Source organism: Pseudomonas entomophila (assembly GCF_018417595.1).
Classification (GTDB): domain Bacteria; phylum Pseudomonadota; class Gammaproteobacteria; order Pseudomonadales; family Pseudomonadaceae; genus Aquipseudomonas; species Aquipseudomonas entomophila_C.
On the sequence record NZ_CP070982.1, the window covers coordinates 2,072,358 to 2,297,954 of the forward strand.

Annotated in this window: 209 protein-coding genes, 1 tRNA gene, 1 pseudogene and 1 riboswitch (2 of these 212 running past the window's edge); of the genes and pseudogenes, 116 read left to right on the top strand and 95 right to left on the bottom strand. The window is 64.1% G+C overall.

Annotated elements, in window-relative coordinates; translation table 11 throughout:
- Together JYG34_RS09210 and JYG34_RS09215 are read right to left on the bottom strand one after the other, a co-directional pair.
- Positions 1–2,098: the 5' portion of an ABC transporter permease gene (locus JYG34_RS09210; RefSeq protein WP_213660397.1), read on the bottom strand. The gene continues 410 nt to the left of window position 1, outside the view; 2,098 of the gene's 2,508 nt are visible here — the first part of the coding sequence; it begins with the start codon at positions 2,096–2,098; its stop codon lies beyond the left edge, outside the window.
- Positions 2,098–2,781 carry an ABC transporter ATP-binding protein gene (locus JYG34_RS09215; protein ID WP_213660398.1) on the bottom strand — a complete coding sequence of 228 codons (684 nt, stop codon included), beginning with the start codon at positions 2,779–2,781 and terminating at the stop codon, positions 2,098–2,100. The genes JYG34_RS09210 and JYG34_RS09215 overlap by 1 nt, the downstream gene beginning before the upstream one ends.
- A gap of 10 nt (positions 2,782–2,791) precedes the next feature.
- On the opposite strand from JYG34_RS09215, the gene JYG34_RS09220 reads away from it, so the two are divergent.
- The 3 genes from JYG34_RS09220 to JYG34_RS09230 all read left to right on the top strand — a co-directional run bounded on the left by JYG34_RS09220 (position 2,792) and on the right by JYG34_RS09230 (position 4,820).
- The gene (locus JYG34_RS09220; protein ID WP_213660399.1) at positions 2,792–3,397 is read left to right on the top strand and encodes an arylesterase; all 606 of its coding nucleotides are present in this window, start codon (positions 2,792–2,794) and stop codon (positions 3,395–3,397) included.
- A 58-nt stretch (positions 3,398–3,455) separates the two neighbouring features.
- Complete coding sequence (locus JYG34_RS09225) at positions 3,456–3,737, top strand: hypothetical protein (protein ID WP_213660400.1); 282 nt, start codon at positions 3,456–3,458, stop codon at positions 3,735–3,737.
- 105 nt (positions 3,738–3,842) lie between these two features.
- Positions 3,843–4,820 (top strand): L,D-transpeptidase family protein, encoded by a 978-nt coding sequence (locus JYG34_RS09230; protein ID WP_213660401.1) that lies wholly within the window; start codon positions 3,843–3,845, stop codon positions 4,818–4,820.
- 131 nt (positions 4,821–4,951) lie between these two features.
- On the opposite strand, the gene oprI is transcribed toward JYG34_RS09230, so the two are convergent.
- Positions 4,952–5,203: an outer membrane lipoprotei OprI gene (oprI, locus tag JYG34_RS09235; protein WP_003259780.1), complete on the bottom strand. Its 252-nt coding sequence runs from the start codon at positions 5,201–5,203 to the stop codon at positions 4,952–4,954.
- Positions 5,204–5,705: 502 nt separating this feature from the next.
- Between oprI and JYG34_RS09240 the strand changes: the two genes are divergently transcribed.
- On the top strand, positions 5,706–5,987 hold the full coding sequence (locus JYG34_RS09240; protein WP_011533135.1) for a GNAT family N-acetyltransferase: 282 nt from the start codon (positions 5,706–5,708) through the stop codon (positions 5,985–5,987).
- Between the two features lie 57 nt (positions 5,988–6,044).
- On the opposite strand, the gene JYG34_RS09245 is transcribed toward JYG34_RS09240, so the two are convergent.
- Positions 6,045–7,121, bottom strand: coding sequence for a 3-deoxy-7-phosphoheptulonate synthase (locus JYG34_RS09245; protein ID WP_011533136.1), 1,077 nt, complete (start codon positions 7,119–7,121; stop codon positions 6,045–6,047).
- A 158-nt stretch (positions 7,122–7,279) separates the two neighbouring features.
- On the bottom strand, positions 7,280–7,714 hold the full coding sequence (locus tag JYG34_RS09250) for a PilZ domain-containing protein (protein WP_213660402.1): 435 nt from the start codon (positions 7,712–7,714) through the stop codon (positions 7,280–7,282).
- A gap of 121 nt (positions 7,715–7,835) precedes the next feature.
- Here JYG34_RS09250 and JYG34_RS09255 point away from each other — a divergent pair, with 121 nt between their 5' ends.
- From JYG34_RS09255 to cysB, 3 genes are all read left to right on the top strand, one after another.
- Positions 7,836–8,777, top strand: a complete 942-nt coding sequence (locus tag JYG34_RS09255) for a putative 2-dehydropantoate 2-reductase (RefSeq protein ID WP_213660403.1) — start codon at positions 7,836–7,838, stop codon at positions 8,775–8,777.
- 104 nt (positions 8,778–8,881) lie between these two features.
- The gene (locus JYG34_RS09260) at positions 8,882–9,379 is read left to right on the top strand and encodes a universal stress protein (RefSeq protein WP_213660404.1); all 498 of its coding nucleotides are present in this window, start codon (positions 8,882–8,884) and stop codon (positions 9,377–9,379) included.
- A gap of 126 nt (positions 9,380–9,505) precedes the next feature.
- Positions 9,506–10,480 (top strand): HTH-type transcriptional regulator CysB, encoded by a 975-nt coding sequence (gene cysB, locus JYG34_RS09265; protein WP_011533140.1) that lies wholly within the window; start codon positions 9,506–9,508, stop codon positions 10,478–10,480.
- Between the two features lie 139 nt (positions 10,481–10,619).
- On the opposite strand, the gene JYG34_RS09270 is transcribed toward cysB, so the two are convergent.
- The 5 genes from JYG34_RS09270 to JYG34_RS09290 all read right to left on the bottom strand — a co-directional run bounded on the left by JYG34_RS09270 (position 10,620) and on the right by JYG34_RS09290 (position 16,117).
- Positions 10,620–11,354, bottom strand: coding sequence for a phosphoadenylyl-sulfate reductase (locus JYG34_RS09270; protein WP_213660405.1), 735 nt, complete (start codon positions 11,352–11,354; stop codon positions 10,620–10,622).
- Positions 11,355–11,546: 192 nt separating this feature from the next.
- Complete coding sequence (gene pabB / locus JYG34_RS09275) at positions 11,547–12,890, bottom strand: aminodeoxychorismate synthase component I (protein ID WP_213660406.1); 1,344 nt, start codon at positions 12,888–12,890, stop codon at positions 11,547–11,549.
- A gap of 169 nt (positions 12,891–13,059) precedes the next feature.
- Positions 13,060–14,040: an alpha-L-glutamate ligase-like protein gene (locus tag JYG34_RS09280; protein ID WP_213660407.1), complete on the bottom strand. Its 981-nt coding sequence runs from the start codon at positions 14,038–14,040 to the stop codon at positions 13,060–13,062.
- Positions 14,040–15,575 carry an inactive transglutaminase family protein gene (locus JYG34_RS09285; protein ID WP_213660408.1) on the bottom strand — a complete coding sequence of 512 codons (1,536 nt, stop codon included), beginning with the start codon at positions 15,573–15,575 and terminating at the stop codon, positions 14,040–14,042. Before JYG34_RS09285 ends, JYG34_RS09280 begins: the two co-directional genes overlap by 1 nt.
- 5 nt (positions 15,576–15,580) lie before the next feature.
- Complete coding sequence (locus tag JYG34_RS09290; protein ID WP_213660409.1) at positions 15,581–16,117, bottom strand: ATP-dependent zinc protease family protein; 537 nt, start codon at positions 16,115–16,117, stop codon at positions 15,581–15,583.
- Between the two features lie 285 nt (positions 16,118–16,402).
- Here JYG34_RS09290 and JYG34_RS09295 point away from each other — a divergent pair, with 285 nt between their 5' ends.
- The 6 genes from JYG34_RS09295 to prpD all read left to right on the top strand — a co-directional run bounded on the left by JYG34_RS09295 (position 16,403) and on the right by prpD (position 24,931).
- Entirely contained in the window at positions 16,403–17,119 is a 717-nt protein-coding gene (locus JYG34_RS09295; RefSeq protein ID WP_213660410.1) for a GntR family transcriptional regulator, read from the top strand.
- Entirely contained in the window at positions 17,116–18,006 is an 891-nt protein-coding gene (gene prpB / locus JYG34_RS09300) for a methylisocitrate lyase (protein WP_011533147.1), read from the top strand. Before JYG34_RS09295 ends, prpB begins: the two co-directional genes overlap by 4 nt.
- Positions 18,007–18,154: 148 nt before the next feature.
- A complete protein-coding gene (gene prpC, locus JYG34_RS09305; protein ID WP_213660411.1) occupies positions 18,155–19,282 on the top strand; it encodes a bifunctional 2-methylcitrate synthase/citrate synthase in 1,128 nt (375 codons plus the stop codon).
- A gap of 165 nt (positions 19,283–19,447) precedes the next feature.
- Positions 19,448–22,036, top strand: coding sequence for a Fe/S-dependent 2-methylisocitrate dehydratase AcnD (acnD, locus tag JYG34_RS09310; RefSeq protein ID WP_213660412.1), 2,589 nt, complete (start codon positions 19,448–19,450; stop codon positions 22,034–22,036).
- 151 nt (positions 22,037–22,187) lie between these two features.
- Complete coding sequence (gene prpF, locus JYG34_RS09315) at positions 22,188–23,378, top strand: 2-methylaconitate cis-trans isomerase PrpF (RefSeq protein ID WP_213660413.1); 1,191 nt, start codon at positions 22,188–22,190, stop codon at positions 23,376–23,378.
- A 68-nt stretch (positions 23,379–23,446) separates the two neighbouring features.
- Complete coding sequence (gene prpD / locus JYG34_RS09320; protein WP_213660414.1) at positions 23,447–24,931, top strand: 2-methylcitrate dehydratase; 1,485 nt, start codon at positions 23,447–23,449, stop codon at positions 24,929–24,931.
- A 108-nt stretch (positions 24,932–25,039) separates the two neighbouring features.
- On the opposite strand, the gene acnB is transcribed toward prpD, so the two are convergent.
- Complete coding sequence (gene acnB / locus JYG34_RS09325; protein ID WP_213661140.1) at positions 25,040–27,649, bottom strand: bifunctional aconitate hydratase 2/2-methylisocitrate dehydratase; 2,610 nt, start codon at positions 27,647–27,649, stop codon at positions 25,040–25,042.
- A gap of 405 nt (positions 27,650–28,054) precedes the next feature.
- Between acnB and JYG34_RS09330 the strand changes: the two genes are divergently transcribed.
- Positions 28,055–28,522 carry a DUF1289 domain-containing protein gene (locus JYG34_RS09330; protein ID WP_213660415.1) on the top strand — a complete coding sequence of 156 codons (468 nt, stop codon included), beginning with the start codon at positions 28,055–28,057 and terminating at the stop codon, positions 28,520–28,522.
- A gap of 77 nt (positions 28,523–28,599) precedes the next feature.
- Positions 28,600–29,244: a hypothetical protein gene (locus JYG34_RS09335; protein WP_213660416.1), complete on the top strand. Its 645-nt coding sequence runs from the start codon at positions 28,600–28,602 to the stop codon at positions 29,242–29,244.
- 8 nt (positions 29,245–29,252) lie between these two features.
- Here the strand turns inward: JYG34_RS09335 and queD are convergent, their stop codons facing one another.
- Entirely contained in the window at positions 29,253–29,609 is a 357-nt protein-coding gene (gene queD / locus JYG34_RS09340; protein ID WP_213660417.1) for a 6-carboxytetrahydropterin synthase QueD, read from the bottom strand.
- Positions 29,610–29,662: 53 nt separating this feature from the next.
- The gene (locus JYG34_RS09345; RefSeq protein WP_213660418.1) at positions 29,663–30,742 is read right to left on the bottom strand and encodes a patatin-like phospholipase family protein; all 1,080 of its coding nucleotides are present in this window, start codon (positions 30,740–30,742) and stop codon (positions 29,663–29,665) included.
- Between the two features lie 216 nt (positions 30,743–30,958).
- Here JYG34_RS09345 and JYG34_RS09350 point away from each other — a divergent pair, with 216 nt between their 5' ends.
- From JYG34_RS09350 to JYG34_RS09370, 5 genes are all read left to right on the top strand, one after another.
- Complete coding sequence (locus tag JYG34_RS09350; protein ID WP_213660419.1) at positions 30,959–31,267, top strand: PepSY domain-containing protein; 309 nt, start codon at positions 30,959–30,961, stop codon at positions 31,265–31,267.
- Entirely contained in the window at positions 31,267–31,581 is a 315-nt protein-coding gene (locus tag JYG34_RS09355) for a PepSY domain-containing protein (protein WP_213660420.1), read from the top strand. The genes JYG34_RS09350 and JYG34_RS09355 overlap by 1 nt, the downstream gene beginning before the upstream one ends.
- Positions 31,582–32,250, top strand: a complete 669-nt coding sequence (locus tag JYG34_RS09360) for a response regulator transcription factor (protein ID WP_213660421.1) — start codon at positions 31,582–31,584, stop codon at positions 32,248–32,250.
- On the top strand, positions 32,247–33,569 hold the full coding sequence (locus tag JYG34_RS09365) for a sensor histidine kinase (RefSeq protein ID WP_213660422.1): 1,323 nt from the start codon (positions 32,247–32,249) through the stop codon (positions 33,567–33,569). The genes JYG34_RS09360 and JYG34_RS09365 overlap by 4 nt, the downstream gene beginning before the upstream one ends.
- Before the next feature lie 392 nt (positions 33,570–33,961).
- Complete coding sequence (locus JYG34_RS09370) at positions 33,962–35,119, top strand: HPP family protein (RefSeq protein ID WP_213660423.1); 1,158 nt, start codon at positions 33,962–33,964, stop codon at positions 35,117–35,119.
- Here the strand turns inward: JYG34_RS09370 and JYG34_RS09375 are convergent.
- Both JYG34_RS09375 and JYG34_RS09380 read right to left on the bottom strand, forming a co-directional pair.
- The gene (locus JYG34_RS09375; RefSeq protein WP_213660424.1) at positions 35,093–35,959 is read right to left on the bottom strand and encodes a LysR family transcriptional regulator; all 867 of its coding nucleotides are present in this window, start codon (positions 35,957–35,959) and stop codon (positions 35,093–35,095) included. The two genes, JYG34_RS09370 and JYG34_RS09375, sit on opposite strands and share 27 nt — an antisense overlap.
- A 62-nt stretch (positions 35,960–36,021) precedes the next feature.
- A complete protein-coding gene (locus JYG34_RS09380; RefSeq protein WP_213660425.1) occupies positions 36,022–37,290 on the bottom strand; it encodes a leucine-rich repeat-containing protein kinase family protein in 1,269 nt (422 codons plus the stop codon).
- 154 nt (positions 37,291–37,444) lie between these two features.
- On the opposite strand from JYG34_RS09380, the gene JYG34_RS09385 reads away from it, so the two are divergent.
- A complete protein-coding gene (locus tag JYG34_RS09385; protein ID WP_213660426.1) occupies positions 37,445–39,334 on the top strand; it encodes a propionyl-CoA synthetase in 1,890 nt (629 codons plus the stop codon).
- A gap of 36 nt (positions 39,335–39,370) precedes the next feature.
- Here the strand turns inward: JYG34_RS09385 and zapE are convergent, their stop codons facing one another.
- Positions 39,371–40,510, bottom strand: a complete 1,140-nt coding sequence (zapE, locus tag JYG34_RS09390; RefSeq protein WP_249746235.1) for a cell division protein ZapE — start codon at positions 40,508–40,510, stop codon at positions 39,371–39,373.
- Positions 40,511–40,669: 159 nt separating this feature from the next.
- Positions 40,670–41,581: an AraC family transcriptional regulator gene (locus JYG34_RS09395; RefSeq protein ID WP_213660427.1), complete on the bottom strand. Its 912-nt coding sequence runs from the start codon at positions 41,579–41,581 to the stop codon at positions 40,670–40,672.
- Between the two features lie 102 nt (positions 41,582–41,683).
- Here JYG34_RS09395 and JYG34_RS09400 point away from each other — a divergent pair, with 102 nt between their 5' ends.
- The 5 genes from JYG34_RS09400 to JYG34_RS09420 are packed head-to-tail and all read left to right on the top strand — an operon-like array spanning position 41,684 to position 46,120.
- Positions 41,684–42,244: a carboxymuconolactone decarboxylase family protein gene (locus JYG34_RS09400; RefSeq protein ID WP_213660428.1), complete on the top strand. Its 561-nt coding sequence runs from the start codon at positions 41,684–41,686 to the stop codon at positions 42,242–42,244.
- A 46-nt stretch (positions 42,245–42,290) separates the two neighbouring features.
- Complete coding sequence (locus tag JYG34_RS09405; RefSeq protein ID WP_213660429.1) at positions 42,291–43,355, top strand: acyl-CoA dehydrogenase family protein; 1,065 nt, start codon at positions 42,291–42,293, stop codon at positions 43,353–43,355.
- Complete coding sequence (locus JYG34_RS09410; protein WP_213660430.1) at positions 43,352–44,173, top strand: ABC transporter ATP-binding protein; 822 nt, start codon at positions 43,352–43,354, stop codon at positions 44,171–44,173. Before JYG34_RS09405 ends, JYG34_RS09410 begins: the two co-directional genes overlap by 4 nt.
- On the top strand, positions 44,160–45,365 hold the full coding sequence (locus JYG34_RS09415; protein WP_213660431.1) for an ABC transporter substrate-binding protein: 1,206 nt from the start codon (positions 44,160–44,162) through the stop codon (positions 45,363–45,365). Before JYG34_RS09410 ends, JYG34_RS09415 begins: the two co-directional genes overlap by 14 nt.
- Positions 45,365–46,120: an ABC transporter permease gene (locus tag JYG34_RS09420; protein ID WP_213660432.1), complete on the top strand. Its 756-nt coding sequence runs from the start codon at positions 45,365–45,367 to the stop codon at positions 46,118–46,120. Before JYG34_RS09415 ends, JYG34_RS09420 begins: the two co-directional genes overlap by 1 nt.
- A gap of 126 nt (positions 46,121–46,246) precedes the next feature.
- Here JYG34_RS09420 and JYG34_RS09425 read toward each other — a convergent pair whose 3' ends face one another.
- Together JYG34_RS09425 and argC are read right to left on the bottom strand one after the other, a co-directional pair.
- Positions 46,247–46,933, bottom strand: coding sequence for a GNAT family N-acetyltransferase (locus JYG34_RS09425; protein ID WP_213660433.1), 687 nt, complete (start codon positions 46,931–46,933; stop codon positions 46,247–46,249).
- A 137-nt stretch (positions 46,934–47,070) separates the two neighbouring features.
- Entirely contained in the window at positions 47,071–47,997 is a 927-nt protein-coding gene (gene argC / locus JYG34_RS09430; RefSeq protein WP_213660434.1) for an N-acetyl-gamma-glutamyl-phosphate reductase, read from the bottom strand.
- Between the two features lie 235 nt (positions 47,998–48,232).
- Between argC and JYG34_RS09435 the strand changes: the two genes are divergently transcribed.
- Positions 48,233–49,054 carry a LysR family transcriptional regulator gene (locus tag JYG34_RS09435; RefSeq protein ID WP_213660435.1) on the top strand — a complete coding sequence of 274 codons (822 nt, stop codon included), beginning with the start codon at positions 48,233–48,235 and terminating at the stop codon, positions 49,052–49,054.
- A 145-nt stretch (positions 49,055–49,199) separates the two neighbouring features.
- On the opposite strand, the gene JYG34_RS09440 is transcribed toward JYG34_RS09435, so the two are convergent.
- A complete protein-coding gene (locus tag JYG34_RS09440) occupies positions 49,200–49,397 on the bottom strand; it encodes a tautomerase family protein (RefSeq protein WP_213660436.1) in 198 nt (65 codons plus the stop codon).
- An 18-nt stretch (positions 49,398–49,415) separates the two neighbouring features.
- Entirely contained in the window at positions 49,416–50,150 is a 735-nt protein-coding gene (locus JYG34_RS09445) for an SDR family NAD(P)-dependent oxidoreductase (RefSeq protein WP_213660437.1), read from the bottom strand.
- A gap of 124 nt (positions 50,151–50,274) precedes the next feature.
- Here JYG34_RS09445 and JYG34_RS09450 point away from each other — a divergent pair, with 124 nt between their 5' ends.
- The 4 genes from JYG34_RS09450 (at position 50,275) to JYG34_RS09465 (ending at position 53,296) form a co-directional block, all read left to right on the top strand.
- On the top strand, positions 50,275–51,183 hold the full coding sequence (locus JYG34_RS09450; protein WP_213660438.1) for a LysR family transcriptional regulator: 909 nt from the start codon (positions 50,275–50,277) through the stop codon (positions 51,181–51,183).
- A gap of 113 nt (positions 51,184–51,296) precedes the next feature.
- Entirely contained in the window at positions 51,297–51,551 is a 255-nt protein-coding gene (locus JYG34_RS09455) for a hypothetical protein (protein WP_213660439.1), read from the top strand.
- Between the two features lie 69 nt (positions 51,552–51,620).
- Positions 51,621–52,319: an MOSC domain-containing protein gene (locus tag JYG34_RS09460; protein ID WP_213660440.1), complete on the top strand. Its 699-nt coding sequence runs from the start codon at positions 51,621–51,623 to the stop codon at positions 52,317–52,319.
- A 41-nt stretch (positions 52,320–52,360) separates the two neighbouring features.
- A complete protein-coding gene (locus JYG34_RS09465; RefSeq protein WP_213660441.1) occupies positions 52,361–53,296 on the top strand; it encodes a 5'-nucleotidase in 936 nt (311 codons plus the stop codon).
- Positions 53,297–53,453: 157 nt separating this feature from the next.
- Here the strand turns inward: JYG34_RS09465 and JYG34_RS09470 are convergent, their stop codons facing one another.
- Both JYG34_RS09470 and JYG34_RS09475 read right to left on the bottom strand, forming a co-directional pair.
- Positions 53,454–54,104: a TIGR04211 family SH3 domain-containing protein gene (locus tag JYG34_RS09470; RefSeq protein WP_213660442.1), complete on the bottom strand. Its 651-nt coding sequence runs from the start codon at positions 54,102–54,104 to the stop codon at positions 53,454–53,456.
- Positions 54,105–54,300: 196 nt separating this feature from the next.
- On the bottom strand, positions 54,301–54,468 hold the full coding sequence (locus JYG34_RS09475; RefSeq protein ID WP_249746236.1) for a DUF6026 family protein: 168 nt from the start codon (positions 54,466–54,468) through the stop codon (positions 54,301–54,303).
- Positions 54,469–54,665: 197 nt separating this feature from the next.
- Between JYG34_RS09475 and gnd the strand changes: the two genes are divergently transcribed.
- The 3 genes from gnd (at position 54,666) to JYG34_RS09490 (ending at position 59,117) form a co-directional block, all read left to right on the top strand.
- Positions 54,666–55,649, top strand: a complete 984-nt coding sequence (gene gnd, locus JYG34_RS09480) for a phosphogluconate dehydrogenase (NAD(+)-dependent, decarboxylating) (protein ID WP_011533182.1) — start codon at positions 54,666–54,668, stop codon at positions 55,647–55,649.
- Complete coding sequence (gene zwf, locus JYG34_RS09485; RefSeq protein ID WP_213660443.1) at positions 55,646–57,142, top strand: glucose-6-phosphate dehydrogenase; 1,497 nt, start codon at positions 55,646–55,648, stop codon at positions 57,140–57,142. The genes gnd and zwf overlap by 4 nt, the downstream gene beginning before the upstream one ends.
- 178 nt (positions 57,143–57,320) lie before the next feature.
- Positions 57,321–59,117, top strand: a complete 1,797-nt coding sequence (locus tag JYG34_RS09490; protein WP_213660444.1) for a glycoside hydrolase family 15 protein — start codon at positions 57,321–57,323, stop codon at positions 59,115–59,117.
- Between the two features lie 70 nt (positions 59,118–59,187).
- On the opposite strand, the gene JYG34_RS09495 is transcribed toward JYG34_RS09490, so the two are convergent.
- Together JYG34_RS09495 and JYG34_RS09500 are read right to left on the bottom strand one after the other, a co-directional pair.
- Positions 59,188–60,321 (bottom strand): hypothetical protein, encoded by a 1,134-nt coding sequence (locus JYG34_RS09495; protein ID WP_213660445.1) that lies wholly within the window; start codon positions 60,319–60,321, stop codon positions 59,188–59,190.
- Between the two features lie 2 nt (positions 60,322–60,323).
- Positions 60,324–60,704, bottom strand: a complete 381-nt coding sequence (locus tag JYG34_RS09500) for a hypothetical protein (RefSeq protein WP_213660446.1) — start codon at positions 60,702–60,704, stop codon at positions 60,324–60,326.
- 300 nt (positions 60,705–61,004) lie between these two features.
- Between JYG34_RS09500 and JYG34_RS09505 the strand changes: the two genes are divergently transcribed.
- From JYG34_RS09505 to JYG34_RS09520, 4 genes are all read left to right on the top strand, one after another.
- A complete protein-coding gene (locus JYG34_RS09505) occupies positions 61,005–61,214 on the top strand; it encodes a DUF1737 domain-containing protein (protein ID WP_213660447.1) in 210 nt (69 codons plus the stop codon).
- Positions 61,215–61,219: 5 nt separating this feature from the next.
- Positions 61,220–61,693 (top strand): GNAT family N-acetyltransferase, encoded by a 474-nt coding sequence (locus tag JYG34_RS09510; protein WP_213661141.1) that lies wholly within the window; start codon positions 61,220–61,222, stop codon positions 61,691–61,693.
- 226 nt (positions 61,694–61,919) lie between these two features.
- Entirely contained in the window at positions 61,920–62,198 is a 279-nt protein-coding gene (locus JYG34_RS09515; protein WP_213660448.1) for a type II toxin-antitoxin system RelE/ParE family toxin, read from the top strand.
- Positions 62,199–62,212: 14 nt separating this feature from the next.
- The gene (locus JYG34_RS09520) at positions 62,213–62,500 is read left to right on the top strand and encodes a HigA family addiction module antitoxin (RefSeq protein ID WP_213660449.1); all 288 of its coding nucleotides are present in this window, start codon (positions 62,213–62,215) and stop codon (positions 62,498–62,500) included.
- Positions 62,501–62,556: 56 nt separating this feature from the next.
- Here JYG34_RS09520 and glpT read toward each other — a convergent pair whose 3' ends face one another.
- Complete coding sequence (gene glpT, locus JYG34_RS09525; RefSeq protein ID WP_213660450.1) at positions 62,557–63,909, bottom strand: glycerol-3-phosphate transporter; 1,353 nt, start codon at positions 63,907–63,909, stop codon at positions 62,557–62,559.
- 207 nt (positions 63,910–64,116) lie between these two features.
- Between glpT and JYG34_RS09530 the strand changes: the two genes are divergently transcribed.
- Positions 64,117–64,542, top strand: coding sequence for a GTP pyrophosphokinase (locus JYG34_RS09530; protein ID WP_213660451.1), 426 nt, complete (start codon positions 64,117–64,119; stop codon positions 64,540–64,542).
- 6 nt (positions 64,543–64,548) lie between these two features.
- Here the strand turns inward: JYG34_RS09530 and JYG34_RS09535 are convergent, their stop codons facing one another.
- The 3 genes from JYG34_RS09535 to JYG34_RS09545 all read right to left on the bottom strand — a co-directional run bounded on the left by JYG34_RS09535 (position 64,549) and on the right by JYG34_RS09545 (position 66,818).
- Positions 64,549–65,238, bottom strand: coding sequence for an endonuclease (locus JYG34_RS09535; RefSeq protein ID WP_213660452.1), 690 nt, complete (start codon positions 65,236–65,238; stop codon positions 64,549–64,551).
- Between the two features lie 6 nt (positions 65,239–65,244).
- The gene (locus tag JYG34_RS09540; RefSeq protein ID WP_213660453.1) at positions 65,245–65,487 is read right to left on the bottom strand and encodes a DUF1654 domain-containing protein; all 243 of its coding nucleotides are present in this window, start codon (positions 65,485–65,487) and stop codon (positions 65,245–65,247) included.
- A 242-nt stretch (positions 65,488–65,729) separates the two neighbouring features.
- Positions 65,730–66,818: an asparaginase gene (locus tag JYG34_RS09545; RefSeq protein ID WP_213660454.1), complete on the bottom strand. Its 1,089-nt coding sequence runs from the start codon at positions 66,816–66,818 to the stop codon at positions 65,730–65,732.
- A 344-nt stretch (positions 66,819–67,162) separates the two neighbouring features.
- On the opposite strand from JYG34_RS09545, the gene JYG34_RS09550 reads away from it, so the two are divergent.
- From JYG34_RS09550 to JYG34_RS09580, 7 genes are all read left to right on the top strand, one after another.
- Positions 67,163–68,110 carry a sugar ABC transporter substrate-binding protein gene (locus JYG34_RS09550; protein WP_213660455.1) on the top strand — a complete coding sequence of 316 codons (948 nt, stop codon included), beginning with the start codon at positions 67,163–67,165 and terminating at the stop codon, positions 68,108–68,110.
- A 117-nt stretch (positions 68,111–68,227) separates the two neighbouring features.
- A complete protein-coding gene (locus tag JYG34_RS09555; protein WP_213660456.1) occupies positions 68,228–69,781 on the top strand; it encodes a sugar ABC transporter ATP-binding protein in 1,554 nt (517 codons plus the stop codon).
- On the top strand, positions 69,778–70,770 hold the full coding sequence (locus JYG34_RS09560) for an ABC transporter permease (RefSeq protein ID WP_011533197.1): 993 nt from the start codon (positions 69,778–69,780) through the stop codon (positions 70,768–70,770). Before JYG34_RS09555 ends, JYG34_RS09560 begins: the two co-directional genes overlap by 4 nt.
- Before the next feature lie 4 nt (positions 70,771–70,774).
- Positions 70,775–71,797 carry a LacI family DNA-binding transcriptional regulator gene (locus tag JYG34_RS09565; protein WP_213660457.1) on the top strand — a complete coding sequence of 341 codons (1,023 nt, stop codon included), beginning with the start codon at positions 70,775–70,777 and terminating at the stop codon, positions 71,795–71,797.
- 9 nt (positions 71,798–71,806) lie between these two features.
- Positions 71,807–72,715 (top strand): ribokinase, encoded by a 909-nt coding sequence (gene rbsK, locus JYG34_RS09570; protein ID WP_213660458.1) that lies wholly within the window; start codon positions 71,807–71,809, stop codon positions 72,713–72,715.
- Positions 72,712–73,116 carry a D-ribose pyranase gene (gene rbsD / locus JYG34_RS09575; protein WP_213660459.1) on the top strand — a complete coding sequence of 135 codons (405 nt, stop codon included), beginning with the start codon at positions 72,712–72,714 and terminating at the stop codon, positions 73,114–73,116. The genes rbsK and rbsD overlap by 4 nt, the downstream gene beginning before the upstream one ends.
- Before the next feature lie 145 nt (positions 73,117–73,261).
- On the top strand, positions 73,262–74,272 hold the full coding sequence (locus JYG34_RS09580) for a nucleoside hydrolase (protein WP_213660460.1): 1,011 nt from the start codon (positions 73,262–73,264) through the stop codon (positions 74,270–74,272).
- Here JYG34_RS09580 and JYG34_RS09585 read toward each other — a convergent pair.
- Entirely contained in the window at positions 74,244–74,456 is a 213-nt protein-coding gene (locus JYG34_RS09585) for a hypothetical protein (RefSeq protein ID WP_213660461.1), read from the bottom strand. The genes JYG34_RS09580 and JYG34_RS09585 overlap by 29 nt on opposite strands.
- Before the next feature lie 288 nt (positions 74,457–74,744).
- Between JYG34_RS09585 and JYG34_RS09590 the strand changes: the two genes are divergently transcribed.
- Positions 74,745–75,065, top strand: a complete 321-nt coding sequence (locus tag JYG34_RS09590) for an I78 family peptidase inhibitor (protein WP_213660462.1) — start codon at positions 74,745–74,747, stop codon at positions 75,063–75,065.
- A gap of 202 nt (positions 75,066–75,267) precedes the next feature.
- Here JYG34_RS09590 and JYG34_RS09595 read toward each other — a convergent pair whose 3' ends face one another.
- Positions 75,268–75,480, bottom strand: a complete 213-nt coding sequence (locus JYG34_RS09595) for a cold-shock protein (RefSeq protein ID WP_194790438.1) — start codon at positions 75,478–75,480, stop codon at positions 75,268–75,270.
- A 161-nt stretch (positions 75,481–75,641) separates the two neighbouring features.
- Complete coding sequence (locus JYG34_RS09600) at positions 75,642–75,944, bottom strand: hypothetical protein (RefSeq protein ID WP_213660463.1); 303 nt, start codon at positions 75,942–75,944, stop codon at positions 75,642–75,644.
- 334 nt (positions 75,945–76,278) lie between these two features.
- Here JYG34_RS09600 and thrS point away from each other — a divergent pair, with 334 nt between their 5' ends.
- The 10 genes from thrS (at position 76,279) to JYG34_RS09650 (ending at position 88,787) form a co-directional block, all read left to right on the top strand.
- The gene (gene thrS, locus JYG34_RS09605) at positions 76,279–78,201 is read left to right on the top strand and encodes a threonine--tRNA ligase (protein WP_011533206.1); all 1,923 of its coding nucleotides are present in this window, start codon (positions 76,279–76,281) and stop codon (positions 78,199–78,201) included.
- The gene (gene infC / locus JYG34_RS09610; RefSeq protein WP_213660464.1) at positions 78,201–78,752 is read left to right on the top strand and encodes a translation initiation factor IF-3; all 552 of its coding nucleotides are present in this window, start codon (positions 78,201–78,203) and stop codon (positions 78,750–78,752) included. The genes thrS and infC overlap by 1 nt, the downstream gene beginning before the upstream one ends.
- Positions 78,753–78,813: 61 nt before the next feature.
- Positions 78,814–79,008, top strand: a complete 195-nt coding sequence (gene rpmI, locus JYG34_RS09615; protein ID WP_003250667.1) for a 50S ribosomal protein L35 — start codon at positions 78,814–78,816, stop codon at positions 79,006–79,008.
- A 28-nt stretch (positions 79,009–79,036) separates the two neighbouring features.
- Complete coding sequence (gene rplT, locus JYG34_RS09620; protein WP_003250671.1) at positions 79,037–79,393, top strand: 50S ribosomal protein L20; 357 nt, start codon at positions 79,037–79,039, stop codon at positions 79,391–79,393.
- 111 nt (positions 79,394–79,504) lie between these two features.
- On the top strand, positions 79,505–80,521 hold the full coding sequence (pheS, locus tag JYG34_RS09625) for a phenylalanine--tRNA ligase subunit alpha (RefSeq protein WP_213660465.1): 1,017 nt from the start codon (positions 79,505–79,507) through the stop codon (positions 80,519–80,521).
- A gap of 31 nt (positions 80,522–80,552) precedes the next feature.
- The gene (gene pheT, locus JYG34_RS09630) at positions 80,553–82,934 is read left to right on the top strand and encodes a phenylalanine--tRNA ligase subunit beta (protein WP_213660466.1); all 2,382 of its coding nucleotides are present in this window, start codon (positions 80,553–80,555) and stop codon (positions 82,932–82,934) included.
- Between the two features lie 4 nt (positions 82,935–82,938).
- Positions 82,939–83,241: an integration host factor subunit alpha gene (ihfA, locus tag JYG34_RS09635; protein ID WP_009394049.1), complete on the top strand. Its 303-nt coding sequence runs from the start codon at positions 82,939–82,941 to the stop codon at positions 83,239–83,241.
- Complete coding sequence (locus JYG34_RS09640; protein ID WP_011533210.1) at positions 83,222–83,578, top strand: MerR family transcriptional regulator; 357 nt, start codon at positions 83,222–83,224, stop codon at positions 83,576–83,578. Before ihfA ends, JYG34_RS09640 begins: the two co-directional genes overlap by 20 nt.
- Before the next feature lie 99 nt (positions 83,579–83,677).
- A tRNA-Pro gene (locus JYG34_RS09645) sits at positions 83,678–83,754 on the top strand.
- A gap of 467 nt (positions 83,755–84,221) precedes the next feature.
- Positions 84,222–88,787, top strand: coding sequence for an AAA family ATPase (locus tag JYG34_RS09650; RefSeq protein ID WP_213660467.1), 4,566 nt, complete (start codon positions 84,222–84,224; stop codon positions 88,785–88,787).
- Between the two features lie 182 nt (positions 88,788–88,969).
- On the opposite strand, the gene JYG34_RS09655 is transcribed toward JYG34_RS09650, so the two are convergent.
- On the bottom strand, positions 88,970–90,061 hold the full coding sequence (locus tag JYG34_RS09655; RefSeq protein WP_213660468.1) for an HNH endonuclease: 1,092 nt from the start codon (positions 90,059–90,061) through the stop codon (positions 88,970–88,972).
- Between the two features lie 472 nt (positions 90,062–90,533).
- On the opposite strand from JYG34_RS09655, the gene JYG34_RS09660 reads away from it, so the two are divergent.
- Together JYG34_RS09660 and JYG34_RS09665 are read left to right on the top strand one after the other, a co-directional pair.
- Positions 90,534–90,770, top strand: coding sequence for a hypothetical protein (locus JYG34_RS09660; protein ID WP_028688843.1), 237 nt, complete (start codon positions 90,534–90,536; stop codon positions 90,768–90,770).
- 76 nt (positions 90,771–90,846) lie between these two features.
- Positions 90,847–91,155, top strand: coding sequence for a DUF3077 domain-containing protein (locus JYG34_RS09665; protein WP_213660469.1), 309 nt, complete (start codon positions 90,847–90,849; stop codon positions 91,153–91,155).
- 90 nt (positions 91,156–91,245) lie between these two features.
- Here JYG34_RS09665 and JYG34_RS09670 read toward each other — a convergent pair whose 3' ends face one another.
- The 3 genes from JYG34_RS09670 to JYG34_RS09680 all read right to left on the bottom strand — a co-directional run bounded on the left by JYG34_RS09670 (position 91,246) and on the right by JYG34_RS09680 (position 93,322).
- Positions 91,246–91,635 (bottom strand): hypothetical protein, encoded by a 390-nt coding sequence (locus JYG34_RS09670; protein ID WP_213660470.1) that lies wholly within the window; start codon positions 91,633–91,635, stop codon positions 91,246–91,248.
- A complete protein-coding gene (locus JYG34_RS09675) occupies positions 91,632–92,195 on the bottom strand; it encodes a hypothetical protein (RefSeq protein ID WP_213660471.1) in 564 nt (187 codons plus the stop codon). The genes JYG34_RS09670 and JYG34_RS09675 overlap by 4 nt, the downstream gene beginning before the upstream one ends.
- Positions 92,196–92,428: 233 nt before the next feature.
- Positions 92,429–93,322, bottom strand: coding sequence for a hypothetical protein (locus tag JYG34_RS09680; protein ID WP_213660472.1), 894 nt, complete (start codon positions 93,320–93,322; stop codon positions 92,429–92,431).
- Positions 93,323–93,413: 91 nt separating this feature from the next.
- Between JYG34_RS09680 and JYG34_RS09685 the strand changes: the two genes are divergently transcribed.
- Positions 93,414–93,848, top strand: coding sequence for a hypothetical protein (locus tag JYG34_RS09685; RefSeq protein WP_213660473.1), 435 nt, complete (start codon positions 93,414–93,416; stop codon positions 93,846–93,848).
- A 156-nt stretch (positions 93,849–94,004) separates the two neighbouring features.
- Here JYG34_RS09685 and JYG34_RS09690 read toward each other — a convergent pair whose 3' ends face one another.
- From JYG34_RS09690 to JYG34_RS09700, 3 genes are all read right to left on the bottom strand, one after another.
- A complete protein-coding gene (locus tag JYG34_RS09690) occupies positions 94,005–95,828 on the bottom strand; it encodes a hypothetical protein (RefSeq protein WP_213660474.1) in 1,824 nt (607 codons plus the stop codon).
- A 71-nt stretch (positions 95,829–95,899) separates the two neighbouring features.
- Positions 95,900–96,322 carry a hypothetical protein gene (locus JYG34_RS09695; RefSeq protein ID WP_213660475.1) on the bottom strand — a complete coding sequence of 141 codons (423 nt, stop codon included), beginning with the start codon at positions 96,320–96,322 and terminating at the stop codon, positions 95,900–95,902.
- Positions 96,323–96,847: 525 nt separating this feature from the next.
- Entirely contained in the window at positions 96,848–100,942 is a 4,095-nt protein-coding gene (locus JYG34_RS09700; protein WP_213660476.1) for a DEAD/DEAH box helicase, read from the bottom strand.
- A 542-nt stretch (positions 100,943–101,484) separates the two neighbouring features.
- Between JYG34_RS09700 and JYG34_RS09705 the strand changes: the two genes are divergently transcribed.
- The 6 genes from JYG34_RS09705 (at position 101,485) to JYG34_RS09730 (ending at position 104,711) form a co-directional block, all read left to right on the top strand.
- The gene (locus JYG34_RS09705) at positions 101,485–101,970 is read left to right on the top strand and encodes an Hcp family type VI secretion system effector (RefSeq protein WP_213660477.1); all 486 of its coding nucleotides are present in this window, start codon (positions 101,485–101,487) and stop codon (positions 101,968–101,970) included.
- On the top strand, positions 101,967–102,680 hold the full coding sequence (locus tag JYG34_RS09710) for a DUF4225 domain-containing protein (RefSeq protein ID WP_213660478.1): 714 nt from the start codon (positions 101,967–101,969) through the stop codon (positions 102,678–102,680). Before JYG34_RS09705 ends, JYG34_RS09710 begins: the two co-directional genes overlap by 4 nt.
- The gene (locus JYG34_RS09715; RefSeq protein ID WP_249746237.1) at positions 102,677–102,964 is read left to right on the top strand and encodes a hypothetical protein; all 288 of its coding nucleotides are present in this window, start codon (positions 102,677–102,679) and stop codon (positions 102,962–102,964) included. The genes JYG34_RS09710 and JYG34_RS09715 overlap by 4 nt, the downstream gene beginning before the upstream one ends.
- 200 nt (positions 102,965–103,164) lie before the next feature.
- Positions 103,165–103,452, top strand: a complete 288-nt coding sequence (locus JYG34_RS09720; protein ID WP_213660479.1) for a hypothetical protein — start codon at positions 103,165–103,167, stop codon at positions 103,450–103,452.
- Positions 103,453–104,023: 571 nt separating this feature from the next.
- Positions 104,024–104,281: a hypothetical protein gene (locus JYG34_RS09725; RefSeq protein WP_213660480.1), complete on the top strand. Its 258-nt coding sequence runs from the start codon at positions 104,024–104,026 to the stop codon at positions 104,279–104,281.
- 166 nt (positions 104,282–104,447) lie between these two features.
- On the top strand, positions 104,448–104,711 hold the full coding sequence (locus JYG34_RS09730) for a hypothetical protein (protein WP_213660481.1): 264 nt from the start codon (positions 104,448–104,450) through the stop codon (positions 104,709–104,711).
- A gap of 427 nt (positions 104,712–105,138) precedes the next feature.
- Here the strand turns inward: JYG34_RS09730 and JYG34_RS09735 are convergent, their stop codons facing one another.
- Entirely contained in the window at positions 105,139–106,083 is a 945-nt protein-coding gene (locus JYG34_RS09735) for a carbohydrate kinase family protein (protein WP_213660482.1), read from the bottom strand.
- A gap of 431 nt (positions 106,084–106,514) precedes the next feature.
- Between JYG34_RS09735 and JYG34_RS09740 the strand changes: the two genes are divergently transcribed.
- The 4 genes from JYG34_RS09740 (at position 106,515) to JYG34_RS26300 (ending at position 108,254) form a co-directional block, all read left to right on the top strand.
- Positions 106,515–106,817 carry a DUF3077 domain-containing protein gene (locus JYG34_RS09740; protein ID WP_213660483.1) on the top strand — a complete coding sequence of 101 codons (303 nt, stop codon included), beginning with the start codon at positions 106,515–106,517 and terminating at the stop codon, positions 106,815–106,817.
- 240 nt (positions 106,818–107,057) lie between these two features.
- A complete protein-coding gene (locus tag JYG34_RS09745) occupies positions 107,058–107,543 on the top strand; it encodes an Hcp family type VI secretion system effector (protein WP_213660484.1) in 486 nt (161 codons plus the stop codon).
- The gene (locus JYG34_RS26295) at positions 107,540–107,944 is read left to right on the top strand and encodes a hypothetical protein (protein WP_249746238.1); all 405 of its coding nucleotides are present in this window, start codon (positions 107,540–107,542) and stop codon (positions 107,942–107,944) included. The genes JYG34_RS09745 and JYG34_RS26295 overlap by 4 nt, the downstream gene beginning before the upstream one ends.
- Positions 107,886–108,254 (top strand): DUF4225 domain-containing protein, encoded by a 369-nt coding sequence (locus tag JYG34_RS26300; protein ID WP_249746239.1) that lies wholly within the window; start codon positions 107,886–107,888, stop codon positions 108,252–108,254. Before JYG34_RS26295 ends, JYG34_RS26300 begins: the two co-directional genes overlap by 59 nt.
- Before the next feature lie 630 nt (positions 108,255–108,884).
- Here JYG34_RS26300 and JYG34_RS09755 read toward each other — a convergent pair.
- Complete coding sequence (locus tag JYG34_RS09755) at positions 108,885–109,364, bottom strand: GNAT family N-acetyltransferase (RefSeq protein ID WP_213660485.1); 480 nt, start codon at positions 109,362–109,364, stop codon at positions 108,885–108,887.
- Positions 109,365–109,492: 128 nt separating this feature from the next.
- Between JYG34_RS09755 and JYG34_RS09760 the strand changes: the two genes are divergently transcribed.
- From JYG34_RS09760 to JYG34_RS09775, 4 genes are all read left to right on the top strand, one after another.
- Complete coding sequence (locus JYG34_RS09760; RefSeq protein ID WP_213660486.1) at positions 109,493–110,122, top strand: LysE family translocator; 630 nt, start codon at positions 109,493–109,495, stop codon at positions 110,120–110,122.
- Positions 110,123–110,139: 17 nt separating this feature from the next.
- On the top strand, positions 110,140–111,012 hold the full coding sequence (locus JYG34_RS09765) for an alpha/beta fold hydrolase (protein ID WP_213660487.1): 873 nt from the start codon (positions 110,140–110,142) through the stop codon (positions 111,010–111,012).
- Between the two features lie 190 nt (positions 111,013–111,202).
- A complete protein-coding gene (locus JYG34_RS09770; protein WP_213660488.1) occupies positions 111,203–112,339 on the top strand; it encodes an HlyD family secretion protein in 1,137 nt (378 codons plus the stop codon).
- Positions 112,329–113,837, top strand: a complete 1,509-nt coding sequence (locus JYG34_RS09775) for an MDR family MFS transporter (protein WP_213660489.1) — start codon at positions 112,329–112,331, stop codon at positions 113,835–113,837. The genes JYG34_RS09770 and JYG34_RS09775 overlap by 11 nt, the downstream gene beginning before the upstream one ends.
- Positions 113,838–113,875: 38 nt before the next feature.
- Here the strand turns inward: JYG34_RS09775 and JYG34_RS26505 are convergent, their stop codons facing one another.
- The 9 genes from JYG34_RS26505 to JYG34_RS09820 form a co-directional block, all read right to left on the bottom strand.
- The gene (locus tag JYG34_RS26505) at positions 113,876–114,100 is read right to left on the bottom strand and encodes a helix-turn-helix domain-containing protein (RefSeq protein WP_213660490.1); all 225 of its coding nucleotides are present in this window, start codon (positions 114,098–114,100) and stop codon (positions 113,876–113,878) included.
- Positions 114,101–114,202: 102 nt separating this feature from the next.
- Positions 114,203–115,120, bottom strand: a complete 918-nt coding sequence (locus tag JYG34_RS09785; protein WP_213660491.1) for a pyridoxal-phosphate dependent enzyme — start codon at positions 115,118–115,120, stop codon at positions 114,203–114,205.
- A gap of 16 nt (positions 115,121–115,136) precedes the next feature.
- Positions 115,137–115,829, bottom strand: coding sequence for a helix-turn-helix transcriptional regulator (locus tag JYG34_RS09790; protein ID WP_213660492.1), 693 nt, complete (start codon positions 115,827–115,829; stop codon positions 115,137–115,139).
- Between the two features lie 116 nt (positions 115,830–115,945).
- On the bottom strand, positions 115,946–117,649 hold the full coding sequence (locus tag JYG34_RS09795; RefSeq protein WP_213660493.1) for an amidase: 1,704 nt from the start codon (positions 117,647–117,649) through the stop codon (positions 115,946–115,948).
- 275 nt (positions 117,650–117,924) lie between these two features.
- The gene (gene yghU / locus JYG34_RS09800; protein WP_213660494.1) at positions 117,925–118,764 is read right to left on the bottom strand and encodes a glutathione-dependent disulfide-bond oxidoreductase; all 840 of its coding nucleotides are present in this window, start codon (positions 118,762–118,764) and stop codon (positions 117,925–117,927) included.
- 59 nt (positions 118,765–118,823) lie between these two features.
- On the bottom strand, positions 118,824–119,648 hold the full coding sequence (locus JYG34_RS09805; RefSeq protein ID WP_213660495.1) for a DUF6216 family protein: 825 nt from the start codon (positions 119,646–119,648) through the stop codon (positions 118,824–118,826).
- Positions 119,649–119,700: 52 nt separating this feature from the next.
- The gene (locus JYG34_RS09810; protein ID WP_213660496.1) at positions 119,701–120,594 is read right to left on the bottom strand and encodes a hypothetical protein; all 894 of its coding nucleotides are present in this window, start codon (positions 120,592–120,594) and stop codon (positions 119,701–119,703) included.
- Positions 120,595–120,774: 180 nt separating this feature from the next.
- Positions 120,775–122,901, bottom strand: coding sequence for a TonB-dependent receptor (locus tag JYG34_RS09815; protein ID WP_213660497.1), 2,127 nt, complete (start codon positions 122,899–122,901; stop codon positions 120,775–120,777).
- A gap of 109 nt (positions 122,902–123,010) precedes the next feature.
- Positions 123,011–123,215: riboswitch (cobalamin riboswitch) on the bottom strand.
- Between the two features lie 76 nt (positions 123,216–123,291).
- On the bottom strand, positions 123,292–124,665 hold the full coding sequence (locus JYG34_RS09820; protein ID WP_213660498.1) for an MFS transporter: 1,374 nt from the start codon (positions 124,663–124,665) through the stop codon (positions 123,292–123,294).
- Positions 124,666–125,201: 536 nt separating this feature from the next.
- On the opposite strand from JYG34_RS09820, the gene quiC reads away from it, so the two are divergent.
- The 6 genes from quiC to JYG34_RS09850 all read left to right on the top strand — a co-directional run bounded on the left by quiC (position 125,202) and on the right by JYG34_RS09850 (position 133,996).
- Positions 125,202–127,109, top strand: coding sequence for a 3-dehydroshikimate dehydratase QuiC (gene quiC, locus JYG34_RS09825; protein WP_213660499.1), 1,908 nt, complete (start codon positions 125,202–125,204; stop codon positions 127,107–127,109).
- A gap of 223 nt (positions 127,110–127,332) precedes the next feature.
- On the top strand, positions 127,333–127,995 hold the full coding sequence (locus JYG34_RS09830; protein ID WP_213660500.1) for a TetR/AcrR family transcriptional regulator: 663 nt from the start codon (positions 127,333–127,335) through the stop codon (positions 127,993–127,995).
- Between the two features lie 260 nt (positions 127,996–128,255).
- Entirely contained in the window at positions 128,256–130,433 is a 2,178-nt protein-coding gene (locus JYG34_RS09835; protein ID WP_213660501.1) for an iron-containing redox enzyme family protein, read from the top strand.
- On the top strand, positions 130,430–131,047 hold the full coding sequence (locus tag JYG34_RS09840; protein ID WP_011533253.1) for a LysE family translocator: 618 nt from the start codon (positions 130,430–130,432) through the stop codon (positions 131,045–131,047). The genes JYG34_RS09835 and JYG34_RS09840 overlap by 4 nt, the downstream gene beginning before the upstream one ends.
- Positions 131,044–132,876 (top strand): carbamoyltransferase family protein, encoded by a 1,833-nt coding sequence (locus tag JYG34_RS09845; protein WP_213660502.1) that lies wholly within the window; start codon positions 131,044–131,046, stop codon positions 132,874–132,876. The genes JYG34_RS09840 and JYG34_RS09845 overlap by 4 nt, the downstream gene beginning before the upstream one ends.
- Positions 132,863–133,996, top strand: coding sequence for an SGNH/GDSL hydrolase family protein (locus JYG34_RS09850; RefSeq protein ID WP_213660503.1), 1,134 nt, complete (start codon positions 132,863–132,865; stop codon positions 133,994–133,996). The genes JYG34_RS09845 and JYG34_RS09850 overlap by 14 nt, the downstream gene beginning before the upstream one ends.
- Before the next feature lie 185 nt (positions 133,997–134,181).
- On the opposite strand, the gene JYG34_RS09855 is transcribed toward JYG34_RS09850, so the two are convergent.
- Positions 134,182–135,030 (bottom strand): shikimate dehydrogenase, encoded by an 849-nt coding sequence (locus JYG34_RS09855; protein ID WP_213660504.1) that lies wholly within the window; start codon positions 135,028–135,030, stop codon positions 134,182–134,184.
- On the bottom strand, positions 135,027–135,476 hold the full coding sequence (gene aroQ, locus JYG34_RS09860) for a type II 3-dehydroquinate dehydratase (RefSeq protein WP_213660505.1): 450 nt from the start codon (positions 135,474–135,476) through the stop codon (positions 135,027–135,029). The genes JYG34_RS09855 and aroQ overlap by 4 nt, the downstream gene beginning before the upstream one ends.
- Before the next feature lie 65 nt (positions 135,477–135,541).
- Between aroQ and JYG34_RS09865 the strand changes: the two genes are divergently transcribed.
- From JYG34_RS09865 to JYG34_RS09890, 6 genes are all read left to right on the top strand, one after another.
- The gene (locus JYG34_RS09865; RefSeq protein WP_213660506.1) at positions 135,542–135,706 is read left to right on the top strand and encodes a hypothetical protein; all 165 of its coding nucleotides are present in this window, start codon (positions 135,542–135,544) and stop codon (positions 135,704–135,706) included.
- 99 nt (positions 135,707–135,805) lie between these two features.
- On the top strand, positions 135,806–137,020 hold the full coding sequence (locus JYG34_RS09870) for a TolC family protein (protein WP_213660507.1): 1,215 nt from the start codon (positions 135,806–135,808) through the stop codon (positions 137,018–137,020).
- A 162-nt stretch (positions 137,021–137,182) separates the two neighbouring features.
- The gene (locus JYG34_RS09875; protein WP_213660508.1) at positions 137,183–138,400 is read left to right on the top strand and encodes an efflux RND transporter periplasmic adaptor subunit; all 1,218 of its coding nucleotides are present in this window, start codon (positions 137,183–137,185) and stop codon (positions 138,398–138,400) included.
- A 15-nt stretch (positions 138,401–138,415) separates the two neighbouring features.
- Entirely contained in the window at positions 138,416–141,571 is a 3,156-nt protein-coding gene (locus JYG34_RS09880) for an efflux RND transporter permease subunit (protein ID WP_213660509.1), read from the top strand.
- 330 nt (positions 141,572–141,901) lie between these two features.
- Positions 141,902–142,534 carry a LysE family translocator gene (locus JYG34_RS09885; protein WP_213660510.1) on the top strand — a complete coding sequence of 211 codons (633 nt, stop codon included), beginning with the start codon at positions 141,902–141,904 and terminating at the stop codon, positions 142,532–142,534.
- Positions 142,535–142,641: 107 nt separating this feature from the next.
- Positions 142,642–144,816: a GAF domain-containing hybrid sensor histidine kinase/response regulator gene (locus JYG34_RS09890; RefSeq protein ID WP_213660511.1), complete on the top strand. Its 2,175-nt coding sequence runs from the start codon at positions 142,642–142,644 to the stop codon at positions 144,814–144,816.
- A 191-nt stretch (positions 144,817–145,007) separates the two neighbouring features.
- On the opposite strand, the gene JYG34_RS09895 is transcribed toward JYG34_RS09890, so the two are convergent.
- The 10 genes from JYG34_RS09895 to JYG34_RS09940 all read right to left on the bottom strand — a co-directional run bounded on the left by JYG34_RS09895 (position 145,008) and on the right by JYG34_RS09940 (position 154,872).
- Positions 145,008–147,179 (bottom strand): GAF domain-containing hybrid sensor histidine kinase/response regulator, encoded by a 2,172-nt coding sequence (locus JYG34_RS09895; RefSeq protein WP_213660512.1) that lies wholly within the window; start codon positions 147,177–147,179, stop codon positions 145,008–145,010.
- A gap of 306 nt (positions 147,180–147,485) precedes the next feature.
- Positions 147,486–148,049 carry an NUDIX hydrolase gene (locus JYG34_RS09900; protein WP_213660513.1) on the bottom strand — a complete coding sequence of 188 codons (564 nt, stop codon included), beginning with the start codon at positions 148,047–148,049 and terminating at the stop codon, positions 147,486–147,488.
- A gap of 2 nt (positions 148,050–148,051) precedes the next feature.
- Positions 148,052–148,804 (bottom strand): GntR family transcriptional regulator, encoded by a 753-nt coding sequence (locus tag JYG34_RS09905; RefSeq protein ID WP_213660514.1) that lies wholly within the window; start codon positions 148,802–148,804, stop codon positions 148,052–148,054.
- Between the two features lie 92 nt (positions 148,805–148,896).
- Positions 148,897–149,286, bottom strand: coding sequence for a carboxymuconolactone decarboxylase family protein (locus JYG34_RS09910; RefSeq protein ID WP_213660515.1), 390 nt, complete (start codon positions 149,284–149,286; stop codon positions 148,897–148,899).
- A 99-nt stretch (positions 149,287–149,385) separates the two neighbouring features.
- Complete coding sequence (locus tag JYG34_RS09915) at positions 149,386–149,871, bottom strand: flavin reductase family protein (protein ID WP_213660516.1); 486 nt, start codon at positions 149,869–149,871, stop codon at positions 149,386–149,388.
- A 12-nt stretch (positions 149,872–149,883) separates the two neighbouring features.
- Positions 149,884–151,365, bottom strand: a complete 1,482-nt coding sequence (locus JYG34_RS09920) for an aldehyde dehydrogenase (RefSeq protein ID WP_213660517.1) — start codon at positions 151,363–151,365, stop codon at positions 149,884–149,886.
- The gene (locus tag JYG34_RS09925; RefSeq protein ID WP_213660518.1) at positions 151,362–152,195 is read right to left on the bottom strand and encodes an alpha/beta fold hydrolase; all 834 of its coding nucleotides are present in this window, start codon (positions 152,193–152,195) and stop codon (positions 151,362–151,364) included. Before JYG34_RS09925 ends, JYG34_RS09920 begins: the two co-directional genes overlap by 4 nt.
- 67 nt (positions 152,196–152,262) lie before the next feature.
- Positions 152,263–152,859, bottom strand: a complete 597-nt coding sequence (locus JYG34_RS09930; RefSeq protein WP_011533270.1) for an amino acid synthesis family protein — start codon at positions 152,857–152,859, stop codon at positions 152,263–152,265.
- 335 nt (positions 152,860–153,194) lie between these two features.
- Entirely contained in the window at positions 153,195–154,235 is a 1,041-nt protein-coding gene (locus JYG34_RS09935) for an LLM class flavin-dependent oxidoreductase (RefSeq protein ID WP_213660519.1), read from the bottom strand.
- A 151-nt stretch (positions 154,236–154,386) separates the two neighbouring features.
- Positions 154,387–154,872 carry a flavin reductase family protein gene (locus tag JYG34_RS09940; RefSeq protein WP_213660520.1) on the bottom strand — a complete coding sequence of 162 codons (486 nt, stop codon included), beginning with the start codon at positions 154,870–154,872 and terminating at the stop codon, positions 154,387–154,389.
- Positions 154,873–155,188: 316 nt separating this feature from the next.
- Here JYG34_RS09940 and JYG34_RS09945 point away from each other — a divergent pair, with 316 nt between their 5' ends.
- On the top strand, positions 155,189–156,592 hold the full coding sequence (locus JYG34_RS09945; protein WP_213660521.1) for a purine-cytosine permease family protein: 1,404 nt from the start codon (positions 155,189–155,191) through the stop codon (positions 156,590–156,592).
- Between the two features lie 75 nt (positions 156,593–156,667).
- On the opposite strand, the gene JYG34_RS09950 is transcribed toward JYG34_RS09945, so the two are convergent.
- Both JYG34_RS09950 and JYG34_RS09955 read right to left on the bottom strand, forming a co-directional pair.
- Complete coding sequence (locus tag JYG34_RS09950) at positions 156,668–158,293, bottom strand: methyl-accepting chemotaxis protein (protein WP_213660522.1); 1,626 nt, start codon at positions 158,291–158,293, stop codon at positions 156,668–156,670.
- 218 nt (positions 158,294–158,511) lie between these two features.
- Complete coding sequence (locus JYG34_RS09955; protein ID WP_213660523.1) at positions 158,512–159,714, bottom strand: NAD(P)/FAD-dependent oxidoreductase; 1,203 nt, start codon at positions 159,712–159,714, stop codon at positions 158,512–158,514.
- Positions 159,715–159,983: 269 nt separating this feature from the next.
- Between JYG34_RS09955 and JYG34_RS09960 the strand changes: the two genes are divergently transcribed.
- On the top strand, positions 159,984–160,520 hold the full coding sequence (locus JYG34_RS09960) for an RrF2 family transcriptional regulator (RefSeq protein WP_213660524.1): 537 nt from the start codon (positions 159,984–159,986) through the stop codon (positions 160,518–160,520).
- Between the two features lie 100 nt (positions 160,521–160,620).
- Here JYG34_RS09960 and JYG34_RS09965 read toward each other — a convergent pair whose 3' ends face one another.
- Positions 160,621–160,839 carry a DUF2970 domain-containing protein gene (locus JYG34_RS09965; RefSeq protein ID WP_213660525.1) on the bottom strand — a complete coding sequence of 73 codons (219 nt, stop codon included), beginning with the start codon at positions 160,837–160,839 and terminating at the stop codon, positions 160,621–160,623.
- A gap of 91 nt (positions 160,840–160,930) precedes the next feature.
- Positions 160,931–161,098, bottom strand: coding sequence for a hypothetical protein (locus JYG34_RS09970; RefSeq protein ID WP_213660526.1), 168 nt, complete (start codon positions 161,096–161,098; stop codon positions 160,931–160,933).
- 138 nt (positions 161,099–161,236) lie between these two features.
- On the opposite strand from JYG34_RS09970, the gene JYG34_RS09975 reads away from it, so the two are divergent.
- From JYG34_RS09975 to glgB, 3 genes are all read left to right on the top strand, one after another.
- Positions 161,237–163,255: an alpha-1,4-glucan--maltose-1-phosphate maltosyltransferase gene (locus JYG34_RS09975; RefSeq protein WP_213660527.1), complete on the top strand. Its 2,019-nt coding sequence runs from the start codon at positions 161,237–161,239 to the stop codon at positions 163,253–163,255.
- A gap of 148 nt (positions 163,256–163,403) precedes the next feature.
- The gene (gene treS, locus JYG34_RS09980) at positions 163,404–166,721 is read left to right on the top strand and encodes a maltose alpha-D-glucosyltransferase (protein ID WP_213660528.1); all 3,318 of its coding nucleotides are present in this window, start codon (positions 163,404–163,406) and stop codon (positions 166,719–166,721) included.
- A 156-nt stretch (positions 166,722–166,877) separates the two neighbouring features.
- Complete coding sequence (gene glgB / locus JYG34_RS09985; protein WP_213660529.1) at positions 166,878–169,088, top strand: 1,4-alpha-glucan branching protein GlgB; 2,211 nt, start codon at positions 166,878–166,880, stop codon at positions 169,086–169,088.
- 63 nt (positions 169,089–169,151) lie between these two features.
- Here the strand turns inward: glgB and JYG34_RS09990 are convergent, their stop codons facing one another.
- The 8 genes from JYG34_RS09990 to ppnN form a co-directional block, all read right to left on the bottom strand.
- Complete coding sequence (locus tag JYG34_RS09990; protein ID WP_213660530.1) at positions 169,152–170,228, bottom strand: autotransporter outer membrane beta-barrel domain-containing protein; 1,077 nt, start codon at positions 170,226–170,228, stop codon at positions 169,152–169,154.
- Positions 170,229–170,683: 455 nt separating this feature from the next.
- Positions 170,684–172,837 (bottom strand): glycogen debranching protein GlgX, encoded by a 2,154-nt coding sequence (glgX, locus tag JYG34_RS09995; RefSeq protein ID WP_213660531.1) that lies wholly within the window; start codon positions 172,835–172,837, stop codon positions 170,684–170,686.
- A 120-nt stretch (positions 172,838–172,957) separates the two neighbouring features.
- On the bottom strand, positions 172,958–173,197 hold the full coding sequence (locus JYG34_RS10000; protein WP_213660532.1) for a DUF2934 domain-containing protein: 240 nt from the start codon (positions 173,195–173,197) through the stop codon (positions 172,958–172,960).
- Between the two features lie 20 nt (positions 173,198–173,217).
- Entirely contained in the window at positions 173,218–175,992 is a 2,775-nt protein-coding gene (locus JYG34_RS10005; RefSeq protein WP_213660533.1) for a malto-oligosyltrehalose synthase, read from the bottom strand.
- Positions 175,989–178,058 (bottom strand): 4-alpha-glucanotransferase, encoded by a 2,070-nt coding sequence (gene malQ, locus JYG34_RS10010; protein WP_213660534.1) that lies wholly within the window; start codon positions 178,056–178,058, stop codon positions 175,989–175,991. The genes JYG34_RS10005 and malQ overlap by 4 nt, the downstream gene beginning before the upstream one ends.
- Positions 178,055–179,797 (bottom strand): malto-oligosyltrehalose trehalohydrolase, encoded by a 1,743-nt coding sequence (treZ, locus tag JYG34_RS10015; RefSeq protein ID WP_213660535.1) that lies wholly within the window; start codon positions 179,795–179,797, stop codon positions 178,055–178,057. The genes malQ and treZ overlap by 4 nt, the downstream gene beginning before the upstream one ends.
- 15 nt (positions 179,798–179,812) lie before the next feature.
- Positions 179,813–181,372, bottom strand: a complete 1,560-nt coding sequence (glgA, locus tag JYG34_RS10020; RefSeq protein WP_213660536.1) for a glycogen synthase GlgA — start codon at positions 181,370–181,372, stop codon at positions 179,813–179,815.
- Between the two features lie 439 nt (positions 181,373–181,811).
- Positions 181,812–183,185, bottom strand: coding sequence for a nucleotide 5'-monophosphate nucleosidase PpnN (gene ppnN, locus JYG34_RS10025; RefSeq protein WP_011533289.1), 1,374 nt, complete (start codon positions 183,183–183,185; stop codon positions 181,812–181,814).
- Between the two features lie 294 nt (positions 183,186–183,479).
- Here ppnN and arfB point away from each other — a divergent pair, with 294 nt between their 5' ends.
- Positions 183,480–183,893, top strand: coding sequence for an alternative ribosome rescue aminoacyl-tRNA hydrolase ArfB (gene arfB, locus JYG34_RS10030; RefSeq protein ID WP_213660537.1), 414 nt, complete (start codon positions 183,480–183,482; stop codon positions 183,891–183,893).
- A gap of 78 nt (positions 183,894–183,971) precedes the next feature.
- Here arfB and pncB read toward each other — a convergent pair whose 3' ends face one another.
- Both pncB and JYG34_RS10040 read right to left on the bottom strand, forming a co-directional pair.
- The gene (pncB, locus tag JYG34_RS10035) at positions 183,972–185,171 is read right to left on the bottom strand and encodes a nicotinate phosphoribosyltransferase (protein WP_213660538.1); all 1,200 of its coding nucleotides are present in this window, start codon (positions 185,169–185,171) and stop codon (positions 183,972–183,974) included.
- Positions 185,168–185,818: a nicotinamidase gene (locus JYG34_RS10040; protein WP_213660539.1), complete on the bottom strand. Its 651-nt coding sequence runs from the start codon at positions 185,816–185,818 to the stop codon at positions 185,168–185,170. The genes pncB and JYG34_RS10040 overlap by 4 nt, the downstream gene beginning before the upstream one ends.
- Before the next feature lie 142 nt (positions 185,819–185,960).
- On the opposite strand from JYG34_RS10040, the gene JYG34_RS10045 reads away from it, so the two are divergent.
- Positions 185,961–186,662, top strand: a complete 702-nt coding sequence (locus tag JYG34_RS10045) for an NUDIX hydrolase (protein ID WP_213660540.1) — start codon at positions 185,961–185,963, stop codon at positions 186,660–186,662.
- 2 nt (positions 186,663–186,664) lie between these two features.
- Here JYG34_RS10045 and JYG34_RS10050 read toward each other — a convergent pair whose 3' ends face one another.
- Together JYG34_RS10050 and JYG34_RS10055 are read right to left on the bottom strand one after the other, a co-directional pair.
- A complete protein-coding gene (locus JYG34_RS10050; RefSeq protein ID WP_213660541.1) occupies positions 186,665–187,258 on the bottom strand; it encodes an eCIS core domain-containing protein in 594 nt (197 codons plus the stop codon).
- The gene (locus tag JYG34_RS10055; RefSeq protein WP_213660542.1) at positions 187,245–187,808 is read right to left on the bottom strand and encodes a TetR/AcrR family transcriptional regulator; all 564 of its coding nucleotides are present in this window, start codon (positions 187,806–187,808) and stop codon (positions 187,245–187,247) included. The genes JYG34_RS10050 and JYG34_RS10055 overlap by 14 nt, the downstream gene beginning before the upstream one ends.
- 88 nt (positions 187,809–187,896) lie before the next feature.
- Between JYG34_RS10055 and JYG34_RS10060 the strand changes: the two genes are divergently transcribed.
- Together JYG34_RS10060 and JYG34_RS10065 are read left to right on the top strand one after the other, a co-directional pair.
- Positions 187,897–188,628, top strand: coding sequence for an SDR family oxidoreductase (locus tag JYG34_RS10060; RefSeq protein ID WP_213660543.1), 732 nt, complete (start codon positions 187,897–187,899; stop codon positions 188,626–188,628).
- Positions 188,629–188,654: 26 nt separating this feature from the next.
- Positions 188,655–189,248: a 2-hydroxychromene-2-carboxylate isomerase gene (locus tag JYG34_RS10065; RefSeq protein ID WP_213660544.1), complete on the top strand. Its 594-nt coding sequence runs from the start codon at positions 188,655–188,657 to the stop codon at positions 189,246–189,248.
- A 73-nt stretch (positions 189,249–189,321) separates the two neighbouring features.
- Here JYG34_RS10065 and JYG34_RS10070 read toward each other — a convergent pair whose 3' ends face one another.
- The 5 genes from JYG34_RS10070 to JYG34_RS10090 all read right to left on the bottom strand — a co-directional run bounded on the left by JYG34_RS10070 (position 189,322) and on the right by JYG34_RS10090 (position 193,131).
- Positions 189,322–189,627, bottom strand: coding sequence for a DUF7693 family protein (locus JYG34_RS10070; RefSeq protein ID WP_213660545.1), 306 nt, complete (start codon positions 189,625–189,627; stop codon positions 189,322–189,324).
- 7 nt (positions 189,628–189,634) lie between these two features.
- Positions 189,635–190,180 (bottom strand): cupin domain-containing protein, encoded by a 546-nt coding sequence (locus tag JYG34_RS10075; RefSeq protein ID WP_194792007.1) that lies wholly within the window; start codon positions 190,178–190,180, stop codon positions 189,635–189,637.
- A gap of 79 nt (positions 190,181–190,259) precedes the next feature.
- Positions 190,260–191,465: an MFS transporter gene (locus tag JYG34_RS10080; protein ID WP_213660546.1), complete on the bottom strand. Its 1,206-nt coding sequence runs from the start codon at positions 191,463–191,465 to the stop codon at positions 190,260–190,262.
- 89 nt (positions 191,466–191,554) lie between these two features.
- On the bottom strand, positions 191,555–192,088 hold the full coding sequence (locus tag JYG34_RS10085) for a cytochrome b (RefSeq protein ID WP_213660547.1): 534 nt from the start codon (positions 192,086–192,088) through the stop codon (positions 191,555–191,557).
- Positions 192,085–193,131: a catalase family peroxidase gene (locus JYG34_RS10090; protein ID WP_213660548.1), complete on the bottom strand. Its 1,047-nt coding sequence runs from the start codon at positions 193,129–193,131 to the stop codon at positions 192,085–192,087. Before JYG34_RS10090 ends, JYG34_RS10085 begins: the two co-directional genes overlap by 4 nt.
- Positions 193,132–193,429: 298 nt before the next feature.
- On the opposite strand from JYG34_RS10090, the gene JYG34_RS10095 reads away from it, so the two are divergent.
- Both JYG34_RS10095 and JYG34_RS10100 read left to right on the top strand, forming a co-directional pair.
- Complete coding sequence (locus JYG34_RS10095; RefSeq protein ID WP_213660549.1) at positions 193,430–193,948, top strand: sigma-70 family RNA polymerase sigma factor; 519 nt, start codon at positions 193,430–193,432, stop codon at positions 193,946–193,948.
- Entirely contained in the window at positions 193,945–194,697 is a 753-nt protein-coding gene (locus tag JYG34_RS10100) for an anti-sigma factor family protein (protein ID WP_213660550.1), read from the top strand. Before JYG34_RS10095 ends, JYG34_RS10100 begins: the two co-directional genes overlap by 4 nt.
- On the opposite strand, the gene JYG34_RS10105 is transcribed toward JYG34_RS10100, so the two are convergent.
- Positions 194,687–194,893, bottom strand: a complete 207-nt coding sequence (locus JYG34_RS10105) for a LysR substrate-binding domain-containing protein (RefSeq protein ID WP_249746240.1) — start codon at positions 194,891–194,893, stop codon at positions 194,687–194,689. The genes JYG34_RS10100 and JYG34_RS10105 overlap by 11 nt on opposite strands.
- On the opposite strand from JYG34_RS10105, the pseudogene JYG34_RS26635 reads away from it, so the two are divergent.
- Positions 194,873–195,112 (top strand): annotated as a pseudogene (locus tag JYG34_RS26635) (short-chain dehydrogenase); the annotation flags it as partial. The gene JYG34_RS10105 and the pseudogene JYG34_RS26635 overlap by 21 nt on opposite strands.
- A 110-nt stretch (positions 195,113–195,222) precedes the next feature.
- Here JYG34_RS26635 and JYG34_RS10110 read toward each other — a convergent pair.
- Both JYG34_RS10110 and xthA read right to left on the bottom strand, forming a co-directional pair.
- Complete coding sequence (locus tag JYG34_RS10110; protein ID WP_213660551.1) at positions 195,223–197,739, bottom strand: hypothetical protein; 2,517 nt, start codon at positions 197,737–197,739, stop codon at positions 195,223–195,225.
- An 89-nt stretch (positions 197,740–197,828) separates the two neighbouring features.
- Entirely contained in the window at positions 197,829–198,641 is an 813-nt protein-coding gene (gene xthA / locus JYG34_RS10115; protein ID WP_213660552.1) for an exodeoxyribonuclease III, read from the bottom strand.
- 164 nt (positions 198,642–198,805) lie between these two features.
- On the opposite strand from xthA, the gene JYG34_RS10120 reads away from it, so the two are divergent.
- Genes JYG34_RS10120 through JYG34_RS10130 form a run of 3 tightly spaced genes read left to right on the top strand, consistent with a single transcriptional unit; the run spans position 198,806 to position 204,923 of the window.
- On the top strand, positions 198,806–199,456 hold the full coding sequence (locus JYG34_RS10120; RefSeq protein ID WP_213660553.1) for a GNAT family N-acetyltransferase: 651 nt from the start codon (positions 198,806–198,808) through the stop codon (positions 199,454–199,456).
- A gap of 53 nt (positions 199,457–199,509) precedes the next feature.
- Positions 199,510–201,252, top strand: coding sequence for an autotransporter assembly complex protein TamA (locus JYG34_RS10125; RefSeq protein ID WP_213661143.1), 1,743 nt, complete (start codon positions 199,510–199,512; stop codon positions 201,250–201,252).
- A complete protein-coding gene (locus JYG34_RS10130) occupies positions 201,249–204,923 on the top strand; it encodes a translocation/assembly module TamB domain-containing protein (protein WP_213660554.1) in 3,675 nt (1,224 codons plus the stop codon). The genes JYG34_RS10125 and JYG34_RS10130 overlap by 4 nt, the downstream gene beginning before the upstream one ends.
- 124 nt (positions 204,924–205,047) lie before the next feature.
- Here the strand turns inward: JYG34_RS10130 and JYG34_RS10135 are convergent, their stop codons facing one another.
- Positions 205,048–205,428, bottom strand: a complete 381-nt coding sequence (locus JYG34_RS10135; protein WP_213660555.1) for a Mor transcription activator family protein — start codon at positions 205,426–205,428, stop codon at positions 205,048–205,050.
- 441 nt (positions 205,429–205,869) lie between these two features.
- Here JYG34_RS10135 and JYG34_RS10140 point away from each other — a divergent pair, with 441 nt between their 5' ends.
- A complete protein-coding gene (locus JYG34_RS10140) occupies positions 205,870–206,058 on the top strand; it encodes a hypothetical protein (RefSeq protein WP_011533313.1) in 189 nt (62 codons plus the stop codon).
- A 35-nt stretch (positions 206,059–206,093) separates the two neighbouring features.
- On the opposite strand, the gene JYG34_RS10145 is transcribed toward JYG34_RS10140, so the two are convergent.
- Positions 206,094–206,456 carry a fe2+ zn2+ uptake regulation protein gene (locus JYG34_RS10145; RefSeq protein WP_213660556.1) on the bottom strand — a complete coding sequence of 121 codons (363 nt, stop codon included), beginning with the start codon at positions 206,454–206,456 and terminating at the stop codon, positions 206,094–206,096.
- A gap of 199 nt (positions 206,457–206,655) precedes the next feature.
- Between JYG34_RS10145 and pvdQ the strand changes: the two genes are divergently transcribed.
- Positions 206,656–208,971, top strand: a complete 2,316-nt coding sequence (gene pvdQ, locus JYG34_RS10150) for a bifunctional acylase PvdQ (RefSeq protein ID WP_213660557.1) — start codon at positions 206,656–206,658, stop codon at positions 208,969–208,971.
- A gap of 98 nt (positions 208,972–209,069) precedes the next feature.
- Here the strand turns inward: pvdQ and JYG34_RS10155 are convergent, their stop codons facing one another.
- The gene (locus tag JYG34_RS10155) at positions 209,070–209,792 is read right to left on the bottom strand and encodes a UDP-2,3-diacylglucosamine diphosphatase (RefSeq protein ID WP_213660558.1); all 723 of its coding nucleotides are present in this window, start codon (positions 209,790–209,792) and stop codon (positions 209,070–209,072) included.
- A complete protein-coding gene (locus JYG34_RS10160; protein WP_213660559.1) occupies positions 209,789–210,289 on the bottom strand; it encodes a peptidylprolyl isomerase in 501 nt (166 codons plus the stop codon). Before JYG34_RS10160 ends, JYG34_RS10155 begins: the two co-directional genes overlap by 4 nt.
- 211 nt (positions 210,290–210,500) lie before the next feature.
- Here JYG34_RS10160 and JYG34_RS10165 point away from each other — a divergent pair, with 211 nt between their 5' ends.
- Entirely contained in the window at positions 210,501–212,204 is a 1,704-nt protein-coding gene (locus JYG34_RS10165) for a glutamine--tRNA ligase/YqeY domain fusion protein (RefSeq protein WP_213660560.1), read from the top strand.
- A 9-nt stretch (positions 212,205–212,213) separates the two neighbouring features.
- On the top strand, positions 212,214–213,596 hold the full coding sequence (cysS, locus tag JYG34_RS10170; protein ID WP_213660561.1) for a cysteine--tRNA ligase: 1,383 nt from the start codon (positions 212,214–212,216) through the stop codon (positions 213,594–213,596).
- Between the two features lie 128 nt (positions 213,597–213,724).
- Here the strand turns inward: cysS and JYG34_RS10175 are convergent, their stop codons facing one another.
- From JYG34_RS10175 to JYG34_RS10195, 5 genes are all read right to left on the bottom strand, one after another.
- Positions 213,725–215,116 carry a sensor histidine kinase gene (locus JYG34_RS10175; protein WP_213660562.1) on the bottom strand — a complete coding sequence of 464 codons (1,392 nt, stop codon included), beginning with the start codon at positions 215,114–215,116 and terminating at the stop codon, positions 213,725–213,727.
- The gene (locus tag JYG34_RS10180) at positions 215,094–215,774 is read right to left on the bottom strand and encodes a response regulator transcription factor (RefSeq protein WP_011533321.1); all 681 of its coding nucleotides are present in this window, start codon (positions 215,772–215,774) and stop codon (positions 215,094–215,096) included. The genes JYG34_RS10175 and JYG34_RS10180 overlap by 23 nt, the downstream gene beginning before the upstream one ends.
- A 170-nt stretch (positions 215,775–215,944) precedes the next feature.
- Positions 215,945–216,964 carry a branched-chain amino acid aminotransferase gene (locus JYG34_RS10185; protein WP_213660563.1) on the bottom strand — a complete coding sequence of 340 codons (1,020 nt, stop codon included), beginning with the start codon at positions 216,962–216,964 and terminating at the stop codon, positions 215,945–215,947.
- Between the two features lie 231 nt (positions 216,965–217,195).
- Positions 217,196–217,549, bottom strand: a complete 354-nt coding sequence (locus JYG34_RS10190; protein WP_213661144.1) for a hypothetical protein — start codon at positions 217,547–217,549, stop codon at positions 217,196–217,198.
- The gene (locus JYG34_RS10195; protein WP_213660564.1) at positions 217,546–217,917 is read right to left on the bottom strand and encodes a glyoxalase superfamily protein; all 372 of its coding nucleotides are present in this window, start codon (positions 217,915–217,917) and stop codon (positions 217,546–217,548) included. The genes JYG34_RS10190 and JYG34_RS10195 overlap by 4 nt, the downstream gene beginning before the upstream one ends.
- A gap of 285 nt (positions 217,918–218,202) precedes the next feature.
- Between JYG34_RS10195 and JYG34_RS10200 the strand changes: the two genes are divergently transcribed.
- The 11 genes from JYG34_RS10200 to JYG34_RS10245 form a co-directional block, all read left to right on the top strand.
- The gene (locus tag JYG34_RS10200) at positions 218,203–219,036 is read left to right on the top strand and encodes an urease accessory protein UreD (protein WP_213660565.1); all 834 of its coding nucleotides are present in this window, start codon (positions 218,203–218,205) and stop codon (positions 219,034–219,036) included.
- Positions 219,037–219,046: 10 nt separating this feature from the next.
- Complete coding sequence (locus JYG34_RS10205; protein ID WP_011533326.1) at positions 219,047–219,349, top strand: urease subunit gamma; 303 nt, start codon at positions 219,047–219,049, stop codon at positions 219,347–219,349.
- 10 nt (positions 219,350–219,359) lie between these two features.
- On the top strand, positions 219,360–219,677 hold the full coding sequence (locus JYG34_RS10210) for an urease subunit beta (protein ID WP_213660566.1): 318 nt from the start codon (positions 219,360–219,362) through the stop codon (positions 219,675–219,677).
- Complete coding sequence (ureC, locus tag JYG34_RS10215) at positions 219,674–221,377, top strand: urease subunit alpha (RefSeq protein WP_213660567.1); 1,704 nt, start codon at positions 219,674–219,676, stop codon at positions 221,375–221,377. Before JYG34_RS10210 ends, ureC begins: the two co-directional genes overlap by 4 nt.
- 10 nt (positions 221,378–221,387) lie before the next feature.
- Positions 221,388–221,873, top strand: coding sequence for an urease accessory protein UreE (gene ureE / locus JYG34_RS10220; protein ID WP_213660568.1), 486 nt, complete (start codon positions 221,388–221,390; stop codon positions 221,871–221,873).
- Between the two features lie 19 nt (positions 221,874–221,892).
- Positions 221,893–222,438, top strand: a complete 546-nt coding sequence (locus tag JYG34_RS10225; protein ID WP_213660569.1) for a HupE/UreJ family protein — start codon at positions 221,893–221,895, stop codon at positions 222,436–222,438.
- A complete protein-coding gene (locus JYG34_RS10230) occupies positions 222,438–223,112 on the top strand; it encodes an urease accessory protein UreF (RefSeq protein WP_213660570.1) in 675 nt (224 codons plus the stop codon). The genes JYG34_RS10225 and JYG34_RS10230 overlap by 1 nt, the downstream gene beginning before the upstream one ends.
- Positions 223,113–223,123: 11 nt before the next feature.
- Positions 223,124–223,792, top strand: coding sequence for an urease accessory protein UreG (gene ureG / locus JYG34_RS10235; RefSeq protein WP_213660571.1), 669 nt, complete (start codon positions 223,124–223,126; stop codon positions 223,790–223,792).
- 151 nt (positions 223,793–223,943) lie between these two features.
- Positions 223,944–224,192: a hypothetical protein gene (locus JYG34_RS10240; RefSeq protein WP_213660572.1), complete on the top strand. Its 249-nt coding sequence runs from the start codon at positions 223,944–223,946 to the stop codon at positions 224,190–224,192.
- Positions 224,193–224,715: 523 nt separating this feature from the next.
- Entirely contained in the window at positions 224,716–224,850 is a 135-nt protein-coding gene (locus tag JYG34_RS26445; RefSeq protein ID WP_283811812.1) for a hypothetical protein, read from the top strand.
- A gap of 197 nt (positions 224,851–225,047) precedes the next feature.
- Positions 225,048–225,597 carry the 5' portion of a LysR family transcriptional regulator gene (locus JYG34_RS10245; protein WP_213660573.1) on the top strand. Its footprint extends 356 nt past the window's final position, so 550 of the gene's 906 nt are visible here — the first part of the coding sequence; the start codon lies at positions 225,048–225,050; its stop codon lies off the right edge, out of view.

Below are 225,597 nucleotides of genomic sequence, written 5' to 3' on the forward strand. Positions count from 1 at the left end.
CGAGCAGGGCATCGACCTGGAGGATGGTCACCGCCGGGAAGGCGCGTGACAGGGCCACCACTTCCTGGTCATGCCCTGGCGCCAGGTAGAAGCTGGTCAGGTAGGTGGTGGGCAGCCCCTGCAAGGTGCCGGGTTGGAAGATCATGTAGAAGTTCGGCTGGAAGCTGTCCCAGTGCACCGTGCGCAGGCTGCTGACGCGGGCCTGGCGTTGCTGGCCGCCGATGTCGAAGGTCAGCAGGTCGCCCAATTGCAGCTTGAGGCTCTGGGCCAGTTCTGCCTCCACGGAGACGCCGGGCACCTGGTCGCTGGAAGGTGCCTGTTGCCACCAGGTGCCGGCACTCAGGGCATTGCCCTGGGGCAACTCGGCCGCCCAGGTGAGGCTGAGGTCGCGCTGGATGGCGCGCTCGCCGGTGGACTCCTTGCTCACCAACTGACGGACCGGTTGATCGCCGATGTGCGTGAGGCGCCCGGGTATCACCGGGTACAGCGGCGCGGAAGTGGCATTGATCTGTGCCAGGCGCTCGGCGAAGGGCTGGCGATCGTCGGCGAGAATGTTCAGGGCGAAATGGTTGGGGGCATCCTTGGGCAACTGTGCCTGCCAGGTGTCGAGCAGTTCCGCGCGCAGCAAGGCGACCAGCCCCATGGCCAGCAGGATCAGGCCGAAGGCCAAGGTCTGGCCGGCGGCGGCCAGCGGGTGACGCAGCAACTGCCCCAGTCCCAGGCGCCAGGGGAGTGGGGCGTCGGCCAGAAGGCGGCGCAGGTTACGTAGCCCGAGCAGCAGCAGGCCGCCGAGCAGCAGGGCGGCGATCAACCCGCCACCGAGCAAGGCGAAGGTGAGCAGCAAGTCCAGGCTCAGGCGCCACATGATCAGGCCTAGGGCAAGCAGGGCGGCGCCATACACCAGCCAACTGCTGGGAGGGATCGGTAGCAAGTCGCGACGCAGTACACGCAAGGGCGGTACCCGGCCCAAGGCAGCCAGTGGGGGCAGGGCGAAACCGGCCAGTGCCACCAGGCCGGTACCGATCCCGGCCAGCGCTGGCGTGAGGCCGCCGGGTGGTACCTGGCTGGGCAGCAGGCCGGCAAGCAGGTGGAACAGCCCCAGTTGCGCCAGCCAGCCAAGCAGGGCGCCAGCGAGTGCCGCGGCCACGCCGAGCATGGCCAGTTGCAGGCAATAAAGGCCCAGAGCCTGGTGCCGGGACAATCCGAGGCAGCGCAACAACGCGCTGGCATCCAGACGCCGCGCGGCATAGCGCGAAGCCGACAGGGCCACGGCGACGCCAGCCAGCAGCACGGCTACCAGGCTGGCCATGTTCAGGTAGCGTTCGGCCTTGCCCAGGGCGCCGCCGATCTGCCGGTTGCCGTCACGGGTATCAAGCAAGCGCTGGTTGGCTGCCAAGTTGCTCTCGGTGATCTGGCGATACTGCGCCAGGGACTCGACATCGCCGCGCCAGAGGTCGCGGTAGCTGACCCGGCTGCCTGGCTGGACGACACCGGTGGCGTCAAGATCGGCGAGGTTCATCAGCACCCGTGGGGTGAGGCTGTAGAAGTTGTTGGCGCGGTCCGGCTCGTAGGTGAGCACGCGGCTCATGCGCAAGGTCTTCATGCCCACATCGATACTGTCGCCAATCGCCAGCCCGAGGGCCGCCAGCAGGCGTGGCTCGACCCAGGCCTCGCCCGGCGCCGGCCCGCCACCGACTGCCTCCTGCGCATAGGGTGCTGGTGCGCTGCGCAGTTGGCCGCGTAGCGGGTAAGCGGGGTCGGTGGCCTTGATGCTCGACAGCTGGATGCCGCTGTCACCACCGACCACGCTGGTGAACTCCACCACCCGCGCATGGCTCAGGCCCAGTGAGGCACCGCTGGCAATCTGTTGTTCGGTCGGCGGGGCGCTACCCTGCAGGACAAGGTCGGCACCGAGGAACTCGCTGGCACGCAGTTGCATGGCGCCATTGAGCCGCGCGCCGAAATAGCCGATGGCGGTGCTGGCGGCCACTGCCACGAACAAGGCGAAGAACAGCACCCGCACCTCGCTGGCGCGAGCATCACGCAGCAGTTGACGCAGGGCCAGGACGCAAAGGCGCGGTAAAGACAGTCGGGTCATCATGGCTCCAGGGGCGCCACCAGGCGACCGGCGTCCAGGCGGATCCGGCGCCGGCAGCGGGTGGCCAGGCGCTCGTCGTGGGTGACCAGCACCAGCGTGGTGCCACGCTCCTGGTTCAGCTCGAACAACAGGTCGCTGATGCGCTCGCCGGTGTGGCTGTCGAGGTTGCCGGTGGGCTCGTCGGCGAACAGCACCGCCGGTTGCGCAGCGAAGGCACGGGCGATCGCCACCCGTTGCTGCTCGCCGCCGGAGAGCTGGCGTGGCGTGTGGCTCAGGCGCTGGCCCAGGCCGACCCGCTCAAGCAGGCTGCGGGCGTGTTCGCGGGCGTCACGACGGCCATCCAGCTCCAGCGGCAGCATGACGTTCTCCAGGGCATTGAGGCTGTCGAGCAGCTGGAACGACTGGAACACGAAACCGACATGCTCGGCGCGCACCCGGGCGCGCTGGTCTTCGTCCAGCGGTCCAAGGTCGTGGCCGGCCAGTACGACCTTGCCGGCGCTGGGGCGGTCGAGGCCGGCGAGCAGGCCGAGCAGCGTCGACTTGCCCGAGCCCGACGCGCCGACGATGGCCAGGCTGTCGCCCTGGGCGAGGTCGAGGGAGAGGGCGTGGAGGATGGTCAGGTCGCCTTCCGCGCTGGGGACCACTTTGCTAAGGTGCTGCGCAACGAGAATGCTGGGGCCCATGGAGAATCCGATGCGAATATGGTGGTTGAGTGCCGGGCTTGCCCTGTATTGCCTGGCCCAGGGCGCGGTGGCCGGAACCGTGCTGGTCGTTGGCGATAGTATCAGCGCCGGTTTTGGCCTGGATACCCGCGAGGGATGGGTTGAGCTGTTGCAGCAGCGCCTGAAGAACGAGGGTTTCGACGACCAGGTGGTCAATGCCTCGATCAGTGGCGACACCAGCGCGGGTGGTCGGGCGCGGCTGCCGGCGCTGCTTGTAGCGCACAAGCCGGATCTAGTGGTGTTGGAGTTGGGGGGCAATGATGGCCTGCGCGGGCAGCCGCCACAGCAATTGCAACAAAATCTTGCCCTGATGATCGATCGTGCCCGTGAGGCCGGGGCCAGGGTCGTGCTGCTGGGCATGCGCCTGCCACCCAACTACGGCGTGCGTTACACCAGCGCCTTCGCCCAGGTGTACGAACAGCTGGCCACAGACAAGCAGGTACCGTTGGTACCGTTTTTCCTGGAGGGTGTGGGCGGGGTGCCGGCGATGATGCAGGCCGATGGTATCCACCCGGCGCCGGTCGCCCAGCAGCGCTTGCTGGAAAATGCCTGGCCGACGATAAAACCCTTGTTGTGACGCTTTAATCGGGGGCCGCTTTCAGATACTGTTGCGCCCCCCGTTTCGAGTGCCCCCGATGCCGCGTCCCGCCTGGTCCCTGTACGCTTATCAACTGATCGAGCCCGACGAGCAGCTGGACCTGTTCGCCTGCCAGGAAGTGCGCATTCACCTGGCGGCCCGCCAGTTCGAGCTGGGCGTGCCGGTCGACCGGACCCTGTGCGGCGGCCTGCTGCCTGCGCAGCCGCGCTGGTCGGGGGTGGAGCGCACGATCTATCGCGACGATCGCCTGTGCCTGCTGTGCAAGGCGATCCTCGATGCCCAGCGGCGCGGCATGCGCCCGGTGTGGCCGGAACTCTGAGCGCCTTTCATCATCTGAAACGCTTGCAGGGCGCCTGTGCCTCCCGCTTGTTTCCGCGCGGGTGTACAATCGATCTCTTGACTGAACTTTCGAAGGATTTACCGGATGTTGCCGCGCTTTCCCGCCGTCACCCGTAGCCTCTCGCTTGCCGCCTTGCTGGTGGCGGGCCCCGCTGTTGCGCTGGAACTGCCGTTGCCACCTCCCGGTGAGGACGTCGTCGGCCAGGTCCAGACCATCAAGGCCAAGTACGAAGACACCTTCGCCGATATCGGTACCGCCAACGACCTTGGCTACCTCGAGATGATCGCCGCCAACCCGGGTGTCGACCCGTGGCTGCCGGGTGCCGGCACCGAAATCGTCCTGCCCACCCGCTACGTCCTGCCGCCAGGGCCACGCGAAGGCATCGTGATCAACCTCGCCGAGTACCGCCTGTACTACTACCCGAAAGGGCAGAGCGTGGTGCACACCTTCCCCCTGGGTATCGGCCGTGAGGGGTGGGGCTCGCCAATCGCCAACACCAAGATCACCGCCAAGACCCCGAACCCGACCTGGACCCCGCCAGCCTCGATCCGTGCCGAGCATGCCGCCGATGGCGATATCCTGCCTGCGGTGGTGCCGGCGGGCCCCGACAACCCGCTGGGCCCGTTCAAGTTCACCCTGGGGGTGCCGGGCTACCTGATCCATGGTTCGAACAAGAAGTTCGGCATCGGCATGCGCACCAGCCACGGCTGCTTCCGCATGCTCAACAACAATGTGCTGGAGCTGTCGAAGATGGTGCCGGTGGGTACGCCGGTGCGAATCATCAACGAGCCCTACAAGTTCGGTATCAGTGGCGGCAAGGTCTATCTCGAGGCGCACACACCGCTGGACGACCATGGCAACCCGTCGGTGGTCGACAAGCACACCGCTGTCATCAACGCCTTGCTCAAGCGTGAAGACCTGGCCAACAACTTGCGCATGAACTGGGACATGGTGCGTGACGTGGTTGCCGCTGAAGATGGCATGCCCGTTGAAATCGCCGTGCCGGTCGGTAGCGCTGCCGGTGCGCCGATCGTGTCGAGCATTCCGCTCGAACTGCAGTAAGCCATTTCGTACTACTCTCGAGGGCCTGCCTTAGTGCAGGCCCTTTTTTGTTTGTGTGGCCTGGCGTTCTTCGGGCAATAAAAAAAGCCGACCCACAAGTGGGTCGGCTCCATAACAATCCGTGAGGATTATTACTTGCGGCTGGCTTTGTCCAGCATACGCAGAGCGCGCTCGTTGGCTTCGTCAGCGGTCTGCTGAGCCTTCTGAGCAGCTGCCAGAGCGTCATCAGCTTTGCGGTAGGCTTCGTCTGCACGAGCCTGGGCGCGAGCTGCTGCGTCTTCGGTAGCAGTCAGGCGAGCTTCGGTTTCTTTGGATACGCTGCTGCAACCGGTAGCCAGAACTGCGGCCAGAGCCAGAGCAGAGAATTTCAGAACGTTGTTCATCGTGTTCCCCTTCAAGGACTTTCTATTAAAGAGCCATCTCTCGGAAAAGAGAAACTGGCCGGCGTACATAGTACCCATTACTTGTAGTAAGTAAACTGACTGAGCGCAAGAACTGCAAAAAAAATGTCGCGATGGGGGGCGCGCGACGGGGTTTGTGAGCAAAGTGTGAAAATCTTGCACGGCGTTCGCAAGCGATTGTAGTACGGGAACTTTTTTGTTGAACTAACGGTGACTTTAACTGTCGGTTGACGTCTTAGCCCTAGAACATCCGGTTGCTGTTGTCTGGCCAGGGCATGATCGGGGAGGTTGCTGTCAGCATTTTCATACGTGATGCCTTGAGCAATCTTGCAGGCGCCGCCTACTATTTGAGGGTGCCATGCACGGCAGAACGATGCAGATCGTCCCGCTGTCCAACGGCCAACAGGTGGCGTAGAGGTTCCTCCGCCGGATAACCCCCATCGGTAAGGTAAGGGTCTGCCGACAAGACCTGCGAGGAGTAGTGATGAGCGAGACGCTGACCATCCACCATGACCAGGCGGGTCATCAGTTCGAGACCACCGTGGACGGTCACCGGGCCTACCTGACGTATATGGACCTGGGCAAGCAGACGCTGGATATCTATCGCACCTTCGTGCCCAATGCCTTGCGTGGCCGCGGGATCGCCGCCGCGCTGACCGAAGAGGCCCTGGCCTATGCCGAGCAGATGGGCTATACGGTGATTCCGTCCTGCTCCTACGTCGAGCGCTACATGGAGCGCCAGCAGCGCCACTCGAGCAAGGTCTGATCAGGTCTCACGCATGAAAACGCCGGGCATTGCCCGGCGTTTTCGTTTGCGTGGCGGTCAGCCGCGCTGGCGCTTGGGGAGTACGTCCTTGAGCTTGGCGTGCATGCTGCGCAAGGTTTTCTCGGTGGCCGCCCAGTCGATGCAGGCGTCGGTCACCGACACGCCGTACTGCAGCTCGTCGAGGTTCTTCGGAATGGCCTGGCAGCCCCAGTTCAGGTGGCTCTCGACCATCAGGCCGATGATCGACTGGTTGCCTTCGAGGATCTGGTTGGCGACGTTTTCCATCACCAGCGGCTGCAGGGCCGGATCCTTGTTGGAGTTGGCGTGGCTGCAGTCGACCATGATGTTGGGTTTGATCTTGGCCTTGGCCAGGTCTTGTTCGCACAGGGCGACGCTGACCGAGTCGTAGTTGGGCTTGCCGTTGCCGCCGCGCAGCACCACGTGGCCGTAGGCGTTGCCTTTGGTGGTGACGATCGATACGCCGCCTTCCTGGTTGATACCGAGGAAACGGTGCGGCTTGGAGACCGATTGCAGGGCGTTGATCGCCACGGTCAGGCCGCCGTCGGTACCGTTCTTGAAGCCGACCGCCGACGACAGGCCCGAGGCCATTTCGCGGTGGGTTTGCGATTCGGTGGTGCGGGCACCGATGGCCGACCAGCTGATCAGGTCCTGGAGGTACTGCGGGGAAATCGGGTCGAGCGCTTCGGTGGCGGTGGGCAGGCCCTTTTCCGCGAGATCCAGCAGCAACTGGCGACCGATGTGCAGGCCGTCCTGGATCTTGAACGAGTCATCCAGGTACGGGTCGTTGATCAGGCCTTTCCAGCCCACCGTGGTGCGCGGTTTCTCGAAGTAGACGCGCATTACCAGATAGAGGGTGTCGGAGACTTCTTCGGCCAGCACCTTGAGGCGCTCGGCATATTCGTGGGCGGCCTTGATGTCATGGATCGAGCAGGGGCCGACCACGACGAACAGGCGATGATCCTTGCCGTCGAGGATATTGCGCACCACTTCGCGGCCGGCAGTCACGGTCTGCAGGGCCTTGGCGCTGAGGGGGATTTCCTTCTTGAGCTGATCAGGGGTGATCAAGGTCTCGTTGGAGGCAACGTTCAAGTCATCGATCGGTAAATCAGCCATCGTGTTACTCGTCAGGTCACGGGTGCCGGCCGCCAGCAATCCCCGTGCGGCCCAGCAGCAGTTTGTTCGCAGCGGGGAGCCCCGAACCTTAACGCGTTAGCGGGGGCACGACAATGGCCTGGGCCCGTAATCACGGGGTTTTTACAGGCGAAGCGGGCTCAGGTGGGTGAGGGCGTGTGCAGGCTGGCCTCGGAGAAGGCATCGGCGTGCTGGTCGACCCACTGCGCGGCCAGGCGCTGGGTGGTGTCGCTGTCCAGCTCGCCGGGTACTTGCTGCTGGCAATAGTGATGGATCTGGCATACCTGTTCGCTCATGCGCGCGGCGAACAGCGCCTGGCTGTCGGTGAAGGCCACGCCCACCCGATAGCCCGCGTCGAGCTTCTGGCACCAGGCGACATAGCCGGGGTAGCGTGCATCCAGCCCCAGCGAGGGCATCAGCACCTCCACCGCAGTACCGCGCCGGTAAGCACGAGGCTGGTTGCAGGCTATGCCGCCGAGGCCTTGGGTGTAGAGGTGGCGACGAAAGAGGCTGGATGATGGACGCAGGGCCAGTTCGACAGGAATATCATCGGGATGGGGCAGGTAGACGCACATGCTCGACTCCGTGTCGATTATTTGACCTTCATTGCCCCAGTATAGTGAGGGATCGAAAAACGGCTGGTTTGCGTGTAGAAAAACCGGACAAACAACAACGACACCCGACCAGGAGTGCAGCATGGTCCCTCGCAATATCCGTATCGGTATCATTGGCAGCGGCGCCATCGGTGGCTTCTATGGGCTGATGCTCGCCCGCGCCGGGTTCGATGTGCATTTTCTTTTGCGCAGCGAGTATGACGTGGTGCGCACCCAGGGCCTGAAACTCGACAGTGCTGTGCATGGCCAGCTACGGCTGGACAACGTGCAGGCCTATGCCTCGGCCACCGACATGCCCCCCTGCGACTGGTTGCTGGTCGCAGCGAAGGCCACCAGCAATGCCGAGTTGGCGCCACTGATCGTCCAGGTGGCGGCGCCGGGTGCAAAGGTGGTGCTGCTGCAGAACGGCCTGGGGATGGAGGATCAGTTGCGGCCTGCCCTGCGTTCGGACATGCATCTGCTCGGCGGGCTCTGCTTTATCTGCGTGAACCGGGAGCGTCCCGGGGAAATCCGCCACCAGGCATTGGGTGCGGTCAACCTGGGTTATCACAGCGGGCCGGGTGGCCTTGCGGTGGTGGAAGAGGGGGCCGCACTGTTCCATGCCGCAGGGATCGACTCCCAGGCCATGACCGATCTCAACCAGGCGCGCTGGCAGAAGCTGGTCTGGAACGTCCCCTACAACGGTCTTTCGGTGCTGCTGGAAGCCAGCACCACGCCCTTGATGAATGACCCCGACAGTCGTGCGCTGATCCAGGCGTTGATGGCCGAAGTGGTCGAGGGGGCCAAGGCGTGCGGGCATGAATTGCCGCAGGGGTACGCCGCCCATTTGTTCCGCGTCACCGAGCAGATGCCGGACTACTGGCCGAGCATGTACCACGACCATGTCCAGCAGCGGCCGCTGGAACTGCTGGCGATCTATGGCGAACCCCTGGCCCGCGCGAGGGCGGCCGGATGCAACCTGTCGCGCATGGAAGCGCTGTACCAGGCGCTGGCGTTCGTCGACCGGCGCAATCGCATGCCTTGACCCTCCCGCAGCCCGCGTCGGCAGCGCGCTGGACGGCAAGGCGCCAGTCCAGCGCGCTGCTAAGCTGAACCTTGCTCTGCCGCAGCGGCAGTCGAGGAGGTCGAATGATCCGTTCCATGCTGTACGCCACTGACCTCGGTGTGTACGCGCCTTTTGTCATGCAGCACGCGCTGGCGCTGGCGCGGACCTTCAACGCGGAGCTGTATGTCATCCACGCGGTCGAACCCATGGGGCAGTTCGCCGAATCCCTCCTGCAGAGCTACCTTGACGAACAGACCCTCGACACGTTGCACAGCGAGGGGGTCAACACGGTAATGGCCAATATCGAGCAGCGGGTGCTGGACAACTTCCGCGAAGAGTTGGGGGAGGCGGCCGATCTTGCGCTGATTCGTGCGGTACGGGTGCGTCAGGGCGACCCGGCACAGGTGATCCTCGAACAGGCGCAGCGCCTGTCGGTCGACTTGCTGATTTTCGGCAGCCACAGCGCGGGCGCGGGGGTGGACGTCCCCATTGGTCGCACGGCGGTGCGGCTGCTGCAACTGTCCCCGGTGCCGGTCTACATGGTGCCGCTCGCCCAGCATCTTGGGCGTAGGAAAGGGTGAAAGTGGTGGTAGGTAATTTCCGGCGATCGTAACAAAATAGTTCTAGATTTATTTCTCAAGCCACTAATATAGTTATAACTCGTCGCTGCCGGCGCGCCGGTGACCTACCGCCTTTGAGGGATATCTATGAAGCTTCAGCAACTGCGCTACATCTGGGAAGTGGCGCACCATGACCTCAACGTTTCCGCGACGGCGCAGAGCCTGTACACCTCCCAGCCCGGCATCAGCAAACAGATCCGCCTGCTCGAGGACGAACTGGGCGTCGAAGTCTTCGCCCGCAGCGGCAAGCACCTGACCCGCGTCACCCCGGCCGGCGAGCGCATCATCAATACCGCCGGCGAGATCCTGCGCAAGGTCGAGAGCATCAAGCAGATCGCCCAGGAATTCTCCAACGAGAAGAAGGGCACGCTGTCCATCGCCACCACTCACACGCAAGCGCGCTATGCCTTGCCGCCGGTGATCAGCAACTTCATCAAGCAATACCCGGAAGTCGCCCTGCACATGCACCAGGGCTCGCCCATGCAGATCGCCGAAATGGCAGCCGATGGCACCGTCGATTTCGCCATTGCCACCGAAGCGCTGGAGCTGTTCGGCGACCTGATCATGATGCCTTGCTACAAGTGGAACCGTTGCGTGGTGGTGCCCCAGGGGCACCCGCTGACCAAGCTGCCGAAGCTGACGCTCGAAGCGGTGGCTGAATACCCGATCGTCACCTACGTGTTCGGCTTCACTGGCCGTTCCAAGCTGGACGAGGCCTTCAATCACCGCGGCCTGACCCCGAAGGTGGTATTCACCGCCGCCGACGCCGACGTGATCAAGACTTATGTACGCCTGGGGTTGGGCGTGGGCATCGTGGCCAAGATGGCGGTCGACCCCAAGCTCGACAGCGACCTGGTGTGCCTGGATGCCAGTGAGCTGTTCGAGGCCAGCATCACCAAGATCGGCTTCCGCCGTGGCACCTTCCTGCGTGGCTTCATGTGCGACTTCATCGAGAAGTTCGCCCCGCACCTGACCCGCGAGGTGATGGCCAAGGCGATCCAGTGCCACAACAAGCAGGAGCTGGAAGAGCTGTTCGAGGGCGTCGAGCTGCCGGTGCACTGATTTCAGATCGTATGGGGCCGCTTTGCGGCCCATCGCGGCACAAGGCCGCTCCTACAGGTACAGCGCCGCCTGCAAATGCGCTGCAATACCTGTAGGAGCGGCCTTGAGCCGCGATGGGCCGTGAAACGGCCCCGACTACTTATGCCTTGGTAATCAGGTTGCCGGCATGCAGCCCGCATTCCTTCTGCGTCGACTCTTCCCACCACCAGCGCCCCTCGCGCTCATGCTGGTTCGGCAGCACCGGCCGGGTGCACGGCTCGCAACCAATGCTGATGAAGCCACGCTCATGCAGGCTGTTGTACGGCAGCTCGAGCATGCGGATGTAACCCCAGACTTCCTCGCTGGTCATCTGCGCCAGCGGGTTGAATTTGTACAGAGGGCGCTCGGGGGTGGAAAAGGCGCTGTCGATCTCCAGCGCCGCTACCTGGCTGCGGGTGCCGGGGCTCTGGTCGCGGCGCTGGCCGGTGGCCCAGGCGCTCACGGTGGCCAGCTTGCGGCGCAGCGGTTCGATCTTGCGGATGCCGCAGCACTCACCGTGTCCGTCCTTGTAGAAGCTGAACAGCCCCTTCTCCTTGACGAACGGGTCGAGTTTGTCGCGGTCGGGGCTGAGGATCTCGATGGGCAGGTTGTACTGCTCGCGCACCTGGTCGATGAAACGATAGGTTTCCGGGTGCAGGCGCCCGGTGTCGAGGCTGAACACCTTGACCTGCTTGTTCAGCTTCCAGGCCATGTCCACCAGCACCACATCCTCGGCGCCACTGAAGGAGATCCACAGATCGTCGCCGAAGTGTTCGAAGGCGAGCTTGAGGATCTCCTGCGGGGACTTGCTGGCGTAGGTCGCGGCCAGGGCGGCGACGTCGAAGGGTTGGCTCATCAGGCGGTTTCCATCAGGTGAGTGGCGCTGTGCGCTCGTAGTGTCCAGATGGTAACAAAAAATGGCAGGGTAGACGGCCAGGATCGATGTTGCTCTTTTCGCGGGCAAGCCCGCTCCCACAGGGTTGTCACCGGCCCGAGGCTCGCTGCCGTGCCTGTGGCGCGAGCTAGCCCGCTAAGTAGACGCCGCCGTTCACAGGCCCTGTAGTGTCTCCATCAATACCCGCACCTTGGCGATCGACTCTTCGTATTCGGCCTGCCAGTGCGAGTCGGCCACCACCGCGCCGCCGCCCCAGCAACTGACCTGGCCATCCTTGACCAGCAGGCTGCGGATGGCGATGGAACTGTCCATCTCGCCGCGAACATCGAGGTACAGCAGCGAGCCGCAGTACAGCGCCCGGCGGGTGGGCTCCAGCTCGTCGATGATCTGCATGGCGCGGATCTTCGGCGCGCCGGTGATCGAGCCGCCCGGGAAGCTGCCGCCGATCAGGTCCAGCGCGTCGCGGCCAGCGGCCAGGCGCCCGGTGACGCTGCTGACCAGGTGGTGGACGTTGGGGTAGCTCTCCAGGCTGAACAGTTCCGGCACCTTCACCGAACCAATCTCACAGGTGCGGCCGATGTCGTTGCGCAGCAGGTCGACGATCATCAGGTTTTCTGAGCGATCCTTCGTGCTGTTCAGCAGCTCGTCGGCGTTGCGTGCATCCTCGATGGGGTCGCTGGCGCGTGGACGGGTGCCCTTGATCGGGCGGGTCTCGACTTCGCCTTGGCTGACGCGGATGAAGCGTTCGGGAGAAAAGCTGAGCAGGGCGGTACTGGCATCCAACTGCTGGTACCCGGAAAACGGCGTCGGGCACGCCGCACGCAGGGCTTGGTAGGCGTGCCACGGATCGCCCTGGCAGGGCGCGCGGAAGCGCTGGGTCAGGTTGATCTGGTAGCAGTCGCCGGCCTGGATGTACTGCTGGACCTTGTCGAAGGCGTTGCGGTATTGCTCGGGGCTCAGGTCGCCGGCCATGGGGGCGAGTAGCTGGAACTCACCAGGCTTGGTGGCGGCGGGCGCTGCAAACAGCTGAACCAGGCGGTGCCGCTCGGTCGTCTCGAGGCTTGGGTGGAACACCAGCTGGCTGCGCTGCAAATGATGGTCGGTCACCAGTGCCCAGGTATAGAGGCCCAAGTGGGCGTCGGGTAGTGTGAGGTCGTCCCGGGCTTCGGCTGGCAGATGCTCCAGGCGGCGCCCGAAGTCGTAGCTCAGGTAGCCGATCAGCCCGCCGACAAATGGCAGTTCCACGCCTGGAGGCAGTCGTGCCGTGCCCAGGTCGGCCAGGGCTTGGCGCAGGCGTTGCAGGTAGCCCTGGCCGGTTTCGCCAGGCTGCGCCTGCAGCTGTTGCCGTGGCCAGGCGCTGAGCAGGTCGAAGCGGCCGCGCTCGGCGTGGGGGCGGGCACTGTCGAGCAGGATCGCGCCTGGCGCTGTGCGCAGGCGTGCGAAATAGAACGCGGGGTCGGGCTGGTAGGGCAGGGGGTGGAGCGTACAGGTCGGCATCAGAATGGACGGCGATGAAAAAAGCGAGGGGGCGATTGTAGACCTGTGTAGGAAATGCGCCTAGCGTTGGCAACGACATTCACGTGTCATGGTGAGTCTAGGGGCCCTGTCGCGGGGCAAGCCCGCTCCCACAATCGATTCGTGGGAGCGGGTTTGCCCCGCGATGGGGTCACAGCTGCTGAACGTGCCCGAACAGCCCTTGCGACACCCGTACGCGTTGCGCGGCATCCTCGGTGCGGCCTTCCTTCGCCAGCATCTCCAGGTGCGCCTCGATGGCGTGGGTACGCTGGGTGAGCCCGCAGTCGTTGGCGATCTGGATATTCAGGCCGGGGCGGGCGTTGAGCTCGAGGATCAGCGGCCCTTTGTCCTGGTCCAGCACCATGTCCACGCCGATGTAGCCTAGGCCGCACAGTTCGTAGCAACTGGCGGCGAGCTTCATGAAGCCGTCCCAGTTGGGCAACTGCACGCCGTCCACCGCGTTGGTGGTGTCCGGGTGCTTGCTGATGATCTTGTTCAGCCAGGTGCCGCGCAGCGTCAGGCCCGTGGCCAGGTCCACCCCCACGCCGATGGCGCCCTGGTGCAGGTTGGCCTTGCCGCCGGACTGGCGGGTGGGCAGGCGCAGCATGGCCATCACCGGGTAGCCCATCAGCACGATGATGCGGATGTCCGGCACGCCTTCGTAACTGATGCTCTTGAAGATCTGGTCCGGGGTGACCCGGTACTCGATCAGCGCACGGTCGCGGTGCCCGCCCAGCGAGTACAGGCCGGTGAGGATGCTGGAGATCTGATGCTCGATCTCTTCGTGGCTGATGATCTTGCCCGATACCGTGCGGTAGCGGTCCTCGAAGCGGTCGGCGATCACCAGGATGCCGTCACCGCCAGCCCCTTGGGCCGGCTTGATGACGAAGTCGTTGCGCTCGCCGATGATCTCGTCGAGCTTCTCGATCTGCTTCTCGGTCTCGATGATGCCGTACATCTCCGGCACATGGATGCCGGCCGCCAGTGCGCGCTCCTTGGTGATGATCTTGTCGTCGACGATCGGGTACAGGTGGCGCTTGTTGTACTTCAACACGTAGTCCGCGTTGCGCCGGTTGATACCCATGATGCCCCGGGCCTCCAGGGCTTTCCATGTCTTGAGCAGGCCGAACATCAGGCGTCAGCCTTTTTCAGGAAGGCCTTGAAGCGTACGAGCTCGGTCAGGCGGTAGCCGCGGTAGCGACCCATCGCCAGCATGAAGCCCACCAGGACCAGCAGCACCGCCGGGAAGGTGAAGACGAAGTAGGTCAGCTCCGGCACGGTCATCAGCAGGTGCGCGATGGACGCGGCGAACAGGGTGCCGATGGCCACTTTCATGGCATGGCCGCCACCGCGCTCTTCCCAGGTGATCGACAGGCGTTCGATGGTCATGGTCAGGATCACCATCGGGAACAGCGCCACCGACAGGCCGCGTTCAAGGCCCAGCTTGTGGCTGAACAGGCTGATGGCGGCGATCAGCACCACGACGAAGGTCAGCACCACCGACAGGCGCGGCAGCATCTGCAGCTTCAGGTGCTCGAGATACGAACGCAGCGACAGGCCCAGCGCGGTGATCACCGTGAACAGCACGATGCCGAAGCCCAGTTGTGTTTCGCGGAAGGCCAGGGCGATCAGCACCGGGGTGAAGGTGCCCAGGGTCTGGATGCCGATCAGGTTGCGCAGCACCAGGATCACCAGCACACCGATCGGGATCATCACCATGATCATGAAGGTCTGTTGCGTTTGCAGCGGCAGGCCGTACAGCGAGTACTCGAGGAAGTCGGCGTCGGTGTTCTCGTCGGTCAGCTTGGCCAGGCGGATGGCGTTCATCTCGCTGTTGTTCATGCTGAAGGTGACGTTGGCCTTCTTGCCGCCATCGACGCTGATCAGGTTCTCGTCGCCGGTCCACCACAGCAGGCGGTCGGCGGGCAGGCCTTGTTCGCCGGTGTCCGGGTTGAAGTACAGCCAGTCGTTGCCGTTGAAGCTGCGCAGCCACAGTTCAGGGGTTTGCGGGGTGTCGGCAATCAGGCGGATGGTGTGGACTTTCTCCAGCGGCACGTGGGCGATGGACAGCAGCAGGTCGATGACCTGGGCTTTCTTCATCGACGAGGTGTCGCCAGCCAGCAGCAGCTTGACGTTGTCGTCGTTGAGATTGTTGACACGCTTGATCGTTTCGCTGACGAAAGTCTCGACGTCGGCCGAGTGTTGACGGATCGGTGCCATCAGCGCTTCGGCGGCGATCTTCTCCGGGCCCTCGAGGGCCAGGCTGTCGCGGAAGGTCGGGCCCTTGATCTTGGTCTTTTCGTTGCTGTAGCGCTTGGTGAGCACCAGGCGGTAGTAGAGGGTCTGGTTGCCACTGGCGCGGCGCGCCGACCAGGTGACCTTGCGGTTGCCGTCGACGCGGTTGACGCTCACCCCATAGTTGTTGGAGATGAAGCTCTCGTTGAGGCTCACATAGTCACGGTTCAGCGGCGGCACGAACATCTGCACCTTGACCGGGTCCTTGGCGCTGGCGACGAACTCGACCTTGGCGTCGATGTTCCACAGGTCGTCGGTTTCATCTTCGGTCACCGGGATACCAAGGGCGAAGATCTGATAGGCCGTGATCGCCACGCCCAGCAACACCAGGACGGTGATCAAGACTTTCAGGTGGAGGGTAAGAGAGCGCATCGGAATTACTCTGCTTTGGGAGCTTCGGTGGCACAGGCAGGTTTGCCGGCCGCGTATTTTAGGCTTGGGTCGACCAGCGCACCAAAGTGCTTGAGGGCCTCGGAGCCGATCAGCAGCGGGAACTGGAAGGCACTGCGGTCGGTGAGGTTGACCTCGATGGTGCGGCGTGTCTGGCCCATGCAGATATCGAGCTCGATGACCGGACGGGCGGTGTAGGCCTTGCCGGATTCGGCGTCATAGTCCCCGGCACGGCGCTTGATCTTGCTGACCCGGGCCAGGGGGCGTTCGATGGGGTGTTTGTGGGCGGCGTCGATGGCCAGGTAGAAGCGTACCCAGCTCTCGCCGTCGCGCTTGAAGCGCTTGATGTCGCGGGCACTGAGCGAGGCGGTCTTGGCGCCGGTGTCGAGCTTGGCCGCCACTTCCAGGTCGAGATCGCCCAGGCGGGCGTATTCGTTCAGACCGTACACGGTCTTTTCCGCCGCGGGCGCGATGGCCGGCAGCAGGGTCAGGCAGAGCAGCAGTGAAGCGGGTGTGAGTCTCATAATCCTGGCGCGGTGCTGTGCGGGGTTCAGGGCAAGGCGACTGGCCAAGCGTCCTCATGAGTGTGTCGGCAGCATGAAAAGATGACAGGTTCATGCTCCATGCTCCGAAAGAAGCGCGGCATTCTATCACGCCGAGGTCTTGACGCCAGCGCGCCCGCGATCAGACCGCGTAGAGGCGGGGTAAGTTCGTTATTAGACGATTGTCGACAATATTCTTTTTGTCTTTGACTCTCAGCCTTGGTTTGGCTAGTTTTGCCGTCATTGATTTTGAAGGTGTCGACAATCATGCTGGACACAGCCCAGGCCGCGACGATCACCCAGGACGAAACCGAGACCCTGTCGGAGAACGTCTTCCGGCGCATCCAGGCGGCCATCGTCAAGGGCGAGATCGCCCCCGGCAGCAAGATCTCCGAGCCGGAGCTGGCGCGCACCTACGGCATCAGCCGCGGCCCGCTGCGCGAGGCGATCCACCGTCTTGAGGGCCAGCGCTTGCTGGTGCGTGTGCCCCATGTCGGCGCGCGGGTGGTGTCGCTGAGCCATGCCGAGCTGATCGAGCTGTACGAGATCCGCGAATCGCTGGAAGGCATGGCTTGCCGCCTGGCCGCCGAGCGCATGAGCCAGGCCGCCATCGACGAGCTGCGCCATGTGCTCGACACCCACGAGCGCGACGCCGCGTTCCAGGCCGGGCAGGGCTACTACCAGCAGGAAGGCGACTACGACTTCCACTACCGGATCATCCAGGGCAGCGGTAACCAGACCCTCTACAAGATGCTCTGCGGCGAGCTGTACCAGCTGGTGCGCATGTACCGCATCCAGTTCTCCACCACGCCCAACCGGCCACGCCAGGCCTTCGCCGAACACCACCGCATCCTCGACGCCATCGAGGCCCGCGACGGCGAACTCGCAGAACTCCTGATGCGCCGCCACATCGGCGCGTCCAAGCGCAATATCGAGCGCCACTACCAGGGCGCCGACAACAATAGCCCACGAGGTGAGTCATGACAGTGAAGAGCACCCCCGGCCAGCGTTTCCGTGACGCGGTTGCCGCCGAACATCCGCTGCAGGTGGTCGGGACCATCAACGCCAACCACGCCCTGCTGGCCAAGCGCGCCGGGTTCAAGGCCATCTACCTGTCCGGCGGCGGTGTCGCCGCCGGTTCCCTGGGGCTGCCGGACCTGGGTATCAGTGGCCTGGACGATGTGCTCACCGACGTGCGCCGTATCACCGACGTGTGCGACCTGCCGCTGCTGGTGGATGTCGACACCGGCTTCGGTGCCTCGGCCTTCAACGTCGCCCGCACCGTCAAGTCGATGAGCAAGTTCGGTGCCGCGGCGATCCATATCGAGGACCAGGTCGGCGCCAAGCGCTGTGGCCACCGCCCGAACAAGGAGATCGTCAGCCAGCAGGAGATGGTCGACCGTATCAAGGCCGCCGTTGACGCCCGCAGCGATGACAGCTTCGTGATCATGGCGCGCACCGACGCGCTGGCGGTGGAGGGGCTGAACGCCGCGCTGGACCGTGCCGCGGCTTGTGTCGAAGCCGGCGCCGACATGATCTTCCCGGAAGCGATCACCGAACTTTCGATGTACAAGACCTTCGCCGACCGGGTGAAGGCGCCGATCCTGGCCAACATCACCGAGTTTGGCGCCACGCCGTTGTACACCACCGAGGAGCTGGCCTCGGTCGACGTGTCGCTGGTGCTCTACCCGCTGTCGGCGTTCCGTGCCATGAACAAGGCCGCCGAGAATGTCTACACCGCGCTGCGCCGCGACGGTACGCAGAAGAACGTGATCGACACCATGCAGACCCGCATGGAGCTCTACGACGCCATTGGCTACCACGCCTTCGAGCAGAGTCTGGATGCGTTGTTTGCGCAGAAGAAAGGTTAAACCTGTAAGGGCCCTTCGCGGATAAATCCGCTCCTACAGGTAGAGCACAACCGTTTGTAGGAGCGGATTCATCCGCGATGAACCAAACACCGATCCAACAGCATTAGCCAGATAGCGTCCATAACAAATTCAAGAAAGGAGAAACACCATGGCCGAAGCAAAAGTACTCAGTGGCGCAGGCCTGCGCGGCCAGGTGGCCGGGCAGACCGCGCTGTCGACCGTCGGCCAGGCCGGTGCCGGCCTGACCTACCGCGGCTATGACGTGCGCGACCTGGCCGCCGGCGCCGAGTTCGAGGAAGTCGCCTACCTGCTGCTCTACGGCGAGCTGCCGAGCAAGGCCGAGCTCGCCGACTACAAGCGCAAGCTCAAGGGCCTGCGCGACCTGCCGCAAGCGCTGAAGGAAGTCCTCGAGCGCATCCCGCGCGACGCCCATCCGATGGACGTGATGCGCACCGGCTGCTCGGTGCTCGGCACCCTGGAGCCGGAACTGACCTTCGACGCCCAGCGCGACAAGACCGACCGCCTGCTGGCGCTGTTCCCGGCGGTGATGTGCTACTGGTACCGCTTCACTCACCACGGTGTGCGCATCGATTGCACCAGCGATGAAGAAACGATTGGCGGCCACTTCCTGCATCTGTTGCATGGCAAGAAACCAAGTGACCTGCACGTCAAGGTGATGAACGTCTCGCTGATCCTGTACGCGGAGCACGAGTTCAACGCCTCGACCTTCACCGCCCGGGTCTGCGCCTCGACCCTGTCCGACCTGTACTCCTGCGTGACTGCCGCCATCGGTTCGCTGCGTGGCCCGCTGCACGGTGGCGCCAATGAGGCGGCGATGGAGCTGATCGAGCGGTTCCAGACGCCGCAGGAAGCCACCGCCGAGCTGCTGCGCATGCTTGAGCGCAAGGATAAGATCATGGGCTTTGGCCATGCCATCTACAAAGAGTCCGATCCGCGCAACGAGGTGATCAAGGGCTGGTCGAAAAAGCTTGCCGACGAAGTGGGCGACAGCGTGCTGTATCCGGTCTCCGAAGCCATCGACAAGACCATGTGGGAGCAGAAGCGCCTGTTCCCCAACGCCGACTTCTACCATGCCTCGGCGTACCACTTCATGGGCATCCCGACCAAGCTGTTCACCCCGATCTTCGTCTGCTCGCGCCTGACCGGCTGGGCCGCGCACGTGTTCGAGCAGCGTGCCAACAACCGCATCATCCGCCCGAGCGCCGAGTACGTTGGCGTCGAGCAGCGCCAGTTCGTGCCGATCGAGCAACGCTGAGTCATAGATCGCTGGGGCTGCTGCGCAGCCCTTTCGCGGCACAAGGCCGCTCCTACAAGGGCGGCGCAATATCTGTAGGAGCGGCCTTGTGCCGCGAAAGGGGCGCGCAGCGCCCCCCGTGGCCTGACCTGCAATCCGCATACCGTGACCGAGCCTGATAACGATATGAACACCGCATTCCGCAAGCCCCTGCCAGGCACCGCCCTGGACTATTTCGACGCCCGCGCCGCAGTCGAGGCAATCAAGCCCGGCGCTTATGACGGCCTGCCATACACCTCCCGCGTGCTCGCTGAAAACCTGGTACGCCGCTGCGATCCAGCCACCCTCAACGCCTCGCTCGAGCAGTTGATCGAGCGCAAGCGCGACCTCGACTTCCCCTGGTTCCCGGCCCGCGTCGTGTGCCACGACATTCTCGGCCAGACCGCGCTGGTGGACCTGGCCGGCTTGCGCGACGCCATCGCCGACAAGGGCGGCGACCCGGCCCAGGTCAACCCGGTGGTGCCGGTGCAACTGATCGTCGACCACTCGCTGGCCGTCGAGTGCGGCGGCTTCGACCCGCAGGCGTTCGAGAAGAACCGCGCCATCGAGGATCGTCGCAACGAGGACCGTTTCCACTTCATCAACTGGACCAAGAAGGCGTTCAAGAACGTCGACGTGATCCAGCCGGGCAACGGCATCATGCACCAGATCAACCTGGAGAAGATGTCGCCGGTGATCCACAACGACCACGGCGTCGCCTACCCGGACACCTGCGTCGGCACCGACAGCCACACCCCGCACGTCGATGCCCTGGGCGTGATCGCCATCGGCGTCGGCGGCCTGGAGGCCGAGAACGTGATGCTGGGGCGCGCTTCGTGGATGCGCCTGCCGGAAATCGTCGGCGTCGAGCTGACGGGGCGTCTGGCCCCGAACATCACTGCCACCGACCTGGTGCTGGCACTCACCGAGTTCCTGCGCAAACAGAAGGTGGTCGGCGCCTACCTCGAGTTCCACGGTGCAGGCGCCAGCGCGCTGACCCTGGGCGACCGCGCCACCATCTCCAACATGGCCCCGGAATACGGCGCCACTGCGGCGATGTTCGCCATCGACCAGCAGACCATCGACTACCTCAAGCTCACCGGCCGCGACGAGCAGCAGGTGCAGTTGGTGGAGACCTACGCCAAGGTTGCGGGCCTGTGGGCCGACAGCCTGGCCAAGGCCGAGTACGAGCGCACCCTGAGCTTCGACCTGTCGGGTGTGGTGCGCAACATGGCCGGCCCGTCGAACCCGCACGCCCGGGTGTCCACCAGCGACCTGGCGGCCAAGGGCATTGCCGGCCAGTGGGACGAAGTGCCGGGGCAGATGCCGGATGGCGCGGTGATCATCGCCGCCATCACCAGTTGCACCAACACCAGCAACCCGCGCAACGTGATCGCCGCAGGCCTGCTGGCGCGCAATGCCAACAAGCTCGGGCTTGCCCGCAAACCCTGGGTGAAATCGTCGCTGGCGCCCGGCTCCAAGACCGTGCAGTTGTACCTGAAGGAAGCGGGGCTGGAGCAGGAGCTGGAGCAGTTGGGCTTTGGCATCGTCGCCTTTGCCTGCACCACCTGCAACGGCATGTCCGGCGCGCTGGACCCGGCGATCCAGCAGGAGATCATCGACCGCGACCTGTACGCCACCGCCGTGTTGTCGGGCAACCGCAATTTCGACGGGCGCATCCACCCCTACGCCAAGCAGGCCTTCCTGGCCTCGCCGCCGCTGGTGGTGGCCTACGCTATCGCTGGCACTATCCGCTTCGACATCGAGAAGGATGTGTTAGGCGTGGTCGACGGCAAGGAGATCCGCCTGAAGGATATCTGGCCGAGCGATGAAGAAATCGACGCCGTGGTGCGTGCGTCGGTGAAGCCTGAGCAATTCCGCCAGGTGTACATCCCGATGTTCGCCATCGAAGAGGACAGGGGGCCGAAGGTTGCGCCGCTGTACGAATGGCGTCCGATGAGCACCTATATTCGCCGCCCGCCTTACTGGGAAGGCGCCCTGGCCGGCGAGCGCACCTTGCGTGGCATGCGCCCGCTGGCCGTGCTGCCGGACAACATCACCACCGACCACCTGTCGCCGTCCAACGCCATCATGCTCGACAGCGCCGCCGGCGAGTACCTGGCGAAGATGGGCCTGCCGGAGGAGGACTTCAACTCCTACGCCACCCACCGCGGCGATCACCTGACCGCGCAGCGCGCCACCTTCGCCAACCCCAAGCTGTTCAACGAGATGGTGCGCAAGGACGACGGCAGCGTGAAGCAGGGTTCGCTGGCGCGCATCGAGCCGGAAGGCAAGGTGACCCGGATGTGGGAAGCCATCGAAACCTACATGCAGCGCAAGCAACCGCTGATCATCGTCGCCGGTGCCGACTACGGCCAGGGCTCGTCCCGCGACTGGGCGGCCAAGGGTGTGCGTCTGGCGGGGGTCGAGGCGATCGTCGCCGAAGGCTTCGAGCGCATCCACCGTACCAACCTGGTGGGCATGGGTGTGTTGCCGCTGGAGTTCAAGGCGGGCACCGACCGCAAGACCCTGGGGCTGGACGGTAGCGAGACCTACGACGTGCTCGGTGAGCGTACGCCGCGCGCGACGCTGACCCTGGTAGTGACGCGGCGCGATGGCGAACGTGTCGAGGTGCCGGTGACCTGCCGCCTGGATACCGCCGAAGAGGTGTCGATCTACGAGGCGGGCGGGGTATTGCAGCGCTTTGCCCAGGACTTCCTGGAAGGCGCAGCCTGAGTGAGCGGGGGCCGCTTCGCGGCCCTTTCGCGGCACAAGGCCGCCCCTACAGGCGATCGTGTGTCTCTGTAGGAGCGGCCTTGAGCCGCGAAAGGGCTGCAAAGCAGCCCCAGGGATGTTCGCCGAAACGAAAAGATCAGGAATCACAACAATGGCACACGTACCTCAAATCAAAATCCCCGCCACCTACATCCGTGGCGGCACCAGCAAAGGCGTGTTCTTCCGCCTCCAGGACCTGCCCGAGCAGGCCCAGGTCCCCGGCCCGGCCCGCGATGCCCTGCTGTTGCGGGTGATTGGCAGCCCCGACCCGTACGGCAAGCAGATCGATGGCATGGGCGGCGCCACCTCCAGCACCAGCAAGACGGTGATCCTGTCGAAAAGCATCAAGGCCGATCACGACGTCGACTACCTGTTCGGCCAGGTGTCGATCGACAAGGCTTTCGTCGACTGGAGCGGCAACTGCGGCAACCTCTCCGCTGCGGTCGGCTCGTTCGCCATCGCCAGTGGCCTGGTCGATGCTGCGCGTCTTCCACGCAACGGCATCGCCACCGTGCGCATCTGGCAGGCCAATATCGGCAAGACCATCATCGCCCATGTGCCGATCACCGACGGTGAGGTGCAGGAAACCGGTGATTTCGAGCTCGACGGCGTGACCTTCCCGGCCGCCGAGGTGCAGCTGGAGTTCCTCGACCCGGCCGCCGACGAGGACGGCGATGGTGGGGCGATGTTCCCCACCGGCAATCTGGTGGACGACCTCGAGGTGCCAGGTGTCGGCACCTTCAAGGCAACGTTGATCAACGCCGGTATCCCGACCATCTTCGTCAACGCCGCCGACCTCGGCTATTCCGGTACCGAGCTGCAGGAGGCCATCAACGGCGATGTCGCCGCGTTGCAGCGTTTCGAGACCATCCGCGCCCATGGCGCGGTGCGCATGGGCTTGATTGAACACGTCGATCAGGCTGCCGGGCGTCAGCACACACCCAAGGTGGCCTTCGTCGCGGCGCCGACCACCTACACTGCTTCCAGTGGCAAGACGGTCAATGCCGAAGAAGTCGACTTGCTGGTGCGCGCGCTGTCCATGGGCAAGTTGCACCACGCGATGATGGGTACCGCTGCGGTGGCCATTGGTACGGCGGCGGCGATTCCCGGAACGCTGGTCAATCTCGCGGCCGGAGGAGGTGAGCGCAGTGCCGTGCGCTTCGGGCACCCATCCGGCACGTTGCGGGTCGGTGCCGAGGCGCGTCAGGTGGGCGGGCAGTGGACCGTGACCAAAGCCATCATGAGCCGTAGCGCTCGGGTGCTGATGGAGGGCTGGGTGCGCGTGCCTGGCGACAGCTTCTAACGCACCAATGGCGCACGGCTTTCGTTGAGCGGGGCCGCTGTGCGGCCCCCGTTTTCAAGGAGCCGCCAATGAGCGCCAACGTCGACGTCAACACTCGCCCCGACTACGACCAGATCCTGCAGGCTATCGCCGACTACGTCTTGGACTATCAGGTCGACTCCGCCGAAGCCCTCGACACCGCCCGCAACTGCCTGATGGACACTCTGGGCTGCGGCCTGCTGGCCCTACGCTTCCCCGAGTGCACCAAGCTGCTGGGCCCACTGGTCGAGGGCACCGTGGTCCCCCATGGCGCGCGGGTCCCCGGGACCAGCTACCGCCTCGACCCGGTCAAGGCTGCCTGGGACATCGGCTGTGCTGTCCGCTGGCTGGACTACAACGATACCTGGCTGGCCGCGGAGTGGGCTCATCCTTCGGACAACCTCGGCGGTATCCTCGCCATCGCCGACCACCTCTCGCAAAGGCGTGTGGCCGCTGGCGAGGCGCCGCTGACCATGCGCACCGTGCTCGATGCAATGGTCATGGCCCATGAGATCCAGGGTGTGCTGGCGTTGGAGAACGCGTTCAACCGGGTCGGCCTGGATCATGTACTGCTGGTCAAGGTGGCCTCCACCGCAGTCTGCGCCAAGCTCATGGGCGCCAACCGCGAACAACTGCTGTCGGCGCTGTCCCATGCCTTCGTCGACGGCCAGGCCTTGCGCACCTACCGTCATGCGCCCAATGCCGGCTCGCGCAAGTCGTGGGCGGCGGGGGACGCCTCCAGTCGCGGGGTGCGCCTGGCCGATATCGCCATGCGTGGCGAAATGGGCGTGCCCGGCGTGCTGACGGCGGCGCAGTGGGGCTTCTACGACGTGTCGTTCAGCCACACCAACAAGGACCTGGCGCTCAAGCCTGAAGAGCAGCAGGTACTGCGCCTGCCCCAGGCCTTCGGCAGTTATGTCATGGAGAACGTGCTGTTCAAGGTCAGCTTTCCCGCCGAGTTCCATGCGCAGACCGCCTGCGAGGCCGCGTTGGCCCTCCACCCACAGGTGCGCAACCGCCTGCATGAAGTCACGCGAATCGTCATCACCACCCAGGAGTCGGCGATCCGCATCATCTCCAAGGAAGGCCCGCTGGCCAACGCCGCCGACCGCGATCATTGCCTGCAGTACATGACGGCCGTACCGCTGATCTTCGGCAGCCTGGTGGCCGAGCATTACGAAGATGCTTTCCACGCCGCGCACCCGAGCATCGACCGCCTGCGCGAGAAGATGGAGGTCGTCGAGGTGCCGCGTTTCAGCCGCGAATACCTGGAGCCTGACAAACGTTCGATCGCCAACGGTCTGCAGGTGTTCTTCAAGGATGGCAGTCATACGCGGGAAGTGGTGGTGGAGTACCCGGTCGGTCATCGTCGGCGCAGGGCAGAGGGGATACCGTTGCTGGAAGCCAAGTTCAGGGAGAACCTGGCGACGCGGTTTGCGCGGCAGCGCTGTGAGGCGATCCTGGACGTGTGCAAGGATCAGCAGGCGCTGGAGGCCATGCCGGTGCACAGGTTCGTTGATCTCTTCGTTATCTGAGGCTGCCTGTTCCGGCCTCTTCGCGGGCAAGCAAAAACAACAAAAAAGCCCCGGCATTTCTGCCAGGGCTTCTTCTTGTAGCTTGCAGCTTACAACTTGCCGCTCAACTTACGCCTGGACCACCGGGATCTTGGCGTTGGCCGCGGCTTCGCGGAACTCGGCGATCTGGTCGAAGCTCAGGTAGCGGTAGACGTCGGCAGCCATGCTGTCGATGTCTTTCGCGTACTGCATGTACTCCTCGACGGTCGGCAGCTTGCCGATGATCGAAGCGACTGCGGCCAGTTCGGCCGAGGCCAGGTACACGTTGGTCGCGTCGCCCAGGCGGTTCGGGAAGTTGCGGGTCGAGGTCGACACCACGGTCGAGCCGGTCTGCACACGTGCCTGGTTACCCATGCACAGCGAGCAGCCTGGCATTTCCATGCGCGCGCCAGCCTTGCCGTAGATGCCGTAGTAGCCTTCCTCGGTCAGCTGGTGGGCGTCCATCTTGGTTGGCGGTGCCAGCCACAGGCGGGTCGGGATGCCGCCCTTGACCTTGTCCAGCAGCTTGCCGGCGGCACGGAAGTGACCGATGTTGGTCATGCACGAACCGATGAACACTTCGTCGATCTTCTCGCCCTGTACCGAAGACAGCAGGCGGGCGTCGTCCGGGTCGTTAGGTGCGCAGAGCACAGGCTCTTTCACGTCGGCCAGGTCGATCTCGATGATCTCGGCGTATTCGGCGTCGGCGTCGGCCGACAGCAGCTCAGGTTTGGCCAGCCAGGCTTCCATCGCTTGCGCGCGGCGCTCCAGGGTGCGGGCATCGCCGTAGCCTTCGCCGATCATCCAGCGCAGCAGGGTGATGTTGGACTGCAGGTACTCGGCGATGGCCTTCTCTGGCAGCTTGATGGTGCAACCGGCGGCAGAACGTTCGGCCGAGGCGTCGGACAGCTCGAAGGCTTGCTCGACGGTCAGGTCGTTGAGGCCTTCGATCTCCAGGATGCGGCCGGAGAAGGCGTTCTTCTTGCCTTTCTTCTCGACGGTCAGCAGGCCTTTCTGGATGGCGTAGTAAGGGATCGCATGGACCAGGTCACGAAGAGTGATGCCGGGCTGCAGTTTGCCCTTGAAACGCACCAGGATCGACTCTGGCATGTCCAGCGGCATGACGCCGGTGGCGGCGGCGAAGGCCACCAGGCCGGAACCGGCCGGGAACGAGATGCCGATCGGGAAGCGGGTGTGCGAGTCGCCACCGGTACCGACGGTGTCAGGCATCAGCATGCGGTTCAGCCAGCTGTGGATGATGCCGTCGCCTGGGCGCAGCGACACGCCGCCACGGGTGCGGATGAAGTCTGGCAGGGTGTGGTGGGTGGTGACGTCGATCGGCTTCGGATAGGCCGCGGTGTGGCAGAACGACTGCATCACCAGGTCAGCGGAGAAGCCCAGGCACGCCAGGTCTTTCAGCTCGTCGCGGGTCATCGGGCCAGTGGTGTCCTGGGAGCCGACGGTGGTCATCTTCGGTTCGCAGTAGGCACCTGGGCGCACGCCCTGGCCTTCCGGCAGGCCGCAGGCGCGGCCGACCATCTTCTGCGCCAGGGTGAAGCCCTTGGTCGAAGCGGCAGGCTGCTCGGGCTTCTTGAACAGGTCCGAAGGGGCCTGGCCCAGCTCGGCGCGGGCTTTCTCGGTCAGGCCACGGCCGACGATCAGCGGGATACGGCCGCCGGCGCGGACTTCGTCCAGCAGTACTTCGGTTTTCAGCTCGAAGTTGGTGACCAGTTCGTCGCTGCCGTGGCGGCGCACTTCACCCTTGAACGGGTAGACGTCGATGACATCGCCCATGGCCAGGTTGGTGCAGTCGAACTCGATCGGCAGGGCGCCGGCGTCTTCCATGGTGTTGTAGAAGATCGGGGCGATCTTGGTGCCGAAGCAGAAGCCACCGGCGCGCTTGTTGGGGACGTACGGAATGTCGTCGCCGAAGAACCACAGCACCGAGTTGGTGGCGGATTTACGCGAGGAACCGGTACCGACCACGTCGCCGACGTAGGCGACCGGGAAGCCTTTGGCTTTCACGGCTTCGATCTGGGCCAGCGGGCCGACCGAACCTGGCTGCTGCGGCTCGATGCCGTCGCGGGCCATCTTCAGCATGGCCAGGGCGTGCAGCGGGATGTCAGGGCGCGACCAGGCGTCCGGGGCAGGGGACAGGTCGTCGGTGTTGGTTTCGCCAGGCACCTTGAACACGGTCAGGGTGTACTTGTCGGCGATGGCCGGACGCGAAGTGAACCACTCGCCGGCAGCCCAGGATTCCAGCACGGCCTTGGCGTGGACGTTGCCGGCCTTGGCTTTTTCAGCCACGTCGTGGAAGGCATCGAACATCAGCAGGGTGTGCTTGAGCTGTTCGGCCGCGATGGCGCCCAGTTCGGCGTCATCCAGCAGCGCGACCAGCGTTTCAATGTTGTAGCCGCCCTGCATGGTGCCGAGCAGCTCGGTGGCGTGCTTGCGGTCGATCAGCGGCGACTTGGCTTCGCCCTTGGCGACGGCGGAGAGGAACGCGGCCTTGACGTAGGCGGCTTCGTCCACCCCTGGCGGAACGCGGTTGGTGATCAGGTCTACGAGGAAGGCTTCTTCGCCGGCCGGCGGGTTTTTCAGCAGCTCGACCAGGCCTGCAGTTTGTTCGGCGTTCAGCGGCTGGGGCACGATACCCAGAGCGGCACGCTCTTCGATGTGTTTGCGGTAGGCTTCAAGCACAGTTATTACCCTCATCAGTGGTCCCTAAAGGGAGTCCGGGACGCTCATCCAGCATTCCATGCACCCATGCGCAGCGACGACTTTTTGAGTCGCCCAGCCAGGGTCGCAGAGAATCCTTACAGAAGCTGCTTTCAAAGTTTTACGCCTGCAGAACGGGAGCTGATGAGGGCTGGCGCGGGCATGCGAGGGGTGCATGGCCCGGGCCAACGCCGTTCTGCCGGATCAACTGTGCTCGTGACGCTTTGAAAACAGCTTCCAACGGACATTGGTGCCTTGAAAAGGCGGTGTGATTCTACGGCAAAAAAAAGCCGAAGGTAAGGCGCCGATCATGACTTTAACGGGTGACCCTGGTTAGACAAAGGGCTAACATGACCCGGTGTTCCCCCGCCAAGCCGTTGTTTTTCCATGTCCAACCAGTCCATCAAGACCCCTTGCGTCGGCCTCTGCTCCACGGTGTACGGAGACCTGGTGTGCCGCGGCTGCAAGCGTTTCCACCACGAAGTGATCCACTGGAACGGCTACGACGATGCGCAGAAACGCGCCGTGTGGCTGCGCCTGGAGCAACTGCTGGTGCAGGTGATGATGGCCAAGCTGGAAGTGTTCGACAAAGGCTTGCTGCGCCAGCAACTGGAACAGCGCTCGATCCGCTTCGTGGCGCAGCAGTCGGAGTATTGCTGGGCGTATCAGCTGATCGCCCGAGGGGCGCGGATGATCCGTGACCTGGAGGCTTACGGGATGGCGTTGCTGCCGGAGTTCCGCGACTGGGAACTGCCGCAGTTGCGCGATGCCATCGACCGCGAGTTCTTCCTGTTGTCCGAAGCGCATTACCAGCGCTACATCGCACCGCGCTTTCTCACGGATGCGTTGGAGTAGCCTGTTTCCCTCTGCCGCCAATTGCTGTGCCCAAATACCGTGATCACTCCTGAAACAATGCGCGGAGTGGCAGGCAGATGGCGTTCTATTTCAAGTATCAACCACAGCTTTCATTCATTGCCCGTTGGTGGTGGCAAGAGGATGGCAAGCGTATCGATCCTCTCGAGTGGCGAGCCTCCCGCCATCTGCTCAAGCCCATCTGGGTGGGGTTTGAGCGTGGCGACGGCGAAGATGAGTACTTGCGTACCGAAAGCCGCGAAGGCTCGCTGCAGCCTTGGTCGCCATTGAAGGGCCACGGCGGGGGGACGCTGCATGATCTGTTCTGGTTCGGCGCCTATGAACGCAATGGGCACTACTATTACCAGATTCGCCCGGTAAGCGGTGATGTCGATGGCAGCCCCAGCATCGACACCAGCTACCTGGATACGGATGCTGTTGGCTACATGGGGATGTACCCGGGCCACCACAAGGTGCCGGAGTGGGTGATCTACATCGGCGAAGACATGTGGCAGCTCAGGGGGGTGGACCCGCAGGACCTGATTGAAGGCGAGCGCTGTGTCAACGTGGCAATGCTGGATGTCGATGACAACCCGGTGACCCGGCGCCTGCAAAGCCGGCAGCCTTACCTGTACACCGGTTCTGTTGCCTACCAGGGGCGTGTCAGCCTGCATGTGCTGAAGCGGCCCTTTCCGGCGCTCGAGTCTTACACCAAGCGTAATTGACTGTCCGCTCAGTCGCCGCTGTACTCGCAACCGCTGGTGCAGGTTTCGTGGATACGCACCTTGGACAGTTCCGGCAGCAGCGGCTTGACCTGGTCCCAGATCCACTTGGCGATCACTTCGCTGGTGGGGTTTTCCAGGCCGGGGATGTCGTTGAGGTAGTTGTGGTCCAACTGCTCGTAGATCGGTTTGAACACCGCCTTGATCTCGGCGAAGTCGCGGATCCAGCCGGTGTGCGGGTCGAGCGGGCCGGTCAGGTGCAGGGCGACCTTGAACGAGTGGCCATGCAGGCGGCCACACTTGTGGCCGGCCGGGACATTGGGCAGGCGGTGAGCCGATTCGAAGGTGAACTCTTTGAAAATTTCCACGCTGGCATAACTCTGTGTGAATCGATGATGCGCGCAGTCTACCAGCATGGCCGCTACAAGGCTTGCAAGCGATCCTGCAATCGCCCGGTGGCGATCAGCTCGAGCAACTCGTCGCCCAGGCGCCGGCTTTCGGCGATGGCCTGGTACCAGTAGCGCTTGCGGCCGGGGGCGTCGCCCATGAAGCGCTTGAAGTCGTTGCGGTCGGGCAGCTTGCCATAAGGCAGGGCGGCCAGGTACTGCGCCGAGGGGGTCATCAGCAGTACGTTGCGCAGGCGCGTGGCGTCGCCCTTGCGCCAGGGCAGGGCCTTGTCGAACCAGCCGGGCACCACCTTGTCGGTGAAGTGCGGGTAGAGCACCAGGTCGTCGCCGCGGTAGGGCAGGTCGAGGTGGTAGTCGAGCAAGCCGCCGTCGCGGTAGGTGCCCGCACCCGCGCCGGGGATGTCGCGCACGCCTTCCATGACCATCGGGATCGAGCCCGAGGCGAGCAGGGCGTGGCGCAGGTTGGCCAGGTCCAGCGGCAGGTTGCGCGAGGGGAAGTCGGTGAGCGCCTCCAAGGGCGGCGCCTCGCGCACATCATGCAGGATGACCCTCTCGAAGTGCCGCCCAAGGCGCTCGCGCCCCAGCAGGTTGCTGGCGATCACCGAGCCCAGGCCCATGCCGAGGCGGCCGCGGTGGTCGTGGGCCAGCTGGCCATGGCTCTTCACCACCAGGATGTTCAGGCGGTAGTGCGGGTTGGCGAGGATCTGCCCGTCGCGGCCTTGCAACAGGTCGTCGAGCATGCGCTGGCTGCTCTGGCTGATCTCTTTGGGTGTCACGCCCTTGGCGAAGTCCTGTTCGGTGTACAGCTCGCCGAGGCGGCGCAGGCCGGCGACCGGGTCGTCGAGGCAGGCGCTGGCGAAGCGCCAGGAGCCGATCGAGGCACCGATCAGCGCGCGCTGGCGTGGCGCCGACGGCAGCCATTCACCGAACAGCGCCAGGTCCAGGCCCTGGATGCCCAGTGGCTTGGGGCCGCCGGCCGCGCCCGGTAGCACACCGACATCGGCTGCCTGCAGGCCGCGCTCACGGATCTGCCGCAGGGCGCGGTGGCCGGCCTTGAAGGTCAGGGCGGGGTACTTGATGTGGATGGCGCTCATGGCAGGATCTCGAGCAATGCAGGCGGCTCATTATAGGGGCAGATGGCCCATCGCGGATGAACACGCCCCGTAGGAGCGGATTCATCCGCGATGAGGCCGGTACAGGCCCGCCAGCCAACTGCGCTATCATGCGGCCAGCTGTTTTCAGGTTGAGTTAAGGACTCCCGGTTAGTCTTGATCCCGTAGACAACTTGCACACCCCGATGGAGTGACCCCATGAAAACTTTGACTGCCCTGTTCACCGCCGCCACTCTCGCTTTCGCTGCCAACGCCGCCTTCGCCAAGGACGTACAGCCCGATGAGGTGGTCAAGCTGGTCAACGCCAAGACCATCAAGTCGCTGGACGAGCTGAAGGCCGTCGCCGTGGCCAAGCACCCGGGCTCCACCGTCACCGACAGCGAACTCGAGGACGAATACGGCCGCTACATCTACAAGGTCGAACTGCGCGACGCACAGAACGTCGAGTGGGACGTCGACCTGGACGCCAAGACTGGTGAAGTACTGAAGGATGCGCGAGACAACTGATGCGTGAGTTACCGCGAACGGCGCGCTACCTGGCCCTGGCTCTGATGGCCGTCTGTTCGCTGGCCGCCGCCCGCGACCTGGACCAGGACGAGGCGCTGGCGCTGCGCCAGCAAGGTATCATCCTGCCACTCGAGCAACTGCTCGAGGCCGCCCTGGGGCGTTACCCCGGGGCGCGCCTGCTGGAGGCGGAGCTGGAAGAGAAGCACGAGCGCTACGAATACGAAGTCGAGCTGCTGACCCCAGAGGGCGTGGTGCGCGAGATCAAGCTGGACGCGCGCACCGGCGCGCTGCTCAAAGACGAGGAAGACGACTGAATGCGCCTGTTGCTGGTCGAAGACAATGTGCCCCTGGCCGATGAGCTGACTACCACGCTGCAGCGCCAGGGCTATGCCGTGGACTGGCTGGCTGATGGCCGCGATGCGGTGTACCAGGGCCAGAGCGAGCCCTATGACCTGATCGTGCTCGACCTCGGCCTGCCGGGCCTGCCGGGGCTCGAGGTGCTGGCGCAATGGCGCGCGGCGAACCTGGTCACGCCTGTGCTGATCCTCACCGCCCGTGGCTCCTGGGCCGAGCGCATCGAAGGGCTCAAGGCCGGGGCCGACGACTACCTGACCAAACCCTTCCACCCGGAAGAGCTGCAACTGCGCATCCAGGCACTGTTGCGCCGCGCCAAGGGGCTGGCCAACCAGCCCACGCTGGAGGCCGCCGGCCTGCACCTGGACGAGTCGCGCCAGTGCGTCAGCCGCGAGGGTGTCGATATCCAGCTGACTGCCGCCGAGTTCCGCCTGTTGCGCTACTTCATGCTGCACCCGGGCCAGGTGCTGTCCAAGAGCCACCTGGCCGAGCACCTCTACGATGGCGAGACCGAGCGTGATTCCAACGTGCTCGAAGTGCACGTCAACCACCTGCGGCGCAAGCTTGGGCGCAGTGTGATCGAGACCCGTCGCGGCCAAGGCTATGTGTACGCCGGGAGTGCTGCGTGAAGTCGATCCAGGCGCGCCTGAGCCTGGGGCTGGTGGCGGTGCTGGTGGTGGTCGGCCTGGCGTTGGCGCAACTGACCCTGTGGCTGTTCGAGGCCGGGCTGCAGCGTTACCTGGAAACCGGCCTGCGCCAGGAAAGCGAAAACCTGCTGGTGGCGCTGGTGCGCGGGCCGTCCGGTTTGCAGTTGGACGAGCGGCGCATCTCCTCGGCGTACCAGCGGCCGTTCTCGGGTTATTACTTCCGCATCGATTTCGACCAGGGCACCTGGCGCTCACGCTCGTTGTGGGACCTGGACATGCCCAAGCCTGGCAAGCCGGGTTTGGACGATGGCCATGAACTGGGCCCGGAGGGTCAGCATTTGCTGGCCTATCGCGGTGATTACCGACGCCTGGGGCAGGATATTTCCATCAGCGTCGCCCAGGATTATTCCCCCGTCCGCGAAGGCTTCCGGCGCATGCAGCAGATCGGCCTGGGCATGGGCCTGGTGGCGCTGGTGCTGGTGCTGGTGCTGCAACGCATCACCGTGACCCGCTCGCTGCGCCCGCTGGAGCGGGCGCGCCGGCAGATCGCCCAGTTGCAGCAGGGGCAGCGTTCGCAACTCGACGCCGAGGTGCCCAGCGAGCTGCAGCCGCTGGTCGACCAGATCAACCATTTGCTGGCGCACACCGAAGACAGCCTGCGCCGTTCGCGCAATGCCCTGGGCAACCTGGGGCATGCGCTGAAAACGCCGCTGGCGGTGCTGCTCAGTTTGGCGTCCAGTGAGCGTTTGCAGGCGCTGCCCGAGGTGCGCGCGCAGATGCGTGAGCAGTTGGAACAGATCCAGCAGCGTCTGGCCCGCGAGCTCAACCGCGCACGCCTGGCCGGGGATGCGTTGCCCGGCGCGCAGTTCGATTGCGACGCCGAACTGCCGGGGTTGCTGGCCACCTTGGGCATGATCCATGGCGAAGGCTTGTTGCTCGAGCGCGACGTGGCGCCGGGCCTGCTGTTGCCCTGGGATCGCGAAGACCTGCTGGAACTGCTCGGCAATTTGCTGGACAACGCCTGCAAGTGGGCCGACAGCGAGGTGCGGTTGGGCATTGCAGCGACGAAAGCGGGCTACCGGTTGTGGGTCGATGACGATGGTCCGGGCATCCCCGAGGCGCAGCGCCTGCAAGTGCTCGAGCGGGGTTCGCGGTTGGACGAGCAGGTTGACGGTCATGGCCTTGGCCTGGGCATAGTGCGCGATATTGTCGAGGCCTGGGACGGGCGAATCGCGTTGCTGGAAAGCCCGCAGGGCGGTTTGCGGGTCAGTATCGAGTTGCCCCGCAAGGGGGCATTGTAGGAGCGGGGGGGGGGGGGGGGGGGGGCCCCCCCCCCCCCCGCGGGGGGGGGGGGGCGGGGGGCCGCGGGGGGGGGGGGGGGGGGGGCGCGGGCCGGGGGGGGCGGGGGGGGGGGGGGGGGGGGCGGGCCCGGCCCGGGGGGGCGGGGGTGATCGCGGCTGAAGCCGCTCCTACAGGGGTACGGATCAACCCTGCAAAAAAATTGCAGTACAGCCGCAGTTTTTTGAATTGGCCGTCCCGACACCCGCCGGGCAAAATCCGCTGCCATGAAACCCTTCGGTTTCCATCTCTCCATGGACGGAGCCCCTTGCGCCACCGCATTGCGCAACACAGGGCCCAGGCCGGTCGCGCTGGGCTTTCTTTTTGATCAGAAGAACACGACCCGAAAATCCCGATGCTTGCCTCGCGTCCCGACACCCGCTTGCAACGCCTGCTCCCGGCGCCCTTGAACATCCCACCCAAAGAATGGTTGCGCGCCGGTGTCGGCGCGCTGCTCGGCCTGTTCCTCGCCGGTTACCTGTGCAGCCTCGTCTATGGTCCATCCATCGCCTTGCACCTGCTCGGCCCGCTGGCGGCCTCGGCGGTGCTGGTGTTCGCCGTGCACTCCGGGCCCTTGGCCCAGCCCTGGCCGGTACTTGGCAGTTACGTCCTGGCCGGGGTCGTGGGGCTGGCCATGCGCCAGGGTTTCGGTGATGGGCTGTGGGTCGCGGCGGCTGCGCTGGGCATCGCGATCCTGTTGATGTGCCTGTTGCGCTGCCTGCACCCGCCCGGTGGTGGCGTTGCCGTGAGCGCGGTGCTGGCCGACCCGGGGCTGGTGGCGCTGGGCGATCATCTGCTTGAGCCGGTGCTGCTCAATGCCATGGTGTTGGTTGCCGTGGCGGTGCTGTACAACCGCCTCACCGGTGTGCGCTACCCAAAGGGCGCAGTGCCGCGCAAGGACCTTCACCACACTCGCGATCCACTGCCCAGCGAACGGGTTGGGATCAGCAGCGCCGACCTTGACCTGGCCCTGGCGGACATCGGCGAGTTCGTCGACGTCACCCGCGACGAGCTCGAACGCATTGTCCTGGCCACCGAACAGCATGCCTTGCAGCGCAGCCTGGGCGGCATCGATGCCGGGGCGGTGATGTCCCGCGATGTGCAGCTGGCAACGCCCGGCATGACTCTTGAGCAGGCCTGGAAGCTGCTGGCCAGCCACCACCTGCAGACTTTGCCGGTGCTGGACGAGGGGCGCCTGGTAGGCCTCGTCGGCGTCGCCGATCTGCTCGAGGCGGCCATGGCGCGTGGATGCATCCGCTGGCGCAACCTGTTGCGACGCCAGCCCGTGCGCCTGGAGCAGGTGATGAACCGCCAGGTGGTCAGCGTTACCCCCCTGCACCCGCTGGAACGCCTGTTGCCCTTGCTCGGTGAACAGGGCCGGCACTGCCTGCCAGTGCTGGACGGCGAGCGTCTGGTCGGCGTGATCACCCAGACCGACCTGATCGCCGCCCTCAAGCGGCACCTGCTGACCGCCGCCGCGCAGGGCTCAGATCAGCGGGTCCCAGCGTTGTGACCAGTCGCTCTCGCCGGCCGCGACCAGCCGGCGCAGGATGGCGAAGGCCTGTTGCAGGGCCGCGCTGTCACGCTCGCGGGCATAGACCAGATAGGTCGGGTAGGTGAACTCCGGCGCCTGGGGCACCCGCTCGAACACCCCGTTCTGCAAGTAAGCCTGCACCACGCGGGTACGGAAGTAGCCACTGCCGCCACGGTCGAGGATGAACTGCAGCGCCAGCGGCCCGAGGTTGAAGCTCAGCGGCGCGCGGGCCAGGTCGGGCAGGGCGGCGTCGTGGCGGCGGCGAAAGGCGGCGCCCCAGTCGATGTAGACATAGGGCTCGGGCTGGTCGACCCGGCGGATGCGGATCAGCTTTTCCTCCATCAACTGTTCCACCTGCAGGCCCGGGCCGTACGTTGGCTGGTAGACCAGCGCGGCGTCCAGCAGCCCCATCTCCACCTTGCGCAACAGCGACTCACCGTCGCTGACTTCGCTGCGGATGGCATGGTTGGGCATCTCCTGGTGCAGGGCGCCGACCCAGTCGAGCATCATCGGGTTGCCCAGGCTCACTTCGCCGCCCACATGCAGCACTTGCTGGCAGCCTTGTGGCAGCGGCAGGTCCCGGCGTGCGGCTTCCCAGGTCTGCACCAGCTGGTTGGCGTAGCTGACGAACGCCTCGCCGTCGGCGGTCAGGCTGGCGCCGCTGCGGCTGCGCACGAACAACTGGCAGCCCAGTTGCTGCTCCAGGCGCTGCACGCGGGCAGTGATGGCGGTCTGCGACACGAACAGGCGCTCGGCGGCGGCCACAAGGCTGCCGCAGCGGACGATTTCCAGGAAAGTACGGGCCTGATCGATGTCCATGGCGGGCTCTAGGGGGGAGGGGCATCCATTCTAGAGCCTTTGCCCCGAAATGGGGCAGGCAATCAGTCCGACAGCCTGTCCAGCAGTTCGCTGAACAGCGGCCGATGCGTCACGTCGGGGTGCTGGCAACGCCGGGCCAAGACGTGCAGCACCTTGTCGTTTTCAGGGCAATGCGCCAGCAGCTCTTCCAGCAGGATGCCAAAGGCGCGGACTTCCAGGCGCTCGAGGGCCCGCGCCTGGGGGTGGAACGACGCCGCGCCGAAGTCGCCCAGCAGACACTGGCCGTCGTCGTCGAACAGTATGTTGTGGGCATACAGGTCGCCATGGCTCAGGCCGCGCCCGTGCAGGTGCGCGCACACCGAGGCGATGCCGCTGGCCAGTCGACGCACACCGGCCAGGGGCAGCGTGATCGTTTCGGCATAGCGGTCGCGGGTGCAGCTGTCGAGGCTGGGGGGGCCGGCAAGGTTGCGCCAGTGCGGGGCGATCAGGTGCATCACCAGGGCCGGCAGCTGTTGTGGATGATCATCGATGCGGCCGGCCAGGCGCACCAGGTTCGGATGATCGCCGGCAGCGATGCAGGCGCTCATTTCCGCCAGGGGGGAGCCATCGCTGGTGAGCGCGCCCTTGTACAGCTTGACCGCCATCGGCGCATCCTGGCACATGGCACGGTGGATCACGCCGGAGGCGCCTTGGCCCAACACCTGTTCGAGGTGAACATCCCGCCAGGCGATCCGTGGGCAGTGGCCCTCGTCGGCGGGTGCGACGAAACCCTCCGGCATCGGGTTGTCGGCATAGGCCAGCCAGGCCAGGCTGGGCATGCGCAGCAACCAATCAGGCAAGGCCGACAAGCGATTGCTGGCGATGCGCAGCAGTTCGAGCCGTTCGCAGCGGGCGAGGCCCTCGGGCAGGGCGGCGAGGCGGTTGCCGGCGAGCATCAGCTTTTGCAGCCAGGCGCAGTCGCCCAAGGCATCCGGCAGTGTCTCCAGTGCGTTTTCGGTGAGGATCAGTGCCCGCAGGTTGGCAGGCAGCGCCTGCGCGGTGACGAGCTGGATCTGGTTGTCGCGAAAACCCACCGTTTCGAGGTTCGCGCAACGTCCCAGCGCCGATGGCAGCTCGGTGAAGCGATTGCCGGAGCAAAACAGCACCTTCAGCCGCGTCAGGCGATGCAGGTCGTCGGGCAATTCGCTCAGGGCGTTATTGCTGAGGTTGAGCACCTCCAGGCTGTCGGCCAGCGTGAAGATTTCGCGGGGGAATTCGCTCAGGCCCAACTCAAGGTCAAGGCGGGTGATGCCGCGCAGGCGGCCGGCGCGGAGGTCGTCGAGGTTGTGCATGGAACGGGTCTTGAATCGGCGGGCGGCCATTTTAGCCAGATGACCACTGCAAATCTGCATATGGGTTGCGACTTAAGTCAAATGGCAGGCTGCAGGCACCGGTCCATACTCGAAGTTCGCCCTTCTATAACAACAAGTACCGGGTTGCGAACCAATGACCTACCAGCACAGCTACGCCCACTCCATCAGCGATCCCGCCGCCTTCTGGCAAGCCCAGGCCGAACAGCTGGCCTGGCAGCGCAAGCCCTCGCTCACCTTGCAGGAAAACCCCGACGGTACCCACCGCTGGTTTGCCGACGGCCGGCTGAACAGCTGTTACCTGGCCCTCGACCATCAGATCGAGCAGGGCCGTGGTGAGCAGTTGGCGCTGATCTATGACTCGCCCGTGACCGGCGTGCAGCAGGCCTTCACCTACAACCAGCTGCGGGGCGAAGTCGCGCGCCTGGCGGGCCTGCTGCGCTCGCTGGGTGTGAACAAGGGTGACGGGGTGATCATCTACATGCCCATGGTGCCCCAGGCGGCGATGGCCATGCTCGCCTGCGCGCGGATCGGCGCGGTGCACTCGGTGGTGTTTGGTGGCTTTGCCGCCAACGAACTGGCCCTGCGCATCGACGATGCGCGGCCGACGTTGTTGCTCACGGCCTCGTGCGGGCTGGAGTTCGACCGGGTCATCGAATACAAGCCGCTGGTCGATCGCGCCCTGCAACTGGCCCGGCACCAGCCCCGGCATGTGCTGGTGCTGCAGCGGCCCCAGGCGCAGGCCGAGCTGCAACCCGGTCGTGACCTGGACTGGGAACAGGCATTGTCGGGCGCCGCGCCGGTTGCTCCAGTGGAGCTGGACGCGGGCGACCCGCTGTACATCATGTATACCTCCGGCACCACCGGCAAACCCAAGGGCATCGTGCGCGAGAATGGCGGCAACGCGGTGGCCCTGTGCTACGCCATGCGCCACGTCTATGGCATGCAGGCGGGCGATGTGTGGTGGGGGATTTCCGATGTGGGCTGGGTGGTCGGCCATTCGCTGATCGTCTACGGGCCGCTGATGAGTGGCTGCACCACGGTGTTCTACGAAGGCAAGCCGATCCGCACCCCGGACGCCTCGGCCTATTGGCGGGTGGTGGAGCAGTACAAGGTCAATGGCTTGTTCTGCGCGCCCACCGCGATGCGTGCGATCCGCAAGGAAGACCCGGACGGTGAGCTCATTCGCCGTCACGACCTGGGGTCATTGCGCCAGTTGTTCCTGGCGGGCGAGAAGCTCGATTCCAGCACCCATGAATGGCTGGAGCGGGTCAGCGGCAAGCCGGTGCACGACCATTGGTGGCAGACCGAGACCGGTTGGCCGGTGACCGCGCCCTGCGTGGGGCTGGAGGGCAGCGCCGCCCGACCGGGGTCCAGCAACCGTGCGGTGCCGGGTTACAACGTGCAGGTGCTGGATGACGAGGGCACGCTTTTAGGGCCCGGTCAGCAGGGCGCCATCGTGATCGCCTTGCCACTGCCGCCCGGTTGCAGCCAGACACTCTGGGGCGATCATCAGCGCTATCTGGAAGCTTACCTGCGCAGCTATCCGGGCTATTACCACACCGGTGACGGTGGCTACCTGGACGACGACGGCTTCGTCTACATCATGGGCCGTACCGACGACGTGATAAACGTTTCCGGCCATCGCTTGTCCACGGGCGAGATGGAGGACCTGGTGGCGCGTCATCCGGCGGTGGCCGAATGCGCGGTGATCGGCGTGCATGACGAAATCAAGGGGCAGGTGCCACTGGCGTTGGTGGTGTTGAAGGACGGGCAGGGCATCAGTGAGGCACAGTTGCAGGGCGAGCTGGTGGCCAGCGTGCGTGAGCAGATCGGCGCGCTGGCCTGCTTCAACCGCGTGCGGCTGGTCAAGCGCCTGCCCAAGACCCGCTCGGGCAAGATTCTGCGGGCGGTGCTGCGCAAGATTGCCGACGGGCAGGACTATGTTGCGCCCTCGACCCTGGACGACCCGGCGGTACTGGGGGAGATCGAAGGGGTGCTGGCGGATTTGCCCAGGGCGGGTTGAACCCATTGACCTGATACGGCCTCTGTAGGAGCGGCTTCAGCCGCGATCACCCGCGAAGCGGGTGCCGGGCACCGCGATGCCTGCATCGCGGCTAAAGCCGCTCCTACAGGGGCCAATCCGATGCAGCTGCCCCAATCGGCTGCGGGTGCGCATCAAGTCGGCAAGCGACCCGTTCAGGCTCTGCTCCAATGACCGTTTGCCAATCACTGTCACCTGACGATCCTGGTCATACAACACATCCACCAGATTGACGAACCGCTGCTGCGCGGCGAGCGAGCACTCGGCCAGGTCGTCCAGGCCATCGATGATCCAGTGCTCGTAACGTTCGGCCAGTGCCAGGTAGTCGATCACTGCGGTGGGCTGCTCGCACAGGTCGTCGAAGGCGAACATCACCTGCCGATCTTCGCAGGCCAAGGCGCGCAGCGGCCGCTTGTTGATGTCCAGCACGCATGGCGAAGTTGCCGGCAGCGCCAGCGCCTGGCGCTGTTCCGCGGTGCCAGGCCAGACGTAATGCCCCCGGGTGAAGCGCTGGTGTTCACGGTTGGCCGGCAGGCTGCGAAAATCCGTGTCGCCCCCGACTTCCAGTACCTGCATGCGGCTGTTGATCAGGCGGATCACCGGCAGGAAGCGCTCGTGGTACAGCGGGTTGGGCAGCAGCCCTTCGGGGGCGTAGTTGGAGGTCACCAGCAGGAGCACACCGCGCTGGAACAGGGCGCCGAACAGCCGGGTGAGGAGCATGGCATCGCCGATGTCGTGCACATGGAACTCGTCGAAGCACAGCACCTGGCAATCGCCCAGCAGCGCATCGAGGGTCGCCCCCAATGCATCGTCCAGTGCCCGGTGGCGGTGCATGCCCTGGTGCAGGCGGGCGAAGAAGTCATGGAAATGCAGGCGTCGCTTGGCGGGCGTGGGCACTGCCTGGAAGAAACCGTCGAGCAGCCAGCTCTTGCCGCGCCCCACCGCGCCATGCAGGTACAGGCTGCGCGGCTGATCCGTGTCGAGCGTGGCCAGTGTGCGGGCCATGGCCTCGATCACCCGGTTCTGGCTGTCGCTCAGGGTGTAGCCGCGCTCGATCGCTTTTTGCCGGAAGTGGCCCGGCAGATCGCTGTTCACGGCGGTTTCGCTGCGCAGGCGCTGGCTGAGTTGGCGCAGTGGAGGGGGCAACCAAGTGGACAAGGGGCAGGTTCCTAGTACAGGTAGGGGCAGGGCGCAGCTTGCGCGAGCGCAGGTGTTTTGACCAATCGAGAATGTGCCGGGCAATGATCGTGAAATGCGATAGGTAGGCGGTGCGTTTCAGTCTTTGCGCCAAAACCCAACCGCTGAAAGCCGAAGCCATTACGGCTCATTGCGTTGCCTGCGATACGCGCCCGGCTGCACCCCCACCGCCTTGGCAAACGCCCGCGTAAATGCAGCCACCGATTGATACCCCACCTGCGCGCCCACCTGCTCGACGGTATTGCCCGCCTTGAGCAACTGGCAGGCATGGCGCATGCGCAGCGCCAGCAGCACTTGCCCCGGTGACTGCCCGGCCAGCTCGTTGAAGCGCTTGAAGAACGCCGAGCGCGAAAGCCCCGCGCAGGCCGCCATGCTCTCCAGCGTCCAGGCCTGCCCAGGCTGCTCGATCATTTGCTCCAGCAACCCGGCGAAGGCCGGCTGGCGGGCGAGGGCGACCAGGCCGCCGAGCGACAGCCCTTCATGCACTTGCTGGCGCAGCACGTAGAGGAACAACAGGTGAGTCAGCCGTTCGAGCAACGTGGCCGACGGTTGAGGCGCGCGTCGACACTCCTCCAGGATCAGCTCGAACAGCGCCCGTGCCGCGCTCCCGGCCGGGTCCCCGGCACGCAGCAGGATCCAGCCCGGCAGCCCCTCGACGATCAGCGTCGAAAGCCCCGTCTGGAAGTGGAAGAACCCGCACACCAGCCCCACGCCATCACCCGCTTCCAGATCCAGCCCCTGCATCGCCTGGCGTGGTTGTGCGCAGGCATCCATTGCGTCGCGGTCACTTGACAGTCGATAGCCCAAGTCACGCAGCAGGAACACCGCGTCGCCGCTTTCCAGCCGCAGCGCCTCGGGCTGGCCATCGATATGCAGCCAGCAATGCCCCTGCACCAGCAGATGGAAACTGGCCCGGCCCATGCCCTGGGTGCTGGCATGCCAGCCACCACAGTAGCGGCCGACATGGAACAGGCTGGCGTCGAGCTCCAGGCCTTCTAATAACCAATCGACGAGGTGGCTGGATGAAATCATCTAATGCAAGGACTCTGGAGCAAGGAAAGGCGACTGATGAATATGGATGCTACTTCTTATAACCAACAGACTGTAGCGACCTACATCAAAGGAGACCACTCCATGTCCGCGCGCATCACTTTACACAGCCTGCAGACCGCCCCGGAAGCCGCGCGTCCGTTCCTCGAGAACGCACAGAAGAACTCAGGCTTCATCCCCAACCTGCTGGGCATCCTGGCCAACGCCCCGGCCGCTCTGGAAACCTACGTCACGGTGTCGGCGCTCAATGGCAAGTCGGAACTGACCCTGGCCGAGCGTGAAGTGGTGCAGCTGATCGCCGCCACCAAGCACGGCTGCGACTTCTGCGTGGCCGGCCACACCGCCGTGGCGCTGAACAAGGCCAAGCTGCCGCAAGAGGTAGTCGATGCGCTGCGCGCCCGTGGTGAATTGCCGGATGCCCGCTTCGAGACCCTGGCCGAATTTGCCCGCGAAGTGATAGCCACCCGTGGCAATGTCAGCGATGCCACCTACCAGGCCTTCCGCGACGCCGGCTTCACCGAGGGCAATGCCCTGGAAGTGATCCTTGGCGTGAGCCTCGCAACCCTGTGCAACTTTGCTAATGTGTTCGCCCAGACGCCGCTCAACGACGAGCTGGGCAAGTACCGCTGGCAGCCTTCGGCGTAAACCACGCCCGGTGCCGGCGTGGCCGGCGTTTCAAAGGAGTAGGGACATGCTTGATTCCGCATTTCGCCACTGGCTGGATGCCAATGCCGAAGCCATCGACCAGGGCCGGTGCGACCCGCACCTGGTCCTGGCGCACATCGCCGAGTCGCAACTGTTGCGCGTCGGTGTCGACCCAGCCCTTGGCGGCTCGGGCGGCGACGTCACCGAAGCGGTGGAAGCTATCGCCGCCATCGCCAGCCGCTCGCTGGCCGCGGCTTTCGTCTGCTGGGGGCAACGCGCCTTCATCGAATACCTGCTGCAAAGCCCCAACCAGCTTCTACGCGAGCGCTTGATCCCCGACCTGCTCAAGGGCGAGCTGGCTGGCGCCACGGGGTTGTCCAATGCCATGAAGTTCCTGTCCGGCATCGAGGCCCTGCAAGTGCGCGGTCGGCCCGAGGCGCACGGCTGGACCCTGGAAGGCCGCCTGCACTGGGTGACCAACCTGCGCAAATGCGGCTTCGTGGTGGCCGCGGCCATCGAGGATGATGCCGGTGGCGCGCCGTTCGTGGTCGCGATTCCGTCCACCGCCCAAGGCCTGGAACGTTCCGACGATCTGCAACTGATGGGGCTGCAGTCGAGCAACACCGCCGCCCTGGCCTTCCACCAGGTGGAATTGGCCCGTGACTGGCTGTTGCATGACAATGCCCGCGAGTTCCTGCCCACGGTGCGCCCGGCGTTCCTCGCGTTGCAGTGCGGCATGGCCATCGGCCTGGCCCGGCGCGCACTGGACGAGGTGCAGGAGCACCTGCAGGGCCGTGGCTCGTTCCTCGAAGAGGCCCGCCTGGTGCTCAAGGAGCGCCTGGAGAACACGGTCGGTGAACTCAAGCAGGGCTTGCTCGACGGCCGCTTCCTCAAGCAGCCGGCCGCCCTGTTCAAGCTGCGCATCACCCTCGCCGAAAGCGCCGCCGACGCCGTGCAGCTGGAACTGCAGGCCAGCGGTGGCAAGGCCTACCTGACCGCCTACGGCGAAGGGTTCGCCCGCCGCTGGCGTGAGTCGGCATTCGTGCCGATCGTCACCCCGAGCCTGGTGCAACTGCGCGCCGAGTTGCAGCGCCAGGCGGCCACGGCATGAGCGATGCGTTGCTCGAAGCCCGGGACATCAGCCTGGGCTACCCCCGCGAGGGTGGCTGGCAGGCGGTGCTGGCGCAGTTCGACCTGACGCTCGCCGCTGGCGAAGTGGTCACCCTCCTAGGCCCCAGCGGGGTGGGCAAGTCCAGCCTGCTGCGGGTGCTGGCGGGTTTGCAGCAACCGCGTGGCGGCGTCGTCACGTTGCATGGCGAGGCGTTGCAAGGGCCACACCCGCGCCTGGCGGTGGCGTTCCAGGACCCGAGCCTGCTGCCGTGGCTCAGCCTGGAGAAGAACGTCGCCTTTGGTCTGGATTTCGCCCGCCAGCCCAAGCTTTCGAGCAACGAGCGCCACGCGCGGATCGACCATGCCATCGACGCCGTCGGCCTGGCCCATGCGCGCGGCCAGTACCCGGCCCAGCTCTCCGGTGGCATGGCCCAGCGCACTGCGCTGGCCCGCTGCCTGGCCCGCCAACCTGAAGTACTGCTGCTCGATGAGCCGTTCGGCGCACTGGACGAAGTGACCCGCGCCGACATGCAGCAACTGCTGCTGCAACTGATCGCCACCCACAACACCGCCGCCGTGCTGATCACCCACGACATCGACGAAGCCCTGCTGTTGTCCGATCGCGTGCTGCTACTGGGCGACCACCCGGCGCGCACCCTCGGCCAGTGGCGTATCGACCTGCCGCAGCCGCGCGCACAGCGGGTCGAGGAACTGGGCGCCCTACGTATCGACATCCTGAAAACCCTACGGCGGGCAAGCCGCACAGCCGAACCCACCCCATCCCCCTTGCCCTCGGAGGCTGTCCATGTGCATGGATGACTGCTGTTCCTCGACGTCCCGTCGCGATTTTCTCAAGTTGAGCGCCATGCTCACCGCCGCCGGTGCCGTGCCGCTGCTGTCCAGCCTGCAGGCCCGCGCCGCCGCCGAACCGGACGCGCCAGTGCGCATCGGCTACCTGCCGATCACCGACGCCACGCCGCTGCTGGTGGCGCATAACAACGGCCTGTTCGAGGCCGAAGGCATCAAGGCCGAGCGCCCGGTGCTGCTGCGCAGCTGGGCCCAGGTGATTGAGGCGTTCATCTCCGGCCAGGTCAACGTCATCCACCTGCTGTCGCCAATGACCGTCTGGGCACGCTACGGCAGCAAGGTGCCGGCCAAGGTCGTGGCCTGGAACCACGTCGGTGGCTCGGGCCTGACCGTGGCGCCGGACATTACCGACATGAAGCAGCTCGGTGGCAGGACCGTGGCCATCCCGTTCTGGTATTCGATCCACAACGTGGTGCTGCAACAGATGCTCGCCGACAACGGCCTCAAGGCGGTGTCCAAGCCCGCTACCGCGCCGTTGGCCGCCAACGAAGTCAACCTGCTGGTGCTGCCGCCCTCGGACATGCCACCGGCCCTGGCCAGCAAGCGCATCGCCGGCTACATCGTCGCCGAGCCGTTCAATGCGTTGGCCGAGAACCTCAAGGTCGGCCGTGTGCAGCGCTTTACCGGCGATGTCTGGCGCAACCATGCCTGCTGCGTGGTGTTCATGCACGAACACGACCTGAACAACCGCCCGGAGTGGTCGCAGAAGGTGGTCAACGCCATCGTCAAGGCCCAGCAATGGACCCGCGAGCACCGCGCCGAGGCGGCCGCGCTGCTGTCCAAGGCCGGCCCCAACAAGTACACCCCGCACGAACCGGCGGTGCTCACCCGGGTGCTGGCACCGTCTGCCGACGACCGCGCCGGCTATATCGCCAGCGGCGCCATCCAGCACCAGCAATGGGATGAAAAGCGCATCGACTTCCAGCCGTACCCGTACCCCAGCTACACAGAGGAACTGGTCAAGCGGCTGAAGAACACCCTGATCGAAGGCGAGAACGGTTTCCTCGCCGATCTCGACCCGGCCCATGCCGCCCGCGACCTGGTCGACGACCGCTTCGTGCGCAACGCTATCGCGGCTGTCGGTGGCCCGGCGACCTTCGGTATCGCCGAGAGCTTCCAGCGTAGCGAGGAGTTCGCGGTCTGATGCGCAAGCACGTCGTACATGGCGCCCTGGGCCTTGCCGGTCTGGCGGCGCTGCTGTTGCTGTGGTGGCTGGGGGTGCGGGTGTTCGGCCAAGCCGATGGGTTGTCCGCGCGCTTCTCGCCCCAGGCCACGCTGCAGAGTCTGGTGGAGCTGCTGGGGCAGGGCGAGGTGTACGGGCATGTCTGGGTGAGCCTCAAGCGCATCCTGGTCGGCCTGGTGCTGGCGCTGCTGATCGGTGTGCCGCTGGGGTTGCTGGTGGGCAGCTACCGGCACCTGGAGGCGGCGACCACACCGGCGTTCCAGTTCCTGCGCATGATCTCGCCGCTTTCGTGGATGCCGGTGGTGGTGATGTTGATGGGGGTGGGCGACCAGCCGATCTATTTCCTGCTGGCCTTTGCCGCGCTGTGGCCGATCCTGCTCAACACGGCGGCGGGCGTGCGCCAGCTCGACCCGCGCTGGCTGCAACTGAGCCGCAGCCTGAGTGCCACGCGCTGGGAGACCTTGTGCAAGGTGATCGTTCCCGGGGTGATCGGCCATGTGCTGACCGGGGTGCGCCTGGCCATCGGCATCCTGTGGATCGTGCTGGTGCCGTGCGAGATGCTCGGGGTGAGCGCGGGGCTGGGTTACTTCATTCTCGATACCCGGGACCGGCTGGCGTACTCCGAGCTGATGGCGATGGTGCTGTTGATCGGTGTGCTTGGCTTCATGCTCGATGCGTTGGCGCGCGGGCTGCACCGGCGTTGGGTGCATGCCTGACCGACCTGTTCGCTGTAGGAGCGGCTTCAGCCGCGATGCAGGCGCTGCGGTGTCTGGCACCCGCTTCGCGGGTGATCGCGGCTAAAGCCGCTCCTACAGAGGCTGCGGCAAACCTGCCGGCGAGCGTCAATGCCGGGTAAGCCGTTGCTTCACGCAAGCCCTGGCCTGCTCGGCCAACTCATCCAGTCGCTCGTCGCGCAGCCGCTCCGCCTCCACCATCGCCTCCTCACCCTGCTGCTTGAGCAGGTACGCATGGATCTGCCGCACTTCGACAGTCTGGTAGATCGGCGCGATATCCAGCCGCCCGATCAACGCCCCGCTGGCATGCCCGGTGCTGCTCATCAGCACCTGCGGCCCGGCGCTGGCCACCACTTGCAGCCCCATGGCTTCGAACCACGGTACCTGTGCGGCGAAGGCGCTCAGCTCGACACAGCCGTAACGCGCGCGCAGGTCGTCCAGCAGACCGCGAGCGATGCCTTGGCGGCGATGGCCTGAGTCCACGGCAAGGTAGGCCAGGGCACAGGCTTGCGGGTTGTCTTGTGCCGGTAGCGCCAGGGCGAAGCCCAGCAGTTGCTCCGGGGCCTCGGCGTCCAACGCCAAGGTCAGTTCCACGGCCAGGCCACGGGTGCCGTCCAGGGCCATCAGGTATTGGTGCACCTCCAGGCCCACGCCGTACTGGTACAGCGGGTAGAGCGGATTGTCCGCGTTGATGGCGACACTGCTGAGCTGGCCGACATGGTCGATCACCAGTTGGCGGATCTGGTTCTGGAAGGATTCGGGCGGCACGCCGTCGAGGCGGCGGAGGATGAACATCGCGGGCAGGGCTCCGGTTGGAACATGACGAAGCGGCCATTCTAACGCTATGCAGCCAGGTGCAGGAGCCGGCTTTGCCGGCGATGCAAGGCGCAGCCTTGCCCGCTGGCAAAGCGATTCGCCAGCAAGGCGGGCTCCTACAGGGCGGCGAGCATCAGGTCGAGGTTCTGTACCGCAGCACCCGAGGCGCCCTTGCCCAGGTTGTCGAACACGGCGGTCAGCAGCACCTGGCCATACTCGGGGTTGGCGTACAGGGCCAGGCGCAGGTCGTTGCTGTCGTTCAGCACCTGCGGGTCCAGTGCGGTGGCCGGGCCGTGCTGGTGCAGCGGCATCACCTGCACATGGCGGGCGCCCTGGTAGTGCTGCTCCAGGCAGGCCTGCAACTGTTCGACGGCAACACCCGGAAGCAGGCGCAACTGCAGCGGGATGCTCAGCACGATGCCCTGGCGGTAGGCGCCGTAACCTGGCACGAACACCGGGCGCGCGCTGAGCCCGGCATGCTGCTGGATTTCCGGCACATGCTTGTGCGCCAGCTCCAGGCCATACAGCTGCAGCGTCGGCAGGTAGCCTTCGCTGGGCTGCTCATGGCGCTCGACTGCGGCGCGGCCGCCACCGGAATAACCGGAAATGGCGTGGATGCTCAGCGGGTAGTCCGCAGGCAGCAATCCGGCCTCGACCAGCGGGTGCAGCAAGGCGATGGCGCCGGTGGGGTAGCAGCCAGGGTTGCTCACCCGCTTGGCCTGGGCGATGCGCTCGGCCTGCTGATCGTTCAGCTCCGGCAGGCCGTAGACCCAGCCCGGGCTGGTGCGATGGGCGGAGCTGGCGTCGATCACCCGCACCGCCGGGTTGTGAACCGTTGCCACGGCATCGCGGGCCGCGTCATCGGGCAGGCAGAGCAGGGCGATGTCGGCGCTGTTGATGGCCTCGGCGCGGCGCGCCGGGTCCTTGCGCTCGGCGTCGGGCAGGGTCAACAGGCGCAGATCCTGGCGGCCGTTGAGGCGGGTATGGATCTGCAGGCCGGTGGTGCCTTGGTCGCCGTCGATGAATACGAGGGGCTGGTGCATGGCGGGTGTCCGTAGGTGAGGGGAGTAGGGATATCCTCGCCTGCAGCTGGACGAAAGAAAATTTGAATATCATGATGTTCAAGTTCAGGAAAAATGAATAATTTTGAAGCCGCCTCCTCTGGGAGTGGGTTGACCCGCGAATCAGGCAACACGGTGCATGGCACCGGCTTCGCCGGTGTTCGCGGGTAAACCCGCTCCTACAGAGGGCGGTGTCATCCGCAATGCTTGAGACCCCATGCGAGAAATCAGCCTCGACCGCTTGCGCACCTTGGTGGTGATCGCCGACCTCGGCTCGTTCGCCGACGCCGCCCGCCAGCTCAACCTGGCACCGCCGACCATCAGCCTGCATGTTGCCGAACTGGAGGCTCGGATCGGCGCGCCCTTGCTTTCCCGTACCCGCGGCCAGGTGCGGCCCACTGCCGTCGGCGAGACGTTGTTGGCCCGTGCCCGGCGCTTGCTGGCTGACGCCGACCAGGCGCTGGACGAGGTGCGCCGGCAGGTCGAAGGCCTGACCGGCCGGGTGCGCCTGGGCGCTTCGACCGGCGCCATCGCCCACTTGCTGCCCCAGGCTCTGGAAGCCTTGCGCGTGGATCACCCAGGGATCGACGTGCAGGTCCAGGTACTCACCTCGCAAGCTTCCCTGGCGCGCCTGCGCGAGGGCACCCTGGACATCGGCCTGGTGGCGTTGCCGCAGGTGGCGGGCAAAGGGCTGAAGGTCACCCCCTGGCGACGCGACCCGATCATGGCCTACGTGCCCGCCGACTGGCGGCCGCCGGCGCGGGTCACGCCGGGCTGGCTGGCCGGGCGGGCGTTGATCCTCAACGACAGCACCACACAGTTGTCGCGGGTGACGTCGGAGTGGTTTGCGGCTGCCGGGCTGTACCCCGAGCCGCGCATCGAACTGAACTACAACGATGCGATCAAGAGCCTGGTGGCGGCGGGTTACGGGGCGACGCTGCTGCCCCAGGAGGGCGAGGTGCAACAGCACAACCCGCGGATCGCACAGCGGCCGTTGCGGCCGGGGTTGTGGCGGCAGTTGGGGATCGCCTGCCGCTAGGGCGAGCTGGAAAGGGCGACGGGCCATGTGCTGGCCGCACTGGAAACGCTCCGCCAGTAACCTTGCAGGAGCCTGCGTTGCTGGCGAAAGGCATCACCCGCAACCACGGCGCGGCGTCGCCCCGGTTCGCCGGCAAGGCCGGCTCCTACTTCTTGCGCAGCGCCGTCACCGTCTCGCCGCCCACCCCCCAGTTATCGGTGGGCACCTCTTCGATCACCACGAAGGTGCTGGCCGGTGGCTTGTTCAGCACCTGTTCCAGCAACTGCGTCGTGCCTTCGATCAGCAGGCGTTTGTGCTCGGCGCTGACGCCTTCATCGGTCACGCGGATATGGACATAAGGCATGGTCGTATCCTCCTTCGCTCAGTGCCAGGTGCCAGCGGTGCTGCCGCCGTCCACAGGCAGGATGACGCCGCTGACGAAGCGTGCGTCGGTCAGGTACAGCACGGCGTCCACCACATCCTCGGGCTTGCCGACCCGGCCGCTGGGTGACAGCGCCCCAAGCCCTTCGACCTGGCCACCGTGCAGCGGGGTCTCGATGATCCCCGGTGCCACGGCATTGACCTGCACGCCGCTGGCGGCCAGTTCCAGGGCCAGGCCCTTGACCGCTTGGTTGAGGCCGCCCTTGATCAGCACCGGCAGCAGCGCCGGGACGCGGGTATCCGGTTGCAGGGCCACCGATGCTGTGATGGCGATGATGTGCCCGTGCCCTTGTTGCTTCATGACCCGTGCCGCCGCTTGAGCCGGGTAGAAGAAGCCTTTGAGGTTGGTGCCGACCAGTGCATCGACATCGGCCTCGGTGTAGTCGGTCACCGGCTTGGGAATGAAGATGCCGGCGTTGTTGACCAGAATGTCGACCCGGCCAAAGGCCTCAAGGGCCGTGGCGAACAGGTGCTCGGCAGTGGCCTTTTCGGCGATGTCGCCCGCCACGCCGACGAAGTTCGCTGGGTTGCCAAGGCGGGCGGCGGCTTCGTTCAGGCGCGCCTCGGTGCGGGCGTTGCCGACCACGTTGTCGCCGCGCTCGAGGAAGGCCTGGGCGAGGGCGAAGCCCAGGCCGCTGGAAGCGCCGGTGATGATGACGGTGCGTGGGGTGCTCATGAGGGTGATCTCCTGGTAGGTGAGCCGCAAGCTCGGTGTGGGATCACTTTAAGTTGCAACGCAGGCTTGAAAAATGAGGCGCATGGTATTTCAATCGATACACCATGTAATCAATAGGGCTGCCATGACCCGCCATTTCGATGACCTGCAACTAGGCAGCCTGGAGCTGTTCTGCCTTGCCGCCGACGCCGGCAGTTTCACCGAAGCGGCCATGCAGGCAGGTGTCACGCCCGCAGCGGTGAGCCGTTCCGTAGCGCGCCTGGAGGAGCGCCTGGGCGTGCGCCTGTTCGTCCGCACCACGCGCCAGATGCGCCTGAGCGAGGTCGGGCAGGCGTACTACCAGCAATGCCGCCAGGCCCTGGGGCAACTGGTCGAGGCCGAGCGCCAGGTGGCGGGCGGGCAGCTCGAGCCCAGCGGTCGCCTGCGTATCAGCGCGCCGACCCCCTATGCCCATCATCGTCTGCTGCCGTTGCTGCCGCGTTTTCGCGAGCGCTTTGCCCAGGTCCAGGTGGATGTGCACGTCAGCAACCGCAACGTCGATTTCGCCGAGGAGCCGTTCGACCTGGCTATCCGGGGGCGTGCCCCAGCGGATTCGCGTCTGGTGGCCCGGTGTCTGGAGGACGCTGAGCTGGTGGTTGTCGGCACCCCGGGCTACCTGGCGCGCAAGGGCGTGCCCCGCACACCTGCCGACCTGGCCGCTCACGACTGCATCCAGTTCGAAATGCCCAGCAGCGGCCGCCGGCCCCCTTGGAGCTTTCGTCAGGACGGGCAAGTGGTGGAGATCGACACCCAGGGCGGGCTCACCTGCCTGGGCGACTTTCTCGCCACCAGCACCTTGGCCAGGCACGGCGGCGGCCTGATGCAGGCCTACCGCTTCACCGTGCAGGACGCCCTGGCCAGCGGTGAACTGGTGGAGGTGCTGGGCGACTACGGTGGGACGTCGCGGCCGTTCATGCTGATCTATCCCCAGGCCCGGCACATGCCTCTGAAAGTGCGGGTGTTCATCGACTTCCTGGTGGCCGCGGTGGCCTGACCGTTGGGCTGAAGCCGCGTCGGCCGTGCCCTGGCTGACTATTCTTGTTGCTGCGTCGGCGACCCGGCCGGCGCTCATCCCGGCAGTCCGGTCATTTCCCAGGAGAACGCTCCATGAAATCCATGACACTGCTTGTGATCGCGTCCGTGCTCAGTTTCGCCGCCCATGCCGAAGACAGCGCGGCAACCAACTGCGACGCCAAGATCAAGGACCTCGAGTACATCAGCAAGAGCGATGGCCAGGCGCTGCATGGCGGCATGGCCCACGACTACCACGAGTTGCTCAAGCAGGCCAAGGGCGATATGGCGACTTGCATGAGCCAGGCCGACCGCGCCAAGACCATCTACAACAAGGCGCGCGGCAAGTAGCCGGCGGTAATTTCCGAAGGCGGCCAGGTCTCGTGTAAGCTCGCGCCCGACATTCCACGAGACCGCCGCATGAACCCGACCCATCCGCGCCTCGACAGCCTGCTCACCGGCAGCGCCCGGCCGTTTACCCGCCCAGGCTCGCACAGCGCCATCGACAAGCAGCCCCGCGAGGGCACTCTGCAGGTGACCTTCCTCGGTATCGCCGGGGATGAACAGGGCGACCTGCGTGTCCACGGTGGGGTCGAGAAGGCCATCCATCACTATCCCCGCGACCACTATCCGGACTGGGCCGCCGAACTCGGCGATCACCCGTTGCTGGCCAAGCCAGGCGCGTTCGGTGAGAACTTCAGCAGCCATGGCTGGCGCGAAGCCGACGTCTGCCTGGGTGACCGCATCCGTGTCGGCACGGCGCTGCTGGAGATCTCCCAGGGCCGCATGCCGTGCTGGAAGCTCAATGACCGCTTCGACGTGGCGCAGATGGCGCTGCGGGTGCAGCAGAGCGGGCGCACCGGCTGGTACTACCGGGTGCTGGAAGAAGGTGTGGTGACGGCGGGCGATACACTGGAGCTGGTCGACCGACCCCATGGCCAGTGGTCGGTGGCGCGCTTGTCGGCGGTACTGTTCGACAAACGCCTGGAGCCCGAGCTGCTGCGCGAATGCCTCGAGCTGCCGCTGGTGCCGAACTGGCGCCGCACCCTGGAAAAGCGCCTGGAGCAGCACCAGGTCGAAGACTGGACGTCGCGCCTGCAAGGCCGTACCGACGCCTGAGCCCAGGCGCTTTCAACCGTTTTCAAGACAAGGATTGCCCCATGCCTTTCGAACTGGATGACCGCCTGGTGATCGGAGTCGCTTCCAGCGCGGTGTTCGACCTGAGCGAGTCCGACGCAGTGTTTCGCCGCGACGGCGAGGCCCAGTACCGCAAGTACCAGGAGCAGCACCTCGACGTGCCCCTGGGCAAAGGCATTGCCTACCCGTTCATCAAGCGCTTGCTGGCCCTCAACGACTTGCGCGATGACCCGGAAGACCCGCTGGTGGAAGTAGTGCTGTTGTCGCAGAACGACCCGGACACCGGGTTGCGGGTGATGAAGACCATCGGCCATTACGGGCTGAACATGACCCGGGCCATCTTCACCCAGGGCCGCTCGCCCTACGCATACATCCCGGCGCTGAACATCGCGCTGTTCCTGTCCGCCGACAAGCAGCACGTCGACGCGGCAATCAAGGCCGGTTACCCGGCGGGGCAGGTGCTGGATTCGAAGTTCGATGATGACGAGAGCGACGACAACCTGCGCATCGCCTTCGACTTCGACGGCGTGCTGGCCGGGGACGAATCGGAGGCGGTGATGCAATCGGGTGGGCTGGACAGCTTCCACGCCCATGAAGTGATGAACGTCGCCCAGCCGCACAATCCGGGGCCACTGAAGGAGTTCTTCGTGCGTATCGCGCGGATCCAGGCGGCGGAGGAGCAATACAAGCTTGAGCACCCCGGTTACGAGAACCGCCTGCGGGTGTCGATCGTCACCGCGCGCAACGCGCCATCCCACGAGCGTGCGCTCAACACCCTGAAAAGCTGGGGGGTGATGGCCAATGACGCATTCTTCCTTGGGGGGATCGAAAAGCGCCGGGTGTTGCGGGTGCTCAAGCCGCACATCTTCTTCGACGACCAGTCGGGGCACCTGAAGAGCACCAGCACCGTGGTGCCCTCGGTGCACATTCCCTTCGGTGTGACCAATCGCTCGGCCTGATCCGGCAAAGCTGTGACGCAGCTTTTCTTGAGGCGGGCGCGGTCACTGTGGGGGCGGGTTTACCCGCGAATGCGGTGGTGAATCTTCCATTGCATTCGCGGGTAAACCCGCTCCCACAGGATGGACCACGCTGAGTTTGTAACTGGCGCGCGGACCGTCAGAACCAGCGATCATTGCGCTTGCGGCCACGGGTCAGCGCCGGCAGGATCAACCCCACCAGCAGCCCGGCACCGGCGATGCTGCCGCCATAGACCATGTAGCGCATCATCACCTGCTTGTTCTCGTCGCCCAGGCGCGCCTGGGTGTCGCGCAGGGTCGACTGGCTCTGCGCCAACTGCTCGTTGAGCGCCTTGTTGCGGGTTTCCAGCTCGTCGATCAGCGCCTTGCGCGAATCAAGGGTTTCGTGCATGCCCTGCACACGGCTCTTCCAACTGTCATCGATGGTCTTGAGCTGGCCGGACAAGTCCGCCACCTGGGCGTCGAGCTGCGGCAGGCGCTCGTTCTGCCCCGGCACCGCCTGCAGGTCGCTGGTGAGGATCCACACCAGGTCGCCGCTTTGCCCACGCACCTGGCTGTAGTTGCCCTGGGTGGTCTGCAGCGTGACCTTCTGCCCGGACTTGAGCGTGCCGACGATTCGGTGGCCATCGGTGGGGCCGCTGCGTACATAGGTGCTCAGGCTGTCACTGACCCAGCGCGCATCGCTGGCCGGTTCTTCGGCGTGGGCGGGTGCGGCCAGGGCGATCAGGGCGGCGATCAGGCCGCCGCGCAGGGCGGGCAGGGCGGAGGAGGCAGGCTGGTTTTCTGGCATGGTGATCTTCGCTGCAACAGGACAAATAAGGGCCCGATGACTGGGCCGGCGATCCGGTCGGGTGGATTGACCGTCAGCGAAAGACCGCTTTTTTGTAGGCAGGTTCACTGCTTGATATGGGAATTGTCTGCAGAATGTTGCTTGATGCGAAGCATGCGGGGGCGAGGTGGGCGCCAGCGAGCACCCACGGCGGGGATCAGCGGGTGGCGCCCTTGCCGTCCAGGCGGGCCTGCTCCAGCAGCAGGTTCAGCTGGGCGACCTGCTGGCGCAGTTGGTCACGTTCGTCCTTCAACTGGCGCAGTTCGTCACGGCGCACGGTCACGTAGAGGGTCTGGGTGGGAGTGGCAGGCATCAAGGTACCCATTGGCACACCTCGCTTGGCTGGTGACATTCAAAAGCGTAGACGCTTCAGGCGGCGCGCATTCTGAATTCTTTGCAGGCCCTTGGGAACTTTTTTGTTTATCGTTGTCACCCCGTTCGTCGGTGAACCCTCGAGCGGATCGCTGGACTAATCTGAAATCTTCAAATGTTGTCATCCAAATCCAAGGGGAGCGTCGGCACATGCAACTGGGAATCATCGGGCTGGGCCGCATGGGCGGCAATATCGCAAGGCGCCTGATGCGCGATGGCCATCGCACCGTGGTCCATGATCGCAGCCGCGAGGCCATCACCGCGCTGGAGGGTGAGGGCGCGCAAGGGGCCCACGACCTCGGCGCGCTGGTGCAGAAGCTCAAGGCACCGCGCGCGGTGTGGGTGATGCTGCCGGCAGGCGAGCCCACCGAACAGACCATCGCTCAACTGGCCGAGCTGCTCGAGCCGGGCGATGCGATCATCGACGGCGGCAACACCTTCTACAAGGATGACGTGCGCCGCGCCGCCGAGCTTGCCAAGCGCGGCCTGCACTACCTCGACGTCGGCACCTCCGGTGGCGTCTGGGGCCTGGACCGCGGCTACTGCATGATGATCGGTGGCGAAAAGGCGGTGTTCGAGCGCCTGGAGCCCCTGTTCAAGACCCTGGCCCCCGGCGTCGGTGACATCCCGCGCACCCAGGGCCGCACGGGCGAGCATGACCGCGCCGAGCACGGCTACATCCACGCCGGCCCACCGGGCGCCGGCCACTACGTGAAAATGGTCCACAACGGTATCGAGTACGGCCTGATGCAGGCCTACGCCGAAGGCTTCGACCTGCTGCGCAGCAAGGGCGGCAATGAGCTGCCGGAAGACCAGCGCTTCGACCTCAACGTGGCGGAAATCGCCGAGGTGTGGCGCCGTGGCAGCGTGGTCACCTCCTGGCTGCTGGATCTGACCGCCGACGCGCTGGTCGCCGACCCGCAGCTCAGCGAATTCAGCGGTTCGGTCTCCGACAGCGGCGAAGGGCGCTGGACCATCGATGCCGCAGTCGAGCAGGCGGTGCCGGTGCCGGTGCTGTCCAGCGCGCTGTTCGCCCGCTTCCGCTCGCGCCAGCAGCAGGGCACCTACGGCGACAAGATCCTCTCCGCCATGCGCCTGGGCTTTGGCGGCCATGTCGAGAAGAAGGGCGAATGACCAAGCAGACGATCCCTGCCGCGCCGCCTTGCACATTGTTCCTGTTCGGCGCCAATGGCGACCTGGTCAAGCGCCTGCTGATGCCGGCGCTGTACAACCTGGCCCGCGATGGCCTGCTCGATCGCAACCTGCGTATCGTCGGCGTCGACCACAACCCGGCCACCGCCGAAGCCTTCGCCGAGCGCCTGCATGCCTTCATGCAGGAGCGCGACAAGGGGCGTGAAGGCGATGAGCGTTGCCTGGACGACGCGCTCTGGCAGCGCCTGGCCAAGTGCATCGACTACCAGACCGGTGATTTTCTCGACCCCGAGACTTACAAGGCCTTGGCGGCGCGCATCGATGCGACCCGCCACGGCAACGCCATCTTCTACCTGGCCACTTCGCCACGTTTCTTCCCAGAGGTGGCCCAGCGCCTGGGCGCGGCCGGCCTGCTCGACGAGTCCGCCGGCGGTTTTCGCCGGGTGGTGGTGGAGAAACCCTTCGGCACCGACCTGGCCAGCGCCGAGGCGCTAAATACCTGCCTGCTCAAGGTGATGAGCGAACGGCAGATCTACCGTATCGACCATTACCTCGGTAAAGAGACAGTGCAGAACATTCTGGTCAGCCGTTTCTCCAACGGCTTGTTCGAGGCGTTCTGGAACAACCACTACATCGATCACGTGCAGATCACCGCCGCCGAGACCGTCGGCGTCGAGACCCGCGGCGCCTTCTACGACAGCACCGGCGCCCTGCGCGACATGGTGCCCAACCACCTGTTCCAGTTGCTGGCGATGGTGGCGATGGAGCCGCCCGCAGCGTTCGGCGCCGACGCCGTGCGCGGCGAGAAGGCCAAGGTGATCGGTGCCATTCGCCCCTGGTCGGCGAAGATGGCCCTGAAGAACTCCGTGCGTGGCCAGTACACCGCGGGCAAGCAACTGCCGGGTTACCGTGAAGAGCCTAACGTAGACAAGGACAGCCAGACCGAAACCTATGTCGCGCTCAAGGTGATGATCGACAACTGGCGCTGGGCGGGGGTGCCGTTCTACCTGCGCACCGGCAAGCGCATGAGCGTGCGCGACACCGAGATCGCCATCTGCTTCAAGCCCGCGCCCTATGCCCAGTTCCGCGAAAGCGAGCTGGCGCGGCCCAAGCCCAACTACCTGAAGATCCAGATCCAGCCCAACGAGGGCATGTGGTTCGACCTGCAGGCCAAGCGCCCGGGGCCGGAGCTGGTGATGGAGAACGTCGAGCTGGGGTTCGCCTACAAGGACTTCTTCAAGATGACCCCGGCGACTGGGTACGAAACGCTGATCTACGACTGCCTCACCGGCGACCAGACCCTGTTCCAGCGGGCAGACAATATCGAGAACGGCTGGCGTGCCGTGCAGCCGTTCCTCGATGCCTGGGCTGGCGAGGGAAGCGAGGTGCATGGTTACCCGGCAGGCGAGGATGGCCCGGAGGCTGGCAACGAACTGCTGGCGCGTGACAAGCGCGAGTGGCATACGTTGGGTTGATCTGTCCGACCCCGTCTCATCGCGGGGCAAGCCCGCTCCCACGCCCACCCTCGCTGTGATGGCTTGTGGGAGCGGGCTTGCCCCGCGATGGGGTTTAGGCCATTTTCTGCATTTGTGTTGGAACACCCACCCTCACCCTGGCATCCAAACTCAGCTCACACTTGACTGAGGCCACCAGATGCCCGCCCCGATCGAAGACTACGCCCTCATCGGCAACTGCCGCAGCGCCGCCCTGATCAACCGCGACGGCGCCCTCGACTGGCTGTGCCTGCCACGCTTCGATGCCCCGGCCGTGTTCGCCGCGTTGCTGGGCAACGAAGAAAACGGCCGCTGGCGCCTGGCCCCCAGCGACCCTGTCGAGCAGACCACGCGTCAATACCTCGAAGACACCCTGGTACTGGAAACCACCTGGACCACCGCCAGCGGCCGTGCCCGCGTGCTTGAATGCATGCCGCTGGGCGACAGCAATGCGGTGTTGCGCATCGTCAAAGGCATCACAGGCGAAACTGCCTTCGAGATGGACCTGGTGCTGCGCTTCGATTATGGGCGCAGCGTCCCCTGGGTGGAAAAGCTCGACCCGCTGACCCTAAGCGCCGTTGCCGGCCCCGACCGCCTAGTCCTGCGCAGCACCACCGAAACCCACGGTCGCGATCACCACAGCGTCGCGCGCTTTCGTGTCCGCGCCGGCGAGCGGCAAGTCTTCAGCCTCTGTCACCAACCCTCACACCTGCCCGTGCAACCTGGCTTCGATGCCGACCAGGCCCTGGCGCAGACCGTCGACCAATGGCGGGCCTTTGCCGCCCGATGCCCCGACGTGGGCCCTTACAGCGCCTTGGTGCGCCGCTCGCTGCTGACCCTCAAGGGCATGACCTACGCCCCCACTGGCGGGATGGTCGCTGCCGTCACCACCTCGTTGCCCGAGCGCGTCGGTGGCGAGCGCAACTGGGACTACCGCTACTGCTGGCTGCGCGACGCCACCATGACCTTGCTGGCGTTCATGAACCTTGGCTACTTCGACGAGGCCCAGGCCTGGCGCGAATGGCTGCTGCGCTCGGTGGCTGGCAATCCCGAGCAGATGCAGATCATGTACGGCCTGGCGGGGGAGCGTGACCTGCCCGAGTTCACCTTGCCCTGGCTGGCGGGCTACGAGCGTTCGCAGCCGGTGCGCGTGGGCAACGCCGCCTCCGAGCAACGCCAGCTCGACATCTACGGTGAACTTGCCGACGCCATGGCCCAGGCGATCAAGGGCGGCCTGCCACGGCACCCGCGCAGCGCCGCCATCGCCCGGGCGATCCTGCCCTATGTCGAGCGCATCTGGCGCGAGCCCGACGAAGGTCTCTGGGAGGTGCGCGGAGGCCGCCAGCACTTCGTTCACTCCAAGGTCATGGCCTGGGTAGCGTTCGACCGCGCGGCGGGCCTGGCTGACACCACTGAGGAAGGCCGCGAGCGCAGCAGCCATTACCGCCAGGTGGCCGACGAGATCCATCGTGAGGTCTGTACTCGCGGGCTGGATGCCCAGGGGCAGTTCTTCGTGCAGGCCTACGGTTCGACTGAACTCGACGCCAGCCTGCTGCAGATCGCCCTGACCGGATTCCTGCCGGCCGACGACCCTCGTTTCCTGCGCACTCTCGAACAGATCGAGGGGCGGTTACTGCGCAATGGATTGCTGCTGCGCTATGACAGCGACAGTTGCAGCGACGGCCTGACGCCGGGGGAGGGGACGTTCCTGGTGTGTTCGTTCTGGCTGGCGGACGTGTACGTGCTGTTGGGGCGGCGGGAGGAGGCGCAGGCGTTGTATGCGCGGTTGACGGGGTTGTGCAACGACGTCGGGTTGCTGGCCGAGCAGTACGATCCGGTGGGCAAGCGCATGCTGGGGAATTTTCCGCAGGCCTTCAGCCATATCGGGATCATTAACACGGCGTTGAACCTGCACCGGGCGCAGTGCCCGGTGCGGGATCGGGCAAAGTGTGATTAAGCGTTGCCACGTGTCCAGCGTGTTGGCTGGACACTTGTTAAATTTGCAGCATGCAGTTCAAGCCAGAGCCTCACGTGAGACTGTCCGGGATGGCTTCGATATCACTGATTTCCAGAACGGCTTTGGCGTGCTTTAGTCGCCCAGTAACGCTGATGTTCACTTCACTCGCAAAGTGTTCGACGACATCGTCGTACAAGGTGTCGTTGAATGCGCATTTGAGTTCAGGTTCTGCGTTGGGGCGACTGCGCAGAATGAACGTCAGATTGTCTTTGTCCAGCTCCCGAATTTTGCCGCTGGTCTTCATGAGCTGATGCTTCAGCGTTTGATGTCCTGCCAGGGTTTCACTGATGCGCTTGCGGTGGGCGCGGGTGAGCCGAAACACATGGTTGTTGCTGATCAACTGACCGCGAAGTTCGGCAGATTCCACTTGGCCATGGGTGGGGGGGGTCAGGTCTTTCAGGGCTTCCAGCACGGACAGTTCGGGTTCGCCACCTGATTGATCGACGAGCCAGCGTAGCCCTTTTTCGAGTACCTGTGCACTTTGGGCGTAAGCGCCGATGCCAGGGTCTGGCAAGTCCAATTGCTCAAGGCAGGGAGTAGAGAAGGAAACTTCGAAACTGTTGTAGGCAAATCGCGTTGCCGGGAGGTCATACGATTTCCTGAAGCTTTCTTCCGGCCTTCCTTGGGCGATGCTCTGGGTGATCGTTTCCAGAATTTTCTTCAGCGCATTTGCAGGGCTGTTGACTGCGCGCGCAATGACACTGGCGGGGACGGTACCCTCTTTCAACCCTTGCCCCAACAAGCGATAGGATAGTAAAGGCATATGTTCAGGGTACAGCGTGGCATGGGGCTCTGGTTTGAATTTGGCGGGTACTTCATCAAGGCTTGCGATATTCCAGGCCTTTGACGGCGACATGTCATAGCGAAGGTCGACAGCCCAAAGCCAACTTTGCTTGAGCAGGTCATGCACCGATTTGTGTCCAGACTTCAACTGCTGGATCAGTAAGGCGCTACTTGGGGTGACCAGGTAGCGGATCAATTTATTGTCCCGGTCTTCCTTGCTTTCGTACCAGAAGCGCAGAAGGCCATCGTGGCCAAGGGTGGTGAAAATCTTGGGGCCATCGAACTCGTAGAGAACTTCTTCGATTTGCAGGTTTTCAAAGGGTTGGGTGCTGATGTCGGGTGAGATGATGGGCCACGGCATGTTCAAGCCTCCACTACCTTGAAGAGTACGCTGCGCTCAAGGTCTTTGCGCGGCCACCAGGTCATGTGCCGGGGGTTGTGTTTAGTGGGGGTTTCCATCGTTTTGCCGTGGCTGGGATCAAGCTGGGCGGCAACAATGTGTTCTCCAAGCGAGGGAAACAAGGATTGTTGATGGCTGCAACTGGCGAAGTCGGGAAATACGGAGAGTCCATGGCGTGTGCATGCAAGATCGCCAGTTGCATTGACGGCACGGCCACGCTCCGCCTGTGAAAGGCAATCCTGTTGGTTCACGGGGTTGTTGGGCGAAACCATGTAAATCGTTCCAGAGCAGCTCACGGCATTGGGCAGCGGGCAGTTGGCGGGCAACCCATCGGGGAAAACCATTATTGCGTCCTTTCGTGTCTGGCATTTTAGGTCTGTAGCAGCGGAGCGTCCATGCGGTACGACTTGACAGTTGGAAGCGTTGCGCAGGGCTTGCCGTGAAGCCATTATCGTAGATGTGAATGGATGAGCTTGGGAACTGCATTCAAACCTGTTTTTTGCTGTGCTTTCTGTGATCCGTTTCCGAAATGCTGCGTGCTGAGGTATTCGCGGTAAGGGTTCCAAGGGGCAGCAACAGCCGAGACAGGTATGTCATCATGCTTGGTCAACGCGTTTGGCGCATGTATCGAGAAGGACCCGTCAATGACCTCGACCCCACCCAACGGCCTGCCGGTCTACCGCCTGATCACCGGCAAGGACGACGCCAGCTTCTGCAAGCGCATTTCCGAGATCCTGGCCATGGGCTACCAGCTGTATGGCTCGCCCAGCGTGACCTTCGACGCCGCCCAGGGGCACGTGGTTGCCGCCCAGGCGGTGCTGTGGCCGGGGCATGGCGGGACCGCACGGGATTGAGCGTCATTCGGGCCGCCATCACCTTGCGCCCGGCCGTGGCCGCCGAGGCCGATGAGATTGCAGCGTTGGTCGCCGAAGCCTATGCCCCCTACATTGCCAGGATCGGCCGCAAGCCGGCACCGATGCTGGATGACTACGCGCAGGTGGTGCGTGACGACGAGGTGTTCGTTGCCGTTCAGGGGGCACGTATCGTCGGCGTGCTTGTGCTGCGATGCGAGGGCCGCGAATTACTGCTGGTGAACGTTGCCGTACTGGCCGCCAGCAAGGGGCAGGGTATTGGCCGTTTACTGATGGATTTCAGTGAAACCCATGCACTCGCCGCAGGCTGCGAGGCCGTTCGGCTCTACACCCACGAGCGGATGCTCGAAAACATCGAGATCTACGGCAAGCTGGGTTACCAGGAGACCCGGAGGGCAGTCGAAGATGGCTTCGCGGGGATGTTCATGCGCAAGTCGCTGGTCGGCCCAAGGCAGCCATGAGCGCTCAGGCCGGTTCGCCGATGCACCACCAGTGCTGTGTCTCGCCTTCCTCGCCGATGACGGGGTGCCCATGCGCGATGAAGCCGTCGGGCAGGTCCAGGGCGAGCGGCGGCAATTTTTTGTGAGTGAATGTTGTGACGCATAGGGTCACATATGTTACTTTGCGATCTGTGACGCATAGGGTCACACTCACCCGTCCGCACTGAGCGGATACGGTGTGCTCCACATGATCATCAGCTTTCGTCACAAAGGATTGCGGCTGTTCCACGAAACGGGCAATGCCCGTGGCATCCAGGCTGCCCATACTCGACGCCTGAGGCGGCAATTGCAGTTTCTCGACAGCGCCATGGTTGCCGATGATTTGGCCGTTCCGGGCTGGCAGTTGCACCCGCTAAAGGGCAGGCTCTCGGGCTTCTGGTCGATCAGCGTGTCAGGCAACTGGCGGTTGGTTTTCAGTAGTGCGGGGGGCGACGTCGAACTGGTCGACTATCTCGACTATCACTGATCAGGAGGCCCTTCATGGCCATGCACAACCCGCCACATCCCGGCGAAACCCTGCGAGAGGATGTCCTGCCCGCACTGGGCCTGACGGTAAAAGCCTTCGCCGCGCACCTGGGCTTCTCGCGCGAGGCACTGTCCCGCGTCTTGCACGGCCGCGCGGCGGTCTCTCCCGACCTGGCGGTGCGCCTGGAAATGGCCGGCATCAGCACCGCGCGGCTGTGGCTGACGATCCAGGTCGACTACGACATCTGGCAAGCCCGGCAGCGGCAGCAGCCCGCCATCACGCGGCTGTTCCAGGCCGCCTGAAAACACAAAGCCCGGGGCGAAACCCCGGGCTTTGTCATTTACACCTGCCTCACGCGTCAGGCCAGCGCTTCACGCCCGCTGCTGGCGACCTTGGTATGGCGCAAGGTCGGAATCAGGAAGGCAATGGCCAGCACGCACGCGCTCACCAGCATCACGAAGCCGCCATCCCAGCCGAAGTGGTCGACGGTGTAGCCCATCGCCGCGCTGGCCGCGACCGAGCCGCCCAGGTAGCCGAACAGGCCGGTGAAGCCCGCCGCGGTACCAGCGGCTTTCTTCGGCGCCAGCTCCAGCGCCTGCAAGCCAACCAGCATCACCGGCCCGTAGATCAGGAAGCCGATGGAGAATAGCGCGATCATATCGATGGTCGGGTTGCCTGGCGGGTTGAGCCAGTACACCAGGGTGGCGACGGTCACCAGTGCCATGAACACGATGCCGGTCAGGCCACGGTTTCCTCGGAAGATCTTGTCGGACATCCAGCCGCACAGCAGGGTGCCGGGGATGCCGGCCCACTCGTAGAAGAAGTACGCCCATGAAGTGGTGTCGACGCTGAAGTGCTTGGCCTCTTTCAGGTAGGTCGGCGCCCAGTCCAGCACGCCATAGCGCAGCAGGTAGACGAACACGTTGGCCAGGGCGATGTACCACAGCAGTTTGTTGCGCAGCACGTACTCGACGAAGATCTGCCTGGCGCTGAACTCCTGCTCGTGGCTTTCGTCGTAGCCTTCGGGGTAGTCGTTCTTGTATTGCTCGACCGGCGGCAAGCCCACCGATTGCGGGGTGTCACGCATGGTGGCGAAGGCGAATACGGCCACCAGCACCGCCACGGCGGCAGGCACGTAGAAGGCCGCGTGCCAGTCGTTGGTCCAGCCCAGGCCCAGCAGGAACAGCGGGCCGATCAGGCCGCCGCCGACGTTGTGGGCGACGTTCCACACCGACACCACGCCGCCGCGCTCTTTCTGCGACCACCAGTGCACCATGGTCCGCCCGCTCGGCGGCCAGCCCATGCCCTGGGCCCAGCCATTGATGAACAGCAGCGTGAACATGATCGCCACACTGGAGGTGGCCCAATGCGCGAAACCGAAAATGAACATCACCCCGGCCGAGATCAACAGGCCGAAGGGCAGGAAGTAGCGCGGGTTGGAACGGTCCGAGACCAGGCCCATGAGGAACTTGGACAGGCCGTAGGCAATGGCGATGGCCGAGATGGCCAGGCCCAGTTGGCCACGGGTGTAGCCCTCTTCCTCGATGAGGTAGGGCATGGCCAGGGAGAAGTTCTTGCGCAGCAGGTAGTAGCCGGCATAACCAAAGAAGATCCCGGCGAAGATCTGCCAGCGCAGGCGGCGGTACGTGCTGTCGACGTGCTCGTCGGGCAGCGGCGCCCGGTGCGGGGCAGGGCGGAAGAAGGCAAGCATCTGAAGCTCCAAGCTTGTTATAGGTATGCGAATGCGAATATTACATTTTCGTTACAGAAAAAATATCGGTTTTATTGCGCAGGCCTGTTGGTTTGTGAACCTTTTTCTGTGCCGAATACGCATCGCAGGGGTGAGCTGGCATAACTGTCGCAGTCGTCAGGACGCGACTATGCTGTCAAGGGCGGGGGTTGAGAGGGGGACCACTTCATGGCGACGCTGCAGCGGGCCATTGCTATGGCCATCAAGGCTCATGAAGGGCAGTTCGACAAAGGCGGTGCGGCATACATCCTTCACCCATTGCGGGTGATGGAGCGGGTGATCACCCCGGAGCAGCGCATCGTCGCAGTGCTGCATGACGTGCTGGAAGACACCCCGCTCACGCTGTCCGATCTCGCCCGCGAAGGTTTCCCGTTGAAGATCCTCGCCGCGCTGCTGGCCTTGAGCCGCCGTGAAGGCGAAAGCTACGAGGCATTCGTCATCCGCCTGGGTGTCGATCCGCTAGCCCGCCAGGTCAAGCTGGCAGACCTGGCCGACAACAGCGATCTTTCGCGCATCGCCTGCCCAGGCCCGGCGGACCTGGCGCGGCTGTACCGCTACCAACAGGCCAGCGCCTACCTGCAGACGCTGGCTTGATTGTGTTCAGCCGCAGGCCTTCAGGTTGACCGGCCCGACGAACTCGTTGCCACGGCCCATCACGCACGCCACCTGCTGGTTGCGCTGCAGCTCCCACGCCTGCGGCGGGTAGGTCTTGTTCCAGGCTTCGAACAGTTGCCGGTCCTGCTTGGACAGGCGTAGGTCGTACTGCTTGCTCATATAGAAGTAGGTGCGCGCGATCATCCCGCGGATCGACGGGCGCGGCATGACCTTCTTGGCCTTGAAATCGACCTGGGTCAGGCAACTGCCGTACTGGCCATGCTGCTCGGGCAGCCAGCCGAAGCTGAAGTTGCTGCGGTCGCCGTTGACTTCGCCGATGCTCGGCACCAGGTTGTGCAGGTCGGCCTCGGCGCGCTGGTAGACCTTGTCATTGCGCGAGCAGTTCTTGCGCCCGCCGTCCTGCCAGCACTGGCGTTGGTGGCCGATCTGCCAGGCCGGGACGATGTGTTCCCATTCGATGCGCGAGGCGCGGTTCAGGTTCTTGCGCGGCTCATAGCCACAGGAGGCCAGGTCGACCTTGTTGCCTTTGTACTTGCAGCCGCAGTAGAACTCGGTGGACTGCGGTGCATACAGCTTCCAGGCGACCTTCTTGGCCTCCTGGAAGGTGCGCGGGGCGTCGGCGTGGGCAAAAGGGGTGATCAACAGCAGGCAGGTGGCAAAAAGCGAAACTCTCATGCGCGGTCAGTCTTCCTTCGGCACGGTCCAGAAAATCTGCACGCCGCCATCGTCGCGGTGGGCGAGGGTGACGTTGTCGTTCTCGGCGATTTCCCCGAGCAAGGTTTCCCAGTCGTCGGGTGACTCGTGCTCCAGGCGGAAGATCAACGCGGCGCGGCTGCGCTGGGCGATCGGGCTGTTGATGATCTTCTGGATGCGCTGACCCAGTTGCTCATAACTGCTTGGCGAGGCGGAAGAGGGGTTGGCCACGGGGCTGTTCCTTGTTTTGCTGTATGTGCATACAGTATTTGACTGTAGGCCATTTCGCAACATCAGGTAGGGCGAAAGCCCTATAAGACCGTGGTAGAGGGATTGGTTCCATTACTGGGCCTTCTGTATTGGCCCTTTCGCGGGTAAACCCGCTCCCACAGGATTTGTGCTGGGCCTGTGGGAGCGGGTTTACCCGCGAAGAGGCCGGTGCAGGCAACACACCGGCTTGTTTCAAGCGCCGATCAATATTCCCAGAAGATCCGCTGCAGCTCCTTGCTGTCCTGGGTCTTGGTCATCGCCACCATGGCCAGGATCCGCGCCTTCTGCGGGTTCAGGTCATGGGCCACGACCCAGTCGTTCTTGTCGTCAGGCTGCTCGGCGTTGCGCAGTACGAAACCACCCTGGTTGACGTGGGAGGAGCGAATGATCTGCACGCCGTCCTTGCGCAGCTCCTGCAGTGCCGGCACCACGCGCGACGACACCGAACCATTGCCGGTACCCGCGTGGATGATCGCCTTGGCGCCACCCTGGGCCAGGGCCTTGTAGGCGGTGTCGGTGACATTGCCGTAGCCATAGGCGATATCCACGGCCGGCAGGCTGCTGATGGTCTTGATGTCGAACTCGGAGTTCAGCGTGTGGCGCTTGGCTGGCAGGCGGAAGAAGTACGACTTGCCTTCCACGACCATGCCCAGCGGGCCCCATTGGCTCTTGAAGGCTTCGGTCTTGATGTTGACCGCCTTGCTCACGTCGCGACCCGACTGGATCTCGTCGTTCATCGTCACCAGCACGCCCTTGCCGCGGGCATCCTTGCTGCTGGCCACGGCCACGGCGTTGTACAGGTTGAGCATGCCGTCGGCGGACATGGCGGTGCCCGGGCGCATGGAGCCGACCACGATGATCGGCTTGTCGGTCTTCTCTACCAGGTTGAGGAAGTAGGCGGTCTCTTCCAGGGTGTCGGTGCCGTGGGTGATGACGATGCCATCGACATCCTTGCTGTCGGCCAGCTCGGCGACGCGCTTGCCCAGTTTCAGCAGGTCTTCGTTGCCGATGCTCTCGGAGGCGATCTGCATCACTTGCTCGCCGCGCACGTTGGCCAGGTCCTGCAGCTCCGGCACGCCGGCGATCAGTTTGTCGATGCCCAGCTTGGCGGCCTGGTAGGTGGCACTGTTGGCAGCGCTGGCGCCAGCGCCGGCGATGGTGCCGCCGGTGGCCAGGATCACCACGTTGGCGAGCTTCTGTTGTTGCGCGGCTTCCTTGGCGGAAACCGAGGTCGGCAGGACCAGCAGCAGGGCCAGGGCGCCCGGTGCGAAGGTCTGGAATGCGGATTTCATCATTTCTGCTTCTCTCTTCCTGGGTGAGATGTGCGTTATGTCGCACTTCTGCAAAGGCAGATTTCGTACCAGCAACTACCGTTCGTCGTATTTCATCTTCATATCCCCTGAAAAGACTGGGGATATCAGGAGCTGACCGCAAAGTCATAAAGGCCGCCCGCGTTCGGCTTTCCGAACATTTGCAGGAAAAGGTGTTCGGTTTTTCGGATAAATTGCGGATAATCCGACCGGCGCAGCCTGGGGCGGCCTGCGCGGGGGTTTGACAAAAGCGGCGTCTGTTTCCATAGTTGGGTACCGCAAACGTTTGCGATCCGATAAAAATCACAAGATTCGGAGTCATTTCCATGAAGCTGCCGTTCTCTGGCCGTCCGTTGGCCCTCGCCGTACTGTCTTCGCTGCTCTTCTCCATGTCCGCCGCCCACGCCGAGGACGCCCCCAAGGTCGCCCTGGTGATGAAATCCCTCGCCAACGAGTTCTTCCGCACCATGGAAGACGGCGCCAAGGCCTACCAGAAAGACCACCCGAACGACTTCGAACTGGTGGCCAATGGCATCAAGGATGAGACCGACACCGGCAACCAGATCCGCATCGTCGAACAGATGATCGCCACCGGCGCCAAGGCCCTGGTCATCGCCCCGGCCGACTCCAAGGCGCTGGTGCCAGTGATCAAGAAGGCCATGGACGCCGGCATCACCGTGGTCAACATCGACAACCGCCTCGACCCGGATGTGCTCAAGAGCAAGGGCATCAGCGTGCCGTTCGTAGGCCCGGACAACCGCAAGGGCGCGCGCCTGGTCGGCGATTACCTGGCCCGGCAGAAGCTCAAGGCCGGCGACCAGGTCGGCATCATCGAAGGCGTACCAACCACCACCAACGCCCAGCAGCGCACCGCCGGCTTCAAGGACGCCATGGAGGCCGCGCAGATGAAGATCGTCTCGGTGCAGTCCGGCAACTGGGAGATCGACAAGGGCAACGCGGTGGCCGCCTCGATGCTCAACGAATACCCCGAATTGAAGGCGCTGCTGGCCGGCAACGACAGCATGGCCCTGGGCGCCGTCTCGGCCGTGCGTGCCGCCGGCAAGACCGGCCAGGTGCAGGTGGTCGGCTACGACAACATCAATGCCATCAAGCCGATGCTCAAGGACGGCCGCGTGCTCGCCACCCTCGACCAGGCGGCCAGCCAGCAGGCGGTGTTCGGCATCCAGGCGGCGTTGAAGATGCTCAAAGGCGAGAAGCCCGGCGTGGATGCCGACAACGTCATCCAGACCCCGGTCGAGCTGATCACCCAGTGACTGTAGGAGCGGCTTCAGCCGCGATGCGGGCAATGCGCTGCCTGGCACCCGCTTCACGGGTGATCGCGGCTGAAGCCGCTCCTGCAGGGGTGGTATGTCTATCTAGGAGAAATGGCCATGTCAGTACCGGCCAATGAAACCATGCTAGCCGTCAGCGGCCTGGGCAAGACCTACGCCCAGCCCGTGCTCGGCGACGTCACTCTCGAACTGCGCGGCGGTGAAGTGCTGGCCCTGACCGGTGAGAACGGCGCGGGCAAGTCGACCCTGTCCAAGTTGATCAGTGGCCTGGAAGTCCCCACCACCGGGCAGATGACCTATCGCGGGCAGCCTTACAGCCCCGCCAGCCGGGCTGAGGCCGAGCGCCTGGGCGTGCGCATGGTGATGCAGGAGCTCAACCTGCTGCCCACCCTGACCGTGGCCGAGAACCTGTTCCTCGACAACCTGCCCAGCCGTCTCGGCTGGGTCAACCAGAAGCGCCTGCGCCAGTTGGCAATCGCGGCCATGGCCCAGGTCGGCCTGGACGCCATCGACCCAGACACGCCCGTTGGCGAGCTTGGCATTGGCCACCAGCAAATGGTCGAGATCGCCCGCAACCTGATCGGCGACTGCCATGTGCTGATCTTCGATGAACCCACGGCCATGCTCACCGCCCGCGAGGTGGAGTTGCTGTTCACCCAGATCGAACGCCTGCGCCAGCGCGGCGTGGCCATCGTCTATATCTCCCACCGTCTCGAGGAGCTGCAGCGCGTGGCCCAGCGCATCGCTGTGCTGCGCGACGGCAAGCTGGTGTGCGCCGAGCCGATCCAGCGCTACAACAGCGAGCAACTGGTCAACCTGATGGTCGGCCGCGAGCTGGGCGAACATATCGACCTGGGCCTGCGCACCATCGGCGCGCCGTTGCTCAAGGTCGACAAGCTCAGCCGTGGCGACAAGGTGCGCGAGGTGTCGTTCGAGGTCAGGGCAGGGGAGATCTTCGGTATCTCCGGACTGATCGGTGCCGGGCGCACCGAGCTGCTGCGCCTGATCTACGGCGCCGACCGCGCCGACAGCGGCCAGGTCGCCCTTGGCCAACCGCCACAACCGGTGGCTATCGACTCGCCCAAGGCCGCGGTCAAGGCGGGCATTGCCCTGATCACCGAGGACCGCAAGGGCGAAGGCCTGCTGCTGACCCAGTCGATCAGCGCCAACATCGCCTTGGGCAACCTGGGTGCCGTATCTCGCGCCGGGGTGCTCGACAGCAATGCCGAACGTGAACTGGCCGAGCGTCAGATCGGTGCCATGCGCATCCGCAGCGCCAGCCCCGCGCAAGCGGTGGGCGAGCTGTCCGGTGGCAACCAGCAGAAGGTGGTGATCGGCCGCTGGTTGGAGCGCGACTGCCAGGTGCTGCTGTTCGACGAACCCACCCGCGGCATCGACGTCGGCGCCAAGTTCGACATCTATGGCCTGCTCGCCGAGCTCGCCCGCCAAGGCAAGGCCATCGTCGTGGTGTCCAGCGACCTGCGCGAGCTGATGCTGATCTGCGACCGCATCGCCGTGCTCTCGGCCGGGCGCCTGATCGACACCTTCGATCGCGACCACTGGAGCCAGGACCAGCTGCTCGCCGCCGCCTTCGCCGGCTACCAGAAACGTGATGCCCTGCTGCACGACGCAGCCCCCAGGATGGATGCATGAAAACCACACTCGACACCCCGGGCGCAGCGCCCGCCCGCCGCAGCGGCAACTACTATGGCCTGGGTACCTACCTGGGCCTGGCCGGCGCCTTGCTGGCGATGATCGTGCTGTTCTCGATGCTGAGCAGCCACTTCCTCTCCTATGCCACCTTCAGCACCCTGGCCAACCAGATACCCGACCTGATGGTGCTGGCGGTGGGCATGACCTTCGTGCTGATCATCGGCGGCATCGACCTGTCGGTGGGCTCGGTGCTGGCCCTGGCCGCCTCGACGGTCAGCGTGGCCATTCTCGGCTGGGGCTGGAGCGTGCTGCCCGCCGCCTTGCTCGGCATGGCCGTGGCGGCGCTGGCCGGCAGCATCACCGGCAGCATCACCGTGGCCTGGCGCATCCCCTCGTTCATCGTCTCGTTGGGCGTGCTGGAGATGGCCCGAGGCCTGGCCTACCAATTCACCGACTCGCGCACCGCCTACATCGGCGATGCCTTCGCCTGGTTCTCCAACCCCATCGCCTTCGGCATCTCGCCGGCCTTCATCATCGCCTTGCTGGTGATCGTGTTGGCCCAGCTGGTGCTGACCCGCACCGTGTTCGGCCGCTACCTGATCGGCATCGGCACCAACGAAGAGGCCGTGCGCCTGGCCGGCATCGACCCGCGCCCGTACAAGATCCTGGTGTTCACCTTGATGGGCGTGCTCGCCGGCCTGGCCGCGCTGTTCCAGATCTCGCGCCTGGAGGCCGCCGACCCGAATGCCGGCGCCGGCCTCGAGCTGCAGGTGATCGCCGCCGTGGTGATCGGCGGCACCAGCCTGATGGGCGGGCGCGGCTCGGTCATCAGCACCTTCTTCGGTGTGCTGATCATCTCGGTGCTGGCCGCGGGCCTGGCCCAGATCGGCGCTTCGGAACCCACCAAACGCATCATCACCGGGGCGGTCATCGTCATCGCCGTGGTGCTCGACACTTACCGCAGCCGGCGCGCGAACCGGCGGAACTGAAACCATGGCAACCATCAAAGATGTCGCGGCACTGGCGGGTATCTCCTACACCACCGTGTCCCATGTACTGAACAAGACCCGCCCGGTCAGCGAGCCCGTGCGGCTCAAGGTCGAGGCGGCGATCGCCGAGCTCGACTACGTGCCCAGCGCCGTGGCCCGCTCGCTCAAGGCCCGCAGCACCGCCACCATTGGGTTGCTGGTGCCCAACAGCGTCAACCCGTACTTCGCCGAGCTGGCCCGGGGTATCGAGGACGCCTGCGAGCGCAATGGCTACTGCGTGATCCTGTGCAACTCCGACGACAACCCGCAGAAGCAGCGCAGCTACCTGCGCGTGCTGCTGGAAAAGCGCATCGACGGCTTGATCGTCGCCTCGGTGGGCGAAGACCAGGACCTGCTCGACAGCCTCGGCGGCGTGCGCACGCCCATGGTCATCGTCGACCGCGCCCTGGACGGCGTGGCCGCCGACCTGGTGCGCATCGACCACGAGCACGGCGCCTACCTGGCCACCCGCCACCTGCTGGAGCTGGGCCATCGCGAGATCGCCACCATCGCCGGCCCCGCCGACACCGGCGTGAGCCAGCTGCGCCTGGCGGGCTTTCGCCGCGCCATGGACGAAGCCGGCGTCAAAGTGGCCAAGGGGCATGTGCTGCACAGCGACTTCACCAGCCCGGGTGGCCATGCGGCGGCGGCGCGGTTGCTCGACGGCGAGCGCCCCACGGCGATCTTCGCCGCCAACGACATGATCGGCTTCGGCGTGCTGCGCGCCGCCGCCGAGCGCAACATCGACGTGCCGGGCGAGCTGTCGGTGATCGGCTTCGACGATATCGAGCTCAGCCGCTACGTGTACCCGGCGCTGACCACGGTCGGCCAGTCGATCCGCGAGCTCGGCGAAAGCGCCGCGGGCCTGCTGCTGTCGCGCATCGGCGCGCGCCAGCACGAGGGCGCCGAGCAGCGCATCGTCGCCCCGCGCATTGTCCTGCGCGAATCCACCGGGCCGCGCCCGGACCTGTTCAACGATTACCGTTAAGGAATACCCATGGATGCCAAGGTGGTAGTGGTCGGCAGCCTCAACATGGACCTGGTGGCCCGCGCCCAGCGCCTGCCCCGAGGGGGCGAGACCCTGGCCGGCGAGAGTTTCTTCACCGCCCCCGGTGGCAAGGGCGCCAACCAGGCCGTGGCCGTGGCCCGGCTGGGCGCCAGCGTGGCGATGGTCGGCAATGTGGGTGACGACGCCTACGGCCAGCAGCTGCGCCAGGCCCTGCAGACCGAGGGCGTCGATTGCCAGGGCGTGAGCGTGTGCGAGGGCGTGTCCAGCGGCGTGGCGCTGATCGTGGTGGACGCCGCCAGCCAGAACGCCATCGTCATCATCCCGGGCGGCAACGGCCTGCTCGGGCCTGAGTCGGTGCGCCGCTTCGACACCCTGCTGCAACAGGCCGAAGTGATCATCTGCCAGCTGGAAGTGCCCAGCGCCACCGTGGCCTGGACCCTGGCCCGTGGTCGCGAGCTGGGCAAGACGGTGATCCTCAACCCGGCGCCGGCCAGCGGCCCGCTGCCGTCGGAGTGGTTCGCCCATATCGACTACCTGGTCCCCAACGAGAGCGAGGCCGAGGCCCTGGCCGGCGTGCCGGTCAGCGACCAGGACAGCGCCCGTCGCGCCGCCGAGCGCCTGCGCCAGCTGGGGGCGGGCAAGGTGATCGTCACCCTGGGCGCCGACGGCGCGCTGCTGGTCGATGCTGCCGGCAGTCGGCACTTCCCGGCGCCTCGTGTGCAGCCAGTGGACACCACGGCGGCGGGCGACACCTTCGTCGGTGGCTTTGCCGCAGGCCTGGCGCGCGGCTTGTTGGAAGAGGAGGCGATCGTCTTTGGTCAGCGTGCCGCCGCGTTGTCGGTGACCCGTGCCGGCGCGCAGCCATCGATACCCTACCTGAAGGAGTTGGCGCCATGAAAAAGACGCCGCTGTTGAATATCGCCCTGTCGCGGACCATCGCCGGCCTGGGGCATGGCGACATCCTGGTGATTGGCGATGCCGGTTTGCCGGTGCCGCCCGGCGTGGAGCTTATCGACCTGGCGCTGACCCCTGGCATCCCGGACTTCGCCAGCGTGCTGCGCGTGGTGTTGAGCGAGATGCAGGTGGAGCGGCATGTGCTGGCCGAGGAAATGTTCCAGGCCGCGCCGCTGGGCCTGATCGAGGTTGAACAGCTGCATGCCCGTGGCGAGATCGGCCAGCGGGAAGTGATGAACCATGCCGATTTCAAGGCGCTGTGCCGGCAGGCGCGGGCCGTGGTTCGTACCGGTGAGTGCCGCCCCTACAGCAATATCGCGCTGGTGGCTGGCGTTACCTTCTGAGATCGAATGCGAGGGCTGCGCCCTCGATCGCGGCACAAGGCCGCTCCTGCAGGGGCGATGCGATTCCTGTAGGCGCGGCCTTGTGCCGCGAAAGGGCCGCAAAGCGGCCCCTGTTGAAACCATCCCTAGCAACAAGGAGTGCTGAATGTCCCTCAAACGCCTGCTCCAAGGAGCCGTCCTCATGTCCGCGCTAGCCGCCACCGCCCTGCAGGCCGCCCCCCGCGACCTGATCATCGACACCGACCCCGGCGCCGACGACGTGGTGGCACTGCTGTTGGCCATGGCGTCCCCCGAAGAGCTGAAGATCCGCGCCATCACCACCGTCGCAGGCAACGTGCGCCTGGAAAAAACCTCGCGCAACGCCCGCCTGGCCCGTGAGTGGGGTGGTCGCGAAGAAATTCCGGTGTACGCCGGGGCAGGGCGCCCGCTGGTGCGCACGCCCATCTACGCCGCCAACGTCCACGGCGAGGAAGGCCTCACCGGCGTGCAGGTCCACGAACCGAAAAAGCCCCTGGCCAAGGGCAACGCCGTGCAGTACCTGATCGACACCCTGAGCGCCGCCGAGCCCCACAGCATCACCATCGCCATGCTCGGCCCGCAGACCAACCTGGCCCTGGCGCTGATCCAGAAGCCCGAGATCGTCAACGGCATCAAGGAAGTGGTGGTGATGGGCGGGGCTCATTTCAACGGCGGCAATATCACCCCGGCCGCCGAGTTCAACCTGTTCGCCGACCCTCACGCTGCCGAAGTGGTGCTGGCCAGCGGCGTCAAGCTCACCTACCTGCCGCTGGACGTCACCCACAAGGTGCTCACCAGCGACGCGCGTCTCAAGCAACTGGCTGCGGTGAACAACCATGCCAGCAAGCTGGTGGTGGACATCCTCGACGCCTACATCAAGTACGACATGGACACCTACGGCATCCCCGGCGGCCCGGTGCACGATGCCAGCGTCATTGCCTACCTGCTCAAGCCCGACCTGTTCAAGGGCCGCCAGGTGTACCTGGCCGTCGACAGCCGTGAAGGCCCGACCTTCGGCCAGACCGTCGCCGACTGGTACGGCGTGCTCAAGCGGCCGGCCAATGTGATGTGGGTGAAGGAGGGCGATGCCCAGGGCTTCTTCGACCTGCTCAGCGCACGGCTGGCTCGATTGAAATAGCCCCCTGCGGCGCGTGGTGTTCGAGCACTTGCTCGATGAAGCTGCGCGCCGCCTCGCCGCCCAGGTCGCGTACCAGCAGGTCGATGGCGATCAGGACCAGTTCCTCAGGTGTGCCCGGGCTGTAGGCGCTCTGGCCTTCGTCCCACTTGACCTTGATGTCGGCATCGATGCTGTGGCTGCTCATGGGGCGGTTCTCATGGTGGCCTGGGTGATAGGTCGAATACCGCGTCCTGGCGTTCGAAGGGGAGGCGTGTCGCGCTCCACTTCTTGCAGTTAATCATGCCTTTGCGTCAAGCGGCCTGCGACTTAGGTATAAGCGGCGCATCTGGCCGAACCTACGGTTTGATGCAAAATCCAGTCACGATTGCCCTTCGCGTCAAATGGCGAGTTCGGGCAGAATCGTGCAGTTTTGCAACAAACATTCCGCGGTACTGTCGGATAAGGCAGTACCCAGATCGATCTAGGAGGATTCATGTTCCGTACCCGCGCTTCCCTGGCGACCCTGCTGCTGGCCACTGTAATGGCAGGTTGCAGCACTGGCGGCTCCTCGGGCGGCGGCAGCGCCCCGAGCGCCCCGGTCGGCAACGACGGCCGCTGCGAGGCCAGCGGCGCTGACTTCGCTGTCGGCAAGCAAGCCACTCCAGCGCTGCTGGATCAGGCGCGCAAGGCCAGCGGTTCGCAGATGGCGCGCGTCCTCACCCCGCACGACGTGATCACCCTGGAATACCGCTCCGAGCGGCTGAACCTGAATGTCGACGAAAAGGGCGTGGTAACCCGCGTCAACTGCGGCTGACCTGAGGCCCGGCGCTACCTCTGTTACCTCTGTAGGAGCGGCTTCAGCCGCGATCACCCGCAACGCGGGTGCCATTCGCACTGTATCGCCTGCATCGCGGCTGAAGCCGCTCCTACAGACAGAGGGCCGTTTCGCAAAAAACCGAAACGCGCCCCATAAAAAAACCCGCCACAAGTGGCGGGTTTTTTTACAGCTATCCGAATTACTCCGGACGAACCTGTGCAGCCTGCATGCCCTTCTGGCCTTTCTCGGCAACGAAGGAAACAGCCTGGCCTTCTTTCAGGCTCTTGAAGCCGTCGGATTCGATGGCCTTGAAGTGTACGAACAGGTCGTCGCCGCCGCCTGCTGGGGTGATGAAGCCGTAGCCTTTTTCATCATTGAACCATTTGACGGTGCCGTTTTGGCGATTGGACATGAGGTGAATCTCCAGAAACATGATTTTTATCGAAGTGCGATGTTGCCGAGGCTACAGGTGCACCGGCGACATCATAGTCCATTTCTGCGCATCTAGCGCCTTTTACCTTCGCAGGATGTTGATCTGGCGCAAAAGATGCGCCGAATCGTCCCGCGACCCCTCTATTTCGACTTGCAGGCTGCCTGCACGGCCATCTGGGCCTCCTGCATCAGCTTGGCATCCACGCCGTCCTGGCTGTCGAGGTCCTCGATCTCCTTGTCGTTGAAATTCTTTTTGATGGTTTGGGCGCCGCACTCGCAGTGCTTCTTCGCCTTTGCCGTGTCCAGGCCCCGGCCCATGGCCACTTGCTGGCATTGGGTCATGTAGGCCGCTTCCTTGCCTGCTGGGAAATTGCCTGCATGGGCGGCCAGAGGCAGCAGCAGGGTACTCGCGGCGCAGGCAGCCAGAAGGGACTGAAGTCGCATAACCAGACACTCCTTAGGTTAAGGTCTCATCAAGAGTAGGTTGCTTCAGAAGGTCTGATAGAAAATTTTCCGTACAAGTTCACCCCAAGGCCGTAATTTCCAAATATTTCTGCTTTCCGGTGCAACCTGCGTGCTAGCATGCTCGGCTTGCGGCTCGCCACTGGCGGCTTGCAACTTTTACCTTCCAGTCACTCTGGTTCGTCCCTGGCAGACCGAACAGGTCTCTGCCACTGTGAGGCAGGCTTTCCCCCGGGAAAGGCAGGGCGGATCTTGTACTGGCTCATCCCAACCCACGTGACCTTTGGTAGGGGTCACCACTAGGAGAGGAGGCGCCATGCCCGTTATTACTCTTCCCGATGGCAGTCAACGCACGTTCGACCAGCCGGTATCCGTAGCCGAAGTCGCCGCCTCGATCGGTGCAGGCCTGGCCAAGGCGACGCTCGCCGGCAAGGTCGACGGCAAACTCGTCGATGCCTGCGACAAGATCGACCACGACGCCACCCTGCAGATCATCACCCCCAAAGATGAAGAGGGACTGGAGATCATCCGTCACTCGTGCGCCCACCTGATCGGCCACGCGGTGAAACAGCTGTACCCGACCGCCAAGATGGTGATCGGCCCGGTGATCGACGAAGGCTTCTACTACGACATCGCCTACGAGCGTCCCTTCACCCCGGACGACCTCGCCGCCATCGAAAAGCGCATGCAGCAGCTGATCGACACGGACTACGACGTCGTCAAGAAGATGACCCCGCGCGCCGAAGTCATCGACGTGTTCACCAGCCGTGGCGAGGACTACAAGCTGCGCCTGGTCGAGGACATGCCGGATGAACAGGCCATGGGCCTGTACTACCACGAAGAATACGTCGACATGTGCCGCGGCCCGCACGTGCCGAACACCCGTTTCCTCAAAGCGTTCAAGCTGACCAAGCTGAGCGGCGCCTACTGGCGCGGCGATGCCAAGAACGAGCAGCTGCAACGCGTGTACGGCACCGCCTGGGCCGACAAGAAGCAGCTGGCCGCCTACATCCAGCGCATCGAAGAAGCCGAAAAACGCGACCACCGCAAGATCGGCAAGCAGCTCGACCTGTTCCACCTGCAGGAAGAAGCGCCTGGCATGGTGTTCTGGCACGCCAACGGCTGGACCGTGTACCAGGTGCTCGAGCAGTACATGCGCCAGGTCCAGCGTGAAAACGGCTATCAAGAGATCAAGACCCCGCAGGTCGTCGACCGCATCCTCTGGGAGCGTTCCGGCCACTGGTCCAACTACGCCGAGAACATGTTCACCACTTCGTCGGAAAACCGCGACTACGCGGTAAAACCGATGAACTGCCCGTGCCACGTGCAGGTGTTCAACCAGGGCCTCAAATCCTACCGCGACCTGCCGCTGCGCCTGGCCGAGTTCGGTGCCTGCCACCGCAACGAGCCGTCCGGCGCCCTGCACGGCATCATGCGCGTGCGTGGCTTCGTACAGGACGACGCGCACATCTTCTGCACCGAAGACCAGGTGAAGAAGGAAGCCGCCGACTTCATCAAGCTCACGCTCGATGTGTATAAGGACTTCGGCTTCACCGACGTCGCCATGAAGCTCTCGACCCGCCCCGCCAAGCGCGTGGGCTCCGAAGAGCTGTGGGACCGCGCCGAAGGCGCGCTGGCCGACGCCCTGAACGAGTCGGGCCTGGAGTGGGAATACCAGCCGGGCGAGGGCGCGTTCTACGGCCCGAAGATCGAGTTCACCCTGCGCGACTGCCTCGGCCGTAACTGGCAGTGCGGCACCCTGCAGTACGACCCGAACCTGCCGGAGCGCCTGGACGCCAGCTACATCGCCGAAGACAACAGCCGCGTGCGCCCGGTGATGCTGCACCGCGCCATCCTCGGCTCGTTCGAACGCTTCATCGGCATGCTGATCGAGCACTATGCCGGTGTGTTCCCGGCCTGGCTCGCCCCGACCCAAGCCGTGATCATGAACATCACCGACAAGCAGGCCGATTTCGCCCTCGAGGTGGAAAAAGCCCTGAACGGTAGCGGATTCCGTGCCAAGTCGGACTTGAGAAATGAGAAGATCGGCTTTAAAATCCGCGAGCATACGTTGCTGCGTGTCCCTTACCTTTTGGTTATAGGGGATCGCGAAGTCGAAACGCAAACCGTCGCTGTGCGCACCCGCGAAGGCGCAGACCTGGGCTCGATGCCCGTCGCGCAGTTCGCTGAGCTGCTGTCGCAAGCGGTTTCCCGGCGTGGTCGCCAAGAATCGGAGTAATGACTATTAAGCGTGAAATGAGAAACGATAAACGAACTGCACCGAAAGCCCCGATCAACGAGAATATCTCGGCACGCGAGGTTCGGTTAATTGGTGCTGACGGCGAGCAGATTGGCATCGTCTCGATTGATGAAGCGCTGCGTATCGCTGATGAAGCGAAGCTGGATCTGGTGGAAATCTCTGCAGACGCGCAACCGCCCGTCTGCAAGGTGATGGACTACGGCAAGCACCTCTTCGAGAAGAAGAAGCAGGCCAACGAAGCCAAGAAGAACCAGAAGCAGATCCAGATCAAAGAAATCAAGTTTCGTCCAGGGACGGAAGAAGGGGATTACCAGGTAAAACTACGCAACCTGGTACGTTTCCTTAGCGATGGGGACAAGGCCAAGATCTCTCTGAGATTCCGCGGCCGTGAGATGGCCCACCAGGAGCTGGGCATGGAGCTGTTGAAGCGGGTCGAAACCGACCTCGCCGACTACGGCACCGTTGAGCAGCATCCGAAGATGGAAGGACGCCAGCTTATGATGGTCATCGCCCCCAAAAAGAAGAAGTAATCTCCCGGGCACGGCAGGCCTGATGATTATTGTGTAATTTTATCGAATGCGGAGTTCCAACATGCCAAAAATGAAAACCAAGAGCGGTGCTGCGAAGCGTTTCCTGAAAACCGCTTCCGGCTTCAAGCACAAGCACGCTTTCAAGAGCCACATCCTGACCAAAATGTCGACCAAGCGTAAGCGTCAACTGCGCGGTGCCAGCCTGCTGCACCCGTCTGACGTTGCAAAAGTCGAGCGCATGCTGCGCGTACGTTAATTTCGGTCAAAGATAGAGGAAGTTACTCATGGCTCGTGTAAAGCGTGGCGTCATCGCTCGTAAGCGTCACAAGAAAATTCTGAAACTGGCTAAAGGCTACTACGGTGCACGCTCGCGCGTATTCCGCGTTGCCAAGCAGGCGGTCATCAAGGCAGGCCAATACGCCTACCGCGACCGTCGCCAGAAGAAGCGTCAGTTCCGCGCACTGTGGATCGCTCGTATCAACGCCGGTGCCCGCACCAACGGTCTGTCGTACAGCCGTCTGATTGCTGGCCTGAAAAAGGCGTCGATCGAAATCGACCGTAAGGTTCTGGCCGATCTGGCAGTGAACGAAAAAGCGGCGTTTGCTGCGATTGTCGAGAAGGCTAAAGCCGTACTGGCTTAAGTACCCACGACAATCATCCGGCGGCGCCTGCGCCGTCGGGTGTAAAACGTCATCGGATAGGGGAAGAGCCTTCAAAAGCTCTTCCCCTATTTTCGTATCTGGAGTCTGTACATGGAAAACCTGGACGCGCTGGTCGCCCAAGCCCTCGAGGCCGTGGAACGCGCTGAAGACATCACTACCCTGGAACAGATCCGGGTCCAATTCCTCGGCAAGAAAGGCGAGCTGACCCAGGTGATGAAGACCCTGGGCAACCTGCCAGCCGAAGAGCGCCCCAAGGTTGGCGCGCTGATCAACGACGCCAAGGAACGCGTCACCGACGTGCTCAACGCACGCAAGGCCGGTTTTGAAGAGGCTGAGCTCAACGCTCGCCTGGCCGCCGAATGCATCGACGTGACCCTGCCAGGCCGTGGCCAGACCACCGGCGGGCTGCACCCGATCACCCGTACGCTCGAGCGCATCGAGCAGTTCTTCACCCACATCGGCTACGGCATCGCCGAAGGCCCAGAGGTGGAAGACGACTACCACAACTTCGAAGCGCTCAACATCCCCGGCCACCACCCGGCCCGGGCGATGCACGACACCTTCTACTTCAACGCCAACATGCTGCTGCGCACCCACACCTCGCCGGTACAGGTGCGCACCATGGAAAGCACCCAGCCGCCGATCCGCATCGTCTGCCCAGGCCGTGTGTACCGTTGCGACTCGGATATCACCCACTCGCCGATGTTCCACCAGGTCGAAGGCCTGCTGATCGACCGTGGCATCAACTTCGCCGACCTCAAGGGCACCATCGAAGAGTTCCTGCGGGTGTTCTTCGAGAAAGAACTGGCCGTGCGCTTCCGCCCGTCGTTCTTCCCCTTCACCGAGCCGTCCGCCGAAGTCGACATCCAGTGCGTGATGTGTTCCGGCAACGGCTGCCGCGTGTGCAAGCAGACCGGCTGGCTGGAAGTGATGGGCTGCGGCATGGTCCACCCGAACGTGCTGCGCATGTCCGGCATCGACCCGGAAGAGTATCAAGGCTTCGCCTTCGGCATGGGTGCCGAGCGCCTGGCCATGCTGCGCTATGGCGTCAACGATTTGCGTCTGTTCTTCGACAACGACCTGCGGTTCTTGGCTCAATTCCGCTAGGCCCAATCGACGCAACTTTCAGGAGAACAGCATGAAATTCAGTGAACAGTGGCTGCGCGGTTGGGTAAACCCGCAAGTCTCCCGTGACGAACTGGTTGCCCGCCTGTCCATGGCCGGCCTCGAAGTCGACAGCGTGACCCCCGCTGCCGGCCAGTTCAGCGGCATCGTGGTGGGCGAGATCCTCACCACCGAACAACACCCGGACGCCGACAAGCTGCGCGTGTGCCAGGTGAGCAACGGCGCAGAGACCTTCCAGGTGGTCTGCGGCGCCCCGAATGCCCGCCCAGGCATCAAGATCCCGTTCGCCATGATTGGCGCCGAACTGCCGGGCGACTTCAAGATCAAGAAGGCCAAGCTGCGCGGCGTCGAGTCGTTCGGCATGCTCTGCTCGGCGGCTGAACTGCAGATCACCGAAGAGAACGACGGCCTGCTGGAGCTGGCGGCTGACGCCCCGGTTGGCGAAGACATTCGCAAGTACCTGAACCTGGACGACGCCAGCATCGAGATCGGCCTGACCCCGAACCGCGGTGACTGCCTGTCCATCGCCGGCATGGCTCGTGACGTCAGCGCCCTGTACGACGTACCGGTCACCCGCCCGGCGGTGCCAGCCGTACCGGCTGCCCACGACGAAGTGCGCCCGGTCGAAGTCAGCGCCCCGGCCGCTTGCCCACGCTACCTGGGCCGCGTCATCCGCAACGTCGACCTGAGCAAGCCGACCCCGCTGTGGATGGTCGAGCGCCTGCGCCGCAGCGACGTGCGCAGCATCGACGCCGCCGTCGACATCACCAACTACGTGATGCTCGAACTCGGCCAGCCGATGCACGCCTTCGACCTCGCCGAAATCAACGGCGGCATCCGCGTGCGCATGGCCGAGGAGGGCGAAAAGCTCGTCCTGCTGGACGGTCAGGAAGTTGCCCTGCGCGCCGACACCCTGGTGATCGCCGACCACACCCGCGCCCTGGCCATCGCCGGCGTGATGGGTGGCGAGCACAGTGGCGTCAACACCGAGAAGACCCGCGACCTGTTCCTCGAAAGCGCCTTCTTCGAGCCGATCTCCGTCGCTGGCAAGGCCCGTTCCTACGGCCTGCACACCGACGCCTCGCACCGCTACGAGCGCGGCGTGGATTCGCAACTGGCCCGTGAAGCCATGGAGCGCGCCACCGCCCTGGTGCTGGAGATCGTCGGCGGCGAAGCCGGCCCGATCGTCGAAGCCGTGAGCGAGCAGCACCTGCCGAACATCGCGCCGATCACCCTGCGCGCCGAACGCATCACCCAGATGCTCGGCATGGAGATGGACGCCGCCCAGGTCGAGCAACTGCTCAACGCCCTGGAGCTGAAGACCAGCGCAAGTGGGGCAGGGGAGTGGACTGTCACCGTCCCAAGCCACCGCTTCGACGTCAGCCTGGAAGTCGACCTGATCGAAGAGCTGGCCCGCCTGTACGGCTACAACAACCTGCCGGTGCGCTACCCGCAGGCCCGCCTGGCCCCGCAAGCCCGCCCGGAAACCCGCGGCGAGCTGCCGAACCTGCGCCGCCTGCTGGTCGCCCGCGGCTACCAGGAAGCCATCACCTACAGCTTCATCGACCCGAAACTGTTCGAGCTGTTCACCCCAGGCGTCGAGCCGCTGCTGCTGGCCAACCCCATCTCCAGCGACATGGCCGCCATGCGCGCCTCGCTGTGGCCGGGCCTGGTCAAGGCGATGCAGCACAACCTCAACCGCCAGCAAGACCGCGTGCGCCTGTTCGAAAGCGGCCTGCGCTTCGTCGGCCAGCTCGGTGACCTCAAGCAGCAGCCAATGATCGCCGGCGTCGTCACCGGCAGCCGCCAGCCAGAAGGCTGGGCGAACGGTCGCGACGGCATCGACTTCTTCGACGTCAAAGCCGACGTGGAAGCCCTGCTGGGCTACTCGGGCGCCCTGAGCGACTTCACCTTCGTCGCCGGCAAGCACCCAGCCCTGCACCCAGGCCAGACCGCCCGCATCGAGCGCGACGGCAAGGAAGTCGGTTACCTCGGCGCCATCCACCCGGAGCTGGCCAAGACCCTCGGCCTCGACCGCCCGGTGTTCGTCTTCGAGCTGGTGCTTGGTGATGTAGTCGAAGGCCGCCTGCCGAAGTTCAGCGAGCTGTCCAAGTTCCCGGAAACCCGTCGTGACCTGGCCTTGATCGCAGGTCGTGATGTAGCTTCTAGCTCGGTGCTTGAAGTAATTCGTGACAATGCAGGCGAATGGCTCACAGACCTCAGGCTGTTTGACGTCTACCAGGGTAAAGGCATTGATCCTGATAGAAAAAGCCTGGCCGTCGGCTTGACCTGGCAACATCCATCGCGCACTCTTAACGACGATGAGGTGAATGAAACCCTGCAAACCATCCTCACCTCGCTTGAACAAAGGTTGAACACCACGTTAAGGAAATAACGGCATGGGTGCTCTGACGAAAGCTGAGATGGCCGAAAGGCTGTACGAGGAGCTGGGGCTTAACAAGCGTGAGGCCAAGGAGCTGGTCGAGCTGTTTTTCGAAGAAATTCGGCACGCGCTTGAAGACAACGAGCAGGTCAAGCTGTCCGGTTTCGGCAACTTCGACCTTCGCGACAAACGCCAGCGGCCGGGCCGCAACCCTAAAACAGGGGAAGAGATCCCGATCACCGCGCGCCGCGTCGTCACCTTTCGTCCAGGGCAGAAGCTGAAAGCCCGGGTAGAGGCCTATGCTGGAACCAAGCCATAACGACGAGCTGCCCCCCATCCCGGGCAAACGCTACTTCACCATCGGTGAAGTCAGCGAGCTCTGTGCGGTAAAACCGCACGTGCTGCGCTACTGGGAGCAGGAATTTCCGCAGCTCAACCCGGTGAAGCGCCGTGGGAATCGGCGGTATTATCAGCGGCAAGACGTGCTGATGATCCGCCAGATCCGCGCTTTGCTGTATGACCAGGGCTTTACCATTGGCGGGGCGCGGTTACGGCTCTCCAGTGATGAGGTCAAGGATGAGTCCAGCCAGTACAAGCAGCTGATTCGGCAGATGATTGCGGAATTGGAGGATGTGTTGGTGGTGCTCAAGAAGTGACCTGGTTGGCGACGAGTGGAAATTTTTGAAAAAAAGCTTCCATTATTCAAAAGGTTAGGTTAAATTCTTCAACGTTCTCAGCGGTATCGAGAATGATGTCGGGGCGTAGCGCAGCCCGGTAGCGCACTTGCATGGGGTGCAAGGGGTCGAGTGTTCGAATCACTCCGTCCCGACCAAAATACTCCAAAGAATCCAGTCACTTAGCGGTGGCTGGATTTTTTTATGCCTTCGTTTTTTACCGCTGATAGAAATTTACCCCACTTTTTGCGCCACCGAGATGTTGATTAGATTTCGTGGGCTGCTTAGTACATCGAAATCCGTGACTGCGGGTTGTTCAGAGCCGTTTACGTCTATGGTTTGATGGTCAGATGCTCGCACCAACTGAATTGCAAATGGTAAATCTCAGTTGGCCGCTTTCGACCCATAGCTGCCCTTCGCGAAAGGCAGCTACCGGCCAAAAGCGGACATTCTGGCTTCTTATTAGCGCCCAACTGATAGGCCACTCCAATCTGAGCTTTTTTATGGCGTATCTGGTTAGGCTGCCCAATTCGCGCCACAAAAACCTCAGAGTGAGTGATAATACTGAGGTGTTTCTTGGCTATCAGCTTTGCAAGGGCGAGGCTATCTGTCAAAAGGAGGTGATATGAGTCTTGCTGGCATACGATCTAACCGCGGTGACGGCTATCAAACCTTGGTTGCTTTTGATTGGGCATTAACCGTCCTATCCGACGAAAACTATCAATGGCTCGAAATTGATTCGATAACTTGTCTGGTCGACGATGTTGTCATTGGAAAAGCTGATGGCACTGTTATCGCATGCCAATGCAAAAAAAATCAAATCGATTTCAAAGATTGGTCTACTAATGATCTCGCGGACGAGCTTGGTAAAGCTGCAAGGCTGATTGGTCAGAATGATAATTCTAAAGTTTATTTTTATTCGAGAAGCAACTTCGGAAAACTGGGGAAGTTAAAAGAATATAGTGAGACTCAGCAAGATGCGAGCGGCTATGAAAGTAGTTTAAGCAACGAAAACCAAAAGACAGACACCACCCTCTCGACATTGCTCAGTTCCTACGCTCCAGGTCTATCAACCTTTGAATTTTTTAGTTGTACAGAGTTTGAAACTAGCGGTACTCTAGGGCGTATGCAAGACAAGTTACGAGAGCGATTGCGTAATATGGTCAGTAATCTGGATGCAGCATTTAATGCACTCTGGGTTCATCTAGATAACTTGGGCGCCCGAATGAGTAGTGATGGATCGCTCTCAGTCGCTCAGCATCGGTTCACCAAATCCAATCTTGAAGCCATTCTTAACAAGGCAGGAGCGCTACTAGTTCCTCCCGTAAATATTGCGGAAGTTCGTGCATCGTTTTCCAGTGTTTCAGCTATCGGAAGATCATGGCGACGTGATGTAGCAGGTCAGAAAATACCCAGCCCCGTCGTGGATGATCTGCTGGATGCAATCAACTCGGGGCGACGCGCTATCTTGCTTACCGGTTCACCTGGTTCGGGAAAAACCTGCGTGATGCTGGATGTACAGGAAACTTTAGAGCGAAACGCACAGCGTTGCACGAGTATCGTGCCGCTCTTCATCCAGTCTCGTGAATTTTCTGACTTGACTACCTTTCAAGATCGACATGCTTTTGGACTTTCTGAACAGTGGGTGAATCAAGCTGCACGTATTGCAGAAAGTGCGCATGTTGTTGTGATAATCGACTCCCTGGATGTGCTATCTATTGCACGGGACCATCGTGTGCTCACCTATTTCCTATCTCAGATAGATCGTCTCTTATTGATTCCAAATGTGAGTGTAGTGACCTCATGTCGAAACTTCGACAGGCATTACGATCGCAGAATTGCGGAGAGACAATGGGAGTGCGAATTCAAATGTTCACCCTTGGATTGGGATGCTCAGATAGCACCATTACTGGACGCATTGGGGATTGTTTCCGTTGACATTGATGCTGTTACGCGAGAATTAATTAGAAACCCTCGGGAGCTTGCATTATACGTCGATTTAGCACTTCTGGAAGGAGGCTTTAACGTCATCACCAGCCAAGCGTTGGCACAGCGTTATCTTGATGGGATTGTACGAGCAGAGGCCTCGCTTGGTGATACTGCGATACGAGCAATTGAACGCATTGCCGCAGAAATGCTCGAATCACGCAGTTTGGTTATACCATATCAGCGCTTTCCTGCATCACCGGAGATTCTGCGATCATTGTGTAGCTTAAACGTGTTGCAAGAAACTCAGGATGGCAAGCTGACCTTCGGGCATCAGACACTACTAGATATTCTAGTCATCAGTGGAGCGCAGAGAGCCGGTGTTACGCTGAACCAATTCATTCAGAGTTTGCCCCCGGTACCCTTTGTTCGCCCCAGTATTCGTAGTTTTGTTGCGCAGTTGGCTCTTGGGGAGCGGCGTGATTTCAGAAAACAGATACGAGCAGTATTGACAGGTAAAGCCGTCTTTCATATCCGGCGCTTGGTTGCTGAGTCTTTTGCAGAACAGTTGCCCGTCGAAGAGGACTGGCCCTTAATACGTGAGTTACGAGGAAATCACCGCGATGTTTTTCAGGTGATATACACCTCCGCCAATGCTGTCGAGTGGCATCGATTTTGGCTTAAGTATCTGGTGCCCATACTTAAGGCAGGGCGAGATATAGAAGGCTACATGGGGCATGTACATCAGATATCTCGCTGGAAGAATGAAGATCCAGAATCAGTTGTTTCATTCTGGCATGAAGCACTGTCTCTAGATTGGGTCGATCACAATCAATTGTTTCAGCAGTTGCCACTGTACTTGTCTGAGTTTTCAGCAGAAAACGTAATCCTAGTTGTTCCGTTGCTTAAGTCGCTTCTGGATACGCCCTCAACCGATCACGACTTCTTAGGGCGCTTGGTCGCTTGCTGCGTAAATGCTGGAGTTATAGGAGATGATCTGCTTTGGCATTATGTGGCTGGTGGCATTGAGGAAGAAGATCTTCTGGAGTACCGGTACGATAAAAATTTGCGCTGCCAATCCCATGAGTTCGGCGATTGTCAGGATAATTTTTTCCTACAACGCATGCAGCAATCTACGAGATTGCTTGATCTGGCTGTGGCGTCGATTGAGCATTGGAGTGCAATACGCAGCTCACGTTATGGAGAAACCCGTGTTGGCTACCGATATGGTTTTCTGAGCGAGACATCGTTCGAACAGACACATAGTCGGCGAGACATGCATCACGTAGATAGCATTGATGCTCTGCTCGATGCAGTAGAGGCCTCAATTCTCCATCATGCAAAAACGCATTCACGCTGGTGGCGAGATAATCGATCGCGCCTTTGTTTCAATAAAGAAGGGGCATTGCTGTACTTTGGGGTGCAAGCTTGCACTGCGACACCAGTAGCCAATATTGATCTGATTGGTTACATGTTGCGCGACCAGAATATCCTTGAGTTTCAACTGAGCTATGAGTTGGGTGCGCTAATTCAATCAGCATTTATGCTTCTAGAGGAAGCAACACAAGATGCTGTGACCGCTACCATATTAAATATTTTTTATGAGTACGCATCGGAATACTGGGTGCTTAAAAAACGTGCGGAGTTAATCCTTGCAGTCCCCTGCTACCTGCGCTCGCCAGAGGCGCAAGCAGTGATTGACGAGTATGGGAAAACGGTTGGAGTAACTGATCGTCAGCCGGATGTTCGTTCATGGGGTGGCGCAGTCAGAGCGCCATTTTCATTTGATGTCTTTCTAGAGGCCAGCGATAGCTCGGTGATGCACCTACTAGCGCACTACAGCGGCTATTCAGATTGGCACGGGGTTGAATTTCTGGTCGGTGGTGAACATGAAGTTGGCATGCAACTTCAAGAGGCTGCCTCTCGGCATCCCACTCGATTCATGAGGCTTTTGCCAAACTACTGGGCTGACATTCCAGAAAAATTTCGCGATGACATCATGGATGGTGTGGCCAATTACATGGCCCGTCGGCATGGGAACCTGCGAGCGGACGAACATTGGATACCTATTGAGGAGCCAGAGGCTACAGCTCTAGCTAGTCAAATTCTCGATGAGCTTGGAAGGCACACTCAGCACTGGCGGCTCCGGCGCTCCGCAGCCAAAGCATTGGAAGCCTGTGCCAATGCTGTAAATAACCTGATTGATGCCGAACGACTTGTATTTTTAGCCATAGCTTTTCTGCGCCTTGAGGAAGTCAGCCCGTACAGGGGTGATAAAGTTTGCTTGATCTCGCTGGGGATCAATATGGCTAAGGGCGATGTAGCCGAAGCCTTAACAATATTAGCTAGTGACGTTCAAAAAATTGGCGGTTCGTTCCCCGAGCTATTACTTCCTACATTGCGTCGTTTTGCAGGAGATGAGCATCCTGCGATTCGCGCAGTAATCCTTAGACGACTGCCTTATTTGCAGAGCAAGAATTTTGAACTGGGCTGGAGCCTGTTTCATGCTGCTATGCGAGATGCAGACGGGCTCTGGGAGATCGCCGAACCCTGCCTCTATTATGCTTATCACAATAATTTTGCCGTAGTAGAACCTTTACTTAAGCGCCTCCGCTGTGAAGGCAAAGAAAAAGATTTAGAAGTTTGGGGGCGTATTTCAGCTTTATGCGCCCTGTCTAAACACATCAATATTACTGATGTGATACAGGACTTGAAGGCTCTTGATGCTACAGACGCATGGCTGGGTGCTGCATCAGTCTGGGCGCATACTGAAAATATTCAGCAGCAAGGTGAGGGGTGCTTTGCTGGGTTGGAAGCAGGGTTAAATGCCAGCGGTGCACATGCCTTGGCTGTTGCCGGAAAGTTTGAGCGTATTTTCGGAGATAAAACTCCCCCTGTTTTTGCGCCTATAGGGCTTATTCGAAAATGTTTTTCGATATTCGAAAATGACAGCCATAGCGAGAGGAAACACCATAGGCTTTACGGTTTTCATAAATGGCTTAACACGATTGCAGAATATGACCCGGAGCTTGCCCTCGAGGCACTCAGAATCTATCTGGCATACGTAAAAAAGAGCCAACCATATCTTTACGACCACGAAAACAGCCTCACCCAACTAATGACAAGGCTCTTTGCAGAAGCAGAAGAACTAGAAGAGTCCGACGAGGGTTTGATGCTGAGAAGTGTTGTGGAGGTACAAGACACTTTACTTTCGCTAAGGGTAAATGGTGTAACCGATTGGCTGAAAGCTGCCGAGCGCCCCTGATTTGGCCTAGATCCAGTAGCTATCTCATAGTGAGTTGACTGACAACTCCTGGCCGCTTTGTGCCAATGCTGAGCGGCCGCATTGGGTCGGAAGCAGCCGTTCACGAGTGGCTGCTTTCGACCCGAAGCTACCATTTGAGGGTGTCTCCGAATCTAGGGGCATTTCAGTTTGACAAATTAAACTCAGCCTTCGATTGCTATAAGTCGCTGCTTCAACTGATCGTTGAGCGACACGCCATTTATGCCTGAGTGAATCTCGCGATGGCAGGACGGGCAGACAGCCCCTACGTATCGAGGGTGGTCTAGGCCTCCGTCGGAGAGCCGATTTACATGATGCGGTTCCAGGTATGGGGTTCCATCTTTCTTAAAAAAGGGAGCTGGCTTGTCACAGCTTTCACAGAAGCCTTTGGCACGCATGAGAACGTAGTGAGCGACCTTTCGACTGCGTTGGTAAATTTTGCGCTGCGCTGATTGGTCCATTGCATTCGTTACCGGCTTACAGGCAGCCAGAGCAGCTATTCGAGCCGCAGATAACGAATCTGCGAGTTCAACCTCTGTCTCCGGCTCAGTTTCGACACTCAGCTCTGGACTGCCCACAGGCACCAATCTGAATACAAGAGCAGTACGATCCTCGCCATCAACATCCGGCTGGGTTCGTTCAAAGACATCGGCGCAGCAGAACTCACCTATGTAGCGATTACCTTTTCCTTTGCCGAGCGATTGGAACAGATGAAGCGCACGACCTGTCTCCGCGTGCTCAGCGACAGCTCTGTTGCCACGATTCAATGTCATAGGCCCACGCTGCCCTTCACCGGTGTAGAGAAACGCACCGTTGTCCCAGCGGTCGGCATAGCCATATTGCTCGCCACTATCGCCTGTAAACAAGAAAATCGCCGGGTAGGTAGCGGATGCCGCTATGCCGCTCTGCCGGCTACCCCCGAATGGTCCGTTGATTTCAGTCACGCGATCGTAAATGGCCCCAGGCTCGAACTGCAGGACTGGTTCTAGACCAGTGCTCTGCAGCTCGATAATGGTAAATCCACGCTTTTCTAAATAGCGGTTTGTGAGGTGTCCGCCCGGGAATTGGCCCACTGCGATACCGGTTGCCAAGGAGACTATTTTCTTTGCTGGGTACGATGTACCCCCTACAGCAATCGCGTAACGGTGGGCAGGGTTCGTCTCCCAACCATGCCACTCTCGTCGTCCTCTAAAGTCGCGGTCAAATTCCAGCAAAGCCTCGTCAATACGTTCCTTCGATACAGCTTTGATCGCCACGTGCGCCGCCCTTTGTCGCCGATGTTTGTAGGAAATTTCCCAATCGTCGCCAAAGTGATCAAACGGTTCAAGAAAAACTGGCAAAGCGCCACTGCGATCGTAGCCTCCGCGCGAGAGTTCGTATGCGTTTCAGGTTCATATTCGTTGTGGCAGCAGGCGTGCCCAGGGTCTACGGAATCGGATTTTCCCTCTTCTCTGTAGTCCGTTTCCGAAACATACTTCTACCCCCTTACAGCCCGTTGCAGCCGCTGCATCACCCATCTAGTCTCGCCAAGTCGCTGCCAATTCAGCGACCGGTTTTGACAGACCGGGAAGATAGTAACGCGCGTGCATGGCCGTCTATGGTGGCTGTACGTGGGGCACTTCGGTGCGCCGGTTTCCTATTTTCCCGGTCTGTCAACCCGCGTACAGCTGCCACCTTTCTGTTTGACAGCAGAGAACGGTAGCTCCATTTGAAAATAGGAGCTCTACCATGCTGAAAATAGTCCCCGATCCACCCCTACACGACAAATACACCACCCACACCCTCGAAGACCTTCTGGTCCAGATCTCCGAATACCTCGTCTGCGCCCTGACTGTCAGCCAGCAGACCGTCCTGCTCCACGCCAAACCCCCAGGCCAGGTCCTGACCCTCGCCGCCATGCACGAAATCGACAGTGCCCGCACCTTGGTGGAAGTGGCGCTGAGCCGCGTGCAATCCCGGCACTGACCTGGCGAGCCTGGGCTCGCACTTGATCTTCACCGATCAGGCCCCGCGCCGTTCGCGGGGCCGCAGGAGGAATGGTATGGATAAGGAATTGCAAATCCCGCGCATCAAGAAACTCGCCACCACCGGCGTCGGGCATTTCGGCGAAGGCGCGCAGGTGAGTGTGCAAGACCCGCTGTTCCGCGTGGTGGCGGGGCATCCGCTGGACCATGCGGTGGAACAGGCGACCGTGCTGATGTGTGCTGTGCACAAGATCAGTGATCTGGCGATGGTGGAGACGGATCATCTGCCTACGCTGCTGACAGCGGTGCATTACCTCAGTGGCATGGCCAAGGCGTTGGCCCAGGATGTGAATCATGGGTTGATGGTTGGGCGGGGGGATGAGTAGGGGGAGGGTATCTGCCTGGGAGCTTGGCTTTCTGGGCTGGCCCTTTCGCGGGCAAGCCCGCTCCCACAGGATTTGTTGTGCACCTTGATGCTATGGCGCCAGGTTCACGCCGTTACAGCGCCCCTTGGTGGAGAAATCATTGATCTGCCGCGCCTTGTCCACCGACATCAGAATCGTACAGCCGCCAGGATGGGCCACGTCGTCCCAGTAGTTGGTATGGACCATCACGTTGCCTTGCATCTCGGCGGTGCTGCCGACCACCTCCTTTTGCACATAGGTGGTATCGCGGTACCAGCCCAACTGCACCCCGGCGCCGCCGGGCAACGGCTCCATGCGCATGGGCGGGCCGAAGAAGTCGATGGCCTGCTTGGCGTCGCGCCCTTGCCATTGGTTGCCCGCCATCAGCTCCGGCAGGGTCGGGATGCAGCCGGCCAGCGCAGGCAGCAACAGGCCAAGGACCAGCAAAGGGCGCGTGCTCATCGTGGGGTGTTCGCCAGCATGTCGTCCAGCTCCTGTACCGCCTGGCTGTTGGCCTGCACGCCAATCAACTGGATGAACATGGCCTGGATGGTGGCGACCATCTTCGCCGCCGGCATCTTGCCGATTGACAGCATCTGGTTGCGCGCGCGGTTGTCGGGGGCGCAGACGAAAGCGAAGGTGCGCTGCAGCCAGTAGTCCTTTGGTGCGACCCAGTCTTTGGCGTTGGTTTTCACATCGCGCACGGCGCCGTCGAAGCGACGTATCGCCCGGGCGCTGTCCAGGCGGATCTGGCGCTGTTTGCACTTTGCCTGCACCTCGTAGGCGACCAGGGTCGGGAAGGCCGGGTCTTCGAATAGCTGCATGACCTGGGCTGATTGCACGCCACCGGGCTTTTGCACGATGCCGGCGGCATCGGCGACGTAGACCTCGTTGTGCAGGCGTTCGCCTTTGCCGTAGATGATCCAGTAGTCGCCGGAGGCGGGGGCGGCGAGGGCCGGGGTGCTGCAGGTGAGGGCCAGGATGGCCAGCCATTGGCAGGGGAGTAGAAGGCTGTGACGCATGGAGTCCTTTCCCGATTTATGTAATCCAGCAAGGACTATACGAGCGCTTGGGGAGTAGGGTCGATTAGCACGGTTGTGCTAATGGCAAAGGGCTGGTAGCGCTCAGGTTACCGAAAGCTCGAAACGCATCCAGCCCATTCCATCATCGTTGTTGCATCGCCTGGCTCATCTTCGGGCTCGGACGCAAGCGAATCGCGAGCGTACCGAGCAGCTCGAAGACTGAGATATGCCAACTAACGCAGTCGCTCCACCGCCGCCGTCAAGGCTGCCTTTACAGACGGTATGGTTTCCACTACCCGTTCCTTCACGTCCGTCCCCTGCAACCGAACGCCGATAAGCACGCTCTTGTCATCCTGTTCGCGTGCGAACGCGATGTAGCCATTTTCCAACGGATGCACGTACTCACCGGACTGTACGTCTGGATAATGGCGCGCCTTGTGGAAGTCGCTGCGTAGGGCGATGACTTGCGTCACGGTCTTGAATGCCGGGCTGAAATTCTCGGTAAGGTAACCGTAACTGTATGCCAGCAGTACGCTGCCCATCAGCGCACCGGTGCTATGAAACAGGTACAGGTTGAGGGCCTTCCTCACGCTGGGTCGATAGCCATAGCCGCCGATCAGCGTGGAGAGCTGCAGCCAGACAGTATCCAGCAGCAAGCCAATCGCGGTGACGGTGAAGGTTGCCAGCGCCAATGGGGCAACGATCATGGCCAATACCCCGAGCCATGACGGGATGTAGAACAGCAGGGCGAGTATCGCCACCGTCAGGTCGAAGCTTTGCGGTGGTAACCCCAGGGTCTCGGCCACGGCGTAGCGGGCGCAGGCTGTGGAGGTCAGCAAGACCAGCAGATGCAGAATGACGATTGGAATCTTGGCGTAGGGCTTCTCCCAGGCAATGCGCAGCCAGCGAGCGAAGGGCAGGCACCAGATGATGAAGCCAAGGATCACCAGCGCGCAGGCTACGGTGCTCGCGGTCGTGAACCCGGGTAAACCCATCGCCCAATAGGCCGCGAAGCTGACGCCGTACGTGGCCAGCGCGGCAGCATAGAAACGTTGTGGGATGGAAGATTGCCTGTAGCGGGCAAGCAACTTTGCTTTAAGCGATTTCATGTCGTCCGTGAATTCCATTTCAGTGGCACGCGCCGGGTGGGAAACGATGGCCTGACCGCTTACGATAACAGCCTGGGTCAATCGATCCGATGATCGCCGGAGTAAAGGGATGGAAGTCACGCAGCGGTCGCAAAGGCGTCAGTTGGCGCAAATGTCATCCGCACAGGCGGCTGACTGGCTGCTGTCCACCTACCCGATAGAGTCGCCCGACTGGGGCGAGGGGCTGTTCCTTATCCCTCACCGGTCCTGGAAGAAAAGCGATCAACTGCGGTTGGCGCGACATTACCTGCAAAAGGTCCCTTATGCTTCGCAGCGCGGTTATCAGGTGTTCGCATCATTCATGTCCGTTGCGTCATTGCTGGGCTGCATTCGTGAGCAGTTGCCGCTGAATCATCCGGATCTGGAACTGCTGCTCTATCATTTGCAGCCGACGCTTGCGGCTATGGCCAAGCACGGCAAAGATGCCGAGCGGGTTGCCGAGTTCCTTGGCGAGCTCAAGGGGCAGGGGGCTGCCCCATCTTCGATGAATTCATCCAGCTTGTGAGCCGCTCGTACCCATACCACTGTCAGCTCAGTCCATGACTACCGTTACATTGGCAAAGACATGGCTGACATGGCGGCATGGGCCTGCGTGACGCACTTTGAGCTGGGGCTTCCAGGATCTGTACCAAGGTAGCTCGTGTGTATATCGAGCCTGGTGTCAAACCGCTCGTTCCAGCAGCCTCGCCTCGGCGATCTTCCCGTTCTCATAGCGCAGCAACACCTGACGCTCGCCCTGATCGAACAGCGACTGCTGCAGTTGCTGGGTGTCCCGCGGGCCTTGGGTCAAAGCGCTGGTCAGACCGTCCAGTTGCGCCGTGAAGCTTTGTTTCAGCGAGGCGTCGAGGCTGAACATGCGTGAGCTGGTCAGTTCCATCTGCGAGTTGTAGATGCTGCGGCTCTGGTTACCGATTTCCTCCAGTTGGCCGAGACTTTCGAGAGCCTTGGCCGCCTGGGCGCGATAGCGTTGCAGTGGCTCGGCCAGGTAGCGCAAGGCACAACTGACCACCTGCAGCTGTGCGGTTTGCAGGTAACCGCTGACCCAACCCTCCATCTTCGTCAGGCTGCCCTGCAATGCCTGGCGGGTGCTGTCCACACCGAACAATTTGTCAGCCTGCACATCTTGGGCGTGCTTCAGTTCTTCGTTCATCTTGCGATCGAAGTATTTGGCCAGGGAGGTGATCTGGCTATGTTGATTCTCAAGTGTCTGGCGGGCAATGCTGTCGATGCCTTCTTGCGGATAGTGATCGAGCACGCCTTGGGTGTACTCGAACATCCCGGTCAGCTCTTCCCACTGTTTTTCGTCCAGATCGTGCTGCACGGCATCCAGTTGACGCTTGATGGCGTCCAGCTTCTCGTTGATGTCGTGCAAGTGCTTCTGGCCCACCGCCGAGGACACCGCGTTCCACACCACGCCACTGAGCAGCACGTTCTGCAGGTCTTCAGGCAGTGACAGGCTGGCCTGTTCACTGATCTTGCCGCCGGTACGCACGAAGGCCCGGACGCTGCCGTCGCCGTTGGCGTTCTTGGTCAGTGTCTCGAACGGCAGGCTGCACACCACGTAGTTGCCGCTAGCCAGCTCGCCCATGGCGGCCAGGCCGGGCACATTGGCCAGCAGCGGGTTGAGCGCACTGATCTGGTCGGTTGGCAGTGAGCGATGGGTACCTGCGGGCGGGCGTTGCACGACGTTGAGCTTGAGCAATGTGCCGCCCTGGCCGTCCTGGACCACCAGATCGGCCGTGGTCTGGGAAGCGGTGGCCACTGGCTGGGTGTCGGGGCGTGTGGCCGGGGGCGTGGCGGGTGCTTCCCGGCGCAGGCGGATCCAGCCCATCTGGGCAACGAAGGGCACGGTCACGCGGTAGGCTTCAGCCACGCTGCTGTGCAGGCCCACGCCGGCCGTGAAGGCAGCGCCGAAGGGGTTCAGGCGCAATCCGGTGGTCGCGGCCATGGTGAACAGTGCCGCGCTGCGCGAGGCGGAGAGGCCGATCATGCTGGCGGCCCCTTTGGGCAGCGCCTCGTCGAGTTTGAACAGCCCGGTCAGCACCTTGGTGCTGGTGGCCCGCTCGAAACGCTCGCTAGCCGGTAGCTCCCGCCAGCCGGCACCGAACAGCGCCAGGGCGATCTGGCGTTCCTTGTCCGCCACGCTGGTTGCGCCGCTGCCGTTGAGCTTCTGGTACACGTCGTTGACGATCTCGGCGTAGGGCACCGCCGATTTCTTCAACAGGCGGCGGGCCAGGTTCATTGCCGAATGCCCGCCGAACTGCTGCAGCTCATGGCCCAGCAAGTCGAGCTGCTGCTCGGTATAGCCGGCCGGTCGCGAGCTGTGCTTGGCCTGTACCAGCTGCTTCTTGATGTCTGCATCCAGGCCGGCGCGGCCCCGGGAGAAGTCGGTGATGATGTCCACCAGAATGTCCACTTCTTCGGGCGTGGCGCTGATGAGGCTGGTGAACAAGTCGTTGTCGCAATCGATTCCTGAGGTTGCCATCGTGTGTCCTTACCTTCTGAGCGGTGTACCGGGAAAAGGGAGCTGGTGCCCCCGCGCAAGTTGGGGTGGTCTCAAGGTACCAGCCAGGTGCTGGTCGGCTTGACGTCGCGCTGAATGGCGACAGCCTGGCAGTGCTCCAGTATCGGCAGGATATAGGTGATGACGACGGTGCCTGGACGACCATCGGGTTGGCGACGAGCGGCGTGGCAGAGCGGGCCGGCGTTAGCTGACGTTCGACTGGAACCAATTTCCACAGCGTGTGCTTCACCGAAGTGACGGTTGCTGGCCAGGTAATCCAGCGTTTGCTGGAATGCCGCGCGGGTCAGGGTGACCAAGCTGTTGTTGGTACCGGTTACCACCTCTACGTGGTCGTTGCTGACCGCCGCGATTCTGAAACGGGTATTGCTGGCATTGGAGGGCGTTTGCAACTCCGTGCCCTGCAAGCGGCTGATCAGTGCCCAGAGAGTGTTATCGACCTGGGTAATGTACTGCATGGCGTTACTCCTTGTTGTTCGCTGGCCGTCTCCCTAGATTAGCGTGGCTTGATATCCGAATGACATCATCCTTTGGACTTACCCGTGTAACGATCCGAGGTGGTCCTGCAACTGCATTTAGAGTTGCAGCGGGTGTCATACCGCATGTCGCCTGCATCGCGGGGCAAGCCCGCTCCCACGATGATTTCGATGGTACCGATGGCTCTTCGCGAAACGTGCCTTCGTCTCTTTAATCTTGTAGCCCTTGGGCTACTAAAGTGAGGTTGTCTACGTTTTTTGTAGCCCACGTGACACAAAGCTATCTGGATGAACAACGGTCTGGAGTTGCTTGACCATGATCCTTGACGTCCTTGTCCGTTCAAGGCTCGTGGCCAGCTTTACCGGGCGCGTGACGAATAACGCGGCGATGATCGAACAGCTTTGCGAGTCTTAATTGCTGGGTAAAAGGAAATACCGCTCGGGGTTGCCGGGTGAGGCTTGCTGCGTGCCTTACCTTCCCGGCAACCCTGAGTTATACCCACCCGATCATTGCAGCGACCCCGCAAGCAGCGCCAACAGAGCATCAGCATCCATTTTGGCACTCACTTCACCGCCCTCCAGCAAGCTGTCGGCCAGGTCTCGTTTGCGAGCATGCAGGGCGACGATCTGCTCCTCGATGGTGTTCTCGGCTACCAGCCGGTAGATCGTCACCGGACGCTGCTGGCCGATGCGATAGGCACGGTCACTGGCCTGATCCTCCACCGCCGGGTTCCACCAGGGATCGAGGTGGATCACATAGTCGGCGGCGGTGAGGTTAAGGCCGCTGCCGCCAGCTTTCAGGCTGATGAGGAAGACTTCACCCGCGCCAGCCTGGAAGGCATTGACTCGGCTTTCCCGTTCCTTGGCGGGCACGCTGCCATCGAGGTACTGGTAGGCGATGTCTTTTTGCTCGAACCAGGTACGGACGATACTCAGGTGATCGACGTACTGGCTGAAGATCAAGGCCTTATGGCCATTGTCCAAAAGCTCTTCGACGATTGCGGTGACAGCCTGGAACTTGCTGCCAGGCAGGGTCGAGCCTGGAGTCACCAGGGCCGGGTGGCAGCAGAACCGTCGCAGACGGGTGATCTCCGTGAGTATCTGGAATGATCTGCCTGCTCCGGGCGCCAGATCAGAGACATTGCTCACCGCTTGCTGGCGAAGGGCCTCGTAGAGGTGAGCCTCTTCATCGGAGAGCGGTACTTTGTAGGTAATCTCCGTGCGTGCGGGTAATTCATCGAGCACCTGGCTTTTCAGGCGGCGCAGGATAAAGGGCTGGATAAGCGCTTTCAGAGCCCGTCGGGCTGCTGCATCACCCTGCTCGATGGGGGTAGCGAAGCGGCTGTTGAAGTGTTCCTGGCTGCCGAGCAGCCCTGGGTTGATGAATCGGAACAGGTTCCACAACTCGCCCAAGTGGTTTTCCAGCGGGGTGCCAGTGGCGACCACGCGGAAATCGGCCTGCAAGGCCATTACCGCTTGAGAGCGTTTGGTCTGGGCATTCTTGATGGCCTGGGCCTCGTCCAGCACAACGCTGTGCCAGTGGCAGGCGGCGAAGGCTGCGCTGTCCTGCTGCAATAGCCCATAGCTGGTGATCACCAGGTCGCCGGGGCCGAGACCTGCCAGACTGCGCGCTTGCTGATACAGATGCAGTTTCAGTTGTGGCGCGAAACGCCGGCTCTCAGCCTGCCAGTTGAGGGTCACCGACGTCGGTGCCACGACCAGTTGCGGGCCACCGGCGGCCCGCTGCAGCAGAACGGCCAGCAGCTGTACCGTCTTGCCCAGGCCCATGTCGTCGGCCAGGCATGCGCCGACACCCCATTGAGCCAGGCGTGCCAACCAGGTGAAACCCTCATGCTGATAGGCGCGCAGGTCGGCCTGCAGGGTGCGAGGGAGCAGAGGCTGGAGGTCGCGCATCGACTGCAGTTTTTCGAGGTGCGCCTGCCAGCTTTTATCGGTCTTGAACTCGCTCACCTCGGCGGCCAGCCCGGCCAGCAACGGGGTAGTCAGCGGGCTGAGGCGAAGGCCTTGGTCCGTGACCCGATCAGCCAGATACGCCAGTTCCTCCAGGCGTTGGCGCAAGCGCTTGTCGAGTGCCAGCCAGTCGCGCTCGTCGAGCTTGAGGAAGCGTCCAGGGCTGGCCTTGAGCAGTTCCAGAAGCTGGCGCAGTTGCAGCACTTTGCCGTCATCGAGTGCGACTTCCCCTTGCAGGATGAACCAGTCACCCTGTTTGCGCAGGCCCAGCTTGAGCGCGTCGAGGTTCAAGCGGCCCTTTATGCGCAGGCGCTCGCCCTCTGGCCAGACGCAGTGCAGCAAGTCGCCGTCCAATGCATGCAGTTCGCCGAGTACCTGCAAGGCATCCTGAGGCTGGTCCAACTGCCATTCCTGGCCATCGCTAGTGGCGTTGGCCAGGCCGGGGCAGGCATGCAGTACCTGTTGCAGTGCCTGGCGTTCGCCCTCCAGGTCGCGGCAGACCTGCAAGGGTTTGCCGTCGCGCTCGCCAAGCACGTTCTGTGCGCCCTGGCCCGGGCGAAACCAACTGCTCTCGGCCAAAGGGCGCACCAGCAGTTGCAAGCGCAAACCCTCGGCAAGTGGCAGCAAATGCGCGTACAGGCGCGTATCGGCAGGTTCCTGTTCAAGGTTCACCGAGAGCTCGGGCAGGTCCGAATGGACGGGCAGCAGCGGTGCGATGGCACTGACGGCTTCGATCAGTTGCGCCTTGCCCGATTGCGGTACACGCAGGCCGTCGCCGATGATCCTGGCGATCTGGCGCAGATCGCTGTTGACCGGGTAGATCTGCAAACGGGTCGGTGTTTGCTGATGAATGTAGAAGGTGTCGGCGGTGACGATGCCCTGCGGCTCGAGGCGCAAATGGATCTGCCCGTCCTCAGCCTGAAGGTGCAGGCTGGCTTCGCCTGCCTGTAGATCGATGTGTGTGTCGGGGGCATCGTGCCAGAACAACGCCGGATGGCCGACTAACCTGGGCAGGGCCATGCCAAGCGGCAATTCGTACTCGGCGTGGGAATAGTAGGACTGGCTGACCTGGATCGTGCTGATCACCTGGCGGTCTTGTTCGCTGAGAAAGTCCAGGCTGTCGCCCTCGTCCATCAGGCGTTTGAGTGCCACGGGGCGGCCCTTGCTCCATTGTCCCTTGGCACCCAGTTTCTGCTCGCGCGGCTCAAGCTGGTTGCCGTAGCGATGAAGATTCAACAACCACGCCAGGCGGGTGCTCTTCTTGCCAGCTGCGGAGGCCGGTGCATTGGCCGGTTTCAGCTGGCTCAGTGCGCTAAGGGCATGCTGCCAGGCTTCCTGGCGCTGAAGCAGCGCAGTCAGTGGTTTGAAACCTGCATCGTGATGCAGGTCGTGAAGCTGCCGGGGCACGCTGAATTGCATCGCGATCAGGGCGTCGAATTCTGCCGCCAGCCAGTTGTAACCCTGTTGATCGAGTTCGCCTCGGTAATCTTCCAGCTTCGCGCGCCAATCGGGCCCACGCGCGAGTGGGGCATCCAGCCAGTACAGTGCCAGGGAGAGCATCAGCCCATCCAGACCATTGAGGGTGGTTGACCGCAGGTAGGACAAGTCCGGCGTGTTGCCTTGCAATCGCTCGAACACCTGATAGAGCGCGGGATAAGCGCTGCCGTAGTTTTCCTTTGTACCTAGAACCAGTGCCTGTTTGAGCGCAGCGTGGTGCTGGCTGTCGTTCTCAGCGATCAGCGCCAGGCAGTACAGTGCATTGAGCAACGGTGGCAGGTCGATTTTGCGCTTTTTGGTCTGTTTGCGCTGATCGGTGAGCCAAGCCCGCAGCAATCGCAGGGTCTCGTCGGGCTGGCCGCGCAGCATTGACTGAAGGCATTTTGTCGTCAGAGGCAGCTCCTGCTCACCATAGTGTTGCAGCACCGCCCAGTCGCCACGCCAAAGCGCCTGTTGAATCAGTTGCAGGCGCAATGCGGGGCATGGCCTGAGTGCCATCTCCTGCTTGGCCAATGCATAGCTCTCGGCTACCGGCCCCAGCAGGTCGTTGTTCAGGCGCAGGTGATCCTCGATCAGCAGCCCACGTACCGTCTCGTCCAGTTTGCCGATCACTTCCCGCCCGGCCGGATCGCACTGCAGGAGGCGCATAGGGTGCTGGGCATGCCACTCGCTCACGGGGAGCACCCTGTACGACAGGTACAGCGACTCGGGCAGTCGCTGGCTGTCGCCGCTCAGCAGGCGTAGCCAAAGCGCTTGCAGTACTCGGGATCTGCTAGGCATTTGCCATTGCCCAAGTGCAGGCAAACTGGCGTTGATCCGGTGCAAGCGCAGGCCCCCCTCGGCTGTGCCCAGCAGGCTGAGGAGCACGCTGTTACGACACTGAGCCGCCACGCAGAAATACAGGCCTTCGTTGCGCTGCTCTACTTCGATCCAGCCTTGGCTTTGCAACCACTCCAGCAAGGCGGGTAAGGTCGTGGCGTCAAGCAGCCTGCCACCATCGTCACGGATCTCCATGGCCCGCAGCAGTTTGAGCAGCGAGGTTTTACCTTTGCCAGGAACCGAGGTTACCAGCGCATAGAGCACAGCCTTGCAATGATCAGGCAGCGAGTGGGGGGAGAGGGAGAGAAGGGGCATCTTTGGTCTCTGTCGTGCGGTTGTGGCACGGGCGGCATCGTTCAAGTCACCTGGTAATGCCCGCGCTGAGGTCGGCCTCGGCAGCAACTTGTCTCCATGCCTACCTATTGCAGTACTTGGTTCGGAATACAAAAAACCGGTGAAAGAGGATAGCACCAGGCATCGCTTCAATGCGGGCGTTTGGAAGGTTACTTGGCCGGACGCCTGGCGTTCACCCTGATCGAACAGCAATTGCTGCAGTCGTCGGGTGTTCTGTGGGCTTCGAGCCAAGGAGCTCTCAGACCTTCCAGTTGTGCCTCGAAGCGTAGGTTCAGGGAGTCTTGTGGCTGAGCATGCGTTCGCTGGCCGTCTTTCTACTTGCATCGCGGGGCAAGCCCGCTCCCACGATGATTCCGGGCTGCCGACGGCTCTTCGCGGAACGTGCCAGCAGCGGTCGAAATAAACAGAGCGTTCCGCGCCCGGTGAATATTTGGGAAGCGTCTGGCATACAGCCTGTTCTCGTTTTCGTAGGCTGCACCCCTTGTCTACAGGGAGAGCAGACCATGGCGTTCAACGGCTACATGAGTATCAAAGGCAATCGACAGGGGTTGATTTCGGCGGGGTGCAATACCCAGCCATCCATTGGCAACAAATGCCAGCTCGTGCACCAGGACGAAATAACGGTGCTGTCCTTCAATCACGCTATTGCCACCCCTGATACCAACCAACGGGCTGTGCATCAGCCCGTGGTAATCACCAAGCACATCGACAAGGCCACACCCTTGCTGGCCCAGGCCGTGGACAGCCGGGAAGTGGTCGACTGCGATATCCAGCTGTACCGCATTCATTCGGCGGGCCATCGGGAAAAGTACTTCTCCGTAAGGCTGGAGGGCGCGGTGGTCGTCAGCCAGGAGCTGGACGTGCCCCACGTGACACTCTTGACCGATCAGGATGCCGAAGAGCGGCTGCTTATCAGCTATCGGGCCATCAGCTGGATTCATCACGCTGCCGGTACTACCGGGTACGCCACGTGGGGGGAGGAGCTATGAGCCAGCGCGAAGAATATGGTGGGCGGCTGGATGAGGCGTATTGGGAGGTGAATGCGGCGGCGTCTAGGTTGATCAGTTATGGCTGTGGGGGCAGTGCCAAATACCTGAGCGATCGGCGGTTGCGGATGCAGTTCAATCGGGAACTGGCTTATTACGCGCGGCGAGTTTTGGATGATGTGTACGACCGTAAATCCAGTGCTGGGGATGCGCTTATTGAGCTGAGGAATGAGAGGGACAGGCTGAAAGCTCAGTCGAGGCGTATCGGCTTGCAGGCGGTGGGAGTCGTTGGTGGAACAGGCCAGGTGATTACCGGTGCCGGTATTTGTTACGCATCGCTTGGATTGCTGTGCGCTACGTTGGGATCACCGATGATCGCGCACGGAGGGAATAACATATATGAGAATGCCCGAGGTTTGTATGAAGGGCGAGAGGGTGTGGAAGGACCGGTCAGGAAAGGCTATCAGGCGGTCTCAAAACGCTTAGGGTATACCGAGCGGGAGGGGACACTAGCCTATTTGGCTGGTGATGGGGCACTGTCGGTAGGTGGCTTAGTTCGGTTAGTGCCAAAGGCAGATGCGTGGAAGCTTTACAAGTATTATCTGTTTGACAAGGAAATGGCGGTGCGGCAGATGAGTAAGTTTGCCGTTTTTGTGGAAGGCCTTACGAGTGGTGCAACGGCCTATCAGTTTAGTGAAGAAGCTAAGAAGTGAGTGTCTTTGAGTTTGTACTGGTGATTCTGGTGGATGTGCCGGTGACGCTATTGCTTCGGCGGTATTTATACTCTGAAAAGAGTAGTGTGCTTCAGGAAATACTAGCTCATTTGCATGGTTTTATAGCGGGGGTGTTTTATATGCTGGTTTTGAAGGAGGATAAGACATTTTTCGTAGAGATTGACTATGGAGAAAATTTTTATCGGGATCTCATAGTGCTGAATGCTGGTACGCTGATCATGGTTTTTTTTCATGCATGGTCTATTTCTGTTCGTCACAAGTGATTCGGCCTTGTCAATAAATTTTGCTATGGCGGTGGGGGCGGGCTCTGTAGCAGATTTTGGCTTTCACCTCGCGAGGTGTTGATTGATCCAAGACTTTGGCAACGGTTATTTGGAGAAGTAGTGGTGCGGTAGGTGAGTAAGTTTAGTGGTGTTGTGGGGGATAGTATGGCCGCCTATCAGCTTTGTGATGAATATAAGAAATGAGTGTGTTTGAGTTTGTGCTGCTGATTTTGGTAGATGTACCAACGACCCTCCTGCTCAGACGCTATTTGTATGCCGAGGCGAGAACTGCATTTCGAGACACACTGGCCTGTCTTCATGCATTCCTGGTAGGAGGGCTCTACGTGACGTTCTTGAAAGATAACGAAACATTTTTCGTGGTGATCGATTATGGCGAAAACTTTTACCGAGATTTGATAGTGCTTAATGTTGGGGCTGTAAGTATGATTTTCTTCCATGCATGGTCTATTACGATACGTCACAAATGATTGTGTTTTGTGCGTGCTCTATACGGGTGCTACTGAACCTGTGTGGCTCTTCCCGCATTTAGGTGGACGGGCTTTTCGCGAGTAAGTCTACTAATTTTATGAAAGTATGCAATAAGTGAACGTATTTGAGTTTGCTCTGGCTATTGTCGTGGATGTGCCGGTGACGTTATTGTTTCGACGATATTTATTTTCTGAAACGAGTGGTGTGTTTCGGGAAGTGCTAGCCATTTTGTATGGTTTTGTAATGGGGGGTTTATGTGCTGCTTTTGAAAAATGATAAAACGTTTTTCGTGGTGATCGATTATGGTGATAATTTTTATCGAGACCTGATAGTGCAAAATGCTGGTGTGTTGATTATGGTTTTCTTTCACGCATGGTCTGTTTCGGTGCGCCACAAATGATTGGGTCTTGTAGACGGATCTGCTTAGGTGTGAACGTTATGCTGCTGTGACGCATTCTAGACTTTTCAGGGGGTATTGGAGGTGAGTTTTGTGGTGTTTGTCTTTTTTGCGATATTGGATGCTTTTGTGGGGCTGAAGTGCTTTCGACGAATCAGGGCTGATGCTCCTGTATGGAAGGTGAAGGTGTCAGTGCATTATTGCATATTTCTGCTTGCAAATTATTTATCGTTGATGCTTGGCAGAGGTTGGCTTGTGGTAGTCGGTTCGGAAGGGCTGGCGGATTATCAATTAATTGTTTTCTTGGTTTCTTTTGTTATGGTGGTTTTTCATCTTTTGATTCTTTAACTTGGCCTGTTTTGTGTCGCTGCAAGGGCTGTCTGGACATGACTGCTTTCCATATCTTGGCCACGTTTTCCCTGGGCGTATGAGCGCGGGCAGGGGCACCGATCGTGAACAGCCAGGGCTGACTATACGCCGAAAGGTTTCAAGGCGAGATACTTGGCGGCGGTGATTCGGAAACCGAGTAAGACCGTATAGGGCTGAGGCTGCAGTCAATACACTCACCGCAAATGATCTATGTAAAGAGTGTAATAAGTGACTATGACAGGTTTGCTATTCTTCATTGGCTTTGATGTCTTGTTCACCCTTTGCTTTGCCAAGCTTGTGCTCCGCAGGAGAGTGCTGGCAACGCTCATGACCATTTTTAGTATTGTGATGATAGCTGTTTATCTGAAGCTGTTTGGTGGTTCGGGCTTGATCAATTATTCGTTTGACTATGGTGATGGATTTGAGAGGGAGCTGAATGTCGTGGTGACTATAAGTGTTGCTATGATTCTGTTTCATGCTTGGTTTGTATAGGCTTTCTCAGCTAAGCTCTAAAACCAGTCAATGCCCGAGGGTGTAGAGCGTCATGAGCGTTCATGCATCAGGAAACGTTCAGTTGTTTTGGCTAAATTGGAAACTGACATGAAATGTGTGATTGCTTTGACGTTGGTGCTCGCAGGTTGCGGCGGCACGCCAAGCTTTTATCAATACAACCACGAACGACAGTTTAATTGTGACATGGACCCGAACCTGCAGATGTGCGCCAGCCCAAGGGATATCAGCGGCCATGGCGAGAAGCGGTAACAGGCCGCGCTAGGGGCGTGTCAATAGACCATGGACGGGTAGAAGGCTCCTGTTGCGAATCGACGGCGTAGCCGGGGCGGGAACCGTGTCGTCTGCATCGCGGCTAAAGCCGCTCCTACAGGGGGCGCCAACTGAGGGATCTGTGTTGCAGCCGTTTTCAGGGGATCGAGGGAAGTTCGCGTTCAATGGGCAAGTCGGGGCCTACACGGGAGCAGGTAATCGCAGCGGCTCGGATTGCATAGGCCAGTATTGCGTCGATCGTTTCCCGGTCGAGCAGCGCCACCCCTGCGGGGCTGTCCGCGCCAAGGCGCGCCAGATAGGCGAGCACGGCCGCTTGGAAGGTGTCGCCTGCGCCCACGGAGTCGTGAACGGGTAGCGAGGTATCCGCCGGGCGCTGCCATGATCCGTGCGCACAGTGCACGCTGGCCCCATCGCCACCGTGGGTGATGAACACCAGCCGGCACCGTTCGTTCAGCCAGCCACGGGCTACATCGCGTGCCTCTCGGCCCGGATAGAGCAGGGCGAGGTCTTCCTCACTGGCCTTGATCACATGGGCATGGCCAGCAAAGGCTTCCACCTGCCGCCGCCACAGCGCCACATCCGGCTGCGGATTGAGCCGCACATTCGGATCAAGGCTGATCAGCCGTCGGTCTCGCTCGCGCTCCACCAGCGCCATCAGCGTATCGGCCACGGGCTGCACCACCAGGGTGTACGAGCCCACATGCAACCCCCGCACGCGCTCATCCAACACCGGCAGATGCTCCAGCATCACCTGCCGATCCGCACACCCGTCACCGCGAAACTGATACTGCGCCGAGCCATTGGCATCCAGCCCGACCATGGCCAATGTGGTCGGCGCATCGCTGGTCACCACGTAGCGGCAGTCCACCCGTTCCTCTTCCAGCACCCGGCGCAGCCGGGCACCCAGGTAGTCGCTGGACAACCCGCCAAACAACGCCGACGCCACCCCCAACCGCCGCAAGCCAACCGCCACGTTGAACGGCGACCCACCGGCAATCGCGGTAAACCCCAGCTCGCTGCTGCGGCTGCTGCTTTCCAGGCTGAAGACATCGAACAGGGCCTCGCCACACACCAGGTACATGCAGTGCTCCAATCCAAAAGATGAGACCGACGCTAAGCGCGCCGACAGGTTATCCCGATACCGTCGATGTTTGTTGGGGGCAGTCCATTCTGTAGGGGCCGCCTTTGCCGGCGAACGCCGCGCAGCTGCCCTCACTGACAAAAAGACCTTGTTGCCGAGGGCTTCTGCTGGCAATAGCGCTCGCCAGAATTGTAGGTCCTACAGCCATTCTTCCGATGATTGTGTAGTCCTTTTCCTAAAGGGGCGATTTTCCCCCTTTGGCCATTGTCGCAGGTGGATACGCGCTCTAGTCTCGCCCTGCCCACCGTGTTTCTTCTTCCAGGGGCGGCCGGGCTTCTGGGCAGAACGCCGCGCAAGGATCGCGCGGTCTGGTCCGGGGGCCCTGGAGGGTGAAACGCGGCGGGCTCTTTCTTTTTCTTGGGGGTGAGGTCATGGACAAGGACGAGCAAGCGAAGGGCACTGGGGACCCGAAAATCATCAGCCTGGTCGAGCGCACCAAACGGCGTTCGGTGCGCGACTGGGTACAGGCGATCCCCGGGTTGCCGACGGAGGACGTGCTGCAGGAAACATCCATCATCCTGGGCTGCATCACCGGGCTGACGTACCAGGCATTGAGCAAACCGAAAGAGGCGCAGACGCTGATGCGCGCCACGTACTACCTCAGCGGCATGGCCAAGGCGATGATCGATGGGCAGTTGCCGGCGAACCAGGCTGGCAAGGGTGAGCGCGAGTGATACCGCCGGGCCTGTGCTGAACGCAGGCAACACGGGTTTCACACAAGCCGCTTCCGACACCTTCGGAAGCGGCTTTTTCATGCCTGCTCGGTGGGGCGCAGGGAACAAGACAGGGCAGGGTGGAGCGCCGACCTGGGATAAACATCCCGTGTAAAAACGGGCCGGCAATTTCAGACGTAGCTGGCATACACGGCGGTGTCGAGCCCATAGCCTGCATGCTGGTCAACAAGGAGTCGACCCATGGCTTATCAAGGCTACATGCGTATCACCGGCAAGCTTCAAGGCCTGATTTCGGCAGGCTGCGGTTCCCAGGCGTCCATCGGTAACAAGTGCCAGGCGGGGCACGGCGACGAGATCATGGTGCTCTCGTTCAATCACAGCCTCTCCAACCCCATCAATGCCATACGCACTACCCACCATCCGGTAATGGTCACCAAACTCGTCGACAAGGCCTCGCCCCTGCTTGGCCAGGCGGTGGATGGTCGGGAGGTGGTCGACTGCGATATCCACTTCTATCGCACGCACCCGGCAGGGCACCGGGAAAAGTACTTCTCCGTCAGGCTCGAGGACGCGTTGATCGTGGCTCAGGACATCGACGTACCCCATGCGGTGCTGATGACGGATCAGGAAACCGAAGAGCGGCTGTACATCCGCTATCGCACCATCAGCTGGATTCATCACGCGGCCGGTACCAGTGGGCACGCCTCGTGGGGGGAGCAGTCATGAAGCAGAAGGATGAATTTGACCTGCGGCTGGATGAAGCGTTCTGGGAGGTCAATGCAACGGCCTCTCGATTGATTAGTTATGGTTGTGGTGTCAGCGCTCGGCATTTGCAGGACCGGCGGTTGCGGATGCAGTTCAATCGGGAGCTGGCGTATTACGCAAAGCGGGTGGTGGAAGATGTTTATGAGCGAAGAGTCAGTCCGGATGAAGGGTTGGAGTCCCTTAAAAAAGAAAGTGTATATATCCAATCTCAAAATCGTCGCATTCTGATGCAGGCCATGGGTGTAGTGGGGGGGTGTCGGTCAGGTACTGACAGGTGCGGGTATCTGCTATGGGTCAGCGGGGTTGTTATGTGCATTCGGCGGGAGCTCTCTACTTGCGCATGGGGCGAACAATATTTATGAGAATTCCAGGGGCCTCTATGAGGAGCGTGAGAATGTTCGAGGTCCTGTAAGGGCGGCCTATCAGAGTGCTTCAAAAGCCCTGGGTTATGGCGAACGTGGGGGAGATATAGCTTATCTGGGTAGTGATATGGCTTTGTCAATAGGTGTACTTTTTAGGCCTGTGCTGCGACCTGACGCTTGGCGGCTATTCAAATATTATCGGGTGGATAAAGAAGCGGCTGTCCGACAGATGAGCAAGGGCGGGGTTTTCATTGAGGGAGCAGTGAACGGAAATACGGGATACCAGCTTTATGATGAGTACAAAGAGTGACGTGGTTTAGTTTGTGTATGCTTGTCTTGGTTGATGTTGGTGTCTCCCGTTTCTTGTGGCGGCGCTCTCTAAGTACTAGGGTGGTTGGAGTTTTATCTAACCTTTATGGTATGGCAATGAGCGCAATTTATGTGGGGGTCTTTGGTGGGAAGGGGGTGGTGGTATTTTCGTTTGATTATGGGGCAGGCTTTGTGTGGAATTTCTATGCGGTGATGACGGTATGTGTGGGCATGATTATTTTTCATGTTTTCCATGTTAGGTGAGTGTGGGGTGTGACATCTATACAGCTGGAGGAAATTTCAATGTTCGAATACGTCGTTTTTGTGATCTTCAGCTTGTTGATGACTGCCTTTCATCGCTGGACAATATGGTAGGGGTAATACCTAATACGTGTGCTGCATGGCACCGGCTACGCCGGTGATCGCGGGGCAAGCCCGCTCCTACAGGGTGGTGCAGGCCGGGAAGGCTGCGTTGTCACGTGGAGAACAGAGCCCTTTGTAGGAGCGGCTTTAGCCGCGATGCAGGCAACGCGGTGTCAGGCACCCGCCTTGCGGGTGATCGCGGCTAAAGCCGCTCCTACAGAAATCGTGAAAAATCAAATGGATACGATTATTCCGTGACCCGCACGCATCACCCTTCGGCAAACTGCCGCAACCGCTCGCCATCCAACCGGTAGCGCACCCATTCATCCTGTGGCTGCGCCCCCAGCGACTGGTAGAAACCGATCGCCGGTTCGTTCCAGTCCAGCACGCTCCACTCCAGGCGGCCGCAGTTGTTCGCCAGCGCCTCGCGGGCGATGTGCCGCAGCAGCTTGCGCCCGGCGCCGTCACCGCGTTGCTCGGGCGTCACGTAGAGGTCTTCCAGGTAGATGCCATTGCGCCCCAGCCAGGTGGAATAGCTGTAGAAGTACACGGCAAAGCCGATGGCCTGGCCGTCGCGCTCGCACATCAGGCTGCGCACGGTGCTGCCTTCGTCGAACAGGCTGCGCTCGATATCGGCGAGGGTGGCCACCACTTCGTGGCGGGCGCGTTCGTAGTCGGCCAGTTCGGTGATGAAGGCGAGGATCTGCTGGGCGTCGCCGCGCACCGCAGGGCGGATGGTCAAGCTCATGGCATGTCTTCCTTGTGAAAGGCTACGGACCGTATCAGTAATGTGTATCTGTGCATTTTTCACAAACTGTACCGGTCGAGTTTCGCCGGGCTCCGTTAGTGTGACCACACGATAACCAGAAAACGGAAATGCCCGCCATGCTTGCCTCTCTCGACCTGCTCAGCGCTTTCGTGCTGTTCGCCTTCGTCTCCTCCATCACCCCCGGCCCGAACAACACCATGTTGCTGGCCTCGGGGGTGAATTTCGGGGTGCGTCGCACCATCCCTCATGCCTTGGGGATCAGCGTCGGGTTCATGGTGCTGGTGCTGGCGGTGGGCCTGGGGCTGGGCGAGGTGTTCAAGGCCTGGCCGCCGCTGTACAGCATCCTGCGCTATGCGGGCGCCGCGTACCTGTTGTACCTGGCCTGGAAGATCGCCACCTCCGGGCCGATGTCCGGTGATACGGCCAGTGGCCGCAAACCGCTGGGCTTCTGGGGCGCGGCGGCGTTCCAGTGGGTCAACCCCAAGGCCTGGGTGATGGCGGTGGGGGCGATCACCACCTACACACCGGCCCAGGGCTATGTGTACAACGTCATCGTCATCGCTGCGGTGTTCGCCCTGGTGAACCTGCCCAGCGTGGGGATCTGGGTGATGTTCGGCAGCGCGCTGCGCAACCTGTTGCGCAACCCGCGCGCGGTGGTGCTGTTCAATGTCCTGATGGCCGTGCTGCTGGTGATTTCACTGTATCCGCTGCTGTTTGTAGAATCGGCGTTTTCCTGAAGCAATGAGTGCAGTCGATGGAGTTGATTCCCTGGTCCCATGAATGCGCCGAAGGCTTCACCTTGCGCGGCTGGCGCACACCACCGAGTGGCCGGCCGCTGTTGCACTTCCTGCATGGCAATGGTTTTTGCAGCCTGGCCTACCAGCCGCTGTTGCTGCGCCTGGGCGAGCATTTCGACCTGTGGCTGAGTGATGTCCAGGGCCATGGCGACAGCGACCATGGTGGGGTGTTCCGCGGCTGGAACCGCACCGCGGCGCTGGCGGTGGAGGCGTTCGCAACCGAGCGTGGCGAGTATGGCGAGGTGCCGCGGTATGCCGTGGGGCACAGCTTCGGTGGGGTGCTCACCGGGCTGATCCTGGCGGCCGAGCCTGGGCTGTTCCAGCGTGCGGTGTTGCTCGACCCGGTGCTGTTCAGCCGCGGCATGATCGGCATGATGGGGGCGGCGGCGATGGTCGGCCTGCACCGTCGCCACACCCTGGCGCGCAAGGCCGCGACCCGGCGCAGCCACTGGCCGGACCGCGAAGCGGCGCTGGCGTCGTTGCAGGGGCGGGGGATCTTCAAGGGCTGGAACGATGCGGCCTTGCAGGCCTATGTGGAGCATGCCATCGGCGATTGCGGCGAAGGCGTGGTGCTCAAGTGCCGGCCCAGCCGCGAAGTGGAGATCTTCAGTTCGTTCCCCGAGCGCATGTGGCAGAGCCTGACACGTATCCAGACCCCGACACGGATTCTCTACGGTGAACACACCTATCCCTTCGTGCCGCATTCGGTGCGGCGGTTGGCCGGGCTCAATGCCCAAGTGACCGCGCAGCAGGTGGCGGGCGGGCATTGCTTCATGCAGGAGGATCCGGCCGCCGCAGCAGAGCAGATAGTGGCGTTCCTGCAAGCCTGATCCCAAGTCCGGCGCCGCACCTGTAGGAGCCGGCTTTGCCGGCGAAGGGGCCAGTACAGTCAGCCCCCATGGATCAGATAATGAATTGTGCAGGCTGCTGTCCTTTTCGCGACGATTGCCTGCCGATTCGCGTGCGAACGACAGGCGCAGATTCCTTACGCTGACGCTCCCCCAATGGAAGGAGCCCAGCATGAACCAGGCGGTCAGCCCAGACCCACAGCCTACCCTCGAACAATCCTTTGCCCAGCGTCGTCAGCGTTGGCTGCGTTTCGGCCTGGCCGGCGCAGTCGGTCTGTCGCTGTTGGCCTACGGCGGCTACTGGTGGCTGGACGGACGTTTCCTGGAGCAGACCGACGACGCCTACGTACGCGCCGACTGGGCGCCGATCAGCGCGCGGGTCAGCGGCTATGTGGCCGAGGTGGCGGTGGCCGACAACGCCACGGTCAAGGCTGGCGACTTGTTGGTGCGCCTGGACCCGCGCGACTTCCACGATCGCCTGCGCAAGGCCGAGGCGCGCCTGGCGGTGAGCGAGGCGGCCGTGCAGGTGCAGCGCATGCGCTTGCGCACCTTCGCCGCCGAACAGGACGAGCAGGACCAGGCCATCGCCCGCGCCGAAGCCGAGCGCGGCGGTAGCCAGGGCGAGGCGCAGCGCGCCGAGGCGGACTGGCAACGTTACCAGCGCCTGGCCGAATGGCAGGCGGCCAGCGTGCAGCGCATGGAGCAGGCCCGTGCCACGCGGATCCAGGCCCACGCCCTGCAACGCGCCGCCGATGCCGAACTGGCCCGCCAGCAGGCGCGCAAGGCGGTGCTGGCCCAACAAGGTCGACAGCTGGAGGCCGAGCTGGTGCAGCGCCAGGCCGACTTCGACCAGGCCCGCGCCGAGGCCGCGCTGGCCCGTAGTGCCCTGGCCGATACCGAGATCCGCGCACCGTTCGATGGCGTGGTGGGGCAGCGCAAGGTGCGCCAGCAGCAATACGTCACGCCGGGCCTGCCGCTGCTGGCGGTGGTGCCGGTGGCGCAGGCTTACGTGGTCGCCAACTTCAAGGAAACCCAGCTGGCCCACCTGCGCCCGGGGCAGCCGGTCACGCTTGAGGTAGACACCTTTGGCCAGCACTGGCGGGGCACGGTCGACAGCCTGTCGCCGGGCTCCGGCGCGGTGTTCGCCTTGCTGCCACCGGACAACGCCACCGGCAACTTCACCAAGATCGTCCAGCGCTTCCCGGTGCGTATCCACCTCGACCCAGCCGCCGACGACGCGCCCGGCTTGCTGCCCGGCATGTCGGTGATCGCCACCGTGGATACCCGGCAGGCACGCGATGAGCGCTGAAGAGAAGGTCAGCGCGCGCGCCTGGGTGGCGGTGATCGGTGGCTTGTTCGGTTGCTTCATGGCGGGCATGAACGTGCACGTCACCAGCGCCGCCTTGCCCGAGATCGAGGGCGCGCTGGGTGCAAGCTTCGAGGAGGGCTCGTGGATTTCCACCGCCTACCTGGTGGCCGAGATCAGCATGATTCCGTTGACCGCCTGGCTGGTGCGGGTGTTTTCGTTGCGCCGGGTGATGCTGGTGGGCTCGGCGATCTTCCTGGTCAGCTCGGTGAGTTGCGCGCTGGCCCCCAGCCTGGAGGCGATGATCGCGTTGCGGGTGATCCAGGGGGCGTCGGGGGCGGTGCTCATCCCGTTGTCGATGCAACTGATCATCACCGAGCTGCCGGCCAGTCGCATCCCGCTGGGGATGGCGCTGTTCAGCCTGGCCAACAGCGTGGCCCAGGCTGCCGGCCCGTCGATTGGCGGCTGGCTGACCGACATGTATTCCTGGCGCTGGATCTTCCTCCTGCAATTGCCGCCCGGCGTGGCGCTGCTGGCGGCGGTGGCCTGGTCGATCAAGGGCCAGGCTGGGGACCGCAGCGCCCTGCGCCAGGCCGACTGGCTGGGTATCGCGGCGATGGCGCTGGGCCTGGGGGCGTTGCAGGTGGTGCTGGAGGAGGGCGGGCGCAAGGACTGGTTCGATTCGCGTTTCATCGTCACGTTCAGCATCGTCGCGGTGCTCGCCCTGGCGTTGTTCATCCAGCGCCAGCTGTGGGGCGCGCGGCCGTTCATCAACCTGCGCCTGCTGGGCAGCTACAACTTTGGTGTCTCCAGCCTGGCCATGGCGGTGTTTGGCGCGGCGACCTTCGGCCTGGTGTTCCTGGTGCCCAACTACCTGTCGCTGGTGCAGGGCTACAGCGCCAGCGAAATCGGCAAGAGCCTGATCGCCTATGGCCTGGTCCAACTGTTGCTGGCGCCCTTGTTGCCGCGGTTGATGCGCTGGCTCAACGCCAAGCTGCTGGTGGCCAGCGGGTTCGCGATCATGGCCCTCGGTTGCTGGCTGGGGTCGCAACTGACGGTGGATTCGGGCAGCAATGTGATCATCCCGTCGACCGTGGTGCGTGGCATCGGCCAGCCGTTGATCATGGTGGCGCTGTCGGTGCTGGCGGTGAAGGGGCTGGACAAGGCGCAGGCGGGCTCCGCCTCGGCGTTGATCTCCATGTTGCGCAACCTGGGCGGTGCGCTGGGCACGGCGCTGCTGACACAACTGGTGTCGCAGCGTGAGCGTTTTCATTCGGTGCGGGTGGGGGAGGGGCTGACACCGTTCGATGCCGCGCTGCAGGCGCGCCTGCCGGGGGGGATGGTCGACCCGCAGTCGCCCGAGGTGATGCAGACCCTGGCACTGATCGACCGCAGTGTGCGCGAGCAGGCCTACCTGATGGCCTACTCGGATGCCTTCTACCTGTCGTGCGTGGCGTTGCTGGGGTGTGCGCTGGCGGCGTTGCTGCTGCGTAGTCGCTAATCCCCTGAATTCAGGCTGGCGGTATTTTCGATGTGTATTTATTGATATAGCGATGGTGGGTGTCGGTCGGGTTGCAGGCCACGCAGCAGCATGGCGGTCAGCGAGCGTGTGCTGGGTGCGGAAGTATAGAACACGTTGGCCCGGGGCAGGCCGGCGCGGGTGGCGATGTCGTCGACGCGGGAGGCATTGAAACCGTGGAGGGCGAACTCTTCGCTGGCGGCGTCGAGGATCAGTTGCAGGTTGCGGTCGCGGATACTGGGCATGGCAGGGACTTCTGAATCGCTATATTTAAAAGTCTATAGCGATACACTGTGGCCCTGCATCCCTCGAATTCAAGCCGGGCCTTCTACCCGGCTCGAACGCGTTCAGCTCGCCTGGTCGAGCCAGGTGTGGATCTGCTCCAGGGTGGCCGTGGCACCGCCGCAGACGATGACCAGCACATTGCCTTGCGCAGGCAGCGCCTCGGGGTGGTTCAGCAGGGCCAGCGCCGCGCCGCACGCAGGCTCGACCAGCAATCGGTGGTCGAACAGGAACCGTTCGCAGGCCTCAAGCGCCTCGCGGTCCGTGACCAGGTGGCTGTGCAGCGGATGATTGCGCGCGCAGGTCAGCGCCTGTTCAGCCACGCGCTTGGCGCCCAACGACGTGGCCACCGAGGTGATGGCTGGCAGCTCCACAGTGTGCCCGGCGGCGATGGCCGCGTGCAGCGAGGCGGCGCCTGCGGTTTCCACGGCGAGCACCGGCACATCGTGCCAGCCGTTGCGTTCAAGGCCTTCGACCACGCCGCTGAGCAAGCCGCCACCGCCGACCGAGAGCACCACCGCGTCAGGCTTGAAACCTGCCGCCGCCACTTCGTCGATCATGCTGGCATGGCCCTGCCACAGCAGTGGGTCGTCGAAGGGGTGGATGAAGGCGTCGCCTGGGCCGATCAGCGTCTGCGCATGGGCGTTGGCTTCCTGCCATGAACCGCCCTGGACCACCACCGTGGCGTCTTCGAGGCGCAGCAGTGCCTTGGCCCGCTCGGTGGTGGTCTCGGGCACCACCACGGTGACCGGCACACCCAGCTTGCGCCCGGCGTAGGCCACCGCCAGCCCGGCGTTGCCACCGGACGAGGAGACGAAATGGCGGGCGCCTCGGGCATGGTGCGTTTCGCAGGCATGGCCGACGCCGCGCAGCTTGAACGAACCGCACGGTTGCAAGGCTTCGAGCTTGAGCCAGACCGGGCGGCCGGCGGCCAGCGACAGTGGGCGGGACTCGATCAACGGGGTGGCGATGTGCAAGGGCATGGGGGGCTCCGTGGCGTCAGTCGCGGGCAGCCGGCGCGTGTTCGCCGCGCAGCTGCTCCAGGTAGTTGTAGATGGTGTAGCGGGTCACACCAAGGGCTTCGGCGGCTTTCTCCACGCCACCCTTGACGATGAACAGGCCGCGCTCCTGCATCACGCGCACGGCCTCGACCTTGGCCTGCTTGTTCATCCGGCCCTGGCCGCTGCGCTGCAGCGAGGCCTGGATGATCTCGGCCATCAGCACGCTCATGTCGGCGGGCTCGCTGGCGGTGGACGGCGCCGGCACGGCACCGAGGGGCTGGAAGTGCTGGAGGAAGGCCATGGCCGCGTCGAGGCCGGTGACGTCGGTGTTCACGCACAGGCTGGCGAAGGGGTGGCCGTGGCGGTCACGGAAGATCGCCGTGGCGCTGCGCAAGGTGCGGCCTTTCAAGGTGGTGGGGTAGTCGGGCAGCACCACCGGTTCGCAGCCCTGCTGGTCGGCGGTGGCCTGCATCAGGGCCTTGAAACCCTGGTCCTGCTCGGGGGCGGCGAGAATCGGGCTACCAACCTGGCGGCCGGAAAGGTGGCCGTTGACGATGGCCACCACGGAGCGTTCCGGGTGGTCGAGGTCATGCAGGAGGATTTCCAGGTTGCGCGGGGCGACACTGCCCAGAGCCTGGAGTGCGGCCTTGAGGACGGTGAGGGTGAGTTGGCGTTCTTGGGAGGGGGTCATGGCATCATGCAAAAAAATCAACACATGGTTGAGATTTGCATGATTTGTTGAATTTTACCAGAGTGTTTTGTGTAGGAGCCAGCCAAAAAGGGGCGCTGAAAGCGCCCCTTTTTGGATCAGCCCAGCTTGGGGGTGCGCGGCGGGATCATGCGCCGCGAGCCGGTCGACTCGAAGGCAGCGGCGAATTTCAACAGATTGTTGTCGCTGTACGCGCGGCCCGCGAAGGTCAGGCCCACCGGCATGCCGATATCGGCCATCACGCCCATGGGCACGGTCACGGTCGGTACGCCCAGGTGACGAATCGCCAGGTTACCGTTGGCCACCCAGATACCGTTGCTCCAGGCGATGTCCGCCGATTCGGGGTTGACGTCGGCGTCGGCCGGGCCCACGTCGGCCACGGTCGGGAACAGCACCGCGTCCAGGCCCTTTTCGTCCATCCAGTCTTCCAGGTCTTGCTTGCGGGTCTGTTCCAGGCCACGCAGGCCATCGGGCACGGTGGCGATCTGGTCCCAGGCCTTGAGCCCGCGCTTGGCCATGTTGACGTACTCGTCCATGCCGGCGGCCAGGTCGTCCTCACGGTTGGGCAGGGTGCCCGGGTCGTGGGGGAAGATCTGCGGCCCGTCGACATCGGCCAGGCGGTTGAGCTTGGGGTCGTCGTTGGCGCGCAGGAAATCGTCGAAGGCCCAGCCGGACAGCTCCCACAGCTCGTCATGCAGGAATTCCTTGCTGACGATACCGCGGTTGTACACGGTTGGTGCGCCGGGGCGATCGCCCTCGCAGTTGGAGACCAGCGGGAAGTCGGTCTCGACCACTTCGGCGCCGGCCGCTTCCAGGGCCTGACGCGCCTGTTGCCACAGGTCGATCACGCTGGCGCGGGTGTGGATGCGCTGGCCGGTCGGGCCGCCAATGCCGGGTTTCTCGGAAGTACCGGCTTCGGCGTCGGCGTTGATATACATGCGTGGCACGCCGAAACGCTTGCCCTTGAGCGAGTCGGCGTTCGCCGCCAAATCCAGGTACGAGGCCGGGCGCACGCTCGAGGCGGCCGGGATCGGCACCCACGGCTGCAAGCGCCACAGGTCGCCGCGTTTGTCGGCGTCGTCGGCCACCACCACGTCCAGAATTTCCAGCAGGTCGGCCATGGTCCGCGCGTAGGGCACGACCACATCCATGGTCGGGGTCAGCGGCCAGTTGCCGCGCACCGAGATCACCCCGCGCGACGGGGTGTAGGCGCACAGGCCATTGTTCGAAGCCGGGCCACGGCCACTGGACCAGGTTTCCTCGGCCAGGCCGAAGGCGCTGTAGCTGGCGGCGGTGGCGGTACCGGCGCCGTTGGAGGAGCCGGAGGCGAACGGCGCGGTCAGGTAGTTGGCGTTGTACGGGCTTTCGGCGCGGCCATAGACGCCGCGCTGCATGCCGCCGTTGGCCATGGGCGGCATGTTGGTCTTGCCCAGGCAGATGGCGCCGCCGGCGCGCAGGCGCTCGACGGTGAAGGCGTCGCGCTGGGCGACCAGGTCCTTGAACGCCGGGCTGCCGGAGGCGGCGGTCAGGCCCTTGACCAGGTAGCTGTCCTTGGCGGTGTAGGGGATGCCGTCCAGCGGGCCGAGGGTCTGGCCGCGGGCGCGACGGGCATCGGAGGCCGCGGCCTCGTTGAGCGCTTCAGGGTTGCGCACCACCACGGCGTTGAGGGCGGTGGCGGTGTCGGCTCCATCGTAGGCGTCGATGCGGGCCAGGTAGGCCTTCACCAGCTCGACCGCAGTGGTGCGGCCGGACTCGAGCGCGTCGCGCAGCTCGGCAATGGAAACCTCGGTTACCTCGATCATGCTGTCACCAGTTGTGCAGGTGGAAATCATGGCGGCGAGTGTAGCAAGAAGGTCTCGTCGGGCGCAGGCATGCAGCGGGGAAATGGATCGTTGCAGCGCGGCATTCTGGCCGTGCTGCACCTTCCTTGTAGGAGCGGCTTCAGCCGCGAAAGGGCCGCAGAGCGGCCCCGGCGATCTTTGCTCAACGCTGAAATCCTGGGGCCGCTGCGCGGTCCTTTCGCGGCTAAAGGCCGCTCCTGCAGGGTCAGGCGTAAATCCCGATCATTGCGCCAGGCTTAGCCCAGGTCTTTTGCCGAGTGGCGCTCCGGCACCTGGCTGGCTTCGTCACCCCAGGTGCGGTTGACCCGGGTGCCGCGCTGCACCGCGGGGCGCTGGGCGATGGCTTCGGCCCAGCGTTGCACATGCGGGTATTCGTGCACGGCCAGGAACTCGGCCGCGCCGTACAGGTTGCCGCGCACCAGCTGGCCATACCACGGCCACACGGCGATGTCGGCGATGCTGTATTCGTCACCGCCCAGGTAGGCGCTTTCGGCCAGGCGGCGGTCGAGCACATCGAGCTGGCGCTTGGCTTCCATGGTGAAGCGGTTGATGGCGTACTCGAACTTTTCCGGCGCATACACGTAGAAATGGCCGAAACCGCCACCCAGGTACGGCGCCGAGCCCATCTGCCAGAACAGCCAGTTGAGCGTCTCTGTGCGCGCAGCCAGCGACGTGGGCAGGAGTGCGCCGAACTTTTCGGCCAGGTAAAGCAGGATAGAGCCGGACTCGAACACCCGTACTGGTGGCTCGACACTGCGGTCGAGCAGGGCGGGGATCTTCGAGTTCGGGTTGACCCCGACGAAGCCGCTGCCGAACTGGTCGCCTTCGCCGATGCGGATCAGCCAGGCGTCGTATTCGGCGCCCGTGTGGCCGAGGGCCAGCAGCTCTTCGAGCAGAATGGTCACCTTCACGCCGTTGGGCGTGGCCAGCGAGTACAACTGCAGCGGGTGCTTGCCCACGGGCAGGTCCTTGTCGTGGGTCGGGCCGGCCACCGGGCGGTTGATGCTGGCGAACTGGCCGCCGGACGGGGCCTCGTGGGTCCAGACCTTGGGCGGCTGGTAAGGGTGCTTGCTCATGTTCAGACTCCTTGAAGGTTCGGGCCGATAGGGTTCAGACCGGCGGGCGACAGGGCTGTTCAGCCGTTGGCGTTCGCCTGGCAGGTGCAGGGAGTGGGCGGGTTGAGTTTGCGATAGAGCTTGTCGGCCAGCTGGGCGGTCGCCAGCCGCTGGCAGATCACGCAGATACCCAGTATCAGCAGCAGGCTCACGCTCCCTCCGAAGATGCGCTGGCTCCGGGTCAGGCGTTGCAGGTGTTCCTGCGGTGGATCGGTGAGGATTTCGCAGATGACCTGGTTGTCCTCGGGGGCGAGTACCGGTGGGCCGGATTTGCAGTGCTCCGCGGTGAGTTGCCAGCTGTTTCCAAGCAGAGGCTCAGCCGTCTGGCCGTTGGTCCAGAAGTTGGTTCCGGACTTCTTGACCGCCAACAGTGCCTTGTCCTGGCCGAACAGGTAGGAGGCAGGCATGAGCACGATCATGACCAGCACGAGTACGGCCACGGCCGAGCGCTTGCGCGAGGCGAGGCCCGGGTCTTTCATTCGCGTGGTTTCCGGGTCGAAGAAGTACCTGGTGCGGGTCAGGTCGTTCAGGGCGATGTCGTGTTGCTCGATCAGCGCCAGCGCCCGGTTCGCGGCGCGGGTGTTGGGGAAGCGGATGCGCGTGAGAAAGCGCATGCCTTCGACGTCACGCAGGGCTTTCCAATGCTCGTTCAGCTGGTCATCGTTGAAGCGCTTGCTGCCGGCGATCAACCACCAGATCCGCTGCAGCAGGAAGTGCGCGGAACCGGCCCTGAGCCAGGCCAGGAACATCAGCAGTACCACGCCGAGGACATAAAGCAGAGGTTGCGCTTCCTTGAGTGGCGCGATGATGTCATTCATCAGTGACAGGTCAGTGGAGGCTGACATGGTGTTTCCTTAGCTGTGCGGCGGTTTTGAAATCGTGTGCTGAAGCGGGCATCTAGCCGCGAGAACCTGGGGTGTGTTCAGAGGTGCTCGGCTTCCTTTTTTTCGTGGGTTCCACCTTCGCGTTTTTCTTCTCTTGGGCAATGTGGGCCTTAAGCTTTTCTACCGTGGCGTTCAAGCTTTCCTTGAGCTGGGAAAACTCGTCAGGTAAGGCTTTCACCTGGAAATGCTCGGCCAGCAGAACAAGTTGCGAGAGGTCGGCAATCGGCCAGATCAGCCCATTGGGAGTCGCGATGATGGCCTTCATCGGATGCCGGGCGCTTTCTCCGGAATGTGTCTCGCACAGCGCCTTGAGGTAGGCAGCCATTTCGTAAATCGACAGTCCCCGACTTGAGTCCCAAAGCACCTGATCGGCATTCGCAGGCGTAATCAACTCTAGATCGAATTGTTTACCGTGAAGAGCATCAAGGTAGGGCTGGGTCTTTAGACGGGACTTGTGGACAGGCAAAAAGCCTTGCTTCGCAGGAGGTGTGCCATTGGGAAAATCGGGGTAGACAACGAAGTGTCCCCTCCGTGACAACGCCGTGAAGACGTGGTCGCGGGTGGGAACGACGGACTTCATCAACAGGTACATGAACTTGTCTTCTTCATCGCTCAATTTGGCTTCGCTGGCCTTGAATTCCAGCAGGAAGAAGCGCTCATTGATGGCCGTCAGCGTGTCAGCGCTGGCGGTTTCTGCACGACCATCGAGCTTTGCGAGCAGTGGCGGAGGGGTACCTGTGCGAGCCAGCAGCGCTGCCAGATTTGTTGTGAGCCCCAAGGCTTCTTGCCCACATTCGGCGAGAAACCTCTCGATGTGGAGGTTTTGCAGTTTCATCCATTGCATGTCGCGAAATGCCAGGATGAGTGTGTCCTCCCACGGTGTCTTTTCGTTGCTGTCACTGCTCAATCCACTTACTCCCTGCAATCTTGCACCGTCTGATCTGGGGTCATATACGACACCATTGGCGAGGCGAGGGCAATGCCAAAATGCCGGCAATCAGCAGGATAGACGCGTGCGCCCGTGCTGAACCCCAGCATTTCGAGAGTCTGTTGGCCGGGCACCCACAGGAAGGCCCCGGCCGCTTGATCAGAAGCTGTAGTCGACCGTGGCGAAGTACGAACGCGGCGCGCCCAGCAGCCATTGTTCGCCGCTGTGGGCCGAAACCACATAGTCGCGGTTGAACAGGTTGTTCACTTGCAGGCCGAGGCGCACGTCCGGCAGCACCTGCCAGCCGAGGTTCGCATCCACCACGGTATAGCCCGGCGCGGACTGTTCATTGTCGACGCTGGCATAGCGTTCATCGACATAACGCAGGCCCATGCCGGCATCCACCGCCTGGCCGAAACCCTTGCTCAGCCACAGGTTGGCGGTGCGCCGCGGCACGTTGGCGGGGCGGTTGCCGGCACGGTCCATCACCCCTTGCGCGGTGTTTTGCAGGTACTCGTCGTACTTGGCCCGCACCAGCGCGGCGTTGGCCGACAGCTGCCACTGGTTGCCCAGCGCCAGTTCCAGCGAGGCTTCCAGGCCGTCGGAAGTTTGCTGCCCGGCCTGCTGCTGGGTCTTGCTGGCCGGGTCGTAGACCAACAGCTTCTTCTTGACGATATGGTAGGCCGCCAGGGTCCATTCGCCTTGGCCTTCCCAGAAGCGTTGCTTGACGCCGAGTTCGGTCTGTTTCGCCTCGGTGAGGTCGAAGTCCATCTGCTTCTGGCTGAGGCTGATCAGGTTGCCGACGCCGTCCTCACTGGTGGAGTACTGCCCATAGACCGACAGGTCGTCGCTGAGCGCATAGACCAGCCCGGCGCGCCAGTTGCCGCCACGCAGGCTGACGTCGCTGCGCGAACCATCGACCAGGTTGTCGCGGTCGATGTGGTTCTGGTCGCGGCGCACGCCGGTGACCAGCGACAGGCGCTCGGTCAGCTGGGTGCGGTTTTCCGCGAACAGCGCGACGGTGTGGGTGCTGGACAGGGTCTGCGGGCGCAGCGGCGAGGCGCTGTGGAACCCGCCCGGTGCCGGGTTCCACGGGTCGACCAGGTCGACGCCGTCGTCGATGTAGGGCGAATTGCTGTCGACGTTGAAGCGGATCTTGTTGTACTCGACACCCACCACGGTCTTGCTGGCCAGGCCGAACAGCCCGTGGTCGAAGGTGAAGCTCTGGCGGTCGCCGAACTGCTCCTGGTTGTGCTTGATCTCCAGGTAGCTGCCCCGTTGCAGCAGGCCTTCATCGGCATTCCAGGTGTAGTCCTCGGCGTTGCGCCAGTGGCGGCGGCTCTTGATGTAGTACAGCTGGTTGCTGGCCGAGACCGTGTCGCTGAGGGTCCAGTCGGTGGTCAGGCGCGTCCACTCGTCGTGGTAGCGCTGCACATCGTTGCGCACGTTGTAGTTCTTCTTGCGCAGGCTGTCGCGGTAGTGGCCGTCGATCAGCGGCGTGCCGTAGTAGTTGGCAGGCTCGGCGTCGCCCCGTTCGTGGGCGAGGGTGAAACTCAGGTCATCGCTGGCATCGAAGCGCAGGGCGGCGCTGAGCGACAGGTTGCGCGAGTCGGTGCGGTCGACCCAGCCGTTGCCTTCCTGCTTGTTCAGGGTGACCCGGTAGCTCAGGCGTTCGCTCAGGCTGCCGCCGCTGTCCAGGCCCAGTTGCTGGCGGTCCCAGGAGCCGTAGCCCAGGCGCAGGTGGTTGTGGATTTCGCCGGCGAAGGGTTTTTTCGGGATCACGTTGACCGCCGCGCCGGTGGCGCCTTCGCCGTACAGCACCGACGCCGGGCCGCGCAGCACATCGATGCGCTCGACCATCCACGGGTCGACCGGGAAGGTGAGGGTGCCGGCGCCGGTGTACAGCCGCGCGCCGTCGAACAGTGTCATCACCGAGCCCTGGCCGCTGAAGCCGCGTGCCGACAGGCCGGTGCCGCCATCGCCCGGGGTGCCGATGAAGGTGATGCCCGGGGAGCGGGTCACGGCGTCCTGCACCGTGAGGTTGTTGCGTTGCAGGATCTGCTCGGCGGTGATGCTGCTGGTGCTGGCCGGGGTTTCCAGGGCGCTGAGGTTCAAGCGTGAACCGGCCTGGGTCGGGGTGGCCAGGTCGATGACCGAAGGTTCGCGGGTCTCGGTGACCGCCGTGGAGGGCAGGGTGAGCGGGGTACGCTCATGGTCGTCGGCCAGGGCCGGGAGCGAGACGGCCAGGCAGGCCGCCAGGGTGTGAAGTTTGTTGAATCGGGACATGTCGTTCCACTGCTGCAGGAAGGAATGGATCCCGGTGGAAAACACGCAAAGGCGAACCGCATGCGCAGGCGCGCACGCGATGACCGGCCTGCGCCCGCCCACCGCGGGTTGCCAAGTAAGGCTTCAGGCCGGTCTCCGGGCTTGCGAGGGTCATGAAGCCTTCACCTTCCCATGCGTGTGCACAGTGGTGTGTCGAAGGGTTCGCTCGCTTACCGTTGCGGGGGCAGCGCCGGACTTGTCGTGACAACGACTCACCGGCTTCCCGTTTCACCCTGCGCGCGGCGGCGCAGGACACCTGAAACTGGCGCGCATCTGACCATCGAACGAGGGGGGAGTCAATCATCCGGAGGGGCAGACCTGTCAGTGTGCGACAGGTCTGCCCCGGGGCGTTCAGTGCCCGAACGCTTTCAGGCTGCCCTTGCGGTTGGCTTCATAGGCTTCCTGCGCCATGGGCGTTGCCTGCGGGTTGCCCAGGTCTTCCATGGCCAGCCGGTGGGTCTCCGGCGCCAGGTACGCCGCGAACGCGCACACGCAGGTGATGAAGAACGCCAGCCCGCCCACCACCAGCGGGATGTTGTCCGAGCCCGGTGGCGCCACGGTGGCGAACAGCGCCGGCAGCATGGCGGTGAGCATGGTGCCGACGTTCTGCGCGATGGCCATGGCCGAGACCCGGTAGCGGGTCTGGAACAGCTCGGGGTAGAAGCTTGGGAACACCGCGTTGTAGCCCTGGTAGACCATGCCCCACATGACGATCGAGGCGGCGAAGGCCAGCGGCACGTTCTGAATGCTGATCGCATACAGGTAGACGAACGCCAGCAGGCCCGAGCCCAGGCAGCCGGCGATCATGGTCGGGCGGCGGCCGATCCGGTCGGAGAGGTTGCCGACGAAGGGGATCACCAGCACCGCGACGATATTGCCCACCACCGGGATCCACAGGTACACGCTCTTGTCGAAGCCGACGCCGTAGGCCGGCTGCACCGCGTAGGCCGCGCCGAAGATGGTGGCGACCACCGGGATCACGTTCATCAACGCCATGAACATCACCAGCACCATGTGCTTCCAGCTGTGGCGGAAGGCTTCGCTGATCGGCGACTTGGCCACCTTGGCCTGCTGCTCCTCCTGGACGAAGGCCGGGGTCTCGTGGACCTCCTTGCGGATGATGAAGCCGGCCACCAGCACCAGCGCGCTCATCAGGAACGGAATGCGCCAGCCCCATTCGTTGAAGGCCTCGCTCGGCATGAAGTAGGCCAGCGGCAGGAACACCGCCGCCGCCATCACCTGGCCGGCCTGCACGCCTTGCAGCGTGTAGCTGGCGTAGTAGCCACGGCGGCCGAACGGTGCGTGCTCCATGATCATCGAGCTGGCCCCGGAGATCTCGCCGGCCACGGCGAAGCCCTGGACCAGGCGCAGCAGCACCAGCAGCGCCGGGGCGAGCAGGCCGATGTCGTGGTAGGTGGGCAGCAGGCCCACGGCCATGGTCGACAAGCCCATCAGGAACATGCACAGCAGCAGCACGTTCTTGCGCCCGCGGGTGTCGCCCCAGTGGCCGAGCACGAAGGCGCCCAACGGGCGGGCCAGGTAGCCGACGCCGTAGGTGGCCAGCGAGGCGATGATGGCCATCTTCGGGTCGGTGGAGGGGAAGAAGATCTGCGGAAAGATCAGCGCCGCGGCCTGGGCGTAGATGAAGAAGTCGTAGTACTCGAGGGCAGAGCCGATCCATCCGCTGGCGGTGGCTTTCTTGGCTTGGGAGCTTGAGCGGGCCATGTTGTCTCCGTTGTGCTTGTCGGTGGCCGAAAGGTCAGCGCGCACGGGGCGCGTGAACCGGGGGGCGATAAGGAGAGGACGAACATGGCGGTGCGGATCGCAGGGCGAGGAACGTGAGCATAAGTCGGTACCCGTTTTATTGAACTTATTATGTGGTGACGTTGGGCGGTGCGGCGCAGGCCCCGCCGAATGACCGGCGTGGCAGCGAGAAAGGCCGGCGGGGCCTGCGACTGGTGTTCATGGTTGTTCACGGGGGTGGCTGAATCAATTCGTCGGAACGGGTTTTGTTCGGTAATCGAACAAAAACTAACTGTTCCGTACAAAGTTCATTGCCGGGGTGACTTTACCTGCGAATAATCGGTCGTGCCAGGCCGATCGATGCGTTATCGGCACGAACCCTATCGCCTCTGTAGGCGCGGCTTCAGCCGCGATCACCCGCGAAAGCGGGTGCCGGGCACCGCGTGGCCTGCATCGCGGCTGAAGCCGCTCCTACAGAGGGGCGCAGCCCCAAGACACCTACAACAAGGAACCCCAGCATGCAGCGTTCGATTGCCACCGTGTCCCTCAGCGGCACCCTGCCGGAAAAGCTCGAAGCCATCGCCGCCGCAGGTTTCGACGGCGTCGAGATCTTCGAGAACGACTTGCTGTACTACGCCGGTAGCCCGCGCGAGGTACGTCAGATGTGCGCCGACCTCGGTATCGCCATCACCTTGTTCCAGCCCTTTCGTGATTTCGAAGGCTGCCGCCGCGACCGTTTGCACAAGCAGCTCGACCGCGCCGAGCGCAAGTTCGACCTGATGCAGGAGCTGGGCACCGACCTGGTGCTGGTGTGCAGCAACGTGCAGCCCGACGCCCTGGGCGAAGAGCAGCTGCTGGCGGACGACCTGCGCCTGCTCGCCGAGCATGCCGGTGATCGCGGCCTGCGCATCGGCTACGAGGCCCTGGCCTGGGGGCGCCACGTCAACACCTACCAGCAGGCCTGGAACCTGGTGCGCCAGGCCGACCACCCGGCGCTGGGGTTGATCCTCGACAGCTTCCACACCCTGTCGCTCAAGGGCGACCCCGGGGCCATCCGCGATATCCCTGGTGACAAGATCTTCTTCGTGCAGATGGCCGACGCGCCGATCCTGGCCATGGATGTGCTGGAGTGGAGCCGGCATTTTCGCTGTTTCCCGGGGCAGGGTGAGCTGAACCTGGCCGGCTTCCTCGCACCGATACTCGCCACCGGCTATCGCGGCCCGCTGTCGCTGGAAATCTTCAACGATGGCTTCCGCGCGGCGCCGCCCCGGCAGAATGCCGCGGACGGTTTGCGTTCGCTGTTGTACCTGGAGGAGAAGACCCGTCGCCAGCTCGAGCGCGAAGCGCGGCAGGTTGAGCCCGGCGTGCTGTTCGCGCCGCCCGCGGCCAGCCGCTACGACGGCGTGGAGTTCCTCGAGTTCGCGGTCGACGAGGCGGTGGGCGCGCGGCTCGGGGTGTGGCTCAAGCGCCTGGGCTTCGCCGAGGCAGGCGAGCACCGCAGCAAGGCCGTGCGCCTGCTGCGCCAGGGTGACATCAACATCGTGCTCAACGCCGAACCCTACTCCTTCGCCCACAACTTCTTCGAGGCCCATGGGCCGTCGCTGTGCGCCACTGCCTTGCGGGTGAAGGAGGGCCAGGCGGCCTTGCAGCGCGCCACCGCCTACCGGGGCCAGCCGTTCCGTGGCCTGGTCGGCCCCAACGAGCGGCAGATCCCGGCGGTACGCGCCCCGGATGGCAGCCTGCTGTACCTGGTGGAGCAGGAGGCCCACGGCCAGACCATCTACGACAGCGATTTCCACCTCGCGCCGGGTGCGCAGGGCACAGGTGGCCTGCAACGGATCGACCACATGGCCCTGGCCCTGCCGGCCGAGGCGCTGGACAGCTGGGTGCTGTTCTACAAGAGCCTGTTCGACTTCACCGCCGATGACGAGGTGGTGCTCCCCGACCCCTACGGCCTGGTCAAGAGCCGCGCGCTGCGCAGCCCCTGTGGCACGTTGCGGGTGCCGCTGAACATCTCCGAGAACCGCAACACCGCCATCGCCCATGCGCTGTCCAGCTACCGGGGTTCGGGGGTGCACCATATCGCCTTCGACTGCGACGACATCTTCCTGGAAGTGGTGCGGGCCAAGGAGGCCGGGGTGCCGTTGCTGGAAATCCCGCTGAACTACTACGACGACCTGGCGGCGCGGTTCGAGTTCGACGACGAGTTCCTCAGCGAGCTGGCGTACTACAACGTGCTGTACGACCGCGACGCCCAGGGCGGTGAGCTGTTCCACGTGTACACCGAGCCGTTCGAGGAGCGCTTCTTCTTCGAGATCATCCAGCGCAAGGGCGGCTATGCCGGGTATGGCGCGGCCAATGTCGCGGTGCGCCTGGCGGCGATGGCCAAGCGGCGCAGTGGGGCGGGGCGCAAACCGGTGTTGTAGGGGAAATGAATGTTTGTCTGCAGTGGCCCTTTCGCGGCTGAAGGCCGCTCCTGCAGGTACAGTGCCGAACTCAATACCTGTACTGTCCCTGTGGGAGCGGGTTTACCCGCGAAGGGCCGTCCACGGTCCATGGATCCTGACCACCCGACCAACACCGCGCTTCCCTGCACCGCCCGGCTCACGGATAATCCCCCGGATTCCTCTAACGAGCCTGTGAGTCGGTATGCGTGATTCGGTAGCCAAGCCTGAAGTCGAAGGGGCGCGCAAGACGCGCAAGAACAACCCGGAGAAGACCCGCGAGAACATCCTCCAGGCCGCCATCACCGAGTTCGTCCAGCAGGGCCTGGCCGGTGCCCGGGTCGACGCCATCGCCGAGCGCACCGCCACCTCCAAGCGCATGATCTACTACTACTTCGGCAGCAAGGAGCAGCTGTACGTCGAGTGCCTGGTCAAGCTCTACGGCGACATCCGCAAGACCGAACAGCGCCTGGACCTCGAGTCGCTGCCCGCCGAACAGGCGATCCGCCGCCTGGTGGAGTTTACCTTCGACCACCACGACCACAACGTCGATTTCGTGCGCATCGTCTGTACCGAGAACATCCACTACGGCGAGTACGTCAAGCAGTCGCCGGTGATCCGCGAGATGAGCAGCCTGGTGCTGGAGTCGCTTGGTCGCACCCTGCAACGCGGCGTGGAGGAGGGCGTGTTCCGCCCGGGCATCGAGGTGATCGACCTGCACATGCTGATGAGTTCGTTCTGCTTCTACCGGGTGTCCAACCGCCACACCTTCGGCGACATCTTCCAGATCGACCTGGCCGACGAGCAGATCAAGCTGCGCCACAAGCAGATGATCGGTGACGCGGTGATGCGCTACATCAAGGCCTGACCAGGCGGCACTGCAGCATTAGCGAGGCTCATGCTTGTCGCCAATGCGGCCCGTTTTACATTTTCATGACCACTGCCCAGAATCCCTCTCGCAAAGCGTTATAAGCATATTCCCTCGTATCAGGAAGATGCTTCGCATCAAGGACGATGCACTCTTCACCCAGGTCTTCGGCCGCCAGCCTACGCGATAGCCTCGCGCGGCTCGGCCTGGCCTGGGTGAGGTCTGTCTTCAGGCCATCATGAAGAGGAGGGGCTGGCGCAATGGCCAACCTGGCGCAGGAAGTGCCTGCGTTCACCGCACCCAGCTTTCTGGCGATCACGCCGACAGCGCTCGGGCAGGTGCGATTGAACGCCCGGCAATGGTTCTTCAGACTGGTCAACCAGGAAGAGCGACATGGCTTGCTGGAGCTGGTCTGGACGCAGGTGACGCAGCGCCTCGAGGCGTATCGCGACACGGGCACGCTGCAAGCGGCCGCAATCGACCAGCCATCGCGAGCGCTTCACGAGGGCCTGCGGGCCCACTATCCCGCGCTGATCCCCGATAAAGCGCGCAAACGTCACTTCTATTGCCAGCACGCCCCCTTGTTCAAGGTGATGGGGGGCTGGCTCGATGGGGTGACCTCGATCGCCCATGCCTGGCGAGCGGACAGTGGCCAGTTGCTCAAGATCCATGCGCTGATGGTCGGTGGCGGTTATCCGCAGCGTAGCCAGAGCCGGCTGTTCGACCAGGCGGCGCAACGTGTGGGCACGGCCGTGGCCGAGGTGTTCAGCCATCGCTTCTGCGACGATCCGGCCATCGAGGACGCAGCATTCGAACTGCCGGTCTTTTTGCTGGCCCTGGCCTGCTTCCCGCGGGCATTCCATGCCGAGACACTGGGCGTCAACCTGGCCCTGTGCGACTACGTCGACCAGCTCAATGCCCTGCGTGAAGGTGACACCGCGCTGTTCGGACAGCCCCAGGCAACGGCCTACCATGGCATGGCCGTGACCGCGCTCGATCTCTTCCAGCAACGGGCATCGGTGGCCGATGGCGCCCGGGTCGGCACGGGCTATCGTTGCGCACTGACGATGATCGAAACCCACGAGCGGCAACTGGTCCAGGTGCTGGCCGACCCGCTGCGCTTCAACGAACATGCCGCCATGGTGGCCCTCATCGACAGGCTGGGGCGTCACGGTTGTGGTTACCACCAGCGCGGGCAACTGGCGGGCGAGCCCATCGACCAATGGCTGGCGGCGGAGACGTTCTGCCCCCACGCCACGGTCCGGGCGTTGGCCGCTTCGCGCTATGTTCGCCCTGGCCAGCCGGCGCGCAGCGCGCTGCTGAACATCATCGGCAAACCCACCGGCAGCATGTTCGGGGTGTTCTCCAGCGACGACATCGCGGTGGTCGAGCGATGGATCTCGACGCTGGCACCCACCGCCGAGCGCCCGACGGCAAGCGTCGAGGGCACCCCGACCACGCCTGTGGCCGTGACCTTGTGCGACCAGGCATTGGCCCAGGCCAACCGGCTTGCCTTGAGAAAGTACCGGCACCTGCCGCTGCGGGCCTTGTATCCCCTGTTTCTGCAGATCGACCAGGCGCCCGACGCCTTGCCCGCAGCCCGGGCCTTCGCCGACGCCTGGCTGGCGCGGCACCGGCTTGGCCTGCGCCGCGAAGGGCTGCCGTTCAGCCCATACCGCCATGAAGCCCTGGCGCAATGGCTGGAGGCGCAGCATGCGCGGCAGGTGCAGAGCTATCGCCCTCTGGTTGGCGCCCCCGAGGAAACTCGCGAGGAGATCGTCGCCGACGCCCTGAGCCTGGCCCCCCTGACCCTGATCGACGGTGCCTGGCTGCGCCAGGTGGTGGCCCCGGCCAGTGTCACCACACCGATTGGCGCCTTGCTCTACCGCACGTTGATCGACGAACTGGGGCAGGGCGACAGCGCGCTGCACCACGGCAACATCTATCAACAACTGCTGGCGAGCATGGGCCAGGACGTGGGCAGCTTCGTCGAGCCGGACTTCGCCGCGGCGCGCCATTTCGAGGAAGACGACCTGCGGGTGCCGGTGTTCTGGTTGGCCATCTCGCTGTTCCCGCAGCGATATCAACCGGAAACCCTGGGCCTGAACCTGGCCATGGAGCTGTCGGGTGTGGGCGGTGAATACCGGCGCTCCGCCGATGTCCTGCGCCACTACGGTTTCAGCTCGCTGTTCACCGACCTGCACAACACCATCGACAACGTGGCCAGCGGCCACACCGCCTGGGCCATCGAGGCAATCCGCCAGCACCTGGACGATGCCCTGCAGCGCGGCGGCGAGCAGGAGCAGGCGCGGCACTGGGAGCGGATCTGGGTGGGTTATCGCGCCCTGAGCCCACCGTCGGGGTCGCCGTTGCAGTGGGTCAAGGACCGCCTGCACAGCATTCGCCACACATTCACTCAACGACGAGGTGCGCCATGACGTACGGCTTTCTCTCCTTTCTGCTGGCAGTCCTGATCATCAATGCCTCCCCCGGGCCGGCCATGCTGTACGTGATGAACCAGTCACTGCGCCACGGCGTGCGCACGGGGCTCAAGGCCGCCGCCGGGGTCGAGTTCGGGGTGTTTTTCTACGTGCTGCTGGCGGCGTTCGGCCTGATGCTGATCTTCAAGGAAGTACCGTTGCTGTACCGCATCGTCCAGGTGGCCGGCGCCCTGTACCTGCTGTACCTGGCCTACACCTGTTGGCCACGGCGCGCCGCGGCCGGTGCCAGCGCCAGTGGCGAGGGTACGCCGCCGCCCGCGCGCTTCGCCTTCGGCAAGGGCGTGCTGATCAACCTGTCCAACCCCAAGATCGGCCTGTTCTTCGTCAGCCTGCTGCCGCAATTCGTGCCGGCCGACGCCCAACCTGCCTGGCTGTATTTCCTGATCTACGGCCTGGTGTTCAACATCGGCGGCATCCTGGTGAACATGACCGTGGGCCTGGCGGCTCATAACCTGCGGGCGTTCATCCAGCGCAGCTCGTGGTTCGACTACGTGCCACCGGTGCTGTTCCTGGCCATCGCGGTACTGACCCTGACACGGGAGTTCGCATGACTTACATCCTCGGGCTATCGGCCTTCTACCACGACAGCGCGGTCACCCTGATCAAGGACGGGCAGATCGTCTGCGCCTTGCAGGAAGAGCGCTTTTCCCGGATCAAGCAGGACCGCGGCTTCCCCCGCCATGCCCTGCGCGCCTGCCTGGAGCAGGCCGGCATCAGCCTGGCCGATGTCGCCTGGCTGGCCTACTACGAAGACCCGGAGGTGAAGTTCGAGCGCATCTGCACCACCTACAAGCGCAACTTCCCCCGTGGCGCGCTGGCCTTCGCCCAGCAATACACCAGTTTTGCCGCGCGCCGGGACATCAAGGGCATCATCAACACGGAGTTGCAGGGGCTGTTCCCGGACCAGCCGCTGCCGGCGATCTTCATCAGCCAGCACCACCTGAGCCACGCCGCGTCGGCGTTCTACCCGTCGCCCTATCAAGAGGCCGCGGTGCTGTGCGTGGACGGGGTCGGCGAGTGGTCGACCACCACGGCCTGGCAGGGCAAGGGCAACCAGCTCGAACCGCTGTTCGAGGTGCGCTTCCCGCACTCGTTGGGCTTGCTCTATTCGGCGTTCACCTACTACTGCGGCTTCAAGGTCGACTCCGGCGAGTACAAGCTGATGGGGCTGGCGCCCTATGGCGAGCCGCGCTTCGTCGACACCATCCTCGAGCACCTGATCACCCTCGAGGAGGACGGCAGCTTCAGCCTCGCCCGCAAGTACTTCGACTACGAAGTCGGCGAGCGGATGATCAGCACGGCGTTCGAGACCCTGTTCGGCGCGCCGGCCCGGGAGCCGGAAAGCCCCATCGGCCAGCGCGAAATGGACCTGGCGGCGTCGATTCAGGTGGTTACCGAGCGGGTCATGCTGGCCCTGGCGCGGCGGATCAAGGCACAGACCCAGGCCGACTACCTGTGCCTGGCCGGTGGCGTGGCGCTCAACTGCGTCGCCAATGGCAAACTCCTGCGTTCGGGGCTGTTCAAGGGCTTGTTCGTCCAGCCGGCCTCGGGTGACTCGGGCGGTTCGCTGGGCGCGGCGCTGCATTGTCACTACCAGACCAGCCAAGCGGCGCGCCAGGCCAATGGCGTGGACGACACAATGCAGGGCGCCTACCTGGGCAATGCCTACGACAGCCCGCAGATCGAACGCACCCTCAACCACCACGGCGCGCCGTACCAGAAGCTCGACCGGGCCGCGTTGCTCGCCGCCACCGCCCGGCACCTGGCCGAGGACAAGGTGGTGGGCTGGTTCCAGGGGCGCATGGAGTTCGGCCCGCGCTCGCTGGGTGCGCGCTCGATCCTCGGTAACCCGCGTTCGGCGACGATGCAGAGCGTGATGAACCTGAAGATCAAGAACCGCGAGTCGTTCCGCCCGTTCGCCCCGGCGGTGCTGGCCGAGCAGGCCGGGCAGTGGTTCGAGCTGGATACGCCGTCGCCCTACATGCTGATCGTCGCCCCGGTGCACGCGCAAAAGCGCCTGGCCGGGTTGGACGAGCGCGGCTACAGCGGCATCGAAAAACTGCAACTGGTGCGTTCGCAGATCCCGGCGGTCACCCACGTCGACTGTTCGGCCCGGGTGCAGACGGTGGACGGGCGGCACAACCCGCTGTTCCGCGACTTGCTGGCCAGCTTTGCCGACCTCACCGGCTGCCCGGTGCTGATCAACACCTCGTTCAACGTGCGCGGCGAACCCATCGTCGAGAGCCCGGAAGACGCCTACCGCTGTTTCATGCGCACCGAAATGGATTGCCTGGTGCTCGGCGACTACCTGCTGCTCAAGGACGAGCAGCCGCGCTGGCACGAAGTGGCCGACTGGAGAAGCCAATATGCACTCGACTGAAAAGCCTGCACTGACCCACCACGAGGCCGTGCAGGAGGTGTACCGCTGGACGCCGCAGATCCGCGACTACGACCGCTTCATGCACATCGGCGCGCGCTGGGTGCCGTACACCATGTATTTCCACGAAAAAATGTTCCGCTCGCCGACCATCAACACCGATGCCCTGGGCTTTCGCTACACCGAATTCGACGGCAAGCGCCATTCGGTGGCCGAGCGCCCGCTGGCGGGCAAGGTCAACCTGCTGGTGGGCGGCTCCACCGCGTTGGGTGTGGGGTCGACCCACGACGGTGCCACGGTGGCTTCGTATCTCAGCGCGATCACCGGCGAGGTTTGGCTGAATTTCGCCGGGCGCGGCTATAACGCCACGCAGGAGCTGCTGATGTACCTGATGCAGCAGAAACGCATCGGCGAGGTCGGCCACGTGGTGGTGTTCAGCGGCATCAACACGCTAGCCCTGGAGGGCATTCCCGACGCCTTCGCCAGCGACCATGGGCGCTACTACTACTCGTTCGAATTCCAGCACTACATGAACAAGTTCAACGAGGACATGAAGCGCAAGAAGAACACCTTCGGCGGCGCCGGTGGCGAATCGCTGTTCAAACGCTGGAAGAGCGCCCTGTTCGACGAGAACCCGGCCGATGAGGTGATCACCGACGAAGGTGTCTCGCTGGACGAGCGCCTGGAGCGGGCGGCCCTGGCGATCACCGATGCGCTGAAGCAATGGCGGTTGCTGCTGGCCGGCCATGGCGCCAGCCTGAGCTTTGTCCTGCAGCCGTTGGCGCATTGGTGCCGGGAACGCCTGACCGCTGAAGAAGAGGCAGTGTTCCACGCCATCGACAGCTGCCCGAACAACTTCTACCGCCTGTTCAGCGGCGTGCTCGGCAAGGAGGTGCATGCACCGTTCTTCCAGCACATCCAGGCCAGCGCCGACGGCATTCCCTGCCTGGACATGAACGAAATGCTCAAATCCAGCCCCGTCTTCGAGGAAACGCTGTTCGTGGACCGCGTCCACTTCAACGACCTCGGCAACCAGCAACTCGCTCAATTGATCAGTGACGAACTCGGCCTTTACCAGGAGAAAAGCCATGAGCCTCATTCGCAAGCTGTTAAGCCTGTTTAAGCGCAAGAAGAAACGCGGCGGGTCGATCTACCCGCTGCGGTAGCCGTAGGAGCGGCCTTCAGCCGCGAAAGGGCTGCGTAGCAGCCCCAGGATTTCAGATTTAGCAAAGATCGTCGGGGCCGCTCTGCGGCCCTTTCGCGGCTGAAGGCCGCTCCTACAGGGGGCGTGTTGAACCCAAAGTATGTTCAGCCCAGGCTGGCGAAATGCGCCTGCATGCGCTCGGCATCGGCCGGGCGACCGCTGAACAGCTCGAACGCCTTGACCGCCTGGAACACCGCCATGGTGCCGCCATCCAGGGTGCGGCAACCCAGCGCCCGGGCCTGGCGCAGCAGTTCGGTCTCCAGCGGGAAATAGATGATCTCCGCCACCCACAGGCGTGCCTGCAACAGCTGCACAGGCAACGGCATGCCCGGCAGCTTGGCCATGCCCACCGGGGTGGTGTTGACCAGGCCATCGGCTTCGGCCATCGCACTTGCCAGGTCCTGCCCGAGCACCGCGCGCCCGGCACCAAAACGCTGCGCCAGATTGGCCACCAGTGCCTGCCCACGGGCCGTGTCCACCTCGAACAGCACCAGCCGTTCGACACCTTCAGCGAGCAGGGCATGGGCCACCGCCGAGCCCGCGCCGCCCGCGCCCAGTTGCACCACCTGGCGCCGCTCGACATCCGGCAAACCGCGCCGGAAACCCTCGGCAAAGCCAAGACAGTCGGTGTTGTGGCCAATCCGCCGACCGTCGCGCAGCACCACGGTGTTGACCGCGCCGATACCGCGGGCCTCCTCCGACAGTTCATCGAGCAACGGCAGGATCGCCTGCTTGAACGGGAAGGTGACGTTAAGCCCGGTGAAGCCGGTGCGCTGGGCGGCGTCGAGCAACTGGGGCAGGGCGCTGTCGTCAACGCCCAACTGGTCGGCGTCGATCAGCCGGTAGAGGTAGCGCAGCGCCTGGGCGTCGCCTTCCGCCTCGTGCAGCGCGGGGGTGCGCGAGGCCTGGATGCCACGGCCGATCAGGCCGGCGAGAATGCCGGGAGCGCTCATGCCGCCTGCTCCTTGAACAACCCGCTGAAGTAGCCGAGGGCCATGGCGTAGCCCTGGCTGCCAAGGCCGCAGATCACCCCGACGGCGATGCTGGAGACGAACGACAGGTGGCGAAAGGGCTCGCGCTTGTGCACGTTGGACAGGTGCACCTCGATCACCGGCAACTCGGTGGCCACCAGCGCGTCGCGGATGGCCACCGAGGTGTGGGTCCAGGCGGCGGGGTTGATCAGGATGCCGTGGCAGCGGCCACGGGCGGCGTGGATCCAGTCGATCAGCTCGCCTTCGTGGTTGGTCTGGCGGAATTCCAGTTCCAGGCCCAGTGCGCGGGCGCTGGCGGCGCACTGGGTGGCCAGGTCGGCGAGGGTTTCGTGACCGTACTGGGTGGGTTCGCGGGTGCCCAACAGGTTCAGGTTGGGGCCGTTGAGCACGAGGATTCGGGGTGTCATGGCGGGGCATCGCTTTGTTGTTTTTGGATGTCCTGATATATGTACTACCTGGTTAGTTTCGTCAAATGACGCGCCTTGAAAAATGGGCGATTATCGAACTTGGTTTGATTGGCACGACCTCTGTAGGCGCGGCTTCAGCCGCGATCACCCGCGCAGCGGGTGCCAACCAAAGCGTTGTCTGCATCGCGGCTGAAGCCGCTCCTACAGGCATGACAGTTCGCATGGCTTGATTACAGAATTGTAATTTTCACGCCACCGCCCCGATAACCACCTCTCCCTAAAGTCCCACGCCAAAGCATTCCGCCGCTTTGTCGACGAGGACCCACGCCGTGCCCATCCCCCGCAAGATCGCCTTGCTCTGCCTGCTCCTGGCCGGCCCCGCCGGTGCCCAGGGCCTGAGCCTGGAACAGGCGCTCGACGCCGCCTACGCCCGCAACCCGGAGCTCGCCGCCGTCGGCCGCGAAATCGGCATCGCCGAGGGCGAGCGCCGCCAGGCCGGGCTGATCCCCAACCCCGAGCTGTCCTGGGAGGTCGAGGACACCCGCCGCGACACCAGCACCACCACCGTCACCCTCAGCCAGGCCCTGGAGCTGGGCGGCAAGCGCGGTGCGCGCATCGACGTCGCCGAGGCCGGCCAAGCGGTCGCCCGGCTGGAGCTGGAGCGCCAGCGCAATGGCCTGCGCGCCGACGTGATCCAGGCTTTCCACGCCGCCCTGCGCGCACAGACCGCGCTGGAGCTGGCGCAGCAGTCGCAGGCGCTGACCGAGCGTGGCCTGCGGGTGGTGGAGGGGCGGGTCAAGGCAGGCCAGTCCTCGCCGGTGGAGGCCACCCGCGCCCAGGTGCAACTGGCCCAGGCCCAGGCGGCGGTGCGCCGCGCGCAGACCGAGCGTGGCGTGGCCTGGCAGTCACTGGCACGCCTGACCGGCAGCGCCGAGACAAGCTTCGACCGGCTCGACGCCACGACCCTTTCGCCGGGGCCAGCGCCCAGACCTGAGCCACTGCTGGCCAAGGTCGAGCAGACCGCCGACTGGCGCCTGGCCGCGGCGCAGATCGAGCGCGGCGAAGCGAGCCTGGGTTCGGAGAAGGCCCAGCGCATTCCCAACCTGACCGTCAGCGTCGGCAGCCAGTACAGCCGCGAGGACCGCGAGCGGGTCAACGTGGTGGGGCTGTCGATGCCGCTGCCGTTGTTCGACCGCAACCAGGGCAACGTGCTGGCCGCCGCGCGCCGCGCCGACCAGGCCCGCGACCTGCGCAACGCCGTGGAGCTGCGCCTGCGCAGCGATACCCGCAGCGCCCTGGAACAGTGGGCCACGGCCATGGGCGAGGTGCAGGCCTACGACCGCACCATCCTGCCGGCTGCCCAGCAGGCGGTGGATACCGCCACCCGTGGCTTCGAGATGGGCAAGTTCGCCTTCCTCGATGTGCTCGATGCGCAGCGCACCTTGATCGAGGCGCGGGGGCTGTATCTGGACGCACTGGCTTCGGCCACCGATGCGCGGGCGCAGGTGGAGCGAATCTATGGCGAGCTCTCGAACGCGCTGTGAAAGGGGGCTGCTGCGCAGCCCATCGCGACACAAGGCCGCTCCCACAGGGAACGCGCAGAACTGACGATCGATACCAAAACCTTGTGGGAGCGGCCTTGTGTCGCGATGGGCCGCACTGCGGCCCCGACGAGGTAACGCCCCAGCCTGGAACCAGGAGCAACAATGACCAACCCACGCAAACTCGCCATTCTCGCCGCCGCCATTGCCGCCCTCGGCCTGGGTGGCTTGGCCTGGACCGGCACCCTCGGCCAGGCCTCCAGCGGCCAGGCCCAGCAAGACGACCACGGCCACGCCGAAGAACAGGACGACGGTCATGGCCACGGCGCCGCCGAAGGCGAGGGCGAAAGCCACGGTGAGGAGGAGGGCAAGCTGCACCTCAGCGCCGAGCAGATCCAGGCCGCCGGCGTGCAGCTGAGCACCGCCGGCCCGCAGACCCTGGGCACCGCCATCAGCTTCCCCGGCGAGATCCGCTTCGACGAAGACCGCACCGCCCACGTGGTGCCCCGGGTACCAGGCGTGGTCGAGTCGGTGCACGCCGAGCTGGGCCAGGCAGTCAAGCGCGGCCAGGTGCTGGCGGTGATCGCCAGCCAGCAGATCTCCGAGCTGCGCAGCGAACAGCAGGCCGCCCAGCGCCGCCTGGAACTGGCACGGCTGACCTTCGAACGCGAGAAGCAGCTGCGGCAGGAGCGCATCAGTGCCGAGCAGGACTACCTGCAAGCCCGCCAGGCCCTGCAGGAGGCCGAGATCGCCGCCGCCAACGCCGGGCAGAAGGTCGCCGCCGTGGCTCCGGCCGGCAAGGGCAACCGCTATGAGCTGCGTGCGCCGTTCGACGCGGTGGTGGTGGAGAAGCACCTGACCGTGGGCGAGGTGGTGGACGAGACCAGCAACGCCTTCACCCTGTCCGACCTGAGCCGGGTCTGGGCCACCTTCGCCGTCGCCCCGCGTGACCTGGACAAGGTGGTCAGCGGCCGTGGCGTCACCGTCAGCGCGCCGGACCTCGGCGCCCAGGTCGAGGGCAAGGTCAACTACGTCGGCAGCCTGCTTGGTGAACAGAATCGCGCCGCCACCGTGCGTGCCACCCTGGCCAACCCCAACGGCGCCTGGCGCCCGGGGCTGTTCGTCAATATCGCGGTCACCGTCGAGCGCTTCGACGCCGCCGTGGTGGTACCGGAAAGCGCCTTGCAGACCTGGGAGGAGCAGACCGTGGTGTTCGTGCGCAACGACGAAGGTTTCGAGGCCCGCCCGGTCAAGCCCGGGCGCCGCGACAGCGGCCAGGTGGAGATCCGCGAGGGGCTGGCCGCCGGCGCCGTGGTGGCTGCCGCCGGCAGCTTCGTCCTCAAGTCCGAGCTGGGCAAAGGCTCGGCCGCGCACAGCCACTGACCGGGAACGCCTGACATGTTCGAACGCCTGATCCAATTCGCCATCGAGCAGCGCCTGGTGGTGATGCTCGCCGTGGTGCTGATGGCCGCCGTGGGCATCCACAGCTACCAGAAGCTGCCTATCGACGCCGTGCCCGATATCACCAACGTGCAGGTGCAGATCAACACCGCCGCGCCCGGCTATTCACCGCTGGAAACCGAGCAACGCATCACCTTCGCCATCGAGACCGCCATGGCCGGCCTGCCGGGCCTCAAGCAGACCCGCTCGCTGTCGCGTTCGGGCTTGTCGCAGGTGACGGTGATCTTCGATGACGGCACCGACATCTTCTTCGCCCGGCAACTGGTCAACGAGCGCCTGCAGGTGGCCCGCGAGCAGCTGCCCGAGGGTATCGAAGCGGCCATGGGGCCGATCTCCACCGGCCTTGGCGAGATCTTCCTGTGGACGGTCGAGGCCAAGGAGGGGGCGTTGAAGGACGACGGCACGCCCTATACCGCCACCGACCTGCGGGTGATCCAGGACTGGATCATCAAGCCGCAGCTGCGCAATGTGCCGGGCGTCGCCGAGGTCAACAGCATCGGTGGCCACGCCAAGCAGTACCTGGTTGCCCCCGACCCCAAGCGCCTGGCGGCCTACAAGCTCACCCTCAACGACCTGATCGCCGCGCTGGAGCGCAACAACGCCAACGTCGGTGCAGGTTACATCGAGCGCAACGGCGAGCAGCTGCTGATCCGCGCCCCGGGCCAGGTGGCCTCGGCCGAGGACATCGCCAACATTGTCATTTCCAGCGTCGATGGTGCGCCGATCCGCGTCAGCCATGTGGCCCAGGTCGGCCTGGGCCAGGAGTTGCGTTCCGGCGCGGCCACCGAGAACGGCCGCGAAGTGGTATTGGGTACCGTGTTCATGCTGATCGGCGAGAACAGCCGCACGGTGTCCCAGGCCGTGGCGGCCAAGCTCGAGGAGATCAACCGCAGCCTGCCCAAGGGCGTGGTGGCGATCACCGTGTATGACCGCACCAACCTGGTGGAAAAAGCCATCGCCACGGTGAAGAAGAACCTCATCGAGGGCGCGATCCTGGTGATCGCCGTGCTGTTCCTGTTCCTGGGCAACATTCGCGCGGCGCTGATCACCGCCATGGTCATTCCGCTGTCGATGCTGTTCACCTTCACCGGCATGTTCAGCAACAAGGTCAGCGCCAACCTGATGAGCCTCGGGGCGCTGGACTTCGGCATCATCGTCGACGGCGCGGTGGTGATCGTCGAGAACGCCATCCGCCGCCTGGCCCATGCCCAGCAGCACCACGGGCGCATGCTGACCCGTTCCGAGCGCTTCCACGAAGTGTTCGCCGCCGCCCGCGAGGCGCGCCGGCCGCTGATCTACGGGCAGTTGATCATCATGGTGGTGTACCTGCCGATCTTTGCCCTGACCGGTGTCGAGGGCAAGATGTTCCACCCCATGGCCTTCACCGTGGTGATGGCGTTGCTGGGGGCGATGATCCTCTCGGTGACCTTCGTGCCGGCGGCGCTCGCGCTGTTCGTCACCGGCAAGGTGAAAGAGGAAGAGGGCATGGTCATGCGCACCGCCCGCCGCCGCTATGCGCCGGTGCTGGACTGGGTGCTGGCGCGCCGCAACCTGGCCTTCGCCGGCGCCGCCACCCTGGTGCTGCTGTCGGGTGTGCTGGCCAGCCGCATGGGCAGCGAGTTCATCCCCAGCCTCAGCGAGGGCGACTTTGCCCTGCAGGCCCTGCGTGTGCCGGGCACCAGCCTGTCGCAATCGGTGGAGATGCAGCAGCGCCTGGAGCAGACCATCATCCAGCAGGTACCGGAAGTGGAGCGGGTGTTCGCCCGTACCGGCACCGCCGAAATTGCCTCCGACCCGATGCCGCCGAACATCTCCGACGCTTATGTGATGCTCAAGCCGCGCGAGCAGTGGCAGGACCCGAGCAAGCCGCGTGACGCGCTGATCGCCGAAGTGCAACGCGCCGCGGCCAGTGTGCCGGGCAGCAACTACGAGCTGTCGCAGCCGATCCAACTGCGTTTCAACGAGCTGATTTCCGGGGTGCGCAGCGATGTCGCGGTGAAGGTGTTCGGCGACGACATGGACGTGCTCAACCGCACCGCCGCGCAGATCTCCACGCGCCTGCAGAGCGTGCCGGGCGCTTCAGAGGTGAAGGTCGAGCAGACCACCGGCCTGCCGGTGCTGACCATCGACATCGACCGCGACAAGGCCGCCCGCCATGGCCTGAACGTCGGCGACGTGCAGGACGCCATCGCCATTGCCGTGGGCGGGCGCACGGCGGGCACCCTGTATGAAGGCGACCGCCGCTTCGACATGGTGGTGCGCCTGTCGGAGACCTTGCGCACCGATGTCGACGGCTTGTCCAGCCTGCTGATTCCGGTGCCGGCCAGCGCCAGCAACGGCGCCGCGCAGATCGGTTTCATCCCGCTGTCGCAGGTGGCCACGCTGAACCTGCAGCTGGGCCCCAACCAGGTCAGCCGCGAGGACGGCAAGCGTGTGGTGGTGGTCAGCGCCAACGTGCGTGGGCGTGACCTGGGTTCGTTCGTCGAGGAGGCGTCGCAGGCCTTGATCGACCAGGTGCAGATCCCGCCGGGCTACTGGACCCGCTGGGGCGGCCAGTTCGAACAGCTGCAGTCGGCGGCCGAGCGCCTGCGGGTGGTGGTGCCGGTGTCGCTGCTGCTGGTGATGGCGCTGCTGCTGATGATGTTCAACAACCTCAAGGATGGCTTGCTGGTGTTCACCGGCATTCCCTTCGCCCTGACCGGTGGGGTGCTGGCGCTGTGGCTGCGGGACATTCCGTTGTCGATCTCGGCGGGCGTGGGCTTCATCGCGCTGTCGGGGGTGGCGGTGCTCAACGGCCTGGTGATGATCGCCTTCATCCGCAATCTGCGTGAAGAAGGGCGCGGCCTGCGCGCGGCGGTCGAGGAGGGTGCGCTGACCCGCCTGCGGCCGGTGCTGATGACTGCGCTGGTGGCATCGCTGGGCTTCATCCCCATGGCCCTGGCCACCGGTACCGGTGCCGAGGTGCAGCGGCCGCTGGCGACGGTGGTGATCGGCGGCATCCTGTCGTCGACGGCGCTGACCTTGCTGGTGTTGCCGGCGCTGTACCAGTGGGCGCATCGGCGCGAAGAACTGGACGAACAGCAGGGCCACTGAGGTCCAGCATGAGCGCGAGTGCTGCCCGCACGGCGCTCGAGTTCATCGGCGCAGCCACGGGCCCATCAGGCGATGCGCGCCCTGGCCGCCTGCTGCATCTCCAGCCCATTGTGTCGCTGCTTGATTCAATGGAGCCGCCACTCGGGTGGCGACTGTGCGCGGGTTGGTAGACCAGGAATCAAGGAAACCGGCGCGCACGAGTGCGCCCTACGCACAGCCGCCATTGAACGAAACGAGCGGGCACAAAAAATGCGCCGTTCGGGAACACGTTTCAAGGCGGGGTCATGTGCGGATACACTTCCTGCCTCACCCCCACAAGGATTGTGCCCCATGCCCGACACCACGAACCTCCTGGCCTTCGCCCTGATCTGCCTGGGCATGGTCCTCACCCCCGGCCCGAACATGATCTACCTGATCTCCCGCTCCATCTGCCAGGGGCGCATGGCCGGGCTGATCTCGCTGGGTGGCGTGGCCCTGGGCTTCGTCGTCTACATGCTGTGCGCGGCACTGGGCATCACCGCCCTGGTGATGGCCGTGCCGTTCGCCTACGACGCCCTGCGCATCGGCGGCGCGCTGTACCTGTTGTACCTGGCCTGGCAGGCCCTGCGCCCGGGCGGTCGTTCGCCGTTCCAGGTTCGCGACCTGCCGGCCGACAGCCCGCGCCGGCTGTTCGGCATGGGCTTGCTGACCAGCCTGCTCAACCCCAAGATCGCGGTGATGTACCTGTCGCTGATGCCGCAGTTCATCGAGCCGGGCCATGGCAGCGTGCTGAGCCAGTCGCTGGTGCTGGGCTGCACGCAGATCGCCATCAGCGTCACGGTGAACGCGCTGATCGCGGTGATGGCCGGTTCGATCGCCGTGTTCCTCGCCGGGCGGCCACTGTGGCAGCAGGTCCAGCGCTGGCTGATGGGCACCGTGCTGGCGGGGCTGGCGCTGCGCATGCTGGCCGAAGGGCGTCGTTGAACGCTTTGTTCGCTCGACAAGCGAATTGATTGGAACGTCTGGCGCCGGCTGATTTCATACGCTGTGAAGGATGGCAATCTGACAGGATCGACCATGGCCCGCACGACATGAAATCAGCCCGGCATGCTCCCGCCAAATGCCGCGATCCCGCGGCGAACTTCCTGTTCCACGGCGGCGTGGTCAGTGGCCTGCTACAAGCCATGGACTGGTCCGCCTCACCCCTGGGCCAGCCGGTTGACTGGTCGCCCGGCCTCAAGTCGGTCACCGCCACGTTGCTCTCGGCCCAGGCCCAGATCGTGCTGTTCTGGGGGCCGCAGTACATCGCCCTGTACAACGACGCCTACTTCCCGACCATCGGCAACAAGCACCCACGCGCACTGGGGCGGCCGGGGCAGGAGAGCTGGGGCGAGCTGTGGGATGACCTGGAACCCTTGCTGCGCGGCGTGCGTGAAACGGGCGACACGTTCTCGGCGAAGGACCGGCCGTTCTACATCGAGCGCAGCGGCGCGGGCGAAACGGCCTATTTCGATGTGTCCTATTCCGCCGTGCGCGAGGCCGACGGTGGGGTGGGCGGGGTGCTGGGCATCGTCACCGATACGACTGAGCGGGTGCGCTTCGAGCGTCGCCAGGCGTTCCTCCTGGCGCTGCGCCAGGCCTCGCTCGAACTGGGTGACGCCGAGCAAATCGAAGGGCATGCCACGCGCCGGCTGGCGGAGGAGCTGGGGGCCGCGCGGGTGTGCTTCGGCGAGCACCTGGGCGATGGCAAGCGCTTTCGCGTCGCCCACGAATGGGCCGATGGCGTGCCCTCGCTGCTGGGCGACTTCCCCTTCTCAGGCGTCGACCCGAACCTGTACGGGGCGATGCAGGCCGGGCATGTCGCCCGGCACAGCTACCAGCAGGACGATCCACGCCCGTTCCACCTGGAGGGGCTGTGCGCCGCGCTGTACGTGCCGCTGCTGCGCGCCGAGCGCCTGGAGGCGATGCTGATCGTGCATTTCCATGGCGCGCACCCGGTGCTGGACGATGAATGCCTGTTGGCCGAAGAAGCCGCCGAGCAGACCTGGACGGCGATCACCCATGCCCGGGCCGAACACGCCCTGCATGTGCTCAACGAATGCCTGGAGGAGCGCGTGGCGACCATGCTGGCCCAGCGCGAGGCGGGCCTGCAGCAACTGCATGAAGCGCACAAGATGGAGATGATCGGCCAGCTCACCGGCGGGATCGCCCACGACCTCAACAACATGCTCACGCCGATCATCGCGTCCCTGGAACTGCTGCGCCGCCACCCCGAGCCGGCGCGCGGCGACCGGCTGATCGATGGCGGCCTGCAGGCGGCGGAGCGGGCGCGCAACCTGGTCGGGCGCCTGCTCAGCTTCGCCCGGCGCCAGACCCTCAAGCCGCAGGTGGTGTCGCTGGCGCTGCTGGTCGACGACATGCACGAGCTGATGGTGCGTACGCTGGGGCCGACCATCGCCGTGCAGGTGTGCATCGACGCGGCGTTGCCGCAGGTCATGGTCGATCCCCATCAACTGGAACTGGCCCTGCTCAACCTGGTGGTCAATGCCCGTGATGCCATGACCGAAGGCGGGCGCCTGAGTATCGTCGCCGGCCTGGATGACGACAGGAAGGGGCCTGGCAGGCCTGCCGGACTGGCTGCGGGCCGCCAGGTGTGGCTGCAGGTGGCCGATACCGGCTGCGGCATGAGTGCGGACGTGTTGAAGCACTGCACCGAGCCGTTCTACTCGACCAAGGGCGTGGGCAAGGGGATAGGGTTGGGATTGCCGATGGTTCAGGGCTTGGCGGTGCAGTCTGGCGGTGGCTTTGGCATTCGCTCACGGCCGCAGAAGGGGACCGAAGCGACCTTGTGGCTGCCTGTCAGTGACACCGAGGCAGCCGCTGTCAGGCCTGTCGAGTCAACACACCCGCAGCGGCCGCTCCGGGTGTTGTTGGTGGAGGATGAGCCGCTGGTGCGCCAGGCCACAGTGCTGCTGCTGCGTGAGTTGGGGTATGAGGTCACCGAGGCGGATGGGGTGGTCCAGGCGCTGGTGTTGCTCGATGGCGGGCTGTGTCCGGATGCGCTGTTGACCGACCATGTCATGGCCGGGATGACGGGGGTGCGGTTTGCCCGGCAGGTGCGTGAGCGGTTCGCGGACTTGCCGGTGTTGGTCATTACCGGGTATGCCAATCTCGCGCCTCGCGAGCTGCATGGGTTCGAGGTGCTGCGCAAGCCGTTTCGCCAGGAGGAGCTGGCGCGCAGCCTGGCGCGGTTGTTGGGGAGATAAGGTGCCTGGCGGCAGAGTTGCAGCGCCTATCAGATCGGGCACCGCTCGCGCAGCGCATCGCGGATGAATCCGCTCCTACATCTTTTGCATCGTGCCGTACCTGCCTGTAGGAGCGGATTCATCCGCGACGCGCCGCTGCGGCGGCGCTCGATCTCAAGCGCCCTGCAAGGTTACCGCCATACGCCCATGACTCACCCCCCACCCAGCACCGTCCCCAGCATCTGGCACACCTGCTCGGCCGAATACGGCTTGGCCAGGAACGCGAACCCCTGGTGCCCTTCCTCGGCGATCGCCTCGCTGTAGCCGGAGGTGAGAATCACCGGCAGGTCTGGGTGGCTCTGGCGCAACTGGCGCGCCAGCGCCAACCCGCCCATGCCGGGCATCACCACATCGGAAAACACCGCGTCGAACGGCACCCGCGCAGCGCCGATCTGCGTCAGGGCCTGCTCGGCACTGGTCGCCCAGCTGATCTGGTAGCCGTGGTCGCGCAGGATCTGCGCGGTGAAGCTGCCGACATCGGGGTTGTCCTCCACCACCAGGATCCGCCGCCGTTCGCCATGGGCGGGCAACACCGTGCCGGCAACGCTGGGCTCCACCTGGGCCAGGGCCACCTGGGGCAGGTAAAGGGTGAAGGTCGTGCCCTTACCCTCGACGCTGCTGACCTTCACGTCGCCGCCGGACTGCTTGGCGAAACCGAACACCTGCGACAGCCCCAGCCCCGTGCCCTGGCCCGAAGCCTTGGTGGTGAAGAACGGGTCGAAGATGCGTTCGAGCAGGTGCGGGGCGATGCCCACGCCACTGTCGATCACCGAGATCGCCACGAACGGCCCGGCCAGGTCGTGTGCCCCGGGCATGGCCTGGTCGGCTTCCAGGCGCAGGCACAGGGTGCCTTCGCCGGCCATGGCGTCGCGGCCGTTGATCATCAGGTTGATCACCGCGGTTTCCAGCTGGCCCAGGTCGGCATGGACGTGGCAGGGCACCTCGGGCAGTTCCAGCTTCACCTCGATTCGGGCGCTGGTGGCGGTGTCGAGCATGTCGGCCATGGCTTCGAGCCTGGGGCCGGCTTCGAACACCTGGGGGCTCAGGGCCTGGCGGCGGGCGAAGGCCAGCAGTTGCCCGGTGAGCTTGGCGCCGCGGTCGACGGTGTCGGCCACGGTCTTGAAGTAGCGGGCGCGGCGGGTCTCGTCGAGGTCGGGGCGCTGCAGGAAGTGAATCGAGGAGCGGATGATGGTCAGCAGGTTGTTGAAATCGTGGGCCACGCCGCCGGTGAGCTGGCCGATGGCTTCGAGCTTTTGCGTTTGGCGCAACACGGCCTCGGTGTGCTGCAGTTGGCGGGTGCGTTCCTCGACGCGTTGTTCGAGCGTCGTGTTGAGCGCCTCGAGCGCGGCGAACGCCTCGCGCACTTCGGCATGGGCCTGGACCCGCTGGATGTGCGCCCAGCAGCGTTCGGTCACTTCGCCGAGCAGCATCTGCTCGTAGTGGCTCCAGGCACGTGGCAACTTGTCGTGAATGGCCATCAGCGCGGTCAGGCAACCCTCTTTGATCAGGGGCATGCAGATGGTCGCGGTGATACCGATGGCCTGGAAGGTCGCCGCGGCCTTGGCCGGCAACTGCATGAGGTTGTTGTCGATCACCAGCGGCAGGCCCGTACGCAGGCGGCTGACCGCCAGCTCACCGAAATCGGCCAGGCGGTAATGGCCCAGCAGCCGTGGCGAGCCGGGCGCGACCCAGTCGCCGCAGATGGTGAAGCTGTCCTGGTCGGCGGCCATGACCGCATAGGCGCAGCTGGAAAGTTGCAGGTGCTCGCCTAGCAAACGTGTGGTGGTGGCCATGATCCGTTCAGGATCGTTGGCGTTGGCAATGGCGCGCCCCAGGCTGTCGAGGAACTTCAGGCGGTGGTTGGCGACCACGCTGGTGGTGGTCTCGGTGACGGTGTCGAGCATGCCGACGACCTTGCCCTCATGGTCGCGGATGGGGCTGTAGCAGAAGGTGAAGTAGGCACGCTCAGGGTTGCCGTGGCGCTCGATCAGCAGCGGGAAATCCTCGATGTACACCGCTTCGCCGGCCAGCGCCCGCTCGGCCAGGTGGCTGATCTCGCTCCAGGCTTCCTGCCACACGTCGCTGAACGGGCGGCCCAGGGCGAAAGGTTTCTCGCCGAGGATGGCGCTGAAGGCATCGTTGTGCAGGGTGGTCAATTGGTCGCCCCACAGCACGGCCTGGGGGAAGCGCGAGGCCAGGCACAGGGTGACGGCGGTGCGCAGCACGTCGGGCCAGGTATGTAACGGGCCGAGTGGGGTCGCCGCCCAGTCGTGGGTGCGGATACGTTCGGCCATCAGTCCGCCACCGTCCAGCCATTTCGCCATGAGGTTTGCCGGTCCTTTTGCGTGAGAGCATCAGGGTGCACCGTGAGGTGGCGCTTGGCGAGGGTTTTGTTTCATTGGGCTGCCTGTGCTGTCGCGCAGGCAGCAGCCCGCTGTTGGAGCAACTGTTTTGCAGGTTATTCGCGATTTTCGCTTGCCCCAGTGGGAGCGGCCTTGTGTCGCGAAAGGGCTGCGTAGCGGCCCCAGGATCTCGGCGTTGAGCAAACATCGCCGGGGCCGCTTTGCGGCCCTTTCGCGACACAAGGCCGCTCCCACAGGGATCGCGCAAGTCTGAGGCTGGCGTGGGGCTCAGCGAATGAAATGCACCTTCCCGGTATCGTCGTTGCCCATGTAGATCCCGTACACCCCGGCTTGGCGTTCGAGGATGTAGCGCTCCAGGATCTGCCGGATCGCCGGGTAGTAGATCTCGTCCCAGGGGATCTCGTCCGGCGCGAAGAAGCGGTAGGCCAACGTCTCTGGCCCGTACTGCCCGGTCTCCTCGGTGGCGATGGCGCGGAAGATGATGTACACCTCGCTGATCGTCGGCACGCTGAAGATCGAGTAGGGCGAGATGATCTCGCCGCGCACGCCGCTCTCTTCCCACACCTCGCGCAGGGCCGCCTGCTCGGTGGTCTCGCCGGCCTCCATGAAGCCGGCTGGCAAGGTCCAGGTGCCGGGGCGCGGGGGGATGGCGCGTTGGCACAGCAGGTACTTGCCGTCGCGCTCGATGATGCAGCCGGCGATGATCTTCGGGTTGACGTAGTGCACGTAGCCGCAGGCGGTGCAGTGCAGGCGCTCGTGGGTGTCGCCGTTGGGGACGCCCCGGGCCAGTTGCGTGGTGCAGTGCGGGCAGTAGCGCGGGGCGGTGGGCATGGTCAGCGGCCTATGCGGGGGTCCTTGAGGGGCAGGGGCTCGACGATTTCGCGGACCTTGGCGTTGTCGTCCTGTTTCTGGCGCAGGTAGTCCAGGGCCACCTTGGCGGCGGCGCGCACGTGGTCGACCGAGGCCTGGTGGGCGGCTTGCGGGTCGCCGCTCTTGATCGCCTCGACGATCTGCTCCATCTCCCGGTTGCTGGCGCCGCGGCGGTTCTCCTGGGACACCGAAGTGGCGCGCAGGTAGCTGATGCGCGCCTGCAACTGGCGCAGTTGCTGGGCGGCGACCTGGTTGCCGGAGCCTTCGAGCAGCACGTCGTAGAAACCCTGCACCGAGTCCAGCACCTGGGCCAGTTCGCCGTCTTCCAGCGCCTCGCGGTTGACCGCCAGGGCACGCTCCAGGGCGCGGATGTCCTTTGATTTGGCGTTGAGGGTGAACAGCTGGACGATCAAGCCTTCGAGCACACAGCGCAGCTCGTAGATGTCGCGGGCGTCTTCCAGGGTGATGATGGCCACACGCGGGCCCTTGGCGTCGGCGAACTCGACCAGGCCTTCGGACTCCAGGTGGCGCAGGGCCTCGCGCACGGAGGTGCGGCTGACACCCAGGCGCTCGCAGAGGTCGCGCTCGACCAGGCGATCGCCGGGCAGCAGGTGGAAGTTCATGATCGCGCCGCGCAGCTTGTCGAGCACGATTTCACGCAGGGTGACGGGGTTGCGGTTGACCTTGAAGCTGTCGTCGAGGGGCTGGCGTTTCATCAGGTGCGCTCTGTATGAGGCTGTTGCGCCAGGTTCGCGCAGCACCACGAACCGTGGGGGCTGCTCCTTGCCGTGGTTCGCACAGCCCGCGGTTAACGGGGTTGCTCTGCGTCGGCTGCGGCGAACGCTTCGCGGGCCAGGCGGAAACTGTCCACCGCCGCGGGCACGCCGCAATAGATGCCGACCTGGAGCAGGATCTCGCGAATCTGTTCGCGACTCAGGCCATTGCGCAGGGCGCCGCGGATATGCAGCTTGAGCTCATGGGGCCGGTTGAGCGCGGAAATCATCGCCAAGTTTATCATGCTGCGCTCTTTGAGCGACAAACCATCACGGCCCCAGACATGACCCCAGCAGTACTCGGTGACCAGGTCTTGAAGGGGCTTGGTGAAGTCGTCGGCGTTCTGGATCGAACGATTGACGTATTCCTCGCCCAGCACCTGGGTGCGGATCTGCAGGCCCTTCTCGTACTTTTCGTTGCTCATTACCGTGCTCCGAATGAAAAAAGGGGCCGCAACCGAGGGTGAGAGGGTGGGCGCGGCCCCTGAAAACAGGGTCATCAGTGTTGGCTTCTTCGCGGTCTTTCAGCCCAAGGGCGGCAGGGCACCCAGCTTGCCCTTGTGGTACACCATCGGCGTCACTGGCTGCTCGGGCAGCACCAGGTTCTTCACCTGGCCGACGATGATCGCGTGGTCGCCGCCGTCGTACTCGCGCCACAACTCGCACTCGATGATCGCCGTGGCCTTGTTCAACAGTGGGTTGCCCAGCGCGCTCAGGTGCCAGTCGATGCCCTTGGCCTTGTCCTTGCCTTTGCCGGCGAAGGCATAGGCCTCGGCGGTCTGCTCGGCCGACAGCAAATGGATGGCGAACTGCTTGCTGTCACGCAGCACCGGGTAGGTGTCGGAGGCGTAGTTGGGGCAGAACAGCACCAGCGCCGGCTCGATCGACAACGCGCTGAACGCGCTGGCGGTGATGCCGACGATGCCGCCGTCGGCGTCCAGGGTGGTGACCACGGTGACACCGGACGGGAACGAGCCCATCACGTCTTTGTAGATGCCAGGTTCGATCATTTTGCGGTCCTCCTAGCGCATCACGAAGGGGTCGGGCATGGGCGCGGTGGACAGGTTGATCCACACCGTCTTCAGCTCGGTATAGGCCAGCACCGAATCGATGCCGCTCTCGCGGCCGTAGCCGCTGTTCTTGAAGCCGCCGATGGGGGCCATGGCCGACACGGCGCGGTAGGTGTTGACCCAGATGATCCCCGAGCGCACGTCGCGGGCCAGGCGGTGGGCACGGCCCAGGTCGCGGGTCCAGATGCCGGCGGCCAGGCCGAACTGCGAGTCGTTGGCCATGGCCAGGGCCTGTTCCTCGGTCTTGAAGCGGATCACCGCGGCGACCGGGCCGAACACCTCTTCCTGCATGATGGTCATGGCGTTGCTGTCGCACTCGAACAGGGTCGGCTCGTAGAACCAGCCGTCGCCCTCTACTTCGGCGCGCTTGCCGCCCATGCGCAGCCGGGCGCCTTCGGCCTGGGCCGCGGCGACCAGGCCTTCGACCACGGCCAGTTGCTGGGCGGTGGCCATCGGGCCCATCTCGCTGGCGTCGTCCTGCGGGTTGCCGATGCGGATGCGCTGGGCGCGGGCGATCAGGCGCTCGACGAATTCATCGAAGATTTCGTCCTGCACCAGCAGGCGCGAACCGGCCACGCAGCTCTGCCCGGAGGCGGCGTAGATGCCGGCCACCGCGCCGTTGACGGCGCTGTCCAGGTCGGCGTCGGCGAAGATGATGTTGGGCGACTTGCCGCCCAGCTCCAGCGACAGCTTGGCGAAGTTCTCGGCGCTGCTGCGCACCACATGGCGGGCGGTGGCCGCGCCGCCGGTGAAGGCGATCTTGCGCACCAGCGGGTGGCGGGTCAGCGCCGCGCCGGTGCTCGGGCCGTAGCCGGTGACCACGTTGACCACGCCGGCCGGGAAGCCGGCTTCCAGCGCCAGGCGGGCCAGTTCGAGGATGGTCGCCGAGGCGTGCTCGGAGGGCTTGAGCACGATGGTGTTGCCGGCGGCCAGGGCCGGGGCGAGCTTGATCGCGGTGAGGTACAGCGGGCTGTTCCACGGGATGATCCCGGCCACCACGCCGATCGGTTCGTGCACGGTGTAGGCGAACAGGTCGGGCTTGTCCAGCGGCAGGGTGCCGCCTTCGAGCTTGTCGGCCAGGCCCGCGGTGTAGTGGAAGAACTCCGGCAGGTAGCCGACCTGGCCGCGGGTCTCGCGGATCAGCTTGCCGTTGTCGCGGCTTTCCAGCTGGGCCAGGTGTTCCTTGTTCTCGGCGATCAGGTCACCGAGGCGGCGCAGCAGCTTGCCGCGGGCGGTGGCGCTGAGGCCGCGCCAGGCCTTGCTGTCGAAGGCGCGCTGGGCGGCCTGCACGGCCAGTTCAACGTCTTTTTCATCGGCGTCGGGCAATTGCGCCCAGGCCTTGGCGGTGGCCGGGTCGAGGCTGTCGAAGGTCTTGCCGCTGTGGGCATCGCGCCATTGGCCGTCGATGCACATCTGGAAACGAACGAGGGTCATGCAACTATCCCCTTGGCGGATTCGGTGAGGGTGCGGGCCTGCCTGAGGAAGTCCAGCAGCATCTTGTTGACTTCGCGCGGTGCTTCCACCGGCATCATATGCCGTTGCTCGGCGAGCACCACGCAGTGGGCGCCGGGTATGCGCGCGGCGAGCTGGCGGGCCATGGCCGGGGTGGAGCCGGCGTCGAGCTCGCCGGTGGCGATCAGCGTCGGCACCTGGATGCTGCCAAGGGCTTCGGCGCGGTACATGTCCTGGGTGGCGAACAGCGCGTAGGTGGTGTGGTAGCCCTGCGGGTCGTTGCTGGCCAGCACCTGGCGAATGGCCGCGACCTGGGCCGGGTTGGCGGCCTTGTACTCGCGGCTGAACCAGCGATCCAGCGCGGCGTCGACGTTGGCGTCCGGGCCCAGAGCCTGCGCCTGGGCGGCGCGGGCGATGACCCCGGCGCTTTGTTCAGGGGTACGGTTGAACACGCTGTTGAGCACCACCAGCGCGGCAAGGCGTTGCGGGTGGTTGAGGGCGAAGGCGCGGGCGACCAGGCCACCCATGCTGAAGCCGATCACGGTCGCCTGTTGAATCTGCAGATGGTCGAGCAGTTCGGCGAGCTGGTCGGCGTAGCCTTCCAGCGCGGTGTCGGCGGCGGGCACGCGGCTGTGGCCGTGGCCGAGCATGTCGTAGGCGATGACGCGGTAGTCGTTGGCCAGGCCCACGAACTGCCCGCCCCACATTTCCTTGTTCAGGCCCACGCCGTGGATCAGCACCACGGGATGGCCCTGGCCGAGGGCCAGGTAGCTGGTCCCGGCCGGTGTACGTTCAGCGACAGGCTGAATCATCGAGGGCGCTCCTTGAAGGTCGGGCGCGGCGGGGAGTTCGCCACGCCCAGGCCCGTCTTGGTTGTTGTTATCGAGCGTTGGCCTTTTCCGCCGCCAGTTCTTCCAGGTCGATGTAGCGGTTGCCGATGCGCGGGTGCAGGCGGCCGCCGTCGGCGGCGCCCAGCACCACGACGATCTCGTCGGCGCGCGGGGCGTCCTCGATCTGCATTTCCAGGGTGATGTAGTGCGAGCGCAGGCCTTCGTCGTCCTTCTGCATCATCGGGATCTGGATCGAGGTGCCGGGGCCGCCGCGCTTGTTGGTGAAGCTCAGGTAGCTCTTGGCCTGCACGGCTTCGCGGTAGTGGTTGCCGAAGCGCAGGGTGTGGATCACCGCCGAGGCGTGCTCGATCTCGCCGTCGGCGCCGACCACGGCGGCCTTGCCGTAGGCCTCGATCTTGTCGGCGCCACCGATGGCGGCGGTCAGGCGCTCGACCATCAGCGCGCCGAGGTCGGAGCAGTTGGCGCGGATTTCAGGCTTGAGGTCCTCGACGAAACCGCGGCCGGCCCAGGGGTTCTTGATCACCACGGCCAGGCCGACCATGGTCACCGGCGTGTCGGTGGCCTTGCCGCCTTCGATGCGGGTCTCTTCGGAGTAGGTGACGATCTTGCGGATTTCGAAACTCATGGAGGGCTCCTGGGTAGGGTGATCAGGTCTTGTTGTCTGATGGTATACCATAATATTTGATGTGCAAGAGGGGGTAGGAAAAATCTCTGGGAAGGGGATGAAAGGTGGCGGATGGCCCGGGTTTTGTGGTGTTTGGGAGATCGAGCGCCGCTGTGCGGCGCATCGCGGATGAATCCGCTCCTACAAAGGCAGGTGGGGGTACGTCGTGCAAACAGGGCGAACAACCGTGGCCTGTCAGGCATGGCCACGTTGCAATATCCGCGATGCGCCGCGCGGGTGGCGCCCGATCTGATAGGCGCCATAGGGGGCCCGGCGAGCCCCTCTGCCAAGGGAATTCAGGCGAACGCCGGCACCACTTCCTTGATGAACAACTCCAGCGACTTCTTCTTCTCGCTATGGGGCAGGCTGTTGTCGCACCAGAAGCTGAACTCATCGACCCCCAGTTCCTGGTAGTAGCGGATGCGCGCGATGATCTCCTCGGGCGTGCCGATCATGGTGTTCTTGCGGATGTTCTCCAGCTGGAAAGCCGGCACCTCGGCGAACTTCGACTCCGGGCTAGGTTCGAGGAAACCATTGACCGGGACGGTCTTGTTGCCGAACCAGGCATCGAAGGTGCGGTAGAAGCGCGAAATGGCCTGGGCGCCGACCTTCCAGCCGTCCGGCTCGGCGGGGCTGTGCACATGGGTGTGGCGCAGCACCATCAGTTGCGGGCGTGGCACATCGGGGTTGTTGTCCAGGGCGGCCTGGAACTTGTTCTTCAGGTCCAGCACTTCCTCGTCGCCCTTCATCAAGGGGGTGACCATGACGTTGCAGCCGTTGGCCACGGCGAAGTTGTGCGAGTCGGGGTCGCGGGCGGCGATCCACATCGGCGGCGCGGTGTTGAACGGCTTCGGCACGCTGGTGGAGGTGGGGAACTTGTACACCTCGCCGTCGTGGGCGCAGTCGCCCTGCCACAGCTTGCGCACCACCGGCACCATCTCGCGCAGGGCCTTGCCGCCGTCGGTGGCCGGCATGCCGCCGGCCATGCGGTCGAACTCGAACTGGTAGGCGCCACGGGCCAGGCCCACTTCCATGCGGCCGTTGCTGATCACGTCGAGCAGGGCGCATTCGCCGGCCACGCGCAGCGGGTTCCAGAACGGCGCGATGAGGGTGCCGGCGCCCAGGCGGATCTTCTCGGTGCGTGCGGCGAGGTAGGCCAAGAGCGGCATCGGGCTTGGCGAGATGGTGTATTCCATGGCGTGGTGCTCGCCGATCCACACGGTGCTGAAACCGCCGTCCTCGGCCATCAGGGTCAGTTCGGTCAGGTCTTCGAACAGCTGGCGGTGGCTGACCTGTTCATCCCAACGTTCCATGTGCACGAACAGCGAAAATTTCATGGGGCTTTCCTCGGAGCTTGTTGTTGTCGCCTGCCGGGCAGGCTTTTCTGTAGGAGCCGGCTTGCCGGCGAAGCGGGCGACGCGGTGGATGGCACCGGCATCGCCGGTGTTCGCGGGTAAACCCGCTCCTACACGGTCCCCTGCTGAATGTTCAGGCGAAGGCCGGCAGGCTGGCCATCTTGCCGCGGCAGTAGACCATCGGGCGGGGCGCCTCTTGCGGGACGATCAGGTTGTGTACCTTGCCCACCATGATCGCGTGGTCGCCGCCTTCGTATTCACGCCACAGTTCGCATTCGATGACGGCGGTGGCGCCGGCCAGGATCGGGTTGCCCAGTTCGCTCAAGGTCCAGTCGATACCCGCCGCCTTGTCCTTGCCCTTTTTGGCGAACGCATAGGCTTCGGCCTGCTGCTCACCGGAGAGCAGGTGAATGGCGAAGCGTTTGTTCCTGATCAGCACAGGGTAGGAGTCGGAACTGTAGTTGGGGCAGAACAGCACCAGCGGTGGTTCCATCGACAAGGACGAAAAGGCGCTGGCGGTGAGGCCGACGATTGAACCGTCGTCGTCCAGGGTGGTGATGACCGTGACGCCGGACGGGAAGGAACCCAGGACGTGCTTGTAGACGGTTGCGTCGATCATGGTGTGATCCTCGAGGGGCTGCGGTGGTCCGCGGTTTTTATCGTTGATGTGTCTGATGGTATACCGTAATACCTGCTTTGCAAGCGGAATTTTCCAGCCCGCGCAGAACGCGATGAACGGCACAGCCCCCCGGATTCATTGGCGTGGCCGCTGAAAACAGTGCGCGGAGCAAGGATGCAGAGCGGATCAGCTGTGCCGAAAAACCCCGGTGCAGTGTTGTCAAAAGATTGGAATACCATAATATGGTGCGCAGCTGAGAGGCCGCCCCGAGCGGTTTCCTTACAACGATAAAAACGACCTTTCGAGCTGAAATCCTATGTCCCAACCGTCGTCGCAACACGCGTTTGTCGAAAACCACACGGTCGATTACGTGCCACCTGCCGAGCGCCACGGGAAGGCGCGCGACCTGTTCACCCTCTGGTTCAGCACCAACATCGCGCCACTGCCCATCGTCACCGGCGCCATGGTGATTCAGGTGTTCCACCTGAACCTGTTGTGGGGCCTGGTCGCTATCGTGCTGGGGCATCTGGCCGGTGGCGTGGTGATCGCCCTGGCCTCGGCGCAGGGGCCGCAACTGGGCATTCCGCAGATGGTGCAGAGCCGTGGCCAGTTCGGCCGTTACGGCGCGCTGCTGATCGTGTTCTTCACCGCGCTGATCTATGTCGGCTTCTTCATTTCCAACATCGTCCTGGCCGGCAAGACCATCCACGGCATCACCCCGAGCGTGCCGATGCCGGGCGCGATCGTGATCGGTGCGTTGAGCGCGACGGCCATCGGTGTGATCGGCTACCGCTTCATCCATATCCTCAACCGCATCGGCACCTGGGTGATGGGTTCGGCACTGCTGGCCGGCTTCGTCATGATGTTCGTCCAGGACCTGCCGGCCGACTTCTTCAGCCGTGGCGCCTTCAACCTGTCGGGCTTCATTGCCACCGTGTCGCTGGGCACCATCTGGCAGATCAGCTTCTCGCCGTACACCTCCGACTATTCGCGCTACCTGCCGCGTGAAGTGGGCATCGCCAGGCCGTTCTGGGCCACCTACTTCGGTGCCACGCTCGGTACCATCCTGTGCTTCAGTTTCGGCGCGGTGGCGGTGCTGTGCGTACCCGCAGGCACCGACGCGATGGATGCGGTCAAGCAGGCCACGGGTTGGCTGGGGCCGATCCTGATGGTGCTGTTTTTGCTCAACATCATCAGCCACAACGCTCTCAACCTGTATGGCGCGGTGCTGTCGATCGTCACTGCGATCCAGACCTTCGCGGCGCAGTGGACGCCGAGCATCAAGGTGCGGGTGGTGCTGGCCTCGATGATCCTGGCGGGTTGCGGGCTGGTGGCGCTGAATGCGTCGGCGGGCTTCATCGGCCAGTTCATCGGGCTGATATTGGCACTGCTGCTGGTGCTGGTGCCGTGGGCGTCGATCAACCTGGTCGACTTCTACGTGATCAAGAAGGGCCAGTACGACATCGCGTCGATCTTCCGTGCTGACGGCGGGATCTATGGCCGCTTCAACCACCACGCGATCATCGCCTATGCCTGCGGGATCCTGGTGCAGCTGCCGTTTGCCAATACGTCGCTGTATGTGGGGCCGTATTCGAACATCGTCGAAGGGGCGGACCTGTCGTGGTTGTTCGGGTTGATCGTGACGGTGCCGCTGTATTACTGCCTGGCGACGCGCAGCCAGCCGGTGAAGGCGGGGCGGGTGATCGAGGTGAATGACTGACAGGGCGGTTCGCCGGCAAGCCGGCTCCTGCAGCGATCCCCTGCAGGAGCCGGCTTGCTGGCGAACGGGCTGCGCTCAGACCTTGAACTGCGCCACCATCCCGTTCAATTCCACCGCCAGTCGCGACAGGTCCTGCGCCGCCGCGCTGGTCTGGTTGGCCCCCGCCGAGGTCTGCATCGCCAGGTCGCGGATGTTCACCAGGTTGCGGTCCACCTCCCGCGCCACCTGCGCCTGCTGCTCGGAGGCGCTGGCGATCACCAGGTTGCGCTGGTTGATCGCGGCGATGGCTTCGGCAATTACCTCAAGCGCCTGCCCGGCAGACTGCGCCACCTCCAGCGTGCCACTGGCCCGGCCCTGGCTGCTGTGCATGGCACTCACCGCACGCTCGGTGCCGGTCTGGATACCACCGATCATCTGTTCGATCTCCGCGGTGGATTGTTGAGTGCGGTGGGCCAGGGCGCGTACTTCGTCGGCGACCACGGCGAAACCACGCCCGGCCTCGCCGGCACGGGCGGCTTCGATGGCGGCGTTGAGGGCCAGCAGGTTGGTCTGCCCGGCGATCGAGCCGATCACATCGAGCACCTGGCTGATTTCGTTGGCGCGGGTGGCCAGCTGTTCGATCTCCTGCGAGGTGCCGGTCACGTCCGCGACCAGCAGTTGGATCGAGCTCAGGGCCTGGTTGACCCGGTCGCGGCCGTCGCGGGTGTTCTGGTCGGCGCCTTTCGAGGCGTCGGCCGTGCTCACTGCGTTGTTCGCCACTTCTTCCACGGCGGCGGTCATCTGGTTGACCGCCGTGGCGGCCTGGTCGATCTCGGCGCTTTGCTGGTGCAGGCCGCGGCTGGTGTCTTCGGTAACGGAGTGCAGTTCTTCCGAGGCCGAGGCGAGTTGGTCGGAGGAGGCGGCGATCTTGCGCAGGGTTTCGCGCAGGCTCTGTTGCATCTGGCCCAGGGCGCGTAGCAGCAGGGCAGGTTCGTCGCGGCCGGTCACCACGATGTCGCGGGTCAGGTCGCCGACGGCGACGCGCTCGGCCACCGCCACGGCGTCGGCCAGCGGCAGCACGATGCTGCGGGTGAGCAGGGTGGAGATGGCCACCAGCGCCAGCAGGATCACCACCAGGGCACCGACCAGCAACCTGAAGGCTTCGTCGGAGGCCTCGCTGCTACGCAACGAGGCCTGCTCGGCGCCCTGGGTGTTGTATTCGATCAGTGCGCCCAGGGCTTTCATCATGCTGTCGGCGTACTCGGCCAGCGGGCCGTTGACCAGGCGTCGGGCCTCGTCCATCTGGTCGTGGCCGGCCGCCTCGCGGATGGCTTTCTGCAGGCCGTGGTAGCGCTCGCTCAGGCTCATGAAGGTGGTGAACAGGGCCCGGTCGTCCTGGGCGATGATGGTGCTTTCGTAGGCCTTGAGATCGCCTTCGAGCTGCTGGTTGACCTCGACGATGCGGGCCAGGGTGGCGTGGCGGGTGGCGGGGTCGTCCTCGAGCACACTGCGCAGGGTGAGGGCGCGGGCACGGCCCAGGTTGGTGCTGACATCGCCCAGGGCGATGACCGCGGGCATCCAGGTGACGCGGATCTCGTCGGTGGCGCTGTCCATCTTGCGGGTTTCATAGAGGGCGATCAGGCCCATGGCCAGGACCAGGATCCCGAGGAGGGTGAACACAGTGGCTGCCCGAATGCCGATCTTCATGTTCCTTAATTGCATGCAACGCTCCTTGACGATGGCTGGCAGGCGTCAAGAGCGCGGGTTTACCGGGCTCGGTGGTTCAGGCTCTCGATGCACTGCGTGGGGGTGTGATTTCCTCATTTTTCGTATTGTTTTTCTTCGATAGTGCCATAACGCCACTATTATTGACCAGTCATTCAATGTAATAACGAAAATTGAAAGGCCCGTCACTTGTGAGACGGGCCTGTCTTTTTGCGTCACGCCACGATTGGGATCATCGGGTCGGCGGCCGCCAGGGCTTGCGCGCGATCGGCGGCGGGCGGGTAGATCCACACCGAGTTGATCTGGCGCTTGAGGTGCTTGCCTTCCTGGCCCTCGAGCACCAGTTCGCGTTCCCAGCCTTCGCTGTAGGCCGCCCCCCAGTCGCCCAGGTCGAGGCAGGTGACGTACTTGGGCTGGCGGTAGGCCACCGGCGCCAGGCCCAGCAGGTCGGCCATGGCGTTGTTGCCCGAGTGGCGGCCCATGGGGATGGCGTGCTGGCAGGTCATCAGGGCGTGGTTGCCCAGTTCGTCGACCTTGGCCCAGGCCGTGTCGCCGGTGGCGTAGATGTGCGCCTGGCCGACCACTTTCAGGTGGTCGTCGACCCGCAGGCGGCCGAAGCCATCGCGCTCACCGTCGATTTGCGCGGTCAGCGGGCTGGCCTTGACGCCCACGGTCCAGATCACCGTCTTGCTGGCGATGTATTCGCCGTTGTCGAGGGTCACGCCACCGGCGTCGACCGCCACCACCGAGGTATTGGTCAGCCACTGCACGCCAGCCTGCTCGCTGGCGGCGACGATGGACGGGGTGATGCCGGCGCCCAGGGCCGCGCCGATGCTCTGGCCACGGTCGACCAGGATCACCCGGGCATTGCCTTCACCGAGGATGGCACGCAGCCGGGCAGGCATTTCGGTGGCGGTCTCGATGCCGGTGAAACCACCGCCGCACACCACCACGGTGTTGCGCGCCGGAGAGGCCGGTTGCGCGGCCAGGGCCACCAGGTGCTGCTCCAGGCGCACGGCCGATTCCATCTGGTCGACATCGAAGGTGTGCTCGGCCAGGCCCGGCACGGCAGGGCGGGCGACCTGGCTGCCGGCGGCGAGGATCAGGCGGTCGTAACCGAGCTGCTGGCGCTGGCCGTTGCCGTCGAGGTAGCCGACCTGGCGTGCGGCGCTGTCGATGTGCTCGGCGTTGCCCTGGATGAACGCGACACCGACCGCGTCGAGCAGTTCGCCCACCGGGGCCTTGAGCGTGTGCGCGTCGGCCTCGTAGAAGCGCGGGCGGATACGCAGTTCCGGTTGCGGGGCGAGCACGCTGATGCGCACGTCGCCACGTTGGGCCTGGTCGAGCAGACGGGCGGCGCTCAGGGCGCTCCAGACACCGGCAAAGCCGGCACCGATGATCAGGATATGGGAAGTCATGTGGGTGCTCCGCAAGGGTGGGAAAGGGGATTCGGTCAGGGTTTGGCTATCTGGCGAATAACTACGACTCTATTGATCGTAGTTTTGTGGGGCAAGTGTTTTTTTCGTTCGCGCGTGCCGATGGCATCGCAGGAACCTGCCGTAAGCGGCGTGAATAAAGGCTTTCAGACGCTTCAGTTTTTTTTGGCGAACGGCGGACGGCGCGGGATGGTTTTGCGTGGAATTGTTGGAAGGCGTACTATTTGCGACAAATTAAGTCGGAGATTGACATGTCGCTTTACAGTGCCGGCGTCGAGTACGGCATCCATTGCCTGCTGTTCCTGGTGGACGAGCGTGGGGATAGCCGCGAGGCCAGCGTGCGCGACCTGGCCGAGCTGCAGGGGGTGCCTCAGGAATACCTGGCCAAGGTGTTCACCAAGCTGGCCCGGGCCGGGCTGGTGGTGGCCACCGAGGGCGTGCGCGGCGGGTTCCGCCTGGCGCGGCCGTCGGACGAGATCACCGTGCTGGATATCGTCACGGCCATCGATGGGGCGAAGAAGATCTTCGACTGCCGGGAGATCCGCGAGCGTTGCGCGGTGTTCGAGGGCTCGGCGCCGGGGTGGGCCACCGAGGGCACCTGCGCGATCCATGCGGTGATGCTGGGGGCGCAGAAGCGCATGGAGGAAGCGCTGGCGCAGCAGACCATTCTCGACCTGGCGCGACGGTTCGGGCGCAAGGCGCCGGCTGAGTTCGGGCAGAAGGTCAATGACTGGATGAGCGAGCGGCGGGACGGGAAGGGCGGTGATATTCCGCTGGTGGAGGTTTGATCTGCTGGTGATTTGCAGTGGCCTCAAGACCGAGCGCCGCGCGGGCGGCGCTCGATCTCAAGCACGCTGCAAGGCCATCGCCAAGCCCCTGGCCGCCCAATCACCGCGCGGTCAAATGCATCGCCAACTGCACCAACCCAATCAACACGAAAATGAACACCAGGGTGAACACCGTCCCCATCACGATGAAATGACTGGCCTTGCCATAGGTGAAATCCCGCGCCCGGTTCTTGCCGCTCTGCACGCCAAACGCCGCCGCCAGCACACTTTGCAGCATCTGCCAGAACCCGGGCGCCTTGCCGGAATCATGATCGTCCATGAGTAGCTCCTCAAGTCAGAAGCAATCACGACCAGTGTAGGAGATCGATCGGCAGGCTGCCCGCAGCGCCCACTCATCCGGCCAGCTTTGACTATCCTTGCCCTTTCACCGGAGGCTCCTCGCTGGGCGGATCGCCCACGGTCGGCGGCACGGTCGGTCTGATCGGCGGTTCGTCCGGGTCTTGTTCAGGCACCGGCGGCGGCAATGTCGGGTCGTCGATGTTCGGATCGGGTGTTTCCGGTGGGATGGGAATGTTCATGGCCTGACCTCGCGGGGTGAATGAAGAGGTAGTGCAGGCTTCGACCCTGGCCACCGTCATTCGCTCATATTTTTTGAACCCCTGCGCGCCAGCACGGCTCTGAACCCTTACCGCCACCAGCCAAACGGAGCGCGTGCGATGTCAGGTAACGAGCCCTTCGAAAGCGGGCCCACGGCCAACGATCACCCGGACCAGGCCATCAGCCTTTCGCAAGCATTGCTGGCGCCTCGCATCGTGATCGAGGACGCAAGCCCGGTGCTCGATGCCGGTGCCTTCGCGGCCAAGGCGGTGCGCGGGCAGAAGGTCGACGTCAGTGCAAAGGTCTACTGCGACGGTCACGATCGCCTGGCGGTGACGCTGCACTGGCGCCAGGCCCATAGCCGACGCTGGCATTGCGTGGCCATGCATTCACCGGGCAATGACCTGTGGCTGGCCGCGTTCACCCCCACGGACCTGGGCCTGCATGTGTTCAATATCCAGGCCTGGATCGACCCTTTCGCCACCTATTGCCACGACCTGGAAAAAAAATATGCCGCAGGCGTGGACGTGCGGCTGGAGCTCGAGGAAGGCCGCCTGTTGCTGGGCAAGGGCATCGAGCGCAGCGACGGTGCCTTGCGCGAGCAGCTAGAGCAACTGTGCCAACACCTGCCGGATTGGCCGGTGGACGAACAGGTCGCACAGTTGCTGCACCCTGCTACCGCGCGATTGATGGGCGAGGCCGAGCACCGCTGTTACCTGACCCGCAGCCCCGAGTACCCGGTGGATGTCGACCGCGAGGCGGCGTTGTTCGCCAGTTGGTATGAGCTGTTCCCGCGTTCGGTCACCGATGATCCGCAGCGTCACGGCACCTTCGACGCTGTGCACCAGCGTCTGCCGATGATTCGCGACATGGGGTTCGATGTGCTGTATTTCCCGCCCATCCACCCCATCGGCATGAAGCATCGCAAGGGCCGCAACAATGCGCTCCAGGCCGAGCCTGGCGACCCCGGCAGCCCCTACGCCATTGGCAGCCCGGAGGGTGGCCACGACGCCATCCACCCGCAGCTGGGCAGCCGCGACGACTTCCGCCGGCTGGTGGCCGCGGCGGCCGAGCACGGCCTGGAGATTGCCCTGGACTTCGCCATCCAGTGCTCCCAGGACCACCCCTGGCTGACCGAGCACCCCGGCTGGTTCAGCTGGCGCCCCGACGGCACCATCCGCTACGCCGAGAACCCACCGAAGAAATACCAGGACATCGTCAATGTCGACTTCTACGCGCCCGAGGCCGTGCCGTCGCTGTGGCTGGCCCTGCGCGACGTGGTGGTCGGCTGGGTGGAGGAGGGCGTCAGGACGTTCCGCGTCGACAACCCGCACACCAAGCCGCTGCCGTTCTGGCAATGGTTGATCGCCAATGTGCGTGGCCAGTACCCCGACGTCATCTTCCTCGCCGAAGCCTTCACTCGCCCGGCGATGATGGCGCGGTTGGGCAAGGTCGGTTACGCCCAGAGCTACACCTACTTCACCTGGCGCAACAGCAAGCAGGAGCTGCGCGAGTACTTCGAGCAACTGAACCAGCCGCCCTGGAGCCAGTGCTACCGGCCGAACTTCTTCGTCAACACGCCGGACATCAACCCCTTCTTCCTGCAGACCGCCGGCCGCCCAGGCTTTCTCATCCGCGCCGCGCTGGCGACCATGGGCTCGGGATTGTGGGGCATGTATTCGGGTTTCGAACTGTGCGAGGGCACGCCGCTGCCGGGCAAGGAGGAGTACCTGGATTCGGAGAAGTACGAGATTCGCCCACGCGATTTCAGCCAGCCGGGCAACATCGTCGCCGAGATCGCCCAGCTCAATCGCATCCGCCGGCAGAACCGCGCGTTGCAGACGCACTTGGGGGTGCTGTTCCTCAACTGCTGGAACGACAACATCCTCTGCTTCGCCAAGCGCACCCCCGAGCGCGACAACGTCATCCTCGTCGCCATCAGCCTCGACCCTTACAACGCCCAGGAGGCCAGTTTCGAACTGCCTCTGTGGGAGCTGGGTTTGGACGACAACGCCGACACCCAGGGTGAAGACCTTATGAACGGCCATCGCTGGACCTGGCACGGCAAGACCCAGTGGATGCGCATCGAGCCCTGGCAGCAGCCGTTCGGTATCTGGCGTATCGAAAAAGCCCTGTAGGAGCGGCCTCGTGCCGCGAAAGGGGCGCGAAGCGCCCCAGGATTTCAGCGGCGCTGCAGATATCGCTGGGGCTGCTTCGCAGCCCTTTCGCGGCACAAGGCCGCTCCTACAGGAAGCGTGCCGAACCAGAAAAAGCAAGGAGTCGCACATGGCCAAGCGTTCCCGCCCGGCAGCCTTCATCGACGATCCGCTGTGGTACAAGGATGCGGTGATCTACCAGCTGCACGTCAAATCGTTCTTCGATGCGAACAACGATGGCATCGGCGACTTCGCGGGGCTGATCGGCAAGCTCGACTACATCGCCGAACTGGGCGTCAACACCCTCTGGCTGCTGCCGTTCTACCCTTCGCCCCGGCGCGACGACGGCTACGACATCGCCGAGTACAAGGCCGTGCACCCGGACTACGGCAGCATGGCCGACGCCAAACGCTTCATCGCCGAGGCCCACAAGCGTGGCCTGCGGGTGATCACCGAGCTGGTCATCAACCACACCTCCGACCAGCACCCCTGGTTCCAGAAGGCCCGCCACGCCAAGCGCGGCAGCAAGGCCCGGGACTTCTACGTGTGGTCCGACGACGACCAGAAATACGACGGCACGCGGATCATCTTCCTCGACACCGAGAAGTCCAACTGGACCTGGGACCCGGTCGCCGGCCAGTACTTCTGGCACCGCTTCTACTCGCACCAGCCGGACCTCAACTTCGACAACCCGCACGTGATGAAGGCGGTGATCGACGTGATGCGTTTCTGGCTCGACATCGGTGTCGACGGCCTGCGCCTGGACGCCATTCCGTACCTGATCGAGCGCGACGGCACCAACAACGAAAACCTTCCCGAGACCCACGTAGTGCTCAAGGCGATCCGTGCCGAGATCGATGCCAACTACCCCGACCGCATGCTGCTGGCCGAGGCCAACCAGTGGCCGGAAGACACCCGGCCCTACTTCGGCGAGGGCGATGGCGACGAATGCCACATGGCCTTCCACTTTCCGCTGATGCCGCGCATGTACATGGCCCTGGCCATGGAGGACCGCTTCCCGATCACCGACATCCTGCGCCAGACCCCGGACATCCCGGCCAACTGCCAGTGGGCGATCTTCCTGCGCAACCACGATGAACTCACCCTGGAGATGGTCACCGACCGCGAGCGCGACTACCTGTGGAACTACTACGCCGAAGACCGCCGCGCACGCATCAACCTCGGCATTCGCCGGCGCCTGGCGCCACTGCTGCAACGCGACCGTCGGCGCATCGAGCTGCTCACCAGCCTGCTGCTGTCGATGCCCGGCACCCCGACCCTGTACTACGGCGACGAGCTGGGCATGGGCGACAACATCTACCTGGGCGACCGCGATGGCGTGCGCACCCCCATGCAATGGTCACCGGACCGCAACGGCGGGTTCTCCCGGGCCGACCCGCAGCGCCTGGTGCTGCCGCCGATCATGGACCCGCTGTACGGCTACCAGACCATCAACGTCGAGGCCCAGGCCCACGACCCCCACTCGCTGCTCAACTGGAACCGCCGCCTGCTGGCGGTGCGCAGCCAGCAGAAGGCCTTCGGCCGGGGCAGCATGAAGATGCTCAGCCCAAGCAACCGGCGCATCCTTGCCTACCTGCGCGAATACACCGACGCGAATGGCAACAACGAGATCGTGCTGTGCGTGGCCAATGTCTCGCGCACCGCCCAGGCCGCGGAGCTGGAGTTGTCGCAGTACGCCGACAAGGTACCGGTGGAAATGCTCGGGGGCAGTGCCTTCCCACCCATCGGCCAGTTGCCGTTCCTGCTCACCTTGCCACCCTACGCTTTCTACTGGTTCCTGCTGGCACCCCACGACCGCATGCCCAGCTGGCATATCCAACCCAGCGAAGGGTTGCCCGAACTGACCACCCTGGTGCTGCGCAAGCGTCTGGAGGAACTGCTCGAAGCGCCTTCGCGCGACACGCTGGAGCAATCGATCCTGCCGCAGTACCTGCCCAAGCGGCGTTGGTTCGCCGGCAAGGAAGGGCCGGTCGACCAGGTGCGGTTGCACTACGGTGTGCGCTTCGCCACGGCCACCTTGCCGACGCTGCTCGCGGAACTTGAGGTGCACAGCGAGGGGGTGGTCAGCCATTACCAGCTGCCGTTCGGCCTGCTGCCGGAGGAGCAGATCAGTGCCGCGCCACCCCAGCAGCTGGCGCTGTCCCGGGTGCGGCGCGGTCGGCAGGTGGGCCTGATCACCGATGCCTTCGTGCTGGAGCCCTTTGTCCGTGCGGTGCTGCAGGCCTGCCAGGGAAACACCCGGCTGCCCTGTGGTGACGGCCTGGGCGAGCTGCGCTTCACCGGTACGCCACAACTGGCCGCACTGGGCCTCGATGACGAAAGCGAAGTGCGTTACCTCAGCGCCGAGCAGTCCAACAGTTCGGTGGTGGTGGGCGGCAGCCTGGTGCTCAAGTTGATTCGCCGGGTCAATCCGGGCATTCACCCGGAGCTGGAAATGAGCGCCTACCTCACCGCTGCGGGCTTCGCCAACATCTCGCCCTTGCTGGCCTGGGTCAGCCGTGTGGACGCGGCGGGCGAGCCGCACCTGCTGATGATCGCCCAGGGTTACCTGAGCAACCAGGGCGACGCCTGGGGCTGGACCCAGAACACCCTGGAGCGGGCGATCCGCGACCAGATGGAACCCGCCACTGGCGAGGTGGACGCGCACACCGACGCGCTGGCCGAGCTCACCGGCTTCGCCGCCTTGCTTGGCCAGCGCCTGGGCGAGATGCACCTGTTGCTGGCCGCGCCGACCGAGGATCCGGCCTTCCAGCCACGGGCAAGCGATGAACAGGATAGCCAGCGCTGGAGCCGGCAGATCAACGCCGAGCTCGACCATGCCCTCGACCTGCTGGCCGAGCACCGCGCCACGCTGGACGGCGACAGCCAGGCCCTGGTCGATGAACTGCTGCAACAGCGCGAAGGGCTCGCCCGGCACATCGGCAACCTTGCCCGGCAAGCCCAGGGCGGTTTGCTGATGCGCGTGCATGGCGACCTGCACCTGGGCCAGGTGCTGGTGGTGCAGGGCGATGCCTACCTGATCGATTTCGAGGGCGAACCGGCGCGCCCGTTGGATGAGCGCCGCGCTCGGCACAGTCCGTACAAGGATGTCAGCGGCGTGCTGCGCTCCTTCGACTATGCTGCTGCGATGATCCTGCGCAGCGCCTCGGCGGTCGACCTTTCCGAGGCGGCGCGCCAGGCCCGTCAGCGGGTCGCCCGGCAGTACCTGCACCAGTCGCGCCATGCCTTCGTCGAAGCCTATGGCCTGGCCACCGCGGCCATGCCCCATGCCTGGCAGCAGGCGGACGGGGAGCGCGCGGCACTGGAACTGTTCTGTCTGGAGAAGGCCGCTTACGAAATCACCTATGAAGCCGAGAACCGGCCGGGCTGGCTGGCCGTGCCTTTGCATGGGCTGCATGGGCTGATCGGTACCTGGGGGGAGAGGTGAATTTCCCAAGGCCGTGCGCAATACCTCTGTAGGAGCGGCTTGAGCCGCGATGAAGGCAGCGCGGTGTCTGGCACCCGCTTTGCGGGTGAGCGCGGCTGAAGCCGCTCCTACAGGGGGCGGCGGGCTTTTTTTGAACCTATGAAAAGGGGCAGTGAGATGAATGCAACCACGCGTGACAACGGCGGCCTTCGGCAACGGGACCTGGATGCCCTGGCCCGCGCCGAGCACGCCGACCCGTTCGCCGTACTCGGCCCGCACTCCGATGGTGCGGGCGGTCAGTTGATCCGTGCCTTCCTGCCCAACGCCCTGAGCGTGCGCGTGCTGGCGCGCCACGACGAGCGAGTGCTCGTCGACATGCAACAGGCCAGCCTGCCGGGCCTGTACACCGCGCACCTGGACGAAGCGATCCCCTACCTGCTGCAGATCGGCTGGGCCGGTGGCGAGCAGGTCACCGAGGACCCTTACAGCTTCGGTCCGCAGCTGGGCGACATGGACATGTACCTGTTCTCCGAAGGCAACCACCGCGACCTGTCCGGGCGCTTCGGCGCTCAGCCAATCCAGGTCGACGGTATCGACGGGGTGTGTTTCTCGGTATGGGCACCCAACGCCCGGCGGGTGTCCGTGGTCGGCGACTTCAACAACTGGGATGGCCGGCGCCACCCCATGCGCCTACGCCACAGTGCCGGGGTGTGGGAGCTGTTCGTGCCCCGGCTTGGGGTGGGGGAAACCTACAAGTTCGAAGTGCTCGGCCAGGACGGTGTGCTGCCGCTCAAGGCCGACCCCCTGGCCCGCGCCACCGAGCTGCCGCCCAGCACCGCTTCGAAGGCGGCCGGGGCTCTGGCCCATGATTGGCGCGATCACGACTGGATGGAACAGCGCGCCCAGCGCCACGCCTACAGCGCACCGCTGTCGATCTACGAGCTGCATGCCGGCTCCTGGCGTTGCGAGCTGGATGATGCCGGCGAGGTCGCCCGCTTCTACAACTGGCGCGAACTGGCCGATCGTCTCGTGCCTTATGTTCAGGAACTGGGCTTCACCCATATCGAGCTGATGCCGATCATGGAGCACCCGTTCGGCGGCTCCTGGGGCTACCAGCCGCTGTCGCTGTTCGCACCCACCTCGCGCTACGGCAGCGCCGAGGACTTCGCCGCGTTCGTCGACGCCTGCCACCAGGGCGGCATTGGTGTGATCCTCGATTGGGTGCCGGCACATTTCCCCACCGACGAGCATGGCCTGGCGCGTTTCGACGGCACCGCGCTGTACGAGTACGACAACCCGCTGGAAGGCTTCCACCAGGACTGGAACACGCTGATCTACAACCTCGGGCGCAACGAGGTGCGCGGTTTCATGCTGGCCTCGGCGCTGCACTGGCTCAAGCACTTCCACATCGACGGCCTGCGCGTCGACGCGGTGGCTTCGATGCTCTACCGCGACTACTCGCGCAAGGCTGGCGAGTGGGTGCCCAACCGCCACGGCGGGCGCGAAAACCTCGAGGCCATCGACTTCATCCGCCACCTCAACAGCGTCGCGGCCCATGAAGCGCCGGGCGCCTTGATCATCGCCGAAGAGTCCACCGCCTGGCCCGGCGTCAGCCAGCCGGTGCAGCAAGGCGGGCTGGGGTTCGCCTACAAGTGGAACATGGGCTGGATGCACGACACCTTGCACTACATCCAGAACGACCCGATCCACCGCACCTACCACCACAACGAGATGAGCTTCGGGCTGATCTACGCCTACTCCGAGCACTTCATCCTGCCCATCTCCCACGACGAGGTGGTGCATGGCAAGCACTCGCTGATCGACAAGATGCCCGGCGACCGCTGGCAGAAGTTCGCCAACCTGCGCGCCTACCTGACCTTCATGTGGACCCACCCGGGCAAGAAGTTGCTGTTCATGGGCTGCGAGTTCGGGCAATGGCGCGAGTGGAATCATGACCAGCAACTGGACTGGTACCTGTTGCAGTATTCCGAGCACCAGGGCGTGCAGAAGCTGGTGAGCGACCTCAACCGGCTGTACCGCGAGCTGCCGGCGCTGCATGAGCAGGACTGCCAGCCCCAGGGTTTCCAGTGGCTGATCGGCGACGACGCGCACAACAGCGTGTATGCCTGGTTGCGCTGGAGCAGCCAGGGCGAGCCGCTGCTGGTGGTGGCCAACTTCACCCCGGTACCGCGGCAGGGGTACCGGATCGGCGTGCCGTTCGGCGAGCGTTGGGAAGAATTGCTGAACAGTGATGCCGGGCTGTATGCAGGGTCGAACGTGGGCAATCTGGGGGCGGTGGTGGCCGATGAGGTCGCCAGCCATGGGCAGCCGGTGTCGCTGGCGTTGAACCTGCCGCCGTTGGGGGTGTTGGTGATGAAGCCGGCCTGATTGCCAGGCTGTGATGGCCTCTTCGCGGGCAAGCCCGCGAAGAGGGGGGCGCCGCACCAAGGCTTACCAGCGCATTCTCACCCCCAGGCTGCCGATCAGCCCATTCAGGTCATTGTCATCCACATCACTGCTGTAGTCGGCGCTGACGAACAGCGCCACATTGGGCGTGACCCGTGCCACCAGCCCCAGCCCCAACTCCACCGTGGTGGCGCTGCGTGAACTGGAGATCTTGTCCACCTGGTCCAGCTTCACCGCGTCGGTGTTGCTGAAGTCGTGCCAGACGTTGGTACGCACGTAGGGCTCGATGGGCATGCCGCTGACTTCGTAGCGCGCCGACAGCTTGGCACCGACCCGGCCGCTCCAGGTGGGCTGGCTGTCGAAGGCCTGCAGGGTCTCCTCCTGGGCCTGGCTGCCGGGGAAGAACTGCTGGTTGATCAACTGCGCCTGGGGTTCGATCACCCAGCCGCCGCCCAGACCGATGGGGTAGCCACCCTCCACCGAGAAGGTCATCGCATGGCCGCTGTCATCGACCCGTTCGCCGGCCTGGGAGCGGCCGTTGACGTCGATGCGCGTGCCCATGGCCACCGCGTCCACGTGCCAGCCCTGCTCGTGGGTCATGCTCCAGTACACGCCCAGGCTCTCGCCGCTGAGGTTGACCGCGTCGCGCTGCTTGTCACCGAGCAGGGGGCGCATGCCGTTGAAGCTGCTCTGCAGGTTGTTGTGCCCCATGAAGATCCCCGCGCGGTGCACGCTGCCGTCGCTGGCCTCGCGCACGAACAGGTCCGGGCCGATCATCAGTTGCTGGCTGGGGGCTTCCAGTTGCGCCGGCGCCTGGGCGCCGATGCGCGGGGCGCCGGGGAAGAACTGCGCCCACTGGCTGGCGATGGTATCCGGCATGGCCTGGCCGTGGCGCTCGCCCATGCGCGCGGAGAAGGCGTTGAGCAAGCCCTGGTTGAGGCCGCTGGCGTTCATTGGGTCCAGGGATAGTCGCGGCACCTCGGGTTGTTCCAGAAAGCGGGCGAAGGGCTCGCCTTCCTGCGCTTGGAAAGCGAAGGTTTCCACCGGGGTTGCCAGAAGCAGCGACGTGGAAACCGCGTAGAAAAAGACGTCGAAACGCGAGGGATTCGAGGTGCTTTTCATGGCGGATCTCCTGTTGAGGGTTGAGGGACAGCGCGTGGGGCAACCGCAGAGCAGGCCTGATGTCACGAGCTGTACGTCAGAAACAGGGCGACCCAAACCAGCGCGCCAGCCTCGAAGGGCGCGCACGAAGGCGCGAGCTAGAGGCCCGGCACGAGTTTTTACGTCTGCTGATTACTGTTCAGCTAAGGAGAGGACAGGGCTTGCGTCAAGAAATCGTGAATGACGTGGTAAAGGCTCGTTTATCAATGCAACTGTTTGATTTTCGGCGTTTTTGAAGTTGGTATATCGATAATGGTGATTTACCGTTGCCGCGCTATGCCGAATCGTTGCTAGCGTCGGTGTTTTTCAGGTGTTCGACGGTAGAGTTGTAGCGTCTATGCGATCGAGCGCCGCCCGCGCGGCGCTCGATCTCCGGGGCGCTGCAAGGCCATCGCCAGGCACCTGGCCGCCACCACTCATTCCTCCTCACGCTGCAGCGCCATCAACAGCAAAGACCGCCCCTTGACCTCGAACAGCGCCTCGAACTGCAGGTGCTGCGGCTTGCGCATCTCCGGCCGGTCGGTGTCCACCAGGCAGCTCCAGTAGTCGCCCTCCGGCACCGTCGGTAGCTTGAACGGCACCACGTCATGGTAGGCATTGACGATCAGCAGCAGCGTCGCCTCGGCACCGGGCCGGGCGATGCCGCTGACCTGGGCGCGGCCGTCCATCAGCATGCCCAGGCAGCGCCCGTGCGGGTCTTCCCACTGCTCGACGGTCATCTCCTCGCCGTCGGGGGCGAGCCAGGTGACGTCCTTGACGCCGATCGCCTCGTTGTAATCACCGACCAGGAAGCGCGAGCGGCGCAGGATCGGGTAGGCCAGGCGCAGCCGGGTCAGGCGCTTGACGAAGGCCAGCAATTCCTTGCCATCCTGGTCCAGGTCCCAGTTCACCCAGCCGATCTCGCTGTCCTGGCAGTAGGCGTTGTTGTTGCCGTGCTGGGTACGGCTGAACTCGTCGCCGGCGACGATCATCGGCGTGCCCTGGGCCAGCAGGAGGGTGGCGAAGAAGTTGCGCATCTGGCGCATGCGCAGGGCGTTGATCTGCGGGTCGTCGGTGGGGCCTTCCACGCCGCAGTTCCACGACAGGTTGTTGCTGGTGCCGTCCTGGTTGTTCTCGTCGTTGTCCTCGTTGTGTTTCTCGTTGTACGAGACCAGGTCGCGCAGGGTGAAACCGTCGTGGGCGGTGACGAAGTTGACCGAGGCGTAGGGGCGTCGCCCACGGTTGTTGAACAGGTCGCCCGAGGCGGTCAGGCGCGCGGCGAAGTCGGCGAGCATGCCTTCGTCGCCCTTCCAGAAACTGCGCACGGTGTCGCGGAAGCGGTCGTTCCACTCCGCCCAGCCGGGGGCGAAGTTGCCCACCTGGTAGCCGCCAGGGCCACAGTCCCAGGGCTCGGCGATCAGCTTGACCTGGCTGAGCATCGGGTCCTGGCGGCAGGCGACGAGGAACCCGTGGCGCTCGCTGTAGCCGTCGTGGTAGCGCCCGAGGATGGTCGCCAGGTCGAAGCGGAAACCGTCCACGTGCATTTCGCCGGCCCAGTAGCGCAGCGAGTCGGTGACCAGTTGCAGCACGCAGGGGTGGCTCAGGTCGAGGGTGTTGCCGGTGCCGGAATCGTTGATGTAGAAGCGCTTGTCGTCGGGCATCAGGCGGTAGTACGAGGCGTTGTCGATGCCGCGCATCGACAGCGTCGGGCCGCGCTCGTTGCCTTCGGCGGTGTGGTTGTAGACCACGTCGAGGATCACCTCGAGCCCGGCGTCGTGCAGGTGCGCGACCATCTCCTTGAACTCGGCGATCTTGCCGCTGGCCAGGTAGCGCGGGTGCGGGGCGAAGAAGGCGATGCTGTTGTAGCCCCAGTAATTGTTCAGGCCCTTGTCCAGCAGGTGCTGGTCGTTGACGAAGGCGTGGATCGGCAGCAGCTCGATGCTCGACACACCCAGGGCCTTGATGTGCCCGAGCAGTTCGTCGTTGGCAAGGCCAGCGAAGGTGCCGCGCAAGTCCTCCGCTACCGCAGGGTGGCGCATGCTGATGCCGCGGGTGTGGGCCTCGTAGAGGATCGTGCGTTCCCAGGGGATCAGCACGCGCTGGTCGCGGCCCCAGGTGAAGGCCGGGTCGATCACCTTGCACTTGGGCACGAAGGGCGCGCTGTCGCGCTCGTCGAACGACAGGTCGCCGTCGGGGTGGCCGATGGTGTAGCCGAACAGCGCCTCGGACCATTTCAGCGTGCCCACCAGTTGCTTGGCGTAGGGGTCGATCAGCAGCTTGTTGGGGTTGAAGCGATGGCCGTTGGCCGGGTCGTACGGGCCGTGCACGCGGTAGCCGTAGACCAGGCCGGGGTGGGCGTCCGGCAGGTAGCCGTGGTAGATCTCGTCGGTGTACTCGGGCAGCTCGATGCGCTCGAGCTCGTGCTCGCCGGTCGAGTCGAACAGGCACAGTTCGACCTTGCTGGCGTTGGCCGAGAACAGGGCGAAGTTGACCCCCAGGCCATCCCAGTTGGCGCCGAGCGGGAAGGGCAGGCCTTCGCGGATGCGCGACGGGGCGACGGAGCGGGTTTTCTTCGGGGCGCGGGGGCTCATGGCAGTCCTCGTGGTGCGGCGGAATGCTTGGGTGGCAATGCGGGCCTCTTCGCGGGTAAACCCGCCCCTACAGGAGAGCATGTGGGAGCGGGTTTACCCGCGAAGAGGCCGGTGCAGCTTTCAGCCCGCCGCTGGCTTTTTCACCGCCCGAGGCTTCTTGGCGACAGTGGGTTTGTCCACTGGCGTCACCTTGGGCTTGGCCACCGCCTTCTTGCGCGGCGCGGCTTTAGGCGCCAACGACTCGGCCTCGGCGAGCTTGCGCGCCATGTCCCAATGGCGGTCCTCCTGGCCGTCCGGCTTACCCTCCGACTCCCAGATCTGATAGGCGAATTCGCGAATACGTTTTTCATCGACACTCATCACGACACTCCTGAATGCAGTTAGGCATGATCAATCAACACATTGACCGGAAACTCCGCCAGTACGGTGCTCAACATCAGCTCCCTTGAAGGGGTGACCGCGGCACCGGCGAAAAGTCCCGAACAATTGGCAGGCGACAAGGCGAACGGCAAGGTCAGCCGGGTATCGTCCCAGTTCTGCGCCGGGATCAAGGGGGTCGGGGCGTTGCCCAGCAGGGCGCTGGCCAGCCTCGGTACGACGATGACGGCGCGTTCGCCCTCGCCCAGGCGGGCGAAGGCGAGCACCTTGTCAGCGTGGCGCCCGCGCACGCTGAGCGGCAGGTAGGCGCCACGCTGGAACAGCTCGGGGTGGGCCTGGCGGCAATCCAGCACCCGTGCGATCAATGCCTGCTTGATGCGGCCGTCGCGCCAGTGGGCGAGCAGTTCGGCCGTTGGCGCGCTGTCGTCCAGGCTGGCCCGCCGTGCAGCGTAGTCCACCGCGCGGCGGTTGTCCGGGTCGACCAACGACAGGTCCCAGTACTCGTTGCCCTGGTACAGGTCGGGCACGCCGGGCGTGGTCAAGCGCAACAGGCACTGGGCCAGGCCATTGAGGGCGCCGGGGCAATCGAGGCGGCGCGCGGCGTCGTGCAGGGACTGGCGCAGTTGCTGGTTCTCGTCGTCCAGCAACAGGCCGTCGACATACCCGGCGCAGGCCTGTTCATAGGCTTCGTTGGGCGCCGCCCAGCTGCTGCGCAACTTGGCTTCGCGCAGCGCCTTGCATTGCCACTGGCGAATGCGTTCGGCATAGGCGCGCAGTGCGGCGGGTTCGTGCAGGTCGAGGTCCAGTGGCCAACTGCCGAGCAGGGTCTGGTACAGCATCAGCTCATCGCCCGGACTGGGGGCGACGCCATCGTCCAGCACGGCGCGCAGGGGCGTTGCCAGCTCGCGCCAGTGCTCGCAGCGGCTGGCCAGCCAGGGCCCGCGCTCGCTGAGCAGCGCCAGGCGGGCGCGGCAGTCTTCGCCACGCTTGTGGTCGTGGGTGGCGGTGGCCAGCAGGTTGTCGGGGAAGTCGCGCAGGCGGCGTTGCGCCTCGTTGTGGAACCAGGCGGGCTCGGCGCTGAAGCGTTCGGCGTCGAAGCCGACATCGTTGCGCGACAGCAGGCGGCCGGAGCGGTAGAAGGCGGTGTCCTCCACCGCCTTGGCGGCGCTGGGCGCGGTCAATTGCTGGAAGCGCACGCAGGCATGGCGCCGGTGCTTGCGTGGCGGGCCTGGCGGTAGCTGGCGCCAGGGCTGGCCACCCAGCCATTGCCCAAGGTGATCGAGCAACGGCCAGTCGGCTTCACCCAGTGACAATCGCGCACCGGCCAACGCCTGCTGGAAGAACGCTTCATCTTCGTCAGGACGGCCGCCTGCGTGGATGTAGGTGCGGTACACCGGATAGTGCTCGACCAGGGCTTGCAATGCGCGACGGATGGCCCCCAGCGTGAGGTCGCGGGTCATCAGGTCGTCGCGGGCCACCTGCAGCAGGGCCTGGGCCACCGACTCGCAGTCGCCGGCCAGGCTGGCGTTGAGCACCAGGTGGCGGGCTTCGCGGACTTCGTCGGGGAAATCGGGGCGCTCGCCGACATCGCGCCACAGGTCGCTCAACGGGGCCTCACCGGCGGGGTCGTGCTGCAACAGCGACACCTGGTTCATGAACTCGTAGCCCGTGGTGCCGTCGGTGAGCCAGTCGCGGTGCAGATGTTCGCCCGGCCCGAGGATCTTCTCCACGTAGATCGGGAAATGCTCGACAGCGGCCTGCACAGGCCGGCAGGCCAGCAGCCGCTCGACGCGCCGTCGCAAGTTGCGGCAGTAGCGGCGTGGGTCGGCGAGGCCGTCGATATGGTCGATGCGCAGGCCATCCACCAGCCCGCGCTCGATCAGCGCGAACAACGTGGCATGGGTCGCCTCGAACACTTCCGGGCGTTCCACCCGCAGGCCACCCAGTTCATTGATGTCGAAGAAGCGTCGCCAGTTGATGTCGTCGGCGGCGGTGCGCCAGCTGGCCAGGCGGTAGACCTGGCGTTCGAGCAGCAGGTGCAGGCGCTTGAAGCCCGCTTCGTGGCGGCTGTCGAAGGCGGCGAGGGCGCCTTCGAGGCGCGCTCCGCCGGCGGCCAGGCGCGCCAGTTCACGGTGCAGGGGCAGGGCGTCGGCCAGCGGCTCGGCGGCTTCGTGCAGGGCGCTGAAGCGTTGGGCCAGTGCGTGCAGGCGAGGGTCCTCGGCCTGGCCGAGGATGCGTCCGTAGTCCAGCGGGCAGATGGGGAAACGGTGTTGATGGTGGGCGACTTCGAACTGGCCCTGATCCGCGTCGAACGTCAGCGGGATCTCGCCGTCGCGCAAGGCCACGCCGTAGTCGCTGCCGAGGAAGGGCAGCAGCAGTTGCCCGGCCAGCAGCGGGTCGCTGGAGTGCCACTGGATATCGAAGAACGCCGCGTACGGGCTGCGCCGCCCCCAGGCCAGCAGGCTCTGCCACCAGGGGTTGTCGGCGCCGCCCACGGCCATGTGGTTGGACACCGTGTCGAGGATCAGCCCCATGCCATGCTGGCGCAGGGCGGCCGCCAGGCGCTCCAGCGCCGCCTCGCCCCCCAGCTCGGGGTTGACCCGGGTCGGATCGACCACATCGTAGCCGTGGCGCGAGCCTGCGCGGGCGGTGAGGATCGGCGAGGCGTAGACATGGCTGATGCCGAGCCGGGCGAAATAAGGCACCAGCGGCACCGCGTCATCGAGGGTGAAGTCGCTGTGCAGTTGCAGGCGCAGGGTCGCGGTCAGCGCCTTCATCGGTCACGCTCCCAGGCCTGCTCGCGGGCCTGGGCCAGCAGCTCCAGGCGGCGGGCGGCGTCCTCGTCGTCGAGCAGGTCGCGCACCGGCGTCCTGAAGCGCCGCCGCCAGTTGGGGTGGCCCTCGGTGGTGCCGGGCAGGTTGGGTTGCTCGTCGCAACCCAGCAGGTCCTCCAGGGGCACCAGCACCAGCGGGGCGCGGGTATGGCCGACGTAGCGGATCGCGGCATCGATCAGCGCGCTGTCGTCCGCCTGCGGGCCGTAGTTCTGCTCCAGGGTGCGACGCAGGCCGTCGCGCTCCAGCGCCCGGGTATGCCGCCAGTGCAGCTCGGCGGCGGCCTCGATCAGCTTCAGGCGGTGGCTCCAGTCGATATCGCGCCCCCCCAGCCAACCGGCCAGGGGCGCGAGGTCATGGGTGCCGGTGGTGGCCAGGGCGTTGTCGGGCCAGTCGAGGATCGCTGTGAAATGCCCGGGCGCGGCCTGCTCGAAGGGCAGCACGCGCATGCCCAGCACGGCCTTGTCGGCCAGGCGTTCACGCAGGCCTGCGGGCACGGTACCCAGGTCTTCGCCGAGGATGATCGCCTGGTGGCGTACCGATTCCAGGGCCAAAAGGCGCAGCAGGTCGTCCAGCGGATAGTTCAGGTAGGCGCCTTCGCGGGGTGTGGCGCCACGGGGGACCAGCCACAGCCGGCGCAGGCCCATCACATGGTCGATGCGCAGGCCGCCGGCATGGGCCAGGTTGGCCCGCAGCATCTCGATGAAGGCGCGGTAGCCGTTGCGCCTGAGGCCTTCGGGCGAGAACGCGCAGATGCCCCAGTCCTGCCCGGCGCGGTTGAGGATGTCCGGGGGCGCGCCGACCTTGAGGTCGGCCAGCAGCTCGTCCTGGCGGCTCCAGGCCTGGCTGCCGGCGCCGTCGGCGCCCACCGCCAGGTCGGCGATCAGGCCGATGGCCATGCCATTGCCGCGCGCGGCGTCCTGGGCCCGTTGCAGGCTGCGTTCGGTCAGCCACTGGCAGAAGGCATGGAACTCTACGCGGGCGGGGTAGGCATCGGCGAAGGCCGCGACTTCCGGGTGGTAGGGGTCGTGCCAGGCCGCCGGCCAGGTGCGCCAGTCGCTGCCCAGGCCGTGTTCCATGGCGTGGGCCTGCAGCACCTCGAAGCGGCAGTGGTGCTCGAGCTTTTCGCCGCCGCCGGCGCGGAAACGGTCGAAGTCTTCGCGCAGCGGGTGATCGCCCTGGCTGAAGTCATGGTAGAGCGCTTCGAGCAGGCGCAGGCGGGCGTCGGCGGCCCGTGGCCAGTCGACCAGCGGACGCTGCTCCAGGTCTTCGAGCGTCTGTTCCAGGCCGCAGGCTTCGATCGCCATGCGCACGGCGCGCTCGCCCAGCAGGGCGGCGGGGCTGGCGTACAGGGTGTTGAGCAACAGGCGGCTGGAGGGCGAGTAGGGGCTGTAGTGCTGCTGGTCGACGACCGACAACGCATGGATCGGGCTGATCGCCAGGGCATCGGCGCCGCGTTCGGCGGCGCTGCGTGCCAGTTGCTCCAGAGCGAGGCAGTCGCCATAGCCGCCATCGCCGGGGCGACGCAGGCTGTACAACTGCACCGCCAGGCCCCAGCTGCGGGGTGGCGCTTGCTCCACGCGGTCTTGCAGGGCATGGCAGCGCGAAGGCGCCACCGCCACGGTGAAGGTTCGGCCGTCGATGTCCAGTTGGTGGTAACCCAGCGGCAGCTCGCCCGGCAGGCGAGCCTGGGCGTCCAGTTGCAAGGTGTGCGGCGTACCGTCTTCCAGGGTGCATCGCACGGTGCTTGCGGCACTGAAGTAGCGTTGCAGGTCGAGCGGCTGGCCGCTGTCGACGGTCAGCAACGGTGGCAGGTGTTCGCTGTCCTCGGCCTGTTCGACGGCGCGCAGGCTGGCGTCGATGGCTGCACGGTCGTGGGCCGGGTGACCCAGGCCTTGCAGCACTTGGCGCAATACGTCGTCGCTCACCTGCTGCGGACGGTTGTTGGCGTCGATCCAGTCGCGGGCCAGGCCCACCCGGGCGGCCAGGCGATGGAGGGGGTGCTCGCTCATGGCGTCTCCTGGTCGGGGGGCAGCAGGCTGACCACGCAACTGTGCGCGGCCAGGGTCGAGTCGGGATGGGCGTTGTCGCTGCTGTCGTACAAGCGCCGTTCCAGCGGCGGCAGCTGTACCGGTTGCGGCTGCGCGTCGAGGTTGAGGTCGATGCGCAGTACGTGGCCATCACCCAGGCGCCAGCGGGCGGTCAGTGCCTTGTCGCCCAGCACGTCGGTGCCCAGGGCGCGGGTGCCGGGCAGGTGCGCGATGATGTGGCGCCTGCGCAGGTCGAGCAGTTGCTGATACAGGCCGTGCCAGCCGGCCAGCACTTCCTTGTGCTGCAGCCTGGAGGTTTCGAAGGTGGTTTCGGCATTGGGGTCGGGGATTCGCTCGCGCTGCCGCAGGTCGGTGAAGGCGCTGAAACGGGCGAACTCACCGCGCCGGCCTTCGCGCACGGCATCGGCCAGTTCATCGTGGAAGTCGGTGAAGAACAGGAACGGCTCGCGGCTGCCGTCGTCGTCGCCCATGAACAGCAATGGGATCATCGGCGCCAGCAGTAACAATGCAGTGGCGGCACGCAAGGCCTGCGGCGGGCACAGGCGGGTCAGGCGCTCGCCCAGGGCACGGTTGCCGACCTGGTCGTGGTTCTGCAGGAACAGCACGAACGCGCTGGGCGCCAGGTGGCCGCTGGGCTCGCCCCGTGGCACGCCATGGCGATCGGGCTGGCCCTGGAATACGAAACCCTCGGTGAGGCAGCGGGCCAGTTGCTCGATGGGGCGTTTCGCGTAGTCGGCGTAGTAGCCTTCGGTTTCGCCGGTCAGCAGCACGTGCAGGGCATTGTGGCCGTCGTCGTTCCACTGGGCGTCGAAGCCTTGCTGCAGCAGCGAGGCCTGGTTGTGTTCGTTTTCCAGCACCAGCCAGACCTGGCGCCCCGGCTCGACGGCGGCGCGTACCCGCCGCGCCAGTTCAACCAGGAAATCCGGCTGGTCGATGGCGTGCACGGCGTCCAGGCGCAGCCCGTCGCAGCGGTAATCGCACAGCCACATCAGCGCATTCTGGATGAAGTACTCGCGCACCTCGGGCTTGCGGAAGTCGATGGCCGCGCCCCAGGGCGTCTGCCGGTCATCGCGAAAGAACGGGCTGGCATAGCGGTGCAGGTAGTTGCCGTCGGGCCCGAAGTGGTTGTAGACCACGTCCACCAGCACCATCAGGCCGTGGCCATGGGCAGCGTCGACCAGCGCGCAGAATTCCAGGGGCGTGCCGTAGCTGTGCTGGGGCGCAAAGGGCAGCACGCCGTCATAACCCCAGTTGCGCTCGCCCGGGAACTGCCCCAGGGGCATCAGCTCGATGGCGCTGATGCCCAGCGCGGCCAGGCGTGGCACTACCTCGGCGACACCGGGGTAACCGCCGAGCAAGCCGACGTGCAGCTCCTGGATCACGGCTTCATGCCAGGGGCGGCCCTGCCATGGGTGTTGCCAGGCGTAGCCGCTCAGGTCCACCAGCGCGCTGGGCCCTTGTACGCCTTCGGGCTGGCAGCGCGAGGCCGGGTCGGCCACCCGCAGCTCATCGTCGATCTGGAAGTGATAACGATCCCCCGCCTGGCAGGCGGTGACCACGCTGTACCAGCCATCGCCCTCGGCCAGCAGCTCGACGGGCGGCTGCTGCCCGATCATCACGCTCACGCTGCGCGCATCCGGTGCCCAGAGGGCGAAGCGCGCCGACGTGGCGTCCAGCAGCTGTGCGCCATGCCTGTGCATTGTGCGCTCCCTGTCTCAGTAGTGGGCGAAGTGCGCCTGCTTGACCAGGTCCTCGTACAAACGGGCGTAGGGTTCCACCGCCTGGCACCAGTTGAACGGCTGGGTCATCGACAGGCAGCGCATGGCGTTGAGCAGGTGCTTCTTGCCGTATACATAGAAGGCGCGGCCCAGGGCCTCGCGGTAGCTGTCGACGGTGGAGTCGTCGAACAGGAATCCGGTCACGCCGTTCTCGATGGTGTCGGCCAGCCCGCCGGTGTTGCGCGCCACCGGCAGCGAACCGAAGCGCTGGGCGTACATCTGGCTCAGGCCGCAGGGCTCGTAGCGCGAGGGCATCAGCAGGAAATCGGAGCCGGCGAACATGCGCCGGGCGTCGGTTTCGTTGAAACCGATGCGCACGCCGATGCGGCCCGGGTGGCGCAGGGCAAGTTCGCGCATGGCCTGTTCCTCTTCCGGCTCGCCGCGGCCGATGATCGCCAGCTGGCCGCCTTGTTCGACGATGGAGTCGGCCACCCCCAGGGTCAGGTCCAGGCCCTTTTGGTAGACCAGCCGCGACACCACCGCGAACAGCGGCCCTTCGGACGGTTCCAGTTCGAACAGCTCGCGCACCTGCTGGGCGTTGCGCGCCTTGCCGGCCCAGTCATTGATGCTGAAATTGTGGTGCAGGTGCTGGTCGGTGGCCGAGTCCCAGCTCTCGTCGATGCCGTTGGGGATGCCACCGAGCAGGCCTTTCTGGGCCTTGCTGGCGAGGAAACCGTCCAGCCCGCAGCCGAACTCCGGCGTGGTGATCTCCCGGGCGTAGGTGGCGCTGACCGTGGTGATGTGGCTGGAGTAGGCCAGCCCCGCCTTGAGGAACGACAGCTTGCCGTAGAACTCCATGCCTTCCTGCTGCATGGCGTGGTCCGGGATCGCCAGCTCCGGGCTGCAACCGCGGCTGTACACGCCCTGGTAGGCGAGGTTGTGGATGGTGAACAGGGTTGGGGTGCTCAGCCCGCGCCAGTGCATGTACGCCGGGGCCAGGCCGGCCGGCCAGTCGTGGGCGTGCACCAGGTCCGGGCGCCAATGGGCCATGCCTTCGCCGGCGGCGATCTCGGCTGCGGCCAGGCCCAGGCGGGCGAAGCGAATATGGTTGTCGGGCCAGTCGCGGCCGTTGTTGGCGCCGTAGGGGGTGCCGTCGCGCTGGTACAGCTCGGGGCAGATCAGCACGTAGATCACCAGGCCGTCGGCCAGGTCCATGCGCCCGATCTTGCACGGTGGCAGCGCGGCATGGCCGCCCAGTTCGCCTACGATATGGATGGGGTTGTCGCTCTCGACCACCTGGCGGTAGCCGGGGATCAGCACGCGCACGTCATGCAGGTGCGCCAGGGCCCGGGGCAGGGCAGCGGAGACGTCGCCCAGGCCGCCGGTCTTGACCAGGTCGGCGATCTCCGAGGTGACGAACAGGACCTTGCGCTTGTTCGGGTTGTGCTGGCGCTGGGCGCCGGGTGCCTTGGCTGTCGGGGCGAAATCCGCGCTGAGCGGTTCGCGGTTGTCCGGGTTGAATGCGTCTACGTGAGGTTCGACAGCGGCACTGATCATACTTCTCTCCGTCCCATGTGCATTTCAGGTGCGTGGCGTTGGCTCGTTCTGGTTCTCTCTGGTGTTGGTCACTGCATCTTCGTAGTGCGATCCTTGCCCCAAAGCTGTGCGCGCAAGCGCGGCACGTGCGGCATTCCGGCCGAAAGGCGCGTGGACTGGCTGGGGTGGGTTGGCCTGGCGTGAGGAAGTCCCTTTGCGTTGGCCTACTTAGTTCCTGACCTGCCCGCATTTCGGAAAGTTCGACTTTTTTACGTCACTTTTTCCGAGCAATTCGCGGGCCGAAACTGGAGTGTAGGAGACGAACGGGCATTAAAGTGACCCACTGGTCATTTTTATTGCGGTGTTTTTTTGCGCAAACGTTGGCGGGTTGTCACAGCAGGTGACCGATGGTGCGCAGGGGTGGGATAGAGAAGGGGCCGCGATGCGGCCCCGGGGTGTCTCAGGTCACGACCTGGTAGCACGGCACATAGGCCGCGCCGCCCGGCAGCTTCATCCGGTGCTGATCGACGAACGCCTGCAGCAGGCGCCCCAGCGGGTCGAGGATCGCCGCGTCGCCGCGGATCTGGTAGGGGCCGTGCTCTTCGATCAGGCGGATGCCCTTGTCCTTGACGTTGCCGGCGACGATGCCGGAAAACGCCCGGCGCAGGTTGGCCGCCAGCTCGTGGGGCGGCAGGTCGCGGCGCAGGGCCAGCGCGGCCATGTTCTCGTGGGTTGGGTCGAACGGATGCTGGAAGCCTTCGGCAATCTTCAGCAGCCAGTTGAAGTGGAAGGCATCGTTGCGCTCGCGGCGGAACTGCTTGACCTCCTTCAACCCCTCGACCATCTGCCGGGCCACTTCGGCCGGGTCGTCGATGATGATCTGGTAGTGGCGCTGGGCGGCCTCGCCCAGGGTTGCGCCGACGAAGGCGTGCAGTTGCTGCAGGAACGGTTCGGCACTGCGCGGGCCGGTGAGGACCACTGGGAACGGCAGGTCCTGGTTGTCCGGGTGCATGAGGATGCCGAGCAGGTAGAGGAACTCTTCGGCGGTGCCGGCGCCGCCGGGGAAGATGATGATGCCGTGGCCGACACGGACGAAGGCCTCCAGGCGCTTCTCGATGTCCGGCAGGATCACCAGCTCGTTGACGATCGGGTTGGGCGCCTCGGCGGCGATGATGCCCGGCTCGGTCAAGCCGAGGTAGCGGCTGCCGTGCATGCGCTGCTTGGCGTGGGCGATGGTGGCGCCCTTCATCGGGCCCTTCATCACGCCCGGGCCGCAACCGGTGCAGACATCCAGCTTGCGCAGGCCCAGCTCGTGGCCGACTTTCTTGGTGTACTGGTATTCCTCGCTGCTGATCGAGTGGCCGCCCCAGCACACCACCATCTTCGGTTCCACGCCCGGGCGCAGGGTGCGGGCGTTGCGCAGCAGGTGGAAGACATAGTCGGTGAGGCCCTGGGAGCTTTCCAGGTCGATGCGCTGGCTGGCCAGCTCGCTTTCGGTGTAGACGATATCGCGCAGGGCGCTGAACAGCATTTCCCGGGTGCTGGCGATCATCTCGCCATCGACGAAGGCGTCGGCCGGGGCGTTGAGCAGCTCAAGGCGCACGCCGCGGTCCTGTTGGTGGATGCGCACCTCGAAGTCCTTGTAGGCCTCGAGGATGGTCTTGGCGTTGTCGACATGGGCGCCGGTGTTGAGGATGGCCAGGGCGCACTGGCGGAACAGGGTGTAGAGGCTGCCGGTACCGACTTCGCTCAGTTGCTGGACTTCACGTTGCGACAGCGTCTCCAGGCTGCCCTTGGGGCTGACGGAGGCGTTGATGACATTGCGTTGGGGCATGTAAGTCTTTCCTGTGCGGGTAAAACATCCTTCTTGGACAACACCATACAAGCAAATGTGCGTGGCAACGAGGGGGTGGGTGAAAATCCGGTTCGGCCCTCCATACCCATGGATTTGGTGCGACCTCTGTAGGAGCGGCTTCAGCCGCGATCACCCGCCAAGCGGGTGCCATGCCCCGTGATAGCCCGCATCGCGGCTGAAGCCGCTCCTACGGAGCAGCGCAATCAGAAAGGGTGGGGTATGGAAGAGCGGCGGAGGCTGTGATAATGGGCGGGCAATTACAAGGGCCATGTCATGCTGACCATCTCCAACAACGTGCATCTGCCGGATGCCGAAATAGAACTCACCTACATCCGCGCACAAGGCGCGGGTGGGCAGAATGTCAACAAGGTGTCCAGCGCCGTGCACCTGCGCTTCGACATCCCGGCCTCATCGCTGCCCGAGTTCTACAAGGGGCGGCTGCTGGCGCTGCGTGACAGCCGCATCACCGGCGACGGCGTGTTGATCATCAAGGCCCAACAGTACCGCACCCAGGAGCAGAACCGTGCTGATGCGCTGGCGCGTCTCGCCGAGTTGATCATCGCGGCCGGCAAGACTGAGAAGAAACGCCGCCCGACCAAGCCGACCCTTGGCTCGAAGACACGCCGCCTTGAAGGAAAGGCCAGGCGGAGTACTGTCAAGGCGGGGCGGGGTAAGGTGGATTTCTAAGAAAACCCGGTGCATTGAGCAGCTGATTATCGAGAGACGGGCCATCGATGCAGAGTGGATGCGCCATCCGGCCTCGAATCAACCAACCTGAAACACATGCCGCAGATACGCCACAAAATTCTCATCCCGGCACTGGGTCTTCCCTGGACTGTCGGAAATCTTCGCCACCGGCGCCCCGTTGCAGGCGGTCATCTTGATCACCATGTTCATCGGCTTCACCCCAGGAATGTCGCAGGTAAGGTTGGTGCCAATCCCGAAGCTGACATGGATCCGGCCATTCAACGCCCGGTACAGCTCAAGCATCTTCTGGAAATCCAGCCCATCCGAGAAGATCAGCGTCTTGCCCTTCGGGTCGATCCCCAGCCGCTCATAGTGGGCGATGGCCTTCTCGGCCCAGGCCAGCGGTTCGCCCGAATCATGGCGCAAGCCGTCGAACAGCTTTGCGAAGTACAGATCAAAATCGCGCATGAACGCATCCATGCCAATGCAGTCGGTCAGGGCGATGCCCAACTGCCCCCGATACTCACGCACCCAGCATTCCAGCGCGGCGGCCTGGCTGTCGACCAGCCGCGGGCCCAACTGCTGGTGGGCCATGAACCATTCATGGGCCATGGTCCCGATGGGCTTGAGCTGGTACTCACGGGCCAGGTGCACGTTGCTGGTACCGACGAAACGCCCCGGGAAGTCGCGCTTTAAAATGTGCACCACCTCTTCCTGCACCCGGTAGGAGAAGCGCCGGCGGGTGCCGAAGTCGGCCAGTTGCAGCCCAGCCAGTTCATCCGTGCTGGCTTCTGCCTTGAGCCAGTCGAGCTTCTGGTACAGGCGCTCGCCCACTTGCTCGATCACCACGTCGCGATAGCGGTAGCGGTTGCGCACCTCGGAGATGATCGCCAGCAGCGGGATCTCGAACAGGATCACGTGCAACCACGGCCCGCGAATGCGGATCGCCAGTTGCCCGGCGTCGTCGAGGCCGACCTGGACATAGCGCAGGTTGAAGCGGAACAGGCTGAGAAAGCGGATGAAGTCAGGCTTGATGAACGGAATCTTCTCCAGGTACGCCAGCTGGTCGAGGGTCACCGAGACATCGGCCAACTGTTCGACCTGGTAGCGGATCTCGGCGAGGTAGGGCGCCAGGTCCTCGTCGTTGCGGCAGCGGAACTCCCACTCCACCTCGGCGTTGGGGTAGTTGTGCAGCACCGCCTGCATCATGGTGATCTTGTAGAAGTCGGTGTCCAGCAGATTCTGGACGATCCGTGGGCCAAATACGCTGTCGGTCATGAACGGGCTTCCTGCAGCAGGGTGAGTCGGGTGTCGAGCGCGGCTTCGTCGGCGCAGAGGTGGATGCCGGCGGCCCCCATCGCTGCGCAGGCGTCGTTGGCGCCTTCGCTGCTCAGGGCACGGCAGGCCGGAAGGTACAGCAGCACTTCGAAGCCGGCGCGGCGCAGTTGCAGGGCGGTGGTGCGCACGCAGTAGTCCAGGGCCAGGCCGCCGACGATGATCGCCTGCACCTGTTGCACCTTGAGGTATTCGATCACGCCGGTGGAGCGGCGCTCGGCCAGGTCGTGGTAGCAGGCGCCGTAAGGGTGCAGGTCGGGCTCGACGCCTTTCCAGACGAAATAGTCGTAGTCGATGGGGGCGGGCAGGCCGGGCAGCAGCTCGAAGCCCGGGGTGCCGGGGACGCAGTGGCTCACCCAGGTCAGGTCGGCATTGGTTAGCGTCAGCGGTTGCAGCATCTGCTCCGGCTCGGCCACGACCCAGGCGGCGTTGGCCGGGTGAGCGTCCTTGCTGCCCAGGCGCAGGGTGGCGCGGCGGGCCATGAGGTTGAGCGCGGGGGCGATCTGCTCGCCGCCAGGCACCGGCAGTTCCTGCGGTGCATTGGCGGTGAAGCCGTTCTGCGCGTCGACATCGAAACTGGCGATTTTCATCGGAGGCGTCTCCTCGGCTGGAATGTCGATATAATTCACCTGGTGTATTAAGTGTGTCAAGTGGGAAATAGAGACGAATTGACACTTGATCGATTTATTTGCTCTGGTGGAATATATGACGATCTTGGAAGGGAGCCTTGCCGTGAGCACAGCAGAAGTCCTGGCCAGCGTGGATATCGTCGCGTTGCGCCTGTCACCGCATACCCAGCGCCTGCAGGTGCTGCTTCATCAGCGCGAGCGCGAGCCCCATGCCGGGCAGTGGGCCTTGCCGGGGGTGATCGTCAACGGGCGCACGCCGGACAACAGCCTCGACGCGGCCGCCGAGCGGGCCTTGGCCGAAAAGGCACGGGTGGTGCCACGCCACCTTGAGCAGGTGGGGACCGAGGGCAATGCCTTCCGTGACCCGCGCGGTTGGTCGCTGAGCACCTATTACCTCGCGTTGCTCGATCCCACCGTGGAGGTGGAGGAGGGGGTGTTGGCGTTCTTCGACCTGGACAGCCTGCTGACGCGCAAGGTGCTGCTGCCATTCGATCACCGGCTGCTGGTCGAGCGGGCCTGTGAGCGCCTGGCGAGCAAATCGGTGTACACCAGCCTGCCGCTGTACCTTGTCGCGGAGTGCTTCACCGTGCTCGATGCCCTGGCAGCGGTGCAGGCGTGCCTGGGGCAGTCGATCAACAACACCTCGCTGCGCAAGCGCCTCGAGCGCATGAAAGCCGCAGGCTGGGTGGCGGACACTGGCGAGAAACACCAGCCCAGGCTGGGGCGCCCGCAGCAGCTGTACCGGCATACGCCGCAAGGGGCGGGCGCCTTCGTGTTCGACCGCAGCCTGCTGGCGGCGGGCTGAGGTTACCGAGGGCCACCCGTGCCGCGTGCGCGCAGGGCTTTCGCCACCTCGGCCTCGATCTTGTAGGCCGGACCCTCCAGATCCTCCGCGTTGTGGGTGTAGCGCTGGGCGAAGGTCTCGACCCCCAGTTCCTGGTACTGCTGCACATGCTTGAGCTCATGGGCCCACAGCGCCACGTTGTCCTCGGCATCGCCGGGGCGGCGGAAGATGACCGTGTCGATCAGGGTCACCGCGTTCACGTCGGGGTTCTGCAGCAGCGCATTGGCCGCGCTGATCTGCTGGTCGTCGCCGACCCGGTAGCGGGCAGCGTCGAGCACGGCGAAGTCGTACCAGGGTTCGAGCTGGGCGCGAATGTGCAAGGGGATGGGCTGGGTGCCGTTGGCCGTGGCTTCATCCCGTGCCTGGCGCAGGGCGAAGGCAAGGCTGGCGGCAGCCACGCGCTCGACATCCTGCAAAACCTGGCCACCCTGGCCGGGGTCGATCGGCGCGCAGAAGCACACCACCAGGCACACCTGGTATTGCCCGACGGGGCAGCTGTTCTGGGCGAACGCCGGCAGGGCCAGCAACAAACCGAGCAGGGCGCTAGCAATCTTCATCGAGCACCTTGTCGACCAATGTGCGGCTGGAGCGCAGTACCTGCTCCTGGACGTCTTCACTGGCCAGCATCCGCCCGACCACCAGCGCGCCGACGCACTGGCTGATCAAGGCCCAGGCCAGTTGCGGGTCTTGCAGAGTATTGCTCCAGGCATCGTGCAGCGCCACCAGCCAATGCTCGGCTTCCTCACGCACCGGCCGTTCGGCGCGGGCGATCTCTACGCCCAGCGGTGGCAGCGGGCAGCCGCCTTCGGCGTTGTGCAGGTGGGCGAGGCTCAGGTACTGATCGAGGCAGCGTTTCAGGCGCCCATGATCGGTACCACGAGTGGCCAGCCGCCCCAGCGGGCTGTTGGACAGCTCGCGGCGGACCACCTCGGTGAACAGGTCGTCCTTGGACGGGAAGTGGTTGTAGAACGCGCCGCCGGTCAGGCCGATGGCCTTCATCAGCCCGGCCACCCCGGTGCTGGCGAAACCGCCGCGCTTGGCCAGCGCGCCACTGCTGGCCAGCAGTTTCTCGCGGGTCTGTTGCTTGTGTTCGAGGGAGTAGCGCATCCGGAAACCTCATGGCGCTGGCTTGACGTTCGGCTGATCGTAGCATAGCGTTCGTTTACTAAACGATCATTTACCAATGGAGAGGTCCATGGCAGAACAACAAAAAGTCGTGCTGGTGATCGGGGCGGGCGATGCCACCGGGGGCGAGATCGCCAAGCGCTTCGCCCGCGAGGGCTACATCGCCTGCGTCACCCGGCGCCAGGCCGAGAAGCTGCAGCCGCTGGTGGACGAGATCCGCGCCGCAGGCGGGCAGGCCCATGGTTTCGGTTCTGATGCGCGCAAGGAAGAGGAGGTGGCCGAGCTGGTCGAGACCATCGAGCGCGATATCGGCCCGATCGAAGCGTTTGTCTTCAACATCGGCGCCAATGTGCCCTGCAGCATCCTTGAAGAGACACCGCGCAAGTACTTCAAGATCTGGGAAATGGCTTGTTTCGCGGGCTTTCTCACCGCCCAGGCAGTGGCCCGGCGCATGGTGACCCGCGAGCGCGGCACCATCCTCTTCACCGGCGCCACTGCCGGTACCCGTGGCGCGGCCGGTTTCGCCGCCTTCGCCGGGGCCAAGCACGCCCTGCGTGCCCTGGCCCAGAGCATGGCCCGGGAGCTGGGGCCACGGAATGTCCATGTCGCCCATGTGGTGGTCGATGGCGCCATCGACACCGCCTTCATCCGTGACACCTTCCCCGAACGCTACGCCCTCAAGGACCAGGACGGCATCCTCGCCCCGGCGCATATCGCCGACAGCTACTGGTTCCTGCACACTCAGCCGCGGGACGCCTGGACCTTCGAGCTGGACCTGCGTCCCTGGATGGAACGCTGGTAACCCCTCACTCACACAAGGATCGCCGCATGAGCAAGACCGTCGAGTTCTATTTTGACCTGGGCAGCCCGGCCACCTACCTCGGTTGGACCCAATTGCCCGCCCTCTGCGCTCGCCAGGATGCGCAACTGGTGTACCGGCCGATGCTGCTGGGAGGGGTATTCCAGGCTACCGGCAATGCCTCGCCGGTGATGGTGCCGGCCAAGGGGCGCTACATGTTCACCGACCTTCAGCGCTTTGCTGACCGTTACGGCGTGCCGTTCGGGTTGCCACCGGGGTTTCCGGTGAACACGCTGACCCTGATGCGGGGGGTGATCGGCACCCAATTGCAGGCGCCGGCGCGGTTCGAGGCGTTGCTCAAAGCGTTGTTCGAGGGGTTGTGGGTGCACAGGCGCAACCTGTCGGATCCGGCTGTGCTGGCGGATACCTTGGCGCAGGCAGGGTTCGATGCAGAGGCGTTCGTGGCACTGGCTGGACAGGCTGAGGTCAAGGAGGCGCTCAAGCAGGCGACAGAGAAGGCTGTGGGCCGGGGTGTATTCGGAGCGCCAACTTGCTTTGTCGGTGAGCAGATGTTCTTTGGCCAGGACCGGTTGGATTTCGTCGAGGAGGCGTTGATCGGGTAGGAGGCTTTAGCCGCGATGCAGGCAACGCGGTGCCTGGCAGCCGCTTCGCGGGTGATCGCGGCTGAAGCCGCTCCTACAGAGGAATGGGTACGGGCTCCAGCAATTGCTCGATGCGGCCGCGCTCCCAGATGCTCAGGTGATCGACCGGGTTGGTGCCATAGCGGTGCCAGCTCTCAAGATCAGCCTGGCGGCCGTCGGGGCTCTGGCACCCGGTGCAGCAGGCCAGGCCTTCGCCGTCCAGCAGCAGGCTCAGCGACCAGCTGTCGATACGCACTTCGATTTGCCCATCGGGCAGGCGGGTAACAACCTCCAGCGTCATGCAGCCAAGGGCGGCATCACGCAGGCATTGCCAGGCTTCCCGGCTGCTGACGCTGGGCATCGCCCTGTCAGAAGTTCGCTGGGGTGTTGGCGCTGATGATTTCCGCTTCGTCCGGGCCGATGTTCTTGAAGCTGTGCGGCAGTGTGGTGGGGATGTAGTAGCCGTCGCCTGCGTTGAGCACGCTGACCTGGCCGTCGACCCACAGCTCCATGGTGCCCCGGGTGACCAGGCCGCATTCCTCGCCTTCGGCATGCACGATCGGCTCGCCGGAGTCGGCGCCGGGGGCATACAGCTCGCGCAGCATGCGCATCTGCCGGCCTTCGACACTGGCGCCGACCAGCAGCATGCGCAGGCCGTTGCGGCCCAGGTCAGGCTGCTCGCCGCCACGGAACACGAAGCGCTCCTCGCGCACCGGTTCGTCAAAGCTGAAGAATTCCGCCAGGGACATGGGGATGCCCTCGAGCAGCTTTTTCAGGGAACTGACCGAAGGGCTGACACGGTTCTGCTCGATCTGCGAGATCGTCGAGTTGGTCAGGCCGCTGCGGCGGGCCAGCTCCCGTTGGGAGAGGTTGTTGCGTTCACGCACCAGCTTGAGTCGTGTCCCCGTGTCCATAGCCGCCTTGTTTGCAGAGGTGTCAAAAATAATGGGCGACGCATTAAAACACACTCTGCAGGCTTGCGCGCTGTGCGTGTCAGTGGCGCTGGTCGGCCGGCACCGGCCACAGGCCGACCACCAGCAGCAACACGGCCACGGCCAGGAACGGCAGGCGCGGATCAACGGCATAGACCAGCGTCCCGGCCAGCGGGCCGATCACCGCGCCCATGCCTTGGGCGGCGCCGATGGAGCCTGCGGTGGCGCCTTGTTCGCCGGCTTGCATGGCATTGGCCGCCAGCGCCGAAAACGCCGGGAAGACGAAGCCCATGCCGAACGCGGCGATGAAGAACGCGCCCCACAGCCACGGTGCGTGGGTGGCCAGCGCCGCGGCGGCAAAGCCCAGCCCGGAAATGCTGGCGCCGATGCGGATCATTTTCGCCGGCGGCCATTCGAGCCGGCGCAGGAACACCTGGGCCAACATCAGGGCCACGCCCACGCAGGTCAAGGCGATGCCCGCGGCCTGGGCGGCAGCCCCGGCCTCCAGTTGCAGGCGGTCGAGGGCGAAGAAACCGACGGCGATCTGCGACACGGTGATGCTGAGCATGGCGCTGAAGGCCACCAACAACGGGCGGCGCAGGCGTGGGTCGGACAGCCGCACTGGATTGGGCGCATGGGCTTGGGGCAGTGGTTGGGGCTTGAGCTTGAACAGCAGCACCACGAACGCCGTGGCCGGCAACAGCGACATCGCATAGAACGGCAGGCTCAGGCTGTAGCGCGACAGCAGCGCGGCCAACGCCGGGCCCACCACCAGGCCGACCGCGTTGGCCGCGCCCAGCGAGGCCATTGCCCGCGCCCGGTGCTGGGGCTGGACATGGTCGGCGATCAGCGCGTTGCCGCCGACCGGCAATGCGGCATAGAAGGCGCCGATCATGCCGCGGGCCAGCATCAGGCCGAAGAATGCCAGGGTCGCCCCCGGCAGCCAGCGCAGCGCGCCGTCGATGAACAGGCACAGCACCCAGTAGGCCAGGGTGAAGCCGCCGCTGCCCAGCAGCAGTACCCGGCGCCGGCCATAGCGGTCGGCCAGGCGCCCCCAGGGCCGGGCCAGGATCACCCAGACCACGCCGGCCACGGTCACCGCCGCGCCGGCTTGCCAGGTAGCCATGCCCAGCAGGCGGGCGATGGGGCCGATCAGGGCGACGAAGGCCATCATCGACATGGTGCAGGCCATGTTGACCAGCATCAGCGGGCGCAGGTCGAGGGTGCTGGCCGGGGTGAGTGAAGCAGGATCCTTTGCAACGTTCATGGGGCAGTCCAGGGGGCAGTTCGGCAAAAAAAGATGCCGATGGTAGTAATAATTATTTACATATGTCGACCCCGAGGACGTGCCGGTGCTCATTCGCTCCGGCGCAACGGGCCTGGCCACATGCTACGCAACACGCCATCACGACGCACCAGCGCATGCATCAGCGCCGCACCCAGGTGCAGCAGGATCGTGGCGAACAGCAGGTAGCCGGCCCAGCCATGGGCCTGGCGCAACAAGGCATACAGCCGCAGGTCGTGGGGCGCGATGGCGGGCAGTTGCAAGGGGCGAGGATAACCGCCAGCCGACAGCATCGCCCAGCCCAGCAGCGGCATGGCCAGCATCAGGGTGTACAGCAGCAGGTGCGAAGCCCCGGCAGCCAGGCGCTGCGCACGGGGCAGCGCGCGGGGCAGCGGCGGATGGGGCAGGGTCAGGCGCAAGGCGATACGCAGCACCACCAAGGCCAGCAGGGCCAGGCCGGTAGCCTTGTGCAGCTCGACCAGCAACGGATGCCGGGGCGACAGGTCGCCGACCATGGCCACGCCAATGAACAGCATGGCCAGGATCAGTGCGGCCATCAGCCAGTGCAGCAGCCGGGCCAGGGGATGGAAGGCAACGGGGGTCATGGGCGGGCTCCTTCGCTCAGCGCTTCGTGGCTACGGCGGTTGAACGACACCGAATAGGCGGCCGAGCGAGCGGCGAGGATCGGGTCGTCGGAGGGTTCGATCCCTCGGGGCAGGATCAGCGGGTCGAAGTTCAGGTCACGGCAGGCGCCTTGTTCCGGGCCATCGACCTGCTCCAGGACCAAGGTGCCGGCATCAATGGCGCGGCGTTCGGCTGGCCATGGACGGGCCGGATCGTCCACCGGGTCGCCGGCCTCGGCGAGGGTCAGGCGCAGCGTCCAGCGCAATGGCCCCTGGGCCAGGCGTTGTTGCAGGTCGTGCTGGAGGAACTGCTTGTCGTCGACCTGGGCGGGCAGGGCGCTGAAGGGGGTCTCGGGTTGCAGTGACCAGCGTACCGGGTGGGGCTGGCCTTTGGCGTCGATCAGGCGAAATGCATTGATGCTGTTGTAGGCGGTGCTGGCGAAACTGTCACTCGCCCGGTAGCCGGCCGCCCACTGGCGGAACGCCGCGCTCTCCGGGTGGGCGGCGAAGAATGCTTGCAGCCTGGCGGGGTCGGGCTTGCCGGTGGCCGGGTCCGGTGTGGCGGCCAGCACCTGTTCGTAGAAGCCTTCGGGCGTGCTCACCGCCAGCACCGGCGGGTTGTTCATGCCGGTGCGCCAGACCTGCCCGTCGTCGCTGCTCAGCTGGATCGCCAGGCTGCGTACCGGCACGGCGGTGTCGGGCGCGAACGGGTTGGCGCCACCAATGGCGAAGCGCCCGATCACCGGGACCCTCTGCTGGCTGAAGACCCTCGCGGTGGACAACTGCGCGGCCTGGCCGCTGCTTTGGAAATAGCCGCTGACGCACAGGCCCTTGGCGTGGTTCTTCCGATAGCCAGGATGGTGGCCGGCCTGGGCCTCGAAGGTGTCGATGATGCGCTGGGGGGTAAGCCTTGGCGCGCCGATCCAGCCGGCGGCATAGGCGAAGCCCGCACCGAGTGCTGCCAGGGTGGCGCCGATGACGGCCAGGCGCAGGGCCTTGGCGGGGCCGTTGACGGGAGTCTGCATGGTGGAGGGTCCGCTGCTGGGGAATGAAACGGTACGACGTGGGAGCTGGAGATTTATTCCTGTGTGGGAATTCGCCCATTCGAGATGTTCGACGGTAAAGTCGCTGCGCCGGCGGGATCGAGCGCCGCTCACGCGGCGCATCGCGGATGAATCCGCTCCTACAGAGGTTGCCAGGCTCTGTAGGAGCGGATTCATCCGCGATGGCCTCGCACAAACCTTCAAAGGACACAGGGAATAAATTTCGTCTTGCGCCGTCTACCTCTTACACTGACTGCCCAGTGGGGCCCGGAACCTGACCATGCACGAACTGGACGATCAACAGTGGCGCGAGCTGCTGCAACGCCTGCGCCGCTTCGCCCTGTGGCTGACCCGCGAGCCCGGCAGCGCCGACGACCTGGTCCAGGCCACGGTCGAGCGCGCCCTGAGCCGCGGCAGCCAACAGCGCGCAGTGGACAGCCTGCGCCCTTGGCTGTTCACCATCCTCTATCGGTTGTTTCTCGACGGTAAGCGTCGCGAACGCCTGCATGCCCGCTGGCTGGCGTGGTTCGGTCGTGGCCAGGCGGACGAGCCGCTGGGGGCGGACACCGAAAGCATCGTGCTGGCCCAGGCCGACCTGCAGGCCTTCGCCAGGCTGTCGGCCGAGCAACGTGCATTGCTGCTGCTGGTCAGCGTCGAAGGCCTGAGTTACAAGGAGGCCGCCGAAGCGCTCGGCATTCCCATCGGCACGGTGATGTCGCGCCTGTCGCGGGCGCGGGCCGCCCTGCGTGAACTGACCGAGGGCAAGCCCACGCCCCCGGCCTTGCGGAGACTCAAATGACCCACCTGATCCCCACCGAGCACGAGCTGCACGCCTATGTCGACGAGCGCCTGGACCCGCAGCGACGGGCCGAGGTGCAGGCCTGGCTGGCGGCCAATCCGCAGGAGGCGGCACGCCTCGAAGCCTGGCGCGAGGATGCCCGGCGCCTGCGTGCGGCATTGGCCGGTTTGGGCGAGCGCCCCAGCGATCCGGCCCTCGACCTGGGCCCGTTGCGCCAACGCCTGCGTCAGCGTCGTCGGCGGCGGCTGGCCTCGGCGGCGGTCCTGCTGATCGCCGTGGGCCTGGGCGGGCTGGGCGGTTGGCAGGCGCGGGAGGTGACGCTGATGGCGGGTAGCCTGCCGATGGCGGACGCCGTTCAGGCCCACCGGATGTTCGTCGATGCCACCGCGCTGGATATCCAGGCCAGCGACCCGGCGCGGCTGCAAGCCTGGTTGGGCCGTCATTTCAATCGTGTCGGCCAGTTGCCGGACCTGGCCGGTTATGGCTTCCAGCCGGTCGGCGCGCGCCTGCTCAGCAACGAGGCGGGGCCGGCAGCCTTACTGGTGTTCCAGGACCGCAATGGGCAGCGAATCAGCCTGTTCCTGCGCTCGCCGGGCGAGCACTTCGAACGTATGCCCACCGGCCAGCGCACCGAGGGACAGCTCCAGGCGCGCTACTGGTCCCATGGCGACTACAACTTTGCCCTGGTCAGCGCCGCCGACGATGCCCGAGGCGAGCCGGTGCGCCAGGCGCTGGGCGTCAGCCTGTAAGCAGTTCCAGCAGGCGCCGGCGGGCCAGCGAGCCGTCGCCTGCGCGCCAGGCCAGGTACAGCGGCAAGGGCGCGGCGACATCCTGTAGTGGCCGGAAGCACACGTTCGGTTGGGCATTGGCCAGGGCTGCTGATTCCGGCAACAGAGCTACGCCAAAGCCGCAGGCGATCAGGCTAGCGACCGAGGGGCGCCCCATGGCAGCCAGGTCAACGCCCCGTCGCCCGTGGCGCGTACGCGGATGTGGGGCGAGCAGGGTGAATCGGATGACCTCAAGCCGGAATAGGTTGCCCCTAGCTTCGTGTTCCTTGCCTCCGGTACCTGTAATGTCAGTGGCTATGTCTTGCGGGCCAGTAATGGCCAGTTTCGCGCCACGCGATTCGAGGAGGGCTTTCAAGTCGAATATCCTCGAGATGTGCGTGGCGGCGACCTCGGTGCACGAACTGGCGACATCCTGGGAAGCGCTTGCCGGACAGCATGGCTGAGCGGAGTGTCCACGGCGCAGAAGCGGGACTGGTCAACGGAAAACTACTCGGTTTTTCGAGCAAGCCCAGAGACGATCGCCACGACTAGCAGGCCGATGGCCCAGCCAAACAGGGTTTGTACCCAGATCAGCAGGCGCACGCCATGCTCGACGGAGTGCGAGCGGTACTCCACCACCCAGTTTCCGTTGGGTGTGGGTACCCGAGGCGCCCAATCGGACTCTTGCTTGAGGTCGACAAAGGGCATCAGGACATCCAGTGAATAGGCAAGGGGGCTGAACCCTGAGTACTCTGCGGGTAGTTTTTCGCACAAGTACCAATTGCCCTTCCCTACGACGGATACATCCGGGTTGCGCAAGCTCCACGTTTTGAGGCCATCGGGTTGGCAGACTTGGTAGGTGGGGTTCTGGAATATCAGCGGGTCGCTCGGTGCGAATATGCCTAAGAGCGCGGCATACCAATAGATGGCGCCGCATACGATCCACGTTCCGACAAACCAATACAAAAGCCGGATCGGGCGGTAGCCATAACCGGTGAAGAAGCCATAGGACCAGTGTAGGAAGCGAGTCAGGGTGCGACTGACGGAATCTCTGCGCCTACGTTTCGACGCAGGATCAGCCTGGCCTACCAGACCCAGCTTGCGTTTTTCGTTTTCCAGTGCAATCCCGATTTCACGTGCCTCTGAGAAGTGCGCCATATCCTCCAGCACGTTCTTGAGGTGCCACCAGGGTTGAGGACGGAAATTTTCGGGAGTTGACTGATTGGCCACTTTCTTTCGCTTGGTGCATTTGGCCAGCAGGAATTTGAGGTGCTGAAACCTGTTGGGGCGCTGAGGTTTATTGGTGTTACGTTGTGCACTGAGGTCTGCAACCTGTGAGCGTAGCCAATCAAGCCGATGCTGTGTGCCAAGTGACTGGTCGACTGCCAGAGTGTCGTACTTGAAACCATTGAGGACAATTCGCTTGCCCCAGCTCGTTAAGTCGTCGTGCAGGCGTGCCACATGTGCGTTGGCCAGGGAGGCGTTGCGCAGAGGTACTTCCAGCTTTCGCAGATCCAGAGTGCCCTTGATTCGAGCACCCTCAAGACTCAGCGACAGAGGCTCCTGGACGGTAAACTCGGAGCCGGCGCAACGAAGTTCACCTTCAATGGTAGCGTCGTTGAAAACTACACAGCTATCCGCTTTGATCTTCAGGACAACCTTGCCCAGGATCGTCGACTGACTGAGCGTAAGTGAACGTCCATTATCGGGCGACTCAAACCGGGCGTCATGGCATATCAGGTCGCCCTCGAGTCGTGTACATAGCAGCCGGACAGTTCCCTGAGCCCTGAACCCGTCGCTGAGCCTTACATCCCTGCCGACTACGGCGGCGTCGGCGGATAGAGCCTGGCCATTGGCTGCGAGGATTCGGGTGCCCCGACAAACCAATTGTTGACTGATCCGAGTCGTTATCAGGCGGACTTCCCCGGTGATGTCGGCATTCGATAAGTCCAGGTTGCCGTCGATGTAGGCGCCGTCGAAGCAGATGGCCTCTCCAGCGGCCTCGAACCGCCCCGCCAGAACGGCTCGATCATTGATCTGGGCCTTGTTGAAGACGACGGGGCCTTTAGCACTGAAGTCCCTGATCAGAAACACCCCTTGCCGGAGGGTTGCACCATAGGCTTCCACTGCGGGTTCACCCTGGCCGTCAAAGGAACCGGCCAGGGCGAACATCCCGTCAACCTGGGCATTGGCAAGGTGGACCTGGCCGTTTGCCTTGGCGTTGTGCAGCATGGAGAAATTCTGTTTTACATGAGACCCAAAAAAATCGAGTGCCGGGCCGCTATGACTGGTAAGTGTGGCCCCATCCAGCAAGAAGTCACCGCCTATCGTTGCATTGAGACAGACGATGCATCTGTGGCCACCCTCCAACCTAGAATTGACAAGGCTGATATCAGACTCGATTACGGCATTTGTCAGATTCAGGGCATGCTTTTCCCCACCGTGAAGCATGCTCGCGACACATGCGAACCCGCCCTTGATCTCGATCCCTCCAAGATCCAAACTGCCTGTAACCTGGATGTTGTCGAAGCTCACATCGCCGGTGATTCTTGCTCCAGGGGCTGACAACCCTTCCGCATTGTCATCGTCGATGAGCGTTCTCGAAAGGTTGAGGCTACCGTGAATGAGACAGCGAGGGGCAGCCATCGACGGCATTCGGCATTCATCCAGATTGATTGGGCCGCGAAGGGAGGCATCGCTAAAGACGAGAGGTTGATCGAATGTGCAGTGGGAGAGGTCGAAAGGTGCGCAGGTGGTAGCGTTCTGTAGATCGAGCGAGCCTTGAACGTAGGCACCCCGCAATCGGATACCTCGTTCATGCACAGCGATATCTTGATCACCGCCCAGAATCAGGAACCTGAGAAAGCCTGCGCGTATGGTCTGGATAGGGTGAGGGACTCTGGGCCGATTAAGGTTCAGAACCAGTTGCTGACCATCCCTGCAATGATCGAGAAGCTTCTGTTCCGCGATCGTCAGTTGTCCGAAATCGCTGAGTGACCTTCCTTTGGTTTTGATCGTGCTCACAGTCGTCCCAGTAAAAATCAATACAGGCCTGGCATCTCATCGCCAGGCCTGTGTTTGCTGCATGCAGCAGGTCACGTGCTAACGCTTTTTTAATCAAGCTCAAGCCAGATCGGCGCATGGTCCGACGGCTTTTCCATCCCGCGCAGCTCATAGTCGACCCCAGCCGCCTTCAGCCGCGGCAGCAGCCCCTGCGATGCCATGATCAGGTCGATCCGCAGCCCGCGCTTGGGCTCATCCTCGAAACCACGGCTGCGGTAGTCGAACCAGCTGAAGCGGTCGGCCACCTCCGGGTGCAGGTGACGGAAGCTATCGACCAGCCCCCAGCCCTTCAGACGCTCCATCCACTCACGCTCCTCGGGCAGGAAACTGCACTTGCCGGTCTTCAGCCAGCGCTTGGCGTTGTCCGGGCCGATGCCGATGTCGCAGTCCTGGGGCGAGATGTTCATGTCACCCATCACCAGCACCGGCTGGCCGTTCTGGAACTGGCCTTCGAGCAGGGCTTGCAGGTCGCTGTAGAAGCGCTGCTTGGCCGGGAACTTGGTGGGGTGGTCGCGGCTTTCACCTTGGGGGAAATAGCCGTTCATCACGGTGATGGGGGTACCGTCGCGGTCGGCGAAGGTACCCCAGATGAAGCGACGCTGGGCGTCCTCTTCATCGCTGGCGAAACCCTTGGACAGCGACAGCGGCTTTTCCCGCGAGAGCAGGGCGACGCCGTAGTGGCCTTTCTGGCCGTGGTAGTGCACGTGGTAGCCGAGCGCCTCGACGTCCTTGAGCGGGAACTGATCGTCGCTGACCTTGGTTTCCTGCAGGCCGATCACGTCCGGCTGGTGCTTGTCGATCAGCGCTGCCAGCTGGTGCGGGCGGGCGCGCAGGCCGTTGATGTTGAACGAGACGATCTTCATGGAAAGACGATCCTGGTAAAAGCTTCGGATGCTAGCCGACATCGCCCGCCACGGCCAGCGTGGCGCCCTTCGATTGGCGCTGCTAACGTGCTGAGGTGAGGTGAACGTTACGCAGTGGAGCACCTCCAAGGCACTGTACGCCCATTCCAGGAGGACTGCCCGCAATGCCCGACGCCACTGCCGCCCCGGCCCAGGTTACCCTGCTCGATGCGGGTTTCGCCCGTGAAGCACGCTCGCTGCTTTACCACGCCTACCGCCACGAACCGACTTTCGCCTGGCTGTTCGAGGGCCAGCGGCCGGGCTACGAACGGCGCCTGAGGGTGATGGTGCGCGAGTGGGTGCGCCAGCACTTCTACCTGGAACTGCCGGCGATCGGCCTGCTGGTGGAGGACCGCCTGGTGGGGCTGGCCTTGATCGTGCCGCCGCACCGGCGCCTGGGGGTGGCCGACAGCTGGGCCTGGCGCCTGCGCATGATCCTGGGCACCGGCTTGCGTTGCACCCGGCGCTACCTGGACTACCAGGCCGCGCTCGCCGGCTGCCTGCCTGGCGAGCAGGTGCATGTGTTGCCGTTGCTGGGGGTGCATCCGCAGTTCCAGGGCCAGCACTATGGCGAACAGCTCTTGCAGGCGGTGCATGACTGGTGCGCCGAGGACCCGGCCACCGATGGTGTGGTGCTGGATACCGGCAACGCCCACTACCTGGCGTTCTATCAACGCCAGGGTTATGAAGAGATCGGGGAGATTGCTGTAGGGCCAATCCGAGAGCGGGTATTCTTTCACCCGAATCCTGTGTCATCCAAGGTATCAAACCTGTGACAGGCATTTACTGACGGCTCCGTTGACTGTCTCGCTCTGGTAGCATGCGCCGCATGACGTATTCAGGAAGACTTGGCTGGGGCCTGCTGTTGTTGGCCGCCAGCTCCATGGCATGGGCCCAGAGCGAATTGCTGGTGCGGGTCAAACCCGCCAACAAGGCGCTCAAGGCCAATATCGAAGGTTATATCGGCAACCTCGGGGACCGCGACGAAGAGGCGCTGCTGCGCTTCAGCCGCGGTGCCGAGGAGCAGGCGCGCAAGGCGGCCCAGGCGCTGGGCTATTACCAGGCGCGCATCGACGCCGAGGTCAAGCCACCACCCGACAAAGACAAACCGCCGCAACTGATCCTGCGTGTGGACCCGGGTGAACCGGTGCGCTTGCGCAATGTGACCGTGCGCATCGAAGGGCCGGCCACCGAGCTCAAGGCGTTTCGTATTCCCGACAGCAAGGCGCTGCGTCCAGGCGAACAGCTCAATCATGGTCACTACGAGGACGCCAAGCGGCTGATCCAGAACCAGGCGTCGCGCTATGGTTTCTTTGCCGGGCGCTTCGAGCGCCAGCGCCTGGCGGTCGATCCGCAGGCCGGCGTGGCCGATATCGAGCTCATCTACCAGAGCGGCCCGCGCTATCGCCTGGGGGCGGTGACCTTCGGTGGCGATGCGCCGCTGGACAACGACCTGTTGCAGCGCATGGTGTCGTTCAAACCTGGCACACCCTACGACTCCGAACTGATCGCCGAACTCAACAACGACCTGCAATCGAGCGGCTACTTCGAAGGGGTTCGTGTCGACGCGGCGCCGACTGCCGCCGTAGGCGAGGACATCCCGGTGGCTGTCCAGCTCGATATTCGCAAGCCACGCACCATGGGGCTTGGCCTGGGCTTCTCGACGGATGTCGGCCCGCGTGGCAAGGCCAACTGGACCCGCCACTGGGTCAACCCGCAGGGCCACAGCTATGGCTGGGAAACCGAACTGTCCGCCCCCCGGCAGAACGTCGGGTTGTGGTACGACATTCCCCTGGACCCACCCCTGACCGACAAGCTGCGTTTCGCCGGCGGCTACCAGAACGAAGAACTTGCCGGCACCGACACCCTGAGCAAGCTGCTCACCGTCGGCCCTGAGTGGCACAGCAAGCTGGCCAGCGGCTGGCAGCGGGTGATCTCGTTGAAGTACCAGCGTGAAGAGTATCGCCTGGGCGATGATTCGGGGCTGAGCAACCTGTTGATGCCCGGCGTCAGTTTCTCCTACCTGCGCAGTGACAACCGTATCGACCCGCACAACGGCTACCGCCTGCAGTTCGACCTGCAGGCCGCCAAGGAAGGCTTGGGCTCGGACACCAACCTGGTGCACGGCAACGTGCTGCTCAAGGGCCTGACCACCCTCGGCCAGAACCACCGCTTCCTGGGGCGCGTGCAGTTCGGTGGCAGCGCCACCAATGGCTATCAGCAGAACATCCCGCCATCGCTGCGCTTCTTCGCCGGTGGTGACCAGAGCGTGCGCGGCTACGACTACCAATCGTTGTCGCCGACCAACAACAAGGGTGACAAGATCGGTGGTCGCTACCTGGTGGCGGGCAGCGCCGAGTACCAGTATTCGATTGCCGAGAAATGGCGCCTGGCGACTTTCATCGACCAGGGCAACTCGTTCAACTCGCTGGAACTGCCCAGCCTCAAGACGGGCGTCGGTGTCGGTGTGCGCTGGGTCTCGCCGGTCGGGCCGTTGCGCCTGGACCTGGCCCATGCGCTGGACGACGATGGCGGCTTCCGTTTGCACTTCTCCATGGGGCCTGAACTGTGACGCGCGTGCTCAAATCCATTCTCCTGGGCGTGTTGGCGCTGTTGCTGCTGCTTGCCCTGGCGCTGGGCCTGGTACTGGGCACCCAGGCCGGCAGCCGCTGGGCGCTGGGGCTGGTCCCTGGGTTGCAGGTCGACGACTTCGACGGTCGCCTGGGGGGCGCCTGGCGAGCCAGCCAGCTGCGCTGGGTCGATGGCGACAACCGTGTGGAACTGCTGGCGCCGCAACTGAGCTGGTCGCCTGCGTGCCTGCTGCGGGCAACCCTCTGCGTCGAGCGCTTGCAGGCCGAACGCGTCGACATGGCCTTCGCCCCGAGCGAGACGCAGGCCGATAGCGGTCCGCTGAAACTGCCGGCCTTGCGCCTGCCGCTGGCCATCGAAGTGGGTGAGGCCAAGGTGGGGCAGTTGCGCCTGGACGGTGACGAACTGCTCGGTGATCTGCTGCTTGTCGCGCATTGGACCCGCGGGGGGCTTCAGGTCGACAGCCTGCAAGTGCGCCGCGACGACCTGCACCTGGAGCTCAAAGGTCAGCTGCAACCAGAAGAGGACTGGCCTGTACAGTTGCAAGGCACTTTGCAATTGCCCGCCGTCGACGGCAAGGCCTGGCAGCTGGACCTGAGTGCCAAGGGTGAATTGCAGAAGACCTTGACCCTGGACGCTACCAGCCGCGGCTACCTTGACGCCCACCTCACGGGGGAGCTGCAAGCCCTGGCCGAGCATCTGCCCGCCAGCGTCAGTATTCGCGCCGATGGCTTCAAACCGGCCGGCACGTTGCCCGATACCCTGCAGTTGAATCAGCTTCGGCTGGATGCCCAGGGTGACCTGCTCAAGGGCTACCAGTTATCCGGGGCGGCCAGCCTGCCCGCCGAGCAGGGGCCGATCGGCCTGGCGCTGGGCGGCAAGGTCGATGCCAAGGGCGCCCGTCTCGATGCCCTGGATCTCAACGCCAGCGACACCCAGCGGTTGAAGCTGCAGGCCAGTGCCGACTGGCAGAAAGGCCTGAGCGCCGACGCCACCCTCGACTGGCTGGACTTCCCCTGGTTGTGTCTCTACCCCCTGGAGCAACCACCTCAGGTCACGCTAAAGCGGTTCAATGCCCAGGTGCAGTACCGCGACGGCACCTACAAGGGCGCCTTCAGCGGTGATCTCGATGGCCCGGCCGGCGCATTCAAGCTGGCCAGCCCGTTCGAGGGCGATCTCGCCCAGGTTCGCTTGCCGCAGCTGGCCCTGAGCGCGGGGCAAGGCAAGGCGGGCGGCAGCGTCGCATTGCGCTTTGCCGACACATTGGCCTGGGATGTCGACCTGCAACTGTCGGCGCTCGATCCGGCCTACTGGCTGGCGGAGCTGCCCGGCACCCTGGCGGGTCCGCTGCGCAGCCAGGGCGAATTGAAGAACGAACAGCTCAAGCTCAAGGCGCAACTCGACCTCAAGGGCCGCCTGCGCGGTCAACCAGCGCTGCTCAAGGTCGACGCCGATGGCGCAGGTGACAACTGGGCACTGGGCAGCCTGGCCGTGCAGCTGGGTGACAACCGCATCAACGGCAGCGGCAGCCTGCAGCAGCGCCTGGCCGGGCGGATCGACCTCGATCTGCCGCGCCTTGGCCAACTCTGGCCGCAGTTGCAGGGGCAGGCCAAGGGACGCCTGGACGTCAGTGGCACCCTGGCCGCGCCACAGGGCACCCTGGTGTTGCAGGGGCAGCAGTTGGCGCAGGCCGACAACCGCGTGCAGCGGCTCGAGCTGGATGCACGGTTGGACAGCGCCCAGCGCGGGCTGGTCACGCTCAAGGCCGGCAACATCCGCCTGGGTGACACCGCTTTGGGCGCCCTCGATGTGCAAGGCAAGGGCGATGCCCGCCAGCAGGCCGCGACACTGGCCTTGGATGGTCCGCAACTCAAGCTCGACCTGGCCCTGGATGGCGCCTTGAGCAAAGGCGACTGGCGCGGGCGCCTGGCCAGCGGTCGGATCCAGGCCGGCGGCCAGGATTGGCAATTGCAGGCACCCGCCCGCCTGCAGCGCCTGGCCAGCGGCCAGCTGGACTTTGGCGCGCACTGCTGGCGCTCGGGCCAGGCCAGCCTGTGCGGCGAGGACCAGCGCCTGGCCCCGGAGCCACGCCTGCGCTACCACCTCAAGCAGTTCCCGCTGGACAGCCTGGCACAGTGGCTGCCCAAGGACTTCGCCTGGCAGGGGCTGCTCAACGCCGACATCAACCTCGACATGCCCGCCAGCGGGCCCAAGGGCAGCGTCCGTGTCGACGCCAGCGCGGGCACCTTGCGCGTGCGTGACAAGGGGCGTTGGATCGACTTCCCGTATCAAGTGCTACGCCTGGACAGCAACCTTGCGCCACGCCGCGTCGACACCCGCCTGGACTTTCGTGGCGAGCGGCTGGGCGAGTTGTCCCTCGATACCCGGCTCGACCCCCTGGGGCGTAACAAGCCGTTGTCCGGTGAGTTCCGCCTGGCCGGCCTCGACCTGGCCATCGCCCGGCCGTTCCTGCCGATGGTCGAACGCCTGGCCGGCCAGCTCAACGGCAGCGGGCGACTCTCGGGCAGTCTGCTGGCGCCACAGGTCAACGGCACCCTGGCCCTGACCGGAGGCGAAGTAAGTGGCGCCGAGTTGCCCGTCAGCCTGCAGGACCTGTCGTTGCGCGCGTTGATCGCGGGCGAGCAGGTTCAGCTCAGCGGTGACTGGCGCAGTGGCGATGCCGGGTGTGGGCAACTGGCTGGCCAGATGACCTGGGGGCAGGTGCTGGCCATGGACCTGCGTCTGCAAGGGCAGCAACTGCCGGTCAGTGTCGAGCCCTACGCGGCACTGGAAGTTGCTCCGGACCTGACCATTCGCCTGGTTGACGACAAACTCGCAATCACCGGCAAGGTGCGGGTGCCCAAGGGCAAGATCACCGTGCGCGAATTGCCACCTTCGACAGTCAAGGTCTCGGACGACACTGTGATCGTCGGGCACCAGACCGAGGAGGGCAAACCGGCCATGGCGATGGCCATGGACATCGATGTCGAGGTGGGCAGTGACAAACTGGCGTTCAGCGGTTTCGGCCTGACCGCCAACGTGCTCGGCCACGTGCATATTGGCGACAACCTCGACACGCGCGGTGAGCTGAGCCTGGCCGATGGACGCTACCGCTCCTACGGTCAGAACCTCACCATTCGCAGGGCGCGGTTGCTGTTCGCCGGCCCGATCGACCAGCCGTACCTGGATATCGAAGCCATTCGCAAGGTGGGCGATGTGATCGCCGGCATCCGCCTGAGCGGCAGCGCCGAGCAACCCACCACGAAGGTGTTCTCCGAGCCCGCGATGAGCCAGGAGCAAGCCTTGTCGTACCTGGTGCTGGGTAGGCCGCTGAACAGCACGGGCGAGGACAGCAACAGGATGGCCGAGGCGGCACTGGGGTTGGGGCTGGTGGGGGCCGAAGGGCTGACGGCGGGCCTGGCGTCGAACCTGGGCATCGATGACTTCCAGCTGGACACCCAGGGCGCGGGCAACACCACCAGCGTGGTCGCCAGTGGCAACCTCACCGAACGCCTGAGCCTGCGTTACGGCGTGGGGGTGTTCGAGCCAGCCAATACCATCGCCTTGCGCTACAAGCTGAGCAAGAAGGTCTACCTGGAGGCCGCCAGCGGCCTGGCCAGCTCGCTGGATATCTTCTACAAGCGCGACTTCTGACCGCACGCCAGCATCCTCACCGTCCTTGGCGGCCGGTGAGGATGTTTCTGGCCGTGTTCTGCTGCGGCGATCCTTCTATCCATGCCTTGATCCTGTCCTTGGATCTTCCTGCGTTGCTGGGCGCTCAACGAGCATGATGTTCCTGACGACGGATGTTGCCGATCTGGCGCAAGCTCAATCCGTACTTGTCAGCCAGCAGGCTGCGCGACAGGCCGTCCGCGCTTTCCCTCTGGATCTGCTGGTTGCGCAACTGGCGTTGGAAGTGGTCGGCCTTGGGGATCTCCAGGGCGATGCCAGCGAAGCGCTCGATCAACGCATCAAGTGCTTCGGCTGGCAGGACATCGGCCAGTTTCGTGCGCTCGCGGTGTTTGGGGATGTACTTGGGGCGGCCACCGAATGCGCGGGTCAGGTGGTAGGCATTCTCGATGCCGATGCATTCGATCAGCGATTGCAGGGAGTGGGGCAACTGGTTTATTTCGATGTTGTTGAGGTCTGGCATTTCCATGCAGGTATTCCTTCTACTGAATCTTGTTGTCATGACGCTTGGCCGTCGATGGCAAGTGCCGAGGTTGCCACTGAGTGGCTTGGCTCGATTTTCAGGTAGCTCCAGAAAGCGCCGCTAGGCGCGAAGCGGAACGGGGGTTGTAGCCTGCACGCATTGTCTTTCGCGGGCAGTCGCCCAATCCGATGTAGGAAATTCCTTCATGCTTGCGCTACAGGCCCCAAAACTCCTAGAGAAGGCCTTCCGTGGTGGCATTTAGGGTGCAGACATCTAGGGGTAATCTTGCCAATGCACGACTTGCCTAACGGACACACAGGTGCTGTGCTCGATTGCGCGTAAGGAAAGTGGCTTGCGGCAGGAATGTCAGCGTAGGAAAAGTGGGCGCGGTATCATGGCGCTGGCTCCGTGGGAGCCCCATGTCCCCGATGTCGCAAGGAAACTCCGATGACACATGTGCAGCGCCTGAAATATTCGATCCTGATCATCCTGGTGGTCCTGGGCATCATGCTCGGCCTGAGTTACCTGCAGAAGCAGGGCACTATCAGCGAGCAGACGTTCCAGTACATCGCCATCGCCATTGCGGTCGTGGTGGTGGTGATCAACGGGATCCTGCGGCGCAAGGTCAAGCCCTGAGGCGGACGGGCCGGCTGTCCTGGCCGGCCAGGCGCTCAGCGTGTGGCCGGCAGCTCGAGCACGGCCCGGGCCTGGGCTTCCAGGCTGTAGCACTTGTCGCTGCCCAGGCTGATGACGCCTTCGGCACACAAACGCTTGAGCACTTCGCGCACGCTCAGGAACGACAGGGGAATATCCAGCTGTTCGAGCTGTGCGTGAACGCCGCGCACGCCAATGCTGCGACCATCACGGGCCGCACTGTGCAGGGCGTCGATGACCTTGAGCCGGATCAGGCTGGTGCGCAGGCCGTAGGTGCGCAGCAGCTCGCGGATCTGCTCGTTGCCGACGCGCTCGTCCTGCCCGCCGGGTGCCTGGGCCGGGCCTGGTGGCATCTGCAGGGAAGGTTGCGGGTTGTACATGTGAATGCTCCTTTTCGTGGACTGTCCCGAAATCATGAATGCCTCACTAATTAAGACGAATGAGAACGAAAAAACTGCAATCCCCGTGGAAAAAAATCTGACACGCCTTGTTCAAGACGTTGCAACCCGCCACGGGGCGTAAAATTTTCATCCGGCTTTTCGTCTGATCGGGATAACCCCGATTGCACGAGGAGTGCTTGTGATCTCTCTTTCGCGTCCCCTGTCGCACCTTGGGCTGGCCACCCTGCTGCTCGGCACCAGCCTGGCCGGCCAGGCGCGGGAGGCTGCCGGTGAAGCCTCCGCGCAGATTCGCCGGACCAGCTTCGGCGTGCCGCATATCCTCGCCAAGGATGAACGTGGCCTGGGCTACGGCATCGGCCATGCCTATGCCCAGGACAATCTCTGCCTGCTGGCCAATGAAGTGTTGACGGTCAATGGTGAGCGTTCGCGTTACTTCGGCGCGCAGGCAAAGACCGTTGAGCTGCGTGAAAACCTCGCCAGCGATCTGTTCTTTACCTGGCTGAACAACCCACAGGCGGTCAATGGCTTCCTTCAGGCGCAGCCCAGTGCCGTGCGCGACCTGCTCGAAGGCTATGCGCTTGGCTACAACCGTGCCTTGGGCGAGCGGCGCGCGCAGGGCCTGCCCGCCGAATGCGGAAAAGGCGATTGGGTACGGCCGATCACCAGTCTCGATCTGGTCAAGCTGACCCGTCGCTTGCTCGCCGAGGGCGGAGTAGGGCAGTTCGCCGAAGCGGTGGTGGCTGCCACGCCGCCGAAGCTGGCAGCGCAACGCCCGACGGTCGACTACAGCGTGGCCTTGGCACGTCAGGCGGCATTCGCCGCGGAGCGCGGCAGCAACGCGGTTGCCGTCGGTGCCGAGCGTTCGGCCAACGGTCGTGGCCTGCTGCTGGCCAATCCACATTTCCCATGGGTGGGCGGGCTGCGCTTCTACCAGATGCAATTGACCATTCCCGGCCAGTTGGACGTGATGGGGGCGGCATTGCCTGGGCTGCCGGTGGTCAATATCGGTTTCAACCGGCACCTGGCCTGGACCCATACGGTCGACACGTCCAAGCATTTCACGCTCTATCGCCTGCAACTCGATCCGAAGGATGCGACGCGCTACCTGCTGGACGGCCAGTCGCTGCCGCTCGAACGGCAGATGCTGAGCGTCACGGTCAAGGGAGAGGATGGCGTCTTGAACCGGATCGAACGGCCAGTCTACCTGTCGAAATTCGGCCCGGTGGTGCAATGGCCTGGCCGATTGGATTGGGATCGCCAGGCCGCCTACAGCCTGCGTGACGCCAACCTGGACAACACCCGAGTGCTTGAGCAGTGGTACCGGATCAACCGGGCCGACAGCCTGGACGCCTTGAAGGGCAGTATCGGGCAGTTGCAGGGTATTCCCTGGGTCAACACCCTGGCGGTGGACAGTGCCGGGCGGGCGATGTACCTGAACCAGTCGGTGGTACCTTACGTTGACCAGGCGCTGCTGTCGCAGTGCAGCAATCCCCAGGCTTCCGGCCCGCTGGTGATACTGGATGGCTCGCGAACTGCCTGCCAGTGGAAGGTCGATGCGCAAGCCGCCCAGCCCGGTATCTTCCCGGCACACCTGTTGCCGAGCCTGGAGCGTGGCGATTTCGTGCAGAACTCGAACGATTCCGCGTGGATGGCCAACCCGGCGCAGCCATTGACCGGTTTCTCGCCACTGGTCAGCCGCGCCGACCAGCCACTTGGCATGCGTAGCCGCTTCGCCCTGCAGCGTCTGCAGGGCACTGCCAAGTTGGGTGTCGCGGACCTGCAGCGCATGGTTTTCGATGACGAGGTTTACCTGGCCAGCTTGCTGCTGCCGGATCTGCTGCAATGGTGCAAGGGTGCAGAGGCCGATCTGCAATCGGTGTGTACCAGTCTTCAGGCCTGGAACGGCAAGGCGGACCTGGACAGCGGTATCGGTCTGGTCCACTTCACCAACATCCTCAATACGCTGTCGCAGCACCCGGAAAGCTGGCGTGTGCCGTTTGACCCTGCGGACCCACGGCACACGCCTCGTGGCCTGGCGGTGGAGCAGGCGGCGGTCGGTAAGCTGCTGCGCGAAGCGGCCCTGGCCTCGCTGGAGCAGGTCGACAAGTCGGGTATCAGTGCCGATCAGCGCTGGGGGCAGATCCAGCAGACAGCGAATGGCACGCCAGTGCCGGGTGGCCCGCAGGCTTTGGGTGTGTACAACGCGATGGTCAGCGTGCCGGTGGGGCCGGGCAAGCGCCTGGTGGTGAGTGGTTCGAGCTATCTGCAGGTGGTCAGTTTCACCGAGCAGGGGCCGCAGGCCCAGGGGCTGCTGGCGTTTTCGCTGTCGAGTGAAGCGGCTTCGCAGCATGCGGGCGATCAGACACGCGCATTCGCGGCCAAGCAACTGGCACCGATTCCGTTTACCGAGGTACAGATCAAGGCGGATCCGCAGTTGCGGCAGTATGTGATCAGCGAGCGTGACAAGGCGGTGGTGGCGAGCAGCGTTCAGTAGCCTTGGCCCGGCAAGGCCGGGCATCGCCAGCAAGGCTGGCTCCTACAGGTATTGTTGTAGGGGCCAGCCGTGCTGGCGAAAACGGGCACCGGTCGAGCTCAGGAAAACTCGAACGGCGCCAGTTGGAAGCCCTGTTCATCGACCTGCAGCGCCCAGCCGCGTCTGTCCCAGTCCCCCAGCACGATACGCCGCGCCGGATGACCGTCGACCACCAGCTTGTGGATCGCCGGGCGGTGGGTGTGGCCGTGCACCAAGGTGCGAACACCATGCGCCGCCATCACCTTCGGTACTTCGTCCGGGGTGACATCGACGATTTCGGTGTTCTTCATGCGCGTCTGCGACTTGCTCTCGCTGCGCAGCTTGCGCGCCAGCTTTTGTCGCGTGGCCAACGGCAGGTGCCGCAGGATCCACAGGCTCAGCGGGTTGCGCAGGTAGCGGCGCAGCTTCATGTAGCCGACATCGCGGGTGCACAGCGTATCGCCATGCATCAGCAGCACGGCTTCGCCGCCCAGTTCGATCACGCTCGGGTCGTCCAGCAGGGTGCAGCCGGCGGCCTGGCAGAACGCCTGGCCGATGAGGAAATCGCGGTTGCCGTGCATCAGGTAGATCGTCGTGCCGCTGTCGCTCAGCTGGCGCAAGGCCTGGCAGATCGACTGCTGGAACGGCGTCATGGCATCGTCGCCGATCCAGGCTTCGAAGAAGTCGCCGAGGATGTACAGCGCCTTGGCGTGCCGCGCGCGGCCATCGAGCAGATCAAGAAACGCCCGGGTGATGTCCGGGCGTTCTTCTTGCAGGTGCAGATCGGAGATCAGCAGTATCACTCAATGATCTCGGCTTTCTCGATGATCACGTCGTCCTTCGGTACGTCCTGGTGGCCGGCCTTGGAGCCGGTGGACACGCCTTCGATGGCATCGACGACTTCACGGCCTTCGATCACTTCGCCGAATACCGCGTAGCCCCAGCCCTGCACGTTCTTGCCGCTGTGGTTGAGGAAATCGTTGTTGCTGGCGTTGATGAAGAACTGCGCGGACGCGGAGTGCGGCTCCATGGTACGGGCCATGGCGATGGTGTACTTGGCGTTCTTCAGGCCGTTGTCGGCTTCGTTCTGGATGCTGGCGCGGGTTTTCTTCTGGCTCATGCCTGGCTCGAAGCCGCCGCCCTGGATCATGAAGCCCTTGATCACACGGTGGAACACAGTGTTGTCGTAGTGGCCTTCCTTCACGTACTGAACGAAGTTCTCAACAGTTTGCGGGGCTTTCTCTGCGTCCAGTTGCAGGACGATGTCGCCGTGGTTGGTGCTCAGTTTGACTTTGGACATGCTTAAGTTCGCTCTCAAGGCATCGGGAATAGGGTGCGCCAGGTTGTGCCGGTTACCGGGCACAAGGCGCGCGGTCGCCATTTTTGCACGGATCGCGATAATTCGCGCCAGTTTGTCGGTGCCTGGCTGTCGGCAGCTTGACTGCTTCGGCTATGATAGGCCCTTTGATTCAATCGGCCTACCCGGCCGGCTACCTGTATTCAAGGACACTATGAGCAAGCCCACTGCCGACAACGCGCCCAACGCCGCCGCAAAAGGCGCCCCCGCCGTCCCTGCGAACTTCCTGCGGCCGATCGTCCAGGCCGACCTGGACGCGGGCAAGCACAGCAGCATCGTCACCCGTTTCCCGCCGGAACCGAACGGTTACCTGCACATCGGCCACGCCAAGTCGATTTGCGTGAACTTCGGCCTGGCCCAGGAATTCGGCGGCGTCTGCCACCTGCGTTTCGACGACACCAACCCGGCCAAGGAAGACCAGGAGTACATCGACTCCATCCAGCGTGACGTCAAGTGGCTGGGCTTCGAGTGGGCGGGCCCGGTGCGTTATGCCTCGGATTACTTCGACCAACTTCACGACTGGGCCGTGGACCTGATCAAGTCGGGCAACGCCTATGTCTGCGACCTCAGCCCCGAGCAGGCCAAGGAATACCGTGGCAGCCTGACCGAGGCCGGCAAGAACAGCCCGTTCCGCGAGCGCAGCGTCGAAGAGAACCTCGACCTGTTCGCGCGCATGAAGGCCGGTGAGTTCAAGGACGGCGAGCGCGTGCTGCGCGCCAAGATCGACATGGCTTCGCCGAACATGAACCTGCGCGACCCGATCCTGTACCGCATTCGCCATGCCCACCACCACCAGACCGGTGACAAGTGGTGCATCTACCCGAACTACGACTTCACCCACGGTCAGTCGGACGCCATCGAAGGCATCACGCACTCGATCTGCACCCTGGAATTCGAAAGCCACCGTCCACTGTACGACTGGTTCCTCGACAAGCTGCCGGTGCCGGCGCACCCGCGCCAGTACGAGTTCAGCCGCCTGAACCTGAACTACACCATCACCAGCAAGCGCAAGCTCAAGCAGCTGGTGGACGAAGGCCACGTCGAAGCCTGGGACGACCCACGCATGTCGACCCTGTCGGGCTATCGCCGCCGCGGCTACACCCCTGCCTCGATCCGCAACTTCTGCGAGATGATCGGCACCAACCGTTCCGACGGCGTGGTCGACATGGCGATGCTCGAATTCAGCATCCGTGACGACCTGGACCGCACCGCGCCGCGCGCCATGTGCGTACTGCGCCCGCTGAAGGTGGTCATCACCAACTATCCGCAAGGCCAGGTCGAGCAGCTCGAACTGCCGCGCCACCCGAAGGAAGACATGGGCGTGCGCGTCCTGCCGTTCGCACGCGAGCTGTACATCGACCGCGACGACTTCATGGAAGAGCCGCCAAAGGGCTACAAGCGCCTGGAACCCGCCGGTGAAGTGCGCCTGCGCGGCAGCTACGTGATCCGCGCCGACGAGGCCATCAAGGATGCCGACGGCAACATCGTCGAGCTGCGCTGCTCGTATGACCCGGACACACTGGGCAAGAACCCCGAAGGCCGTAAAGTGAAGGGCGTGATCCACTGGGTGCCGGCCGAAGGCAGCGTCGAGTGCGAAGTGCGCCTGTACGACCGTCTGTTCCGCTCCGCCAACCCGGAGAAGACCGAAGAGGGCGGCAGCTTCCTCGACAACATCAACCCCGAGTCGTTGCAGGTGCTCAAGGGTTGCCGTGCCGAGCCATCGCTGGCCCAGGCCCAGGCGGAAGACCGCTTCCAGTTCGAGCGCGAAGGTTACTTCTGCGCCGACCTGAAGGACAGCCAGCCAGGCCGTCCGGTGTTCAACCGCACCGTCACCCTGCGTGACTCCTGGGGCAGCTGAGGAACCGCCGTGCTTACGATCTACAACACGCTGAGCAAGACGAAGGAAGCCTTCAAGCCACTCGATGGCAACAAGGTGCGCATGTATGTCTGCGGCATGACCGTGTACGACTACTGCCACCTGGGTCATGGCCGAAGCATGGTGGCCTTCGACCTGGTCACGCGCTGGCTGCGCAAGAGCGGCTACGACCTCACCTACGTACGCAACATCACCGACATCGACGACAAGATCATCAACCGGGCCAACGAGAACGGCGAGTCGTTCGACGCGCTGACCGCCCGCATGATCGACGCGATGCACGAGGACGAGCGGCGCCTGAGCATCCTCAAGCCAGACCTGGAACCCCGTGCCACCGACCACATCCCCGGCATGCACGCGATGATCCAGACGTTGATCGACAAGGGCTACGCCTACGCGCCGGGCAATGGCGACGTGTACTACCGGGTCGGCAAGTTCGTCGGCTACGGCAAGCTGTCGCGCAAGAAGATCGAAGACCTGCGCATCGGCGCGCGGATCGAGGTGGGTGAGTCGAAACAGGACCCACTGGACTTCGTGCTGTGGAAAGGCGCCAAGCCGGGCGAGCCGTTCTGGGATTCGCCATGGGGCCCGGGCCGTCCGGGTTGGCACATCGAGTGCTCGGTCATGTCCACCTGCTGCCTGGGCGAGAGCTTCGACATCCACGGTGGCGGCAGCGACCTGGAGTTCCCGCACCACGAGAACGAGATCGCCCAGAGCGAGGCGGCCACCGGCAAGCAGTACGCCAACGCCTGGATGCATTGCGGCATGATCCGCATCAATGGCGAGAAGATGTCCAAGTCGTTGAACAACTTCTTCACCATCCGCGACGTGCTCGACAAGTACCACCCGGAAGTGGTGCGTTATCTGCTGGTGGCCAGCCACTATCGCAGCGCCATCAACTACTCCGAAGACAGCCTGCGTGACTCGAAGGGGGCGCTGGAGCGTTTCTACCACGCACTACGCGGCCTGCCGCGGGTTGCCGCGAAGGGTGGCGAGGCGTTCGTCGAGCGCTTCACCGTGGCGATGAACGACGACTTCGGCACCCCCGAAGCCTGCGCCGTGCTGTTCGACCTGGTGCGCGAGATCAACCGCCTGCGCGAGAGCGATCTGGAGGCCGCTGCCGGCCTGGCCGGTCGCCTGCGTGAGCTGGGTGATGTGCTGGGTGTGCTGCAGCTGGATGCCGACGACTTCCTGCGGGCCGGTGCCGAAGGCAAGGTCGATGCCGCTGAAGTGGAGGCTTTGATCCAGGCACGCCTGCAGGCGCGTGCGGACAAGAACTGGGCGGAGTCCGACCGTATCCGTGACCAGATCACCGCCATGGGTGTGGTGCTGGAAGACGGCAAGGGTGGCACCACCTGGCGCCTGGCTGACTGATCGAGTTGATTGGGGCTGCTGCGCAGCCCTTCGCGGGTAAACCCACAGGTACAGCACAAATCTCAATGCTGTGCTGTACCTGTGGGGGCGGGTTCTCCCGCGAAGGGGCCGCAATGTGTTCCCGACCGTTATTTGGCCAGGCCCGCCAACGGGCAATGCAGCACCAGCTTCGCCCCACCCAGCTCGCTGGCCCCCACCTCCAAGCCGAAGCCATGCAGGTCGACGATCGCCGCGACGATCGACAAGCCCAGCCCGAACCCCGGGTGACGGTGGCCTTCATCACTGCGATAGAAGCGCTTCAACACCGCCTCGCGCTCCTGCGCCGGAATCCCCGGCCCGCTGTCTTCGACGGCAATACGCACGCCATCGTCGTCCTGCATCGCCTCGATCCAGACCTGCCCACCCTCCGGGGTGAACTTGATTGCATTGCCCACCAGGTTGGCCAGTGCCTCGAACAGCAATTCACGGTCGCCATGCAACGCAGGCAATTGCCCGGGCTGCGCCAGGCGCAGGCGGATGCCGCCATCCTCGGCCAGTGGCAGATAGAAATCGTGCAGCTCCATCAGCAACGCATGGGGGTCGAGCTGCACGAAACCGGCACGACGCTGGCGATCTTCCAGTTCGCTGATGCGCAGCAAGCCGCGGAAGCGCGCCATCAGTGTGTCGGTCTCGCCGATCGCCTGGTCCAGCGCCTCGCCCTGCGCTGAGTCGATGCCGTTTTGCTGGCGAATGCGATAGAGCTGGGCGCGCAGCCGGGTCAATGGCGTGCGCAGGTCATGGGCGATGTTGTCGCACACCCCCTTGACCTCGTGCATCAGGCGCTCGATACGGTCGAGCATGGCGTTGACGATGGCGGCGAGCATGTCCAGCTCGTCACGTCGGGCCGACAGTGGCAAGCGGTGGGTGAGGTCGCCGGCGACAATCAGCTCGGCCTGGGCCTGGATGGCGCGGATGCGCTTGAGCGGTCGGCGGCGCAGCAGGTACCAGCCAGCGAAACCGGGGATCAAGGTGAGGGATATACCCCAGAGCAGGGCGTGGAGGATGATCCGGGTGACCACGAACAGCGAGCCGTTGTCCCGCACCAGCACCAGCCAGCGGCCGTCCTGGACCTTGATCGCCACCGCGTCGCAGCTGTCCGGCGGCAGGCGCGGGTCGTCCGCGTCCAGGCAGCGCTTGAGTTCGTGGATCTTGCCATCCAGGCCAAGATCCGAGGGGATGGCACGGATACGTCCGCCAATCGGGTTGAGCTGCGGATCGAACAGGCCGTACGCGTCGAAGCTGCGCTCTTCGAAGGCCTGGCTGGCGATCAGGGCGTCGTCCAGTTGCTTGCCGCTCATGTGGGCGAACAGGTGCTGGCGTTGCAGCATGGAGTGACGGGTGAGCTTGTTCAGGTAGCTGGACACCTCGAAGTACAGCACCCCCATGAGGATGCTGCTCCAGGCCACGAAGAGAAAGCTGTATAGCGCCAGCAGGCGGCTGGTGGAGGAACTCCAGCCCTTAGACGGGTTCGGCAATAGCATAGCCGGAGCCCCGCACGGTACGGATCAGGGGAGTCTGGCCGGGTGAGTCGATCTTCTTGCGCAGGCGCCCGATGTGCACGTCGATCAGGTTGGTGCCGGGGTCGAAGTGATAACCCCAGACCTCTTCGAAGATCATCATCCGGGTGATCACCTGGCCGGAGTGGCGCATCAGGTATTCCAGCAGCTTGTATTCGGTGGGCAGCAGGTTCAGCGACTGCTCGCCGCGACGCGCCTCGTGGCTGATCAGGTCCAGTTCCAGGTCGGCGACCTGCAGGCGGGTCTGGGTCATGGGCGTGCTGTTGCGGCGCAGCAACACTTCGACCCTTGCGGCCATTTCGTCCGAAGCGAACGGCTTGGTCAGGTAGTCGTCACCACCGGCGCGCAGGCCACGCACGCGCTCGTCGACATCGGAGAGGGCGCTGATCATCAGGATCGGGGTGGCGATTTTCAGGCTGCGCAGGGTGGTGACGATGGTCAGACCGTCGACTTCGGGCAGCATGCGGTCCACGGTGATCAGGTCATAGCCACCGGCGATGGCTTTGGACAGGCCTTCACGACCGTTGTCGGCCCAATCGACCTCCAGGCCATGGCTGGTGAGTTCGGCGACGATTTCCTGGCCGGTGACGGCATCGTCTTCGATGGTCAGTACGCGTGGCATGCTGGTTCCTGGGCGGCGAATGGAGGCTTGATTGTGCCAAAGAATAGACAAACGGCGATTTAAGAAAAATTCATCTGGCCGTGCGCGATGTACACGCCCCTGTGGGAGCGGGCAATAAAAACGGGGCATGCCATCGCTGGCATGCCCCGTTTTCACAGCAGGCGAACGCCTCAGGCGACCTTGACGATCCAGCCGGCCGGGGCTTCGACATCACCGCTCTGGATGCCGGTCAGCTCGTTGTAGAGCTTTTGAGTAACCGGGCCGACTTCGGTTTCGCTGTGGAACACGTGCAGCTTGCCGTTGTACTGGATACCGCCGATCGGGGTGATCACGGCGGCGGTGCCGCAAGCGCCGGCTTCAACGAAACGGTCTAGCTTGTCGATTTCCACGTCGCCCTCGATGACCTTCAGGCCCAGGCGCGATTCGGCCAGTTCCATCAGCGACAGGCGGGTGATGCCCGGCAGTACCGAGATCGACTTTGGAGTGACGAATTCGTTGTTGGCGGTGATGCCGAAGAAGTTGGCCGAGCCGACTTCCTCGATTTTCTTGTGGGTCAATGGGTCGAGGTAGATGCAGTCGGCGAAACCGGCTTTCTTGGCTTCGTAACCGGGTTGCAGGCTGGCCGCGTAGTTGCCGCCGACTTTTGCCGCGCCGGTGCCTTGCGGGGCTGCGCGGTCGAAGTCGGAGATCAGGAACTTGTGCGGGGTCATGCCGCCCTTGAAGTACGAGCCGACCGGGATGGCAAAGACCGAGAAGATGAACTCGGGGGCGGTGCGCACGCCGATGTTGTCACCGGTGCCGATCACGAAGGGGCGCAGGTACAGCGCGCCTTTGCCGTGCGGCGGGACGAATTTTTCGTTGGCCTTGACCACCTGTTTGCAGGCTTCGATGAACTGCTCGGTCGGTACGCGTGGCATCAGCAGGCGGTCGCAGCTGCGCTGCATGCGCGCGGCGTTCTGGTCCGGGCGGAACAGGTTGATCGAGCCGTCCTTGCAGCGGTAGGCCTTCAGGCCTTCGAAGCACTGCTGGCCATAGTGCAGGGCAGTGGAGCCTTCACTGATGTGCAGCACGTTGTCGTCGGTCAGGGTGCCCTTGTCCCACTCGCCGTTACGCCATACGGACAGGTAACGTTTGTCGGTCTTGATGTAGTCGAAACCCAGCTTGTCCCAGTTAATGCTTTCGTTACTCATGACACCCTCATAGCTCTACGCCCGAACACGGCGGGCTGCTTTTATATGCGCACCCCGCCACCTTAATACATCCGGCGCGGATCGGGAACCGTGGGTGATCACACAACCCTTTGGGGGCAGGGACCTCTGTAGGAGCGGCTTTAGCCGCGATGCCGGCGACGCAGTGCCTGGTACCCGCTTCGCCGGTGATCGCGGCTAAAGCCGCTCCTACAGGCGAACGGGCCACGCGGTTCAGCGCAAGCGCCGGTTCCAGTCACCGCCATGGTCGCGCCAGCAGGCCTCCTCGCTGTCGAAGCGCACATGCCAGGCGACATGATCCAGCTGGATGCCGGCGTCGGCGAGCGCCTGGGCCGTCAACCCGAGCATCCGCGCCTTGTCCTCGCCCGCCAGGGCCCTGGCCTTGTCGGTGTCGTCGGTGAACACCCAGGTGATGCGCAGGCTGGCGGGAAAGTCGTCGAGGTCGACCTGATGCGTGAGCCAGGCGAAGCCGACGATCTCGGCCTGGGCCGTGGCGCAGGCCTCGGTCAGGCAGGCGACCATTTCCCGTTCCAGGCGTGCCAGTGTCCGTTTGTCGCCGGCCATCAGGTGTTGTCGCCAATCTGCTGGCAGAAGCGCAGGCGGTTGCCGAACGGGTCGACGACCTGCATCTCCAGGCCCCAGTCGACCGTTTCGGCCTGGGGGCGGGCATAGCCGTACTGCTTGTCCAGCAGTTCGCGCTCCAAGGCCTTGAGGTCTTCTACCCGGGCGAAAACCGCCGATCCCGGCGTGGCGTCACCGTGGTGTTCGGAAAGATGCAGGATCAGCCCGTCGCGATGGATCTGCATGTACAGCGGCAAGTCCGGGGCGAAGCGGTGTTCCCAGTCGAGCTGGAACCCAAGAAAGTCGAGGTAGAACTCCCTGGCCTTGTCGATCGAAAAAATGCGCAGGATCGGGATGGCGGGGGCGAATGTCATGGGCACGTCCTTGTCTCGAAAAGGGGCGGGAGCGCCACTTTAGCGCACCTGTGCACGCGGGAAGGCACGCAAATCGCGCGTCAATGCGCCGGCTGCTCTGGCCCGAGGCCGGGCGGCCTGACTGACGGTCCGGAAGTTTCATCTTCGTTCACCTGCGGACTTGGCCCGCTACCTGCTATATCCAGCCAGCGAATATTGATCGAGTGGTCAGCCTGGCGCGCCTGCAAGCACCCAGCGCATGGCCCTCCGGACGGCCGCAAGGCCATGGATTCCAGGGGTTCCAGCATGTCGTTGGCGCAGCAGATCGAACCACCTCAGGCAGACCCGGGCTGGAGCGCCCACCTGCAGTTGCGCTTCATCCAGCGCGATGGCGTGACTCGCCTTGGTGCGCGGCGCCATGTCGGACCTCTTTTGGTGCAGCGGCCATTCCATCCGGAGGGCGCGACCTGCCATGTCTATGTGCTGCATCCGCCTGGCGGTATCGTCGCCGGTGATCGCCTGGAGCTGGATGTACACCTTGATGCAGGCAGCCACGCACTGCTGACCATGCCCGGCGCCAGCAAGTTCTACCGCAGCATCGGCCCGACCGCGCGCCTGGCCCAACGCTTTCACCTCGCCGCTGGCAGCATCCTGGAGTGGCTGCCCCAGGACAGCATCTTCTTCAATGGCGCCCGGGCCAGCCTCGACAGCCGCTTCAGCCTTGAACCCGGCGCCCGGTTGCTGGCCTGGGAAACCTTGTGCCTGGGGCGGCCGGTGATGGGCGAGCGCTTCGCCCAGGGCGCCCTGGACAGCCGCTTGTGCATCGAACTGCCAGGCGATCCCGGCTTGCACGAGCGCCTGCGCATCGAAGGGGGGCACCTGGACAAGGTGGGCGGATACCCGCTGATCGCGACGTTCTGCGCAACGCCGGCCGACCAGGCCGTGCTGGAGCAAGTCCGGCAACAGCTCGAGGCACTCGACACCCCGGCCGGCGCGACCTTGCTCGGCCCGCTGCTGGTGATCCGCCTGCTCGACCACGACAACCAACACTTGCAATGCAATCTGCAGCGCCTCTGGCACCTGCTGCGCCCGGCCGTGCTCGGCCTGGCGCCGTGCCCGCCGCGCATCTGGGCCACCTGAGAGAGCCGCCATGGAGCTGACCCCGAGAGAGAAAGACAAACTGCTGCTGTTCACCGCCGCGCTGCTGGCCGAACGGCGCCTGGCCCGTGGCCTGCGGCTGAACTATCCGGAAGCGGTGGCGCTGATCAGCGCCGCGGTGCTGGAGGGCGCCCGCGACGGCCGCACGGTGGCCGAGCTGATGAGCCTCGGGCGCGAGGTGCTGGTGCGCGAACAGGTCATGGACGGTGTGCCGGAAATGCTCCACGACGTCCAGGTCGAGGCGACCTTCCCCGACGGCACCAAGCTGGTGACCGTGCATGACCCCATTGTCTGAGGAACCCCGCATGATTCCCGGAGAAGTCCAGGTCGCCGCAGGCGACATCGAGCTCAACGTCGGCCGAGAAACGCTCAGCGTCAGCGTCGCCAACCACGGCGACCGCCCTGTGCAAGTCGGTTCGCACTACCATTTTTTCGAAGTCAACGACGCCCTGGTGTTCGAGCGCGCGCCGACCCGTGGCTTTCGCCTGGACATCCCGGCCGGCACCGCGGTGCGCTTCGAACCGGGCCAGGCGCGCACCGTGCAGCTGGTGGCCTACGCCGGCAAGCGCGAGGTGTACGGCTTCCAGGGCAAGGTGATGGGCGCGCTGGAGGGCAGGGCATGAGCCGCATTTCCCGGCAGGCCTACGCCGACATGTTCGGCCCCACCGTCGGCGACCGCGTGCGCCTGGCCGACACCGCGTTGTGGGTGGAGGTGGAGAAAGACTTCACGGTCTATGGCGAAGAGGTCAAGTTCGGCGGCGGCAAGGTGATCCGTGATGGTATGGGCCAGGGCCAGATGCTGGCGGCCGAGGCCATGGACCTGGTGCTGACCAATGCCCTGATCATCGACCATTGGGGTATCGTCAAGGCCGATATCGGCGTCAAGCACGGGCGTATCGCTGCCATCGGCAAGGCCGGCAACCCTGATGTGCAACCCGGCGTCAGCGTGCCGGTCGGGCCGGGCACCGAGGTGATCGCGGCCGAAGGCAAGATCGTCACCGCCGGCGGCATCGACTCGCATATCCACTTCATTTGCCCGCAGCAGGTGGAGGAGGCGCTGACCAGCGGCGTCACCACCTTCATCGGCGGTGGCACGGGGCCGGCCACCGGCACCAACGCCACCACTTGCACCCCTGGCCCCTGGTACCTGGCGCGCATGCTCCAGGCCGCCGACAGCCTGCCGATCAACATCGGCCTGCTGGGCAAGGGCAATGCCTCGCGCCCTGAGGCGCTACGCGAGCAGATCGCCGCAGGCGCGGTGGGCCTTAAACTGCACGAGGACTGGGGTTCGACGCCCGCGGCAATCGACTGCTGCCTGAGTGTGGCCGAGGAGATGGACATCCAGGTGGCGATCCACACCGACACCCTCAACGAGTCGGGCTGCATCGAGGATACCCTGGCTGCCATCGGCGACCGCACCATCCACACCTTCCACACCGAAGGCGCTGGCGGTGGCCATGCCCCGGACATCATCCGCGCGGCCGGCCAGGCCAACGTGCTGCCGTCCTCGACCAACCCGACCCTGCCATACACCGTCAACACCGTCGACGAGCACCTGGACATGCTCATGGTCTGCCATCACCTGGATCCGAGCATCGCCGAGGACGTGGCTTTCGCCGAATCACGCATCCGCCGCGAGACCATCGCCGCCGAGGACATCCTTCACGACATGGGCGCGTTCGCCATGACGTCATCCGATTCACAGGCCATGGGCCGGGTCGGCGAGGTGGTGTTGCGCACCTGGCAGGTGGCCCACCAGATGAAGCTGCGCCGTGGGCCTTTGGCGCCGGACAGCCGCTACAGCGACAACTACCGGGTCAAACGCTACATCGCCAAGTACACGATCAACCCGGCGCTGACCCACGGCATCGCCCATGAAGTGGGCTCGGTGGAAGTGGGCAAGCTCGCCGACCTGGTGCTCTGGGCGCCGGCGTTCTTCGCGGTCAAACCCGCGCTGGTGCTCAAGGGCGGGATGATCGCCACCGCGCCCATGGGCGATATCAACGGTTCGATCCCGACACCGCAGCCGGTGCACTACCGGCCGATGTTCGGCGCCCTTGGCGCGGCCCGGCATGCCACGCGCATGACCTTCCTGCCCCAGGCGGCCATGGACCGTGGCCTGGCCGAGGAACTCAACCTGCGCAGCCTGATCGGCGTGGCCCACGGCTGCCGCCGGGTACGCAAGGCCGACATGATCCACAACACCCTGCAGCCGCTGATCGAAGTCGATGCGCAAACCTACCAGGTGCGTGCCGATGGCGAGCTGCTGGTTTGCGAACCGGCCCGCGAACTGCCGCTGGCCCAGCGCTATTTCCTGTTCTGAAGGAGTGAACATGATCGTACTCACCCGGCGCCTCGCCGAAGCCGCCACGGTCACCGGCACCCTCACGCTCGATGTCGACAGCCGTATCAAGAGCCGGCTGCGGGTCAAGCTGGACGATGGCCGCGAGGCTGGGCTGATGCTCGAACGCGGCCATTTGCTGCGCGGCGGCGAGCTGCTCTGCGACACCGACGGCGGCCATGTGGTTCGCGTATTGGCGGCGCCCGAGGCGGTGTCGACGGTGCGCTGCGACGACCCGCACCTGCTGGCCCGCGCCGCCTACCACCTGGGCAATCGCCATGTGCCATTGCAGATCGAGCCGGGCCTGTTGCGTTACCAGCATGACCATGTGCTCGACGACATGCTGCGCGGCCTGGGCCTGAACGTCGACACCGAGCAGGCGCCGTTCGAGCCCGAGGCCGGCGCCTACCAGAGTGCGCCCCACAGCCATGCTCATGGCCACGATCATCCGTTCGTGCGCCTGCCCACCCATTCCTGAACCACCTTTGGAGCTTGCGATGAAAAAGACTTTCGCCCTGATGCTGTTGATGGTGGCCTTGCCGGCCTTCGCCCACCCCGGTCACGACGCCAACCCGCTGCAGGACGGCCTGCTGCATCCGCTGACCGGTCTCGATCACTTGCTGATGCTGATCGGCACGGGTGTGCTCGCGGCCTTGACCCGGCGCACCCTCACGCTGCCTTTGGCCACCCTGGCGGCCATGTTCGGCGGTGCTGTGTGCGGCCATCTGTTCGGTGATGTGCTGGGCATGGAACAGATGATCATCGCGTCGCTGCTGGTGGCTGCCGCCGCCATGCTGCTGCCGAGCCGTCAGTTGCTGCTGTCGCTGGTCATGCCGGTGTTCGCCCTGTTCCATGGCTGGGCCCACGGCGTCGAGGCCACGCCCAGCGCATTCTGGCTGTTCAGCGCCGGTTTCGTCACGGTCAGCGGCCTGCTGCTGGTGGTCGGTTACGCAGTGGGCTGCCTGCTGCGCCGCCATGCCGGCCTGCAGAAAGCCTTTGGTGGTGGCCTGCTGGCCGGCGCCGCGCTGGTGCTGGCTGGCTGATGAACACTGACCTGGCGTTGCTGCGTTTGCTGCAGCTGGCCAGCCCGGGCCTGCCGGTGGGTGGTTTCACCTACTCGCAAGGCCTGGAATGGGCTGTCGAAGCGGGCTGGGTAAGGTCTGTCGCAGGCTTCGCCGCCTGGCAGCGCGAGCAACTGCACGACACCCTTGGTTGCCTCGACTGGCCCGTACTGGCACGCCTGTACCACGCCTGCCAGGCCGACGACGCCGAGGCGTTCACCCACTGGAGCCGTTTCCTGCTGGCCAACCGCGAGACGTCCGAGTTGCGTCTCGAGGAGACCCAGCGTGGCAGCGCCTTGGCTCGCCTGCTCGATGGCTGGCAGTTGGGCCAGGATTCGGCCTGGCGCAGCAGCCTCGAGCTCAGCCAGCTCGGTGGCATGGCCTGGCTTGGCGCGCACTGGTCTGTTCCATTGCGCGACCTCGCCCTGGGCCATGGTTTTGCCTGGCTGGAGGGGGCGGTGATGGCGGGCGTCAAGCTAGTGCCATTCGGTCAACAAGCCGCCCAGACGCTGCTGCGCGACCTGGGCGAGGAACTGCCTGCCGTGCTCGATCACGCACTGGCGCTCGACGATGACCAGCTCGGCGGCGGCCTGCCGTTGCTGGCCATCGCCTCATCGCGCCACGAAACCCAATACACCCGTTTGTTCCGTTCCTGAGGACTGCCACGATGCAAAACTACCAGCAACCCCTGCGTGTCGGTGTCGGCGGCCCGGTGGGCTCCGGCAAGACCGCGCTGCTTGAAGCCCTGTGCAAGGCCATGCGCGATCATTACGAGATCGCCGTGGTGACCAACGACATCTACACCAAGGAAGACCAGCGCATCCTCACCGAAGCTGGCGCACTCGAGCCCGAGCGGATTGTCGGCGTCGAGACGGGTGGCTGCCCGCACACCGCGATTCGCGAGGATGCCTCGATGAACCTCGCCGCTGTCGAGGCGCTGGCACGCAAGTTCGGCAACCTCGAAGTGATCTTCGTTGAGAGTGGCGGCGACAACCTCAGTGCGACGTTCAGCCCCGAGCTGGCCGACCTGACCATCTATGTGATCGATGTCGCCGAAGGCGAGAAGATCCCGCGCAAGGGGGGGCCAGGTATCACCAAGTCGGACTTCCTGGTGATCAACAAGACCGACCTGGCGCCGTATGTCGGCGCCTCATTGGAGGTGATGGAGCGCGATACCCGACGCATGCGCCCTGAGCGGCCGTGGACGTTCAGCAACCTGAAGCGGGGCGACGGGTTGCAGGCGGTGATCGATTTCATCGTCGAGCGAGGCATGCTTGGCGAAAGGCATGTCGAGGGCGTGCCATCCGGCCATCGAAGCGGCGGCCAGCCTGCTTGATGGGTGGTTGATGAGGTCTCCTACGTGGTTGCTGGCATCTGAGCTCAATCAAAGGGTGGCACTGGGGTATACAGTTTTATCGCGCTGAACGCGCAGTGCTGCCCTTCATGCACAGCACATGACGGCGGAGCCCTCATTCAAGGAGAGAAACATGCAAAGGATCGTATCGATTGCACTATTGGCCACTGCAAGCCTGGCCCAGATAACCCATGGCGACGAGAGCATGCATTCAACCGACATCGAGTTGGCTGCTACATCACCGTGCATCAGGGGCGATACCGTGACGCCCGCTGATAATCGGCCCGTCGGCTATGTTGGCAACATTGCCCCCATCCAATGTCCGGAGGGCACGTTTCTCACGGGTGCCGGGCACTGCCAGCCAAGCTTTGAATTCGACTGACCGAGTCCGCGTCTACTGACCTTCCTACACCCGCGCCTGCGAATACCGTTCCCAGGCGTTGGTGTGTTCGTGTTCCTGGGCAGCCCACCGCGATGGGCTGCCGCTAACACCCACACCCCGCAGCCAATCGGAAACAGCCCCTGACCAGACAACCACGCCAGTGTTTGCAAATGGGCCGTATCGTGCTTCCGGGCTATGTGCCAACCCTGGCTGAACGCCTGCTCCAGCCGAGTGTTGCCGACCCTGTTCGTCCTCCGGCCAGCACAACCAAATGTGCTGAGTTCAAGCCCGGGCCGGGTGAACAAGCAGCCCTGGAGGAAGTTCCCTGTAGTCTAATTACCGCGTAATTTGGTAAGCGGGGATTTTGCCTGCGAAGCTGAGATATGTTTTCTGGGTATTCCTGAGGTTTTAGCTAACGCTTGTGCCGGGTGCATTGCGTAAAGTTTGTCGGGCTGGTGGCAGGGATGAGTAGGATTACTCGCCTGCCGCAGTTGAATCCCGAAATTTTACCCAGGTAACATGTATGAAAAAGTTCGCATTGATCGCTCTCATCGCAACCGCAGGCATGATTCAGATTGCCCATGCCGCTGATAGCTGCCCAGAGGGCACTTATCTGACGCCGGTCGGACATTGCCAGCCTGATTGGGAGTTCGACTGATCACCCTCAGGTCCAGCCGACCTTGTAGACCACCGTCAGTGGGGCCCCACTGACGGTGGTCTTTGCATTCAGGCCACTGAAAATATCCTCAACGCCCAGCTAAATCCTTGGTTGCACCACCCCCGCATCACACCGACGACGAGGTAAGCTGACAGGAATATTCCCCGCGCGTCGGCAGTGGCGCCAGAGAGATGCCCGTGGCTTCCTACACCTTGCGTCAACTGAAGTACTTCGTCACCACGGTGGAGGCCGGCAGCGTCGCCGAGGCGTCGCGCCAGCTCTATATCGCCCAGCCTTCGATCTCCACGGCGATCAAGAGCCTGGAAGAGAGCTTCGGTGTCCAGCTGTTCATTCGTCATCACGCTCAGGGCGTGTCGCTGACCCCTGGCGGCAAGCGTTTCTATGCCAAGGCCAAGTCGCTGCTGCAGATGGCCCGTGAGTTCGAACAGAATGCCCTGGCCGACAACGACACCGTGGCCGGTCAGATCGACATCGGCTGCTTCGAGACCGTCGCGCCGCTGTACCTGCCCAGGCTGATCGCCGGCTTTCGCCAGCGCTACCCAGGCGTGGACATTCGCCTGCGCGACGGTGAGCAGCAAGACCTGATCCAGGGCTTGACCGCCGGTACCTTCGACCTGGCCTTCCTCTACGACCACGACCTGGACGGCACCATCGAGACCGAGCCATTGATGGCGGCGCAGAAGCCTTATGTGCTGCTGCCGGAGAAGCACCGGTTTGCCGGCCAGA

Excerpts from the sequence above, each read along its gene's own strand:
- JYG34_RS09545 (WP_213660454.1), bottom strand. The coding sequence starts at position 66,818 with ATGAAATCCGCATTCCAGACCTTCGCACCGGGCGCCCTGGCCCTGCTG.
- JYG34_RS09885 (WP_213660510.1), top strand. The coding sequence starts at position 141,902 with ATGCCCGACACCACGAACCTCCTGGCCTTCGCCCTGATCTGCCTGGGC.
- JYG34_RS09720 (WP_213660479.1), top strand. The coding sequence starts at position 103,165 with ATGAGTGTGTTTGAGTTTGTGCTGCTGATTTTGGTAGATGTACCAACG.
- JYG34_RS10065 (WP_213660544.1), top strand. The coding sequence starts at position 188,655 with ATGAGCAAGACCGTCGAGTTCTATTTTGACCTGGGCAGCCCGGCCACC.
- JYG34_RS09840 (WP_011533253.1), top strand. The coding sequence starts at position 130,430 with ATGACGTACGGCTTTCTCTCCTTTCTGCTGGCAGTCCTGATCATCAAT.
- JYG34_RS09355 (WP_213660420.1), top strand. The coding sequence starts at position 31,267 with ATGCGTGAGTTACCGCGAACGGCGCGCTACCTGGCCCTGGCTCTGATG.
- prpD (WP_213660414.1), top strand. The coding sequence starts at position 23,447 with ATGAGCGCCAACGTCGACGTCAACACTCGCCCCGACTACGACCAGATC.
- glgB (WP_213660529.1), top strand. The coding sequence starts at position 166,878 with ATGAATGCAACCACGCGTGACAACGGCGGCCTTCGGCAACGGGACCTG.
- JYG34_RS09830 (WP_213660500.1), top strand. The coding sequence starts at position 127,333 with ATGCGTGATTCGGTAGCCAAGCCTGAAGTCGAAGGGGCGCGCAAGACG.
- rbsD (WP_213660459.1), top strand. The coding sequence starts at position 72,712 with ATGAAAAAGACGCCGCTGTTGAATATCGCCCTGTCGCGGACCATCGCC.
- JYG34_RS09790 (WP_213660492.1), bottom strand. The coding sequence starts at position 115,829 with ATGACCCCCTCCCAAGAACGCCAACTCACCCTCACCGTCCTCAAGGCC.
- JYG34_RS09910 (WP_213660515.1), bottom strand. The coding sequence starts at position 149,286 with ATGAGCAACGAAAAGTACGAGAAGGGCCTGCAGATCCGCACCCAGGTG.
- JYG34_RS09505 (WP_213660447.1), top strand. The coding sequence starts at position 61,005 with ATGACCTCGACCCCACCCAACGGCCTGCCGGTCTACCGCCTGATCACC.
- JYG34_RS09975 (WP_213660527.1), top strand. The coding sequence starts at position 161,237 with ATGTCAGGTAACGAGCCCTTCGAAAGCGGGCCCACGGCCAACGATCAC.
- acnD (WP_213660412.1), top strand. The coding sequence starts at position 19,448 with ATGAACACCGCATTCCGCAAGCCCCTGCCAGGCACCGCCCTGGACTAT.
- JYG34_RS09960 (WP_213660524.1), top strand. The coding sequence starts at position 159,984 with ATGTCGCTTTACAGTGCCGGCGTCGAGTACGGCATCCATTGCCTGCTG.
- JYG34_RS09895 (WP_213660512.1), bottom strand. The coding sequence starts at position 147,179 with ATGGCGAAATGGCTGGACGGTGGCGGACTGATGGCCGAACGTATCCGC.
- JYG34_RS09445 (WP_213660437.1), bottom strand. The coding sequence starts at position 50,150 with ATGAGCACCCCACGCACCGTCATCATCACCGGCGCTTCCAGCGGCCTG.
- JYG34_RS09465 (WP_213660441.1), top strand. The coding sequence starts at position 52,361 with ATGCCTTTCGAACTGGATGACCGCCTGGTGATCGGAGTCGCTTCCAGC.
- JYG34_RS10090 (WP_213660548.1), bottom strand. The coding sequence starts at position 193,131 with ATGCAGACTCCCGTCAACGGCCCCGCCAAGGCCCTGCGCCTGGCCGTC.
- yghU (WP_213660494.1), bottom strand. The coding sequence starts at position 118,764 with ATGAGCAAGCACCCTTACCAGCCGCCCAAGGTCTGGACCCACGAGGCC.
- JYG34_RS10165 (WP_213660560.1), top strand. The coding sequence starts at position 210,501 with ATGAGCAAGCCCACTGCCGACAACGCGCCCAACGCCGCCGCAAAAGGC.
- JYG34_RS10005 (WP_213660533.1), bottom strand. The coding sequence starts at position 175,992 with ATGAAGGCGCTGACCGCGACCCTGCGCCTGCAACTGCACAGCGACTTC.
- JYG34_RS09665 (WP_213660469.1), top strand. The coding sequence starts at position 90,847 with ATGGATAAGGAATTGCAAATCCCGCGCATCAAGAAACTCGCCACCACC.
- JYG34_RS09425 (WP_213660433.1), bottom strand. The coding sequence starts at position 46,933 with ATGTTCATCCTCCGCCGCCTCGACGGCGTGCCGCCCGAATCCTTCCAG.
- JYG34_RS09405 (WP_213660429.1), top strand. The coding sequence starts at position 42,291 with ATGCTTGATTCCGCATTTCGCCACTGGCTGGATGCCAATGCCGAAGCC.
- JYG34_RS09970 (WP_213660526.1), bottom strand. The coding sequence starts at position 161,098 with ATGAACATTCCCATCCCACCGGAAACACCCGATCCGAACATCGACGAC.
- JYG34_RS09880 (WP_213660509.1), top strand. The coding sequence starts at position 138,416 with ATGTTCGAACGCCTGATCCAATTCGCCATCGAGCAGCGCCTGGTGGTG.
- JYG34_RS10085 (WP_213660547.1), bottom strand. The coding sequence starts at position 192,088 with ATGACCCCCGTTGCCTTCCATCCCCTGGCCCGGCTGCTGCACTGGCTG.
- JYG34_RS09640 (WP_011533210.1), top strand. The coding sequence starts at position 83,222 with ATGCTGGAACCAAGCCATAACGACGAGCTGCCCCCCATCCCGGGCAAA.
- JYG34_RS09590 (WP_213660462.1), top strand. The coding sequence starts at position 74,745 with ATGTTCCGTACCCGCGCTTCCCTGGCGACCCTGCTGCTGGCCACTGTA.
- oprI (WP_003259780.1), bottom strand. The coding sequence starts at position 5,203 with ATGAACAACGTTCTGAAATTCTCTGCTCTGGCTCTGGCCGCAGTTCTG.
- JYG34_RS09240 (WP_011533135.1), top strand. The coding sequence starts at position 5,706 with ATGAGCGAGACGCTGACCATCCACCATGACCAGGCGGGTCATCAGTTC.
- JYG34_RS10160 (WP_213660559.1), bottom strand. The coding sequence starts at position 210,289 with ATGTCCAAAGTCAAACTGAGCACCAACCACGGCGACATCGTCCTGCAA.
- JYG34_RS09950 (WP_213660522.1), bottom strand. The coding sequence starts at position 158,293 with ATGCAATTAAGGAACATGAAGATCGGCATTCGGGCAGCCACTGTGTTC.
- JYG34_RS09940 (WP_213660520.1), bottom strand. The coding sequence starts at position 154,872 with ATGATCGACGCAACCGTCTACAAGCACGTCCTGGGTTCCTTCCCGTCC.
- JYG34_RS09875 (WP_213660508.1), top strand. The coding sequence starts at position 137,183 with ATGACCAACCCACGCAAACTCGCCATTCTCGCCGCCGCCATTGCCGCC.
- JYG34_RS09725 (WP_213660480.1), top strand. The coding sequence starts at position 104,024 with ATGGAAGGTGAAGGTGTCAGTGCATTATTGCATATTTCTGCTTGCAAA.
- JYG34_RS09690 (WP_213660474.1), bottom strand. The coding sequence starts at position 95,828 with ATGGCAACCTCAGGAATCGATTGCGACAACGACTTGTTCACCAGCCTC.
- JYG34_RS09595 (WP_194790438.1), bottom strand. The coding sequence starts at position 75,480 with ATGTCCAATCGCCAAAACGGCACCGTCAAATGGTTCAATGATGAAAAA.
- JYG34_RS09395 (WP_213660427.1), bottom strand. The coding sequence starts at position 41,581 with ATGATTTCATCCAGCCACCTCGTCGATTGGTTATTAGAAGGCCTGGAG.
- JYG34_RS09260 (WP_213660404.1), top strand. The coding sequence starts at position 8,882 with ATGATCCGTTCCATGCTGTACGCCACTGACCTCGGTGTGTACGCGCCT.
- glgX (WP_213660531.1), bottom strand. The coding sequence starts at position 172,837 with ATGAGCCCCCGCGCCCCGAAGAAAACCCGCTCCGTCGCCCCGTCGCGC.
- JYG34_RS09755 (WP_213660485.1), bottom strand. The coding sequence starts at position 109,364 with ATGAGCTTGACCATCCGCCCTGCGGTGCGCGGCGACGCCCAGCAGATC.
- JYG34_RS09925 (WP_213660518.1), bottom strand. The coding sequence starts at position 152,195 with ATGATTCAGCCTGTCGCTGAACGTACACCGGCCGGGACCAGCTACCTG.
- pabB (WP_213660406.1), bottom strand. The coding sequence starts at position 12,890 with ATGCCGACCTGTACGCTCCACCCCCTGCCCTACCAGCCCGACCCCGCG.
- ppnN (WP_011533289.1), bottom strand. The coding sequence starts at position 183,185 with ATGCCCCAACGCAATGTCATCAACGCCTCCGTCAGCCCCAAGGGCAGC.
- JYG34_RS09945 (WP_213660521.1), top strand. The coding sequence starts at position 155,189 with ATGTCCCAACCGTCGTCGCAACACGCGTTTGTCGAAAACCACACGGTC.
- JYG34_RS09245 (WP_011533136.1), bottom strand. The coding sequence starts at position 7,121 with ATGGCTGATTTACCGATCGATGACTTGAACGTTGCCTCCAACGAGACC.
- arfB (WP_213660537.1), top strand. The coding sequence starts at position 183,480 with ATGCTGACCATCTCCAACAACGTGCATCTGCCGGATGCCGAAATAGAA.
- JYG34_RS09270 (WP_213660405.1), bottom strand. The coding sequence starts at position 11,354 with ATGAGCCAACCCTTCGACGTCGCCGCCCTGGCCGCGACCTACGCCAGC.
- pheS (WP_213660465.1), top strand. The coding sequence starts at position 79,505 with ATGGAAAACCTGGACGCGCTGGTCGCCCAAGCCCTCGAGGCCGTGGAA.
- JYG34_RS09905 (WP_213660514.1), bottom strand. The coding sequence starts at position 148,804 with ATGAAACGCCAGCCCCTCGACGACAGCTTCAAGGTCAACCGCAACCCC.
- malQ (WP_213660534.1), bottom strand. The coding sequence starts at position 178,058 with ATGAGCGAGCACCCCCTCCATCGCCTGGCCGCCCGGGTGGGCCTGGCC.
- JYG34_RS09805 (WP_213660495.1), bottom strand. The coding sequence starts at position 119,648 with ATGTCAGCCTCCACTGACCTGTCACTGATGAATGACATCATCGCGCCA.
- JYG34_RS09220 (WP_213660399.1), top strand. The coding sequence starts at position 2,792 with ATGCGAATATGGTGGTTGAGTGCCGGGCTTGCCCTGTATTGCCTGGCC.
- JYG34_RS09225 (WP_213660400.1), top strand. The coding sequence starts at position 3,456 with ATGCCGCGTCCCGCCTGGTCCCTGTACGCTTATCAACTGATCGAGCCC.
- JYG34_RS10240 (WP_213660572.1), top strand. The coding sequence starts at position 223,944 with ATGCAAAGGATCGTATCGATTGCACTATTGGCCACTGCAAGCCTGGCC.
- JYG34_RS09215 (WP_213660398.1), bottom strand. The coding sequence starts at position 2,781 with ATGGGCCCCAGCATTCTCGTTGCGCAGCACCTTAGCAAAGTGGTCCCC.
- JYG34_RS10120 (WP_213660553.1), top strand. The coding sequence starts at position 198,806 with ATGCCCGACGCCACTGCCGCCCCGGCCCAGGTTACCCTGCTCGATGCG.
- JYG34_RS10070 (WP_213660545.1), bottom strand. The coding sequence starts at position 189,627 with ATGCCCAGCGTCAGCAGCCGGGAAGCCTGGCAATGCCTGCGTGATGCC.
- JYG34_RS09785 (WP_213660491.1), bottom strand. The coding sequence starts at position 115,120 with ATGCCCTTGCACATCGCCACCCCGTTGATCGAGTCCCGCCCACTGTCG.
- JYG34_RS09450 (WP_213660438.1), top strand. The coding sequence starts at position 50,275 with ATGACCCGCCATTTCGATGACCTGCAACTAGGCAGCCTGGAGCTGTTC.
- JYG34_RS09815 (WP_213660497.1), bottom strand. The coding sequence starts at position 122,901 with ATGTCCCGATTCAACAAACTTCACACCCTGGCGGCCTGCCTGGCCGTC.
- JYG34_RS09435 (WP_213660435.1), top strand. The coding sequence starts at position 48,233 with ATGCGAGAAATCAGCCTCGACCGCTTGCGCACCTTGGTGGTGATCGCC.
- cysB (WP_011533140.1), top strand. The coding sequence starts at position 9,506 with ATGAAGCTTCAGCAACTGCGCTACATCTGGGAAGTGGCGCACCATGAC.
- prpB (WP_011533147.1), top strand. The coding sequence starts at position 17,116 with ATGACAGTGAAGAGCACCCCCGGCCAGCGTTTCCGTGACGCGGTTGCC.
- JYG34_RS09550 (WP_213660455.1), top strand. The coding sequence starts at position 67,163 with ATGAAGCTGCCGTTCTCTGGCCGTCCGTTGGCCCTCGCCGTACTGTCT.
- argC (WP_213660434.1), bottom strand. The coding sequence starts at position 47,997 with ATGCACCAGCCCCTCGTATTCATCGACGGCGACCAAGGCACCACCGGC.
- JYG34_RS09420 (WP_213660432.1), top strand. The coding sequence starts at position 45,365 with ATGCGCAAGCACGTCGTACATGGCGCCCTGGGCCTTGCCGGTCTGGCG.
- JYG34_RS09415 (WP_213660431.1), top strand. The coding sequence starts at position 44,160 with ATGTGCATGGATGACTGCTGTTCCTCGACGTCCCGTCGCGATTTTCTC.
- JYG34_RS09930 (WP_011533270.1), bottom strand. The coding sequence starts at position 152,859 with ATGAGTTTCGAAATCCGCAAGATCGTCACCTACTCCGAAGAGACCCGC.
- quiC (WP_213660499.1), top strand. The coding sequence starts at position 125,202 with ATGCAGCGTTCGATTGCCACCGTGTCCCTCAGCGGCACCCTGCCGGAA.
- JYG34_RS10140 (WP_011533313.1), top strand. The coding sequence starts at position 205,870 with ATGACACATGTGCAGCGCCTGAAATATTCGATCCTGATCATCCTGGTG.
- JYG34_RS09530 (WP_213660451.1), top strand. The coding sequence starts at position 64,117 with ATGGCGACGCTGCAGCGGGCCATTGCTATGGCCATCAAGGCTCATGAA.
- JYG34_RS09935 (WP_213660519.1), bottom strand. The coding sequence starts at position 154,235 with ATGAAATTTTCGCTGTTCGTGCACATGGAACGTTGGGATGAACAGGTC.
- JYG34_RS09520 (WP_213660449.1), top strand. The coding sequence starts at position 62,213 with ATGGCCATGCACAACCCGCCACATCCCGGCGAAACCCTGCGAGAGGAT.
- JYG34_RS26445 (WP_283811812.1), top strand. The coding sequence starts at position 224,716 with ATGAAAAAGTTCGCATTGATCGCTCTCATCGCAACCGCAGGCATGATT.
- pheT (WP_213660466.1), top strand. The coding sequence starts at position 80,553 with ATGAAATTCAGTGAACAGTGGCTGCGCGGTTGGGTAAACCCGCAAGTC.
- ihfA (WP_009394049.1), top strand. The coding sequence starts at position 82,939 with ATGGGTGCTCTGACGAAAGCTGAGATGGCCGAAAGGCTGTACGAGGAG.
- JYG34_RS09370 (WP_213660423.1), top strand. The coding sequence starts at position 33,962 with ATGCTTGCCTCGCGTCCCGACACCCGCTTGCAACGCCTGCTCCCGGCG.
- JYG34_RS10125 (WP_213661143.1), top strand. The coding sequence starts at position 199,510 with ATGACGTATTCAGGAAGACTTGGCTGGGGCCTGCTGTTGTTGGCCGCC.
- JYG34_RS10195 (WP_213660564.1), bottom strand. The coding sequence starts at position 217,917 with ATGACATTCGCCCCCGCCATCCCGATCCTGCGCATTTTTTCGATCGAC.
- JYG34_RS09495 (WP_213660445.1), bottom strand. The coding sequence starts at position 60,321 with ATGCCGTGGCCCATCATCTCACCCGACATCAGCACCCAACCCTTTGAA.
- gnd (WP_011533182.1), top strand. The coding sequence starts at position 54,666 with ATGCAACTGGGAATCATCGGGCTGGGCCGCATGGGCGGCAATATCGCA.
- JYG34_RS09865 (WP_213660506.1), top strand. The coding sequence starts at position 135,542 with ATGACGCGCCTTGAAAAATGGGCGATTATCGAACTTGGTTTGATTGGC.
- JYG34_RS10135 (WP_213660555.1), bottom strand. The coding sequence starts at position 205,428 with ATGGAAATGCCAGACCTCAACAACATCGAAATAAACCAGTTGCCCCAC.
- rpmI (WP_003250667.1), top strand. The coding sequence starts at position 78,814 with ATGCCAAAAATGAAAACCAAGAGCGGTGCTGCGAAGCGTTTCCTGAAA.
- JYG34_RS09890 (WP_213660511.1), top strand. The coding sequence starts at position 142,642 with ATGAAATCAGCCCGGCATGCTCCCGCCAAATGCCGCGATCCCGCGGCG.
- JYG34_RS09385 (WP_213660426.1), top strand. The coding sequence starts at position 37,445 with ATGACCTACCAGCACAGCTACGCCCACTCCATCAGCGATCCCGCCGCC.
- JYG34_RS10180 (WP_011533321.1), bottom strand. The coding sequence starts at position 215,774 with ATGCCACGCGTACTGACCATCGAAGACGATGCCGTCACCGGCCAGGAA.
- prpC (WP_213660411.1), top strand. The coding sequence starts at position 18,155 with ATGGCCGAAGCAAAAGTACTCAGTGGCGCAGGCCTGCGCGGCCAGGTG.
- ureE (WP_213660568.1), top strand. The coding sequence starts at position 221,388 with ATGATCGTACTCACCCGGCGCCTCGCCGAAGCCGCCACGGTCACCGGC.
- JYG34_RS10050 (WP_213660541.1), bottom strand. The coding sequence starts at position 187,258 with ATGAAGATTGCTAGCGCCCTGCTCGGTTTGTTGCTGGCCCTGCCGGCG.
- JYG34_RS09335 (WP_213660416.1), top strand. The coding sequence starts at position 28,600 with ATGGCGTTCTATTTCAAGTATCAACCACAGCTTTCATTCATTGCCCGT.
- JYG34_RS10145 (WP_213660556.1), bottom strand. The coding sequence starts at position 206,456 with ATGTACAACCCGCAACCTTCCCTGCAGATGCCACCAGGCCCGGCCCAG.
- JYG34_RS09915 (WP_213660516.1), bottom strand. The coding sequence starts at position 149,871 with ATGATCGAACCTGGCATCTACAAAGACGTGATGGGCTCGTTCCCGTCC.
- JYG34_RS10055 (WP_213660542.1), bottom strand. The coding sequence starts at position 187,808 with ATGCGCTACTCCCTCGAACACAAGCAACAGACCCGCGAGAAACTGCTG.
- JYG34_RS09650 (WP_213660467.1), top strand. The coding sequence starts at position 84,222 with ATGAGTCTTGCTGGCATACGATCTAACCGCGGTGACGGCTATCAAACC.
- ureC (WP_213660567.1), top strand. The coding sequence starts at position 219,674 with ATGAGCCGCATTTCCCGGCAGGCCTACGCCGACATGTTCGGCCCCACC.
- JYG34_RS10185 (WP_213660563.1), bottom strand. The coding sequence starts at position 216,964 with ATGAGTAACGAAAGCATTAACTGGGACAAGCTGGGTTTCGACTACATC.
- JYG34_RS09820 (WP_213660498.1), bottom strand. The coding sequence starts at position 124,665 with ATGGCCCGCTCAAGCTCCCAAGCCAAGAAAGCCACCGCCAGCGGATGG.
- JYG34_RS09515 (WP_213660448.1), top strand. The coding sequence starts at position 61,920 with ATGATCATCAGCTTTCGTCACAAAGGATTGCGGCTGTTCCACGAAACG.
- JYG34_RS10175 (WP_213660562.1), bottom strand. The coding sequence starts at position 215,116 with ATGCTATTGCCGAACCCGTCTAAGGGCTGGAGTTCCTCCACCAGCCGC.
- JYG34_RS09900 (WP_213660513.1), bottom strand. The coding sequence starts at position 148,049 with ATGCCCACCGCCCCGCGCTACTGCCCGCACTGCACCACGCAACTGGCC.
- JYG34_RS09440 (WP_213660436.1), bottom strand. The coding sequence starts at position 49,397 with ATGCCTTATGTCCATATCCGCGTGACCGATGAAGGCGTCAGCGCCGAG.
- JYG34_RS09490 (WP_213660444.1), top strand. The coding sequence starts at position 57,321 with ATGCCCGCCCCGATCGAAGACTACGCCCTCATCGGCAACTGCCGCAGC.
- JYG34_RS09255 (WP_213660403.1), top strand. The coding sequence starts at position 7,836 with ATGGTCCCTCGCAATATCCGTATCGGTATCATTGGCAGCGGCGCCATC.
- treZ (WP_213660535.1), bottom strand. The coding sequence starts at position 179,797 with ATGCACAGGCATGGCGCACAGCTGCTGGACGCCACGTCGGCGCGCTTC.
- JYG34_RS09965 (WP_213660525.1), bottom strand. The coding sequence starts at position 160,839 with ATGGACGATCATGATTCCGGCAAGGCGCCCGGGTTCTGGCAGATGCTG.
- JYG34_RS10200 (WP_213660565.1), top strand. The coding sequence starts at position 218,203 with ATGTCGTTGGCGCAGCAGATCGAACCACCTCAGGCAGACCCGGGCTGG.
- JYG34_RS09660 (WP_028688843.1), top strand. The coding sequence starts at position 90,534 with ATGCTGAAAATAGTCCCCGATCCACCCCTACACGACAAATACACCACC.
- JYG34_RS10230 (WP_213660570.1), top strand. The coding sequence starts at position 222,438 with ATGAACACTGACCTGGCGTTGCTGCGTTTGCTGCAGCTGGCCAGCCCG.
- JYG34_RS09680 (WP_213660472.1), bottom strand. The coding sequence starts at position 93,322 with ATGGAATTCACGGACGACATGAAATCGCTTAAAGCAAAGTTGCTTGCC.
- JYG34_RS09375 (WP_213660424.1), bottom strand. The coding sequence starts at position 35,959 with ATGGACATCGATCAGGCCCGTACTTTCCTGGAAATCGTCCGCTGCGGC.
- JYG34_RS09230 (WP_213660401.1), top strand. The coding sequence starts at position 3,843 with ATGTTGCCGCGCTTTCCCGCCGTCACCCGTAGCCTCTCGCTTGCCGCC.
- JYG34_RS26505 (WP_213660490.1), bottom strand. The coding sequence starts at position 114,100 with ATGCCCAGTATCCGCGACCGCAACCTGCAACTGATCCTCGACGCCGCC.
- JYG34_RS09250 (WP_213660402.1), bottom strand. The coding sequence starts at position 7,714 with ATGTGCGTCTACCTGCCCCATCCCGATGATATTCCTGTCGAACTGGCC.
- pncB (WP_213660538.1), bottom strand. The coding sequence starts at position 185,171 with ATGACCGACAGCGTATTTGGCCCACGGATCGTCCAGAATCTGCTGGAC.
- JYG34_RS09345 (WP_213660418.1), bottom strand. The coding sequence starts at position 30,742 with ATGAGCGCCATCCACATCAAGTACCCCGCCCTGACCTTCAAGGCCGGC.
- JYG34_RS09535 (WP_213660452.1), bottom strand. The coding sequence starts at position 65,238 with ATGAGAGTTTCGCTTTTTGCCACCTGCCTGCTGTTGATCACCCCTTTT.
- zwf (WP_213660443.1), top strand. The coding sequence starts at position 55,646 with ATGACCAAGCAGACGATCCCTGCCGCGCCGCCTTGCACATTGTTCCTG.
- JYG34_RS09410 (WP_213660430.1), top strand. The coding sequence starts at position 43,352 with ATGAGCGATGCGTTGCTCGAAGCCCGGGACATCAGCCTGGGCTACCCC.
- JYG34_RS09855 (WP_213660504.1), bottom strand. The coding sequence starts at position 135,030 with ATGAGCGCTCCCGGCATTCTCGCCGGCCTGATCGGCCGTGGCATCCAG.
- JYG34_RS09675 (WP_213660471.1), bottom strand. The coding sequence starts at position 92,195 with ATGCGTCACAGCCTTCTACTCCCCTGCCAATGGCTGGCCATCCTGGCC.
- JYG34_RS09770 (WP_213660488.1), top strand. The coding sequence starts at position 111,203 with ATGAACCAGGCGGTCAGCCCAGACCCACAGCCTACCCTCGAACAATCC.
- JYG34_RS10080 (WP_213660546.1), bottom strand. The coding sequence starts at position 191,465 with ATGAACGTTGCAAAGGATCCTGCTTCACTCACCCCGGCCAGCACCCTC.
- JYG34_RS09695 (WP_213660475.1), bottom strand. The coding sequence starts at position 96,322 with ATGCAGTACATTACCCAGGTCGATAACACTCTCTGGGCACTGATCAGC.
- JYG34_RS10105 (WP_249746240.1), bottom strand. The coding sequence starts at position 194,893 with ATGGGGCGCCCCTCGGTCGCTAGCCTGATCGCCTGCGGCTTTGGCGTA.
- JYG34_RS10210 (WP_213660566.1), top strand. The coding sequence starts at position 219,360 with ATGATTCCCGGAGAAGTCCAGGTCGCCGCAGGCGACATCGAGCTCAAC.
- JYG34_RS10100 (WP_213660550.1), top strand. The coding sequence starts at position 193,945 with ATGACCCACCTGATCCCCACCGAGCACGAGCTGCACGCCTATGTCGAC.
- JYG34_RS09670 (WP_213660470.1), bottom strand. The coding sequence starts at position 91,635 with ATGAGCACGCGCCCTTTGCTGGTCCTTGGCCTGTTGCTGCCTGCGCTG.
- treS (WP_213660528.1), top strand. The coding sequence starts at position 163,404 with ATGGCCAAGCGTTCCCGCCCGGCAGCCTTCATCGACGATCCGCTGTGG.
- JYG34_RS10095 (WP_213660549.1), top strand. The coding sequence starts at position 193,430 with ATGCACGAACTGGACGATCAACAGTGGCGCGAGCTGCTGCAACGCCTG.
- JYG34_RS09350 (WP_213660419.1), top strand. The coding sequence starts at position 30,959 with ATGAAAACTTTGACTGCCCTGTTCACCGCCGCCACTCTCGCTTTCGCT.
- infC (WP_213660464.1), top strand. The coding sequence starts at position 78,201 with ATGACTATTAAGCGTGAAATGAGAAACGATAAACGAACTGCACCGAAA.
- JYG34_RS09470 (WP_213660442.1), bottom strand. The coding sequence starts at position 54,104 with ATGCCAGAAAACCAGCCTGCCTCCTCCGCCCTGCCCGCCCTGCGCGGC.
- JYG34_RS09455 (WP_213660439.1), top strand. The coding sequence starts at position 51,297 with ATGAAATCCATGACACTGCTTGTGATCGCGTCCGTGCTCAGTTTCGCC.
- JYG34_RS09760 (WP_213660486.1), top strand. The coding sequence starts at position 109,493 with ATGCCCGCCATGCTTGCCTCTCTCGACCTGCTCAGCGCTTTCGTGCTG.
- JYG34_RS10225 (WP_213660569.1), top strand. The coding sequence starts at position 221,893 with ATGAAAAAGACTTTCGCCCTGATGCTGTTGATGGTGGCCTTGCCGGCC.
- JYG34_RS09740 (WP_213660483.1), top strand. The coding sequence starts at position 106,515 with ATGGACAAGGACGAGCAAGCGAAGGGCACTGGGGACCCGAAAATCATC.
- JYG34_RS09295 (WP_213660410.1), top strand. The coding sequence starts at position 16,403 with ATGCTGGACACAGCCCAGGCCGCGACGATCACCCAGGACGAAACCGAG.
- JYG34_RS09735 (WP_213660482.1), bottom strand. The coding sequence starts at position 106,083 with ATGTACCTGGTGTGTGGCGAGGCCCTGTTCGATGTCTTCAGCCTGGAA.
- thrS (WP_011533206.1), top strand. The coding sequence starts at position 76,279 with ATGCCCGTTATTACTCTTCCCGATGGCAGTCAACGCACGTTCGACCAG.
- JYG34_RS09775 (WP_213660489.1), top strand. The coding sequence starts at position 112,329 with ATGAGCGCTGAAGAGAAGGTCAGCGCGCGCGCCTGGGTGGCGGTGATC.
- xthA (WP_213660552.1), bottom strand. The coding sequence starts at position 198,641 with ATGAAGATCGTCTCGTTCAACATCAACGGCCTGCGCGCCCGCCCGCAC.
- JYG34_RS09565 (WP_213660457.1), top strand. The coding sequence starts at position 70,775 with ATGGCAACCATCAAAGATGTCGCGGCACTGGCGGGTATCTCCTACACC.
- JYG34_RS09845 (WP_213660502.1), top strand. The coding sequence starts at position 131,044 with ATGACTTACATCCTCGGGCTATCGGCCTTCTACCACGACAGCGCGGTC.
- JYG34_RS10060 (WP_213660543.1), top strand. The coding sequence starts at position 187,897 with ATGGCAGAACAACAAAAAGTCGTGCTGGTGATCGGGGCGGGCGATGCC.
- JYG34_RS09745 (WP_213660484.1), top strand. The coding sequence starts at position 107,058 with ATGGCTTATCAAGGCTACATGCGTATCACCGGCAAGCTTCAAGGCCTG.
- prpF (WP_213660413.1), top strand. The coding sequence starts at position 22,188 with ATGGCACACGTACCTCAAATCAAAATCCCCGCCACCTACATCCGTGGC.
- rbsK (WP_213660458.1), top strand. The coding sequence starts at position 71,807 with ATGGATGCCAAGGTGGTAGTGGTCGGCAGCCTCAACATGGACCTGGTG.
- JYG34_RS10205 (WP_011533326.1), top strand. The coding sequence starts at position 219,047 with ATGGAGCTGACCCCGAGAGAGAAAGACAAACTGCTGCTGTTCACCGCC.
- JYG34_RS09400 (WP_213660428.1), top strand. The coding sequence starts at position 41,684 with ATGTCCGCGCGCATCACTTTACACAGCCTGCAGACCGCCCCGGAAGCC.
- JYG34_RS09285 (WP_213660408.1), bottom strand. The coding sequence starts at position 15,575 with ATGCGCTCTCTTACCCTCCACCTGAAAGTCTTGATCACCGTCCTGGTG.
- JYG34_RS09765 (WP_213660487.1), top strand. The coding sequence starts at position 110,140 with ATGGAGTTGATTCCCTGGTCCCATGAATGCGCCGAAGGCTTCACCTTG.
- JYG34_RS09705 (WP_213660477.1), top strand. The coding sequence starts at position 101,485 with ATGGCGTTCAACGGCTACATGAGTATCAAAGGCAATCGACAGGGGTTG.
- JYG34_RS09380 (WP_213660425.1), bottom strand. The coding sequence starts at position 37,290 with ATGCACAACCTCGACGACCTCCGCGCCGGCCGCCTGCGCGGCATCACC.
- JYG34_RS09850 (WP_213660503.1), top strand. The coding sequence starts at position 132,863 with ATGCACTCGACTGAAAAGCCTGCACTGACCCACCACGAGGCCGTGCAG.
- JYG34_RS26295 (WP_249746238.1), top strand. The coding sequence starts at position 107,540 with ATGAAGCAGAAGGATGAATTTGACCTGCGGCTGGATGAAGCGTTCTGG.
- glgA (WP_213660536.1), bottom strand. The coding sequence starts at position 181,372 with ATGATCAGTGCCGCTGTCGAACCTCACGTAGACGCATTCAACCCGGAC.
- aroQ (WP_213660505.1), bottom strand. The coding sequence starts at position 135,476 with ATGACACCCCGAATCCTCGTGCTCAACGGCCCCAACCTGAACCTGTTG.
- JYG34_RS09290 (WP_213660409.1), bottom strand. The coding sequence starts at position 16,117 with ATGAGACTCACACCCGCTTCACTGCTGCTCTGCCTGACCCTGCTGCCG.
- JYG34_RS09955 (WP_213660523.1), bottom strand. The coding sequence starts at position 159,714 with ATGACTTCCCATATCCTGATCATCGGTGCCGGCTTTGCCGGTGTCTGG.
- ureG (WP_213660571.1), top strand. The coding sequence starts at position 223,124 with ATGCAAAACTACCAGCAACCCCTGCGTGTCGGTGTCGGCGGCCCGGTG.
- JYG34_RS09585 (WP_213660461.1), bottom strand. The coding sequence starts at position 74,456 with ATGAGCAGCCACAGCATCGATGCCGACATCAAGGTCAAGTGGGACGAA.
- JYG34_RS09560 (WP_011533197.1), top strand. The coding sequence starts at position 69,778 with ATGAAAACCACACTCGACACCCCGGGCGCAGCGCCCGCCCGCCGCAGC.
- JYG34_RS09330 (WP_213660415.1), top strand. The coding sequence starts at position 28,055 with ATGTCCAACCAGTCCATCAAGACCCCTTGCGTCGGCCTCTGCTCCACG.
- JYG34_RS09600 (WP_213660463.1), bottom strand. The coding sequence starts at position 75,944 with ATGCGACTTCAGTCCCTTCTGGCTGCCTGCGCCGCGAGTACCCTGCTG.
- JYG34_RS09990 (WP_213660530.1), bottom strand. The coding sequence starts at position 170,228 with ATGAAAAGCACCTCGAATCCCTCGCGTTTCGACGTCTTTTTCTACGCG.
- JYG34_RS09460 (WP_213660440.1), top strand. The coding sequence starts at position 51,621 with ATGAACCCGACCCATCCGCGCCTCGACAGCCTGCTCACCGGCAGCGCC.
- JYG34_RS09360 (WP_213660421.1), top strand. The coding sequence starts at position 31,582 with ATGCGCCTGTTGCTGGTCGAAGACAATGTGCCCCTGGCCGATGAGCTG.
- JYG34_RS09920 (WP_213660517.1), bottom strand. The coding sequence starts at position 151,365 with ATGACCCTCGTTCGTTTCCAGATGTGCATCGACGGCCAATGGCGCGAT.
- glpT (WP_213660450.1), bottom strand. The coding sequence starts at position 63,909 with ATGCTTGCCTTCTTCCGCCCTGCCCCGCACCGGGCGCCGCTGCCCGAC.
- JYG34_RS09580 (WP_213660460.1), top strand. The coding sequence starts at position 73,262 with ATGTCCCTCAAACGCCTGCTCCAAGGAGCCGTCCTCATGTCCGCGCTA.
- JYG34_RS10000 (WP_213660532.1), bottom strand. The coding sequence starts at position 173,197 with ATGAGTGTCGATGAAAAACGTATTCGCGAATTCGCCTATCAGATCTGG.
- JYG34_RS09835 (WP_213660501.1), top strand. The coding sequence starts at position 128,256 with ATGGCCAACCTGGCGCAGGAAGTGCCTGCGTTCACCGCACCCAGCTTT.
- JYG34_RS10075 (WP_194792007.1), bottom strand. The coding sequence starts at position 190,180 with ATGGACACGGGGACACGACTCAAGCTGGTGCGTGAACGCAACAACCTC.
- JYG34_RS09795 (WP_213660493.1), bottom strand. The coding sequence starts at position 117,649 with ATGATCGAGGTAACCGAGGTTTCCATTGCCGAGCTGCGCGACGCGCTC.
- JYG34_RS10040 (WP_213660539.1), bottom strand. The coding sequence starts at position 185,818 with ATGAAAATCGCCAGTTTCGATGTCGACGCGCAGAACGGCTTCACCGCC.
- JYG34_RS09280 (WP_213660407.1), bottom strand. The coding sequence starts at position 14,040 with ATGTTCGGCCTGCTCAAGACATGGAAAGCCCTGGAGGCCCGGGGCATC.
- JYG34_RS09685 (WP_213660473.1), top strand. The coding sequence starts at position 93,414 with ATGGAAGTCACGCAGCGGTCGCAAAGGCGTCAGTTGGCGCAAATGTCA.
- JYG34_RS09500 (WP_213660446.1), bottom strand. The coding sequence starts at position 60,704 with ATGGTTTTCCCCGATGGGTTGCCCGCCAACTGCCCGCTGCCCAATGCC.
- JYG34_RS09555 (WP_213660456.1), top strand. The coding sequence starts at position 68,228 with ATGTCAGTACCGGCCAATGAAACCATGCTAGCCGTCAGCGGCCTGGGC.
- JYG34_RS09710 (WP_213660478.1), top strand. The coding sequence starts at position 101,967 with ATGAGCCAGCGCGAAGAATATGGTGGGCGGCTGGATGAGGCGTATTGG.
- JYG34_RS09700 (WP_213660476.1), bottom strand. The coding sequence starts at position 100,942 with ATGCCCCTTCTCTCCCTCTCCCCCCACTCGCTGCCTGATCATTGCAAG.
- rplT (WP_003250671.1), top strand. The coding sequence starts at position 79,037 with ATGGCTCGTGTAAAGCGTGGCGTCATCGCTCGTAAGCGTCACAAGAAA.
- JYG34_RS09475 (WP_249746236.1), bottom strand. The coding sequence starts at position 54,468 with ATGGGTACCTTGATGCCTGCCACTCCCACCCAGACCCTCTACGTGACC.